At 69.4% G+C, this 228523-nt stretch carries 222 protein-coding genes, 6 tRNA genes and 1 pseudogene (2 of these 229 only partly in view); 67 read left to right on the forward strand and 162 right to left on the reverse strand.

Annotation, left to right across the window (positions count from 1 at the left end; translation table 11 throughout):
• The 8 genes from HD557_RS23315 to HD557_RS23350 form a co-directional block, all read right to left on the reverse strand.
• Positions 1-822: the 5' portion of a trypsin-like serine protease gene (locus tag HD557_RS23315; RefSeq protein WP_008362667.1), read on the reverse strand. Its footprint begins 3 nt before the window's first position; 822 of the gene's 825 nt are visible here — the first part of the coding sequence; the start codon lies at positions 820-822; its stop codon lies beyond the left edge, outside the window.
• 210 nt (positions 823-1032) lie between these two features.
• Positions 1033-1105 (reverse strand) — tRNA-Ala (locus HD557_RS23320).
• 54 nt (positions 1106-1159) lie between these two features.
• Positions 1160-1963 carry a divisome protein SepX/GlpR gene (gene sepX / locus HD557_RS23325; protein ID WP_196875641.1) on the reverse strand — a complete coding sequence of 268 codons (804 nt, stop codon included), beginning with the start codon at positions 1961-1963 and terminating at the stop codon, positions 1160-1162.
• A 101-nt stretch (positions 1964-2064) separates the two neighbouring features.
• Positions 2065-2664: a GNAT family N-acetyltransferase gene (locus HD557_RS23330; RefSeq protein WP_008362769.1), complete on the reverse strand. Its 600-nt coding sequence runs from the start codon at positions 2662-2664 to the stop codon at positions 2065-2067.
• Between the two features lie 12 nt (positions 2665-2676).
• A complete protein-coding gene (locus HD557_RS23335; RefSeq protein ID WP_196875642.1) occupies positions 2677-3153 on the reverse strand; it encodes a MogA/MoaB family molybdenum cofactor biosynthesis protein in 477 nt (158 codons plus the stop codon).
• Complete coding sequence (gene moaC, locus HD557_RS23340) at positions 3150-3620, reverse strand: cyclic pyranopterin monophosphate synthase MoaC (RefSeq protein WP_196875643.1); 471 nt, start codon at positions 3618-3620, stop codon at positions 3150-3152. Before moaC ends, HD557_RS23335 begins: the two co-directional genes overlap by 4 nt.
• Entirely contained in the window at positions 3620-4828 is a 1209-nt protein-coding gene (gene glp / locus HD557_RS23345; RefSeq protein WP_008362772.1) for a molybdotransferase-like divisome protein Glp, read from the reverse strand. Before glp ends, moaC begins: the two co-directional genes overlap by 1 nt.
• A gap of 10 nt (positions 4829-4838) precedes the next feature.
• Positions 4839-6215, reverse strand: coding sequence for a UTP--glucose-1-phosphate uridylyltransferase (locus HD557_RS23350; RefSeq protein WP_196875644.1), 1377 nt, complete (start codon positions 6213-6215; stop codon positions 4839-4841).
• Positions 6216-6292: 77 nt separating this feature from the next.
• Here HD557_RS23350 and HD557_RS23355 point away from each other — a divergent pair, with 77 nt between their 5' ends.
• The 4 genes from HD557_RS23355 (at position 6293) to HD557_RS23370 (ending at position 8361) form a co-directional block, all read left to right on the forward strand.
• The gene (locus HD557_RS23355; RefSeq protein WP_196875645.1) at positions 6293-6856 is read left to right on the forward strand and encodes a 5-formyltetrahydrofolate cyclo-ligase; all 564 of its coding nucleotides are present in this window, start codon (positions 6293-6295) and stop codon (positions 6854-6856) included.
• 59 nt (positions 6857-6915) lie between these two features.
• Positions 6916-7182, forward strand: coding sequence for an FmdB family zinc ribbon protein (locus HD557_RS23360; protein WP_008362776.1), 267 nt, complete (start codon positions 6916-6918; stop codon positions 7180-7182).
• Between the two features lie 101 nt (positions 7183-7283).
• The gene (locus HD557_RS23365) at positions 7284-7943 is read left to right on the forward strand and encodes an SAF domain-containing protein (RefSeq protein WP_196875646.1); all 660 of its coding nucleotides are present in this window, start codon (positions 7284-7286) and stop codon (positions 7941-7943) included.
• 67 nt (positions 7944-8010) lie between these two features.
• Complete coding sequence (locus HD557_RS23370; RefSeq protein WP_231380426.1) at positions 8011-8361, forward strand: MscL family protein; 351 nt, start codon at positions 8011-8013, stop codon at positions 8359-8361.
• A gap of 24 nt (positions 8362-8385) precedes the next feature.
• Here HD557_RS23370 and HD557_RS23375 read toward each other — a convergent pair whose 3' ends face one another.
• Positions 8386-8598: a hypothetical protein gene (locus HD557_RS23375; protein WP_196875647.1), complete on the reverse strand. Its 213-nt coding sequence runs from the start codon at positions 8596-8598 to the stop codon at positions 8386-8388.
• Positions 8598-10379, reverse strand: a complete 1782-nt coding sequence (locus HD557_RS29120; RefSeq protein WP_307785693.1) for an LCP family glycopolymer transferase — start codon at positions 10377-10379, stop codon at positions 8598-8600. The genes HD557_RS23375 and HD557_RS29120 overlap by 1 nt, the downstream gene beginning before the upstream one ends.
• Before the next feature lie 512 nt (positions 10380-10891).
• On the opposite strand from HD557_RS29120, the gene HD557_RS23385 reads away from it, so the two are divergent.
• Positions 10892-10967 (forward strand) — tRNA-Arg (locus tag HD557_RS23385).
• Between the two features lie 60 nt (positions 10968-11027).
• Here the strand turns inward: HD557_RS23385 and HD557_RS23390 are convergent.
• On the reverse strand, positions 11028-11609 hold the full coding sequence (locus HD557_RS23390; RefSeq protein ID WP_196875648.1) for a DUF1349 domain-containing protein: 582 nt from the start codon (positions 11607-11609) through the stop codon (positions 11028-11030).
• A 169-nt stretch (positions 11610-11778) separates the two neighbouring features.
• Here HD557_RS23390 and HD557_RS23395 point away from each other — a divergent pair, with 169 nt between their 5' ends.
• From HD557_RS23395 to HD557_RS23405, 3 genes are all read left to right on the forward strand, one after another.
• Entirely contained in the window at positions 11779-12693 is a 915-nt protein-coding gene (locus HD557_RS23395; RefSeq protein ID WP_196875649.1) for a dihydrodipicolinate synthase family protein, read from the forward strand.
• Between the two features lie 257 nt (positions 12694-12950).
• Positions 12951-14246, forward strand: a complete 1296-nt coding sequence (locus HD557_RS23400) for an Nramp family divalent metal transporter (protein ID WP_231380427.1) — start codon at positions 12951-12953, stop codon at positions 14244-14246.
• A 114-nt stretch (positions 14247-14360) separates the two neighbouring features.
• Complete coding sequence (locus tag HD557_RS23405) at positions 14361-15413, forward strand: LacI family DNA-binding transcriptional regulator (RefSeq protein WP_196875650.1); 1053 nt, start codon at positions 14361-14363, stop codon at positions 15411-15413.
• Here the strand turns inward: HD557_RS23405 and HD557_RS23410 are convergent.
• On the reverse strand, positions 15410-16585 hold the full coding sequence (locus HD557_RS23410) for a saccharopine dehydrogenase family protein (protein WP_196875651.1): 1176 nt from the start codon (positions 16583-16585) through the stop codon (positions 15410-15412). The two genes, HD557_RS23405 and HD557_RS23410, sit on opposite strands and share 4 nt — an antisense overlap.
• Positions 16586-16733: 148 nt before the next feature.
• Between HD557_RS23410 and HD557_RS23415 the strand changes: the two genes are divergently transcribed.
• The 3 genes from HD557_RS23415 to HD557_RS23425 are packed head-to-tail and all read left to right on the forward strand — an operon-like array spanning position 16734 to position 18686.
• Positions 16734-17495, forward strand: coding sequence for a response regulator (locus HD557_RS23415; protein ID WP_196875652.1), 762 nt, complete (start codon positions 16734-16736; stop codon positions 17493-17495).
• Positions 17496-17526: 31 nt separating this feature from the next.
• Positions 17527-17796: a DUF2277 domain-containing protein gene (locus tag HD557_RS23420; protein WP_040756919.1), complete on the forward strand. Its 270-nt coding sequence runs from the start codon at positions 17527-17529 to the stop codon at positions 17794-17796.
• A complete protein-coding gene (locus HD557_RS23425) occupies positions 17793-18686 on the forward strand; it encodes a Sir2 family NAD-dependent protein deacetylase (RefSeq protein ID WP_196875653.1) in 894 nt (297 codons plus the stop codon). The genes HD557_RS23420 and HD557_RS23425 overlap by 4 nt, the downstream gene beginning before the upstream one ends.
• Here the strand turns inward: HD557_RS23425 and HD557_RS23430 are convergent.
• From HD557_RS23430 to HD557_RS23460, 7 genes are all read right to left on the reverse strand, one after another.
• Complete coding sequence (locus tag HD557_RS23430) at positions 18672-18941, reverse strand: hypothetical protein (protein ID WP_196875654.1); 270 nt, start codon at positions 18939-18941, stop codon at positions 18672-18674. The two genes, HD557_RS23425 and HD557_RS23430, sit on opposite strands and share 15 nt — an antisense overlap.
• A 240-nt stretch (positions 18942-19181) precedes the next feature.
• A complete protein-coding gene (locus HD557_RS23435) occupies positions 19182-19868 on the reverse strand; it encodes a metal-dependent transcriptional regulator (protein WP_008362800.1) in 687 nt (228 codons plus the stop codon).
• A gap of 108 nt (positions 19869-19976) precedes the next feature.
• A complete protein-coding gene (locus HD557_RS23440) occupies positions 19977-20450 on the reverse strand; it encodes a MarR family winged helix-turn-helix transcriptional regulator (protein WP_196875655.1) in 474 nt (157 codons plus the stop codon).
• Entirely contained in the window at positions 20447-22066 is a 1620-nt protein-coding gene (locus HD557_RS23445; RefSeq protein WP_231380428.1) for an MDR family MFS transporter, read from the reverse strand. The genes HD557_RS23440 and HD557_RS23445 overlap by 4 nt, the downstream gene beginning before the upstream one ends.
• Before the next feature lie 332 nt (positions 22067-22398).
• Complete coding sequence (locus HD557_RS23450; RefSeq protein WP_269210661.1) at positions 22399-24426, reverse strand: ABC transporter ATP-binding protein; 2028 nt, start codon at positions 24424-24426, stop codon at positions 22399-22401.
• On the reverse strand, positions 24423-26171 hold the full coding sequence (locus HD557_RS23455) for an ABC transporter ATP-binding protein (protein ID WP_196875657.1): 1749 nt from the start codon (positions 26169-26171) through the stop codon (positions 24423-24425). Before HD557_RS23455 ends, HD557_RS23450 begins: the two co-directional genes overlap by 4 nt.
• The gene (locus tag HD557_RS23460; protein ID WP_196875658.1) at positions 26172-26801 is read right to left on the reverse strand and encodes a TetR/AcrR family transcriptional regulator; all 630 of its coding nucleotides are present in this window, start codon (positions 26799-26801) and stop codon (positions 26172-26174) included.
• A gap of 179 nt (positions 26802-26980) precedes the next feature.
• Here HD557_RS23460 and HD557_RS23465 point away from each other — a divergent pair, with 179 nt between their 5' ends.
• Positions 26981-28690, forward strand: coding sequence for a S8 family peptidase (locus HD557_RS23465; RefSeq protein WP_008362813.1), 1710 nt, complete (start codon positions 26981-26983; stop codon positions 28688-28690).
• 3 nt (positions 28691-28693) lie between these two features.
• Here the strand turns inward: HD557_RS23465 and HD557_RS23470 are convergent, their stop codons facing one another.
• The 3 genes from HD557_RS23470 to HD557_RS23480 are packed head-to-tail and all read right to left on the reverse strand — an operon-like array spanning position 28694 to position 31898.
• On the reverse strand, positions 28694-30685 hold the full coding sequence (locus tag HD557_RS23470; RefSeq protein WP_196876530.1) for a beta-galactosidase: 1992 nt from the start codon (positions 30683-30685) through the stop codon (positions 28694-28696).
• Between the two features lie 5 nt (positions 30686-30690).
• Positions 30691-31338 carry a pyridoxamine 5'-phosphate oxidase gene (pdxH, locus tag HD557_RS23475; protein ID WP_008362815.1) on the reverse strand — a complete coding sequence of 216 codons (648 nt, stop codon included), beginning with the start codon at positions 31336-31338 and terminating at the stop codon, positions 30691-30693.
• A gap of 56 nt (positions 31339-31394) precedes the next feature.
• Entirely contained in the window at positions 31395-31898 is a 504-nt protein-coding gene (locus tag HD557_RS23480; protein ID WP_196875659.1) for a hypothetical protein, read from the reverse strand.
• 104 nt (positions 31899-32002) lie between these two features.
• Between HD557_RS23480 and HD557_RS23485 the strand changes: the two genes are divergently transcribed.
• Entirely contained in the window at positions 32003-33106 is a 1104-nt protein-coding gene (locus tag HD557_RS23485; RefSeq protein WP_196875660.1) for a citrate synthase 2, read from the forward strand.
• Between the two features lie 76 nt (positions 33107-33182).
• Here the strand turns inward: HD557_RS23485 and HD557_RS23490 are convergent, their stop codons facing one another.
• On the reverse strand, positions 33183-33878 hold the full coding sequence (locus HD557_RS23490; RefSeq protein WP_196875661.1) for a Pr6Pr family membrane protein: 696 nt from the start codon (positions 33876-33878) through the stop codon (positions 33183-33185).
• 69 nt (positions 33879-33947) lie between these two features.
• Positions 33948-34427, reverse strand: a complete 480-nt coding sequence (locus HD557_RS23495) for a GNAT family N-acetyltransferase (protein WP_196875662.1) — start codon at positions 34425-34427, stop codon at positions 33948-33950.
• A 43-nt stretch (positions 34428-34470) separates the two neighbouring features.
• Between HD557_RS23495 and serC the strand changes: the two genes are divergently transcribed.
• Positions 34471-35586, forward strand: coding sequence for a phosphoserine transaminase (gene serC / locus HD557_RS23500; protein WP_196875663.1), 1116 nt, complete (start codon positions 34471-34473; stop codon positions 35584-35586).
• Between the two features lie 38 nt (positions 35587-35624).
• Here serC and HD557_RS23505 read toward each other — a convergent pair whose 3' ends face one another.
• The 3 genes from HD557_RS23505 to HD557_RS23515 form a co-directional block, all read right to left on the reverse strand.
• The gene (locus HD557_RS23505; RefSeq protein ID WP_196875664.1) at positions 35625-36596 is read right to left on the reverse strand and encodes a hypothetical protein; all 972 of its coding nucleotides are present in this window, start codon (positions 36594-36596) and stop codon (positions 35625-35627) included.
• Positions 36593-37804 (reverse strand): class I SAM-dependent methyltransferase, encoded by a 1212-nt coding sequence (locus HD557_RS23510; protein ID WP_231380429.1) that lies wholly within the window; start codon positions 37802-37804, stop codon positions 36593-36595. The genes HD557_RS23505 and HD557_RS23510 overlap by 4 nt, the downstream gene beginning before the upstream one ends.
• A gap of 140 nt (positions 37805-37944) precedes the next feature.
• A complete protein-coding gene (locus tag HD557_RS23515) occupies positions 37945-40746 on the reverse strand; it encodes an FAD-binding and (Fe-S)-binding domain-containing protein (protein WP_196875665.1) in 2802 nt (933 codons plus the stop codon).
• A 150-nt stretch (positions 40747-40896) separates the two neighbouring features.
• On the opposite strand from HD557_RS23515, the gene HD557_RS23520 reads away from it, so the two are divergent.
• Together HD557_RS23520 and HD557_RS23525 are read left to right on the forward strand one after the other, a co-directional pair.
• Positions 40897-42255 carry an MFS transporter gene (locus HD557_RS23520; protein ID WP_008362831.1) on the forward strand — a complete coding sequence of 453 codons (1359 nt, stop codon included), beginning with the start codon at positions 40897-40899 and terminating at the stop codon, positions 42253-42255.
• Positions 42256-42272: 17 nt separating this feature from the next.
• Positions 42273-43232, forward strand: coding sequence for an ornithine cyclodeaminase family protein (locus tag HD557_RS23525; RefSeq protein ID WP_196875666.1), 960 nt, complete (start codon positions 42273-42275; stop codon positions 43230-43232).
• 328 nt (positions 43233-43560) lie between these two features.
• Here HD557_RS23525 and HD557_RS23530 read toward each other — a convergent pair whose 3' ends face one another.
• Both HD557_RS23530 and HD557_RS23535 read right to left on the reverse strand, forming a co-directional pair.
• On the reverse strand, positions 43561-44499 hold the full coding sequence (locus tag HD557_RS23530) for an NUDIX domain-containing protein (protein ID WP_231380430.1): 939 nt from the start codon (positions 44497-44499) through the stop codon (positions 43561-43563).
• Positions 44499-45731, reverse strand: a complete 1233-nt coding sequence (locus HD557_RS23535; RefSeq protein ID WP_196875667.1) for a geranylgeranyl reductase family protein — start codon at positions 45729-45731, stop codon at positions 44499-44501. Before HD557_RS23535 ends, HD557_RS23530 begins: the two co-directional genes overlap by 1 nt.
• A gap of 127 nt (positions 45732-45858) precedes the next feature.
• Here HD557_RS23535 and HD557_RS23540 point away from each other — a divergent pair, with 127 nt between their 5' ends.
• From HD557_RS23540 to HD557_RS23550, 3 genes are read left to right on the forward strand one after another with little or no spacing between them, the layout of a single operon-like run.
• Positions 45859-46917, forward strand: a complete 1059-nt coding sequence (locus HD557_RS23540) for a FecCD family ABC transporter permease (protein WP_196875668.1) — start codon at positions 45859-45861, stop codon at positions 46915-46917.
• Between the two features lie 32 nt (positions 46918-46949).
• Complete coding sequence (locus HD557_RS23545; RefSeq protein ID WP_196875669.1) at positions 46950-47918, forward strand: ABC transporter substrate-binding protein; 969 nt, start codon at positions 46950-46952, stop codon at positions 47916-47918.
• Positions 47915-48670: an ABC transporter ATP-binding protein gene (locus HD557_RS23550; protein ID WP_196875670.1), complete on the forward strand. Its 756-nt coding sequence runs from the start codon at positions 47915-47917 to the stop codon at positions 48668-48670. The genes HD557_RS23545 and HD557_RS23550 overlap by 4 nt, the downstream gene beginning before the upstream one ends.
• Before the next feature lie 3 nt (positions 48671-48673).
• Here HD557_RS23550 and HD557_RS23555 read toward each other — a convergent pair whose 3' ends face one another.
• From HD557_RS23555 to HD557_RS23570, 4 genes are all read right to left on the reverse strand, one after another.
• Positions 48674-49159: a pyridoxamine 5'-phosphate oxidase family protein gene (locus HD557_RS23555; RefSeq protein ID WP_196875671.1), complete on the reverse strand. Its 486-nt coding sequence runs from the start codon at positions 49157-49159 to the stop codon at positions 48674-48676.
• 23 nt (positions 49160-49182) lie between these two features.
• Positions 49183-50259: a glycerophosphodiester phosphodiesterase family protein gene (locus HD557_RS23560; protein WP_196875672.1), complete on the reverse strand. Its 1077-nt coding sequence runs from the start codon at positions 50257-50259 to the stop codon at positions 49183-49185.
• Positions 50260-50289: 30 nt separating this feature from the next.
• Complete coding sequence (locus tag HD557_RS23565; RefSeq protein ID WP_196875673.1) at positions 50290-50748, reverse strand: DUF4232 domain-containing protein; 459 nt, start codon at positions 50746-50748, stop codon at positions 50290-50292.
• A gap of 304 nt (positions 50749-51052) precedes the next feature.
• Positions 51053-51454 (reverse strand): winged helix-turn-helix transcriptional regulator, encoded by a 402-nt coding sequence (locus HD557_RS23570; RefSeq protein ID WP_196875674.1) that lies wholly within the window; start codon positions 51452-51454, stop codon positions 51053-51055.
• Positions 51455-51564: 110 nt separating this feature from the next.
• Here HD557_RS23570 and HD557_RS23575 point away from each other — a divergent pair, with 110 nt between their 5' ends.
• Positions 51565-52446, forward strand: a complete 882-nt coding sequence (locus HD557_RS23575) for an alcohol dehydrogenase catalytic domain-containing protein (RefSeq protein WP_196875675.1) — start codon at positions 51565-51567, stop codon at positions 52444-52446.
• Between the two features lie 53 nt (positions 52447-52499).
• Here HD557_RS23575 and HD557_RS23580 read toward each other — a convergent pair whose 3' ends face one another.
• The 15 genes from HD557_RS23580 to rplJ all read right to left on the reverse strand — a co-directional run bounded on the left by HD557_RS23580 (position 52500) and on the right by rplJ (position 73312).
• Entirely contained in the window at positions 52500-56375 is a 3876-nt protein-coding gene (locus HD557_RS23580; protein ID WP_196875676.1) for a DNA-directed RNA polymerase subunit beta', read from the reverse strand.
• Positions 56376-56461: 86 nt separating this feature from the next.
• Complete coding sequence (gene rpoB / locus HD557_RS23585; RefSeq protein WP_008362859.1) at positions 56462-59932, reverse strand: DNA-directed RNA polymerase subunit beta; 3471 nt, start codon at positions 59930-59932, stop codon at positions 56462-56464.
• 330 nt (positions 59933-60262) lie between these two features.
• Entirely contained in the window at positions 60263-61216 is a 954-nt protein-coding gene (locus HD557_RS23590) for a J domain-containing protein (RefSeq protein WP_196875677.1), read from the reverse strand.
• 8 nt (positions 61217-61224) lie between these two features.
• Positions 61225-61857: a hypothetical protein gene (locus tag HD557_RS23595; protein ID WP_196875678.1), complete on the reverse strand. Its 633-nt coding sequence runs from the start codon at positions 61855-61857 to the stop codon at positions 61225-61227.
• Between the two features lie 138 nt (positions 61858-61995).
• Positions 61996-63264 (reverse strand): MCE family protein, encoded by a 1269-nt coding sequence (locus HD557_RS23600; protein WP_196875679.1) that lies wholly within the window; start codon positions 63262-63264, stop codon positions 61996-61998.
• Entirely contained in the window at positions 63261-64733 is a 1473-nt protein-coding gene (locus tag HD557_RS23605) for an MCE family protein (protein WP_196875680.1), read from the reverse strand. Before HD557_RS23605 ends, HD557_RS23600 begins: the two co-directional genes overlap by 4 nt.
• Positions 64730-65875, reverse strand: coding sequence for an MCE family protein (locus HD557_RS23610; protein WP_196875681.1), 1146 nt, complete (start codon positions 65873-65875; stop codon positions 64730-64732). The genes HD557_RS23605 and HD557_RS23610 overlap by 4 nt, the downstream gene beginning before the upstream one ends.
• Positions 65872-66846 carry an MCE family protein gene (locus tag HD557_RS23615; protein ID WP_008362870.1) on the reverse strand — a complete coding sequence of 325 codons (975 nt, stop codon included), beginning with the start codon at positions 66844-66846 and terminating at the stop codon, positions 65872-65874. The genes HD557_RS23610 and HD557_RS23615 overlap by 4 nt, the downstream gene beginning before the upstream one ends.
• Positions 66843-67895, reverse strand: a complete 1053-nt coding sequence (locus HD557_RS23620; RefSeq protein WP_196875682.1) for an MCE family protein — start codon at positions 67893-67895, stop codon at positions 66843-66845. The genes HD557_RS23615 and HD557_RS23620 overlap by 4 nt, the downstream gene beginning before the upstream one ends.
• Positions 67892-69253, reverse strand: coding sequence for an MCE family protein (locus tag HD557_RS23625; protein WP_231380432.1), 1362 nt, complete (start codon positions 69251-69253; stop codon positions 67892-67894). Before HD557_RS23625 ends, HD557_RS23620 begins: the two co-directional genes overlap by 4 nt.
• Complete coding sequence (locus tag HD557_RS23630) at positions 69250-70077, reverse strand: MlaE family ABC transporter permease (protein WP_008362875.1); 828 nt, start codon at positions 70075-70077, stop codon at positions 69250-69252. Before HD557_RS23630 ends, HD557_RS23625 begins: the two co-directional genes overlap by 4 nt.
• Before the next feature lie 12 nt (positions 70078-70089).
• Complete coding sequence (locus HD557_RS23635) at positions 70090-70875, reverse strand: MlaE family ABC transporter permease (RefSeq protein ID WP_008362876.1); 786 nt, start codon at positions 70873-70875, stop codon at positions 70090-70092.
• Positions 70875-71858: an ABC transporter ATP-binding protein gene (locus HD557_RS23640; protein ID WP_196875683.1), complete on the reverse strand. Its 984-nt coding sequence runs from the start codon at positions 71856-71858 to the stop codon at positions 70875-70877. Before HD557_RS23640 ends, HD557_RS23635 begins: the two co-directional genes overlap by 1 nt.
• 392 nt (positions 71859-72250) lie before the next feature.
• Entirely contained in the window at positions 72251-72637 is a 387-nt protein-coding gene (gene rplL / locus HD557_RS23645; protein WP_008362878.1) for a 50S ribosomal protein L7/L12, read from the reverse strand.
• A gap of 93 nt (positions 72638-72730) precedes the next feature.
• Entirely contained in the window at positions 72731-73312 is a 582-nt protein-coding gene (rplJ, locus tag HD557_RS23650; protein ID WP_008362879.1) for a 50S ribosomal protein L10, read from the reverse strand.
• A gap of 247 nt (positions 73313-73559) precedes the next feature.
• Between rplJ and HD557_RS23655 the strand changes: the two genes are divergently transcribed.
• Together HD557_RS23655 and HD557_RS23660 are read left to right on the forward strand one after the other, a co-directional pair.
• On the forward strand, positions 73560-74549 hold the full coding sequence (locus tag HD557_RS23655) for an aldo/keto reductase (protein ID WP_196875684.1): 990 nt from the start codon (positions 73560-73562) through the stop codon (positions 74547-74549).
• A gap of 169 nt (positions 74550-74718) precedes the next feature.
• On the forward strand, positions 74719-75972 hold the full coding sequence (locus HD557_RS23660; protein WP_196875685.1) for an MFS transporter: 1254 nt from the start codon (positions 74719-74721) through the stop codon (positions 75970-75972).
• Here the strand turns inward: HD557_RS23660 and HD557_RS23665 are convergent.
• Positions 75917-76627, reverse strand: coding sequence for a maleylpyruvate isomerase family mycothiol-dependent enzyme (locus tag HD557_RS23665; RefSeq protein WP_196875686.1), 711 nt, complete (start codon positions 76625-76627; stop codon positions 75917-75919). The genes HD557_RS23660 and HD557_RS23665 overlap by 56 nt on opposite strands.
• 188 nt (positions 76628-76815) lie before the next feature.
• On the opposite strand from HD557_RS23665, the gene HD557_RS23670 reads away from it, so the two are divergent.
• On the forward strand, positions 76816-77826 hold the full coding sequence (locus HD557_RS23670) for an IS481 family transposase (RefSeq protein ID WP_196873822.1): 1011 nt from the start codon (positions 76816-76818) through the stop codon (positions 77824-77826).
• Here the strand turns inward: HD557_RS23670 and HD557_RS23675 are convergent.
• The 6 genes from HD557_RS23675 to rplK form a co-directional block, all read right to left on the reverse strand.
• The gene (locus HD557_RS23675; protein ID WP_196875687.1) at positions 77764-78675 is read right to left on the reverse strand and encodes a phosphotransferase family protein; all 912 of its coding nucleotides are present in this window, start codon (positions 78673-78675) and stop codon (positions 77764-77766) included. The genes HD557_RS23670 and HD557_RS23675 overlap by 63 nt on opposite strands.
• 87 nt (positions 78676-78762) lie before the next feature.
• Positions 78763-79530: an amino acid ABC transporter ATP-binding protein gene (locus HD557_RS23680; RefSeq protein ID WP_008362887.1), complete on the reverse strand. Its 768-nt coding sequence runs from the start codon at positions 79528-79530 to the stop codon at positions 78763-78765.
• A complete protein-coding gene (locus tag HD557_RS23685; RefSeq protein WP_231380434.1) occupies positions 79530-80309 on the reverse strand; it encodes an amino acid ABC transporter permease in 780 nt (259 codons plus the stop codon). Before HD557_RS23685 ends, HD557_RS23680 begins: the two co-directional genes overlap by 1 nt.
• A 29-nt stretch (positions 80310-80338) precedes the next feature.
• Entirely contained in the window at positions 80339-81130 is a 792-nt protein-coding gene (locus tag HD557_RS23690; protein WP_196875688.1) for an ABC transporter substrate-binding protein, read from the reverse strand.
• A gap of 198 nt (positions 81131-81328) precedes the next feature.
• Positions 81329-82045 carry a 50S ribosomal protein L1 gene (gene rplA / locus HD557_RS23695; protein ID WP_008362892.1) on the reverse strand — a complete coding sequence of 239 codons (717 nt, stop codon included), beginning with the start codon at positions 82043-82045 and terminating at the stop codon, positions 81329-81331.
• A gap of 62 nt (positions 82046-82107) precedes the next feature.
• Positions 82108-82536, reverse strand: coding sequence for a 50S ribosomal protein L11 (gene rplK / locus HD557_RS23700; protein WP_008362894.1), 429 nt, complete (start codon positions 82534-82536; stop codon positions 82108-82110).
• Between the two features lie 213 nt (positions 82537-82749).
• Between rplK and HD557_RS23705 the strand changes: the two genes are divergently transcribed.
• A complete protein-coding gene (locus tag HD557_RS23705) occupies positions 82750-83949 on the forward strand; it encodes a lytic transglycosylase domain-containing protein (protein WP_231380435.1) in 1200 nt (399 codons plus the stop codon).
• A gap of 25 nt (positions 83950-83974) precedes the next feature.
• Here HD557_RS23705 and HD557_RS23710 read toward each other — a convergent pair whose 3' ends face one another.
• From HD557_RS23710 to HD557_RS23730, 5 genes are all read right to left on the reverse strand, one after another.
• The gene (locus HD557_RS23710) at positions 83975-85150 is read right to left on the reverse strand and encodes a hypothetical protein (RefSeq protein ID WP_196875690.1); all 1176 of its coding nucleotides are present in this window, start codon (positions 85148-85150) and stop codon (positions 83975-83977) included.
• Positions 85147-85626 carry a SigE family RNA polymerase sigma factor gene (locus HD557_RS23715; protein ID WP_307785694.1) on the reverse strand — a complete coding sequence of 160 codons (480 nt, stop codon included), beginning with the start codon at positions 85624-85626 and terminating at the stop codon, positions 85147-85149. The genes HD557_RS23710 and HD557_RS23715 overlap by 4 nt, the downstream gene beginning before the upstream one ends.
• A gap of 291 nt (positions 85627-85917) precedes the next feature.
• Positions 85918-86718 carry a transcription termination/antitermination protein NusG gene (gene nusG, locus HD557_RS23720; protein WP_307785695.1) on the reverse strand — a complete coding sequence of 267 codons (801 nt, stop codon included), beginning with the start codon at positions 86716-86718 and terminating at the stop codon, positions 85918-85920.
• A 62-nt stretch (positions 86719-86780) separates the two neighbouring features.
• Positions 86781-87056 carry a preprotein translocase subunit SecE gene (gene secE / locus HD557_RS23725; protein WP_008362901.1) on the reverse strand — a complete coding sequence of 92 codons (276 nt, stop codon included), beginning with the start codon at positions 87054-87056 and terminating at the stop codon, positions 86781-86783.
• 16 nt (positions 87057-87072) lie between these two features.
• Positions 87073-87145, reverse strand: a tRNA-Trp gene (locus tag HD557_RS23730).
• Between the two features lie 129 nt (positions 87146-87274).
• On the opposite strand from HD557_RS23730, the gene HD557_RS23735 reads away from it, so the two are divergent.
• The 5 genes from HD557_RS23735 to rlmC are packed head-to-tail and all read left to right on the forward strand — an operon-like array spanning position 87275 to position 91839.
• On the forward strand, positions 87275-88558 hold the full coding sequence (locus HD557_RS23735) for an aminotransferase class I/II-fold pyridoxal phosphate-dependent enzyme (protein ID WP_196875692.1): 1284 nt from the start codon (positions 87275-87277) through the stop codon (positions 88556-88558).
• Positions 88555-89604, forward strand: coding sequence for an adenosine deaminase (locus HD557_RS23740; RefSeq protein ID WP_196875693.1), 1050 nt, complete (start codon positions 88555-88557; stop codon positions 89602-89604). The genes HD557_RS23735 and HD557_RS23740 overlap by 4 nt, the downstream gene beginning before the upstream one ends.
• Positions 89605-89619: 15 nt before the next feature.
• Positions 89620-90291, forward strand: a complete 672-nt coding sequence (locus tag HD557_RS23745; protein ID WP_196875694.1) for a DUF4190 domain-containing protein — start codon at positions 89620-89622, stop codon at positions 90289-90291.
• A 3-nt stretch (positions 90292-90294) separates the two neighbouring features.
• Positions 90295-90708 (forward strand): DUF4190 domain-containing protein, encoded by a 414-nt coding sequence (locus HD557_RS23750; protein WP_196875695.1) that lies wholly within the window; start codon positions 90295-90297, stop codon positions 90706-90708.
• Between the two features lie 3 nt (positions 90709-90711).
• Positions 90712-91839, forward strand: a complete 1128-nt coding sequence (gene rlmC / locus HD557_RS23755) for a 23S rRNA (uracil(747)-C(5))-methyltransferase RlmC (RefSeq protein WP_196875696.1) — start codon at positions 90712-90714, stop codon at positions 91837-91839.
• Positions 91840-91927: 88 nt separating this feature from the next.
• Here the strand turns inward: rlmC and HD557_RS23760 are convergent, their stop codons facing one another.
• Positions 91928-92302 (reverse strand): DUF6223 family protein, encoded by a 375-nt coding sequence (locus HD557_RS23760; protein WP_196875697.1) that lies wholly within the window; start codon positions 92300-92302, stop codon positions 91928-91930.
• Between the two features lie 170 nt (positions 92303-92472).
• On the opposite strand from HD557_RS23760, the gene HD557_RS23765 reads away from it, so the two are divergent.
• Entirely contained in the window at positions 92473-93582 is a 1110-nt protein-coding gene (locus tag HD557_RS23765) for a sensor histidine kinase (RefSeq protein ID WP_196875698.1), read from the forward strand.
• Positions 93579-94250 (forward strand): response regulator, encoded by a 672-nt coding sequence (locus tag HD557_RS23770; protein ID WP_196875699.1) that lies wholly within the window; start codon positions 93579-93581, stop codon positions 94248-94250. Before HD557_RS23765 ends, HD557_RS23770 begins: the two co-directional genes overlap by 4 nt.
• Here HD557_RS23770 and HD557_RS23775 read toward each other — a convergent pair.
• From HD557_RS23775 to HD557_RS23825, 11 genes are all read right to left on the reverse strand, one after another.
• On the reverse strand, positions 94228-95256 hold the full coding sequence (locus HD557_RS23775; RefSeq protein WP_196875700.1) for a UDP-N-acetylmuramate dehydrogenase: 1029 nt from the start codon (positions 95254-95256) through the stop codon (positions 94228-94230). The two genes, HD557_RS23770 and HD557_RS23775, sit on opposite strands and share 23 nt — an antisense overlap.
• Positions 95249-95665: a MaoC/PaaZ C-terminal domain-containing protein gene (locus tag HD557_RS23780; RefSeq protein WP_196875701.1), complete on the reverse strand. Its 417-nt coding sequence runs from the start codon at positions 95663-95665 to the stop codon at positions 95249-95251. The genes HD557_RS23775 and HD557_RS23780 overlap by 8 nt, the downstream gene beginning before the upstream one ends.
• A complete protein-coding gene (locus tag HD557_RS23785) occupies positions 95665-96072 on the reverse strand; it encodes an FAS1-like dehydratase domain-containing protein (protein WP_196875702.1) in 408 nt (135 codons plus the stop codon). The genes HD557_RS23780 and HD557_RS23785 overlap by 1 nt, the downstream gene beginning before the upstream one ends.
• Before the next feature lie 215 nt (positions 96073-96287).
• A complete protein-coding gene (rpmG, locus tag HD557_RS23790; protein ID WP_045551858.1) occupies positions 96288-96458 on the reverse strand; it encodes a 50S ribosomal protein L33 in 171 nt (56 codons plus the stop codon).
• Between the two features lie 46 nt (positions 96459-96504).
• Positions 96505-96578: transfer RNA gene (locus HD557_RS23795), tRNA-Met, on the reverse strand.
• A 50-nt stretch (positions 96579-96628) separates the two neighbouring features.
• Positions 96629-96701: transfer RNA gene (locus HD557_RS23800), tRNA-Thr, on the reverse strand.
• Between the two features lie 73 nt (positions 96702-96774).
• The gene (locus HD557_RS23805) at positions 96775-98205 is read right to left on the reverse strand and encodes an amidase (protein ID WP_196875703.1); all 1431 of its coding nucleotides are present in this window, start codon (positions 98203-98205) and stop codon (positions 96775-96777) included.
• Positions 98206-98232: 27 nt separating this feature from the next.
• Positions 98233-98910, reverse strand: a complete 678-nt coding sequence (locus tag HD557_RS23810) for an LrgB family protein (RefSeq protein ID WP_196875704.1) — start codon at positions 98908-98910, stop codon at positions 98233-98235.
• A complete protein-coding gene (locus HD557_RS23815) occupies positions 98907-99296 on the reverse strand; it encodes a CidA/LrgA family protein (RefSeq protein WP_196875705.1) in 390 nt (129 codons plus the stop codon). Before HD557_RS23815 ends, HD557_RS23810 begins: the two co-directional genes overlap by 4 nt.
• Positions 99293-100225, reverse strand: a complete 933-nt coding sequence (locus HD557_RS23820) for an ROK family protein (protein WP_008364257.1) — start codon at positions 100223-100225, stop codon at positions 99293-99295. Before HD557_RS23820 ends, HD557_RS23815 begins: the two co-directional genes overlap by 4 nt.
• A 45-nt stretch (positions 100226-100270) precedes the next feature.
• Positions 100271-101302, reverse strand: a complete 1032-nt coding sequence (locus HD557_RS23825; protein WP_196875706.1) for a pirin family protein — start codon at positions 101300-101302, stop codon at positions 100271-100273.
• A 102-nt stretch (positions 101303-101404) separates the two neighbouring features.
• On the opposite strand from HD557_RS23825, the gene HD557_RS23830 reads away from it, so the two are divergent.
• The gene (locus HD557_RS23830) at positions 101405-102580 is read left to right on the forward strand and encodes a glycosyltransferase (RefSeq protein WP_231380436.1); all 1176 of its coding nucleotides are present in this window, start codon (positions 101405-101407) and stop codon (positions 102578-102580) included.
• 26 nt (positions 102581-102606) lie between these two features.
• Complete coding sequence (locus HD557_RS23835) at positions 102607-102858, forward strand: hypothetical protein (protein ID WP_196875708.1); 252 nt, start codon at positions 102607-102609, stop codon at positions 102856-102858.
• On the opposite strand, the gene HD557_RS23840 is transcribed toward HD557_RS23835, so the two are convergent.
• Together HD557_RS23840 and HD557_RS23845 are read right to left on the reverse strand one after the other, a co-directional pair.
• Entirely contained in the window at positions 102855-103754 is a 900-nt protein-coding gene (locus tag HD557_RS23840) for a DMT family transporter (protein ID WP_196875709.1), read from the reverse strand. The genes HD557_RS23835 and HD557_RS23840 overlap by 4 nt on opposite strands.
• Before the next feature lie 69 nt (positions 103755-103823).
• A complete protein-coding gene (locus tag HD557_RS23845; protein WP_196875710.1) occupies positions 103824-105566 on the reverse strand; it encodes a hypothetical protein in 1743 nt (580 codons plus the stop codon).
• Between the two features lie 274 nt (positions 105567-105840).
• Between HD557_RS23845 and HD557_RS23850 the strand changes: the two genes are divergently transcribed.
• Entirely contained in the window at positions 105841-106389 is a 549-nt protein-coding gene (locus HD557_RS23850; RefSeq protein ID WP_008364264.1) for a hypothetical protein, read from the forward strand.
• Between the two features lie 333 nt (positions 106390-106722).
• A complete protein-coding gene (locus HD557_RS23855; RefSeq protein ID WP_040757544.1) occupies positions 106723-107289 on the forward strand; it encodes a hypothetical protein in 567 nt (188 codons plus the stop codon).
• 126 nt (positions 107290-107415) lie between these two features.
• On the opposite strand, the gene HD557_RS23860 is transcribed toward HD557_RS23855, so the two are convergent.
• On the reverse strand, positions 107416-108582 hold the full coding sequence (locus HD557_RS23860; RefSeq protein ID WP_196875712.1) for a Fic family protein: 1167 nt from the start codon (positions 108580-108582) through the stop codon (positions 107416-107418).
• 120 nt (positions 108583-108702) lie between these two features.
• Here HD557_RS23860 and HD557_RS23865 point away from each other — a divergent pair, with 120 nt between their 5' ends.
• Positions 108703-109653, forward strand: coding sequence for a metallophosphoesterase (locus HD557_RS23865; RefSeq protein ID WP_196875713.1), 951 nt, complete (start codon positions 108703-108705; stop codon positions 109651-109653).
• A gap of 95 nt (positions 109654-109748) precedes the next feature.
• Positions 109749-111026, forward strand: a complete 1278-nt coding sequence (locus HD557_RS23870) for a serine hydrolase domain-containing protein (protein ID WP_196875714.1) — start codon at positions 109749-109751, stop codon at positions 111024-111026.
• A 23-nt stretch (positions 111027-111049) separates the two neighbouring features.
• Here the strand turns inward: HD557_RS23870 and HD557_RS23875 are convergent, their stop codons facing one another.
• The gene (locus HD557_RS23875; protein WP_196875715.1) at positions 111050-111685 is read right to left on the reverse strand and encodes a response regulator; all 636 of its coding nucleotides are present in this window, start codon (positions 111683-111685) and stop codon (positions 111050-111052) included.
• The gene (locus HD557_RS23880; RefSeq protein WP_196875716.1) at positions 111678-112919 is read right to left on the reverse strand and encodes a sensor histidine kinase; all 1242 of its coding nucleotides are present in this window, start codon (positions 112917-112919) and stop codon (positions 111678-111680) included. The genes HD557_RS23875 and HD557_RS23880 overlap by 8 nt, the downstream gene beginning before the upstream one ends.
• 175 nt (positions 112920-113094) lie before the next feature.
• Between HD557_RS23880 and HD557_RS23885 the strand changes: the two genes are divergently transcribed.
• The 4 genes from HD557_RS23885 (at position 113095) to HD557_RS23900 (ending at position 118015) form a co-directional block, all read left to right on the forward strand.
• Positions 113095-114084, forward strand: coding sequence for an SMP-30/gluconolactonase/LRE family protein (locus HD557_RS23885; RefSeq protein WP_196875717.1), 990 nt, complete (start codon positions 113095-113097; stop codon positions 114082-114084).
• Complete coding sequence (locus tag HD557_RS23890; protein ID WP_196875718.1) at positions 114081-115352, forward strand: ankyrin repeat domain-containing protein; 1272 nt, start codon at positions 114081-114083, stop codon at positions 115350-115352. Before HD557_RS23885 ends, HD557_RS23890 begins: the two co-directional genes overlap by 4 nt.
• Before the next feature lie 285 nt (positions 115353-115637).
• Complete coding sequence (locus HD557_RS23895; RefSeq protein WP_196875719.1) at positions 115638-116738, forward strand: hypothetical protein; 1101 nt, start codon at positions 115638-115640, stop codon at positions 116736-116738.
• An 89-nt stretch (positions 116739-116827) separates the two neighbouring features.
• Positions 116828-118015, forward strand: a complete 1188-nt coding sequence (locus tag HD557_RS23900; protein WP_196875720.1) for a hypothetical protein — start codon at positions 116828-116830, stop codon at positions 118013-118015.
• A gap of 126 nt (positions 118016-118141) precedes the next feature.
• Here the strand turns inward: HD557_RS23900 and HD557_RS23905 are convergent, their stop codons facing one another.
• From HD557_RS23905 to HD557_RS29130, 5 genes and pseudogenes are all read right to left on the reverse strand, one after another.
• A complete protein-coding gene (locus tag HD557_RS23905) occupies positions 118142-118420 on the reverse strand; it encodes a hypothetical protein (RefSeq protein WP_196875721.1) in 279 nt (92 codons plus the stop codon).
• Between the two features lie 75 nt (positions 118421-118495).
• Positions 118496-118861 (reverse strand): hypothetical protein, encoded by a 366-nt coding sequence (locus HD557_RS23910; protein ID WP_196875722.1) that lies wholly within the window; start codon positions 118859-118861, stop codon positions 118496-118498.
• Positions 118858-119109, reverse strand: coding sequence for a hypothetical protein (locus HD557_RS23915; RefSeq protein ID WP_196875723.1), 252 nt, complete (start codon positions 119107-119109; stop codon positions 118858-118860). The genes HD557_RS23910 and HD557_RS23915 overlap by 4 nt, the downstream gene beginning before the upstream one ends.
• A gap of 510 nt (positions 119110-119619) precedes the next feature.
• On the reverse strand, positions 119620-119745 hold the full coding sequence (locus HD557_RS29125) for a hypothetical protein (protein ID WP_307785750.1): 126 nt from the start codon (positions 119743-119745) through the stop codon (positions 119620-119622).
• A gap of 404 nt (positions 119746-120149) precedes the next feature.
• Positions 120150-120320 (reverse strand): annotated as a pseudogene (locus tag HD557_RS29130) (TetR/AcrR family transcriptional regulator); the annotation flags it as partial.
• 199 nt (positions 120321-120519) lie between these two features.
• On the opposite strand from HD557_RS29130, the gene HD557_RS23925 reads away from it, so the two are divergent.
• Entirely contained in the window at positions 120520-120741 is a 222-nt protein-coding gene (locus HD557_RS23925) for a hypothetical protein (RefSeq protein ID WP_196875724.1), read from the forward strand.
• Between the two features lie 390 nt (positions 120742-121131).
• On the opposite strand, the gene HD557_RS23930 is transcribed toward HD557_RS23925, so the two are convergent.
• The 13 genes from HD557_RS23930 to HD557_RS23990 all read right to left on the reverse strand — a co-directional run bounded on the left by HD557_RS23930 (position 121132) and on the right by HD557_RS23990 (position 135534).
• Positions 121132-122367, reverse strand: a complete 1236-nt coding sequence (locus tag HD557_RS23930; RefSeq protein ID WP_196875725.1) for an SAM-dependent methyltransferase — start codon at positions 122365-122367, stop codon at positions 121132-121134.
• Positions 122364-124370, reverse strand: a complete 2007-nt coding sequence (locus HD557_RS23935) for an FAD-dependent oxidoreductase (protein WP_008364279.1) — start codon at positions 124368-124370, stop codon at positions 122364-122366. The genes HD557_RS23930 and HD557_RS23935 overlap by 4 nt, the downstream gene beginning before the upstream one ends.
• Positions 124371-124533: 163 nt before the next feature.
• Positions 124534-125256 carry an SDR family oxidoreductase gene (locus HD557_RS23940; protein WP_008364280.1) on the reverse strand — a complete coding sequence of 241 codons (723 nt, stop codon included), beginning with the start codon at positions 125254-125256 and terminating at the stop codon, positions 124534-124536.
• Between the two features lie 10 nt (positions 125257-125266).
• Entirely contained in the window at positions 125267-126178 is a 912-nt protein-coding gene (locus tag HD557_RS23945) for a LysR family transcriptional regulator (protein WP_307785696.1), read from the reverse strand.
• Between the two features lie 58 nt (positions 126179-126236).
• Complete coding sequence (locus HD557_RS23950) at positions 126237-126911, reverse strand: response regulator transcription factor (RefSeq protein WP_196875726.1); 675 nt, start codon at positions 126909-126911, stop codon at positions 126237-126239.
• Positions 126912-126996: 85 nt separating this feature from the next.
• Positions 126997-127731, reverse strand: coding sequence for an SDR family oxidoreductase (locus tag HD557_RS23955; RefSeq protein WP_196875727.1), 735 nt, complete (start codon positions 127729-127731; stop codon positions 126997-126999).
• Complete coding sequence (locus HD557_RS23960) at positions 127731-128564, reverse strand: bifunctional allantoicase/(S)-ureidoglycine aminohydrolase (RefSeq protein WP_196875728.1); 834 nt, start codon at positions 128562-128564, stop codon at positions 127731-127733. Before HD557_RS23960 ends, HD557_RS23955 begins: the two co-directional genes overlap by 1 nt.
• Entirely contained in the window at positions 128561-129913 is a 1353-nt protein-coding gene (allB, locus tag HD557_RS23965) for an allantoinase AllB (protein WP_196875729.1), read from the reverse strand. Before allB ends, HD557_RS23960 begins: the two co-directional genes overlap by 4 nt.
• Positions 129910-130794, reverse strand: a complete 885-nt coding sequence (locus HD557_RS23970) for a fumarylacetoacetate hydrolase family protein (protein WP_196875730.1) — start codon at positions 130792-130794, stop codon at positions 129910-129912. The genes allB and HD557_RS23970 overlap by 4 nt, the downstream gene beginning before the upstream one ends.
• 79 nt (positions 130795-130873) lie before the next feature.
• Complete coding sequence (locus HD557_RS23975) at positions 130874-132004, reverse strand: glycerate kinase (protein WP_196875731.1); 1131 nt, start codon at positions 132002-132004, stop codon at positions 130874-130876.
• A gap of 3 nt (positions 132005-132007) precedes the next feature.
• A complete protein-coding gene (gene gcl / locus HD557_RS23980) occupies positions 132008-133783 on the reverse strand; it encodes a glyoxylate carboligase (RefSeq protein ID WP_231380438.1) in 1776 nt (591 codons plus the stop codon).
• Between the two features lies 1 nt (position 133784).
• A complete protein-coding gene (locus HD557_RS23985; RefSeq protein WP_196875732.1) occupies positions 133785-134678 on the reverse strand; it encodes a 2-hydroxy-3-oxopropionate reductase in 894 nt (297 codons plus the stop codon).
• A gap of 34 nt (positions 134679-134712) precedes the next feature.
• Positions 134713-135534, reverse strand: a complete 822-nt coding sequence (locus HD557_RS23990) for a hydroxypyruvate isomerase family protein (RefSeq protein ID WP_196875733.1) — start codon at positions 135532-135534, stop codon at positions 134713-134715.
• Positions 135535-135732: 198 nt separating this feature from the next.
• Between HD557_RS23990 and HD557_RS23995 the strand changes: the two genes are divergently transcribed.
• The 7 genes from HD557_RS23995 to HD557_RS24025 all read left to right on the forward strand — a co-directional run bounded on the left by HD557_RS23995 (position 135733) and on the right by HD557_RS24025 (position 146162).
• Positions 135733-137265 carry a PucR family transcriptional regulator gene (locus HD557_RS23995; protein ID WP_196875734.1) on the forward strand — a complete coding sequence of 511 codons (1533 nt, stop codon included), beginning with the start codon at positions 135733-135735 and terminating at the stop codon, positions 137263-137265.
• Between the two features lie 311 nt (positions 137266-137576).
• Positions 137577-139532, forward strand: coding sequence for a 2-oxo-4-hydroxy-4-carboxy-5-ureidoimidazoline decarboxylase (gene uraD / locus HD557_RS24000; protein ID WP_196875735.1), 1956 nt, complete (start codon positions 137577-137579; stop codon positions 139530-139532).
• Complete coding sequence (locus HD557_RS24005) at positions 139529-141010, forward strand: xanthine dehydrogenase small subunit (protein ID WP_196875736.1); 1482 nt, start codon at positions 139529-139531, stop codon at positions 141008-141010. The genes uraD (HD557_RS24000) and HD557_RS24005 overlap by 4 nt, the downstream gene beginning before the upstream one ends.
• Positions 141007-143391, forward strand: a complete 2385-nt coding sequence (xdhB, locus tag HD557_RS24010) for a xanthine dehydrogenase molybdopterin binding subunit (protein WP_196875737.1) — start codon at positions 141007-141009, stop codon at positions 143389-143391. Before HD557_RS24005 ends, xdhB begins: the two co-directional genes overlap by 4 nt.
• A 4-nt stretch (positions 143392-143395) precedes the next feature.
• On the forward strand, positions 143396-144223 hold the full coding sequence (gene xdhC / locus HD557_RS24015; protein WP_196875738.1) for a xanthine dehydrogenase accessory protein XdhC: 828 nt from the start codon (positions 143396-143398) through the stop codon (positions 144221-144223).
• Positions 144224-144231: 8 nt separating this feature from the next.
• Complete coding sequence (locus HD557_RS24020) at positions 144232-145533, forward strand: guanine deaminase (protein ID WP_196875739.1); 1302 nt, start codon at positions 144232-144234, stop codon at positions 145531-145533.
• A 29-nt stretch (positions 145534-145562) separates the two neighbouring features.
• Positions 145563-146162: a hypothetical protein gene (locus HD557_RS24025; RefSeq protein ID WP_196875740.1), complete on the forward strand. Its 600-nt coding sequence runs from the start codon at positions 145563-145565 to the stop codon at positions 146160-146162.
• 76 nt (positions 146163-146238) lie between these two features.
• Here HD557_RS24025 and HD557_RS24030 read toward each other — a convergent pair whose 3' ends face one another.
• The 8 genes from HD557_RS24030 to aceB all read right to left on the reverse strand — a co-directional run bounded on the left by HD557_RS24030 (position 146239) and on the right by aceB (position 154212).
• Positions 146239-147486: an IS30 family transposase gene (locus HD557_RS24030; protein ID WP_196873261.1), complete on the reverse strand. Its 1248-nt coding sequence runs from the start codon at positions 147484-147486 to the stop codon at positions 146239-146241.
• Positions 147487-147579: 93 nt separating this feature from the next.
• Positions 147580-148992 (reverse strand): nucleobase:cation symporter-2 family protein, encoded by a 1413-nt coding sequence (locus HD557_RS24035; RefSeq protein WP_196875741.1) that lies wholly within the window; start codon positions 148990-148992, stop codon positions 147580-147582.
• A 9-nt stretch (positions 148993-149001) separates the two neighbouring features.
• Entirely contained in the window at positions 149002-149922 is a 921-nt protein-coding gene (gene pucL, locus HD557_RS24040; RefSeq protein ID WP_196875742.1) for a factor-independent urate hydroxylase, read from the reverse strand.
• Between the two features lies 1 nt (position 149923).
• Positions 149924-150262 (reverse strand): hydroxyisourate hydrolase, encoded by a 339-nt coding sequence (gene uraH, locus HD557_RS24045; RefSeq protein WP_196875743.1) that lies wholly within the window; start codon positions 150260-150262, stop codon positions 149924-149926.
• Positions 150259-150768 (reverse strand): 2-oxo-4-hydroxy-4-carboxy-5-ureidoimidazoline decarboxylase, encoded by a 510-nt coding sequence (gene uraD / locus HD557_RS24050; protein ID WP_196875744.1) that lies wholly within the window; start codon positions 150766-150768, stop codon positions 150259-150261. The genes uraH and uraD (HD557_RS24050) overlap by 4 nt, the downstream gene beginning before the upstream one ends.
• Before the next feature lie 95 nt (positions 150769-150863).
• Positions 150864-151331, reverse strand: coding sequence for a helix-turn-helix domain-containing protein (locus tag HD557_RS24055; RefSeq protein ID WP_196875745.1), 468 nt, complete (start codon positions 151329-151331; stop codon positions 150864-150866).
• 41 nt (positions 151332-151372) lie between these two features.
• The gene (locus HD557_RS24060; RefSeq protein WP_196875746.1) at positions 151373-152626 is read right to left on the reverse strand and encodes a DUF6986 family protein; all 1254 of its coding nucleotides are present in this window, start codon (positions 152624-152626) and stop codon (positions 151373-151375) included.
• Positions 152623-154212 (reverse strand): malate synthase A, encoded by a 1590-nt coding sequence (aceB, locus tag HD557_RS24065; protein ID WP_196875747.1) that lies wholly within the window; start codon positions 154210-154212, stop codon positions 152623-152625. Before aceB ends, HD557_RS24060 begins: the two co-directional genes overlap by 4 nt.
• 164 nt (positions 154213-154376) lie before the next feature.
• Between aceB and HD557_RS24070 the strand changes: the two genes are divergently transcribed.
• Together HD557_RS24070 and HD557_RS24075 are read left to right on the forward strand one after the other, a co-directional pair.
• Complete coding sequence (locus tag HD557_RS24070; RefSeq protein ID WP_196875748.1) at positions 154377-155144, forward strand: IclR family transcriptional regulator; 768 nt, start codon at positions 154377-154379, stop codon at positions 155142-155144.
• 94 nt (positions 155145-155238) lie between these two features.
• Positions 155239-156012 (forward strand): carbonic anhydrase family protein, encoded by a 774-nt coding sequence (locus HD557_RS24075; protein WP_196875749.1) that lies wholly within the window; start codon positions 155239-155241, stop codon positions 156010-156012.
• 7 nt (positions 156013-156019) lie between these two features.
• On the opposite strand, the gene HD557_RS24080 is transcribed toward HD557_RS24075, so the two are convergent.
• Positions 156020-157114, reverse strand: coding sequence for an alpha/beta hydrolase (locus HD557_RS24080; protein WP_445321544.1), 1095 nt, complete (start codon positions 157112-157114; stop codon positions 156020-156022).
• On the opposite strand from HD557_RS24080, the gene HD557_RS24085 reads away from it, so the two are divergent.
• Positions 157113-157991: a helix-turn-helix domain-containing protein gene (locus HD557_RS24085; protein WP_196875751.1), complete on the forward strand. Its 879-nt coding sequence runs from the start codon at positions 157113-157115 to the stop codon at positions 157989-157991. The two genes, HD557_RS24080 and HD557_RS24085, sit on opposite strands and share 2 nt — an antisense overlap.
• A gap of 6 nt (positions 157992-157997) precedes the next feature.
• On the opposite strand, the gene HD557_RS24090 is transcribed toward HD557_RS24085, so the two are convergent.
• The 4 genes from HD557_RS24090 to HD557_RS24105 are packed head-to-tail and all read right to left on the reverse strand — an operon-like array spanning position 157998 to position 159996.
• Positions 157998-158411 carry a PPOX class F420-dependent oxidoreductase gene (locus tag HD557_RS24090; RefSeq protein ID WP_196875752.1) on the reverse strand — a complete coding sequence of 138 codons (414 nt, stop codon included), beginning with the start codon at positions 158409-158411 and terminating at the stop codon, positions 157998-158000.
• A gap of 43 nt (positions 158412-158454) precedes the next feature.
• A complete protein-coding gene (locus tag HD557_RS24095; protein ID WP_196875753.1) occupies positions 158455-158784 on the reverse strand; it encodes a nucleoside triphosphate pyrophosphohydrolase family protein in 330 nt (109 codons plus the stop codon).
• 25 nt (positions 158785-158809) lie between these two features.
• Positions 158810-159598, reverse strand: a complete 789-nt coding sequence (locus HD557_RS24100) for an SDR family oxidoreductase (RefSeq protein WP_196875754.1) — start codon at positions 159596-159598, stop codon at positions 158810-158812.
• Positions 159599-159633: 35 nt separating this feature from the next.
• Positions 159634-159996 carry a nuclear transport factor 2 family protein gene (locus HD557_RS24105; protein WP_196875755.1) on the reverse strand — a complete coding sequence of 121 codons (363 nt, stop codon included), beginning with the start codon at positions 159994-159996 and terminating at the stop codon, positions 159634-159636.
• 78 nt (positions 159997-160074) lie between these two features.
• On the opposite strand from HD557_RS24105, the gene HD557_RS24110 reads away from it, so the two are divergent.
• Positions 160075-160869, forward strand: coding sequence for a MerR family transcriptional regulator (locus tag HD557_RS24110; protein WP_196875756.1), 795 nt, complete (start codon positions 160075-160077; stop codon positions 160867-160869).
• A gap of 90 nt (positions 160870-160959) precedes the next feature.
• On the opposite strand, the gene HD557_RS24115 is transcribed toward HD557_RS24110, so the two are convergent.
• A tRNA-Tyr gene (locus tag HD557_RS24115) sits at positions 160960-161041 on the reverse strand.
• Positions 161042-161190: 149 nt separating this feature from the next.
• Here HD557_RS24115 and HD557_RS24120 point away from each other — a divergent pair.
• The 3 genes from HD557_RS24120 to HD557_RS24130 are packed head-to-tail and all read left to right on the forward strand — an operon-like array spanning position 161191 to position 162679.
• On the forward strand, positions 161191-161682 hold the full coding sequence (locus tag HD557_RS24120; protein ID WP_165112876.1) for a YajQ family cyclic di-GMP-binding protein: 492 nt from the start codon (positions 161191-161193) through the stop codon (positions 161680-161682).
• Between the two features lie 4 nt (positions 161683-161686).
• Positions 161687-162181, forward strand: coding sequence for an SRPBCC domain-containing protein (locus HD557_RS24125; RefSeq protein WP_196875757.1), 495 nt, complete (start codon positions 161687-161689; stop codon positions 162179-162181).
• Positions 162182-162220: 39 nt separating this feature from the next.
• A complete protein-coding gene (locus HD557_RS24130; protein ID WP_008356464.1) occupies positions 162221-162679 on the forward strand; it encodes an RrF2 family transcriptional regulator in 459 nt (152 codons plus the stop codon).
• A gap of 129 nt (positions 162680-162808) precedes the next feature.
• On the opposite strand, the gene HD557_RS24135 is transcribed toward HD557_RS24130, so the two are convergent.
• The 26 genes from HD557_RS24135 to HD557_RS24260 form a co-directional block, all read right to left on the reverse strand.
• Positions 162809-163786: a sulfate/molybdate ABC transporter ATP-binding protein gene (locus HD557_RS24135; RefSeq protein ID WP_040754714.1), complete on the reverse strand. Its 978-nt coding sequence runs from the start codon at positions 163784-163786 to the stop codon at positions 162809-162811.
• A 13-nt stretch (positions 163787-163799) separates the two neighbouring features.
• Positions 163800-164642, reverse strand: a complete 843-nt coding sequence (locus HD557_RS24140) for a sulfate ABC transporter permease (RefSeq protein ID WP_008356462.1) — start codon at positions 164640-164642, stop codon at positions 163800-163802.
• Positions 164635-165477: a sulfate ABC transporter permease subunit CysT gene (gene cysT, locus HD557_RS24145; RefSeq protein WP_196875758.1), complete on the reverse strand. Its 843-nt coding sequence runs from the start codon at positions 165475-165477 to the stop codon at positions 164635-164637. The genes HD557_RS24140 and cysT overlap by 8 nt, the downstream gene beginning before the upstream one ends.
• Before the next feature lie 7 nt (positions 165478-165484).
• On the reverse strand, positions 165485-166561 hold the full coding sequence (locus tag HD557_RS24150; protein ID WP_196875759.1) for a sulfate ABC transporter substrate-binding protein: 1077 nt from the start codon (positions 166559-166561) through the stop codon (positions 165485-165487).
• A gap of 169 nt (positions 166562-166730) precedes the next feature.
• Positions 166731-167648: an EamA family transporter RarD gene (gene rarD / locus HD557_RS24155; protein WP_196875760.1), complete on the reverse strand. Its 918-nt coding sequence runs from the start codon at positions 167646-167648 to the stop codon at positions 166731-166733.
• 55 nt (positions 167649-167703) lie between these two features.
• Entirely contained in the window at positions 167704-168717 is a 1014-nt protein-coding gene (locus HD557_RS24160; protein ID WP_008356457.1) for a polyprenyl synthetase family protein, read from the reverse strand.
• Complete coding sequence (nuoN, locus tag HD557_RS24165; RefSeq protein WP_196876540.1) at positions 168714-170258, reverse strand: NADH-quinone oxidoreductase subunit NuoN; 1545 nt, start codon at positions 170256-170258, stop codon at positions 168714-168716. The genes HD557_RS24160 and nuoN overlap by 4 nt, the downstream gene beginning before the upstream one ends.
• Before the next feature lie 4 nt (positions 170259-170262).
• Positions 170263-171687 carry a complex I subunit 4 family protein gene (locus tag HD557_RS24170; RefSeq protein ID WP_196875761.1) on the reverse strand — a complete coding sequence of 475 codons (1425 nt, stop codon included), beginning with the start codon at positions 171685-171687 and terminating at the stop codon, positions 170263-170265.
• Entirely contained in the window at positions 171687-173552 is a 1866-nt protein-coding gene (gene nuoL, locus HD557_RS24175; protein ID WP_196875762.1) for an NADH-quinone oxidoreductase subunit L, read from the reverse strand. Before nuoL ends, HD557_RS24170 begins: the two co-directional genes overlap by 1 nt.
• Positions 173546-173851, reverse strand: coding sequence for an NADH-quinone oxidoreductase subunit NuoK (gene nuoK, locus HD557_RS24180; protein WP_008356449.1), 306 nt, complete (start codon positions 173849-173851; stop codon positions 173546-173548). The genes nuoL and nuoK overlap by 7 nt, the downstream gene beginning before the upstream one ends.
• Positions 173848-174564 carry an NADH-quinone oxidoreductase subunit J gene (locus tag HD557_RS24185; RefSeq protein ID WP_008356447.1) on the reverse strand — a complete coding sequence of 239 codons (717 nt, stop codon included), beginning with the start codon at positions 174562-174564 and terminating at the stop codon, positions 173848-173850. Before HD557_RS24185 ends, nuoK begins: the two co-directional genes overlap by 4 nt.
• Positions 174561-175100: an NADH-quinone oxidoreductase subunit NuoI gene (gene nuoI / locus HD557_RS24190; protein WP_008356445.1), complete on the reverse strand. Its 540-nt coding sequence runs from the start codon at positions 175098-175100 to the stop codon at positions 174561-174563. Before nuoI ends, HD557_RS24185 begins: the two co-directional genes overlap by 4 nt.
• Positions 175097-176389, reverse strand: coding sequence for an NADH-quinone oxidoreductase subunit NuoH (gene nuoH / locus HD557_RS24195; protein ID WP_008356443.1), 1293 nt, complete (start codon positions 176387-176389; stop codon positions 175097-175099). The genes nuoI and nuoH overlap by 4 nt, the downstream gene beginning before the upstream one ends.
• Complete coding sequence (locus HD557_RS24200) at positions 176386-178590, reverse strand: NADH-quinone oxidoreductase subunit G (protein WP_196875763.1); 2205 nt, start codon at positions 178588-178590, stop codon at positions 176386-176388. The genes nuoH and HD557_RS24200 overlap by 4 nt, the downstream gene beginning before the upstream one ends.
• Positions 178572-179882, reverse strand: a complete 1311-nt coding sequence (nuoF, locus tag HD557_RS24205) for an NADH-quinone oxidoreductase subunit NuoF (RefSeq protein WP_196875764.1) — start codon at positions 179880-179882, stop codon at positions 178572-178574. Before nuoF ends, HD557_RS24200 begins: the two co-directional genes overlap by 19 nt.
• Entirely contained in the window at positions 179879-180520 is a 642-nt protein-coding gene (gene nuoE, locus HD557_RS24210) for an NADH-quinone oxidoreductase subunit NuoE (RefSeq protein ID WP_008356437.1), read from the reverse strand. The genes nuoF and nuoE overlap by 4 nt, the downstream gene beginning before the upstream one ends.
• A complete protein-coding gene (locus HD557_RS24215) occupies positions 180517-181833 on the reverse strand; it encodes an NADH-quinone oxidoreductase subunit D (RefSeq protein WP_008356434.1) in 1317 nt (438 codons plus the stop codon). The genes nuoE and HD557_RS24215 overlap by 4 nt, the downstream gene beginning before the upstream one ends.
• Positions 181830-182468 (reverse strand): NADH-quinone oxidoreductase subunit C, encoded by a 639-nt coding sequence (locus tag HD557_RS24220; RefSeq protein ID WP_196875765.1) that lies wholly within the window; start codon positions 182466-182468, stop codon positions 181830-181832. The genes HD557_RS24215 and HD557_RS24220 overlap by 4 nt, the downstream gene beginning before the upstream one ends.
• Positions 182465-183019 carry a NuoB/complex I 20 kDa subunit family protein gene (locus tag HD557_RS24225; RefSeq protein WP_008356430.1) on the reverse strand — a complete coding sequence of 185 codons (555 nt, stop codon included), beginning with the start codon at positions 183017-183019 and terminating at the stop codon, positions 182465-182467. Before HD557_RS24225 ends, HD557_RS24220 begins: the two co-directional genes overlap by 4 nt.
• Position 183020: 1 nt before the next feature.
• Positions 183021-183377, reverse strand: coding sequence for an NADH-quinone oxidoreductase subunit A (locus tag HD557_RS24230; protein ID WP_008356428.1), 357 nt, complete (start codon positions 183375-183377; stop codon positions 183021-183023).
• 209 nt (positions 183378-183586) lie between these two features.
• A complete protein-coding gene (locus tag HD557_RS24235; protein ID WP_196875766.1) occupies positions 183587-184642 on the reverse strand; it encodes a hypothetical protein in 1056 nt (351 codons plus the stop codon).
• 93 nt (positions 184643-184735) lie between these two features.
• Positions 184736-185386, reverse strand: coding sequence for an HD domain-containing protein (locus HD557_RS24240; protein ID WP_196875767.1), 651 nt, complete (start codon positions 185384-185386; stop codon positions 184736-184738).
• On the reverse strand, positions 185379-186338 hold the full coding sequence (locus tag HD557_RS24245) for a hypothetical protein (RefSeq protein WP_196875768.1): 960 nt from the start codon (positions 186336-186338) through the stop codon (positions 185379-185381). The genes HD557_RS24240 and HD557_RS24245 overlap by 8 nt, the downstream gene beginning before the upstream one ends.
• A gap of 44 nt (positions 186339-186382) precedes the next feature.
• Positions 186383-187060: an ankyrin repeat domain-containing protein gene (locus HD557_RS24250; RefSeq protein ID WP_008356421.1), complete on the reverse strand. Its 678-nt coding sequence runs from the start codon at positions 187058-187060 to the stop codon at positions 186383-186385.
• A gap of 19 nt (positions 187061-187079) precedes the next feature.
• Positions 187080-187769 carry a demethylmenaquinone methyltransferase gene (locus HD557_RS24255; RefSeq protein ID WP_196875769.1) on the reverse strand — a complete coding sequence of 230 codons (690 nt, stop codon included), beginning with the start codon at positions 187767-187769 and terminating at the stop codon, positions 187080-187082.
• A gap of 37 nt (positions 187770-187806) precedes the next feature.
• Positions 187807-188388, reverse strand: coding sequence for a hypothetical protein (locus tag HD557_RS24260; protein WP_008356418.1), 582 nt, complete (start codon positions 188386-188388; stop codon positions 187807-187809).
• Positions 188389-188495: 107 nt separating this feature from the next.
• Between HD557_RS24260 and HD557_RS24265 the strand changes: the two genes are divergently transcribed.
• Genes HD557_RS24265 through HD557_RS24280 form a run of 4 tightly spaced genes read left to right on the forward strand, consistent with a single transcriptional unit; the run spans position 188496 to position 191182 of the window.
• A complete protein-coding gene (locus HD557_RS24265; protein ID WP_196875770.1) occupies positions 188496-189746 on the forward strand; it encodes an isochorismate synthase in 1251 nt (416 codons plus the stop codon).
• Positions 189747-189755: 9 nt separating this feature from the next.
• Entirely contained in the window at positions 189756-190247 is a 492-nt protein-coding gene (locus HD557_RS24270) for a hypothetical protein (RefSeq protein ID WP_196875771.1), read from the forward strand.
• Positions 190248-190271: 24 nt separating this feature from the next.
• On the forward strand, positions 190272-190904 hold the full coding sequence (locus tag HD557_RS24275; protein ID WP_196875772.1) for an MBL fold metallo-hydrolase: 633 nt from the start codon (positions 190272-190274) through the stop codon (positions 190902-190904).
• Positions 190904-191182, forward strand: a complete 279-nt coding sequence (locus HD557_RS24280) for a YciI family protein (protein WP_196875773.1) — start codon at positions 190904-190906, stop codon at positions 191180-191182. The genes HD557_RS24275 and HD557_RS24280 overlap by 1 nt, the downstream gene beginning before the upstream one ends.
• Before the next feature lie 25 nt (positions 191183-191207).
• Here the strand turns inward: HD557_RS24280 and HD557_RS24285 are convergent, their stop codons facing one another.
• Positions 191208-192038 carry a GH25 family lysozyme gene (locus HD557_RS24285; RefSeq protein WP_196875774.1) on the reverse strand — a complete coding sequence of 277 codons (831 nt, stop codon included), beginning with the start codon at positions 192036-192038 and terminating at the stop codon, positions 191208-191210.
• 197 nt (positions 192039-192235) lie between these two features.
• Here HD557_RS24285 and HD557_RS24290 point away from each other — a divergent pair, with 197 nt between their 5' ends.
• Genes HD557_RS24290 through HD557_RS24300 form a run of 3 tightly spaced genes read left to right on the forward strand, consistent with a single transcriptional unit; the run spans position 192236 to position 193631 of the window.
• Positions 192236-192595 carry an ArsR/SmtB family transcription factor gene (locus tag HD557_RS24290; RefSeq protein WP_008356409.1) on the forward strand — a complete coding sequence of 120 codons (360 nt, stop codon included), beginning with the start codon at positions 192236-192238 and terminating at the stop codon, positions 192593-192595.
• A complete protein-coding gene (locus tag HD557_RS24295; RefSeq protein ID WP_008356406.1) occupies positions 192592-193080 on the forward strand; it encodes an SRPBCC domain-containing protein in 489 nt (162 codons plus the stop codon). Before HD557_RS24290 ends, HD557_RS24295 begins: the two co-directional genes overlap by 4 nt.
• Positions 193077-193631: a TIGR03086 family metal-binding protein gene (locus tag HD557_RS24300; RefSeq protein WP_196875775.1), complete on the forward strand. Its 555-nt coding sequence runs from the start codon at positions 193077-193079 to the stop codon at positions 193629-193631. The genes HD557_RS24295 and HD557_RS24300 overlap by 4 nt, the downstream gene beginning before the upstream one ends.
• Before the next feature lie 107 nt (positions 193632-193738).
• On the opposite strand, the gene HD557_RS24305 is transcribed toward HD557_RS24300, so the two are convergent.
• The 10 genes from HD557_RS24305 to HD557_RS24350 form a co-directional block, all read right to left on the reverse strand.
• Positions 193739-194110, reverse strand: a complete 372-nt coding sequence (locus tag HD557_RS24305; protein ID WP_196875776.1) for a hypothetical protein — start codon at positions 194108-194110, stop codon at positions 193739-193741.
• Between the two features lie 34 nt (positions 194111-194144).
• The gene (gene menD / locus HD557_RS24310) at positions 194145-195749 is read right to left on the reverse strand and encodes a 2-succinyl-5-enolpyruvyl-6-hydroxy-3-cyclohexene-1-carboxylic-acid synthase (RefSeq protein ID WP_307785697.1); all 1605 of its coding nucleotides are present in this window, start codon (positions 195747-195749) and stop codon (positions 194145-194147) included.
• Complete coding sequence (locus HD557_RS24315; protein WP_196875778.1) at positions 195733-196740, reverse strand: o-succinylbenzoate synthase; 1008 nt, start codon at positions 196738-196740, stop codon at positions 195733-195735. The genes menD and HD557_RS24315 overlap by 17 nt, the downstream gene beginning before the upstream one ends.
• Positions 196737-197777 carry an AMP-binding protein gene (locus HD557_RS24320; RefSeq protein ID WP_196875779.1) on the reverse strand — a complete coding sequence of 347 codons (1041 nt, stop codon included), beginning with the start codon at positions 197775-197777 and terminating at the stop codon, positions 196737-196739. The genes HD557_RS24315 and HD557_RS24320 overlap by 4 nt, the downstream gene beginning before the upstream one ends.
• Before the next feature lie 82 nt (positions 197778-197859).
• Positions 197860-199803 carry a peptidoglycan DD-metalloendopeptidase family protein gene (locus HD557_RS24325; protein ID WP_196875780.1) on the reverse strand — a complete coding sequence of 648 codons (1944 nt, stop codon included), beginning with the start codon at positions 199801-199803 and terminating at the stop codon, positions 197860-197862.
• A 167-nt stretch (positions 199804-199970) separates the two neighbouring features.
• Positions 199971-200501: a hypothetical protein gene (locus HD557_RS24330; protein ID WP_008356387.1), complete on the reverse strand. Its 531-nt coding sequence runs from the start codon at positions 200499-200501 to the stop codon at positions 199971-199973.
• Complete coding sequence (locus HD557_RS24335) at positions 200501-202564, reverse strand: hypothetical protein (RefSeq protein ID WP_196875781.1); 2064 nt, start codon at positions 202562-202564, stop codon at positions 200501-200503. The genes HD557_RS24330 and HD557_RS24335 overlap by 1 nt, the downstream gene beginning before the upstream one ends.
• 182 nt (positions 202565-202746) lie before the next feature.
• The gene (locus HD557_RS24340; protein ID WP_196875782.1) at positions 202747-205470 is read right to left on the reverse strand and encodes an ATP-binding protein; all 2724 of its coding nucleotides are present in this window, start codon (positions 205468-205470) and stop codon (positions 202747-202749) included.
• Positions 205467-206681 carry a hypothetical protein gene (locus HD557_RS24345; protein ID WP_196875783.1) on the reverse strand — a complete coding sequence of 405 codons (1215 nt, stop codon included), beginning with the start codon at positions 206679-206681 and terminating at the stop codon, positions 205467-205469. The genes HD557_RS24340 and HD557_RS24345 overlap by 4 nt, the downstream gene beginning before the upstream one ends.
• A 39-nt stretch (positions 206682-206720) precedes the next feature.
• Positions 206721-206987: a hypothetical protein gene (locus HD557_RS24350; RefSeq protein ID WP_008356375.1), complete on the reverse strand. Its 267-nt coding sequence runs from the start codon at positions 206985-206987 to the stop codon at positions 206721-206723.
• A 471-nt stretch (positions 206988-207458) separates the two neighbouring features.
• Between HD557_RS24350 and HD557_RS24355 the strand changes: the two genes are divergently transcribed.
• From HD557_RS24355 to HD557_RS24365, 3 genes are all read left to right on the forward strand, one after another.
• A complete protein-coding gene (locus HD557_RS24355; RefSeq protein ID WP_008356373.1) occupies positions 207459-207632 on the forward strand; it encodes a hypothetical protein in 174 nt (57 codons plus the stop codon).
• 161 nt (positions 207633-207793) lie between these two features.
• On the forward strand, positions 207794-209059 hold the full coding sequence (locus HD557_RS24360; protein ID WP_196875784.1) for an MFS transporter: 1266 nt from the start codon (positions 207794-207796) through the stop codon (positions 209057-209059).
• Between the two features lie 197 nt (positions 209060-209256).
• Positions 209257-210267: a type IV toxin-antitoxin system AbiEi family antitoxin domain-containing protein gene (locus HD557_RS24365; protein ID WP_196875785.1), complete on the forward strand. Its 1011-nt coding sequence runs from the start codon at positions 209257-209259 to the stop codon at positions 210265-210267.
• A 102-nt stretch (positions 210268-210369) separates the two neighbouring features.
• On the opposite strand, the gene HD557_RS24370 is transcribed toward HD557_RS24365, so the two are convergent.
• From HD557_RS24370 to hemL, 12 genes are all read right to left on the reverse strand, one after another.
• Positions 210370-211245, reverse strand: a complete 876-nt coding sequence (locus HD557_RS24370; protein ID WP_196875786.1) for a 1,4-dihydroxy-2-naphthoate polyprenyltransferase — start codon at positions 211243-211245, stop codon at positions 210370-210372.
• A gap of 196 nt (positions 211246-211441) precedes the next feature.
• Positions 211442-212728, reverse strand: a complete 1287-nt coding sequence (gene mmsB, locus HD557_RS24375) for a multiple monosaccharide ABC transporter permease (protein WP_008356368.1) — start codon at positions 212726-212728, stop codon at positions 211442-211444.
• 6 nt (positions 212729-212734) lie between these two features.
• On the reverse strand, positions 212735-214267 hold the full coding sequence (gene mmsA / locus HD557_RS24380) for a multiple monosaccharide ABC transporter ATP-binding protein (RefSeq protein WP_008356366.1): 1533 nt from the start codon (positions 214265-214267) through the stop codon (positions 212735-212737).
• 76 nt (positions 214268-214343) lie between these two features.
• Positions 214344-215411 carry a multiple monosaccharide ABC transporter substrate-binding protein gene (gene chvE / locus HD557_RS24385; protein WP_008356363.1) on the reverse strand — a complete coding sequence of 356 codons (1068 nt, stop codon included), beginning with the start codon at positions 215409-215411 and terminating at the stop codon, positions 214344-214346.
• A gap of 282 nt (positions 215412-215693) precedes the next feature.
• The gene (locus tag HD557_RS24390; RefSeq protein WP_196875788.1) at positions 215694-216314 is read right to left on the reverse strand and encodes a maltokinase N-terminal cap-like domain-containing protein; all 621 of its coding nucleotides are present in this window, start codon (positions 216312-216314) and stop codon (positions 215694-215696) included.
• Between the two features lie 17 nt (positions 216315-216331).
• The gene (locus tag HD557_RS24395) at positions 216332-216664 is read right to left on the reverse strand and encodes a DUF4229 domain-containing protein (protein ID WP_196875789.1); all 333 of its coding nucleotides are present in this window, start codon (positions 216662-216664) and stop codon (positions 216332-216334) included.
• Entirely contained in the window at positions 216661-217662 is a 1002-nt protein-coding gene (gene ccsB / locus HD557_RS24400; RefSeq protein WP_196875790.1) for a c-type cytochrome biogenesis protein CcsB, read from the reverse strand. Before ccsB ends, HD557_RS24395 begins: the two co-directional genes overlap by 4 nt.
• Positions 217655-219259 (reverse strand): cytochrome c biogenesis protein ResB, encoded by a 1605-nt coding sequence (gene resB, locus HD557_RS24405; RefSeq protein ID WP_307785698.1) that lies wholly within the window; start codon positions 219257-219259, stop codon positions 217655-217657. Before resB ends, ccsB begins: the two co-directional genes overlap by 8 nt.
• Positions 219256-220014 carry a cytochrome c biogenesis CcdA family protein gene (locus HD557_RS24410; protein ID WP_196875792.1) on the reverse strand — a complete coding sequence of 253 codons (759 nt, stop codon included), beginning with the start codon at positions 220012-220014 and terminating at the stop codon, positions 219256-219258. The genes resB and HD557_RS24410 overlap by 4 nt, the downstream gene beginning before the upstream one ends.
• Positions 220011-220568, reverse strand: coding sequence for a TlpA family protein disulfide reductase (locus tag HD557_RS24415; protein WP_231381559.1), 558 nt, complete (start codon positions 220566-220568; stop codon positions 220011-220013). Before HD557_RS24415 ends, HD557_RS24410 begins: the two co-directional genes overlap by 4 nt.
• A gap of 41 nt (positions 220569-220609) precedes the next feature.
• A complete protein-coding gene (locus HD557_RS24420) occupies positions 220610-221272 on the reverse strand; it encodes a histidine phosphatase family protein (protein WP_196875794.1) in 663 nt (220 codons plus the stop codon).
• A gap of 11 nt (positions 221273-221283) precedes the next feature.
• Positions 221284-222624: a glutamate-1-semialdehyde 2,1-aminomutase gene (hemL, locus tag HD557_RS24425; RefSeq protein ID WP_196875795.1), complete on the reverse strand. Its 1341-nt coding sequence runs from the start codon at positions 222622-222624 to the stop codon at positions 221284-221286.
• Positions 222625-222898: 274 nt separating this feature from the next.
• Between hemL and HD557_RS24430 the strand changes: the two genes are divergently transcribed.
• Positions 222899-224182: a lytic transglycosylase domain-containing protein gene (locus tag HD557_RS24430; RefSeq protein WP_196875796.1), complete on the forward strand. Its 1284-nt coding sequence runs from the start codon at positions 222899-222901 to the stop codon at positions 224180-224182.
• 58 nt (positions 224183-224240) lie between these two features.
• On the opposite strand, the gene HD557_RS24435 is transcribed toward HD557_RS24430, so the two are convergent.
• The 4 genes from HD557_RS24435 to hemC all read right to left on the reverse strand — a co-directional run.
• Positions 224241-224960 (reverse strand): TetR/AcrR family transcriptional regulator, encoded by a 720-nt coding sequence (locus HD557_RS24435; RefSeq protein WP_196875797.1) that lies wholly within the window; start codon positions 224958-224960, stop codon positions 224241-224243.
• Between the two features lie 66 nt (positions 224961-225026).
• The gene (hemB, locus tag HD557_RS24440; protein WP_196875798.1) at positions 225027-226010 is read right to left on the reverse strand and encodes a porphobilinogen synthase; all 984 of its coding nucleotides are present in this window, start codon (positions 226008-226010) and stop codon (positions 225027-225029) included.
• A gap of 95 nt (positions 226011-226105) precedes the next feature.
• Positions 226106-227791 (reverse strand): bifunctional uroporphyrinogen-III C-methyltransferase/uroporphyrinogen-III synthase, encoded by a 1686-nt coding sequence (locus HD557_RS24445; RefSeq protein WP_008356340.1) that lies wholly within the window; start codon positions 227789-227791, stop codon positions 226106-226108.
• Positions 227788-228523, reverse strand: the 3' portion of a protein-coding gene (hemC, locus tag HD557_RS24450) for a hydroxymethylbilane synthase (RefSeq protein ID WP_008356338.1). The gene runs 275 nt beyond the window's last position; 736 of the gene's 1011 nt are visible here — the last part of the coding sequence; its start codon lies beyond the right edge, outside the window; its stop codon occupies positions 227788-227790. Before hemC ends, HD557_RS24445 begins: the two co-directional genes overlap by 4 nt.

Below are 228523 nucleotides of genomic sequence, written 5' to 3' on the forward strand. Positions count from 1 at the left end.
GGGCAGGTTCACGAACCCGGCGAGGAAGTCGCGGGCGGCTGGGGTGTCCACGCGATAGGTCACGTCGGTGGCCTTGCAGACGGTGTCGCCGGTGGCCGTGATGGACACGACGACGTTGGTCTCGGTGGCTCCGGCACCCAGGAAGTGCGGCCCTCCGGAGTCGCCGTAACAGGTGCCGCCGTCGCCGGTGGCCTGGTTGACCGACAGGGTCAGCCGGGTACTGGTCAGCCATGCCGGGGTCTGGACGGCGAATCGTCGCTCGGTGTTGTCCAGGATCCCGGCGGGCCCTCCCTTGCGGGTTTCGCGGACCGCCCCGTAGCCGACGGTTGTGAACTCGGTGCTCCTCAGCTGGTGGGCGGCGTTGAGGTCATCCAGGCGGCCGGCTTCGGGGAGCTGGGCGGGCTGGATACCGATGGGCTCGTCGAACACGATCACAGCGATGTCGTACGGCTCGGCGAAGCCGCCGGCCCCGGAGTAGCCGTAGTCGGGGTGAGTGTGCGCGGTTCCGAAATGCAGGGTCATGCCCGGTCCGACCTCGTCGTCGAAGGTCACCGCGGCCTCGCCCTCGCCGACGCCCTGCTCATCGAGGAAGGCGGTGCAGTGCGAGACGGTCAGGAACACGGTCGGCGAGATCAGGGTCCCCGTGCACGCCTGGTCCAGCGCACCGTCCCCGTCGAAGTCGTAGAGGAGGCTGCCCACGGCCGGGTGCCGACCTTGGTCAGGCGCCCCGTACACGATGGCCGTCGCCGGTGACACCACCGCGAGCACCACCACGCTCGCCGCCGCCGAGGCCGCCAGTGTGCGCCGAAGCCATGCCCCCATGATTCCCTCCGCCCGTCGCGGTGTGTCGTTGCGGCTCCGAGACTCTTGCAGCATGCCCGGCGCTGCTCTTTGGCGTCATGCCCCATTTGGGGGCGATGTGAGGACCGGGGGGAACCAGGGGGGCACGACACGAGGAGACAGGCGGATGACAAGCAAGAAACCCGGCTCTCACCGCCGTGTTGTGGCTGGTCAGAACCGGGTTTCTACTTGTGGAGCTGAGGGGATTCGAACCCCTGGCCTTCTCATTGCGAACGAGACGCGCTACCAACTGCGCCACAGCCCCAAGCGATGAGAAACGTTAGCACCTCGTCGCGGGTGTTACCCAATCAGTAGGGCTTCAGGAGCCCGTGGCGCGGCCGCGCGCCTCTTCGGCCGCCGAAGCCGCGGCGCGCTCAGCCTCCTCGGCCTGGCGGACGAGCTCGGAGTCGGCGGCGTTGCGGCCCGAGCTCCACACTCCGGTGGCGTCCAGGTCGATGGTGCGCACGGTGCGGCGCGGCGCCGCCTCCTTGGAGACGTACGTCGGCAGCGGCGTCTCCACCGGCTTCCAGGCACCCTCGGGGAGCTGCTCGCCGGTGTCGTCGTGCTCGACGACGGCCACCAGGTCGCCGGTGTCCTGGTCGATGTCGAAGGTGACCCGGGGCGGGGCGACGGGCTCCGGCTCGGGGATGTCCTCCGGGAACGGGATCCGCGCCCAGACCTCGCGCTGGTGGCGCACGCTGAGCCGGCAGGTGACCAGCCAGGCGACAACGAGCCCGGCCGGGATCGAGATCCAGACCGGGCCGAAGACACCGAAGCCGGCGAGCGCACCGACCGCGGCCAAGCCGAGGACGAGCACACCGAGCACGATGCTGCGGCGTTTGGCCGCGACGCGAGCCGCGCGGCGGCGTACGGCTATCGGGACCGGCCGTGGAGCAGACTTCTCGACCTCGGGCTTCTTCGAGGACTTCTCGGTCACCAGGTCGGTGGAGTCCTTGCCCGTGGCCTCTCGCCGTGCGAGGATCCGGCGGGACTTGGAGATGGCGGCGCCGGCCCGGCTCTTCGTCCCGTCCTCGGCCGTCGCCGTGTGCTCGAGCGCTTTAGGCACCAAGTACACCGCCCACGCCACGGCGAGGGCGACGAAGATGAGTGCGCTCGGGTCCACGTTAAGAAGCGTAGGAGCCATTACCAGCCCGTAGGCGGACGTGCAGTGGTGTGTCGCGTGTGACTTGTGTGATTTCAGAAGGACACGCCGACGTCAATGCCTCATTCAGGTGACAAACCCAGTCTGGCCAGCATTCCCTGGTGACATTCCTCGACCGTTATCGCGAAGATTCGGTGATCTCGCCAGGCGCCGTCGATATGCAGGAATCGAGGCGCATATCCGATCTCGTTGATTCCGAGCTTCTCCACGACACGGAGCGAGTTGGAGTTCTCCGGGCGGATGCAGATCTCGACCCGGTGCAGCCGAGCGGTGGTGAAGCAGTGGTCGATGACCAGCGCCACCGCCAGCGGCATCACGCCCCGGCCGGCGAAGCCCTGGTCGATCCAGTAGCCGATCGAGGCGAACTGCGCGGACCCGCGAACGATGTTGTTGACCGTGACCTGACCTGCGAAGACACCGTCGACATCGATCGCGAACGGATAGGTCACGCCGCGCTTGGCCTGACGCCGAAGACGACGTACGAGGCTGGCGAACGTCGTGGGCCGGGCGCTCGAACCCGGGGGCACGGTCGCGTCCCACTGGTGCAGCCAGGCAGCCGAGCGGCGGCGCGCCTCGGTCCACGCCTTGGCGTCGCTACGGTCGAGAGGGCGTACGGTCACCGCGCCGTGGGACAGGACGGCGGGCCAGCCGGGATCGGTCATCAATGGTCCCAATCAGTGATCGCTGCCGACCGACTGCTCCACGGCGTGGGGCAGCACCGGACGCAACACATCGATCGCATCCTTCACCCCGCCCCGGGACCCGGGAAGGTTCACCACAATGCACGCTCCGATCTGACCGGCCAGACCGCGGGACAGTAGCGCCGTCGGGATCCCCTTGGCCACTCCGGCCGCTCTGATGCCCTCGGCGATGCCGGGGATCTCACGATCGAGCAGCGGCCGGGTGACCTCAGGGGTGCGGTCGGTGGGGGTCAGGCCCGTGCCTCCGGTGGTGAGGACGACCCGCGCCCCCTCGTTCGCGGCCCGGGCGATCGCCTCGCCGACCGGGTCGCCGTCGCGTACGACCTCGGGAGGGCCGACCACGAAGCCGAGCTCTTCGAGAAAGGCGACCAGGAGAGGGCCGGTGGTGTCCTCGTAGACACCGGCCGAGGCGCGGTTGGAGGCGACGACGACGGTGGCTTTCAGGCTCATCTCTGGAACGCACCCGACTTTCCGCCGGTCTTCGTCTCGACGCGGATATCGGTGATGACCGCCCTCTTGTCGACGGCCTTGATCATGTCGACCACGGTGAGGCCGGCCACCGCCACAGCGGTCAGTGCCTCCATCTCGACACCGGTGCGGTCGGTGGTCTTCACGGTCGCGGCGATATCGACCGATTCGTCGGAGACGCTCAGCTCGACCTTGACGCCGGAGATCGCCAACGGATGGCACAGCGGAATCAGGTCGGGCGTCTTCTTGGCGCCCATGATCCCGGCGATGCGGGCGACGGCGAGCGCATCGCCCTTGGGTACGCCCTCGCCACGGAGCAGCTCGATCACCTCAGGAGAGACCAGAACTCGCCCGGAGGCGGTCGCGGTGCGGGTGGTGACCGCCTTCTCGGACACGTCGACCATCCGCGCAGCGCCGGTCTCGTCGACATGGGTCAACCGGTCAGCCATCAGAACTCCACATCCAGCTCGATCACGTCGACCTCGGCATCCTTGTCCAGCGAGGTCGTCTCCGGCGGGATCACGATCAGGCAGTTCGCGCCGGCCAGGTCACCGATCAGGTGCGATCCCGGGCCGCCGATGGGCGAGACACCGGCACGGGAGCCGTCGTACCAACCGCGGAGATACTGCTCCTTGCCCTTCGGGGAGCGTACGCCGTGGGTCAGCGCGGCACGGCGCGCCGGACGGGCCTCGGGGGTCATGCCCATCAGCCGGCGCAGCGCCGGGAGCACGAAGAGCTCGAAGGAGACGAACGAGGAGACCGGGTTGCCGGGGAGACACAGGACCGGCACCCGCTCCTCACCGATCCGGCCGAAGCCCTGGGGCTTGCCCGGCTGCATGCTCACCGGACCGAACCAGACGCCCTCCGGCGTCAGCGCCTCCTTGACCACGTCGTAGTCGCCCATCGAGACGCCGCCGGAGGTGACCACCAGGTCGGCACGGACGAGCTGGTCGGAGAGCGCGGTCATGAACGCCCGCGGCTCGTCGGGCACGATCCCGACGCGGTAGGCGATCGCGCCGGCCTTGCGGGCGGCGGCGGCCAGGAGGAAGGAGTTGCCGTCGTAGATCGAGTCGTGACCCAGCGTCTCGCCGGGCTCGCGCAGCTCGGTGCCGGTCGAGAGCACCACGACCCGGGGCCGCGGCCGCACGGCCACCTGGGCGCGTCCGACCGAGGCGATCAGACCCAGATGGCGTGGGCCGAGCACCGTGCCCGCGGGGATGAGCAGGTCGCCCTTGGCGACGTCTTCGCCCGCGTAGCGGACGTGCTGGGCCTCCTCGGGCGTCTGCCGGATCTCGACCTCGGCGACGCCGCGGTCGGTCCACTCGTAGGGCACGACCGTGTCGGCGCCCGTGGGCAGCGGAGCGCCCGTCATGATCTTCGCCGCCGCACCCGGCGGCAGCGCCAGCAGCGAGGCCTGTCCGGCGCCGATCTCACCGAGCACCGGCAGCCGCACCGGTGCGTCCGCCGAGGCGGTCGCGACGTCGGCGTAGCGGACCGCGTAGCCGTCCATCGAGGAGTTGTCGAAGCCCGGGAGCGCGACCTCGGCATGAATGTCCTCGGCCACCGCCAGCCCGAGGCAGTCCATCAGGGGCTGCGGGTAGGCCGGCATCGGCTCGAGATCGGCCAGGATTCGCTCGCGGTATTCGGCGGGGGTCACCCCGCCAACACTAGTCGGACAGCACGGTGGCGGGCGCGACGCGTTCGGCGTTGGCGCCGTCGAGCTCGACCGCCCCGATGACCTGGACGCCCTTGCCGAAGGTCCAGTCGCCGTTGACGGTCAGCGAGGACGCCTTCCGCAGCGACGGAGCACCCTCGGGGAAGCGCTCGTCGAAGTTGGCGACGTACTTGTAGTAGTCGCCGTCCAGGTCGATGAACGGCACCTCGTCGGCGACCTGGTCGAGCACGAAGTCCTCGCCGATGTCGTAGACGTCGGAGCGCAGCACGAGCAGGTCGTTGGTCGTCTTGACCGGCACGAACCGGTCGCGGCCGACCTCGATCAGCTGCGAGCCCTCGAAGACCTCGATCGCGGCGCCCATGGCGGTCTCGATCTGGACGACCTTCGGGGTGTTCGGGTCCGAGGGGTCGACGGTCTTCTCGTTGCGGATCAGCGGCAGGCCGAGGATGCCGTCGCGCTCGGAGAGGACCTTCTTGAGCGCCTTGAGGTCGAACCAGATGTTGTTGGTCGAGCAGTACTTGTGGCGGCTGAGGTCCTGCAGCGCCACCTTGTCCTCGTCGCGCGTCTGCGCGGTCTCGCGCAGGATGAGGCGACCGTCGGACTTGCGGCGCGCGAAGTGACCGCCCTTGCGGTCGCTCGGGGTGCGGCGTACGGCCTCGATGGCGAAGGGCGCTCCGCTCTTCGCGAACCAGCCGGCGACCTTCTCGTCGGGGACGGCACCGAGGTTGTCGGAGTTGGAGACGAAGACGCGCTCGTAACCCTGCTCGATGAGCAGGTCGAGCAGCCCGGTGTCGAGCAGGGCGGTGTAGATGTCGCCGTGGCCCGGCGGGCACCACTCGAGCTCGGGGTCCTTGGGCCACTCGACCGGGGTCAGGTCGTCGACGAGCAGGCGCGGCTCGCGGTTCTGCAGGAACTCCAGCGGCAGCCCCTCGACCGGAAGGTCCTGGTAGCGCTCGAGCGCGGCCAGGCTGTCCTCGGAGGTGCGGAAGGAGTTCATCAGCAGCAGCGGGAGGCGTACGTCGTACTTCTCGCGCATGTGCAGGATCTGGCGGGCGATCACGTCCAGGAAGCTGAGGCCCTTGCGCACGCACAGCAGCGACTTGGCGCGGTCCATGCCCATCGAGGTGCCGAGGCCACCGTTGAGCTTGATCACCGCGGTGGTGGAGATGGCGGCGTGCGCCTCGTCGTCGCTGACCACGGCGTCACTGATCGACGGGATGTCGACCGGCTCGATCGTGTCCTCCGGGATCATCCCGGTCTCCCCGTGCTCGAGCTGGCGGTAGTAATGTGCGAATGTCTGCACCGCGACGTCTTCCACGCCGGCGTCGCGCATCTTCGCCATTGCCTTGGCCAAACCTGGGCTACCCATAAAGGAAAGCCTAGGCTGTCGTTGTGTCGGGTTCACACACCCCTCCGGGTTCTGAAGGTCCAGCCCCCGCTGACTTCGTGGGGCGCAAGACTGCCTTACGCGACCAGTTGTTGACCACCCGGGGGCGCATCGGGCTCCCCCGGCTGGGCTCGCTCGCGCGCGCCCTGTCGCAGGTGGTCACTGATATTCCAGACGTACGCAGCGCCGCCACGGTTGCCCTCTACGTCTCGATCGGCACCGAACCGGGCACCGGACCTCTTATCGACGAGCTGGACGCAGCCGGGAAACGCATCCTCCTTCCGTGCCTGCTGCCGGACAACGACCTGGACTGGGCCGTCTACGACGGAGAGCTGGTCCGGGCGGCTCGGGGGCTGCTGGAGCCCGGCGGGGAGCGGCTGGGCGTCTCCGCGATCGCCGGGGCAGACGTGGTGCTCGTCCCGGGCCTGGCCGTCGACTCGAGGGGACATCGGATGGGACGGGGCGGTGGCTCCTACGACCGGATCCTGGCTCGGGTGCCGGCCGGAACCTTTACCTGCGCACTTCTCTATCCGTGGGAGATCGGCGTCCCGGTGCCGGTGGAGGACCACGACCGGGCCGTGGGTGCGGCCGCGAGCGCGGAGGGAATGCAGCGCTTCTCCTAGGCGTTCGCTAATATTGGCAGTCGCACCCGACGAGTGCCAGATTCTGTTCTAGGAGAAACGTGCCCACCTATCAGTACGCCTGCACCGAGTGCGGCCACGCCTTCGACCAGTTCCAGAGCTTCAGCGACGCCTCGCTGACCGAGTGCCCCGAGTGCGGCGGCAAGCTGCGCAAGGTCTTCAGCGCCGCCGGCGTCGTCTTCAAGGGCTCCGGCTTCTACCGCACCGACTCGCGCTCCGGTTCGTCCTCGTCGACGTCGTCCACGTCCTCGACGTCGTCCTCGAGCACCTCGTCCCCGGCTCCCGCAGCCTCCGGCTCCTCGGACTGAGACCGCCCGCGACGGCGGGTTATCCACAGGTTCATCCACACCATCAGCTGGGCTGTGGATAGCGAGATGCGGGAATCGCGGGGGCGACCTAGCGTGCCCGCATGCTCACTCGAATCACGTCCTTCACCCGTCGCGTACGCCGCGGGGTCCTCGCCCACCGACGCCTGCTGGCGTTCCTGCTGACCGCCTCGGCGGTCGCGATCGGGTTCTCGGCCACCCGGCCGGACCCACCCGACACCTCCACGATGGCGGTCGCGTCCCGAGATCTGCCGGTCGGCACGGTCCTCACCGCTGCCGACCTGACCGACATCGAGGCCGACCCCGGCAGCGTGCCCGCCGACCTCGCCGAGGCGCCGCTCGGTGAGCGCCTCGCGGCTCCCCTGCGGCGGGGCGAGCCCGTCACCGACGTACGTCTCGTGGGGCCGGAGCTGACCGAGGGACACCCCGATCTGGTGGCGGTCCCGGTCCGGCTCCCCGATGCCGAGATGGCCGGCCTGCTCCATGTGGGCGACACCGTGGACCTCTACGCCACCGACCCCGCCACCGCCGAGACCGCCCGGGTCACCACCGACACGCTGATCCTCAGCCTCCCTCAAGGCATCGAGCCGAACCGGAATGATTCTTCGGGACAAGGAAAGACCGAAGGGTTTGGCGTCACGAACACTTCGGCGGGGCGTCTGGTCATCGTCGGAGTCGCCGCGAGCAGCGTCGAGGACGTCACATCAGCAGGGGTGGGTGGCTACCTCACCTTCGCGTACTGACGGCCCACGCACGCCATATCCGGGGTCTCCTTCACCTCACACAATGAGCACAGGAGAAATGCAAGACATGGACGGTTTCAAGAAGTTCCTGCTCCAGGGCGACCTGATCAAACTCGCGGTCGCCTTCATCATGGGTGGCGCGTTCGCCACGGTCGTGACCGCGACGGTTGACATCATCATGGACCTGCTCGGCAAGCTCGGCGGCACGCCGGACTTCTCGAACTACGAGCCGCAGGGCATCAGCCTCGGCGCATGGCTGACCGCGGTGATCGCCTTCCTCATCATGGCCTCGGTCGTCTACTTCCTCATCGTGAAGCCCTACACCCACGCCAAGGAGCGCTTCTTCCCGGACCCGGACCCGGGCGAGACGGAGATCGACATCCTCAAGCAGATCCGCGACAGCCTCAGCGCCCGCTGATCCCGGTCGCACCCAGGTGCCGTCTCACCCACCGTGGTGAGGCGGCACCTGCGATTTCAGCCATCGGTCCGACGCCGACTCCTCCGACTCGGCCGACGCCTCCCGCTCGTCCTGAGTCGTCTCGGGGAGTACGTCACCGAAGATCCGCGCCAGCCGCTGCTTGCGCTGCCACTCCGGCTCCTCCGGCTCCTCGGGCTCCTCCGGCCCTGCCGTCTCGGAGGAGGTGTCCTCGTCCATCAGCAGAGACCCGCCCGCTCACGCGCCGCCTTCGCCTCTTCGGCGATCTGGGCGAGCTCTTCCTCGGAAGCGCCGCTGCTGGCACCGTCGGACGCGGTGTCCGACGACTCACCGGTCGCCGCATCTTCAGAGGGCTTCGTGTCCGCGGTCTCGCCGTCGGTCGAGCCACTGTCAGACGGCGCGTCGCCCGTGTCCTTGCTCTTCTTGCCGGAAGCCTCTCCGGCGTCCAGCGCCCCGGCGGCGATCTTCTTGGTCAGCGGCTTGTCGTTGGCGATGGCCTTGAAGACGTTCTTCGCCTTCTCCTCGTCGAGGACGACGGTCGCCTCGGGGTTCTCGGGATCGGGAACCGTCGGGATGGTGAGGAACTTGATGTTCTCCATCCCGATGCTCTTGAACCCGGCGCCGATCTTCGCCATCGTCTCGAGGTTGTCCTTGAGGCCTTCGTCCATGGTCAAGCCCTTGGTCGCGGCGTTGAGGAAGCTGAGCACCTTCGTAGGACTGGACAGGGTGTCGCCGGAGAGCAGCTTGGCCGCCATCGACCCGATGAACGCCTGCTGGCGCTTGGACCGGTCGAGGTCACCGCCGTCACCGAGGCCGTGTCGCAGGCGTACGTAGTTGAGGGCCTGTTTACCCGTCAGCCTCTGCTTGCCCGCGTCGAAGTGAGCGCCGGTGTACTTGTCATCGACCTCCTCGGGAAGACAGACGTCGACGCCGTCGATGGCGTCGACCATTCCCTTGAAGCTCGCGAAGTCGACGACCACGAGATGGTTGACCGTGATGTCGCACTTCTTGCCGCACATCTCGCTGGCGACGGACTCCAGCTGGGTGATCGTGCAGGTCGGACCGGCCGTCGCGTACGCGGCGTTCCACCGCACGTACTCCGCCGGCGCCGTGCTCCCGTCCTCGGTCTTGCAGGAAGGGCGGTTCACCATCGTGTCGCGAGGGATCGAGACGCCGTAGGCGAACTTCCGGTTGGCGGACAGGTGCAGCAGGATGTTGGTGTCCGAACCGCCACCGCTCTCACCATCGACGCCGCACCCTTCGCAATCGCGGCTGTCCGAGCCCATCACCAAGATGTTGATCGGCTCCTTCGGACCGACATCCGCCGCTTTCTCTCCGAGGCTGACGGTGGTGATGTTCGACTTGAGGTCGCGGTAGGTGTAGACGACGAACAGCCCGACGATCAGCGCCAGCACGAGCAAGGTCGAGCTGAGCACCTGCCACACACTGATCCGCGGCTTGTCGCGGTCCTCGTCCTCGTCACCCGGGTAGGGGGCGTACGGCTCTTCGTAGCCGCCCTGGGGCGGGTAGTCGTCATACGGCTCGTCGTCGTAGCCCGACGCGTACGACGCGCCCCGGCGCTCCGGAGCGGGATAGGCCTCATGCCGGGCCTCGTGCAGCTCGTCACGCGAGGACGTACGTCCGCGGGGCCGCTCGGCGGGGGCAGGGGCGTTCCAGTCGAACTCGCGGGCAGCCGGCGGGGCGAGCTGCTGGTCGGGGACCTTGGGCGCGGACGGAACCGGCTGAGGATCCTGGCGATACCACTCGGGCGCGGGCGCGACCGCGGTCTCCTCGAGGGAGGGCGTCGGCGCGGGCGGCGGGGGTACGTGACGGGCGGGGCGCGGTGTCTCGCGTGGTGTCTCGCGCAGCGCCGGCGCGACCGCGGTCAAGTCCGGGTCGCCCCACTCCTGAGGTGACGGCGGAGCAGGCGTCGGTGACGCACCCGCGCTCCCCCGGCCCATCGCCTGGTAGCGCTCGGCCCGGGTCGGCTCCCGCCGCACCGGTTCGACGCGCAGAGGGTCGACACGCGGCGGCTCGGCGACGGAACGATCGACCGGAGCCGGCTCCTGACGAGCCGGACGCGCAGCGCGGCGACCACCGCCCGCTGACCCCGGCCCCGGACCTGGGCCCGGAGGCGGCGGCGACACGAACTCGGACTGCGGACGCGCGGCCCGCCGTCCACCGCCGGGCTCCGCCGACGGCTGGTCGGTCGGTACGTCAGCGGCCCGGGCACCACGGCCGGAACGAGTCCCCCCAGACTCATTGCCGGCAGCCTCGTCGGCGCCGTACATCCACTCGAATCCGGACACGCCCGAGCCAGAATCCGCACCCCCACGTCGGGGAGGCAGGGAGGGGTCAGGCATAGATCACCGTCACTCGTCGCTTGTCATCGGGGGGATTCGGGTTGAGTCGACGGTGACTCAACCTACGCGAGGGCCCCAAGTTTGGCCCCTGACCGCATCGAACCCCAAACCGTAGTATCACCCGCCACCATGGCAAGATATCCGCGAACGCCCCAGTAGCTCAGTGGATAGAGCAGCCGCCTCCTAAGCGAAAGGTCGCAAGTTCGACTCTTGCCTGGGGCACCACGAACCACCCGCCACACCATCCCGGACCGGCCCCGTGAGGCCGCTGACCTGCGGATAGCGTCAGTGCAGAGAGCCGTCCGGCGCCCCGACCCTCCAGTCGAAGAACGGGACCTCGAGCCCTGCACGTGTCGGAGCGCAGAGAAACGGCCCCGCGCTCACCTCACGGCGCGTCTCGAACGGAAGTACGCGCACCAGCTGCCAGCTCGCATCCTCCCTGCGCGCACGGATCGTCAGCGCGTCGTCCGCCCAGCTCACCCGGAACGTCACCCGGGTGTCGCCCCACTCGGGAGCTGACGAGGCCGACCAGTCCGATCGGCCGTCGGTCACGACCGCGCCGATCTGAGGAACACCGTCGGCGAACTCGATACCGGCCTTGACCCAGTGCTCATCCGAGGCACGGACGAAGATCCCGGCCTGGTCGAACTGCTGCGAGAACGGCGTGCCGAACTCGACCTCCATCGCCGACCCCGGAGCGAGCGGAGCGACGAGCGCGTGCTCGGTGTCGTGCACGAAGCCGTACGCGGTGTGCCGCCAGGCGTCGCTGCCCTCCACCGCGGTCGCGACCAGGACGCCCTCGGGCGTCACCCGGGCGGCGGCCGGCTCGTGCGTCCACCGGCCTGCCGACCAGTCGAGTGAATTCATGGCGGTGATCCTAGGTCGGTCGGCTCCCGAGGCGACTCAGCCGGCCGGCTGCAGCCGCCAAAGCAAAGTTCTCCTCGGCCCCTTGACTGATATGAGGTCCGTCACACACTATGAATGGGAACGTTCCCGCTAACGTTCCCATCCGTCCCAGACACGAGGAGCCTCGCTCATGAACCTCGACCTTCGCGGCCTCACCCCCGCGCCCGTCACACCCTTCACTCGCGACCTCGAGGTCGACTACGACGCCCTCGCCTCGCTCACCCGTTGGTACGCCTCGATCCCCGGCATCACCGGGCTGGTCTACCTGGGCCACGCCGGCGAGGGCACCTACCTCACCCCCGAGGAGCAGGTGCGGGTCATCGAGGTCGCCGTGGAGAACGCCGGTGACGTACCGGTGATCGCCGGCATCACCGGCGAGGGCGACAAGGTCGCCGGACTCGAGGCCAAGCGCGCGATGGAGGCCGGCGCGCGTGCCGGCCTCCTCTACCCCTCGCACGGCTGGCTGCGCTTCGGGTTCCAGAAGGGCGCCCCTCAGGAGCGCTACCGCATCGTGCACGAGGAGTCCGGCCTCCCGCTCATCCTGTTCCAGTACCCCGACGCCACCAAGGCCAGCTACGACCTCGCCACCCAGCTCGAGATCGGGGCCCAGCCCGGCGTCTTCGCCACCAAGAACGGGGTGCGCAACATGCGCCGCTGGGACACCGAGATCCCTGTCCTCCGCCAAGAGCTCCCGGACCTGCAGATCCTGAGCTGCCACGACGAATACCTGCTGCACACGATCTTCGATGTCGACGGCCTGCTGGTCGGCTACGGAGGCATCGCTCCCGAGCTGCTCGTCGAGTTCATCGCAGCGGGCAAGGCCAAGGACTATCCCGAGGCGCGCCGCATCCACGACACCCTGCTCCCCGTCACCAAGAACGTCTATCACCGCGGCTCCCACATGGAGGGGACCGTCGCGCTCAAGCTGGCCCTCGTCGAGCGCGGCAAGCTCGAGCACGCCGCCGTGCGGCCGCCGCTGCTGCCGCTGGCACCCGAGGCCCAGGGCGAGATCTCGCTCGCGCTCAAGCACGCGGGCATCATCTGAGACCGGTGCCGGCCCCGCCACGATCCGCGTGGGCCGGCACCCACCCCGCACCGTACGACCGGCGACGCCTTCGGCTCGCGGCCCCACGCTCCGCATCCCGTCACCACTGACAGAGGCTTCTCGCGGAGCATCATCGACGGCATCATGGCGACTGTCACGGTCGGCCGCCGTCCCCGCCCGACGCCCGTTGCGTCGTGAGCATTCTTCCGCACATCCCCGCTGGCGTCGGGGCCGTGCCGAGATGAGAGGACCTCCCCATGTCCCACCCCACCGCCGTACCCTCCGACGCCGTCAGCACCGAACGCCACCCAGCCTCCCCGGTTCGCAGGCGGGGCGTCCTCCAGATGCTGAAGCTGATGGGCCCCGCCTTCATCGTCGGCGCCTGGCAGTTCGGGCCCGGCAATCTCGTCTCTGCCGTCCAGGCCGGAAGCCTCTACACCTACGACCTCATCTGGGTCATCGTGCTCTCGACCGTGCTCATGCTCGTCTTCGCGGACATGAGCGTCCGTATCGGTATGTCGTCACGCGGCTCCGTCGTGGCGACCATCAAGGAGACGCTCGGAAAGCCCACGGGTGTCGCAGCCGGACTCGGCGTCTTCGGCATCACGCTGTGCTTCTCCGTCGGCAACGCGGTGGGCACCGGCCTCGGTCTCTCGCTCGTGCTCGGCGGCAAGCCCGTCATCTGGACCATCGCGTGCAGCGTCCTCGTCGTCGCGATCCTCTTCACCCGCAGTGCCTACAAGGTGATCGAGAAGCTGGTGCTGGCGATCGTCGCCCTGATGGCAGCCGCCTTCATCGTCACGGCCATCGTCACGAAGCCGGACTGGATGGGAGTCGCCGAAGGTGCGGTCGTTCCCACCGTGCCGCACGGTGTCGGGCTCCTCATCGTTGCCCTCGTCGGCACGAACTTCTCCCTCAACGCCGCCTTCTACGCCGGCTACGCCAGCCGCGAACGTGGCCTCCGGCCCGAGGACTACCGCGACACGACGATCGCCGACACGATCCCCGGGATCCTCGCTCCCGGCATGATGACCGCACTCGTGATCGCCGCGGCCGCGGCCACGCTCGCCGGCGAGGGCGGACCGGCCGGAGCCACCATCGAGCAGTTCTCCGCGGTCCTCGAGCCCGTCGCCGGCGAGGTCGGCCGGACGATCTTCGCCCTCGGCTTCTTCGGCGCCGCCCTCTCCGCCATGATCGCGAACGCCACGGCGGGCGGAACGCTCCTCGCCGACGGACTGGGACTCGGGAACCAGATCGCGTCCAGCCGGGTGCGGGTCGGCATCGTCGGCGTCCTCACCTTCGGCGCGACCGTCACCATCCTCGCCGCGGGCACATCGCCGGTGCAGCTGATCATCGTCGCGCAGGCGATGACCGTCCTGATCGCCCCGCTGCTGGGCATCCTGCTGGTGATTCTCTCGAACAACCGCCGCCTGATGGGCGGTCTGCGCAACCGCTGGTGGCAGAACGTGCTCGCCGCGGTCGGGCTCGTCACCATCATCGCCATGTGCTACCAGCTCATCGACACCGTCACCACCCTGCTCTCCACCTTGTGAGCCGTGGCGGACGTACGGCCCGACCGGCATCAGCTGCCGGCCGGGCCGTCCTGCTCCGCAGGTCCACGCCGCCGGAGCGGTTATGCTCGCGCCGACGGCGAGAAGGTGACACACATGACGGATACAGCAGGCCAGGCACGATCCGCGCGTGCGACGATCCGCGACGTCGCCCGAGAGGCCGGCGTCAGCACCTCGACCGTCTCCCGCGTACTGGACGAGCGGTTGCCCCCTTCGCGCAACGAGACCGCCGAACGCGTACGCGAGGTGGCGGCCCGTCTGGGTTACCGCAAGGACTCCCGTGCCTCTGCCCTGCGGCGCCAGCAGAGCGGGACCATCGGGGTGCTCGTGCCCCGCCTGACCGACACCGTGATGGCCATCCTCTTCGAGAACATCGCCACCGCCGCCGCCGAGCGCCAGATGTTCGCGATCGTGGCCACGACCGCCGACGACCCGGCCTCCGAGCGGTCGGCGGTGGAGAGCCTTCTGGACCAACACGTCGACGGGCTCGTCCTCACCACCGCGCGCCCGGACGATGCGGTGATCACCGACCTCCGCGAGCGCGGCGTTCCCCTGGTCCTCGCCCTACGGCACGACGGCGTGACGCCGGCCGTCGTCGGCGACGACGAGCTCGGCGGCTACCTGGCCACTCGCCACCTCCTGGACCTCGGCCACCGCGAGATCGCACTGGTCGCCGGACCGTCCTACGCGTCGAGCGCCGTCGGACGTGTCGCCGGGTTCAGGCGGGCGATGGCCGAGGCCGGCATCGATGACGTCGACCACCTCATCCACCCGTCGACGTTCGGGATGGAGTCCGGGGAGGAGGTCGGCCGTCGCATTCTCTCGACCTCGCCGCGCCCCACCGCCGTGTTCGCCGTCAACGACAACACCGCGGTGGGTGTCCTGGCAGCTGCGCGGGCAGCCGGGCTGAGCGTTCCGGACCAGCTCTCGGTCGTGGGCTACAACGACATCCCGCTGGCGGCTCGGTTGCCGGTACCCCTCACGACCGTCCACGTGCCGTTCGACCAGATCGCCGCGCGCGCCGTCGCTGCGCTTGCCCGCCTGCTCGCCTCGCCCGGCGGGACCCCGCCCGGCACGACCACGACCCTCATGCCCTCGCTGATCCCGCGCGCCTCCACGGCACCCCCGCGCGCGGGCGGCCTGCGCTAGGAGGCCGCAACCACCTCGAAGCGGATCCCCGCAGCCTGGAGCCGCTCGAGGAGCGCGTCGCCCATGGCGACCGCGGTGGTCACCGACCCGGAGGTCTCGGGAAGCGTGTCGAAGGCGAGGCACAACGCCGACTCGGCGAGCATCTTCGCCGTCTCGGTGTAGCCGGGGTCGCCTCCGGACACCTTGGTGTGGATCTTCCGGCCGTCGGTCTCGGCGACGAAGTCGACCGTGAACCACGACTTCTCGCGCCGGCCCTCGGAGGGTCCGGTGCCCTGCTTGACCCGCTCGCCGAGCTTGGCGCGCAGCGGCGGCACCTGCATCGCGAACGCGAGGCCGCCGGCGCCGAGCGCGCCACCGACGGCGTACCGCAGCGTCTTGGTCCCGGCGAAGTGCGAGTAGGTGAAGGCGGGGCCGTACGCCTCCAGGGCCCGGCCGGAGCGGGCGACGATGAACGGATCGATGGTCGGCAGCGGCAGCAGCCAGTAGCCGAGCTCGCTGTCACGACCGATCCGGGGCTTCGCCGGCCGAGACGTACGTCCCTCCGGCCGCACCTCGAGCGCCCGGCGCTCGCGCGAGGCGGCCGCCATCTCCCGGGGACGCGACATCTGCCCGAGCGCCGAGTGGAAGGTGCCACCGGAGAAGGTGGCGTTGGTGCGTACGACGCCCTTCATCGTCAACGGGCCGGTGATCTCGCCACCGGCGGCGAGCTCGCGCACGGTGTAATAGGCGCCGAGGTCGTGCGGGATCGAGTCGAACCCGCAGGCGTGCACGATCCGGGCGCCGTTGGCGCGGGCGGTGGCGTCGTACATCACGAACATCCGGTCGACGAACTCGGGCTCTCCGGTGAGGTCGACGTAGTCGGTGCCGGCCTCCGCGCAGGCCTTGACCAGGGGCTCCCCGAACTCGAGGTAGGGACCGACCGTGCTGATCACGACGCGCGCACGAGCCGCCAGCGTGGCCAGCGAGGCCGAATCGTTCACGTCTGCCTGGATGAGCTCGACCTCGCCGGAGCCGAGCCCCTCGCGAACGGTCTCCAGGCGTGACAAGGAGCGGCCCGCGAGCGCCCACCGCAGTCCGTCGGGCGCATTCGCGGCGAGATACTCGGCGACCAGACCGCCGGTGAACCCGGTCGCACCGAAGAGGACGATGTCGAGATCGCGAGAAGTCGTCATAGCCGCTACCTTTCCAGAAGCAACGAAATCCGAGACGGCACGGGTCTCTGAGTGATCAAATGTTGCATCAATAGGGATACTCTTAAGCGGTTTCTTTCGGCACCATCCCCAACGACGAGATGAGTGAGACGAGCCTGTGGGCGACGCGGTGATCAGCGTTCTGCTGGCCGACGGTCACGACGTCGTGCGTGTCGGCGTGCGTACGGTGCTGCGGCGCGAGTCGGACATCGAGGTCGTCGGCGAGGCGCGCACCGCCGCCGAGGCACGCCCGCTGATCGCGACGCTCCGTCCTGACGTACTCATCCTCGACGCCCATCTTCCCGACTCCGCCGGCGTCGCGCTGTGCCGCGAGGCGCTGGCGATGAAGAGCGACATCCGCTGCCTGATCCTGGCCACCGACGCCGACGACGAGGTGATGAGCCAGGCGATCATGGCCGGCGCCGCCGGCTACGTGCTCAAGCAGATCGAGGCGACGAGCCTGGTCTCCGGCGTACGCCTCGTGGCCAGCGGCCACACCCTCTTCGACCCCGAGGCGGCCGCCAAGGTCGTGCACAACGTCGAGGAGCGCCGTCGGATGCACGAGGTGGTCGCCGAGCTGACCCCGCAGCAGCGCAGGATCCTGGTGCTGCTCGCCGAGGGCATCTCCAACCGGGAGATCGCCGACCGGCTGGTGCTCGCGGAGAAGACCGTCAAGAACCACATCACCGGGCTCCTCGCCAAGCTCGGCGTCAGCCACCGCACCCAGGCCGCGCTGATGGCGAGCCAGCTGCTCGAGGACGGCGTCGTCCCCCGGCCGGCGCCCCCGGGCGACAACGCGAGGCCGGCCAAGGGCCCGGGTCCCAACGGCGGGCCGGTGCCCCCGCATCCTCGCGGCCAGTCTCCTTCCCACGCACCCGGTCGTTCCCGGTGACCACCTCGACGATCCGAGTACCGTGGATGGCATGTGCCGCAACATCCGCCCGCTCCACAACTTCGAGCCGCCTGCCACCAACGACGAGGTCACCGCTGCCGCCCTGCAGTTCGTACGCAAGGTGAGCGGCACCACCAAGCCCTCGGCCGCCAACCAGGAGGCCTTCGACCACGCCGTTGCCGAGATCGCCCACATCACCCGGCATCTCCTCGACGACCTGGTCACCAACGCCCCGAAGAAGAACCGCGAGGTCGAGGCCGCCAAGCGCAAGGCTCGCGCCGAGGCGAGGTACGCGTCGTGACCCTCGCCGCAGAGGCGATCACCGAGGATTCGTACGAAGCAGCCCTGGCTCTCCTCCAGGACCGGCGACTCGTGGTGCTGACCGGGGCCGGCGTCTCGACCGACTCGGGCATCCCCGACTACCGCAGCCCGGGCAGCCCATCACGGCAGCCGATGACCTACCAGCAGTTCATCTCGGGCCCGCAGGAGAGGCAGCGCTACTGGGCGCGCAGCCACCTCGGCTGGCGGCGGATGGGCAGCGCCGTGCCGAACGCCGGCCACCGCGCGCTGGCCACGATCGACCCCGAGCTGCTGATCACCCAGAACGTCGACGGTCTGCACGAGCAGGCGGCGCCGGAGCTGGCCAGGAGCGGCCGGATCGTGACGCTGCACGGCCGGGTGGTCGACGTGATCTGCCTGTCGTGCCGCACGGTGAGCCCGCGCCGCGACCTCCAGGTGCGGATGGAGGCGCTCAACGCCGGCTGGGCCGAGGCGCACGCGGACGTGGAGAGCCGGCCCGACGGTGACGTCGCCCTCGAGGAGACGCAGGACTTCGTCGTTCCCGACTGCGAGATCTGCGGCGGCATCCTCAAGCCCGACGTCGTCTTCTTCGGGGAGAACGTGCCCAAGGACCGGGTCGCCCGGTGCATGGATGCGGTCGACGCGCTCGCGATGGACCCGGGAGCTTCCGAGCTCCGCGGCGAGCGGCACGAGGGGAAGGGCGTGCTGCTCGTCGCGGGCTCGAGTCTGGCGGTGATGAGTGGCTATCGGTTCGTACGCCGGGCGGCCAAGGCCGGGATCCCGGTCGTCATCGTCAACCGTGGTGCCACCAGGGGCGATGGGGAGGCTACGTACAAGCTGGAGGTGGGGACCAGCGAGTTCCTCACCGCGCTGTCCTCACGCAGAGCGTGACTGGATCGGCATGTCTGCCATGCGGCCGGCGGCCTCGTCGACCGACAGTCTGGCCCCGATGAAGAAGTGGTAGACCGGACCTTCGTCGATCAGCAGCACCTTGGCGCTGTGGAAGTCCCCACCGAGGTCGGTGAGCACGATCTCCTCGCCCCGCTCGAGGTGACGGGTCAGGCCGGTGTCGGTGTGGTGGACGGCGACTGGGCGGAACGTCTCATCCAGCTCGCGACCGCGAGCGGGCAGATGAACGACCTCCATAGAGCTCTCCCCTCCGGAGACCCCCGCAAGTCTCGACATGACAACTGCTGAAGCCCACATGGATCACTGGCCTCCAGCAGGCCCCGCACGTCAAACATAAGCATCGATGACGTAATCGGTCCAGAGTGATGTGCCGAATTCTGCCGACGTCGAGAGAATTTCACCCACGGTTGCAAAAGTGGGTGCGTGGTTGCCACACCGATGCCGACTCGTGGAGCCGATCGGCGGTGAATCTGCGGGTCAGAGCGCCTTGACGAAGATATGGTCCGCGGCCTCGGGGATGATCTCCGCGGTCTCCCCACCGGAACCGAGCAGGACCCCGTCGGGGGTCGCCTTGATGGCGACGGTCTGGTCCGGGATCGCACCGACCCGGCGCAGCGCGCTCATCAGCGACTCGTCCTTCTGCATCTCCTCGGAGATACGTCGCACCAGGACGGTGGCGCGCTCGGAGCCCGCCGCGGCGGTCAGCGACTGGACGCCGGCCATGAAGTCCTCGTCGGCCGGCTTGCCACCGAGCTCGTCGAGACCGGGGATCGGGTTGCCGTAGGGCGACTCGGTCGGGTCGCCGAGCAGGTCGAGCAGACGCTTCTCGACGGTGTCCGACATGACGTGCTCCCAGCGGCACGCCTCCTCGTGGACGAGCTCCCAGTCGAGGCCGATGACGTCGGTGAGCAGCCGCTCCGCGAGCCGGTGCTTGCGCATCACCCGGGTGGCCAGGCGAAGGCCCTCGTCGGTGAGCTGCAGGTGACGGTCACCCTCGACCGTGAGCAGACCGTCGCGCTCCATCCGGGCGACGGTCTGGGAGACCGTCGGACCCGACTGGTGCAGGCGCTCGGCGATGCGGGCGCGCAGCGGAACGATTCCCTCTTCGACCAGCTCATAGATGGTGCGAAGGTACATCTCGGTGGTGTCGATGAGGTCGCTCACGGGGTAATCCTACATCCTTGAATCAGTCAAAAAAACCGAACCCAGCAGGGTGTGTCCCGGACGACGTCGGCCTGCAGGAGAGATCATCACGGTGATCCCCTAGGTGCCCTAGCGCTCGAGGGCTTCGTTGTATCTCGAAAGCATAGCGCTGAGCCGGTCTATGTCGTCGGGACTCCAGTTGGACAGTCGGTCGTTGAAACGTACGCGACGCTCCCGGGCCACCCGGTCGAGCCGTTCGCGCGCCTCGGCGGTCAGCGAGACCAGGCTGGCCCGGCCGTCCTCGGGATCGGGATGGCGCTCGAGCAGACCGAGGTCGACGATCGCCTGCACCATCCGGCTGACCGCACCCTTGTCGATGCCGAGCGCGTCGACGAGGGCGGAAGCGCGCAGCGGGCCGTGCTCCGCGACCCAGGTCAGCACCATGTAGCCGCCCGGCGGGAGGTCGGGGTGGACCATCCGGCCGCGGTCGCGCATCGCCCGCTTCGCCCGCCGCATGAGCACGCCGACCTCGGCCTCGAGCCGGATCAGCGACTCCACCCGCGGGGCATCGATCCCGTCGTCCACGGCGGGCTCGTCAGTCATCTCCGAACAGCTCCCTCGGCGTCGGTCTCGGCCTCGGCGAGGGCCTTCTCGTCGGGGAGGTCGTCGACGGTCGTCTTGAGCGGAACCTCCCTGATGCCCACGATAGCGACCAGCGCGAGCAGGGCGCACGGGATGGCCACCAGGAAGAGGTCGGCGGTGGCGACGGCGAAGGCGTGCTCGTAGAGGGCCTGCATCGCGCTGGGCATGCTCGCCGGGTCGGCGAGCCCGCCGCTCTGCAGACTCTGCAGCTCCTCGGGGGTGACCTTGCCGCTGGCCACCAGCTCGGGGATGCCGTCGGTGATGACGTCCTCGACCCGGTGGGAGAGCACGGCGCCGAGCGCGGCGATGCCCATCGAGCCGCCCATCGACCGGAAGAAGGCGACCACCGAGGAGCCGGCACCCATGTCCTTGGTGTCGAGGTTGTTCTGCACCGCGAGCACCAGGTTCTGGTTGGTGGCACCGACACCGAGGCCGACGACGGCCATGAAGGCACCGACCAGCGCGAGGTTGGTGTGCTCGTCGATCGTGCTGAGCAGGTAGAGCCCGATCGGCAGCATGACACCGCCGAAGAGCAGGTAGCGCTTCCAGCGCCCGGTGGCGCTGATCAGGCGTCCGGTGACCATGCCGGCCACGGAGAGCCCGAGCACCATGCAGATCGACATCAGGCCGGCGTGGGTCGGCGTCATCCCGCGGGCGGTCTGGAAGTACTGCTGCAGGTAGACCGTCGCACCGAACATTCCCGCACCCACGAAGAACGAGGCGACCGTGGAGAGCACCATGGTGCGGTCGCGGAAGAGCCGCAGCGGGATGATCGGCTCCTTGGCGAACCGGCCCTCGATCAGGATCGCGACGGCGAGCACGACGAGGCTGCCGGCGACCAGGGCGTACGACATCAGCGAGGCCCACTCGAAGGACTCACCGCCCAGGGTGACCCAGATCAGCAGCATCGAGACACCGGCGACCAGCAGGAACGCACCGAGGTAGTCGATGCTGACCTCGCGGCGTACGTGCGGGACGTGCAGGGTCTTCTGCAGCAGGATGAAGGCGACCACGGCGAACGGGACGCCGACGTAGAAGACGCCGGGCCAGCCGACCGGGGAGTCGACGACCACGCCGCCCACGAGCGGGCCGATGACGGTGGCCAGCGCGAAGACCGCGCCGATGTAGCCGGAGTAGCGGCCGCGCTCACGCGGGGAGACGATCGTCGCGATGATCACCTGGATCAGCGCGACGATGCCACCCATGCCCAGGCCGGCGATCACGCGGCCGGTGATGATCACCGGCATCGACGGGGCCAGCCCACAGATCGCCGAGCCGACGATGAACAGGCCGAGGGCGACCTGCACCAGGACCTTCTTGTTGTAGAGGTCGGCGAGCTTGCCCCAGATCGGCGTCGTCGCGGTCATCGCCAGCATGCTCGAGACGACGATCCAGGTGTAGCCGCCCTGGGTGCCGCCGAGGTCGGTGACGATCCGCGGCAGGGCGTTGGCGACCGACGTGCTGGACAGCATGGCGACGAAGAGCGCCATCAGCAGGCCCGAGAGGACCTCCATGATCTGGCGATGGGTCATCTCCGGCGCGGCGACGGCCTGCGAGGACTGCGTGGACTCTGACAAGTGGGGACTCGGCTCTCTCACAAGAATTGGTTGAACATCGGCAACCAATGTACGCCGGGTTAGTTGCTAAACGCAACTTGTCACCACTCGTGGTCGACCCTCGAAAACGGGACGACCCGCAGGCGGGCCAGGTGGCCGACCCGGTGGATGAGTCCGGTACGCCTGCGGGTCGGGTGGCTGCCGTTGGATTGCCAGCTCCCCATCCTTGGTTGGAGGGCTGCTAGCGAGCAGCCACCTCACGCATCCAATCGTTCTTCATCTGATCGGATCACCTCCTTTCCCGTGTGCCTCAACGGTAGGCGTCGAGGCCGGCCGGGTTCAAAGGGTTTATTTCAAGCGGTCGCGCGCTCCTCCTCGACGATCGCGTGGCTGAACTGCGACTGGTAGAGCTCGGCGTACGCCCCACCTGCCTCGAGCAGCTCGGCGTGGTCGCCCTGCTCGACGATCGCGCCGTCGCGCATGACCAGGATCAGGTCGGCGTCGCGGATCGTGGAGAGCCGGTGGGCGATCACGAAGGACGTACGGTCCGAGCGCAGCGCCGCCATGGCGTGCTGCAGGAGCAGCTCGGTGCGGGTGTCGACCGAGGAGGTCGCCTCGTCGAGGATCAGCAGCGACGGCTCGGCGAGGAAGGCCCGGGCGATCGTGACCAGCTGCCGTTCGCCCGCCGAGAGGTTGCCGCCCTCGTCGGTGATCAGGGTGTCGTAGCCGTCGGGGAGCGAGTGCACGAACCTGTCGACGTACGTCGCCCGGGCCGCCTCGAGGAGCTCCTCCTCGGTCGCGGACGGCCGGCCGTAGCGGATGTTGTCGCGGATGGTGCCCTCGAAGAGCCAGGTGTCCTGGAGCACCATGCCGGTGCGCCCTCGCAGGTCCGCGCGAGGGATCGAGGCGATGTCGACGCCGTCGAGGGTGATCCGGCCGGCGTCGAGCTCGTAGAACCTCATGATCAGGTTGACCAGCGTGGTCTTGCCGGCTCCGGTGGGACCGACGATCGCGACGGTCTGCCCGGGGCGGGCCACCAGCGACAGGTCCTCGATGAGCGGCCTGTCCTTGTCGTAGGCGAACGAGACGTGCTCGAACCGGACCTCGCCGGCGCCGGCCGACCCGCCCCTGGCCGCTCCGACGTCGGGCGACTGGTCCTCGGCGTCGAGGAGCTCGAAGACCCGCTCGGCCGAGGCGACGCCCGACTGGAGCAGGTTCATCATCGAGGCGAGGGTGGTGATGGGCTGGGTGAACTGGCGCGAGTACTGGATGAAGGCCTGCAGCTCGCCCAGGCTCAGCGCGCCGCTGGCGACGCGGAGCGACCCGACCACGCAGACCACCACGAACATCAGGTTGCCCACGAACATCATCAGCGGCATCAGGATCCCGCTGATGAACTGGGCCTTGAAGGCGGCGGCGAAGAGCTTGTCGTTCTCCTCGGCGAAGGTCTTCTCGACCTCCTCCTGGCGACCGAAGACCTTGACCAGGTCGTGCCCCGAGAAGGTCTCCTCGATGTGACCGTTGAGCTTGCCGGTGCTGCGCCACTGGGCCACGAACTGCCCCTGGGACCGCTTCATCACCGCACCGGTCACGACCAGCGAGACCGGCACCGCGAGCAGCGCGATCAGGGCGAGCACCGGGCTGATCCAGAACATCATGAACAGCACCGTCACCAGCGTGAACAGCGCGGTCAGCACCTGGCTGAAGGTCTGCTGCAGCGTCTGGCTGATGTTGTCGATGTCGTTGGTGACCCGGCTGAGCAGCTCGCCTCGCGGCTGCTTGTCGAAGTAGGACAGCGGGACGCTGTGCACCTTCTTCTCGACGTCCTCACGCAGCCCCTTCACGGTGCCCTGGACGACCGAGTTGAGGATCCAGCCCTGCGCGAAGGAGAGCATCGAGGCGACCAGGTAGACGACGAGCACGACCATCAACGCGTTGCGCAGGGCGTCGAAGTCGACGCCGTGGCCGGGGTTGACGTAGTCCATCCCGGAGAGCATGTCGGCGAGCTTGTCGTCGCCCTGGGCCCGCAGGCCCTCGACCGCCTGCTCCTGGGTCACCCCGGCAGGCAGCTCGCGGGAGAAGACGCCGCCGAAGATGATGTTGGTCGCCTTGCCGAGCAGCCACGGACCGAGCGACATCAGCGTCACGCTGATCGCGGCCAGGACGATCGTGGCGAAGGCATGGATCTTGTAGGGCGCCATCCGGCGCAGCAGCCGCTTGGCCGAGGGGACGAAGTTCATCGCCTTGTCCCCCACCGCGCCGCCGGCGCCCATCGGGCCGGGGCCGCCCTGGGGACGTACGATCCGTTCGGTCTTCTTCATCTGGCCGTTCTGGCCGTTCTGGCTGGTCTGGCTGGTCTGGCCGGTCTTGGGGTCGCTCATGCGGCGGCCTCCTCTGCGCTGAGCTGGGAGGAGACGATCTCCTGGTAGGTGGCGTTGGCTCCGAGCAGCTCCTCGTGAGTGCCCTCGCCGACGATGGCGCCGTCCTCGAGCACGAGGATCTTGTCGGCGTCGCGGATGGTGGAGACGCGCTGGGCGACCACGATGACCGTGGCGTTGCGGGTCTCGGGGGCGAGCGCAGCGCGGAGCCGGGCGTCGGTGGCGACGTCGAGCGCCGAGAAGGAGTCGTCGAAGAGGTAGATGTCAGGGCGGCGTACCAGCGCGCGGGCGATCGCCAGGCGCTGCCGCTGACCACCGGAGACGTTGGTGCCGCCCTGGTCGATCTCGGCGTCGAGGCCGGTGCCGCCCTCGGGCGCCATCCGCTCCACGAAGTCGCGTGCTTGGGCGACCTCGAGCGCGTGCCAGAGCTCCTCGTCGGTGGCGTCCGGCTTGCCGTGGAGCAGGTTGGACCGGACGGTGCCTGTGAAGAGGAAGGCCTTCTGCGGGACCAGCCCGAGGGAGCTGCGCAGGGTGGCCGGGTCGAGGTCGCGTACGTCGATCCCACCCACCCGGACGACGCCGGCCGTCGCGTCGAAGAGCCGCGGGACGAGGCCCAGGAGGGTCGTCTTGCCGGCTCCGGTGGAGCCGATGATCGCGACGGTCTGCCCAGGGCGGGCCTCGAAGGTGATGTCGTGGAGGACGGGGTGGTCGGCACCGGGGTAGGTGAAGCCGGCGCCGGTCAGGTCGACGTGCCCGCGCCGGGAGATCTCGGTGACGCCGGCTGCCGGCGGGGTCACCGACGTCTCGGTGTCGAGGACCTCGGCGATCCGGTCGGCGCAGACGGCCGCACGCGGCACCTGCATGAGCATGAACGTGCCCATCATGATCGACATCAGGATCTGCATCAGGTACTGCAGGAAGGCGGTCAGCGGGCCGATCTGCATCACGCCGTCGTCGACCCGGATGCCGCCGAACCAGATCACCGCGACGCTGGCGACGTTGATGACCAGCATCATCAGCGGGAACATCGTCGACATCCAGCGCCCGGCCCGCAGCGCGACGTCGGTGAGCTCGTCGTTGGCCTTCGCGAAGCGCTCGGTCTCCTGACGCTCGCGTACGAACGCACGGATCACCCGGATGCCGGTGATCTGCTCACGCAGGATGCGGTTGACCGCGTCGATGCGCTCCTGCACCCTGCGGAAGTTGGGGACCATGCCGCGCACGACCACGGTCATGGAGAGCAGCAGCACCGGGATGACCACCGCGAGCAGCCAGGCGAGGCCGGCGTCCTCCCGGATGGCCATCACGACGCCGCCGACCATCATCATCGGCACCATCACCGCGAGCGTGCAGGTCAGCACGGCGAGCATCTGGACCTGCTGGACGTCGTTGGTCGTCCGGGTGATCAGCGACGGGGCGCCGAAGCGGCCGACCTCGCGGGCGCTGAAGGAGCCGACCTTCGCGAAGATCGCCGCCCGCAGGTCGCGGCCGAAGCTCATCGAGCTGCGTGCGGCGAAGTAGACGCTGGCGATCGAGCACAGGATCTGCACCAGCGCCACGGCGAGCATGATCGCGCCGATCCTCATGATGTAGCCGGTGTCGCCCTCGGCCACGCCCTGGTCGATGATGTCGGCGTTGAGGCTGGGCAGCAGCATGAAGGCCGAGGTCGAGAAGAGCTGCAGGATCGCGATGACGACCAGGAATCTCTTGTACGGGAGCAGGTAGTCCCGCAGCAGTCGGAGAAGCATTCAGGGGGTCTCTCTGGTCAGGATGCCTCCGAGCAGCACGTCGATGACGTCCTCGCTGCTCAACGGCTGGTTCGTTCGGTTCAGACCGGGGAGCCAGGCCCCGATCGTGAGGCTGCGCAGCACCAGCGCCGCCTTGCGCGGCGGCAGCCGCAGCTCGTCCACGTGCGGCTCGAACACGAGCCTCGTCAGGTTGTCGATGAGGGCCTTGTTGGCCTCGATGAGGAACGTCGGCGGGCCGTGGGGATGACGTACGCCCTCGGGGTCCGCCTCCTCCATCACGGCCGAGCGCACGGCCATCATGACGAGGACACCACGCTGCGAGCCTGCGGCCAGCAGGTCGATCACGGCCCGGAGCTTGTCCTCGATCTCGGTCTTGTCCTCGAGCACGTCCGCCATGGACTCTCCGGTCCTGACCGGGTCGAAGACGTTCTCCGCCACCGCCCGGTAGAGCTCCTTCTTGTCACGGAAGTGCCTGAAGATCGTGCCTTCGGCGACTCCGGCCGCCTCGGCGATCAGCCGCGTGGTCGTTGCCGTGCCGTGCTCGATCAGCAGCGTCTCGGTCGCCGCGATGATCGCTGCGCGCCGGTCGGCTGCGGGAATCGGCTTCGCCCGCGTACGTCGTTCGTCCACGTCGACGAGCGTAAATGAGTGAGCACTCACTCACAACCCAATTATTGGGTGGATGGTGGATCCAAACCCTGTTCCATCGGATGCGGACTAGGGCATGCTGGGCCCACTGTCGGGCCGACAAGGGCCATGACAGCGGTGGTCCCGACAATCTCGACCACCGAATCCGGAATGGAGACAGCATGCGTAGGTTGTTGACAGGTGCGACCGCGGTCGCACTGGGGGTCACCGGCGCCCTCGTCATGGCGAACTCGGGAACCGCCACCTCCGACAAGGAGGTCCGCTATGTCGTGGCATATGCCGAGGGATCCTCGGCCGCCACTGCCCGTGCCGCGGTGAAGGCCGCCGGGGGCGAGATCGTCTCGGAGAACAGTGCCATCGGTGTCGCGACGGTGACCGCGGGTGAGGACTTCGCCGAGGCGGCCAACGCCTCGAGCGCCCTCGTCGGCGCGGCCCAGGACAGGATCGTGGGCGCCAACACCCCCGACGGGGCGAGCAACGCCCGCAAGCAGGAGGTGTCGAAGGTCGAGACCGAGTTCCGTGGCGGTAAGGGCACCGCGCCCAAGACGCCGAAGCCCAAGGGCGGCACGGAGCCGCTCTCCGGCCTGCAGTGGGACATGAAGCAGATCCACGCCGGGGACGCCAACAAGACCGAGCGCGGCAAGGGTGTCCGCGTCGGCATCCTGGACACCGGTGTCGACGGGTCGCACCCCGACATCGCACCCAACTTCGACGCCGGCCTGAGCCGCAACTTCACCACCGACATCCCGGTCGACGCCAACGGCGACCCGGTCGACGGTCCGTGTGAGGACGAGCCCGACGCCTCCTGCGAGGACGCGGCCGACGTCGACGAGAACGGCCACGGCACCCACGTCGCCTCGACCATCGCCTCCCCGGTCAACGGCGTCGGCATCACCGGCGTCGCTCCCGAGGCCGACATCGTCAACCTCCGCGCCGGCCAGGACTCCGGCTACTTCTTCCTGCAGCCCTCGGTCGACGCGCTGACCTACGCCGGCCGCCACGGCATCGACGTGGTCAACATGAGCTACTACGTCGACCCGTGGCTGTTCAACTGCACCAACCACCCGGCCGACTCCGCCGCCGACCAGGCCGAGCAGGTCACGATCATCACCGCGATGCAGCGTGCCCTCGACTACGCCCGCGGCCACGGCGTGACCCTCATCGCCGCCGCCGGCAACCAGGCGATCGACTACACCAAGCCGCAGACCGACGCGAGCAGCCCCGACTACGCCAGCGAGCCCGGCGAGGCCGCCTACGTCCGTGACCTGCTCGACCCGGAGTCGTGCGTCTCGATGCCCACCGAGGGCAACGGGGTCATCGCGGTCAGCGCCACCGGCCCGTCCGAGCGCAAGTCCTACTACTCCAGCTACGGCAACGGCTTCGTCGACGTCGCGGCGCCTGGTGGGGATGCGTACGACACCGCGGACGGCACGCGCGACTTCGCCGCCAACATCCTGGCCGCCTACCCCTACGACCTGGCCGTGGCCGAGGGCGCGATCGACCCGGCGACCGGCGAGGTCGTGGTCCCGTGGGCCGTCGCGGACTGCTCCAGCGGCGAGTGCTCCTACTACCAGTACCTGCAGGGCACCTCGATGGCCTCCCCGCACGCTGCTGGTGTGGCCGCGCTGATCGTCGGCGAGTACGGCAGCCGCGACCGCTCCGGCAAGACCCTCTCACCCACCAAGGTCGAGAAGATCCTGCTCAAGTCGGCCACCGACAAGGCCTGCCCGGTCCCGGCGGACTTCACCTATGTCCGCCACCTGCCCGACGGCTCGACGCGGACCAGCACGCACACCTGTGAGGGTGGCGACGCGCCGAACGGCTTCTACGGCAGCGGCATCGTCAACGCCGAGGCGGCTGTCAGCCGCTGATGCTCACCCCTCGCGGATGACCGCGACCTGGCCGGCCCGCACGACGTGCGGGCCGGCCTCGTTGCCGGAGAGCAGGTCGGTGCCCCGGACGGGGACGATGACCGCTTCGTGGGTGTGGTTGATGACGAAGACGTACGTCCCCTGCTCACCCACCCGACGGATCGCCTCGACGCCCTCGGGGAGACCCCCGACGACCGGCTTGGTCGTGGTGAGGACCTGGTTGGCCAGGGTGTCGAGCGACTCGGGGGTGAGCTCGGTGCCGACGTACCAGGCCGTGCCCTTGCCGACCCGGCGCCGGGTGACGGCCGGGTCGCCGGCGCAGTCGCCGGTGGCGTACGCAGCCACCACATCGGCCCCGACCGCGCGGCCGCGCTCGCTCCAGATCGTGCCGGAGCCGTAGGCGGTCAGCGGGATCTCGTCGCCCTCGGGAAGCGGGCAGAACTCCTCGATCCGCACTCCGAGGAGATCGGACAGCCCGCCCGGGTAGCCGCCCAGCCGGATGTGGTCGTGCTCGTCGACGATGCCTGAGAAGTAGGTGGCGACCAAGGTGCCGCCGGCCTCGACGAAGGCGGTGAACCGCGCGATGGCCTCGTCGGAGAGCAGGTACTGCACCGGCAGCACCACCACCGCGTAGCCGTCGAGCGGGTCGGCGACCCCGACGATGTCGACACCGAGGTTGCGGGTCCAGCAGGCCTTGTGCCAGGCCCGCGCGGTCGCCATCGGGTCGACGTCGACCGACGGGTGCGAGTCGAAGGTCGCCGCCCACCACGACTCCCAGTCGAAGCAGATCGCGACGTCCGCCTGCGCGACCCGGCTGCCGGCGACCTCGGCGATCGCGGACAGGTCCGCCCCGAGGCGTACGACGTCTCGCCACAGCCGGCTCTCGGTGCCGGCGTGCGGAACCATCGCGGAGTGGAACTTCTCCGCGCCACCGCGCGAGGCGCGCCACTGGAAGAACAGTGCTCCGTCGGCACCCCGTGCGACGTGCTGGAAGGAGTTGCGGCGCATCTCGCCGGTGGTCTTGGCGATGTTGCGCGGCTGCCAGTTGACCGCAGAGGTCGAGTGCTCCATCAGCAGCCACGGTTCGCCATGGCCCCAGGAGCGGGTCAGGTCGGCCGTCATCGCGAGCTGGTGGGTGCGGTCCTCGTCCGCGGCGATGAGGTAGTGGTCGTTGGAGACGAGGTCGCCGACGTCGACCCAGCTGCGGTAGTCGAGCGACTTGCGGAAGCCCATGAAGTTGGTGGTCAGGGGCTTGTCGGAGTGCGCCCGCACCGCCGCCGCCTCGACCCGGTAGAGGTCGCGGATCTCATCCGAGCAGAACCGCCACCAGTCGAGCTGCTGGCCGGGGTTGGCGAAGTTGCCGTAGGAGACCTGTCGCGGCGGGCCGATCTGCTCCCAGCCGGTGTAGTGCTGGCTCCAGAAGGCGGTCGCCCAGGCCTCGTTGAGCTGCTCGATCACGCCGTAGCGGTCCTGCAGCCAGCGCCGGAAGGCCACCGCGCTGGCATCGCAGAAGCAGTGGTCGTTGTGACAGCCGTACTCGTTGTTGACGTGCCACATCACCACCGCCGGATGCTCGTCGTAGCGCTTGACCAGCTCGGTGATCAAGGACGTGGCGGCCTCGCGATAGCCGGTCGAGGAGGGGCAGTACGCCTGGCGCGCACCGAACGCGCGCGGGTTGCCGATCTCGTCGACGAGCGTGGCCTCCGGGTGCCGCTCGAGGAACCACGGCGGCGGGCTCGCGGTCGCGGTCGCCAGGTCCACGGCGATCCCGCCCGCGTGGAGCTTGTCGAGCACCCGGTCGAGCCAGCCGAAGTCGTACGTCCCCGGCTCGGGCTCCAGCAGGGCCCACGAGAAGATCCCCACGCTGACCAGGTTGACCCCGGCCTCCTGCATGAGGCGTACGTCCTCGTCCCAGATCTCCTCCGGCCACTGCTCCGGGTTGTAGTCGGCGCCGTAGGCGATCCGGCCGCCCAGCGCTCGGGTGACCCGCTCCATCCCCGTCACGGAGCCAGCCTCTCCGTGCGCCACGTGTCGCCCTCGCGGCGGTAGACGAGCCGGTCGTGCATCCGCCCCGGACGCCCCTGCCAGAACTCCACGGTCTCGGGCTCGACCCGGTAGCCGCCCCACTCCTCCGGCACCGGGACCGGCTGTCCCTCGAACTGCGCCTCGACCCGCGCGTACGCCGCCTCCAGCTCCTCGCGCCCGGAGACGACCCGGCTCTGGTGGGAGGCGTGGGCGCCGAGCTGGGAGCCGCGCGGACGCTGGGAGAAGTAGGCCTCGACGTCTGCTGCGGAGAGCTCGCGGGCGACGCCGTCGATGCGTACCTGACGCTCCAGCGGGTGCCACGGGAAGAGCACCGCGCAGCGTGGGTTGCGCGCGAGGTCGCAGCCCTTGCGGGAGGCGGTGTTGGTGAAGAAGGTGAAGCCCTCGGTCGAGAACCCCTTCAGCAGCACGGTCCGCGACGAGGGCGCGCCGTCCGCCGAGACGGTCGAGACCACCATCGCGTTGGGCTCGACGATGCCCGCGTCACGGGCCTCGACGTACCACCTCTCGAACTGTTGGAACGGGTCTGCCGCGAGGTCGTCCTCGGTCAGACCGCTGCGGGTGTAAGACTCACGCGCGGCCGCCAGCTCAGCTGAGAGATCCATGGTCTCAACCTACGACGTCGTGGAGTCACCGGTGCCGGGGACTCGACCCGTACGGATCAGCCCATGAAGCCTTTGACCTGGGTGCCCGACTCGTCGAGCTTGTCGCCCAGCTGCTCCAGAGCCGAACCGACCTTTGCCAGCAGCTCGGCGATCGTCTCGAGAGAGCCGGAGAGGTCGTCGAGCGCCGAGCCGGCGCCACCGATCTCCTTCGCGGCGCTCGCGATCGACTTCGCCGGACCGTCGGCCATCGGCACCCGGCCGAGCCCCTCGGCGACATCGGCGAGCCGGTCGACGCCCTTCGAGATCGCGGCGGAGATGTCGCCCAGCGAGGTGGCGACGTCACCCAGTGCGTCCTTGACGCCGCCCGCGCCGTCCCCGATCAGTACGGCACCGGCCTCGCGGGCGCGCCCACCGGCCGCCTCGAGCCCTTCGCCGAAGGAGTCGAACAGCTGCGGCAGCCGCTCGAGCGCCGCCAGCAGGTCCTTGTTCTCGGTGATCAGCTTGATCACCTTGTCGATGTCCTTGGTGTTGAGACCACCGACGAGCTTCCCCAGGTCCATGGTGGTGACAGTAGCGCCGGACCCCCTACCACGACCGCGCCCCACGCCCGGGTCGAAGCCAGGATGCGGCACAATGCCCATGACAACAGAGAACGGAGAAGGCAGTGAGCCAGGTACAGCACGGTCTCGAGGGCGTCGTGGCCTTCGAGACCGAGATCGCAGAGCCCGACAAAGAGGGTTCGGCCCTTCGCTACCGCGGGGTCGACATCGAGGACATCGTCGGGCGGGTGCCGTTCGAGAACGTCTGGGGCCTGCTGATCGACGGCTCGTACGGCCCCGGCCTGCCGCCCGCCGAGGCCTACAACCTGCCGGTGCACACCGGTGACGTACGCGTCGACGTCCAGGCCGCCATCCCCATGCTCGCGCCCGCCTTCGGGTTCGGCCAGACCTACGACATCTCCGACGAGCAGGCCCGCGAGGACCTCGCCCGCGTGGCCGTCATGGTCCTGTCGTACGCCGGCCAGTCGGCGCGCTCGATCCATCTGCCGGTGGTGCCGCAGCGCGAGGTCGACAAGGGCAAGACGCTGGCCGAGAAGTTCCTGATCCGCTGGCGCGGCGAGGCCGACCCTGCCCACGCCCACGCCATCGACGCCTACTGGTCCTCGGCCGCCGAGCACGGCATGAACGCCTCCACCTTCACCGCCCGGGTGATCACGTCCACCGGCGCCGACGTCGCCGCGGCCTTCTCCGGCGCGATCGGCGCGATGAGCGGCCCGCTGCACGGCGGCGCGCCCTCCCGCGTGCTCGGCATGATCGAGGACGTCGAGAAGTCCGGCGACGCGGCCTCCTACGTCAAGGGGCTGCTGGACTCGGGCGAGCGGCTGATGGGCTTCGGTCACCGCGTCTACCGCGCCGAGGACCCGCGTGCGCGCGTGCTGCGCCGCACCGCCCGCGAGCTGAACGCGCCCCGCTACGAGGTCGCCGAGGCGCTGGAGAAGGCGGCTCTGGAGGAGCTTCGTGCCCGCCGCCCCGACCGGGTCCTGGAGACCAACGTCGAGTTCTGGGCCGCGATCGTCCTCGACTTCGCCGAGATCCCGGCCAACATGTTCACCTCGATGTTCACCTGTGCCCGCACCGGTGGCTGGTCCGCCCACATCCTGGAGCAGAAGAAGACCGGCCGCCTGATCCGGCCGAGCGCCATCTACACCGGCCCCGCCCCTCGCCCCGCCGACGCGGTCGAGGGCTGGAACGCCGACTGGGCCAAGTAGCCGCCCGCTGACATCACGACGCAGGAACCGACCGGCTCGAGCCGGTCGGTTCCTGCGTTGTGAGGGCTGGGCGCTGCTAGGTCGTGCGGCTGCTCGACCGGCCGACGTGGTCGAGAGACGCCACCGGGGCGTACCGGTCCACCAGCAGGAGGACCGCTGTCAGCACGATCGCGTAGCCGAGCACCGCGGCCGCACTGAGCAGGACGGGGACCATGCCGTTCTGGCCGACGTCGAGGAACGGGTAGGGATACCAGCCGGTGATCGCGCCTCGGATGAGGGTGAGCACCAGCCAGGCGATCGGCCAGATGAAGGCGAGCACGGCGATCCGCACATCCCACTGGCGCCGTGAGCCCCACAGCAACCAGCCGAGCACGAACAGCACGGGGCTGGCGATGTGGAACAGGTTGGTCGCGACGACCGCCTCTCCTCGCAGTTCGATGCCGGGCGCGAGCACGAGGCTGAACACCGTGCCCGTGACCGTGATGCCGAGCAGCGCGCTCAGCCCGATGGCACGCGAGGCCACGCTGTTCGCGGCCCGCCCGAGCGCCACCGTGATGGCCACCGCGAGGACGAGCACGTTGCTGTCGACGGTGAAGAAGCTGAACAGCCTGGCGAAGCGTACGGCCAGCGGGATCTCATGACCCGACTCGCCCGAGTTCGCGTCCGCGCCGCCCGTGAACAGCAGATAGAACTGCAGCACGAATCCCACACCGACGACGACGGCCACGACCGCGTACCAAGCGCGCATCGCAACGGCGGTTCGAAGGGCCACGAGCACACGCTAACGTCCGTACGCCGGATGCCCGGGGTGCGACATCCGGACCGCGGCCGCCGGCGTGCTCTAGCCGTCGAGGCGTTTGGCCATGCAGACGACCAGGTCGTCGTCCTTGTAGTAGCCGAACGGCTCGACGTCGACGTAGCCGTTGGCCGCGTAGAGGCCGATGGCCTCGTGCTGGAGGCCGCCGGTGGTGAGGACCATCGCCTCGAAGCCGGCCTCGTGGGCCGAGGTCTCGACGTGGGCGAGCATGCGTTTGGCGAGGCCCTGGCCCTGGGCCTCGGGGACGACGTACATCCGCTTGATCTCGGCGGTCACCACGGTCCCGAGCGCGGACTCGCCGGAGCGGCGCCAGGCGCCGGAGGCCACCGGGACGTCGTCGAGATAGGCCAGGAAGTAGGCGCCCGCGAGGCCCTCGAACATCTCCGGCAGGGTCGGGTCGTGGTCGGGCTCGCCGTAACGCTCGACGTAGAACTCCTGGACCCGGTCGACCAGCTTCTGCGCATCCGGGTGGTCGTACGCGACCCGGCGAATCTCAACAGACACGTCGGTATTCTGGCCGACGCCCGCCTCTTGCGAGAATGGGTTTATGACGCTGCAGATCCCCGCCGACCTCCTGCCCGCCGACGGACGTTTCGGGTCCGGGCCGTCCAAGGTGCCCGCCGGGCGCCTGGAGGCGCTCGCCGCGACCGGGGTCTCGGTGATGGGCACCTCCCACCGCCAGCAGCCGGTGAAGGATCTCGTCCGCCGGGTCCAGTCCGGGCTGGCCGACCTGTTCTCGCTGCCGGAGGGCTACGAGGTCGTCATCGGCAACGGCGGCTCGGTGGCGTTCTTCGACCTGGCGACGTACGCCCTCGTGCGCGAGCGCAGCCAGCACGCCGTCTTCGGGGCGTTCGGCAAGAAGTTCCTCTCCGCGGCCAAGGCTGCGCCGTGGCTGGCGGACCCGTCGGTGATCTCGGCCGAGCCCGGTGGCCTGGCGGTGCCGTCCCAGGAGGACGGTGTCGATGTTTACGCCTGGACACATAACGAGACCTCGACCGGCGTGATGGCTCCGGTCATACGTCCTGCCGGCGCCCGTGCCGACCAGCTCACCATCGTCGACGCGACCTCGGCCGCCGGCGGGCTGCCGCTCGACGTGACCCAGAGCGACGTCTACTACTTCGCGCCGCAGAAGTCGTTCGCCTCCGACGGCGGCCTGTGGCTGGCGCTGCTCTCCCCGGCCGCGATCGCGCGGGCCGAGGAGATCGCGGCGAGCGGCCGGCACATCCCGTCGTTCTTCTCGCTCACCGAGGCGATCAAGCAGTCGCGTAGCGGTCAGACCGTGAACACCCCGGCCGTCGCCACACTCTTCCTGATGGCCGAGCAGCTCGACTGGATGAACGCCTCCGGCGGGCTCGACGCGATGGTCGCCCGCACCACGGCCTCCTCCGACGCGCTCTACGCCTGGGCCGAGAAGGCGCCGTACGTCCGGCCGTTCGTCGAGGACCCCACCCACCGCTCCCTGGTCGTCGGCACCGTCGAGCTCGACGCCGGCATCGACAAGGATCTCCTCCGGTCGGTTCTGGCGGAGAACGGCGTCGTCGACCTCGACGCCTACCGCGGCGTCGGCACCAACCAGCTCCGGATCGCGATGTACCCCTCCGTCGACGCCGCCGACATCGAGGCCCTCACCGCCTGCATCGACTGGGTCGTCGACCGCCTCTGACCCGCCGACCCGGCTCGTCATGACGAGCCGACTCGGCGTCAGGAGCGCTTGCGGAAGATGAAGTACGCAGCCACGGCGAGCACCACCAGCGCGGCCGGCCCCACCGACCCGCCGCCGGATTCGTCGCCCGCGTCGCTGTCCTCGGCGCCGGTCTCGTCGTCCGGCGGTTCGGTGGCATCGGGGCTGGGGTCCGCGGTCGGCGTCGGCTCCTCGCCGAGGACCTCGCTGACCAGCTCGGGGGCGACGCGGATCACCTCGGCCCGGATGCCCTCGCTGGTCACGACCACCTCGCCCGTGGCGGTGACGCCGATGGCCTCGCCCTGCTCCTGGTCAGGGGTCCGGAACGAGCCGACGCGGTCCATCGAGGGCCAGTCGTAGATCGTGGCGGAGTAGTAGCCGCGTACGACCAGGTGCTTGCCGTCGGGGAAGAAGGCACCGTCGGTGGCCATCGGGATGACCGGGGCGACCTCCTTCAGCCGGTTGGGGCCGTCGGGGTCGAGACGCTTCGGGACGGCGTAGAGCCGGCCGCCTCCCCAGTCCTTCGTGGCGACGAAGACCTGACCGTCGGGGTGGGCCAGCAGGGACTCGGCGTTGTGCGGCCCGTCGGGGTAGACGAGCTCGTAGACGGTCGGCGAGACCGTGCGCTCGCCCCGCCCGACGCGTACCTTCGCAATCCGGATCGAGTCCCAGACGCTGTTGTTGTCGCCGATGTCGCCGACCCAGACGTGATTGCCGCCGGCGGGCGCGAGCCCTTCGACGTCGACCGGGTCCGCCGCCCAGTGGGTCACGCCGACCGTGTCGCCGCTGGAGTCGACGGTGAAGACTCGGCCGCTGTCGCCGGAGTCGTTGGTGGTGGCGTACAGACCCTTGCCGAGCGGGGTCAGCGCGCTGGCCTCGCTGATCGTCGGGTCGGAGAAGGAGAAGAGGACGTCGTCACCGGCGGCGCGTGCGGGCACGGACGAGATCAGCACCAGCCCGAGCGCGCCCGCAGCGGCGACGACCGCCTTCATCGGTCGGCGAGCAGCTCGCCGAGCTTCGGACGTACGCCCCACTCGGCCACGAGGTCGTCGTACTCCTTCTTCACCGAGCCGCCCTTGACCGGCGAGCCGGTGCGGATCGCGCGGAGCATGGTGTTGCGCGGGGTGTGCTGGCTCTCCACGAACTGCACCACCTCGACGCGGTACCCGGCCAGGCGCAGCAGGCTCGCGCGCAGGGCGTCGGTCAGGGTGTCGGCGAAGCGTTCGCGGAGGATGCCGTGGCGGGTGAGCATCGAGTAGGGCGCCGGGGTCGGGGCCTTACGGAGCTGGGCGGCGATGTCGTGGTGGCAGCACGGCGCGGCCAGCACCAGCGGCGCCTCCCACTCGACCGCGCGGGCGAGGGCGTCGTCGGTGGCGGTGTCGCAGGCGTGCAGGGCCAGCACCACGTCGGGTTGCTGGTCGAGCTGCACGCCGTCGATCGTCCCGGCCACGAACTCGGCCTTCACCCCGAGCTCGGCCGCGATCTTCGTGTTGTGCTCCCGCGACTGCTCCTTCACGTCGACGCCGGTGACGACGACGGGCAGCTCGCGGACCTCGGTGAGGTAGCGCTGGGCGGCGAAGGTCAGGTAGCCGTTGCCGGCACCCAGGTCGATGATCCGCAGCGGCTCCTCCGCGGTCGGCCGACGGACCTTGCCGGACTTCATCGCGTCCGTCAGGGCGGCGTCGAGCTGGCGCAGGAACTCCTCGACCTGGCGGTACTTCGCCTGGCGCGACGGCTTCAGCTTCCCGTCCTTGTCGGAGAGGCCGAGCACACGGAAGACAGGGTCGGACTCCGGCAGCAGCCGCTCCTTGGCCTGGTCATGGCCGCGTTCGACCTCGACCGGCGCGGTCGCCTCCGTGGTCGAGACGAGCGCCGTCGTCGGCGTCTTCGCCTGGATCTGAGTCTGCTCGGTCGCGGTCGTGACGATCCAGTTGGCGAACGGTTCGTCGAGAAGATCGTCCAGTGACGAACTATCTCCTACCGGATGGTTCGCGGTGAACGCCTGGGTCGCGTCGTACGTCGTGATCTGCAGGTGTCGGCCGGCCTTGAGGTCGACGTAGCGGATCTCGGCGCGACGCCACTTCGGCGTGGTGCCGCGCTGCTTGCCCGACGCGACCGCCTTGACCAGCTGTTCGGGATCGAGGATCACCGATCGCATCCGGTTCAGCGCCCGCAGCAGCGGTTCGGACTCCCTGCTCAATTCAGCACCCCGGCAATGACGACCACCAGCAGAAGGGCGACCAGCGCGCCGGGAATGATCATTCGGCGGTAACGCGGGTTCACCGCTTCATTCTAGGCGTCGGCCGGGCACCAACACCCATCCCCGACCGCGGGCACCCGTCAGACCCGCGATGCGAACAGCTCGGCGAGATGCATGGTCGGCACCGAGGCGAGGTCGTCGAGCTGGACCCGGCACGACATCCCGTCGGCGAGGACGACCGCGTCGGGATGCGACCGCACAGCCGGGAGGAGATGCGTCTCCGCGACCGCGACCGACACCTCGTAGTGCCCCTCCTCGACGCCGAAGTTTCCGGCCAGGCCGCAGCAGCCCGAGACCTTGGTGACCGTCGCGCCGGCCTGCTTCAGGAGCGCCTCGTCGGCGGTCCAGCCGAGCACGGCGTGCTGGTGACAGTGCGGCTGCGCGACGACCTCGACGCCGCTCAGGTCGGGCAGGCTCACCCGCCCCTCAGCCACCAGGCGGGTCACCAGCTCGGCGAAGGTGAGCATGCCGTCGCGTACGACCTCGGCCTCCGGCAGGGCCGAGAGCTCGACCGAGTCCGAGCGCAGGGTCGCGGTGCACGACGGCTCCAGCCCGACGACGGGGACGCCGGAGGAGACATAGGGGGCCAGCGTACGGACCGTCTTCTCCATGATCTTGCGGGCGTCGTCGAGCTGACCGGTGGTGATCCAGGTCAGGCCGCAGCAGGCCTTCTCGCCGATGACGCGCACGTTCAGCCCCTGCGACTCGAGCCATTTGATCGCGCCGTGGCCCGACTGAGCGAAGAAGTGGTCGGTGAAGGAGTCGGCCCAGATCCAGACGTCCGGGGTCTCGGTGGCGAGCCGGGCCACCGGCGCCGACCGCTTCAGCGTCTTCGGCGCGAACGCCGGGATCGAGCGCCGCTGGTCGATGCCGGCGGTCTTCTTGGCGATCTTCGCCAGCGGCGAGATCTTCAGGGACGCGTTGGCCATCTGGGTGAACGGCGCCGCGAGCCGGGCCCACTTCGGCAGCTGCCCAAGAAGAGCGTGCGAGCGCGGCCGCCGCTCCCCGAGGACGTCGTGCTTCTGGTAGAGCGCCTCCGACTTGTACGTCGCCATGTCGATGCCCGTGGGGCAGTCGGACGCACACCCCTTGCAGGCCAGGCACAGGTCGAGCGCCTCGGCGACCGCGGGGTCGCCGAGCCCGTCGACGAGCGAGCCGTCCAGCGCCTCCTGCAGCACCCGCGCGCGCCCACGGGTCGCGTCCTTCTCCTCGCGGGTGGCGAGGTAGGAGGGGCACATCACGCCGATGGTCTTCGGGGCCACGCACTTGCCGACGCCGGTGCAGCGGTGCACGGCCGCGCCCAGGTCACCGGAGTCGTGGATGAGCCGCAGCCCGGTCCGGGGCAGGGCCCGGGGCCGTACCGGACGCAGGTCGTCGGTGATCGACGCCGGCCGCACGATGTTGCCGGGGTTGAGCAGGTCGGACGGGTCGCAGATGCCCTTGACCTGCTCGAAGAGCTCGATCGAGGTCTTGTCGTACATCAGAGGCAGCAGCTCGGAGCGCACCCGCCCGTCGCCGTGCTCGCCCGACAGCGAGCCGCCGTAGGTGACCAGCTGCGTGGCGCACGCGGTCATGAACTCGCGGAACACCTGCGCCGACTCCGGGGAGTCCGGCGCGAAGGGGAAGTCGATGCGGCAGTGGATGCAGCCGTCGCCGAAGTGGCCGTAGGGATAGCCGTGCAGGCCGAAGTCCGAGAGGATCCCCTCGAAGTCGCGCAACCAGGCGCCGAGGTGCTCCGGCGGGACCGCCGCGTCCTCCCAGCCGGAGTGGGCCGGCGTCGGCAGCGAGACCCCGGCCAGGCCTGCACCGTCCTCGCGGATCCGCCACAGCGCCGCCGCCTCGATCGGGTCGACGACCACCCGCGACTCCAGCGCGCCCGACTCGGCAGCGAGGCGTTTCACCAGGTCAGGCGCGTCCTGGCCGGCGACCTCGACCATCAGCCAGCCGGCGCCCTTGGGGAGGTCGGGCACGGCGCGACCCTTGGCGCGCACCAGGTCGGCGATCCGGGCGTCCATCCCCTCGCACGCGATCAGCCGTCCCGGCGCCACCTGCAGGAGCGTGGGCACAGCGTCGGCCGCCTCGACCATCGTCGGATAGCCGAGCACGAGCAGGAGTCGCCCGGGAGAGTCCTCGACGAGCCGCACCGTGGTCTCCAGGACGGTCGCGAGAGTCCCCTCGGACCCGGCCAGGAAGCGGTCGATCCGGCCGCCCTTCTCGGGCAGCAGGTGCTCGAGCGAGTAGCCCGAGACCTGGCGCCCGAAGCGGCCGAACTCGGTCCGCACGTGCCCGAGGTTGGCACCGACGAGCGCCTGGAGGCGCTCGGCCGTCTCCCCGGAGGAGACGCCGTCGGCGTAGACCGCCTGCTCGCCGTTGCCGAAGAGCACGGTCAGCGACTCGATGTTGTCGACGGTGCGGCCGTAGCCCAGCGCACGGTTGCCGCAGGCGTTGTTGCCGATCATCCCGCCGATGGTGCAGCGGGTGTGGGTGGACGGGTCCGGCCCGAACCGCAGCCCGTGCGGGGCGGCCGCGCGCTGCAGATCGGCGTGGACCACGCCCGGATCGATCCGCGCGGTCCGCGCCTCCGGGTCGATCTCGTAGATGGTCCGCAGGTCGCGCGTGTCCACGACGATGCCGGTGCCGACGGCGTTGCCCGCGATCGAGGTGCCCGCGCCTCGCATCGTCACCGGGGCGCCCGTCGAGCGGGACACCGAGTGCACCGCGAGCAGCTCGTCGCGGGACTGGGGCCGCACGACGACGGAGGGCACGACCCGGTAGAGGCTCGCGTCGCTGGAGTAGAGCGCCCGGGCCAGCGGCGAGTCGTCGACCCGGCTGATCCCCTGGTTGCGCAGCTCATTCGCCAGATCCGAGGCAGTCGCATTCACCCGCTCATTGTCACAGACCCCGGCGCCGCCACCGGCCAGCGCCCACCGTCGGCGACCACAACGCGAACCCGTCTCATGGAGCGATATCGGACTCTCATATAATGGGACGACCCGCGAGAGGCGGGCCCATCGACACCTCGGAGAGAGACCATGTCCGCCACCCCCGCACCGGCCAACCCGCGCTCGCGCGTGCTCGTCGCCAGTCTCATCGGGACGACGATCGAGTTCTACGACTTCTATGCGTACGCGACCGCAGCCGTCCTCGTCTTCCCCGCCCTCTTCTTCCCGGCCGGCGACCCGACCACCGCGCTCCTGGCGAGCTTCGCCGTCTTCGGCGCCGCGATGGTCGCCCGCCCGGTGGGCGCGATCTTCTTCGGTCACCTCGGCGACCGGCTCGGCCGCAAGACGACCCTGGTGATCTCGCTGCTCACCATGGGCATCGCGACCTTCCTGATCGGCGCGCTGCCGACGTACGAGACCGTCGGCTGGGTCGCCACCGCGCTGCTTGTGCTGATGCGCCTGGCTCAGGGCTTCGCGCTCGGCGGCGAGTGGAGCGGCGCGGCCCTGGTCGCGACCGAGAACGCCCCGGAGGGCAAGCGCGCCATCTTCGGTACGTTCCCGCAGCTCGGCGCGCCGCTCGGCTTCATCCTCTCCAACGGCCTGTTCCTGACCATCGCGGCACTGCTCTCCGCGGAGGGCGCCGACCCGACCAAGCCGTCCGACGCCTTCCTGGCGTGGGGCTGGCGGGTGCCGTTCCTCTTCTCCGCGGTCATGGTGATCGTCGGCCTGTGGGTCCGGCTGCGCCTGGTCGAGAGCGACGTGTTCACCAAGAGCCAGGACGCCGGCCTGGTCCGCAAGGTCCCGCTGGCCTCGGTCGTGCGCAACCAGGGCAAGCAGCTGGTCCTCGGCACCTTCTTCATGCTGGCGACGTACGTGCTCTTCTACCTGATGACCGCGTTCTCGCTCTCGTTCGGCACCGCGGCCAAGGACCTTCCCGTCGCCGGCCTGGGCTACGGCTACACGACCTTCGTGCTCATGCTGATCTTCGGCGTGATCTTCTTCGGCATCTTCACCATGGTCTCCGGGCCGCTGGCCGAGCGCTTCGGTCGCCGCCGCCTGCTGATCGCGGTCACCCTCGGGATCATCGTCTTCGGCCTGGCCTGGGTGCCGCTGGTCGACGCCGGCACCCCGGGCGTGCTCCTCTGGCTCGTCCTCGGCTTCTCGCTGATGGGTCTCACCTTCGGTCCGATGGGCGCGCTGCTGCCCGAGCTGTTCCCGACCAGCGTGCGCTACACCGGCTCCGGCATCTCCTACAACGTCGCCTCGATCCTCGGCGCCGCGGTGGCCCCGTTCATCGCGGTCGCGCTGTGGAAGCAGGCCGACGGCTCGCCCGTCCTGGTCGGCGTCTACCTCTCCGTGATGGCGGTGATCACCCTGATCTCCCTGCTGATCGGCAAGGAGACCAAGGACGTCGCGCTCGAGGAGACCGCGGAGAAGGCCACCGTCTGAGCGTCTAACGTGGCGGGATGAGCGTCAGGATCCTCTCCGCCACCGACGTACGCAGCATCTTCACGCCGCAGCTCGCGCTGGAGTCCCAGCGTGAGGCGTTCACCCGACTGGGAGCCGGGGAGGCCGTCCAGCCTCCCCGGCTCCTCGTCCCGGGACCGGACTCGTCGGTCTCGTTCTGCTACTCCTCCCGGATCGCCCCCGACGCCCCCGCGGTGAGCAAGTTCGGCAGCGTCAACCCTGCCAACAAGGCTCGCGGCATGGGCGCCGTGCACTCGGTGATCACGGTCCTCGACGCCGAGACCGGCACACCGCGCGCGATCATCAACGGCGACAGCGTCACCGGCCTGCGCACCGCTGCCGCGACCACCCTCGCCATGCAGCAGCTCGCACCCGACGCCCGCACCGTCCTCGTCGTCGGCACCGGCGCCCAGGCCCGGGCCCACCTCGACGCCTTCACCGTGACCCGTCCCGACGCCGAGCTCCAGGTCTTCGGCCGGAACCCGGCGGCCGTCGCGGAGGTCGCCGGGTCGCACGATGCGGCTGCCATGACGGACCTGGAGCAGGCCGTACGGGATGCCGACATCGTCGTCCTCTGCACCTCGTCCCTCACCCCCGTGATCGAGGACGCCTGGGTCACCAACGGCACCACCGTGGCCAGCGTCGGCTCCTTCGCCCCCGACCGCGTCGAGCTGCCGCCGTCGCTGCTGACCCGCTCCACGGTCGTCGTCGACTACCGCGCGTCAGCGCTCACCGACTGCGGCCCGGTCGTCGAAGCCGTCGGCTCCGGGGCGGTCGACCCCGATCGGATCACCGACCTCGGCGCCCTCCTGACCGGCGCTGCCACCCTCGACCGCCGCGCCGCCGACGTCGTCACCTACTTCTCCGTGGGCATCGGTGTCCAGGACGCCGCCGCGGCGGCGGTGATCCTGACCGCGGCCGAGGAGAACGGCGCCGGCACCCAAGCCGACCTGGGCTAGGAGCGATGCCCACAGCTCGAGGGGCTGGTCGTCGCTGCCAGGTCACGATGATGAGGGCGACCCCGCCAGGCCCCTGACCGCGCGGCGAACGAACTTTCTTTCGCGCTGGGAGCGTGAACGAATCTTCATTCACCCCGGACACGTGAACGAACTTTCATTCACCCCGGACACGTGAACGAACTTTCATTCACCCCGGACACGTGAACGAACTTTCATTCACCCCGGACACGTGAACGAACTTTCATTCACCCCGCACACGCGAACGAACCTTCATTCACCCCGCACACGCGAACGAACTTTCATTCACGTACGACGCAGTCCACCACGACTAGGAGGCTGCCTTCTTCTCGGCATCGAGAGCCGCGGTGACCACGTCGAGGAGCGGCAGTGTCGCCAGCTCTTCACGGGTCACCCAACGTACGTCGTCGGTGGTGCCGCCCTGCTCGACCACTCGCGGCTCCGCGTCGTCGGGAACGGTCGCGGCGAAGATGAGATGGACGCCGTGGAACTCCTCGTGACGACCGCTGGGAGCGGTGCCGGTGATGTTCACGTCGTGCACGTCGAGCAGGACGCCGACCTCACAGGTCAGGCCGCACTCCTCGGCCACCTCGCGCACCAGCGCCTCCCGCGGCTGCTCGCCGAAGTCGACCCCGCCCCCGGGGAGCGTCCACGAGCCCGAGTGATAGCCGAGCGGCGAGATCCGGGTGAGCAGGATCGCGTCGTCGGCGTCCCGGGTGATGAACGCGTACGCAGCCAGCCGCTGCATCCGCGCCGGCTTGTGCACCTCGAGGGCATCGGTGACCAGCGGGGACGTCGGGATCTCGCCGCTCACCACCGCAGCGAGGGGCAGCCAGGCCGCCTCCGCCGTGGACCCGTCGACCTCCATCGTCTGCGGCTCGGGAGCGTCGTGGGGCACCCAGCCGTCGTAGACGATCCGGATCGCGTGGGAGTTGACCCGGCGGCCCAGTCGCCAGGCCTTGGCCTGGTGGACGGAGTAGACCCGCGCCTCGATGCCGACCTCGACCGGCACGCCGGCCTCCTCGTAGACCTCGCGCACGACCGCGTCGCGCGGGTCCTCGCCGTGGTCGATGCCACCACCGGGCAGCGTCCACCGCTCCTCCGGCGTGACCTTCTCCGAGAGCCGGCTGAGCAGGATCTCCGGCTCGGCGGCCGCACCCGCCCGGATGATGACGGCGTACGCCCCCACCCGCTGCACCTTCGGAAGCTTGCGTCGCCGCCCGCTGCGGCCCCGATTCCGCGTCGCCATCAGCTGAACGGGGGTCGGGAGTCGAGAGCCAACGAGCGGCGACCGGCCCAGCGCCACACCTTGGCGGCCCGGTCGCGGTCCTCGTCGGTGACCAGGTTGCCCATCCACCGCAGAGCCAGCGTCATCAGCCACTCGGAGCGCATTCCGGCAGGTCCGAGGGTGGATACCAGCCGCGGCCGGGTCGCGATCCCGGCCAGGCGGCGGGCGATGGAGAACGCCTCGCCGTAGTGCTCACGCAGGGTCGCCGGCCATGCGGTGGCCAGGTCCTCGCCTGCGACGATGGCGTCGGCGACCATCCGTCCGGTCTCCAGGCCGTAGTCGATCCCCTCGCCGTTGAGCGGGTTCACGCAGCCGGCCGCGTCGCCGATCAGCGCCCAGTTGGCACCGGCGACGCCGGAGACCGCACCACCCATCGGCAGCAGGGCGGACTTCTCCGCCCGCAGCTCGCCCTTCAGCCCGAACTCGTCGCGGCACAGCGATGTGTAGTGGCGCATCAGCGGCTTGATCGCGACGTCCGCGGGCCGCTTCGAGGTGGCCAGCGCGCCGGCGCCGATGTTCACCTCGCCAGATCCAAGCGGGAAGATCCAGCCGTAGCCGGGCAGCGCCTCGCCGGACTCGTCGCGAAGCTCCAGGTGGGAGGAGATCCACTCGTCATCAGCCTGGTCGGAGGCGATGTAGGCCCGCCCGGCGACGCCGTAGACGGTGTCGCGGTGCCACTCGCGTCCCAGCACCTTGCCCAGCGGCGACCGCACGCCGTCGGCCACGACGACCGACCGGCAGGCCACCTCGTGACCACCCTCGAAGATCACCGCAGCAATTCGGGCACCGTCCCACCGCACGTCGACCGCGCGCACGCCGTCGACCGCCGTCGCGCCGGACTTGATCGCCACGGTGCGCAGGTGGTCGTCGAGCTCGGTGCGCGGCACCGCCGACCCCCAGGACGGCAGCGTGCCGCCGGGCCAGGGCAGATGCAGCGTCTGCCCGAAGCCGTGCGCCCGCAGGCCCTTCGAGACCGGGTGCGCCCGCAGCCAGTCCTCCAGGCCGAGCCGGACCAGCTCGTGGGTCGCACGCGGGGTGAGCCCGTCGCCACAGGTCTTGTCACGCGGGAAGACGGCGGCGTCGGTCAGCAGGACATCGACCCCGGCGCGCGCCAGCCAGGCCGCCGCGGCCGAGCCCGCAGGCCCTGCCCCCACGACGAGCACGTCAGCTGATTGCGGAAGGGACGAGGTCATGCGCATATCTTCCCAGACCCGCCACACGGCCGGTCAGAGAACCCTCACCTCCACCCGGAGCGGGAGCCTGCTAGGTTATTGCAAGTTCTTCGCATTAACCCTCGGCGCAGTCTCGGAAGGCCCCCACGTGCACGACCCACTCGGCGTAGGTCGCCGCCGCCGGCGCGCCGTCATCTGGCTCCTGGGCCTCCTCGCAGCCGCCGCGGCGACCGTTGTCGTCGCGGTCGGGCTGGGCGCTGCGTACGTCACGCCGGGGACGGTCGCCCAGATCCTCGGCCACCACCTCCTCGGCCTGCCCGAGACCGGCTGGAAGGCCACCGAGGAGGCGATCGTGTGGAAGGTACGTCTCCCCCGCGTGCTCCTCGGCGCCCTGGTCGGTGCGGGCCTGGCCGTCACCGGCATGGCCCTGCAGGCGATGGTCCGCAACATGCTGGCCGACCCGTATCTGCTCGGGATCAACTCCGGCGCCTCCAGCGGCGCCGCGGCGGCGATCCTCTTCGGCGCGGGCACCGGCCTGGGGGCGTACGCCCTGCCCGGCTCCGCCTTCCTCGGCGCTCTCGCGGCGTCGTTCCTGGTGTTCGCGCTGGCTCGCAGCGGCGGCCGGGTCACCTCGCTGCGGCTGCTGCTCTCCGGTGTTGCGGTCGGCTATCTGCTCTACGGCCTGACCAGCTTCCTGATCTTCGCCTCGGGCTCGGCCGAAGGGGCGCGGTCGGTGATGTTCTGGCTGCTCGGCTCGCTCGGCCTGGCGCAGTGGGACGGCCTGCTCGCGGTCGTGGCCGTCGCGGTGATCGTCACGGTCACCCTGCTGACCCTGTCCGGTCGCGGCCTCGACGTGCTCGCCATCGGCGACGAGACCGCGCACAGCCTCGGCGTCTCCCCCGACCGCTTCCGTACGCTGCTGCTGGTCGTCGTGGCACTGACCGTCGGCGTGGTCGTCTCGGCCGCCGGCAGCATCGGCTTCGTCGGCCTGGTGGTGCCGCACCTGGCCCGCCGCGCGGTCGGCTCCGCCCATGCCGTGGCCGTCCCCGCAGCCGCGCTGATGGGCGCGATCCTCCTGGTCTGGGCCGACGTGCTCGCCCGCGTCCTGCTCCAGCCCCAGGAGATCCCGATCGGGATCGTCACCGCGCTCCTGGGAGCGCCGTTCCTCATCGTCCTGATCCGGCGCTTCTCCGCCCGCGACGTCTGACCACCCGCCCGACCCATCACCAGGAGCCCGACATGATCCGCCCCACGATCGCCACCGCCGCCCTCGTGCTGGCCACGACCACCGCCTGCGGCGCCGACGCCGCCGGCACCGAGGCCGCCCGAGACGGCTTCCCGGTCACCATCGAGAACTGCGGCGTCGAGGTCACCTTCGAGGCCCCACCGGAGCGCGTCGTGATGCTGAAGAGCTCCGCGGTGCCCTACCTGCACGCGCTCGGCGTGATGGACCAGGTCGTGGCCCGGGCCGGTGACTACCCGGCCGACTACTACGACACCGAGACCCGGGCCGAGCTCGACGAGATCCCGCTGCTCACCGACGAGATGGACACCAGCGGCCACCTGCAGATCTCCAAGGAGGTCGTGATCGCCGAGGAGCCGGACCTGGTGCTCGGCGAGGTCGACAACCTCTCCCGGGACACCCTCGACGCCGTCGACATCGACCTCCTCGAGGAGCCGGCGATGTGCCCGGACGGCGTCGACGACCCCGGTTTCGACGACGTCTACAGCCAGCTCGAGGCCTACGGCCGCGTCTTCGACAAGACGGACGAAGCCGCCAAGGCTGTCGCTGACCTGCGCAAACGCGTCACCGAGCTGGAGACGAAGAAGGTCGGGAAGGGACGCACGGCGGCGGTTCTCTACCCCACCGTCGGCGGCGGCGTGACCTACGCCTACGGCACCCGCTCGATGGCCCACCCGCAGCTTGAGGCGGCCGGGTTCGAGGACGTCTTCGCCGACGTCGACGAGCGGGTCTTCGAGGTCTCGACCGAGGACCTCCTCGAGCGCGACCCCGACGTGATCATCCTGCTCCACAACGCCGGCGACCCGGCGAAGGTCGAGGAGTCGATCACCCAGCTCGCCGGCGCCGAGGACCTCACCGCGGTCAGGAACGGCGACGTGATGGCGCAGCTTTTCAACTTCACCGAGCCGCCCTCGGCGCTCTCGGTCGACGGTCTGGAGCGGATCATCGACAGGTTCGGCCGGTGATCGAGGCCGGCGGGCTGTCCTGGACGTACGGCGCCACGAGCATCCTCGAGGACGTCGACGTCGACGCCCACGAGGGCCGGGTGCTGGGTCTGATCGGCCCGAACGGGAGCGGCAAGACCACCCTGCTCCGGATGCTCTACGGCGCCCTCCGCGGCAGCGGCACCGTCCAGATCGACGGCGACGACCTCGCCGGGCTGCCCGCCAAGGAGGTCGCCCGGCGCCTGGCCGTCGTCGTCCAGGAGTCCGGCACGGACACCTCTCTCACCGCCGGCGAGATGGTCCTCCTCGGCCGTACGCCGCACCTGTCCGCCTTCGCCAGAGCCGGTGAGCACGACCTGGAGATCGCCGCGGAGTGCCTGGAGCGCGTCGGCGGCACCCACCTCGGTCCGCGCTCCTTCGCCGCCCTGTCCGGGGGCGAGCGGCAGCGGGTGCTCATCGCGCGGGCACTGGCCCAGGAGGCGACCCACCTGCTCCTCGACGAGCCGACCAACCACCTCGACATCCGCTACCAGCACGAGATCCTCTCCCTGGTCCGCAAGCTCGGGACCACGGCGATCGTCGTGCTCCACGACCTCAACCTGGCGGCCCGCTACTGCGACGACCTGGTACTGCTCGACCAGCGCCGAGTGGCCGCGCGCGGCACCGTCGACGAGGTGCTCCGCCCCGAGATCCTGGAGCCGGTCTACGGCATCGGCATCGAGCGGCTCGAGCTGCGCGAGGAGATCCACCTCCTCTTCCGCCCCTCGAGCTGATCCTCACATCTCCGGGGCCGCCTCGACGCGGGTCTCCGGCGCCGCCTCGTCGTCCGGGTCGACCCCGGGAAGGTGCGCCTCCCAGAGCTCCACGTCCATCACGTAGAGCCGCAGCGGCGCCTCTCCGCGCAGGTCCTCGGGCTTGAACGCCCGCGCCGTCCCGACCAGCCGGTGGAACGCCACCGCGCAGCGCTTCTCGAGCTCGAAGTCCGGGACCTGGCGAGCCATCCCGGTGACGTACGCCGCGCTCGCGCCGGACCCGGGCGGGACCGAGGAGTCGAAGATGACCCCGGCCACGCGCGGGTCGCGCACGATGTTGCGGGAGTGCTGGGCGTCGGGTGCCGAGACCCAGTAGAGGTCCCGGTAACCGTCGTGGGAGAAGTAGACCGGCGACGTACGCGGCCTCCCGTCGGGATCCGAGGTCGCCAGCACCAGGTAGGCGACGCTGTCGACGATCCCGCGGACGTGTCTGTCCAGATCAGCTGCCATACCCCAGAGGGTAGGCGACTTTCTTACTGGTGACCTGCGTATATACGCGGCAGCTTGTAGCCGTGCTCGGCCAGGACCTCGCGCAGCACGTCCGGCTTGTCGGTGATCAGCCCGTCGACGCCCAGCCCGATGAGGTGCTCCATGGTGGCGACGTCGTCCACCGTCCACGGCACGACCGCGATCCCGCGCGCATGTGCCGCGTCGACCAGCTCCTGGGTCGTGAACGGCACATAGCCCGGGTCCGACACCGAGCCGCCCTGCGGGTCACCGTGAACCGGCGAGACCGCATCCGCTCCGAAGGAGTCCGCGGCCGCCACGTACCGCTCCTGCAGCGACCCCTCGAAGTCGTCGATGTCGATACCGCCCAGCCACGGCGAGGCGCCCGGCTGTCCCTGCTGGAGGAACTGCTGCCCGTTGGTCAGGGCGACGATCGGGAGCCGCGGCTCGACCTCGCGGAACCGCTTCAGAGCACCCCAGTCGAAGCTCTGGATGGTGACCTGGTTGCGGATGTGCGCGCGCCGGATCTCGGCCAGGACGACGCGGACGAACTGCTCGCGCGGCGCGGTCTGCTCCGGCGCCCCCGCCTCGACCTTGGTCTCCAGGTTCAGCGTGACCTGGCCGGCGTGGTAGCTGTTGACCAGCGCGAACACCTCCGAGAGCAGCGGCATCCGCTCCCCCGGCGACAGCTCCTGCTGGGGGAACTGCGGCTGGCGCAGCGACCCGCAGTCGATCGTGCGCACCTGGGCGAGCGTCAGGTTCTTGATGTAGGTCCGGTTCGGCACGTACGGGAACTCCGGATCTCCGGGGAACGCCGGTGCGGTGTCGACACACTTGGCCGGGTTCGGGTCCCGGTCGTGGGTCACGACCGCGTAGCCGTCCTCGGTGATCTGCACGTCGAGCTCGAGGGTGCTCACGCCCAGCTCGAGCGCCCGCGCGAACGCCGGCAGCGTGTTCTCCACCGTGAGCGCGATGCCACCGCGGTGCGCCTGGAGGTCGAAGGTACGCGGATCGCTCTCGGCGTGCGCCGGGGAAAGAGCGGAGAGGGCGGAGCTCGCCAGGAGCGCCGCGGCAACGAGGAGGCCTGCTCGGACACGTCTCATGCCCGCCAGGATCGCGCTGCCGGATGGCCGCTAGTGGAACGCGCGATGAGACAGGAGCGACACGTTCTTGTCCGCACACCCGGTCGTCTGGTGACGGACGAACTGGGAGTCGTAGGAGTCCGGCACGTAGACCCGGAACCCGTCCACCTCGGTCGGCCTGCAGTCCGCGGCCGGGTAGTTCTCAGCGGTCGACTCGGCGACCGCGCTGACGGCCACCTGACCCGGCTTCATGATGACCTTGCGCCAACCGCCCTCACGCTTTGCGGGCGCACCGACCTGGGTGCCGTCGCCACCGCCGACGTACGAGAGACCGCCGAAGCCACCCAAGGAGCAGGCGTGGTCGGAGACGTTGGTCAGGGTGATCTCACCGAACCGCGATCCCGCGCCCGCATCGGTGGCCCGATAGCCCGCCTTCAGGTCGGCGTTGACGCACTTCGGCGTCACCGGATCCGCCGGTACGGCGTCAGCGTTCTGAGACTCAGTCCCCACCGGCGAACCCCCCGTGGCCGCCGGTGAGGACTGAGTCGGGGACGATGGTGCACTGCTTCCCGAGGTGGGATCCGCGGTCCCGGAGGCAGATGGTGACGCGTCGACCGCCCCGTCCTTCGTCGACCCGCAACCTCCCACCGCGAGCACGCCGAGGATCCAGACGCCGACCACCATCAGCCGTAGGTGCCGCATCTTTGCTCCTCGAGTAGCAGATGCCAGCCAGATAACCCAGCCAGTTAACTCATCGTCCTACCCCTGTGACGTTCGGACCGCGGGGTTCGTTGCGTCCGATCTCGAGAAATTCTCAGACCCTGCCGTCGTACGTCGTGCGGGCCTCGTCCACCTCGGCCATGTGCTCCTCGGCCCACGCCTTGAGGTGGGCGAGGACGGGCAGCAGCGTCAGCCCGAGCGGGGTGAGCTCGTAGTCGGTCCGCACCGGCACCGATGGCGTCACCGTGCGGATCAGCAGACCGTCGCGCTCCATCCTCCGCAGCGACTGGGTCAGCATCTTCTGGCTCACCCCCTCGATCTGCGAGGCCAGCTCCGAATACCTCAGCGGGCCGCGGAGCCCCAGCGCCACGATCGCCAGACTCACCCACTTGTCACCGATCGTGTCCAGCAGCCGCCGGCTCGGACACAGCGCTGAGAACGCGTCGAATCCGCTGTGCTCGAATCCGCCGGGTCGTTCGGCCGTCGTCGTCCCCATGGCAGACCTCCAGGTGCGTACGCCACTTCAAAGTGCCTTCTTCCCAACGGAGAGTAGGGCACCGAAAGTAGTGCATGCAACCAGACAGACCACCACAAAGGACGAACACCATGTACGCACTCATCTCCCGCGCCGGCGACCCGACCCCGCGCCTCGAGGAGCTCCCGGCCCAGCCGCTCGGCCCCGACGACATCCGGGTCGAGGTGGCCGCCGCCGGCTTCACCCTCTTCGACGCCTTCGTCGCGAACGACCACGCAGCCATCGGCCTCCCCGACGTGATCGGCCTCGGCTTCGACTTCAGCGGTGTGGTCACCGCAGTCGGCGAGGCCGTCTCCGGATTCGCTGTCGGCGACCGCGTCGCCGGTCTCCATGGCAACCCGGCCGCAGGCGCCCGCGCCCACGCGACGGAGGTCGTGGTGCCCGCCTCCGCCGCAGCGGCCGTACCCGACGGGCTCACGCTCGAGGCGGCCGCCGCGGCTCCGCTCAACGCGCTCACCGCCCGCCAGGCACTCGACCTGCTCGGCACCGAACGCGGCAGCCTCCTCGTCACCGGTGCCGCCGGCAGCGTCGGCCTGTGGGCATCGGGGCTGGCCAAAGCCGACGGTTGGACGGTCGACGCCCTGGTACGCCCCGGCACCGAGCACCTCGCCACCGGCGCCGACCGCGCCGTCACCGAGATCGAGCCGCACGGGCACGACGCCGTCCTGGACCTGGCGGCGCTCAACGAACCGGCGTTGGCAGGCGTACGCGACGGCGGCCGCTACGTCAGCGTCAAGCCCGGCCGGGCACCGGCGCCCGAGCGCGGCATCGAGGTCTCGACCGCACTGAACCAGCCCGACGGGGCGATGCTCGCCGACCTCCTCCGGTTGGCAGCGGACGGCACGGTGCCGACCCGGATCGCGGCTACACGCCCGCTGAGCAAGGCCGCCGAGGCCTACCAGGAGGCGGAGGCGGCACCGGGATCCGACGGACGCTGGCTCCTCGTGCCCTGAAAAGGACGAAGGCCCCGCCACCCGAAGGTGGCGGGGCCTTCTAGACCACTCGATCAGCTCTGGTAGGAGCCGAAGTCGAAGTCGTCCAGCGCGACGGCCTGGCCGCCGGTGTTGCCGAACTCGTAGTCGTAGTTGTCGTAACCGGTCACGGAGTACGCCGCGGCACGAGCCTCATCGGTCGGCTCGACCTTGATGTTGCGGTAGCGCTCCAGGCCGGTGCCGGCCGGGATGAGCTTACCGATGATGACGTTCTCCTTCAGACCGCGCAGCGAGTCGGAGCGGCCGTTGATGGCAGCGTCGGTGAGGACGCGGGTGGTCTCCTGGAAGGAGGCCGCCGACAGCCAGGACTCGGTGGCCAGCGAGGCCTTGGTGATGCCCATCAGCTCCGGACGACCCGAGGCCGGCTTGCCGCCCTCGGAGACCACGCGCCGGTTCTCCGACTCGAAGTCGATGCGGTCGGCCAGGTCGGACGGCAGCAGGTTGGTGTCACCGGACTCGAGCACCGTGATCCGGCGCAGCATCTGCCGCACGATGATCTCGATGTGCTTGTCGTGGATGGACACACCCTGCGACCGGTACACGGCCTGGACCTCGTCGACGAGGTGCTGCTGCGTCTTGCGGACACCGAGGATACGGAGGACCTCCTTGGGGTCCGGCGTACCGATGGTCAGCGCCTGGCCGACCTCGATGTGGTCGCCGTCGGCGACCCGCAGCCGCGAGCGACGGGAGACGACGTACTCCTTGACGTCCGAACCGTCGTCCGGGGTGACCAGGACCTTGCGGGCCTTGTCGGTCTCCTCGATCTCGACGCGACCGGCGACCTCGGAGATCGGCGTGACACCCTTCGGCGTACGCGCCTCGAACAGCTCGACGACACGCGGCAGACCCTGCGTGATGTCGTCGGCCGAGGCCACACCACCGGTGTGGAACGTACGCATGGTCAGCTGGGTGCCCGGCTCACCGATGGACTGGGCGGCGATGATGCCGACCGCCTCACCGATGTCGACGAGCTTGCCGGTGGCCAGCGAGCGGCCGTAGCACTTGGCACACGTACCCGTGCGGGCCTCACAGGTGAGGACCGAACGGACCTTGACCTCGGTGATGCCGGCGCGAACCAGCTCCTCGATCTTGACGTCGCCCAGGTCCTCGCCGGCGACCGCGAGAACCTCGCCGGTCTGCGGGTGCTCGATGTCGACGGCAGCCGTGCGAGCGTACGCAGCGGTCTCGGCGTTGTCGTCCTTGACGACGACGCCGCCCTGGTCGACACCGATGACCTTCGGCAGACCGCGCTCGGTGCCGCAGTCGTCCTCACGGATGATGACGTCCTGCGAGACGTCCACCAGACGACGGGTCAGGTAACCCGAGTCAGCGGTACGCAGCGCGGTGTCGGCCAGACCCTTGCGAGCACCGTGGGTGGAGATGAAGTACTCCAGGACGGAGAGACCCTCGCGGAAGTTCGACTTGATCGGCCGCGGGATGATCTCGCCCTTCGGGTTGGCCACCAGGCCTCGCATGGCGCCGACCTGACGGATCTGGTTGAAGTTACCCGACGCACCCGAGGTGACCTGCATGAAGATCGGGTTCTTGCGGTCGAACGCCTCCTCCATCGCAGCACCGACGACCTTGGCGGCCTCGGTCCAGATCTCGACGAGCTCCTGACGGCGCTCCTCGTCGGTGACCAGACCACGCTCGAACTGCTTCTGCACCTTGGCAGCCTGCTTCTCGAACGTCTCCAGGATCTCGGCCTTGTTCGGCGGCGTGGTGACGTCGTCGATGGAGACCGTGACACCCGAACGGGTGGCCCAGTGGAAGCCGTTGTCCTTGAGCGCGTCCAGCGACGCCGCGACCTCGACCTTGGTGTAGCGCTCGGCCAGGTCGTTGATGATCGCGCCGAGCTGCTTCTTACCGACCTCGTAGTTCACGAAGGGGTAGTCGGCGGGGAGGGTGTCGTTGAAGATCACCCGGCCCAGCGTGGTCTCGACGACGAGCGGGTCGCCCGCGGTCCAGCCCTCCGGCACGTCGTAGCCGATCGGCGGGACGATGTCGTCGAGGCGGATCTTGATCTTCGACTGCAGCGTGATCTCGAGGTGGTCGAAGGCCATGATGGCCTCGGCCGGGGACGAGAAGGCACGACCCTCGCCGACCTCACCGTCACGGTCGGAGGTGAGGAAGTAGAGACCGATGATCATGTCCTGGGTCGGCATGGTGACCGGACGACCGTCGGACGGCTTGAGGATGTTGTTGGTCGAGAGCATCAGGATCCGAGCCTCGGCCTGGGCCTCCGCCGACAGCGGCAGGTGGACAGCCATCTGGTCACCGTCGAAGTCCGCGTTGAACGCGGTGCAGACGAGCGGGTGCAGCTGGATGGCCTTACCCTCGATCAGCTGCGGCTCGAAGGCCTGGATGCCGAGTCGGTGCAGGGTGGGCGCACGGTTCAGCAGAACCGGGTGCTCGGTGATGACCTCTTCGAGGACGTCCCACACGACCGGACGGGCACGCTCGACCATCCGCTTGGCGGACTTGATGTTCTGAGCGTGGCTCAGGTCCACCAGGCGCTTCATCACGAACGGCTTGAACAGCTCCAGGGCCATCTGCTTGGGCAGACCGCACTGGTGCAGCTTGAGCTGCGGACCCGACACGATGACCGAACGACCGGAGTAGTCGACGCGCTTACCGAGCAGGTTCTGACGGAAGCGACCCTGCTTGCCCTTGAGCATGTCGGAGAGCGACTTCAGCGGACGGTTGCCCGGCCCGGTGACCGGACGGCCACGACGGCCGTTGTCGAACAGCGAGTCGACGGCCTCCTGCAGCATCCGCTTCTCGTTGTTCACGATGATCTCGGGGGCACCGAGGTCGAGGAGACGCTTGAGGCGGTTGTTGCGGTTGATCACACGACGGTAGAGGTCGTTGAGGTCGGAGGTCGCGAAGCGGCCACCGTCGAGCTGCACCATCGGGCGCAGGTCCGGCGGGATGACCGGGACGGCGTCGAGCACCATGCCGGTCGGCTGGTTGCCGGTCTTGCGGAAGGCGTCGACGACCTTGAGGCGCTTGAGCGCGCGGACCTTGCGCTGACCCTTGCCGGTGGCGATGGTCTCGCGCAGGTTCTCGACCTCGGCCTCGATGTCGAAGTTCTCGAGGCGCTTCTGGATCGCCGTGGCGCCCATGTGGCCCTCGAAGTACTTGCCGAACCAGGTCTTCATCTCGCGGTAGAGCAGCTCGTCGCCCATGAGGTCCTGGACCTTCAGGTTCTTGAAGGTGTCCCAGACCTCGTCGAGACGGTTGACCTCGCGCTCGGTGCGGTCGCGCAGCTGCTTCATCTCGCGCTCGGCGCCGTCCTTGACCTTGCGCTTGGCGTCGGACTTGGCGCCCTCGGCCTCGAGCGCGGCCAGGTCGGTCTCGAGCTTCTTGGCGCGGTCGTTGATCGCCACGTCGAGCCGGCCGGTCAGCATCTTGCGCTGCTGGTCGACCTTGGCCTCGAGCGAGGACAGGTCGCGGTGACGCGCGTCCTCGTCGACCGAGGTGATCATGTACGCAGCGAAGTAGATGACCTTCTCCAGGTCCTTCGGGGCGAGGTCGAGCAGGTAGCCCAGCCGCGACGGAACGCCCTTGAAGTACCAGATGTGGGTCACCGGAGCGGCGAGCTCGATGTGGCCCATGCGCTCGCGGCGTACCTTGGAGCGGGTGACCTCGACGCCACAGCGCTCACAGATGATGCCCTTGAAGCGCACGCGCTTGTACTTGCCGCAGTAGCACTCCCAGTCCCGGGTGGGACCGAAGATCTTCTCGCAGAAGAGGCCGTCACGCTCGGGCTTGAGCGTGCGGTAGTTGATGGTCTCAGGCTTCTTGACCTCGCCGTGGCTCCACGCGCGGATCTCGTCCGCGGTGGCCAGGCCGATCTTGAGCTGATCGAAGAAGTTGACGTCGAGCACGGTGGCTTCCAGTTCCTTCGTTAGTTCTTGGAAAGTTAAAGGGGACTGAGGGAGGGAGGTGCGCCCGGAGGCGCACCTCCCGCTCGTCAGACTTCCTCTACGGAAGAGGGCTCGCGGCGGGACAGGTCGATGCCGAGCTCCTCGGCGGCGCGGAAGACGTCCTCCTCCGCGTCACGGAGCTCGATCGCCGAACCGTCCTGGCTCAGGACCTCGACGTTCAGGCACAGCGACTGCATCTCCTTGACGAGAACCTTGAACGACTCCGGGATACCCGAGTCGGGGATGTTCTCGCCCTTGACGATCGCCTCGTACACCTTCACGCGGCCGGGCACGTCGTCCGACTTGATGGTCAGGAGCTCCTGCAGGGCGTAGGCGGCGCCGTACGCCTCCATCGCCCAGACCTCCATCTCACCGAAGCGCTGGCCACCGAACTGGGCCTTACCGCCGAGCGGCTGCTGGGTGATCATCGAGTACGGACCGGTCGAACGCGCGTGGATCTTGTCGTCGACCAGGTGGTGCAGCTTCAGGATGTACATGTAGCCCACGGCCACCGGCTCCGGGAACGGCTCGCCGGAGCGACCGTCGAAGAGGCGGGCCTTGCCGTCGGTGCCGACCACACGCTGACCGTCCCGGTTCGGGAGGGTCGAGGCGAGCAGACCGGTGATCTCGTCCTCACGCGCACCGTCGAAGACCGGCGTGGCCACCTTGGTGCCCGGGTCGGCCTTGTCGGCGTGGATCTTGATCAGGCGCTGCTTCCAGGCGCTGTCGTCGGGGTCGTCGGAGAGGTTGAGGTCCCAACCCTGCTTGGCGAGCCAGCCGAGGTGGAGCTCCAGGACCTGTCCGATGTTCATACGACGCGGAACACCGAGCGGGTTGAGCAGAACGTCGACCGGGGTGCCGTCCTCCATGAACGGCATGTCCTCGACCGGCAGGATCTTCGCGATGACGCCCTTGTTGCCGTGACGGCCGGCGAGCTTGTCACCCACGGAGATCTTGCGCTTCTGCGCCACGTAGACACGAACCAGCTGGTTCACGCCCGGGGGCAGCTCGTCGCCCTCCTCACGGTCGAAGACGCGGACACCGATGACGGTGCCCTCCTCGCCGTGCGGAACCTTCATCGAGGTGTCGCGGACCTCGCGCGCCTTCTCACCGAAGATCGCGCGGAGCAGACGCTCCTCCGGGGTGAGCTCGGTCTCGCCCTTCGGCGTGACCTTGCCGACCAGGATGTCACCGGTGGTGACCTCGGCGCCGATGCGGATGATGCCGCGCTCGTCGAGGTCGGCCAGCATCTCCTCGGAGACGTTCGGGATGTCCCGGGTGATCTCCTCCGGACCCAGCTTGGTGTCGCGGGCGTCGACCTCGTGCTCCTCGATGTGGATCGAGGTGAGGTAGTCCTGCTGCACCAGACGCTGGGAGAGGATGATCGCGTCCTCGTAGTTGTGGCCCTGCCACGACTGGAAGGCGACCAGGAGGTTGGCACCCAGCGCCATCTCGGCACCCTGGGTCGCCGGACCGTCGGCCAGCGGGGAGCCGACCTCGACCCGGGCGCCCTCGTCTACCAGGGGCTGCTGGTTGACGCAGTTGCCCTGGTTGGAGCGCTCGAACTTGGCCAGCTTGTAGGTGGTGTAGGTGCCGTCGTCGTTGAGGGTCTCGATGACGTCGGCGGAGACCTCCTTGACGACACCGGCCTTCTTGGCGACGAGCACGTCACCGGCGTCGACCGCGGCCCGGTACTCGATGCCGGTGCCGACCAGCGGCGAGTCGCTGCGGACCAGCGGAACGGCCTGACGCTGCATGTTGGCGCCCATGAGCGCACGGTTGGCGTCGTCGTGCTCGAGGAACGGGATCAGCGCGGTCGCGACCGACACCATCTGGCGCGGCGAGACGTCGATGTAGTCGACCTCGTCGGCCAGGAGCTCGGAGACCTCACCGTCGCGCTGGCGAACCAGGACGCGCTCGGTGGCGAACTTCATGTTCTCGTCGACGGCCGCGTTGGCCTGCGCGATGACGTACTTGTCCTCGTCGTCGGCGGTCAGGTAGTCGATCTGGTCGGTGACGACGCCGTTGACGACCTTGCGGTAGGGCGTCTCCACGAAACCGAACGGGTTGATCCGGCCGAAGGAGGCCAGCGAGCCGATCAGACCGATGTTGGGACCTTCAGGGGTCTCGATCGGGCACATCCGGCCGTAGTGCGACGGGTGGACGTCTCGGACCTCCATGCCGGCGCGGTCACGGGAGAGACCACCCGGGCCGAGGGCCGACAGACGACGCTTGTGCGTCAGGCCCGCGAGCGGGTTGTTCTGGTCCATGAACTGCGACAGCTGCGAGGTGCCGAAGAACTCCTTCAGCGCAGCGACCACGGGACGGATGTTGATCAGGGACTGCGGCGTGATCGCCTCGACGTCCTGGGTCGTCATCCGCTCGCGCACGACGCGCTCCATACGGGCAAGGCCCGTACGCAGCTGGTTCTGGATCAGCTCGCCGACCGTCCGCATCCGGCGGTTGCCGAAGTGGTCGATGTCGTCGGCGGCGATGTCGATCGTGCCCTGCGGGGTCTCGAGCTGCGTACGCCCGTCGTGCAGAGCCACGACGTACTTGATCGTCGCGACGATGTCGTCGACGGTCAGGGTCTGCTGGTCGAAGGCCTCGGTCAGACCGAGCTTCTTGTTGACCTTGTAGCGGCCGACCTTGGCGGTGTCGTAGCGCTTCGGGTTGAAGTAGTAGTTGTTCAGCAGCGTCTGCGCGGCCTCACGCGTGGGCGGCTCGCCCGGGCGCAGCTTGCGGTAGATGTCGAGCAGCGCGTCGTCCTGGGCGGTGGTGCTGTCCTTCTCCAGGGTCAGCATCATCGACTCGTACTCGCCGAACTCCTCGCGGATCTGCTCGTTGGTCCAGCCGAGGGCCTTGAGCAGCACGGTGACGTTCTGCTTGCGCTTGCGGTCGAGGCGGACGCCGACGAGGTCGCGCTTGTCGATCTCGAACTCGAGCCAGGCACCACGGCTCGGGATCAGCTTGGCGGTGTAGATGTCCTTGTCCGACGTCTTGTCGGCGGTGCGCTCGAAGTAGACGCCCGGGGACCGGACGAGCTGGGAGACGACGACACGCTCGGTGCCGTTGATGACGAAGGTGCCCTGGTCGGTCATGAGCGGGAAGTCACCCATGAAGACCGTCTGGCCCTTGATCTCACCAGTGTCGTTGTTGGTGAACTCCGCCGAGACATAGAGCGGCGCGGAGTAGGTGAAGTCCTTCTCCTTGCACTCCTCGACGGTGTACTTGGGGTCGTAGAAGACAGGGCTCTCGAAGGAGAGGGACATCGTCTCCGAGAAGTCCTCGATCGGGGAGATCTCCTCGAAGATCTCCTGTAGACCGGACTTGTGAGACACGTCCTCACCCGCGGCTTCGCGGGCGGCAACCTGCTCCTGCCAGCGCTCGTTGCCGATCAGCCAGTCAAAGCTTTCGGTCTGGAGGGCGAGGAGCTGAGGGAGCTCGAGAGGCTCTGAGATCTTTGCGAAAGAGATGCGGCGAGGGGTGGAGTCACCCGACGAGGTGCGCGCGGCCAAGAGGAATCCTTCGACAAGGTTCGCAGGTGGATTCGCGCCGCCGACCACCGAACAGCCACCGGGCAGGCTGAGGGGCATATGAAGGCATGCGCAAAGCGCCATAGTACGGCATAAAAGCGCACTTCACAACACCGGGCCTCAATTAAAGTCCGGCGTTCCTTCATTCACACCTTCGGCGCCCGACCGTCGGCGTTGTCGATCGTTGCCTTGTCGAGCATCGCGGATGATCATGCGCCTCTTCGGCACCCCGGGTCAAGCATCCGCGCCAATCGGTCCGTCCTCCGGGAAGGTTGATCCGATCACTTGACAGGTAGGACGAGGCCTGCGGGCCTAGTCCTTGCTGGGCTGGGTCTCGACCTTGTCCACCAGCCACTCGTCGCCGACCTTGGTCATGGTGAGCATCGCGTACTCCTGGTAGCCGATCGGGGTGCTGCGCTGGGCGTTGGTGACCTGACGGTCGACCAGCACCAGGATCTGCACGGTGTCGTCGGAGACCCGGATGACGCCGGCGTCGACCGGGGCGAGGGTCTTCACCACCGTCTTCGTCTCGGGGACGTTGTCGACGAGCACCGCGAAGAGACGGTCGTAGTCCTCGCGGTAGTCCTTCGTCATCACGTCGTGAGCCTTGCTCTTCGACGCGTCCATCTTGCTGTAGTCGTAGGACAGCAGCGGGACCACGGCCTTCTTGGCCGCCTCGAGCGCCTCGGCGCCCTGCTCCTCGACGAGAAGCTTGTGGTTGCGGGTGATCTGCTTGCCCACCGCACCCTCGACCGTGCTGGTCGTGACGTTGTTGTTGGAGACGGTCTCCACCTTCTCCTGCCCGAAGAAGACCACACCGGCGGCCACGACCGCGGCCAGGGCGAGGGCACCGGCAGCGACCAGGCCCCACGTCGGGAGCACCGGGAGCGTACGGCCACCGGGCTCCTTCGTCTCGTCGTCGGAGTCCTCGGTGTCCTCGGCGTCCTCGGGAGCGTCCGGTACGTCCTCGGCCACCGCGTCCTCGACGGCAGCGGTCTCCACGGCGGCCTCAGGGCCGTCGTCCTCGGCCTCGTCGCTCTCGTCCTCGTCGCTCTCGGCAGCGGCGGCCTCGAGGGCGGCGAGCTCGGCGTCGTACGCAGCCCGCTTGTCAGCGTCCAGAAGGACGGCGGCGGCCTCGTTGAGGGTGCGGAAGCGACGGTCGGTCGGGTCCAGATCGGCGATCGCCGACTTCCAGGCCGCCCGGATGTCGTCGGTGGCGGCGTCGGGCTCGACGTCGAGCAGGTCGTACCAGGTCGGAGAAGTCATCGTGGAACTCATGGTGTCACCCCTTGGCTGCTTTCCGAAGTAGGAGCCTCCTCGGCGGGATACCAGTCGTCGACCAGCCACTTCCCGTTCTGCTTCACGAGCTCCACCTCCGTCCGGGCGAGCTGGCGCGCCGCCTCGACGCGCTCCTCGGACCCCTCGGACTTCGGGTAGCTGATCGCGAGCTCGGCGACGACCAGCACGGTCGCGCTGTCCTCGTCGAGGCCGGCGACCGCCGTGCTGTGCACGTCGCTGGTGCGACCGACGCCCTGCTGGACGACGGTGGCCTCGGCGAAGGCGACGTTGCCGAGGAAGCTCTTCTCGAACTTGGGGGTCAGCAGCGCGCCGACCTCCTTGCGGTAGTCCGGCATCGTCTTCTTGTCGCTGCCGATGTCCTCGGGACCGTAGGTGTTGACCCGCCCGACGAACTTGTCGGCAGCGGCCATCACCTGCTCGCGCTGGCTCACCACGGAGTCGTCGGCGCCGCGGGTCAGCTGCCAGCCGACGTAGCCGACGGCGGCGATGATGACGGCGATCAGCAGCGCCAGCACGCCCCAGCGGAGCAGAGCGCCCTGCCTGGCCGTCGCCTGGTCGTTCTCTGAGCCGGTCTCCGTATCGGGGCCGGGGTCGGTCGTGGTGCTCAAAACGGATCACTCTCTGTGGTCAGTGGCTCCAGGAGCCATTTCCAAGCATCCTCACCGTACGCCGCCGGCGAATCGGTCGATGCGGCAGCACTCCGGGGCCCCGAACCCGGCGGGCTGCATGTGGTCGAAGTCGTCGCGCTACTGGGTCTCCATCGGCTGGAGGTAGAGCCACTTCCAGGCGTCGTCGCCGTAGGAGGACGGCGCCGCGGTCGACACCGAGGTGTCCTCCGCCTCGCCCCAGGTCAGCTTGCCCGTCTCCGGGTCGAAGGACGCGACCGAGCCGGCCTCGCCGACACCGGCACGCGGCAGCTGGCTGGAGCCGCGGGCGTTGGACTTGGACGGGTCCTCGGTGCAGGAGACCTCGGTGTTGAACGGACGGCTCTGCAGGTCCAGCGGGCTGCGCTTCTTGGTGCTCTCGTAGCCCTTCTTGCACGGAGTCTGGCTGGTGATCACCAGTCCGAAGTGCGCCTGCGCCAGGCCCGGGTGGCCGACGTCGACCACGGCGAAGCTGCCCTCCACCACGGTGGGGAAGATGGAGAGCAGGTGCTTGACGCCCGGCAGGTTCTTGCGGACGACCTTGCCCGTCACCAGCACCTCGTTGAGGAGCTCGCTGATCTCCACGTCGTTCTGCTCGAGGAACGTACGCAGCTCGGTGGCGCCGGCGGAGCCGCTCTCGATCAGCTTGATCAGGTCCTTGTTGGAGCCTGCGAGCGTGCCGGTGAACAGCTCCAGGTCGGTCGCGAACGACTTGATCGCCGAGGTGCTGTCGAGCTGCCCCTGGAGGACGGTGTTGCTGTCCCGGATCAGCTGCGTGGTCAGCCCGAAGTTCTGGTCGGCGGTCTCCACGAACGCGGTGCCGGTGTCGATGATGGTCTGCAGGTCCTGACCGGTGCCGGCGAAACCCTTGCCGAGCTCGTCGACGGTGGTCGTCAGCGCCTTCTGGTCGACCGAGTTCACGGTGACGGTGATGTCCTCGAGCAGCTTCTCGGTCGGCAGGGGCGTGGCCGTCGCCGCGCGGGCGATCTCCGACCCCTCCTCGAGGTAGGGCGCACCCTTCGACTGCGGCTGCAGCTCGACGTACTGCTCACCGACGGCGGAGCGGTTGCCGACCACGGCGAGGCTGTCCGCCGGGATCTTGTCCTTCCACGCGTTGTCGATCTTCAGCGTGACGTCGACGCCGCTGCGGTTGAGCACGAGCTCACCGACCTGGCCGATCTTGACGCCCCGGTAGTCGACCTCGGCGTCCTCGTAGATGCCGCCCGACTGCTCGAAGTGGGCCATCACGACGTAGTGGTCCTTGAGGAACAGGGACCCCAGCCGGGCGTAGCGCGCACCGACGAAGCTGACCCCGACGAGGGTGATCAGCAGGAAGATCATCAGCTGCATCTTCGTACGGCGGGTGATCATGAGACGCCCTCCTGATGAGTGTTGCTCGAGGTGCTCAGTGCCGGGATCATCAGCGAGGTCAGACCCGGGTCGAGCTCCTTGCTCAGCTCCTCGTACGTCACCGCATGCGTGCCTGGTGTCGCGCCGGCGCGACAGAACAGCAGCAGGACGCACCCGGTGCCGTCGTCACCTGACGTGCTGCCGTCGTCGGACGAGGACGTTCCGAGGCCGAGCAGGCCGTCGAGGGTCTTCCCGATGGAGCCGAGCACACCGGTCACGCACGCCTGAGGCGCCGTCGACTGCCCGGTCAGCGCTTCCTGGCACGTGTCGATGGCACTGGCCAGCCCGCCTTCCTTGCAGACGTTGGTGAGGTTGTTGAGCCAGTCGAGAGCCGTCTCCTCGTCGGGGAAGGTCTTGATCTTCCGGTTGATCTCCTCGAGGCCCCAGCAGGCGGCGCTTCCCACCCGAGGGGCGTTCTGCAGCAGGGTGTCGAGGTTGAGGTCGACGGTGACGTCGAGGTTGACGAAGTCACCCATGTGCAGGTTGCGCGCGGTCTGCGGCGAGCCACCGACCGCCTGGTCGACGAACGGGTAGGTGAGGATCGTGTTCATCGCCTTGACGAAGTTGTCGCCGGCGTCGGCGAGGTTCGACAGCAGCGGCCGGAGGTCCTTCACGATGCCGATCGTGTTGTCCTTCGACGCCCTGATCACACGTACGCCGGTGTCGCCGAGCCGCTCGAGCGCCTCGAGCATCTTGACCAGGTCGGCGCGCTGCTTGTCGATGCTGGAGATCGCCGAGGGAAGCTCGTCGAGGGCGGCGTCGATGGAGCCCATCTGCGCGTTGGTGGCCTTCGCCAGCGCATCGAGCGCCTCGATGGCCGCGACGATCTTCTCCTTGTTGTTGTCGAGGTCGCGCGCCAGCTTCTCCACCTGGTGGAGCACCGAGCGGGCCGAGTCCTCGCGACCCTCGAGGGCCTTGTTGAGCTCGGTCGAGATCGTCTTCAGCTGGGCGACGCCACCACCGTTGAGCAGCAGGCTCAGCGCACTGAAGACCTCTTCGATCTCCGGGTTACGGCCGGTCTGGGCCAGCGGGATGGTCGAACCGTCGGTCAGCTTCGTCGACTCGGGCTCCGCCGGCCGCTCCAGGGAGACGAACTTCTCGCCGAGCAGGGAGGTCTGCTGGATCGAGGCCCGTGTGTTGGCGGGCAGGTCCACGTCCTTCTTCAGCAGCATCTCGACGGTCGCGACACCGTCGTCGAGCCAGATCTTGTTGATCTTGCCGACGTCGATGTCCTCGAGCTTCACGGTCGACTGGGGCACCAGGTCGAGGGTGTCCTGGAACTGCGCGGTGACCGAGATCGCGTCGTCTCCGGCGTCCACACCGCCCGGGAGCGGCAGGTCGTAGACGGAGAAGCTGCCGCAGCCGGTCAGCATCAGGGCGCCGACGAGCACACCGACGAACGCCTGGACGGCGCGCTTCATGGTCCTCATCGGTCCGTCACCTCCACCAGGCCGCCGAGCGACATGTCATAGGGCACTCCGTAGGACGAGCCCGTGCCGGGGCCGATCGCCGCGGAGCGGTTCAGACCGGGCATCTGCCGGATCTGCGTGCAGATCTCGGCGCTGCTGCCGTTGGTCGCCTGGTCCACGAGGCTGCACAGGAACGAGGCCGGGTTCTGGACGATCTCGTCGAGGACCATCGTGATGTTGGCGTTGGTGTCCAGCGTGCCGGTCTCCGGGTTGTACGCCAGGCCCAGGTTGTTGAGGGCCAGCGGAGCGGTCCGGAGGCTCTCGTCGAGCGCCTTGCGCTGCTTCACGAGCACCTTGCCGATCCGGTTGAGGCCTTGGATGTCCTCGCGCAGGATCGCCTTGTTGTCGCGGACGAACTGGGTCACCTTGGTCAGCGCCACCGACAGGTTCTTCATCGACGCCGCGAGCTCCTGACGCTCACCCTCCAGCATCGAGGAGACCTCCGCGAGGGCCTGGGCGAAGTCGCGTACGGTCTGGTCGTTCTCGGCGAGCGTGCCGATGAAGCCCTCGAGCTGCTCGGCGGAGTCGAAGAACTGCTCGTCGCGGTTGTCGAGCGTCTTGGTCAGCTTGCCGAGGTCGCCGACGGTCGAGTTGATCTTCTCGCCCTGGCCGCCGAGGTTCTTCGCGGTCTGCTGCAGCAGATCGGTGAGCGCGCCGTTCTTGTTGGCGCCGTCCGGCCCGAGCGCGACCACCAGGTCGTCGACGCTGGAGTAGATCTGGTCGAGCTCGACCGGGACCGACGTCTTGTCGGTGCTCAGCACCGCCCCGTCGTCCATCTTCTCGCCGCCGTCGTAGGCGGGCGTGACCTGGACGTAGCGGTCACCGACGATGGAGGGCGAGATGACCACGGCCTTCCCGTCGGCGGGCAGGTCGACGTCCTCCCGGTACTCCATGGTGACCTTGACGTCGGTGCCGTTCGGCTCGACGGCGGTCACCTTGCCGACGGCGACACCGAGCACGCGCAGGTCGCTGCCCTCGTAGAGGGAGACCGTGCGCGGGAAGTGCGCCACCAGCGTCTTCTCGCCGGTGTCGCGGACCAGCGCCCAGGCGCCGACGGCCAGGACGAGCGCACCGATGATGATCGGGACGATGTACTTGTTCATGGGGTCCTCCCCGTGACTGCCGGTACGGGAGGCATGTTCTGGACGTAGGTGTCCCACCACGGACCGTTGCCCAGGGTGTTGTTGAAGACCTTGTAGAACGGCGCCATCAGCCGCAGGGACTTCTCGAGGTTCTCCTCGTTCTTCGTGAACACGTCGAGGATCACGTCGAGGCTCTCGAGCGCCGGCTTGAGGTCGGCCCGGCTGTCGTCGACCAGCTGCGAGAGCTCCTTGGAGAGCTGCTGGGTCGAGAGGAGCAGGTTGTGGACCGCCTCGCGTCGCTCGACCAGGGCTGCGAACAGCTGGTTGGCGTCGTTCATCAGGGCGATCAGGTCCTCGTCGCGCTCGTCGAGCACCTTGGTCACCCGGTCGAGCTGGGTGAGCAGCGAGTCGATGCGCTCGTCCTTGGCGGCCAGGTTGCGGGAGAGGTCGGAGACGCCGGTGAGGGCCGCCTGGAACTCCTCCGGCGTCGACCGGGTCAGGTCGGCGAGCGTGGTGAGCGCCGCGGCGAGCTGGTCCTTGTCGATGTTGGCGGAGGTGTCGGCCAGGCCCTCGAAGGCCTGGACCACATCGTAGGGAGACTCGGTGCGGTCCACCGGGATGGTGGCTCCCGCCTTCATCTGGCCCTCGCCGGCCGGCTGGAGCTCGAGGAACATGTCGCCGAGCAGCGTCTTCACGCGTACGCCGGCACCGGAGTTCTCACCGAAGTTGACCTTCTCGCGGATCTTGAAGCCGACCTTGACCTGATTGCCGTCGAGCTCGATCGAGTCGACCTTGCCGACCCGGACACCGGCCACCCGGACCTCGTCCCCGGTCTTGAGACCACCGGCCTCGGAGAAGTTGGCGTAGTAGGTGGTGCCACCACCGATCAGCGGCAGGCTGTCGGCCTTGAACGCCATCACCATCAGCATGAGGAGGACGGCGATCGAGACGGCACCGATCTTGACTGGGTTACGTTCGCGGAAGGGAATCATCCGAGGTTGCACCTCGCTTGACCGGGCTGGTAGAGCGGAATGTCGAGGTCCTTGCCCTCGGGGTCGCGGATCGTGCCCCGCAGACCGCACAGGTAGAAGTTGAACCAACCGCCGTAGCTGGCCGTCGCACCGATCTTGTCCAGCTTGATCGGCTGGAGCTCCATCGCGTCGTCGAGCTGCCGCTTGTCCTTGGCGACCTGGTCGGAGAACCTCCGGGCCTGGCGCAGGTCCTCGAGCAGCGGATCCTTCGCCTCGTGCACGAGGTCAGCGGTCTCCACGGACAGAGCCGAGATCTGGTCGAGGGATCCCAGGATCGCCTCGCGGTCCTTGTTGAGACCGCCGACGAAGTCACGGAAGGTCACGATCAGGCTCGAGAGCTCCTTCTCACGATCGCCCACGTGCTCGAGCACCTCGGTGAGGTTGTCGATCAGGGCGTTGATGATCTGGTCCTTCTCCGCCAGCGTCGAGGTCAGCGACGCCGTGTGGGAGAGCAGGCTCTCCAGCGTGCCGCCCTCGCCCTGGAAGACCTGGACGATCTCGTAGGAGAGGGTGTTGACGTCGTTGGGCGACAGCGCCTGGAACAGCGGCTTGAACCCGTTGAAGAGCACGGTCAGGTCGAGCGCCGGGTGGGTCTGCCCGACCGGGATCGTCTGGCCCTCCTGCAGCGCCGACGCGTCGCCCACCAGCTGGTTGGTCAGCGCGAGGTAGCGCTGGCCGATCAGGTTGCGGTACTTGATCGTCGCCTCGGTCGTGGTCGCGAGCTGCTGCGCGCTGTCCACCGTGAAGGTGACCACGGCGCTACGGGCGTCGTCGGAGATCTCGATGCCCTTGACCGAGCCGACCTTGACCCCCGAGATGCGTACGTCGTCGCCCTTGTTCACACCGGTGACGTCGGTGAAGACCGCCTTGTACTCATCGGTCTGGCCGAAGGTCACGTTGCCGATCGTGATCGCGAGCAGCGCGGTGGCCAGCGTCGTGACGACGATGAAGATGATCAGCTTCCAGAAATCCTGGAAGGTCTTGGCATCGAAGAGCTTGACCGCGCTCATCGGTAGCTCACCTCCGCTCCACGCGCCGCCGGCCCGAGCATCAGCGCACCGAGGTCGGGGACCTCGTCAGCGGTCATGCCCATGCCCGGAGCGAACAGCTCGTTGATGACATCGGCCTCGGCCGACGTACCGACGTAGGACAGGGCCGAGTATCCGGTCGTCCCGGTGGCAGAACGCATGACGCCCTTTCCGGTGGGCTCGTCGACGCCGTCGTCCTTGTTCGGGAACGGGGCGAACGGCTTCGCCTGGGTCCAGGACGCGTTGGGGAGCTCGCCGCAGTCGGGACCGCTGTCCTCGCCGTAGCGCGGCTTGTCGTTGGTGTTGTAGGGGCGCGCCTGGTGCGGCAGCGTCTCCAGCGTGATGTGGACGGTGTAGTTGCGGAACACCTCGGTGAACTCGTCGGTCAGGGTGTCCATGCCGCCGATGAGACACGGGAGCATCGGGGCGTAGCGCGCCAGCGCCTGGGTGACCGGGCGGCCGACCTCGCCGAGCTGGATCAGCGTGTCGCCGTTGTCGTCGAGGAACTTGTCAGCGGTGTTGGAGAAGGCGGTGACGTCGGTCAGCATCTTGTTGAGCTGTGCCTCGCGGTCCTCGAGCGTGGTCGCCGTGACGATGGTGTTGCGCAGGATCTGACCCAGCTCGGGCAGCACGGCCTGGTAGGTGCCGGAGACCTTCGTGGCGAGCTCGAGGTCCTCGATCAGCGCGGGGATCTCGGGGTTGAGCCGCTTCAGGTAGGAGTCGAGGGTGTCGAGCGACTCGCCGAGCTTCTCGCCGCGTCCCTCGAGGGCGGTGGCCATCGCGTTGAGCGTCATGTTGAGGTCGGCCGGCTGGATCGTCCGCAGCAGCGGGTAGAGGTCGCGCAGCACGGCCTGGACCTCGGTGGCCAGCTTCGTCTTCTCGATGACGGCGCCCGGCTGGATCGACTCGGTGAAGTCGGAGTCGGGCGGGATCAGCGAGACGTACTTCTGCCCGAAGAGCGTCTTGGGGAGGATCGCGCCGGTCACGTCGGGGTGGACCTTGCTGATCTCGTCGCGGAAGAGCCCCAGGGTCAACTCGGCGCCCTCGTCGGTCGCCTTCATGTCGAGGACCTCGCCGACGATCAGGCCACGGACCTTGACGTCGGCGCGGTCGGGAAGCTGCAGACCGATGCGGTCTGCCTTGAGGGTGATCTCCTCGAAGTCGCCGAACTTGTTGGTGAACTGCGCCCAGGTCAGGACGAGCGCCGTGAGGACCAGGGCGATGAAGACGATGCCGAGGATCTTGCCCTTCTGCCGAGCCCAGGCGAGGGCCACGGCGCTCCGCTTGTGAGGAGCGGGCACGTGGTGCTCGATGCCGTCTCGGCTGAGTGTCTGAGTCATCCCGCCAACCTCACAGTCGTCGTGCTGCCCCAGATCGCCATGGAGAGCATCAGGTCGAGCACGGAGACGGCGACGATGCTCGTACGCACCGCCTTGCCGACCGCGACGCCCACACCAGCAGGACCGCCGGAGGCGTTGTAGCCGTGGTAGCAGTGGATCAAGATCACCACGACCGCGAAGATCAGCACCTTGCCGAAGGACCACAGCACGTCCACCGGTGGCAGGAAGGTGTTGAAGTAGTGGTCGTAGGTGCCGGCGCTCTGGCCGTAGAAGAGGATCACCGTGAACCGGGTGGCGACGTAGGAGGAGAGCAGACCGACCACGTAGAGCGGCACGATCGCGATCAGGCCGCCGATCATCCGGGTGGTGACCAGGAAGGGCAGCGACGGGATCGCCATCACCTCGAGCGCGTCGACCTCTTCGGAGATCCGCATCGCGCCGAGCTGAGCGGTGAAACCGCAGCCGACCGTCGCGGCGAGCGCGATGCCGGCGACCAGCGGCGCGATCTCACGGGTGTTGAAGTAGGCCGACACGAAGCCGGAGAACGCACTGGTGCCGAGCTGGTCGAGGGCGGTGTAGCCGGAGAGCCCGACCTGGGCTCCGGTGAAGAAGGTCATCGCCAGGATCACGCCGACGGTGCCGCCGATGACGGCCAGCGCACCAGAGCCGAGGGTGACCTCGGCGAGGATCCGGAGGATCTCCTTCTTGTAGCGCCTGAGCGTGCGCGGGAACCACGACACGGCACGCAGGTAGAAACCGAGCTCGTCACCGAGGTGGTCGAGGCTCTTGGCAGGCTTCTCGTAGATCGCCTTGATGTTCGCCATCCGTCTCGCCTCCTAACCGGTCTTGCTCGGGATGATCTGCAGGAAGATCGCAGACATCACGAAGTTGACGATGAACAGCAGCAGGAACGTGATGACGACCGACTCGTTCACGGCGTCACCGACGCCCTTCGGACCACCGCCCGCGTTCATGCCCTTGTACGCAGCCACGATCGCCGCGATCAGACCGAACACGAGCGCCTTCGCCAGGCCCTGCCAGAGGTCGGCCATCTGCGCCAGCGCGGTGAAGCTGGCCAGGTAGGCACCCGGGGTGCCGCCCTGGATGATGACGTTGAAGACGTACCCGCCCATGACCCCGACGATCGAGACCAGGCCGTTGAGGAAGACCGCGATCATCATCGCGGCGAGCACACGCGGGACCACCAGACGCTGGATCGGGTCGATGCCCAGAACCATCATCGCGTCGAGCTCTTCACGGATCTTCCGGGCACCGAGGTCGGCGGCGATCGCCGAACCACCAGCACCCGCGACCAGCAGCGCGGTCGCGATCGGGGCGGCCTGCTGGACGACCGCGAGGACCGCGGCCGACCCGACGAAGGACTGCGCACCGAACTGCTGCACGAGGCCACCCACCTGCAGCGCGATGACCGCACCGAAGGGGATCGCGACCAGCGCGGTCGGGACGATCGTCACCGACGCGATGAACCACGCCTGCTGGATGAACTCGCGGAACTGGAAGGGGCGCCGGAACACGGCTCGCCCCACGTCCAGCCCGAACGCGAAGAGTGAGCCAGCGGTCCCGATCGGTTTCAGGACCCTGGCAGCGGTCAGAGAAGACATCAGTGAGGAGCCTCTGTCGGATCTGCTTTCACGCCACCGGGGGCCATGGCGGCGTCGGGACGGAACGACCCCGGCGGCGGGGTGACACCGTTCTCCCGGCACCAGGCACCCGGGGGACGCTGGTACTTACGGGGGATGCCGTTGGACGGCTCGAGCTGCATCGGGATCGGCGGCAGCGGCGGCAGGCCCATGTCCTTCTCCGCGGCCAGCTCGTCGGCGTCCTTCTCCTCCGACATACCGATCGGACCGATCGTCTGGGCGTTGAGGAACTGCCGCACCACGGGCTCCTCGGAGCTGAGCAGCATCTCGCGGGGACCGTACATCGCCAGGTGCTTGTGGTAGAGCAGGCCGATGTTGTCCGGCACCGTACGCGTCGAGTTGATGTCGTGGGTCACGATCAGGAACGTGGCGTCGATCTGCGCGTTCAGGTCGATGAAGAGCTGGTTGATGAACGCCGTACGCACCGGGTCCAGACCGGAGTCGGGCTCGTCGATGAGCAGGATCTCCGGGTCGAGGACGAGAGCACGCGCCAGGCCGGCACGCTTGCGCATACCACCGGAGATCTCACCGGGAAGCTTGTTCTCGGCACCGATGAGACCGACCAGGTCCATCTTCTCCATGACGATGTTGCGGATCTCCGACTCGCTCTTCTTCGTGTGCTCACGAAGCGGGAACGCGACGTTGTCGAACAGGTCCATCGAACCGAACATGGCGCCGTCCTGGAACAGCACCCCGAAGAGCTTGCGGACCTCGTAGAGGTCCTTCTCCGAGCAGGTGGCGATGTCGACGCCCTCGATGACCACCGAGCCCTGATCGGGCTTGATCAGACCGATGAGGGTCTTGAGAAGCACCGACTTACCGGTGCCGGACGGCCCGAGCATCACGCTGATCTCGCCCGCGGGCAGCGTCAGCGTGACGTCCTTCCAGATGAGCTGCTTACCAAAGCTCTTGGTCAGCCCTTCGATCTTTACGTCTACACCCATCCGGGCCGGCTCCCTTCCTGTTCGCGGAGGTCTCCCTCAAGTCCCCCACTGCCCGACTAACGGCAGAGTGTGACGGGGGTTACGCACTTCCTGCGACACGCGTCACACTTTTGTAAACCATAGCGGCTGCGAACGGCGACGGTGATCGCCACCCGAGACGGGTCCTCTCGGCGAACACTTCGACGGTCGGATCACGACCTTCGCGCTCGGCGTGTGTTCAAGATAACGAAACAAACCGCGGGAGGCTACTCTCCAGTAGCCTCCCGCGGTTGGAACGATCGGAGCGCTGCGCTGCAGCTTGACCGATCTGTGGCGGAACTGTTTCCGCGATGTAGCAAGCCCGGGCCGGCGGAAACCGCCGAACCCGGGCTCGCAGGGCCGAAGCCCTCAGATCACTTGACGGTGACGGTGGCGCCGGCGGCCTCGAGGGCCTCCTTCGCCTTGTCAGCGGTCTCCTTGTTGGCGGCCTCGAGGACAGCCTTGGGGGCACCCTCGACGAGCTCCTTGGCCTCCTTCAGACCGAGGGAGGTCAGGGCGCGCACCTCCTTGATGACGTTGATCTTCTTGTCGCCAGCGGACTCGAGGATGACGTCGAACTCGTCCTTCTCCTCGGCAGCGGCGGCGGCCGGGGCGCCCGGGGCGCCGGCAGCGGCAACGGCGACCGGAGCAGCAGCGGTGACACCGAAGGTGTCCTCGAAGGCCTTGACGAACTCGGAGAGCTCGATGAGGGTGAGCTCCTTGAAAGCGTCGAGCAGCTCGTCGGTGGAGAGCTTCGCCATGATGGCATTTCCTTTCGTGGTGGCCCTGTGCGTATTTCTTTGAGTACGCGGCAGAGCCGGGTTACAGGTGGTGGTTAGTTACGACCGGGGCGATCACGCCTCGGCCGGAGCCTCCTCGGCGGCAGCCGGCTCAGCGGCACCACCTGCGAGGATCGAGGGGTCCTCCGCGGCCTTGGCCTCGAGAGCGGCAGCGAGCTGCGCGGTCTTCGAGGGCAGAGCGTTGAAGGCGTACAGAGCCTGGGACATCGTCGCGGTGAACGCGCCCGCAAGCTTGGCGAGCAGGACCTCGCGCGACTCGAGATCGGCAAGCTTGCCGACCTCAGCAGCGTCGATGGCCTTGCCGTCGAGGTACCCGCCCTTGATGACAAGGTTGGGGTTGGCCTTGGCAAAGTCACGCAGACCCTTGGCCGCCTCGACGACGTCACCCTTGATGAAGGCGATCGCGGTCGGGCCGGTCAGCAGGTCATCGAAGCCTTCGATGCCGCTCTGGGAGGCAGCGATCTTGGCCAGCGTGTTCTTGACCACGGCGTAGTTAGCGCTCTCACCGAGCGAGCGACGAAGAGTCTTCAGCTCGCCAACGGTGAGACCACGGTACTCGGTCAGCACGACGCCGCTCGAGGCGCTGAACTCGTCAGCGATCTCGGCAACGGCAGTCTGCTTGTCAGCCCGCGCCATGGGTCTCCTTCTTCCGGGAATCGATCCCACCGGCGAGGGCCCGTGAATGACAAACGCCCCGAGCGCAGGCTCAGGGCGTGACGTACGATCTCGTCTTGCTCTTCACCTACGCTGGCCGTCCGCATCCTGCGGAACCTTCGATCGGGTGCATGCACACCTGACAACCGGCGGTCTCTGGTTTCGAACAACAATTATGCGTACGCCGCGGGGTGCCGCCAAATCGGCGGCGGGCGCTACCTTTGCGGCCATGGAGAGCCACACCTTCGGAAGGATCGGACGCACGGCGTCGGTCATCGGTCTCGGCACCTGGCAGCTCGGCGCCGACTGGGGCGAGGTCAGCGAGTCGGACGCCCTGGCGGTGCTCGAGGCGGCGGTCGGCGACGGGGTCACCTTCCTCGACACCGCCGACGTCTACGGCGACGGCCGGAGCGAGCAGGTCATCGGGCGGTTCCTGCGGTCGCACGACGGCATCTTCGTCGCCACGAAGATGGGACGCCGGGTGGAGCAGGTGCCGGCCAACTACACGCCGGCCGCGTTCCGCGAGTGGCTGGACCGCTCGCGCACCAACCTCGGCGTCGACACGATCGACCTGGTGCAGCTGCACTGCCCGCCGTCGGAGACGATCGAGTCCTCGGCCACCTATGACGCGCTGGACGCCCTCGTCTCGGAGGGGGTGATCGCGGCGTACGGCGTCAGCGTGGAGACCTGCGACCAGGCCCTGGCCGCGATCGCGCGGCCCAACGTGGCCTCCGTCCAGATCATCCTGAACGCGTTCCGGCTCAAGCCGCTCGACCGCGTGCTCCCGGCGGCCACGGAGGCCGGGGTCGGGATCATCGCGCGGGTGCCGCTGGCATCCGGGCTGCTGTCCGGGCGCTACTCGGAGTCGACGACGTTCGCCGCCGACGACCACCGCACCTACAACCGCCACGGCGAGGCCTTCGACGTGGGTGAGACCTTCTCCGGCGTCGACTTCACCACCGGCGTCAAGGCCGCCCAGGAGTTCGCCGCCCTGGTGTCCGAGCACGGCCCCGAGGGCGCCACCCCCGCCCAGGTCGCCCTCGCCTGGGTGGCCCAGCAGCCGGGCGTCACGACCGTCATCCCCGGCGCCCGCAACCCGTCCCAGGCCCACGCCAACTCCGCCGCCGGCTCGCTTCCCCCGCTCTCCGAGGAGCTGCTCTCCGGCGTCCGCCAGATCTACGACACCCACTTCCGCGAGGCCGTGCACTCGCGCTGGTGACGACCCCGCCGAGGCGTCACTCCCGTCGGCCGAGTGAGCACCGACTGCCGGTTCGGACGACCTGGGTGACGTCTCGGCCGACCGCCGTGACGTCTCGGCGCGCGGGATCGCCGTCTCGCTCTGTGTAAAAAATAGTGAGCCTTGGTAACGAATCGGGCAGAGTAAAGGCGTGGCGACGCAGACGACGACCGAGGAGTTCCGGTTCCGAGACATCGCGGTGGTGGCGTACGCACCGTCGATCGTCAGCTCGATGGGACACGGGGCGGTGATGCCGGTCCTCGCGCTCCGCGCCTCCGACCTGGGCGCGGACGCGTCGATGGCCGCATTCGTGGTCGCGCTGCTCGGGATCGGGTCGCTGGCGACCTCGCTGCCCGCCGGGTCGCTGGTGGCGCGGATCGGGGAGCGGCGCACGCTGATGGCGGCCGGGGCGCTCGACGCGGTCGCGATGACCGTGGCGTTCCTCAGCAGCTCGGTCGCGGTGCTCGCCGTCGCCGTGTTCGTGAGCGGGATGAGCTGGACGGCGTTCCTGATCGCTCGGCAGGGCTTTCTCATCGACGCGACCCCGGTCTCCCACCGGGCGCGGGCGATGTCGCTGCTCGGCGGGTCGTTCCGGCTCGGGGTCTTCGTCGGGCCGCTCCTCGGCGCCGGCCTCATCCACCTCTTCGGACTCCCCGCGGTCTTCCTGTTCGCGGCCGCGATGTCGCTGTGCTCGGCGGTGATCGGCGGCCGGATGCCCGAGCTCGGCCGGAGCCGCACGCGCGAGCAGGGGCATCTGAGCGTACGCAGCGTGCTGTGGACGCACCGCCGCACCTTCGCCACGCTCGGCATCGCGGTGGTGATCATCGGGATCTCGCGGTCCGTACGCACCGGCCTGCTCCCGCTCTGGGCCGACCACATCCATCTCGAGGCCTCGGTCGTGTCGCTCCTCTTCGCCGGAGCCGCACTGGTCGACATCGCCCTCACCCTTCCCGGCGGCTGGCTGCTCGACCGCCGCGGGCGTCAGGTCGTGGCGATCCCTGTGGTGCTCGCCGTCGGCCTCGGCTGCCTGCTGCTCCCCCTCACCCACGACGCGCTCAGCCTGGGCGCGGTGATGGCGCTGATCGCCATCGGCAACGGTCTCGGCTCGGGGATCGTGATGACGCTCGGCGCCGATGCCGCGCCGGCCGACGGACGAGCGCAGTTCCTCGGCGGCTGGCGGCTGTGCGGCGACCTCGGCGGCACCGGTGGGCCGCTCCTGGTCTCCGGGCTGGCCGCGGTCTTCTCGATCGCCGCCGCGCCGGTCGCGCTCGGCCTCTTCTCGCTCGCCGGGGCGGTCTGGGTCGGCTACTGGACCGGCCGCGCCGACCGTACCCGACTCTCGGGCGCGGCTACGGAACGATCGCGCGAGACAGTGCCTCGGCCAGGGCTGCCTCGTCGCCGGTGACGGTCAGCTCGGCGGCGGTGGGCGACGTACGTCCCCAGAGCAGGAGCGCGAGGTCACGAGCCGTGCCGGTGACCGACACCTTCTGCACCGCGTTCGGCGCCCCGATCGCCCAGGTCTGGTCGATGTCGGTGGCGGTGAGCTCGATGCGGGTGACGACCTTCCGCGTACGCTTCAGGGCGATCTGACGCGGGTACATCACGGTCAGCACCTCGTCGACGGTGTCGGCCCAGAGCTCCGGGGTCGCCTCGGGAGCCGCGAGCCCGAGAGCCGAGCGGATGTCCCAGAGGTGGACCAGGGTCTCGTGCACCTGCCGACGGAACCAGAACGAGACCGGTCCGAGGCCGTCCTCGGTCAGCCCGTTGAGGATCCGGCCGGTCGCCTCCGGGCCGAGCGCCGAGAGCGTCTCGCGCAGCTCGGCGGCCTGCTCCTGGTAGGCCGCGACCAGGTCCAGCGGGACCGGCAGCGGCACCTCGTCCTCGTCGCGCGCCATCGCCGCAGCCCAGTGGTGCACCCCGGCCAGATGGTCGGCCAGGTCCCCGACCGACCAGTCGTCGCAGGACGGGACCGGCAGGTCCGGGTCGGCCTGCTTCAGCGCGGCGGCGAACTGGGTCTGCAGCTCGCCGAGAGTCACGAAGTAGTCGTCAGGCGTGGGCACGTCGCCGACCCTACTGGCAACGGAGCCCGGTCTCAGCGGCATCTCGTCAGGACCGCGGCTAGCTGTGATGCCCAGGCACGTTGGTCGAGATCCTGCGACGACACGGTCTGACTGGTAGATGGACGAAGGCCTCCCCGGTGTGGAGTGGAGCTGTCTAGGAACCAGTTCCGCCACCAGGAGAGGCCTTCGTGTCCCACGCTACCCATGCCAACGCTGCCCTGACCCCTCGCGCCCGGCTCAGGCTCGCGCGTCTCATCGTTGAACACGGCTGGCCACCGGCCCGCGCGGCGGAGCGTTATGACGTCTCGTGGCGTACGGCGAAGAAGTGGGCTGAGCGCTACCGCAACGAAGGACCGGCCGGCATGCTCGATCGGTCCTCGGCTCCGCACCGTCAACCGAACCGGACCCCGGCCCCGGTCGTGCGCAAGATCGTGCACCTGCGCTGGAAGCAGCGCCTTGGGCCGGTCGAAATCGCCCAGCGGCTCAACATGGCATCCTCGACCGTGCACGCGGTCTTGGTGCGTGCTCGGATCAACCGGCTCACTCACATCGACCGAGCCACAGGCGAGCCGATCCGTCGCTACGAACATGACCACCCCGGCGACCTGATCCACGTCGACGTCAAGAAGCTCGGCAAGATCCCCGACGGCGGTGGCTGGCGCTACCTCGGCAAGCAGCGCGGGGACAAGAACCGCTCCGCGACCGCCAAACGCACCGGTGGGCCCAAGAACAAGCACTATCAGCCACTGATCGGGACCTGCTACCTACACACCGTCATCGACGACCACTCCCGCCTCGCCTACGTCGAGGCCCGCGACGACGAGACCAGCCAAACCGCGACCGAGGTCCTCAAGAACGCGGTTGCCTGGTTCGCTGAGCGTGGTGTCCTCGTCAAGCGTGTGCTCAGCGACAACGGCAGCTGCTACAAGTCACACCTGTGGCGCGAGACCTGCGCAGATCTAGGCATCACACCCAAGAAGACCCGGCCCTATCGACCACAGACGAACGGGAAGATCGAACGTTTCCACCGCACCCTGGCAGAGGGCTGGGCATTCAAGAAGTTCTACACCTCCGAATCAGCCCGACTCGCCGCCCTGCCAGGATGGGTCCACGAGTACAACCACCACCGGCCCCATTCAGCGATCGGGAAGGCAGCCCCCATCACCAGGTTGAACAACCTGGCTGGACATCACAGCTAGCCGCTCCTCGAGGCGGGCCAGCTCGGCCGGATCGGTGATGAACGACGCCCTGCCCGGCGGCGGTAGGAAGCCGACGACGTCCATCACGTCGAAGTACGGTTGTGGTGCGCGGCCGGTCGTCGTGACGTACGCGTCGGCGAAGCGGTCCGCGACCTCGCCGCCGTGGGCGAGGGCGAGATTGGTCGCGCAGTGGGCCACGTCGAACCAGGCCGGGCCGATCGATGTCTCGACCCAGTCGACGACACCGGTGATCTCACCGCGATCCCACAGCACGTTGCGCGGCTGGAAGTCACGATGGATGAAACAGGGGTCGTACGCCGGCGGCTCGTCGCGCAGCAGCGCGAACGCGTCCTCCCACAGGCCCGCGTCGCTCGCCCACTCCGGCACGACGAACTTCGCCTCCCACGCCCACGACTGGTAGCTGCGTACGTCGATCGTCGGCGTGACCGCGTGGATGTCGGCCAGCAGCTCCGCGAGCCTTGCGAGCGAGGCGTCGTCGACGCGCTGCGGCTCGATCGCACCCGGGAGCAGCGTCATCAGGTGAGCCGGATGACCGCAGTGCTCGCCCGTCGCGTCGAGCGCGAGCGACCTCGGCGCCGGGACGCCCATGGCCGCGAGCATCCGCTGGATCTCGCTCTCCCGGGTGGTGATGGTGAGCGGCTCGCCGTGCGTACGCCACGGCTCGTTGGTCATCAGCCGCAGCACCGCCGGCTCATGACCGTCCGCCGTGATCGCGAGCATGGTCGAGGTCCAGCCGCCGGAGAGGCGTCGTACGCCACCGATCTCCCCCAACGTCCGCTGCGCCCACTCGAGCGCGGGAGCCCAGTCCACCCCGGGATCAGTTCGCACGCCGCAACCTTAGGCGGTGGTCCAGGGAGGTTCCGTCCGTCTACCGACGGGTTATGGACGGAATCTCCCTGGACTACCTGCTGGATCTCAGAGCACGCGGGAGAGGAACGCCTGGGTGCGCTCGTGCTGCGGGTTGCCGAGCACGTCGGCGGGGAGGCCCTCCTCGACGATGACGCCGCCGTCCATGAAGACGACCTTGTCGGCGACCTCGCGGGCGAAGCCCATCTCGTGGGTGACGACCATCATCGTCATGCCCTCGGAGGCCAGGTCCTTCATGACCGCGAGGACGTCCCCGACCAGCTCGGGGTCGAGCGCGGAGGTCGGCTCGTCGAAGAGCATCATGTCGGGGTTCATCGACAGCGCCCGCGCGATGGCGACTCGCTGCTGCTGACCGCCGGAGAGGTGAGCCGGATAAGCGTCGGCCTTGTCGGAGAGCCCGACCTTCTCCAGGTTGGCCCGGGCGATCTGGGTGGACTCGGCCCGTCCCCGCTTGAGCACCTTCTCCTGCGCGACCGTCAGGTTGCGCAGCACCGTCATGTGCGGGAAGAGGTTGAACTGCTGGAAGACCATCCCGATCCGGGCGCGCAGCGCGTCCACGTCGGCGTCCGGGTCGGTGATCTCGTCGCCCTCGACCAGGATCGTGCCGCTGGTCGGCTGCTCGAGCAGGTTCACGCAACGCAGCAGCGTCGACTTTCCGGACCCGGAAGGCCCGATCACGCAGACGACCTCGCCCCGGCCGATGTGGAAGTCGATGCCCTTGAGCACCTCGTTGTCGCCGAAGTACTTGTGCAGGTTCTGTACGTCGATCGCCGCCGCCCCGCGGCCGGCAGCCGGCGTCGTCTCGGTCTGGGTCATCAGCGGGCCTTCCCGGACTTGGCTTCCATGCGGCGTACGACGATCGAGAGCGGCACGGTGATCAGCAGGTAGCACAGCGCGATCGTGAACATCGGGGTCAGGTTGGAGAAGGCGTTCATGTTCTCCCGGCCGAACGCGGTCAGCTCGTACTCGTCCAGCGACATCCCGAGAATGTAGACCAGCGAGGAGTCCTTGGTGAGCAGGATCAGCTCGTTGGTCAACGGCGGCAGGATGATGCGGAACGCCTGCGGAATCACAATGGTGACCATCGCCCGAGTGTGGGTCATACCCAGGGTGCGTGCGGCCTCGTACTGCCCCTTCGGCACCGCCTGGATGCCCGCCCGAATCGTCTCGGCCATGTAGGCGCCGCCGACCAGACCGAGCGCCAGCGTCACTGTAACGACGTTGCCGAGGTTCAAGCCGAAGGCCAGCGGCAGGCCGAGTCCGAGCACCAAGAAGACCACTAGCGCCGGCAGTCCCCGGAAAAGCTCGATGATGCCGGTCGAGATCCACCGGTACGGACCAACGCTCGAGAGCCGCATCAGCGCCAGCACCAGACCAAGCGCCAGCCCGAAGGCGAAGCCGCAGGCGGTGTAGAAGATCGTGTTCTTGAGGGCGATCACGATGACATCGGGAAACATCTGACCGGCGACGTCCAGGTCGAGGAATGCCCGCCTGATCTCACCCCAGTCGGCGATCAGGGCGATGACGACGACCAGCAGCACCAACAGGGCGTACTGGACGTAACGGACGAGCGCCGCGCGTCTGCGCGGCGACATCCGCTTCTTCGGAACCACTGCCGTGCCCGTCACTGGGCGGCAGCCTCCCCGAACCACTTCTTGTAGACCTCGTCGTAGGCGGCCTTGTCGTTGATCGCCTTGTTGAGCGCCTCGAGCAGCTTGTCGTTGCCGCCCTTCTTGACCGTGAAGCCGTACGCCTCACCGGTCTGGAACTCGCTGGTGATCTCCGTGTCGGTGTTCTCCTTGACGAAGTCGTAGAGCAGACCGTTGTCGTTGACGCCGGCGTCGGCCTTGCCGGACTTGACCGCCTGCATCATCAGCGCCGAGTCCTCGAGGGTGATGATCTTGGCGTCCTTGGGAGCGTTCTCCTTGACGTAGTCGGCGCCGGTCGTCGCCTCCTGGACCGCGATGGTCTTGCCGGCGAGGTCGTCGAGCGACGCGTAGCCGGCACCCTTCTTCGTCATCAGCGCCTGGGTCGCCTCGAAGTAGGGCTCGGTGAAGTCCATGACCTTCTCGCGCTCCTCGGTGATCGTCATCGCACCTGCGGCGACGTCACACTTGCCGGAGTTGAGCGCCTCACCGGAGACGATGGTCTCCCAGCCGATGTTGACGACCTCAGTCTCGAGCTTCTCGGCGTCGGCGGCGATCTTGAGCACGTCGATGTCGAAACCGACGACCTCGCCGCCCTCGTTGAACTCGAACGGCTTGTAGGGCAGGTGCGTGCAGATGGTCAGGGTGTCGGCCTTGACCAGCTTCGCGCCCGACGGTGAGGTGCCACCCTCGTCGCCGCCACCGCAGGCGGCGAGCGCCAGCCCGAGGGCAGGAACGGTCAGGGCAGCAGCAAGCTTCCGCAGATTCATGCGCCGAACTCTACGACTCTTTGAACGCCGATGGCCCGCCACCCCTCGGGGTGGCGGGCCATCGGAACGATGAGGTTCAGGGAACTGTGCAACGCAGACGTGGATCTCGACCCGCTTCGCGGCTTCGCAAGCTCAGCCGCTGCGCTCGCTCGATCCCTTCGCGTTGCGACCCTGTTCGTTCCTCACAGGATCGCAGGCTCAGGCCTCGTCCTCACCCGCGACGTTCTTGATGCGGTTGGGGTCGACCTGGACACCGGGGCCCATGGTGGTCGAGAGGGTGACCTTCTTCAGGTAGCGGCCCTTGGAGGAGGACGGCTTCAGACGAAGCACCTCCTCGAGAGCAGCGGCGTAGTTCTCAGCGAGCTGAGCCTCGGAGAAGGAGGCCTTGCCGATGATGAAGTGAAGGTTGGCGTGACGGTCGACCCGGAAGTCGATCTTGCCGCCCTTGATGTCGGTCACGGCCTTGGCCGGGTCCGGGGTGACGGTGCCGGTCTTCGGGTTCGGCATGAGGCCACGCGGGCCGAGCACGCGGCCGAGGCGACCGACCTTGCCCATCATGTCCGGGGTCGCGACGACGGCGTCGAAGTCGAGCCAGCCACCGGAGACCTTCTCGATGAGGTCGTCGGCACCGACGACGTCCGCGCCGGCCTCGCGAGCGGCCTCGGCCTTGTCCGGAGCAGCGGCGAAGACGATGACGCGCATCGTCTTACCGGTGCCGTGGGGCAGGCTGACGGTGCCGCGCACCATCTGGTCGGCCTTGCGGGGGTCGACGCCGAGACGCATGACGACGTCAACGGTCTCGTCGAACTTCTTCTTGCTGGAGCCCTTGGCGATCTTGATCGCGGCCAGCGGGGCGTAGAGCTCGTTCTTGTCGAACGTCTCCGACGCCGCGCGGTAGGTCTTGCTGCGCTGCATGGTGATTCCTTCGGTAGTTAAGAGGAGATGTGGTTAGCGAGCCAGCGCGGCTCTCCCACGTATCAGTCGGTGGTGACGCCCATGGAGCGGGCGGTGCCCTCGACGATCTTCATCGCGGCGTCGATGTCCTCCGCGTTGAGGTCGGGCATCTTGGTGGTCGCGATCTCGCGCACCTGGTCCTTGGTCAGCTTGCCGACCTTGTCCTTGTGCGGGACGGACGAGCCCTTCTTGAGGCCGGCGGCCTTCTTGATCAGCTCAGCGGCCGGCGGGGTCTTCGTGATGAAGGTGAACGAGCGGTCCTCGTAGATGGTGATCTCGACGGGGACGACGTTGCCGCGCATGGACTCGGTCTGGGCGTTGTACGCCTTGCAGAACTCCATGATGTTGACGCCGTGCGGACCGAGCGCGGTACCGACCGGCGGGGCCGGGGTCGCGGAGCCGGCCTGCAGCTGCACCTTGACGAGCGCTGCGATCTTCTTCTTCGGAGGCATTCTTGAGATCTCTTCCTTCTCGTGGTCATGACGAAGCCGCTTGTACGTTTCGGCCTCTGCCACCTGCGGTGTTGCTCTCGCAACTGGTCAATTGTCCGTGATCGGTCCGGGTTCACGAAATCAGCGCAGGGCGGCCCACTGAGTGGGACCCCCTGAGTGACGGCCACCACCCCCCTTGGCATACTCCCCCGGGGATTTACAAAGGGAGCTCAATTGTTCAATCGACGTCGTCTGTCCATGTACGCCGCGCTCGTGCCGCTGGCCGCGCTCTCGGCCGCGTGGACCGCCGCCGCCACCGGAACGGCGTTCGATCCGGTCGAACCCGTGACGCTGCCCGGCGGGGAGACCATGGCGACCTCTGTGATCGACCAGCCCGCGAGCGTCACCGAGCCCGCCCCGGCACAAGGTGCGCGCAAGGGCGCCCGGACCGGCACGATCGCCGTCGCGATGGCGCAGGGAAGCGACATCCCGATGCCTGCCCTGGCCGCCTATCAGCGTGCGGCCGCCGTGGTGACGACCGCCGACCGTGCCTGCGCCCTCGACTGGACGCTGCTCGCCGCCGTCGGGATGGTCGAGTCCGACCACGGTCGCCTGAAGAGCAGCCGGCTCGACGACTCGGGCAAGGCCACCCCGCCGATCTACGGCCCCGCGCTGACCACTCCCGCGGGCGACCCTTCCCCCGACACCGACGGAGGCTCCGTCGACAAGCTCTCCAGCGGTGACCGCGCCGTCGGGCCGATGCAGTTCATCCCCACGACGTGGCCGTTGGTCGCCGTCGACGGAGACGGTGACGGCGTACGCGACCCGCAGGACATCGACGACGCCGCCCTCGCCGCCGCGGTCTACCTCTGCTCGGGCGACGAGGACGTCTCCACCGATCGCGGGAAGCACGCCGCGCTCAGTCGCTACAACCAGAGCCAGGCGTACGTCACCACTGTCCTGAAGATCGCCAAGGGCTATGCCGACAGCCCCTACGGCGGTGACGACGTCCAGCTCGCCGCCGCCGCTCCGGCCCACGCCGAGTCCGGCTCCTCCGGCCGCGGACCGAACGCGACGAAGAAGACCGACAAGAAGCCCGCGAAGAAGAAGCCGGCGACGACCGCTCCGAAGCCGACCGCCGGCGCCGAGCCCACGGCGAAGCCGAGCTCGAGCCCCTCGACCGCTCCGAGCCCCAGCCCGACGCCGACCGACGACGGCAGCTGGGCCTCGATCTCCGAGCGGCGCGGCATCTGTGCCGCCGAGCTCTCCTCCCGCTTCCCCGACCTCGCCGAGGGCTGGGACACCAACCGCGCCGTCGACGCCTGCAGCATCCGGCTGCTCGGCAAGACCGTCACCCAGGCCAACGCCGCCGTTCCCGGAGTCGTCACCGACATCACCGGGTACGTCGAGTGGCTGATCAAGACGCTGCCGTGATCCCGTCACCGATCGCTGCTTCCTGCTACCGCTGAACCGAGAGGGACGGCTCCCACGTGCGGCCGCCGTCGGTGGAGGCCAGCACCTCCCCGCCCGGGGCGAGATAGAGCGTGTCACCGACCCGGGCGGCGTCCCAGACCTCTGCACCCTCGCCGAGACCGGTGTCGACCTTCTGTGCGCCGTCCTCGGTGAGCAGGGTCTCGCGCTCGCCACGCAGCAGGATCGCGTCGTCGGTGAGGGCCACCCGATCGTTCAGATGACCTTGCACGCTGCCGAACTCCTGCCACGAGCTCAGGTCGGTCGATCGGTACACGGTCGCAGCCGCCTCGTCTGCTCGGCAGAGCGAGAAGACCGCGGTCCCGGCAGGCATCAGACTGTTCTCGCCACTGCACGGGAACGGCAGTTCGGACCACGTTCGGCCGCCGTCATGGGTGACCCTCGGCACCGAGGTCACGTTGCCCTCACCCTCGGGCCTCGGCGTGACCACGAGCGCGTCGCCGACCTGGATCAGATCCTGGGCAGCTCCGATCTCGTCGGACGACACCGATGCGAAGCGGTCGCCGTCGAACCGCCACATCGTGCCGGCGATCGCATCGACCGCCCACGCCGCCCACGCCGGCCACGCCGGGTCGCCGGTGGCGGCCAGCAGATAGCTGTGCTCGCCCGGCTCCTCACCCGTCATGACGGCCTGCTTCCAGGTTTCGCCGCCGTCGCCGGTGGTCCAGATCCTCCCGCCGCCGGCGGCGGCCCAGCCGCTCCGGCCGTCGGGTGCCATGGCGAGCCGGTCGACGTACTCCTCGGTGAAGTCGTGCAGCCGCTCCCAGGTCTCGCCGTCGTAGCGCCACAGCACGCTGCAACCACAGTCCTCCTCGTTGGACGTCACGAGCACCTGATCCGATGCTGCCTCGATGGTGAGGGCGTGCGTCGGCCGCACCGGGTCGGCTGTCGCCGAGGAGGACTCCGTCGGCGACGGGTCCGGTGTTGCCGGTTCGGGTGCGGAGTCGTCGCGAGTGCTGAGCAGCGAGCCGCCGACGGCGACCCCGGCGACCAGCACGGCAGCCGCGCCGACCACCCCCGCAGTCCGGCGGACCCGGCGTCGCTGCGCGCCGCGTCGTACCTCTGCCAGCATCTGGTGAGCGGGCGGTTCCGCGGCGATGTCGCGGTCGATCGCGTGGCGGATCTGGTCTTCGAACTGGTTCATCGCTCGTCCTCCCGGTCGGCGAAGGCGGACTGTTGCTCGCGGAGCGTGGTCATCGCTCGGTGGGCCTGGCTCTTGACCGTGCCCACCGAGCAGCCCAGCACCTCCGCAACCTGTGCCTCGGTGAGATCTTCGTAGTAGCGCAGCGCGATCACGGCACGCTGCCTCGGTGGCAGCCGTTTGACCGCCGCCAGCAGCTCGTGGTCGGCCGGCCGGTCGGTGCCGACCGGCTCGCGCAGCTCCGCGAGCGGCCGTTCCCGGTGCAGCTTGCGCCACACCGACACGCTGCGGTTGGCCATGGTGCGCCGTACGAACGCCTCGGGGTCCTGCACCTTCGACCAGTTCAAGAGGGTTCGCTCCAGCGCGTCCTGGACCAGGTCGGCCCCGCGCTGGTCGTCGCCGGCCAGCACCCGCCCGAGCTTGAGCAGATGCGACAGCCGGGCGGTCACGAACTCGGTGAACGCGGCATCGTCTCGCACGGTTGCGCCGGGTGCCCGGGGTCGGGTCACCGCGCCCCCACCGGGTATGTGACTTGGCTCCATGACCTGGTGACGCATCAGCCCCGGCAATGGTTGTACTGGGCGAGGATCGCGGGGCGAGCATGCATCGCTAAATCGCGGAACGCCCGGGCTTCGTGCCCGGGCGTTCGGCGTACTGAGTTCTCTGAGGCTGGGTCTCGACCCGCTTCGCGGCTTCGCAAGCTCAGCCGCTGCGCTCGCTCGACCTTTTCGCGTTGCGACCCTGCTCGCTTCGCTCGCAGGGCCGCAGGCTCAAACCTTCTCGATCTGGTTGAACGAGAGCTCGACGGGGGTCTCGCGGCCGAAGATCTCGACGAGCGCCTTGACGCGCTGCGACTCGGCGTTGAGCTCGGTGATGGTCGCGTGGAGGGTGGCGAAGGGGCCGTCGACGACGGTGACCGAGTCGCCCTCGGCGAAGTCGACGACCTCGACGGGCTTCTTCGCGGTGCCGGTGGCGCCGGAGCTGGCGGTCGCGGCCTCACCGGCGGCGGCAGCCTCGGCCTCGGCCTGGGCGACGACGGCGGGGGCGAGCATGTTCTCGACCTCGGTCATCGACAGCGGCACCGGCTGGTGGCTGTGGCCGACGAAGCCGGTCACGGACGGGGTGTGGCGTACGGCGGCCCAGGACTCGTCGGTGAGGTCCATCCGGACCAGCACGTAACCCGGGAGAACGGTGCGCTTGACCATCTTGCGCTGGCCGTTCTTGATCTCCGGGACCTCCTCGGTGGGGACCACGATCTCGTGGATGTAGTCCTCCATGTTGAGGGAGACGATGCGGTTCTCCAGGTTGGACTTCACCCGGTTCTCCATGCCGGAGTAGGTGTGGATCACGAACCAGTCGCCCGGCTTGGCCCACAGCTCACGGCGGAACGCCTCGAGCGGGTCGTCGTCAGCGGCCTCAGGGGCCTCGCCCTCGACGATCTCGTCGAAGGAAGCGTCGTCGGACTCCTCGGCCTCGCCGGCCTCGTCGAACTCGGCCTCTGCAGGCACGTCGGAGGCGGCCTCGGCCGTCTCGAGGACCTCGGTCTCCTCGGTGTAGTCCTGCTCAGACACGTCCTGCTCCAAACCGTTGATTGTGTGTATCGGGTGTGTTCCGCGGGCCGGGGCCCACGCGATCACGCGTCGCGGCCGCCGAACACCCAGAACATCAACTTGCCGAACCCGAGGTCAAGGCCCGCGGTGATCGCCATCATCACGAGGACGAAGACCAGAACCACGATGAAGTACGTCGTGAGCTGGTTCTGCGTCGGCCAGACGACCTTGCGGAGCTCGGCCACGACCTGGCGGTAGAACGTCGGGAGACTGGTGCGCTTCTCCGTCTTCTTGTCGTTCGGAGTCGGGACTGCCTTGCTGTCCGTCACGCCGCCACCTTCTCTCGAAAACGTTTCCATCGCTGGTCCGGCTTTGCAGGGCACGAGGGACTTGAACCCCCAACCTTCGGTTTTGGAGACCGATGCTCTGCCAGTTGAGCTAGTGCCCTACGGAGGTCTGCATCAGACGCGCGGTTGAGGGCGCGGCTAACCATGTGGGAAGACCACCAACGGTGAGTCTACGCACGGGGCGATGGCGGTTCCAAAACCGGGGTGCGATGACCCATAGGATTGCTGGCATGACCTCAGATCCCCGTCCCCTCGCCGAGCTCTCGCGCGAGGAACTCGAAGCGTTCGCAACGGAGCAGCGCACGGCGTACGACAACTTGGTGGCCAAGGGCCTGAAGCTGGACCTGACCCGGGGGAAGCCCTCCGCGGACCAGCTCGACCTCTCCGACGGCCTGCTCCATCTCCCCAAGTCGACGACGGCCCCGGACGGCACCGACACGCGCAACTACGGCGGTCTGGCGGGCGGCATCGAGATCCGTGAGATCTACGCCGAGCTGCTCGGCCTGGAGACCGACCAGATCATCGCCGGCGGCAACTCGAGCCTCACCATGATGCGCGACACGCTGATGTACCTGTGGCTTCACGGTGGCGTCGACAGCGAGCGTCCCTGGGGTCGCGAGGAGACGGTGAAGTTCATCTGCCCGGTGCCGGGCTACGACCGCCACTTCACGCTGCTGGAGTGGTTCGGGATCGAGATGGTCACCGTCCCGATGCACGCCGACGGGCCCGACGTCGAGGCCGTCGCCGCCCTGGTCAAGGACGACCCGACGATCAAGGGCATGTGGCTGGTGCCGACGTACGCCAACCCGACCGGTGACACCACCTCGCAGGAGATCGCCGAGCGGCTCGCGTCGATGCCGACCGCGGCGCCCGACTTCAAGATCTTCTGGGACAACGCCTACGCGCTGCACCACCTCACCCCGGCCGAGACCAAGACCGCCGATGTCGTCTCGCTGGCCAACGCCGCCGGCAACCCCCACCGCCCGCTGGTCTTCGCCTCGACCTCCAAGGTCACCTACGCGGGCGCGGGCGTCGGCTTCTTCGGCGGCTCGAAGGAGAACGTCGCCTGGTGGCTCGACCACCTGAGCCACGGCGCGATCGGCCCCGACAAGGTCAACCACCTGCGGCACGCGGAGTTCTTCGGCTCGGCGGCCGGCGTACGCGAGCACATGGCCAAGCACCGCGAGCTCCTGGCGCCGCGGTTCGCGGCCGTCGAGGACGCGCTCACCGACCAGCTCGGCGCGCTCGGCGTGGCGACCTGGACCAAGCCCGCCGGCGGCTACTTCGTCAGCCTCGACGTGCTCCCGGGCACCGCGACCCGGGTGATCGAGCTGGCCAAGGGTGCCGGCGTCGCGCTGACCCCCGCGGGCTCGGCGTTCCCCGGCAAGGTCGACCCCGAGGACACCAACATCCGCCTCGCCCCGTCCTTCCCGCCGTTGGAGCAGGTCAGCGGGGCCATGGAGGTCGTCACGGTGTGCGTGAAGCTGGCCGCTGCGGAGAAGCTGCTCGCGTGACTGCTGACCGACGCGACCTACGTACGCTGCCGAAGGCGCATCTGCACCTGCACTTCACGGGGGCGATGCGTCACGAGACCCTGCTCGAGCTGGCCACCCGCGACGGGATCCGGCTGCCCGACCAGCTGGTCTCGGAGTGGCCGCCGGCGCTGAGCGCGGCCGACGAGAAGGGCTGGTTCCGGTTCCAGCGGCTCTACGACGTGGCCCGCTCGGTGCTGCGCACCGAGGCCGACATCCGGCGGCTCGTCATGGAGGTCGCCGAGGACGACGTACGCGACGGCGGCAGGTGGCTCGAGATCCAGGTCGACCCGTCGGGCTACGCGGCGAAGTTCGGCGGGATCACGGCCTTCACCGATCTGGTGCTGGACGCCGTCGGCGACGCCGAGCGGGCGACCGGGCTGGGCATCGCGGTGATCATCGCCTCCAACCGCACCCGCCACCCGATGGACGCGCGCACGCTGGCGCGCCTCGCCGGGCAGTACGTCGACCACGGTGTGGTCGGGTTCGGGCTCTCCAACGACGAGCGGCGCGGCCGGACCGAGGAGTTCGACCACGCCTTCCGGATCGCCGAGCGTGCCGGGCTGCGACTGATGCCGCACGGCGGTGAGCTGCGCGGGCCCGAGCACATCCGCACCGTGCTCCGGTCGCTGCACGCGACCCGGCTGGGTCACGGCGTACGCGCTGCCGAGGACCCGGTGCTGCTCGACGAGATCGTGCGTGCGGGCGTCGCGTTGGAGGTCTGCCCGACCTCCAACGTGTCGCTCGGCGTCTACTCCGACCTCACCTCGGTGCCGCTGCCGCAGCTTCTCGACGCGGGGGCGACGGTGGCGCTCGGGGCCGATGACCCGCTGCTGTTCGGGTCCCGGCTGGCGGCGCAGTACGCGACGATGCGGGCCGCTCACGAGCTCACCGACGAGACCCTCGCCGACCTGGCGCGGATGTCGATCACCGCATCGACCGCGCCCGAGTCGACCAAGAAGGGTCTGCTCGCCGAGGTGGACGACTGGCTCAATGCGCCCTCGCAACCCACGGATCCGCCGAGTTAAGACAGAATGTCGGCCATGACGAACCCGTCCGACGATCAGCCCGATCCCAACAAGCCGGCCGACGCCTCCACGCCGCCTCCGCCGACCCCGTCCGAACCGGCTCAGCCCGGGCAGGACGAGTCCGACGCGACCCGGGTGGCGACTCCGCCTGCGTCGACGCCGCCCGCGCCGACCCAGCCGATGTACGGCCAGACCTACGGCGAGCAGCCGGCGAACCCCTACGGCGGGGCGACCTTCGACCAGAAGCCGCCGGTCCCGCCGGCGCCGGCAGCGGGCTACGGCCAGACGCCGCCGTCCTATGGCGCTCAGCCGGGCTACGGCCAGGCGCCCTACGGCGCCCCGGCTGCGTACTCGGCTCAGGTGGGCACCCCGGACTCCGGCGCGACCACCGCGATGGTCCTGGGCATCATCGGGCTCGCGGGCGGGTTCTTCTGCGGCCTCCCGATCGTGCTCTCCCCCTTCGCCCTCTTCATGGGTCTGTCCGCGAAGAAGCGGATCGATGCGGCCGCCGGCGCCCTGACCGGCCGCGGCAACGCGCAGGCCGGCTTCATCCTCGGCATCATCGGCACCGTCCTGCTGGTCCTGAGCATCCTCGTCATCGCCATCATCATCGTCATCGGCGTCAGCGGCGGTTTCGACGACGGCGGCTACGACAGTGGCTACGAGCCGTACGACAGCGAGTTCTGAGGGATGACCAGCACGCCTCCGCCGGGCTATCCGCCGGGCTATCAGCCGGCGCCCTACGGGTTCCCGCCGCCCCCTCCCCACCCCGAGGCCAACTCGGCGATGGTGTTCGGGATCGTGGGCCTGTGCCTGTCGGTCATGTGCGGCGGGATCGGCGTCTTCATCGCACCGTTCGGATGGATCAAGGGCAAGCGGGTGATGGCCGAGATCGACGCCAACCCCTCGGCCTACGGCGGCCGCGGCAACGCGCAGGCCGGTTTCATCACCGGCCTCATCGGGACGATCTTCGGGGCGCTCTACCTGCTCTTCTGGGTCGCCTACGTCATCTTCATCATCGTGATGCTCTTCGTCGTCGCCGAGGAGACCGACCCCACCACGACGTTCGACAGCATCAACGCGATGCTGAGCAGCCGCATCTGACCGATGGACTGCGGCTACTTCACCTCCGGCGCCTGCCGCTCCTGCCGCTGGCTGGAGATGGCGTACGCCGACCAGTTGGCGCAGAAGCAGCAGCGGGTCGCGACCGCGCTCGATGCGGTCTGGCCCGGCGCCGTACGTTGGGAGGAACCGGTCTCCAGCCCGGAGGCCGGTTTCCGCAACAAGGCGAAGATGGTCGTCGCCGGGTCGGTGGAGGCGCCGACGCTGGGGATCCTGTCCCACGACGGTCTCGGCGTGGATCTGCTCGCGTGCGGGCTGCACACGCCGGGGCTGCAGGCCGCGCTGCCGGTCCTGTCGCGGTTCGTCACGGCCGCGCGGCTGACCCCCTACTCGGTGCCCGAGCGGCGTGGCGAGCTCAAGCACGTGATCGTCACCGAGGCTCCCACCGGGGAGCTGATGGTGCGCTGGGTGCTGCGGTCCACCGAGGCGCTGGCCCGGCTGCGCAAGCACCTTCCGGCGCTGCTCGACGAGCTGCCGATCGCCGTTGCCTCGGTCAACATCCAGCCCGAGCACAAGGCCGTCATCGAGGGGCCCGAGGAGATCTTCCTGACCGCCCGTGAGGCGCTCACGATGGAGGTCAACGGGATCGGCCTGCGACTGCGGCCGCACTCCTTCTTCCAGACCAACACCGCCGTCGCCGCGGCCCTCTACCGCTACGCCCGCGACCTGGTCACTGCGGTGTCACCAGGCTCGGTATGGGACCTCTACTGCGGCGTCGGCGGTTTCGGGCTGCACGTCGCCGCCCCGGGGCGGGAGGTGCTCGGCGTCGAGTCCAGCGAGCAGGCGATCGAGGCCGCCGCCTCGACCGCCGCCGAGCTGGGTCTGCCGGGCACCAGCTGGGTGGCCGGGGACGCGACGGCGTACGCCCTCTCGGCAGGCGCCGCACCCGACCTGGTCATCGTCAACCCGCCGCGGCGCGGCATCGGCTCCTCGCTCGCCGGGTGGCTGGAGGAGTCGGGCGTCGAGCACGTCGTCTACTCCTCGTGCAACGTCGACACCCTCGCCCGCGACCTGCGTGACATGCCCTCGTTGCGACCGGTGTCCGCACGTCTGCTGGACATGTTCCCGAACACCGATCACCACGAGGTCCTGGTGCACCTGAAGCGCGCCTGATTCCGACCCGGCGCTGATGTCCCGGAATTTCGCGCCGAGTCGGCGCATCTGTCCCGGGATTCTGGGACAGATGCGCCGACTCGACCTTTCAGCGTGGGACATCTGCGCCGACTCGGCGGGCTCGGCGGAGGGTGAGGGCACCCAGGGCCAGGGCCGCGAGGCCGAGGACGATCGCCATCCCGCCGCCGACGACGCCGTTGCCGGTGCCCGGCCCGCCGTCGGCGACCAAGAGGTTGACCACGCCCACGACCAGGGCGATCGAACCGCAGCCGAGCGCCACGACGGCGCCGTTGCGGCCACGGTTGCCGACACCACGGACGGCGCGGGACAGTGCCGCCGCACCGGCCACCGCTCCGCCGAACCCGACGAACGCGGCAAGCGTGGCCCAGAGCCGGGCGGTGGTCAGTGTGTAGGCGCCGACGTCCGAGCCGGCAGCGTTGACGAGCACATCGTTCAGGGACATGTGAGACTCCTTCGTCGAGTTCCATCGGATGACTCGATCGTCTCGTCGGCGCACCTCCTCGTCGTCCTGCCGACGTGGACTCTTCGGCGCCGTCGCTACTGCGTACGTGGTAGCCGGAAGTCCTACGGGAGACGGACTCGCGGGCGGCGCCGCGGGCATATCCTGCTCGCATGGCCAGGCGGCGGATCACCCTCGGGGACGCAGGTATCGCCGCAGGAGTGGCCGTGGCCCAGCTGGCTGCTGCGCTGAGCGGCGGCCACCCGGGCTCCGGCAACGAGCTGCTCGGCTACGCCGCGCTGGTCGCGAGCGCTCTGGTCCTCGTCGTCCGGCGCCGGGCGCCGGTCGCCGTGCTGGTCGTCAGCGGCGCGTGCGGACTGGCCTTTCAGGCGCTCGGCTTCGACGTCGCGGTGATCGCGTTCCTGGTCGCGGTCTACGCGGCGGTGCGCGAGGGACATCGGCTGGTCACGCTGCTCGCCGCCGTGGTGATGCAGAGCGGACTGTTCCTGGTGGCGTACGCCGCCACGGGCGACTTCGGCGCCGCCTCCGAGCAGGCGCGCGGAGCCCTCGAGATCGCCTGGCTGATCGCGGCGGCCGCCGCCGGCGAGGCGCTCCGGCAGGCCGAGAGGCGGGCCGACGAGGCCGAGCGCACCCGGGAGGCCGCCGCCCAGCGCCGGGCCGACGACGAGCGCCTCCACATCGCGCGCGAGCTGCACGACTCGCTCACCCACCAGATCTCGGTCATCAAGGTGCAGTCCGAGGCCGCCGTCCACGTGGCGCAGCGGCGCGGCGAGGAGGTCCCCGAGTCGCTGCTGGCGATCCGGGAGGCGGGGCGCGAGGCGGCCCGCGAGCTCCGGGCGACGCTGACGGCACTGCGTGACGACGATACGAACCCGCCGCGGGGGCTCGAGGACGTACGCGATCTGGTGGGGTCCGCCGGAGCCACCGGGCTGGAGGTCACGCTGACCGTCGACGGGCAGCCCGGCACGGTGCCCGTGGCGGTGGGCCGGACCGCCTACCGGATCGTCCAGGAGGCGCTGACCAACGTGACCCGTCACGCCGCGGCCACCACCGCGTCGGTCCGGATCGACCATCGGCCCGGCTCGATCGGCATCCGGGTCGAGGACAACGGCACCGGCGCCCCGGCGGCGACCGTCCCCGGCGTGGGTCTGCTCGGGATGCGAGAGCGGGTCTCCGCTCTCGGAGGTGAGCTGCGGGCACAACCCCGCGAGGAGGGCGGTTTCATGGTCGAGGCGCGGCTGCCGGTGGAGCGTACGTCGTGATCCGGGTGCTCCTGGTCGACGACCAGCCGCTCATCCGGAGCGGGTTCCGGGCCTTTCTCAACCTCGAGGACGACATCGAGGTGGTCGCCGAGGCGGCGAACGGCGTCGAGGCGGTGGCGCTCGCCCGCGAGCACCTGCCCGACGTGGCGATGGTCGACATCCAGATGCCTGTCGCCGACGGTCTCGAGGCGACCCGGCGGATCGCCGCCGACCCTTCGCTGGGCGGCGTGCACGTGGTGATCCTGACCAACTACGGGATGGACGAGTACGTCCTCGAGGCCCTGCGCGCCGGCGCCGCCGGCTTCCTCGTCAAGGACATCCAGCCGGAGGACTTCGTCCACGCCGTCCGGGTCGCCGCCCGAGGCGACGCGCTGCTGGCGCCGTCGGTCACCCGCGCGCTGATCGACCAGTACGTCGCCCAGCCCTCGCCCGCCGACGCACCCCTCGGGCTCGCCGAGCTCACCAACCGGGAGCGCGAGGCGGTCGCCCTGGTCGCCCGGGGCATGACCAACGACGAGGTCGCCGAGACCATGGTGATCAGCGTGCTGACCGCGAAGACCCACATCAACCGGGCCATGACGAAGCTGCACGCGCGTGACCGCGCCCAGCTCGTCGTGATCGCGTACGAGTCGGGGCTGGTCGCTCCTAGAGCTCCACGCCGAGCATGACCGGCTCGTTGACGAGCACGATCCCGTACGCCGCCTCGACCCCGTCACGGACCTCTCGTGCCAGCACGAGCAGGTCCTCGGTCGTGCCTTCGCCGCGGTTGGTGAGCGCGAGGGTGTGCTTCGTGGAGAGCGAGACCCTGCCCGCCAGACCCTCGGGCGTGTGGCCCTTCTTGAAACCGGCGTGGTCGATGAGCCAGGCGGCGGAGGTCTTCACGGTGCCGTCGGGCTGCGGGTACGCCGGGGCACCCTCGGGCACGTCCTCCGGCGCGACCACGGGGTTGGTGAAGAACGAGCCCGCCGACCAGGTGTCGTGGTCGGCCTCGTCGATGACCATGCCCTTGCTGCGGCGCAGCGCCAGGACGGCCTCGCGGATCTGCTTGGACGGCACCCGGGTGCCCTGCTCGACGCCGAGCGCGCCGGCCAGCTGGGCGTAGGCGATCGGCGAGCCGGTCTCGCCGTCGGTGCCGAGCCGGAAGGTGACCTCGAGGACCACGTAGCGTCCGAGCACCTCCTTGAACCGCGACCAGCGGTAGCCGAACCCGCACTCCTCCGCGGTGAAGGTGCGCAGCTCGCGAAGCTCGCGGTCGAACACCCTCACCGAGGTGATGGTCTGGGAGACGTCCTGGCCGTACGCCCCGACGTTCTGGATCGGCGTCGCACCCACGCTGCCGGGGATGCCGGAGAGCGCCTCGACCCCGCTCCACCCCTTGTCGACGGCGGTGGTCACGAAGTCGTCCCAGGTCTCGCCCGCCGCCACCGTGACGAGTACGCCACCCTCGACCGTCTCCACCTCGACGCCCGTGGTCGCCAGCTTGATGACGGTGCCCGGGAACCCGGCGTCGGCCACGACGAGGTTGCTGCCGCCGCCGAGGACGAGCACGTCCTGGCCCGCCGCGTCGGCCGCGGTCACGGCGTCGATGATCTCCCCCTCGGTCGTCGCGGTGACGAACTCCGCCGCCGGGCCGCCGAGATGGAAGGTGGTGTGGCGGGACAGTGATTCAGACACGTACGGAGACCTTCGGCATACCGAGCACCTTCTGGGCTTCCCCGGTGGTCGAGCTTGTCGAGACCACGGTCAGGGCGATCGTCGCGAGCCCGTCCTCGACCGACTTCACGGTGCCACTGACCGTCACCGACGTCCCCTCGTCGTCGTCCGGCACCACGACCGGGTTGGTGAACTTCGCACCGAAGTCGACGACCTCGGCACCGTCGGTCCACTCCGAGACGGCTCGGGCGACGAGGGCCATGGTGAACATGCCGTGGGCGATCACGCCGGGGAGGCCGACGGCGGTGGCGATCCGGTCGGACCAGTGGATCGGGTTGAAGTCGCCGCTCGCGCCCGCGTAGCGGACCAGCGACGCCCGGGTCACGGGGTAGGTCTTCGGGGCGAGCTCGGCGCCTGCTTCGAGTGTCATCAGGCGACCTCCGCCGCTCGGTGGACCAGGGTGGCGGACGTGGTGCACACAACCGCACCGGAGTCGTCGGTGATCTCCGAGACGGTGCCGATGATGTCGTTGCCGCCGATCTGGCGCAGCGAGGCGACGCTCAGGGTCGCGGTCAGCACGTCACCCGGCGCGATCGGCCGGGCGTAGGAGAACTTCTGCTCGCCGTGCACGATCCGCGACAGCTCCACCTCGACATCGTCGAGGAACGCGTTCATCGCGTCGAAGGCGAGCACGATCGGGAACGTCGCGGGGACCGGGTCCCCGCTCTCCCAGCCCACACCGGTGGCGGCAGCGAACTCCCGCACCTTCTCGTCGGTGACCCGATAGGGCCTGGTCGGAGGAAACGCGCGCCCTACGAGCGACCCATCAACTGCCATGCGGCCAACTCTAGTGGTCTGCCGAGAAGTCGCCCGCGTCGGCCGAGGCGTCACGTACGTCGGCCGAGATGGCACCGGCCTGACAGCTCGGCCGACGGGAGCGACGTCTCGGCCGACCGGGGTGACGTCTCGGCAAAAGAACGAACGCCCCGCCTCCCGGAACTCGGGGCGGGGCGTTCGGAGCGCCGATCAGCGTCGCGCTCTACTGAGATGCTTCAGCGGGTCTCGCGGTGCACGGTGTGCTTGCGGTCACGCGGGCAGTACTTCTTGAGCTCGATGCGGTCGGGGTCGTTCCGACGGTTCTTCTTCGAGATGTAGTTCCGCTCCTTGCACTCGGTGCAAGCGAGGGTGATCTTCGGGCGAACGTCGCTGCTCTTGCTGGCCACAGGAGTTTCCTTACAGTGCTGATCGAGGTGATGCGGTCTTTGGCGGTAGCGGGGGCGGGGATCGAACCCGCGACCTCACGATTATGAGTCGTGCGCTCTAACCGCCTGAGCTACCCCGCCTCAACAGGAATCAGGCCCGCAGTATTCCTACTGCGGGTCCCGAACTCCAGAGCCCCTTTACGGAATCGAACCGTAGACCTTCTCCTTACCATGGAGACGCTCTGCCGACTGAGCTAAAGGGGCGTTGCGAGAGAGAACATTACGGCACGGCGCGATGGTCAACAAATCGAGAAGCACCCTTCGCCCGGCGACCGCATCACCGCAGGTCAGCGGGGTCCTCGGCGCTCCCGCCGGGCTCCCAGATGCGCGCGAAACCCATCGCTTCCTCGAGCTCGTAGGACAGCTCGAGGAGCATTCGCTCCTGTCCTGGCGCGGCCCCGAACATCATCCCCTGGGGCAGCCCGGCGAGCGTCTGCTGGACCGGTAGCGACACCGCCGGCCCACCGGTGACGTTCTGCCACGGGGTGAACGCGACCCAGTCCATCAGCCGCTTCATCACCAGGTCGTAGGCCTGGCTCGGGGCCAGCCGGCCGACCTCCGGCGTCTCGTGCGCGACGGTGGGCGTCAGGACGACGTCGTACGCAGCATGGAACCCCTCCGCGATCGCCTGCACCTTGCGCAGCCGGACGATGGCGGCCGGAACGTGCTTGGCGTTCCTCATCGTGTGCTGGGCCAGGCCGACGGTGAGGTTGTCGAGCCGCTGCCGGTCCCAGGTCTTGCCGCGCAGCGGGCCGGCGTTGACCAGGGCGACGGCGAGCGTGCCCCAGTAGAGGACGAAGTCGTCGGCGAAGGTCTCGGGCACCGGCGGAGGGACCGTCTCGACGGTGTGGCCCAGCTCCTCCAGCACCGCCGCCGTCTTCATCGTCAGCTCGGCGACCTCGGGGCTGGCCTCGCGCCCGAGCGCGCCGGTGAAGACCGCGAAGCGGAGCCGCTTCGAGCCGGGACCGGTGACGTTCCCGATCGGCGGCAACGAGGTGTGGTGCGCCTTCTCGGCCTCCCGGAAGAACGCGGCCGTGTCGCGCACCGACCGGGTCAGGACGCCGTCGGTGACGATCTTGAGGGGCAGCAGCCCGTAGAGCGGGTCCTGCGGCAGCCGGTCGCGGGTCGGTTTGAGGCCGACCAGGCCACAGGCGCCGGCCGGGATCCGGATCGAGCCACCACCGTCGTTGCCGTGGGCGATGGGCACCGCCCCGGCGGCCACCAGCGCACCCGACCCCGCCGAGGAGGCACCGGCCACCCGGTCGGTGTCCCACGGGTTGCGCACCGCCCCGAGCCGCGCGTGCTCGGCGGTGCCCGAGAAGCCGAACTCCGAGAGCTGGGTCTTGCCCAGCGACAGCAGGCCGAGCTTGAAGAGCAGCTTGGTCATCTCGCCGTTGCGCGACGCCGGCGGCATGACGTACGAATCCGTGCCGTTCCTGGTGGGCACCCCGGCGACGTCGGTGTTGTCCTTGATCAGGGTGGGCACGCCCGCGAAGAACCCTGCCCGGGGAGCGCGCGCCTGGACCCGGGCGCGGTCGAAGGTGCGGTAGGCCATCGCGGCGAGCGCGGGGTCGACCGCCTCGATCCGGGCGATGGCCGCCTCGACCGCCTCCACGGTGCTGAGATCACCGCGCCGCAGGGCCTCGGCGACCCCGACCGCGTCGAGAGTGCCGAGTACGTCGTCGGTGAAGGCGTGCACTCGAGCCATGAGACCAACGTTAGGGCGTGGGCCGGGTCAGAGGAGGAAGTACGCCGCCAGCGGAACCATGAGACACGTCACGACCGCGGTGAGGCCCATCGCCAGCCCGGAGAAGGCGCCCTCGACCTGGCTCTCCTCCAGCATCCGGGCGGTGCCGATGCCGTGGGAGACGGCGCCGACGGCGACGCCGCGGGCTCGCGGGTCGCGGATCCCGAGCAGGGTCAGCACCCGCGGCGCGACCATCGCGGCGATGATCCCGATCACGATCGCGAAGGCCGCCGACAGCTCCGGATAACCGCCGAGGCGGTCGGTCAGCTCGATCGCCACCGGCGTCGTCACCGCCTTCGGAGCCATCGTCCGCTCGAGCACGTCGCTGCCTCCGAGCCAGCGCACCAGCAGGATGCCGCTGACCACCGAGACCACCGCACCGGCGGTCAGCGCGACCAGGACGGGCACCACCATCCCCTTCAGCCGGGAGACCTGGTGGTAGAGCGGGATCGCCAGCGCCACCGTCGCCGGGCCGAGCAGGAAGCTGATCAGCGTGGTGGCGTCGGCGTAGTCGTCGTACGACGTGCCGCTGACCGTCAGCAGCGTGCCGACAATCACGATCGCGACCGCCACCGGCTGCGCCAGCGGCGAGTGGGTCCGCTTGCGCAGCCACCGCCCGAGCTCGTACGCAGCCACCGTCACGAACAGCCAGAGGATGACGCTCACTCGATCTCCTCCCCGGGCGCGCCCTCGGTGCCGGCGACCGACGGCACCCGGCGGAGGAACAGGCCGAGCACCCAGCCCACCGTGGCCAGTCCGAGGATCCAGGAGCCGAGCAGCGCGACCACGATCGGCACCGCCGCGTCACGGATGACCGCGACGTAGGCGATCACGCCGACGCCGGCCGGGATGAAGAAGAGCTGCAGGTGGGAGAGGAAGTAGTCACCGACCTGGATGACCGGGTCGTCCTCGCCGTCGCGGCGGCGCAGGAGCAGCACGACGAAGAGCAGCAGCATGCCCACCACCGGACCGGGCAGCGGGATCCCGGTCAGCTCCACGATCGCGGTTCCGGCCAGCTGGCACCCGAGCAGCCAGAGCAGGCCGACGATCACGAGGCGATGGATTCGATGGCCATCGCGGCGCAGCCGACCAAGCCCGAGGAGTCCCCGTGCAGCTGGGCCATGAAGGTGAGCTCGCGGGTGGCGATCGGGTTGGAGCGGGCGTAGACGCTCTCGCGCACCCCGGCGGTGTAGAGGTCGAAGGCGCCGGCCATGTCGCCGCCGATGACGACGACCTCCGGGTTGAGCAGGTTGACGGCCGTGGCCACCACCTCGCCGAGCTGTCGTCCGCCCTCGCGCAGCAGCCCGCGCGCCACCGCGTCGCCGGCCAGCGCGGCGGCCACCAGGTCGCGTACGTGACCGGCGGGGACGCCGGAGTCGGTCAGCCGCTGCGCGAGCGCCCAGCCGGACGCGACCGTCTCCAGGCAGCCGGTGGAGCCGCAGCGGCAGGGCCGGTCGCCGGCGGCGTCGATGCGGGTGTGGCCGATCTCGCCGGCGGCCCCGAGCGCACCGGTGACCACCTTGCCGTCGGTGATGATGCCCATGCCGAGGCCGGTCGAGGCCTTGATGACCAGGGCGTTGCGTACGGGATGGTCGGAGTTGAAGAGCTCCGAGCGCGCCAGCGCGTGGGCGTCGTGGGCGAGGATCAGCGGAGCGTCGGTCAGCGAGGTGAAGTAGGGCGCCAGCTGGACGCCGTCCCAGCCGCCCATCGCCGGGGTGTCGATGCTCATCCCGAGATCGGGGTTGACCACGCCGGGAAGGCTCATCCCGATCGCCAGCACCGGCAGATCGATCGAGGCCACCATCTTGGTCATCCGCTCGACGATCTCCGGCATCAGCGCCTCGGCGGAGATGCCGACCTCGTGGTCGCGGGTGTCGCCGGCCAGCTCGCGGCCGGCGAGGTCGAAGACCGCCGCCTGGCTACGGCTGCGGCCCACCGCCACGGCCAGCACGACCCCTGGGTCTGCGGATTCGTCACTCACGACTGCAGTCTAAGCACGAGCCGCGACGCCACCTAAGACCGCGAGCTAGGACCGGGAGCGGAGGCGCGCGTTGGGCAGCGGAGGCGCCGGGATGGGCCTCTGGTGGTTGCCCTCGACCACACCGAAACGCCCCTCGGCCAGCTCCTGGGAGTCCTCGACCACCTCGCCTCCACCGCGGGTGATCTGGTCCTGCCACTCCTGGCGGTAGGCCACGACCTCGTCGTGCGTACGCCCGACGAAGTTCCACCACATGATGATCGACTCGCCGAACGGCGGACCGCCGAGCAGGAGCAGCCGCGTCCACGCCTCACCGGCCTGCAGGACCAGGGTGGTGGCACCCGGAGGCGCGTACGCCAGCGAGTCCTTCTCCACCGTCGCCGAGGCCGGCCCGGACGGGCCCACGCCGATCATCGAGACCTCGCCGGTGTCCACGAGTACGCCGTGCTCGAACCGGCTCTCGACCGGGATCTCCAGCCGGGCGCCGGGCTCGAGCAGGATCTCGGCGCCGAGGAGCTCGGAGTGGGTGCGCACGGGGGACGTGGAGCCCAGGAGTGACCCCAGGAAGACCCTGACCGTCGCCCCGTCGCCCTCGATCGGCGTCGGGACGTGGTTCTCGAAGGCCGGCTCGACATCGCGGAACTCGTTCGGCAGCGCGACCCACAGCTGCGCCCCGTGCAGGACGGTCGCCTCGGGCGTCGAGTTCTCCGAGTGGGAGATGCCGCGCCCTGCGGTCATCAGGTTGACCTCGCCCGGGCGCACCATCGCCACGGTGCCGACCGAGTCACGGTGCTCGATCTCCCCGGTGAACAGCCAGGAGACCGTCGCCAGCCCGGTGTGCGGGTGGGGCGGCACCTCCATCCCGCCGGAGACCACGACGTCGTCGGGACCGTAGTGGTCCAGGAAGCACCACGCGCCGATCAGCGAGCGCGAGCGGGCGGGCAGGGTGCGGCGTACGTTCATCGCCCGAGGACCACCCAGAGGCACGTCTCGCGGAGTGATGATCTGGATCTCGACGCCTTCGTCGCCAGTGCCTCCGACACACTCGACGGGGGTGGGGTGCGCGTCCAGGTTGGTCATACCGCAAACGCTACTCCCGAACGTTCGACCCTGAACCAATACGCCACCTCGCCATGCCGACGTCACATCGAGGTCGCCGACGGGCTACCTCGATGCCACACGATGTGGCCCGTGCTCATCGCTCAGCTCGCGAACTTCGTCGGCCCCACGTCCGGAGGGATGAAGACGGCTCTGGAGGCTCTCGCCCGCGGATATGTCGAGGCGGGCCACGACCGGCTTCTCGTCGTCCCCGGCCCGTACGACGCGGTCACCTCGACCGACCTCGGCGAGGTGGTGCAGCTCAGAGCGCCACGCGTGGGCGGCGGCTACCGGCTCATCATCGAGCCGTGGCGGGTCACCGACGTGCTGACCCGCTACCGCCCGACGAGCCTCGAGGTCAGCGACAAGTTCACGATGCTGCCGGTCTCGCGCTGGGCCCGGCGGCAGGGCATCGGCACGGTGCTCTTCTCCCACGAGCGGCTCGACGAGTACATGCCCACCTACACCGGCATGGACACCACCTCGAAGGTCTCCACCGCGCTGCTCAACCGGATGCTGGTGCGCTCCTTCGACCAGGTGCTGGTCACCTCCGACTACGCCCGGCACGAGTTCGAGCCGCTGGCGGCGACCGTCGGCTGCCCGATCGCGCAGGTGCCGCTGGGCGTCGACCTGGACTTCTTCCAGCCCTCGCCCGGCCACCGCGACGACACCCTGCGGATCGTCCACGTCGGCCGCCTCTCCCGGGAGAAGTCGCCTGATCTCGCCGTCGCCACCGCCGTCGAGCTGCATCGCCGCGGGTTCGACGTACGGATGGACGTCTATGGCGACGGGCCGCACCGTGCCGAGATCGAGGCGCTCGCCGCCGGCGCGCCGATCGTCTTCCACGGGCACGTCTCCGACCGCCACCGGATCGCCCGGGCGCTGGCGGAGGCCGACGTGGCGCTCTCGGTCTGCCCGCGCGAGACCTTCGGGCTCGCCGTCCTGGAAGCCCTCGCCAGCGGTACGCCGGTGGTGACCGCCGACCGCGGCGGCGCCCGCGAGCTCATCGACCCTCGGTGCGGAGCCTGGGCCCCTGCCCACCCCACCGCGCTGGCCGACGCGGTGATCGACGTCGCCGAGCGGCCCGTGGCGGCGACCCGTCACGCGGCCCGGGAGCGCGCCGAGCAGTTCCCGTGGTCACGCACGATCGAGCAGATGCTGGAGCTCCACGAGAGCCTCGCGCAGGAGACCGCGCCGACCTATCTCCTCGCTCGTTCGCGGCAGCGGCAGGCGGCCCGGCGGGCGCGGCGTTACGCATGAGCCGTTGACTCGTTAGACCGTTCACCATGAGCGATTCAACGAAAGTCACCGCTGAAGCCGACCAGGTAACACTGCCGCAGCCCACTCACTTCGCCGACTCGTTCGGCCCGGTGTGCAGCGCCTACGGAGAAGATCCGTCGACCACCTACGACTACCGCGCCGTCACCTGCGGCGACTGCCGGCACGCCGCGCCCTACATCAGCGCCCTGCCTGAGCATCTCAAGCCCAGGTCGACGCGACGGCGCTCCTGGCCGCGGTCGATGCAGGATCGGGCCTAGGGCACGTCCGAGTGGGCGCGAATCACGGTCGGCTCCGGCTGCACCGGCGTCCACCGCTGCGCCGAGCGTGACCGGGCGAGCCCGACGATCCCGGTGACCAGCAGGGCCCCGGCGCTCACCGCGACCCACAGCGTGGGGGCGGAGGCGCCGAAGGCGACCACGGCTGCGACGTACGAGACGGTGGGGTTGGTGATCGTCATCGCCGCCATCGCCCAGGGCAGCGGCCCGGCGGCCAGTGCCGCCTGGGTGAGCACGATGCCGAGGCCGCAGGTGCACAGCAGCCCGTAGAAGGCCGGCAGCGTGAGCAGCCCGACGAAGCCGTCGGCCGCGGCCCGGTCGGCGGTGATCTTCAGCAGCACCGAGGTGGTCGCGAACGAGCACCCGGCCGCGACCGCCGTGGTCGCCGCCGCGATCGGCGGCGGGAACCGGTGCGCCACCAGCAGGAGTACGCAGATCACGACCGCCACGCACGCCGCGAAGAGCGCGACACGGCCGACGTCGGCATAGGTCCCGCCGCGATGGTCGTCGGTGACCAGCAGGATCACGCCGCCGCAGATCGCGGCCCCGCTGACCCAGTCGACGGCCGTCGGCCAGTGGCGCGCGGCGATGGACGCGAAGACGAGCGCGAAGAGCAGCTGGGTGGGCATCACTGACTGCACCACCGAGACCGACCCGAGGTGGAGCGCGACCGCCTGCACCCCGAAGCCGACGGCGTTGATCGCCGCGCCGGTGACCCACAGCGGGTTGCGCACCAGCGCCAGCATCAGCTGCTCGACCCCGGAGATCCCGCCGCTGCGGCCGGGCGCGAGAGCGCTGGCGCGCTGCTGAACGGCAGCGGAGAGCGAGAACAGGACGCATGCGCCGATGGCTAGGCCCACGGCCGCAGCATGATGCATGCTGCGACGCTAGACCTCCCCAGGAAAGCCCACCCGCCGCTCACGCGAGCATCGGATGAACCCTGGGGGTCAGTTCTTCACCTTCGCGCCCATGATCTCGCCGTACTCGACGCCGAGGACCGACGGGTCCCCGTCTTGCGGCACCAGGACCGCGACCGTCACCGCCGTCCGGATCGACAGGTTCTTGCCCGCCCGGCTGCGGAACTCGTCGTAGGGCGGGTTCCACTCCCACTCGCTGTCCTGACCACCGACGATGGAGTCGGTCGTGAAGTCCAGCATCGCGAGGGCACCCTCGGGTGTCTGCACGATGCGGGTGCTGCTCGCGTCGAAGGGCTCGGCGGTCGTCCTCACCAGGTCGACACCCATGTCCGAGGCGTACGCCGCGATCTCCTCGCCGGGGTCGGCGAGCTTCTTGAACCCGTCGAGGCCGTCGATCCTCGTGGGCTTCTCGAGGTAGGCGTCGATCGTGGCCGCGACCTCCTCGACCTGCTTCGTCACCGAGGCGGACGCTGGCGCCGCTCCCTCGACCTCGGACGGCACTGCCTTCTTCTTGACCCCGAGGCTGCTGCGTACCTTCCAGGGCGAGAGGGCGTCCTGCTGCTCGTAGACGGCCAGCCGGGTCAGCTTCCGCTTCCTGTCGCCCTTGACGTTGACCTCGATGACGGCCCACATCGGGTACTCGCTGAGCTGCACCGACCACACCCGTCCCGGCACCGCCCGCCAGGTCGGCGGGCGGTCGCGGACGTCGAAGCTCTTGTTCGCCGCGGAGGTGAGCTGGTCCTTGGCCAGGACCGGGCCGCTGTCGGCCTCCGTCCACGCCTCGGCCTTCCACTTCCCGGGCTGATTGGCCTTGATCGCCCTGTTGTTGCGCTTGTTCCAGTCCTTCATCAGGTCCGCGACCTCGTCCTTGCGCAGCGAGACCTTGCTGACCGGTTCGAGCTCGACGGCCGCAGGCATCGAACAACCGGTGAGCGAGAGCGTCAGTACGCCGACCCCCGCCGCCACGCCCAGGCGGCGGTAGAGCCCACCGGCGGGCGGTCGTGGCGGTGCGGGGCGCGCCGGGGCGGGCCCGGTCAGGCCCGGGCGAGCCGGCTGGGCCGGCCGGGTGGGCTGGGCAGGGTGGATCGGGTGGGTCGGCTGGACGTACGAAGCCGGCGGGCGCGGCGGCTGCCACTCCTCCGGTCGCTCGCGCCTGCCGGTCAGCAGCAGGACCACCGCGCCGACCAGCAGCAGGGCACCACCGCCGGCGACGCCCAGCGAGGCCGCGAAGATCCCGTCGAGCCGATACCCGAAGGCGAGCTTGATCGGTGCGCCGTCCCGGCTCGCGGCCAGGAACGAGACCGGCTCGCCCTCGAGCGTCACGTTCAGCTCCTGCGTACCGGAGCCCGAGACCGTCTCGTGCCACCACGGCGCCTGGGAGGCATCCGGCACCTCGTCCCCCGAGCCCGCGGTGCCGCTGACCCTGGTCAGCGGGGTTCTGGCGATCTCGACGGCCTTGGTGTCCTCGACGACGTCGAGGACGTCGACCGGGTTGCCCACCCCGATGTACGTCTCCCCCATCGCCTCCACGCGCACCGTGACCGGGAGCCGGTCGAAGGCGAACGCCTCTGGCGTGGAGTACGCCGCGCCCTGCTCGATCGGGGTCTCCTTGCCCATCACCACGTCGTCGGGCCCGGCCGCGATGGCCAGACCCGTTCCGAGGAGGACAAGCGGTCCTCCGAGAAGTCCGAGGAGCACCGCCAGGAAGACCCTGCCGCCCTTCCTCAACCGATCGGGACCAGGGTTCACGGGTGCGTACGTTGCCGAGCTCATCGAGGCCTTCTTCGTGGGGGTCCCGAGAAGTGGACGCGGCAATCTAGCGTCTCCGGCCTCTCGCGAGAAGCGATTAACCCAGCCGGGCACGGTATTACCGGGCAGTATGGAACGTTTACGTTGACTTGGTAACCCCGATGCCGTGTCGCTCGGACAACCGGTCGTTCAGTGTCTTTAGCGTCATGAAGCGGTCACGGACGTGCCGATGCCGATGTCGGCCGAACCGTGACCGCTGATGTTGTTTCAATTCGAATTGATCGACGAAAGGTATGAAATGAGCAAGAAGACAGGGCTGCTCCGCCGCGCCGCGGCCGTCGCCGCCTTCTCGGGTGTCGCCTTCGCGCTGACCACCGGAGCCGCCACGGCCGCTCCGGCCGACGTCGAGGTGCCTGCCGCCTCCTCCGTGACCCCCTCGGACCTCTCGCCCTCGTCGCAGAAGGCCTGGGAGGACTTCATCCTCGGCGGCTCCTACGTGACCGAGGGTGCTGCCCAGATGGTCAGCGGCGCCTGGGTCGGTGCCCCGGGCCTGCTCCTCGCCGGTGCCACCGGCGCCCCGCTGACCCCGGAGCAGCTGGCTGCCTGGGAGAACTGGGACGAGGGTGGCCGCAAGATCGGTGAGGGTGCCGCCATGATGGTCGCCGGCGCCTACGTCGGTGCCCCGGGCATCATCCTCGACCAGATCGCGGGCGGGGCGACCCCGAGCGACCTGTCGCCGAGCGAGCTCGAGCAGGTCACGTTCCTCATCCCCGAGGACAGCCCGGCTCTCGACGGCGTTCCCACCGAGCAGGTCCCGAACCCGATGGCTCCCCTCGGATCCTTCTGAGCGGCGACATGACTGCTGCCGACCGGTCGTAGCTCCCACCACGGTCCGATCGGCGCCGTCTACAGATGGCCTTGGCGTGCACTCGTGCACGGCCGGGCCATCTGCGCATTTACGCGCGGTCAGACAACAACGTTGCAGTTTGGCGAAAATTACGTCATTACATTTCTTTCGGCACTTAGTTGACACGAAAACAGCCGTGTCGCTTGCCCTGATGACCCTCGATGCTCCTAGCATCTTTTCCCGGATGCGAACGTATCGATGCGTCTGTTATCGGTCCGGGGGTCGCGTCCGTGCGTGATGTTTCAATTCGAATTGATCGATGAAAGGTACGAAATGAACATGAAGACAGGGCTGCTCCGCCGCGTCGCGGCCGTCGCCGCCTTCTCGGGTGTCGCAGTCGCACTGACCACGGGTACCGCCTCCGCAGCCGACGGCACCCACCACAACCGCACCGAGGCCGAGTGCATCAAGGAGAACTCCGCCGGCGCCTCGGACCTCTCGCCCTCGAGCCAGAAGGCCTGGGCCGGCTTCATCTGTGGCGCCGGTCAGGCGACCGGCGGCGCGGCCCGCATGGTCTCCGGCGCCTGGGTCGGCGCTCCGGGCCTCATCCTGATGGGTGCCACCGGCGGCGAGCTGAGCCCGGCGCAGAAGAAGGCCTGGGTGAACTGGGACGGTGGCTCGCACCAGGTCGGCAACGGTGCCGCCATGGTCGTTTCCGGCGCCTACGTCGGTGCGCCCGGCATCGTGATGGACAAGATCATGGGCGGCGCGATGCCGTCCGAGCTGTCCGACAGCGAGATGGAGCAGGTCTCGTTCCTGCTCCCGATGGACAACCCGGCTCTCGACGGCCTCCCCGTCGACCAGGTCCCGAACCCGCTGGGTCCGCTCGGCACCTTCTGAGGAACATGACCATGGCCGGGTGATCACCCCCTACCGACTGCTCGGCCACGTCACACAGGTGGCCCTGGGCGTGCACACGTGCACAGCCGGGGCCACCTGCACGTTTTCCGCCGTGCTCAGGCACGTTCAGTCGTACGCCAGAGGCTCCTCGATCACGTCCATCACCGCTCTGGCGACCCAGTAATGGCGGCCGCCGCGGCCCGACCGGCCGGCGGCCTCGATCCACCCCCGCCGCTCGGCGTCCTGGATCAGGTTGCGCGCGCCCTGGTTGGTCAGGCCGGTCGCGTCCTGGACCCGCTTGACGGTCAGGTAGGGGTTGGCGAACAGCAGCGTGACCAGCCCGGACAGGTTGGCGCGCGAGGTGGCCGCCTCGTCGAGGTAGGCCTCCCGGAGCGCGACCAGGCGCTCGGACCGGGTCGTGGCATCCTCGGCCGAGCGCCGCACCGCGGTGAGGAAGAACTGCAGCCACTCCTGCATCTCACCGCGCTCGCGGACGCTCTGCAGCCGCTGGTAGTAGGTCTGGCGATGCGCCTCGATGTAGCCCGAGAGATAGAGCAGCGGCGTGGTCATCCGCCCCTCCTCCATCAGCATCAGGTTGATCAGCAGCCGGCCGATGCGGCCGTTGCCGTCGAGGAACGGGTGGATCGTCTCGAACTGGTAGTGCATCAGCGCGCAGCGCACCAGCGTCGGGCTGAGGTCGGGGACGTTGACGTACGCCTCCCAGTCGGCGATCAGCTCCGGCAGGTCGGGCGGGAGAGGCGGGACGTACGCGGCGGTGGTGGGGTCGTCGGTCGGCGAGCCGACCCAGACCGGCATCCGCCGGAACTCGCCGGGGTGGCGCTCGTGGCCTCGGACGCCGGTCAGCAGCGTCTTGTGGAGCTCGAGCACGAGGCGCTGGCTGAGCGGCCAGCTCTTGATCAGCTCGAACCCCTGGCGGGTCGCGGCGAGGTAGGCCTTGACCTCGGCAACGTCCTCGCTCCTGGTCGCCTGACCGCTGGCCTCGTCCTGGAGCACCTCCTCCAGGGAGGTCTGGGTGCCCTCGATCCGCGAGGAGGCGACCGCCTCCTGGGTCAGGTAGGGCCCGATCAGCAGCTCGGGGTCCTGGATCAGCGCGCTCACACCCTGGAGACGCCCCAACGCGGCGTCGGCGTCCGAGAGCGCCTTCACGGTGAGCGGCTGGAGGGCCAGGTCACGCGGGATGTGGGCGGGCAGGTAGTACCAGTAGGCCCACTTGTTGCCCGGCTCGCGGGTCGCCCGGCCGAACTGCGGAGCGTCGTACCTCTCCGGATCCATGACCGCTGAACTTACCACTCAGATGTGGCTTGAGTTGGAAGTTGGCGGGAACTTCCAACTGAGAGTTGGCAGTTCCTGACAACCTCCAACTCCGCCCCGGACGGACCTAGGCTGGGGAGCGTGCAGTTCGGACAGTATCCCGCTCCCCGTCATACGATCGCCCACCTCTCCGACACCCATCTCTACGCCGGTGACCGGCGGATCTTCGGCAAGGTCGACCCGACGCCCGGCTTCGAGCGTGCCCTGGACCGGTTGCGCGGGATGACCGTCCCGCCGCAGGCGATCGTCTTCACCGGCGACCTCGCCGACCTGGGTGAGCGCGACGCCTACGTACGCCTCCGCAAGCAGGTCGAGCCGGTCGCCGCGGACCTCGGGGCAGAGATCATCTGGGTGATGGGCAACCACGACGAGCGCGAGGTCTACTCCGAGGTGCTCTTCGGGGAGGCCTCCGACGCGCCGCAGGACCGGGTCTACGACATCCACGGTCTGCGGCTCATCTCCCTGGACACCACCGTGCCCGGCTGGCACCACGGCGACATCACCCAGGCGCAGCTGGACTGGCTGAGCGAGGAACTCGCCGAGCCGGCACCGCACGGCACCCTGCTGGCGATGCACCACCCGCCGATCCCGCTCCCCCTCAACGAGGCCAGCGTGATCATCGAGCTGGACGGCCAGGACCGGCTCGCCCCGGTGCTGGAGGGGACCGACGTACGCGCCGTTCTCGCAGGTCACCTGCACTACTCGACCAGCACCACCTTCGCCGGCATCCCGGTCTCGGTCGCCTCCGCGAGCTGCTACACCGCCGCGCCCGCGACCCTCGACCGCTACTCCGCCTCCGTCGACGGCCACCAGGCGATCTCGCTGGTCCATCTCTATGACGAGGGCGCCGGCGGCGTCCCCGGCGCGCCGGTCGTCCACACCACCGTGCCCATCGGCGAGGCACCCGAGGTCGCCGGCTTCCCCTCCTCGGTCCTCGCGAAGCTCGGCCCGATGACCCCCGCCGAGCGCCGCGATCTGTTCTCCCGCAAGGGAAAGGCCGCTCGCGCCCTGCGGCGTCAGCTTCGAGACTGACCAGCAACGCCTCGATCTCCGACTCCAGGCTGATGCGGGCCTACGCCCGGGCCCGGAACGATGGCTGCGAAACGTCGACGACGACAGGAGCAGTCATGTCTCGGACCCTCGTCCGCACGAGCACCGCAGCGATCGCCGCGGTGCTCCTTCCGCTGACGGCCGTGCCGGCCGCGTACGCCCAGCCCGATCCCGATCCCGGTCGCGATCCCGGTCGCGGGCCCGCGGCCGTTGCGCCGGACCCGACGGCGCTGACCCGGGAAGCGACCGCGATCGCCGAGCGGGCGGCGGCCGAGCAGCAAGGGTTCAAGGCGCGGTCGTCGACTCCGGCCGCCGCGGAGCTCGACCGAGCCGTCGACGCGGTCATCGCCGACGGTGCCCTCGGCGTCACCGCCCGGGTCGAGGCTCCGGGTCTGACGTGGACGGGGGCGGGTGGCGTACGCGAGGCGGGCACCGAGCGCGACGTCCGGGCCTCCGACAGGTTCCACGTCGCCAGCAACACCAAGACGATGATCGCGACCCTGGTCATGCAGGAGGTCGAGCGCGGCACCTGGAGTCTGGACACGCCGGCCGAGGACGTACTGCCCGGGATCTTTCCTGCCGGCGTCACGATCGAGCACCTGCTCAGCCACCGCTCCGGGGCCCCGCGCGGCCCCGAGGAGCTGCTGCTGACCCGCGTCGAGGACCCCGACTCGTTGGAGCAGCTCATCGACGCCGTCAGTCAGCACTACACCGAGGCCGAGCACCTGGCCGCGATGCGCTCGGTCCCCTGGCTCTTCGAGCCGGGCACCGACTTCTCCTACTCCAACTACGGCTACGTCGCCCTCGGCGTCATGCTCGAGAAGGAGATCGGCCACGATCTCGATGACCTGCTCCACCGGCGCATCTTCTGGCCGGCCGGCATGCTCCGCACCGACTACCCGAAGACCTCGCACAACCGCGGACCGTTCCTCGAGGGTGCGGCCAAGATCGACCAGACCGGATGGCGGGCCCTGACCGACCTGGACCCGAGCGTCTTCCACGCCTCCGGCGCCGCGACCAGCACCACCCGTGACCTGGCCTCGCTCAACGAGGCGCTGCTGACCGGCGAGCTGGTCTCGCCGGCATCGGTCGACGCCATGCTCCCGCCTCGCTCGGGCAGCGCCGACCCCGACTACGGACTGGGCATCTATCGCGTCGCCGACCCCTGCGCGGAGGGTGAGTACCTCTACGGCCACGACGGCGCCCACTTCGGCACCCAGTCGATCAACTGGAGCTCGCGCGACGGCGAGCGTCAGGTCACCCTCGCCTGGACCGGCCGCGACTACACCGGTGCCACCGAGCCGCCCTACGACCTCGGCCTCCTGCTGGAGCCGATGCTGCTCGCGACCTGCTGACGGCCCGGCGTACGCCGCTACGGTCAGGGGCGCAGGATGCGGCGCTCGATGGCCGTGGCGACGGCGCCGGCGCGGGTGTCGACGCCGAGCTTGGTGTAGATGTGGGACAGGTGGGACTTGACCGTCGCCTCGCTGACCAGGAGCTCGCGGGCCATCTCCTTGTTGCCCAGGCCCTTGGCGAGCAGGCGCAGAATCTCGACCTCGCGCGGGCTCACCTTCGGCGCCGGGGAGGCCGCCCGCTGCAGCAGCCGGGTGGCGACCGAGGGCGCCAGCACGGTCTCGCCGCGGGCGGTGCCCCTGATCGCCCGGAACAGTTCGTCGGGTGGGGCGTCCTTCAGCAGGTAGCCGGCCGCACCGGCGTCGACGGCCTCGAGGACGTCGGCCTCGGTGTCGTACGTCGTCAGCACCAGCACCTGCGGGGGCGAGGGCAGGTCGCGGACCAGCCGGGTGGTCTCCGCACCGCCGGGCCCGTCGCCGAGGCTGAGGTCCATCAGCACCACGTCCGGCTTCGTCTCGGCCACGACCGCGACCGCCTGGGCCGAGTCGGCGGCCTCGCCGACCACGTCCAGGTCGTCCTGGGCGCTCACCAGGGCGCGTACGCCGGCCCGGACCACCGGATGGTCGTCGACCAGCACCACCCGGACGTGCTGCTCACCCACGAGGTTCCTCCGCTCCCAGCTGTGCCGCCGCGAACGAGGCCGCGACCACCGTGCCCTCCCCCGGGGCACTCTCGATGACCAAGTCTCCACCCAGCAGCCGGGCGCGAGCCCGCATTCCGGCCAGGCCGTGTCCCCGCAGCCCGTCCGACTCCTTGAGATCGGCCGGGTCGAAGCCCGCCCCGTCGTCGCGTACGTCCAGGGCGACCCCGCCCTCGTGGAAGGTGAGGGACGTGACCGCGGTGGTCGCGCCGGCGTGCTCGGCGACGTTGGCGAGAGCGCCGCGCAGGGTGCGGACGACGGCCGTCGCGACCCGTCCGCCGACCTCGTGCGGCTCGCCGTGGACGTGGACGGGGATGTCGAGCCCGGTGGTGGCGGCGACGTCCTCGGCGACCTGGCGTACGGCGGTGACCAGCGCCGATCCGCCGGCCAACTCCGCAGGGGCGAGGTCGCGGACGACCCGGCGGGCCTCGTCGAGCGAGGAGCGGGCCATGGTGGCCGCCTGGTCGACGTGGTCGCGGGCGTCGGCCGGGCGCGACTCCCACTCCTGGTCGGCGGCCTGGAGCAGCAGGTTGATGCTGGTCAGGCCCTGGGCGACGCTGTCGTGGATCTCGCGGCTCAGCCGCGCGCGCTCGGCCACCACACCGGCCCGGCGCTCGGCGTCGGCGACCTCGTCCTGGGCCGCCTCGAGCTCGACGAGAAGCATGCGGCGGGTCGCCGCGTCGCGCTCCAGAGCGCGGTAGGCGGTCACCGCGAGCACGGCGACGCAGACCGGGCCGAGCAGCACGGTCGGGTCGGCCAGGCCGGTCATCCGGCTCCAGGCGACCGCGACGACCGCGACGAGGAACACCGTGACGCCCACGGCCCAGCGGAAGCGCAGCACCCGCAGCGCCAGGAAGACCAGGGGCACCGCCGCCCACGAGAAGGACGGCGCGATCAGCGCCAGCACGGTCCAGCAGGCGACCACCGCGGCCAGCCAGACGACCGCGGCCGTGCCGATGAGGCGGCGGCCCGCTGCGTACGCGATCAGGAGGACGGCGGCGCCGGGCAGGACCACCTCGGCCTGGTCGCCGAGGCCGTGGCCCTGCAGGTAGCGCGCGACCGAGGCGACGACGAGCACCACCAGTGAGATGTGGAGCCAGCGGTCGAGCAACGACTGGCCGGCCAGGATCCCTCCGGCGGCGGACGGGGTTGGCCCTGGGGCTGGCCCTGGAGCTGGCTCGGCATCGGTCGACATGGTCGTTCCAGGCTAAGCCGGTCGCGGGGCCCCGGCATCATCCGATCGGCTATCCGGGGTGTCGCCGGACGGCTATCCAGACGTCGCCGGTCACCCGATGTCCGGGCCCCTTCCCGACGGCGATGGTTGAGGCACATCAGCTCGACCATCAAGCACGGAACTCAGGAGAACCACCATGCGTACGTCCCGAATCGCCGCCCTCGCCGGCCTGGCCGGCATCGCCGCCTCGGCCACCCTGTCCTTCACCGCCCTCGGCACGGGCACCGCGGCCAACGCCGCGGAGGGCCGGCCGGCGAGCTACCTGCTCGAGGGCGAGTCGTTCGCCCAGGGCGGCTCGAAGTTCGAGGGGATCGGCGTCGACCATGAGTCCGGGACGTTCTACGTCAGCGAGGTCACCGGCGGCGAGATCCAGCGGGGCACCGCCGACCGGGCCCAGGCCGAGGAGTGGCTGGCCGGTGACGGCACCGACGGCCGCTACACCGCCCGCGGCATCACCGTCGACGACGAGGGCCGCATCTACATCGCCGGCGGTCCGAACGGCACCGGCAACGACCGTCCCGACCTGTGGGTCTACAGCCCCTCGGGCGAGCTGCTGGCGGCGCTTCGCGTCCCCGACGACAACGCGTTCCTGAACGACGTCGCCATCGGACCTGACGGGGCTGCGTACTTCACCAACTCCAACGACCCGACGATCATCCGCGTCGCCGAAGGTGCCGACGGCTGGCAGGCGACCGAGTGGGCCGACGGCAGCTCGCTGATCACCCGGCAGGAGGGCTTCAACCTCGGTGGCATCGTGCTGAGCACCGACCGCTCGGCGTTCGTGGTCGCCCAGGGCAACACCGGCCAGCTGTGGCGCTTCTCGGTCGCGACCGGTGAGGTCAGCGCGATCGACACCGACGGCGCCGACCTCCGCAACGCCGACGGCCTGATCCGGCAGGGCCGCGACCTCGCCGTGATCCGCAACTTCGACAAGCAGATCGTGCACCTGGAGCTGAACCGGTCCGCAACCTCGGCCGAGCACGTCTCGTCGCGCGCGACCGATCCGGACCGCGTCTTCACCACCGGCAAGCTGCTCGACGGCCGGATGCTGCTGGTCGACAGCCACTTCGACGAGCAGACCGCGCAGGGGCCGTACGAGATCGTCACCGCACGGATGCCGCGATGACGCTGTCCACATCGGTGCGACCACACCTGCGGTGGTCGATGGCCGCCGCGGCGCTGACCGTGGTTCTGGCAGGCTGCGCCGCGGCGCCGGTGGAGACCGCCCAGTCGTCTCCGTCCAGCTCTGCGTCGGCCCCGTCCGAGGCACCGAAGAACACCCCCGACCCGGAGGAGCGACAGCGGATGAACGAGCAGCTGATCAAGGCCGCCTGGGACAACGACGTGGCGCGTGCCCGTGAGCTGATCCGGGCCGGTGCCGACGTCGACTACCAGGACGACACCCAGCAGAGCGCCTACCTCATCGCCGCGAGCGAGGGCTATGTCGACCTGCTCGACCTGACCCTGCGCAACGGTGCCGACATCAACGCCAAGGACTCCTACGACGGCACCACGCTGATCCGTGCCGCCGAGCGTGGGCACGCCGACGTCGTCGGTCGCCTGGTGCAGGCCGGCATCGACCTGGACCACGTCAACAACCTGGGCTGGACGGCACTGCACGAGGCGGTCGTCCTGGGCGACGACGGCCCGGACGCCGCCGACACGGTGCGGGTGCTGGTCGCGGCCGGTGTGGACATCTCGGTCAAGGCGGGCCGGGACGGGAAGACCGCCCTCCAGCACGCCGAGGAGCGCGGGTTCGACGCGATCGTGTCGACGCTGCGTACTGCTTCTTCCGAGGTCGCCGACGGCGATGCCCAGCTCCTGCGCGCCGCTTCGGCCGGCGATGCGGACGCGGCCGCGGCGGCCCTCCGTGGCGGCGCCGACCTGGAGGCAGGCGACGGCAACCGGCGTACGCCGCTGCTGCTCGCGGTCACCGACGACCACCTCTCCACGGCTCGACTGCTGGTGCACCTGGGGGCCGACCCGGACGCTCTCGACGGCCAGCACGACACCCCGTGGCTGGTCACCGGCGTCACCGGGAGCGTTCCGATGGCCGAGCTGCTGCTCACCGCCGACCCGGACCTGACGGTGCGCAACCGCTACGGCGGCGTCTCGATCATCCCGGCCAGCGAGCGCGGCCACGCGGACTACGTGGAGCGGGTCGCCCGCACCGAGATCGATGTCAACCACGTCAACGACCTCGGCTGGACCGCCCTCCTCGAGGCCGTGATCCTGGGCGAGGGCACCGAGCGCTGGCAGCGGGTCGTCCGCAGCCTCCTCGAGAACGGCGCCGACCCGAGCATCGCCGACCGCGACGGCGTCACGCCGCTCGAGCACGCCCGCAGCCGCGGCTTCACCGAGATCGCTCGCATCATCGAACGGCACGGCCGCTGACCCCGCCACCCACGAGCTCGAGGCCCCGACCGGGTCCCCACCGGTCGGGGCCTCGTTCATCCTTGACCACCCCAACGGGAGTGGACCTACTCCACCGGCAACGGCCTGGCGTCGTACGTGACTCAGTCCTGGGTCAGAGCTGCGCACATCCGCAAAGCAGACGCCGAGCCGCCTTCCTCGTAGGTGCGAGCACCCAATGCCCGCCATACCGCATATGGAGTACGCGCATTGCGCAGACTGCGAGTTCGCCCGCGGCACACGGAGTGGCGGGGGCACGATCAGAACGTGAAGGCCGACCCGCAATACCTTGCTCCAGTCATGGGCGCTGTGGACGCGCTGACACAGCTCTCGCAAGCGATGCTCGACGACCTCGACGAAGACCATCACGGCTTCACATGGTGGCGCGGATACGTAGACGACAAGAGGCTCGCCCTGATCGCCGAGTACCTGATGGCGTCCGTCGATGGCATCAAGATGTCCCTTGGAGACGCAGCGTTCTTGGTCGACGAGTGCAGTCAGTTCTCATTCGCTGATACCAAGTGGACGCGCGACAGAGTTGAAGCCGTGCAGCGGATGGGAGGCGGGATGGACACGATCCTTCGCGCCCTGCGCCGCTCAGGTGTCGATGAGAAGCGAGAGCGCCGCATCCGGCTCGCGAGGGAGCATGTCTTCTACCACTTGGCCCAGGTGCTCGACCGTCTTGCCGCCATCATCGTTGGTGTAGGGGCACTCAATACGCCGATTCTCAAGGCCGACTGGAAGATCATCGGCAACGAAGAGACTTGGAAGAAGAGCCAAGGGAGGGAGAAGAGCCATTGGACCCAGCCTGCGATCGGACGAGACCGGCAGAACTGGTTGCGCACCTCGATTCTCAAGGCAGTCGACGCGGCGGGTCCAGCTGATTGGCTTGCGTGGATCGATGGGACGCGGAACACCAACGCCCATCGAGCCCCGAAGATCCAGATGCACGCGGTAACGAAGCAGACAAGGACTGAACCTGAGAGGTTGGTCTACTTGTTTGATCGCCAGCCGAAGTGGTCCATGACTGAGGCGATCGTTGGGAGCCAGAGTCTCCGTTTGGACGCTGTCTGGCTGCTGGAAGATCCACTCGGCTTGATGCGAGGGGCCCTTGGGGCAACCGCATCTGTTGCTGAGGCTGTGGGGAACCTGCTCGCCTCGCTGTGGGCCGATCGCCGCAGCGACCCCCAGCTTCTCGTCCAGCCTGCTGGCCAATGGCCAACCGTGTTGGAGGAACCTGAACTCAGCTTCGCGGGCTTCGGGCACCCTGTACAGATCACAACTAAGGGTGGTGCATTCCGAGTGTCGCCAGAGCAGGCACGCAGGCTTCGGGCTTCCGGTGTCTTTTCTCCGGAGCTCTGGAAGTGAGCCCCGAGCCTGGACCACCACAGGCTGAGCACACCGGGACGGGGGACTCAGGGGCGCGTGCGCTCTCGGCTGACAGGTTCAAGTACTGGATGGTGAACTTCCGGGACAGGACTATGAAGGTTGTCTTCCAAGACGGCCAGACCGTCGAGGAGGCCCTGGAGGCGCGCGACACGCCTGAGGAATCGCTGGTGGCGTGCACCGTCTTTGATTGGGAGAAGTGGTGGATCCACTCGTTGACGACGCAGGATGACTGGATCGTCGCGGAGGGCTTCAACCCACACTCGCCTCCACCATTCAACGGCCGCCTATCCGTCTACCTGGACCAGAACCGGTGGCGGACGGTCGCAGATGCCCTCCTCGACCCTTCGAAGGTGAAGGACCCCGATGAACGGCGTGCGGCCCTAGACCTTATTCGTCTGTCCACAGACGGAGGGATCGTCATGCCGCTGTCTATGGGGCACCTCATCGAAGTAGCGGGCCTGTACGGCGAACTCCGATACCGAATCGGCGTGGCGATGGCCCAACTAGCGGGTGGCTGGCAGATGCGGAACCCACTAGACCTGTGGAAGCACGAGGCCGACCTCACGATGCGCAAACACCTGGGGACGGATCAAAGTCGACATGTGCTGCATCCGATCACAACAGAGCCAGGTGCATTGTTCGGCAGGGACACCGGTCTGGGCGTCACCGAAGACACACCTGAGTACGACATCTTCATGGCGATGCTCACGATGCCAAGCGTGATCCTGGACGCCCTCGTAGAGCCCGAGAGAACGCCCAAGGACCCCCTGGAGAAGTGGACTGAGCACCACAGGAAGATTACGTCACACATCCATTCTCAGGGCATGCCCAAGGAGAGGCGCAACAACCTGGCACGGCGTCGATACTGGAACGAAAACATCGCCTTCTACACCTCCGCCTACCGGCGCCTCACCTCTTCGGCCGACTTCCCAACCTTCTCGGATCGCGAGTTGAAGAGACTTCTTTCAGCCTCGCCGATGGTGGGGCTGCTATCAGAACTCTTCGTTCGCCGCTTCGTCGACCATCAGGTCAAGTGGTCGCGCAACGACCTCATTGACATGTTCCACCTGTCCAGCGCAGCCGCGTATGCCGACCATGTTGCAGCGGAGACTCACACCGGCACCCAGCTCCGCGCGGCCCAGCGGGCACTTGGGAGAGCTGAGACGGTCCACACAACGCTCGATGGTCTCGTGACAGCGCTTCGTCGAGACGGCGCCCGCGCGGATTCGGAGAGGGCACTGTCCAGAGGGCTCTGAGGTGACCTACTCGATTTCCCACAGGTAACGGGAACCTGGGCCCTATCTGGCACTCGTCTTGATCACGGTCCCGATCGCATCCGTCTGATCCTGGCCCCGAGGCCGAGGAGAGCGGTAGAAGTCCGTTCAGGCACCGTCGGAGATCTTCGGCGCGCGGGCGCTGGGCTGCGGGGAAGTCTTCCCCGGCAGGACGCCGATGCCGACGGCGACTCCGGCGGCGATGGTCCCGACCGAGAGGGCCACGCCGCAGATGCCCACGAAGAGAGCGCCCACGACGATGGAGCCGGTGCTGTCCGAGTAGTTCATCAGGCCCACTCCGAAGCCACTGCCGACGAGTCCGAAGACCAGCAAGGCCATAATGTAGCCGGTGTCGGTCGGGGGCAGGTTCATCTTCTCGTTGCGCATGCCGCGAACCGTAAGGATCCGCGCCGTCAGCGACTCCGGGAACCGGCCGAGGTCTCCCCCAGACTGGGTACGGGCTTATGCCTCACAGGCTCCCGCGAGATCGCCGTCGAGATCTTCCGCATCGGTAGGCCGGACTGTCTGCTCTCCGGTACGGAACAGGTCCTCCCAGCCAGTGGTGGAGCCCTCGCAGGCATGCACAGCGGTCCGCACCGCCACGAGGCCGGCGTTGAGCGCCTCTGGCGGGGTCTTGGCGTCCACAAACATCGTGTAGACGACCTTGGCGTCGTTCTGGCCCTTGCCGAGATGAGCCAGCAGATCCGGGTCGATGACGCCGTCAAGTTCGTGCAGGTGGTCGAGGACTGCCCACAGGTGCTTTTCGACAACGTCTGTGTCGGCCTCGCTGGAGATCAGGAAGGCCATGTCGAGCCCATAACGGTTCACAGGTCATCCTTCCAGCAGGTGTCTCGTGCCAACTTCTTCCTCGTGTTCAGCAGGTAGTGCGGGTTCGAGGGGGTCAGGTGAATCGACTTCATCGCCTTCTCCTCGCACGGGCATTTAGCCCGGTAGTACTTGCTCCCCTTCTCCACCACCCAGCCCTGTTCCTCCAGGCTCTTGAGCAGTGCTTCCAGTTCCTTGATCGGATGCCGGGGCCGTCGCTTGTCCGGTCCCTTTTTCGAAGGCTGAGTCATCGTCAGCCATCCCCCTATGTCGCAAGAATGACACGTGCCGGGCGGTTGCGGGTGTAATTCCGCGCCTGTAGTTCTGGCCAACGGCACGATCCTTGAGCCGGATCCTAACGGCGCCAGGCCCATGTGGGCGAAATCACTCTGGGGGTATATGGCTACGGAGGTGCTTGAGCCCGAGGAGCCGGGCGTCGATGCGGTAGCGCTGCTCGCCGTTGGGGGGACTCCTCGCCCGACTGGGCATGCCCGGTCTCGGTCCAAGACCCAGGCACCTGGACGTGGACGACCTCGTCGCGGTAGCCGGAGGTCGAGGAGTCCGAGCCCTCACCGCTCTGGGTCGAGAAATAGACCGAGCGGTCGTGCTCCTTTGGAGACGAACCTCCCCGCCGCCCGGATCTACTCTGCTGCTCGGCGATCGATGCCTCCAGTAGAGCGCGAAGCAACTTCGTACGACCCTCACGCCGGCCAGTGGCGATACTGGGCAGCCAGCCCCGGACGTCCTCGGGTTCTTCGGTCCTAGATGCCGTCGAGCTGGTCCAGGAGGGTGTCGGCGGTCTTCGCGACCACCTCGATACGGGCCTCACCGACGCCGCACAGCCGCAGACACGACGACGCGATCCAGGCGGCTTCATTGGTATCCACCAGGCCGCCAGCGGCCCGGATCTCGATGACCCTCCTCCACGGAATGGACCAGCTTCTGGCCCAGACGGATCCCCCCAATCGGGTCCAACAGCTCGGGTCCGGCGATTGCGGCAATCAGACGGGCGTACGTGCCCGCCAGCTCGTCGCGGGCCGCGACGAACTTGTCGAACCCCTACCTGGGCGACGTCGGCCGCACGATGGAGCGACACGACATTGTGGGGTGCTCGCGCCAAGGTCCGTACGTCGGTGAGCGCCAGGAGGTACAGCGCCGTCTCCGGATCATCGGCCAGCGACTCGATACGAGCCACGGCCTCCACGGCCGGCCGGATCGTCTGACTCAACAGCTCAGTCACGATCTCGCCCTTCCCAGCGAAGTAGTAGTAGTAGAGCGACGCCTGCCTGATCCCGACCGCGTCAGCGATCTCCCGGGTCGAGGTGGCCGCGTATCCCTTGGTGGTGAACAGCCGAGCCGCTGCTTCGAGGACCTGCTCGCGTGGCAACCCCGGAAACTGGTCAGAAACGAGACGCGGCCGACCTGGCCGGCGGCGTCGAGGACCGATTGGTGGTGGGCTCACGATGCTCCCGAGACTGTCTGAATGGGATGGCGGGTCTTCCTTTTTGCGGACCCCGGCACCAGCGACTCGTTCGTTCTGGCCGCTGCCGGGTGTCGTTCTCAAGCCTCCTCAAGGTTCGGGCTCGCAGTAACGTCCAGGTGTCGCCCTTCCGTCGCCCTTACCCTGCCTTTCGGTACTCGGACCTGGTGTGGTGCCAGAGATGGACACCTGGACCGGGGCGGAAGCGCGGCTGCTGCGAAGAGTGGCGCTGCGCCTCAGCGTGCGCGATTTCGCCGAGCTTCTGGGCGTACCGGCCCGCACGATCTCCACCTGGGAGCAAGCGGGGTCGGCTCGGGAGCCGCGGCCGCATATGCAGGCCATGCTCGACACTGCCTTGGCGCAGGCGACGCGGAGGCCAAGGCCCGATTCTCGCGGGCTCTAGGTGCCAACCGCCCGGAGGACTCGCAGCCGGTTCATTTGCCGGTAGCCAATCCGGCCCCGAACTCCGACCTCTCAATTCCTGATCAGTTCGACGCGAGGGTCGATCCAGCAGGTCTATGGCGTCCCGCGAGTACGGCACGCGAAGCTCGTGACTTGCCGTGAGGGACTTCGTGTTCGATCGGCGTTAAGTGATCACAGGCGGAATGGCAGTTCTTGCTGTGGGAAGCCGTCTGACGGAGCCCACCGACGGTTGGGCGGCAGGCGTCCCGCTCTACTTCTCGGCGAGCAAGACCCAGTCTGTCACTGAAGAGGAAGTCCATCACATCGAGATGACCGGACACGCGCTCCGGCGGTGGGAAGGACGGTTCCGTCTCGAGGAGCAGGTCGCGGATCAACGAGCCTCGTCGCGGGTGAAGGTGAGCTGCTGGACGTCGATGTAACCCGCCGCGAACCCGGCCCGGGAGTACTCCAGGTAGAAGTGCCACATCCGCAGGAAGGTCTCGTCGAAGCCGAGCGCCCTGACCTCGTCGGCCCGGTCGCGTACGGCGAGGTCCCAGCGCCGCAGCGTCTCGGCGTAGTGCGGGCCGAAGGAGAGCCGGCTGCGCATCCGGAGCCGGGTGTGCGCCTCGGTGGCAGCGGTGATCGCCTCGGTCGAGGGCAGCAGGCCGCCGGGGAAGATGTACTTGGTGATCCAGGTCTCGATGTTGCGGGTGGCGAGCATCCGGTCGTGCGGCATGGTGATCGCCTGGATCACCGCAGTGCCGCCCGGGGCCAGGACCTCGTCGATCTTCGCGAAGTAGACCGGCCAGAACCGCTCGCCCACGGCCTCGATCATCTCGACCGAGACCACCGCGTCGTACGTCCCGTCGACGGCCCGGTAGTCGCGCAGCTCCACGTCCACCCGATGGGCCAGACCGGCCGCGCCGATCCGGCGCCGCGCCAGGTCGGCCTGCTCGACGGAGAGGGTCACCGTGGTGACCTGGGCGCCCCGGGCAGCGGCCCGCAGGGCGAGCTCGCCCCAGCCGGTGCCGATCTCGAGCAGCCGGGTGCCCGCGCCGACCCCGGCCTCGTCGAGGATCCGGTCGATCTTGCGGTGCTGCGCGATCGCCAGGTCCTCGGTGGAGGGAAGCGAGGAGAACAGCGCCGAGGAGTAGCTCATCGTCGGGTCGAGGAAGAGCGCGAAGAAGGCGTTGGAGAGGTCGTAGTGGTGCCCGATGTGCTCGCGCGCGTTCTCGGGGGTGTTCAGGTCGGTGGCGCCGCGACGACGCTCGTAGACCGCGCCCGCCTTCTGCGCCCATCCGGGCAGCAGGTCCCTGACGTCGCGGCACAGCACGGTCAGCGTCTCGCCCAGCTCGGGAGCGTCCCAGGCTCCGGTCAGGTATGCCTCCCCGAAGCCGATCAGACCGTGCCGGCTGATCCTGGCGTAGAACTCCTCGGGCCGGTGCAGCACGATGTCGGCCGGGCCACCGTCCTCGCTCACGCTGATGCCGAGCCGCTTCGTGGCGGCCCGGAACAGGGCCGCCGCGGCGGCCGCGGCGCCTCGGGTCACCAGGCCGGTGGGCGCCTCCTCCAGCATCGGCCAGCGGTCCTCCACGGCCGGGGCGACGGGTGCTTCGACGGTGTTCATCGGACTCCTTCTTGATGGTGCAGCGGCCGGCTGTGCACCGGCAGGCGTCGTAGCCACAGCGCGATGCCGTGGAGGCGGATCCAGGCCGCGCCGAGCAGCGCGGCAGGAGCGGAACGGAGGGTGGCCCCGAAGCGCGGTTCGACCCGGACGCCGCGCACGACGGCGTCGAAGACGGTCCCGTCCTGGGTGGTCAGCCGGACGGCGACCGCGAGCCGCCCGTCGGGTGGCGGCACGGTGAGGTCGTAGTGGCCGTCGACGCCGTGGAACGGCGAGACGTACATCGCCTTCGCGACCTGTGCCCGGTGCCGCTCGTCGGGGCGGACGAGGTAGGCGTGCCGGTCGCCGTAGGTGTTGTGCACCTCGACGACGGTGGCCAGCGGCTCCCCGGAGGCTGCCGTGCACCAGTAGACGCTGATCGGGTTGAAGGAGAAGCCGAAGGCCCTCGGCTGGGCCGCCATCAGCACCCGCGCGTCGGCCAGGTCGATGTCGTGGAGCTTCAGGAACGCGGCGAGGTTCTCCCGGATCGAGAGCTCGGGGTCGCCGAGATGGTCGCGGGCCTCGAAGCGGCCCAGGGGCCCGAGATCGGGCAGCCGGTCCAGGTCGACCACCTGCCAGTGGGAGCGGTGCACGAACCGGTTCCGCAGCGGTCCCCGCCGGGTGTGGCTGATCGTGGTGCGGTAGACACCGGTCGCCGGCTCCCGGCGCTGCTTCGTGGGCTTCGTCCACCGCAGCCCCAGCCGCTCGGCCGCCCGGGCACCGGAGCGAGCGCCGTCCTCGTGGAACCCCCAGCCACGCCAGGCGCCGGCGAAGACCAGCACGTCCGAGTCCAGCTCGTCGGCACGCTGTTGAGCGGCGACCGACTCCGGGGTGTAGAGCGGGTGCTCGTACTCCATGGTGGCGATGACCTTCTCCGGATCGATCAGGTCGGCCCCACCGAGCGTGACCAGGTGACGTACGCCGCCGGGAGCCGGGAGCCGCATCAACCGGGTCAGGTCGTAGGTGACCGTGACCTGACCGCTGCCCGGCCGCTCCAGGTAGTTCCACGAGGACCGGACGTGCTCGCCGGCCGGCAGCAGGCTGGTGTCGGTGTGCAGCTGGGCCTGGTTGGCGGAGTACGGGAACCCACCCAGGATCTCCCGCTGGGCCGCCGTCGGCTCGCCGAGCATCGCCAGCGACTGCCCGGGGTGGGTCGCCAGCACGGCGGCGTCGAAGACCTCGGTGGTCCCGTTGCCGTCGGTGATCTCGACACCCGCACCGGTCTCGACCACGGTGACCACCTTCGTCGAGGTCAGCACCCGGCCGCCGCGGTCACGGATCGCGGCGGCGACCCTCTGGACGTACGTCGCCGAACCGCCGGTGACCGTGCGCCAGCGCGGCGAGCCGAAGACCTGCAGCATGCCGTGGTGGCTGAGGAACTCGAAGAGGTAGCGAGCCGGGTAGCTCAGCGCCGTCGCCGGGTCGCACGACCACACCGCGGCGACCAGCGGTGCCATGAAGTGGCGGCGGAAGTGCAGGGTGAACCCGTGCTCGTCCAGGAAGGCCCCGAGCGTACGGTCGTCGGGCTCGTCACCGGCCAGCAGCGCCCGGGCGGCGCGATGGAACCGCGGGATCTCGGCGAGCATCCGCAGGTGCGCCGGCCGCAGCGCCCGCCGGCCCGGCAGCACCCCGCGGATCCCGCGCGCGCCCGCGTACTCGACGCCCGCGGCCTCAGACCGCACCGACATCGACATCTCCGAGACCTGGGTCGGCACGTCCAGCTCGGCGAAGAGACGCAGCAGCGTCGGATACGTACGCCGGTTGTGCACGATGAACCCGGTGTCGATCGCCAGCTCACTCCCGTCCGGCGTGGTCACGCGGTGGGTGTCGGCGTGGCCGCCCAGCCTGTCGTCGGCCTCGTAGAGGGTGACCGCTCCGTGCAGGGACGCGATGTACGCCGCGGTCAGGCCCGCGACGCCGCTGCCCACCACTGCGATCCGACGGCGTTCGGGATCGGGGCTGCTCATCCGGGCTCCTCGGGGGTCGAAGGGACGACCGGCGCAGAGGCGCCGTCACCGGGTCTTCGGTCCCCGAGGCGAATCGGATTTCGTCTTCAGGTCGACTTTTTCGCCGTCGATGAGCTCGATGGCGGCTACGCCGGCCTCTCCCCCAGCGCTCGCTGCCCGCGGACTAGGAGATGAGCGTTCCGCCGTCGACGACGGAGACGGTGCCGGTGACGTAGTCCTGGTCCATGAGGGCGAGGAAGGCCTTGGCGACGTCGTCGGGCTCGCCCACGCGCTTCAGCGGCAGTGATGCGGACAGGCTGGCGTACATGCCTTCGCGGTCCTCCTCGCTCATCTGCGACCACAGCGGAGAGCGGACGACGCCGGGGGCGACGACGTTCACGCGTAGCGGCGCGAGCTCGACGGCGAGGCTGCGGGCCGCCGAGACGACGGCTCCGGAGACGGCGGTGCCGAGGGTCCAGCCGGGGCCGCCCTTGAACGCGGCGGTGCCGCTCATGAGCGTGATGGAACCGTGTGCGGTCAGGTGCGGAACGGCGAGGCGTACGGCATCGAGCATGTGGAAGAGCCGCAGCGCGAAGAACTGCTGGGCGCTCTCGACGGTGTAGTCCGCCATCGGGAAGCCGGTGAGGTTCTCCGCGGCGGTGTAGGCGAAGTGGTCGAACTCGCCGATCTCGTCGAAGAAGCCGGCCACGGCGTGGCTCGAGCTGGCATCGACGGCGCGACCGACGACGCCGGCGGGGAGCTGCCCCAGCGCGCGCTCGATGGACTCAGGTCGGCGCGAGGCGATGGTCACGGCGGCGCCGGACTCGGCGGCACGCCGGGCGATGGCCAGGCCGATGCCGCTGGTGGCGCCGATGAGAACGATGCGGGAAGAGGTGGAGATGGTCACGTATCCAGGATCAGTGTGACCCGGGCGCCTCGTCCAAGACCCTTTCCGTCGTCAGCGATGTCCGCAGGGCATGAGCCAGCTCGACCGCCCGCGTCAACGGTTCCGAGCGACGTCGCGCCGCCCAGGCGACACCCACCTCGCTCGGCCCGAGACCGGTGACCTCTTTCGCGATCACGTCGGGCCGGGAGTAGAACCGTGCGGTGGAGGCAGGCAGGAACGCGACGCCGAGCCCGAGGGCGACCTGCTCCAGCTTCACCTCGACCTCGTGGGGATAGCTCGGCGCCACGGATACGGGCAGACCTCTCCGGAGACGCGCTTCACGCCACTCCGGTACGGCGTCCGGCGACTGCAGCAGCTCGAGCTCGGCCACGGCGTCCATGTCGAGCGCGCCGCGGTCGGCCAACGGATGCGTACGCGGCAGCACTGCCAGTCGGTGCTCGGCGAACAGCGGCTGCACGGTCAGTCCGCGGGTCGGTACCGGCAGACGCACAAGGCCCAGGTCCACGCGGCCGTCGAGGATGGTCTCGACCTGGTCGTCCCAGCTGGTGCGCACCGTGCTGACCTCGAGGGCCGGGAACGCGGCGCGCAGTCCCTGCAGGATCGGGGTGGCCAGCAGGCCGGGCATGAACCCGACCACCAGACGCTGGGTTCCGCGCGCGGCTTGCCGGCCGCGTCGCTGAAGAGCCGCCGCGGACTGCAGCATCGCCTGCGCGTCCGGAAGCAGCTCGCGGCCGGCTTCGGTGAGGGAGGTACCCCTGCTGGATCGCTCGAACAGAGGCACCCCCAGCTCCCGCTCCAGGAGCGCGATCTGACGGCTGAGGACCGGCTGGGTGACATGCAGGCGCTCGGCGGCACGGCCGAAGTTCAGCTCCGCAGCCACGACCACGAAGTACTCCACGCGCCGCAGGCTCAACTCGCTCACACCGGAATGTTCTCAAACACGGCCAGCCTCGCCTCCTCGATCACCAGCGGCGGCTGACCTAGGCCGAAGAGCCCTCCATCTCCTTCCGCGGAGGTGGCGGACCCTTCGGTGCGGGCGAGATTCGAGGAGGTTCGACGGGCGGGGTGAGACCGTGGGCGATCGCCCAGCTGACCGCCTGGCTGCGAGTGGTGACATGGATCTTTCGGTAGGCCCGCCGGATGTGGCTCTTGAGCGTGTTTCCGCTCATGGCGAGCCTCTTCGCGATCTCCTGGTTGGGCAGCCCCTGGGTGATCAGCTTGAGGACCTCGATCTCCCGGACCGTGAGCCCGGCTGCGGCGCCTTGCCGGTCGCTCGGGGGCTCGTTGATCGGCTCGCCGGCGGCGGTGCGTTCGATGCTGCGTACGAGCTCGGCGGCGTCCGCGCTCATCGAGATCCAGGCCCTGGCGCCCAGTGCGTAGGCCTGGGCGTGCAGGTCGGGGCGGAGGTCTCGGCTGTAGATCAGCACCTTCGCATCGGTCTCGTGCAGCAGGTGGGCGAGTTCACGCTCACCGTCGAGGAACAGGCCGTAGGTGTCGTACACGATCAGGTCGAAGCCGGTCGTGTCGCTGCGGGCGGACGGAAGGGCGGTCACGACCACGCGGTCGGGGTAGTCGTCGAGCATCGAGGTGATTCCGCGTTCGACGACTTCCTGCGGGCTGACCACGGCTACGCGCACCGGTCCTGACATCGACATGAGCTGACGATCTCAGACCGGAGAGGCTGGCGGACCCGAACGGCTGTTCTAACCCATTTCAGGGGTACGAAGCGGGGCCGTGTCGTCAGCCGCGGCCGGCGTACGGCATCCCGGTCGCGAGGATGGTCATCGTGGGCACGCTGACGCCGAGCGGCAGCTGGGCCATGGCGACCACGGCGTCGGCGACGTGCTGGGGGTCGAAGGTGGGCTCGGGGCGTACGGCGCCGTCGGCCTGACGGGCGCCGACGGCGATGCCCGCGGTCATGTCGGTGGCCGCGTTGCCGATGTCGATCTGGCCGACCGCGATGTCGTGGGCCCGGCCGTCGAGGGCGAGCGAGCGGGTGAGGCCGGTGATCGCGTGCTTGGAGGTGGTGTAGGCCGCGCTGCCGGGGCGGGGTACGTGGGCGGAGATCGAGCCGTTGTTGATGATCCGCCCGCCGCGCGGCTCCTGCCGCTTCATCTGCGCGAACGCCTCGCGGGCGCACAGGAAGGAGCCGGTGACATTGACGGCCAGCGTCGCCGCGAACTCCTGCGGCGCGACCTCGTCGGGATCCCCGCTCGGGCCGAAGGTGCCGGCGTTGTTGACCAACAGGTCCACGCGGCCCCACATCCCGACGACGGCGGCGAACGCCGCCTCCACCTGAGCCGCGTCGGCGACGTCGGTCGGCAGCACGAGGGACCGCGCCATCACCGACGCGGTCTCCTCGAGCGAGGCCTTGGTCCGCCCGAGCAGCGCGACCTGGAAGCCGGCCCCGTCCAAGGCCTGGGCGATCACCCTGCCCAGGCCCGAGCCGGCGCCGGTGACGACCGCGACGGGCATCAGCCGAACTGCCGCGAGAGGACCGCGTGCCGGTTGACGTCCTTGTAGAGCAGGTAGCGAAACCGGCCGGGTCCACCGGCGTAGCAGGCCTGCGGACAGAAGGCGCGCAGCCACATGAAGTCGCCCTCCTGCACCTCCACCCAGTCCTTGTTGAGCAGGTAGACGGCCTTGCCCTCGAGGACGTAGAGCCCGTGCTCCATCACGTGCGTCTCCGGGAACGGGATCGCGCCGCCGGGCTCGAAGCTGACGATGTTGACGTGCATGTCGTGGCGTACGTCATCGGGGTCGACGAAGCGCTGCGTCTTCCAGGCGCCGTTGGTGCCGGGCATCTCGCCGCCGGGCACGTCGACCTCGTTGGTGACGAACGGCTCCGGTACGTCGATGCCCTCGACCCGCTGGTAGGCCTTCCGGATCCAATGGAAGCGGGCGACCTGGTCGCTGGTGTTGTGGAGCGTCCAGGCGGAGCCGGGCGGCAGGAACGCGTAGCCGCCCGGGGCGAGGTCGTGCTTCTCGCCCTCGATCGAGAGCGTCAGGGCACCCTCGACCACGAACAGGACACCCTCGGCGACGGGGTCGAGCTCGGGCTTGTCGCTGCCGCCGCCGGGCGAGACCTCGACGATGTACTGGGAGAACGTCTCGGCGAAGCCCGAGAGCGGCCGGGCGATCACCCACAGCCGGGTGCCCTCCCAGAACGGGAGCTTGCTGGTGACGATGTCGCGCATGGTGCCACGGGGGAGCACGGCGTACGCCTCGGTGAAGACCGCCCGGTCGGTGGTCAGCTCCCGCTGCGACGGGTGGCCGCCGGTCGGGGCGTAGTAGCGAGGTTCGCTCATGGTCGGGCTCCTTCGGTGGTGACTCTGCTGAGCAGCCGGCCCTGGGGCGCGGCCTCGATGTCGATCTTCTCGCCGCGCAGCCAGGTCTGACGGACAACACCTGCGAGGGCGCGGCCGTGGTAGGGCGTGACGGCGTTCTTGTGATGGAGCCGCGCGGCGTCGACGACGAAGGTGTCGTCGGGGGCGAGGACGGCGAAGTCGGCGTCGTGGCCGACCGCGATCTGCCCCTTGCTGGTCAGCCCGGCATGACGGGCGGGGGCCGCAGACATCCAGCGGGCGATGTCGGTGAGGGCGAAGCCACGGGCCCGGGCCTCGGTCCAGACCGCCGCCAGGCCGAGCTGGAGCGAGGAGATGCCGCCCCAGGCGACGCCGAAGTCGCCGGTGTCGAGGGCCTTCAGGTCCGGCGTCGAGGGCGAGTGGTCGGTGACGACCATGTCGATGACGCCGTCGCGCAGGCCCTGCCAGAGCAGCTCGCGGTTGGCCGCCTCCCGGATCGGCGGGCAGCATTTGTACTGCGTCGCACCGTCCGGGATCTCCTCCGCGGCGAAGGTCAGGTAGTGGGGGCAGGTCTCGGCCGTGATCGGGACCCCGTCGCGACGGGCCGAGGCCAGCATGGCGAGCACGTCGGAGCTGGAGACGTGCAGGATGTGGACGCGGCAGCCGGTCCACCGGGCCAGCTCGATCACCTGGGCGATGGCCAGGTTCTCGGCGCCCCGCGGGCGGCTGTGCAGGAATCGCTCGTACGCCCCGCCGTCCGCCGCCGGCGCGTGCTCGATCGCGTGGGCGTCCTCGGCGTGCACGATCAGCAGGCCGTCGAAGGAATGGATCTCGCGCATCGCCTGCTCGAGCTGCTCGGCGTCGAGCGGCGGGAACTCGTCGACGCCCGAGTGCAGCAGAAAGCACTTGAAGCCGGAGACGCCCGCCTCGTGCAGGGGTCGCAGCTCGGCGACGTTGCCCGGGATGGCACCGCCCCAGAAGCCGACGTCGACGAAGGCCTGGCTGGCGGCGGTCTTGCGCTTGAGGTCGAGCGCCGGAAGGTCGCAGGTGGGCGGGATGCTGTTGAGCGGCATGTCGACGATGGTGGTGACCCCACCCGCGGCCGCGGCCCGGGTCGCGGAGGCGAAGCCCTCCCACTCAGTCCGGCCGGGGTCGTTGACGTGCACATGGGCGTCGACGACGCCCGGCATCAGCACCTCGTCGTCGGCGAGCTCGACCACGCGGTCCGCGGTCAGGTCCCCCGGCTCGACCGCGACGATCCGCCCGTCGCTGATGCCGACGCTGCCTGCTGTCTCACCGTCCGGGGTCACCATCCGCGCCGCGCGGATGACGACATCGAGATCTCGACTCACACCTTCACCTCTGCCTCATCGACTGCCTCTTCGACTGCCACCACCCGCGTACGCTGGCGCCCGAGGCCAGTCACCTCGGCCTCCACCACGTGCCCCTCCCGCAGGAAGGGCCGGGGCTCGGGCCGCAACGCTGCGACCCCGCCAGGCGTCCCGGTCAGCACCAGGTCGCCGGGTTCGAGTGTCATCAGCGTACTGAGGAAGGCGAGGACCTCACCGACGCCGTAGGCCATCCGGGCGGTCGTTCCGTGCTGTCGCAGCTCGCCGTCGACCCACAGCTGCAGGCCGAGGTCCTGCGGGTCGCCCACGGCGTCGGGTGTGACCAGCCACGGACCGATGGGCGTGAAGGTGTCGGCGCACTTCCCCTTCGCCCAGGTCGGCCCGGCCGCGATCCGTGCCCGCTCGCTGACGTCGTCGGCCGTCAGATAGCCACCGACCGCGGCCAGCGCCTGCCGCGGATCGCGGCACCGGGAGAGCCGGCGCCCGACCACGACGCCCAGCTCGACCTCGTAGTCGGTCATCGTCGACCCGGGTGGCAGCTCGATCTCGTCGTGAGGCCCCACGACCGTCGTCGACGGCTTGAGGAAGACCACCGGCTCCTCCGGGATCGCGACCCCGGCCTCCTCGGCATGGTCCTCGTAGTTGAGCCCGACCCCGACGACCTTGCCCGGTCTTGCCACCGGCGGTCCGATCCGGGTGTCGTCGGGGACTCTCGGAAGGCGGCCTGATGCGACTGCCGCTCTGACCGAGGCGAGCCGCTCGGGGTCGCCCAGCAGGTTCCCGTCGATCGCCGGTACGACAGCCGACAGGTCGCGCAGGATGTCGTGGTCGTCGAGAGCGACGGGGCGTTCCTGCCCCGGCGGTCCCACGCTCAGCAGTCTCATGTCGCCTCCTCGGATGTCGACCGAGGTATCTCGGTCTGGTTGCTGTTCCCTCGTTGAACTCCACGAGGTAGGTGCGCGCTCACCGAGTTACCTCGGTGAGCATTCCGACGGCGATCCGCTCGGCGATCTGCTCGAGCAGAGCCGCTGCGTCGGTCAGGCAGCGCTGCCGGTCGGGCTCGACGTCCACCAGGGCGTACGCCGCCCCGATCCCGGCCGCCCGCAGCCGGTCGTGGTCCAGGTGGTTGACCCCGCAGACCGCCACGACCGGGACGCCGGCGCGGGCAGCCGTGGCGGCGACGCCGGCCGGGGCCTTGCCGTGCAGGGTCTGCTCGTCGAGCGCCCCCTCCCCGGTGACGACGAGGGTCGCGCCGTCCAGTGCCGCGGCGAAGCCGACCAGCTCGAGCACGAGGTCGATCCCCGAGCGGAGCTCGGCGCCGAGGAGGGCGACGGCGGCGAAGCCGACCCCGCCTGCAGCCCCGGCGCCCGGATGATCCCGGCGATCGGCACCGGTCGCCTCTGCGACGACGTCGGCCCAGTGCGCGAGCGCGGCGTCGAGGCGGCGTACCTGGTCGGGATCGGCACCCTTCTGCGGCCCGTAGACCGCGGCCGCGCCGCGGGGGCCGGTGAGCGGGTTGTCGACGTCGCAGGCGACGGTGATCTCGACCCCCTCGACCCGACGGCGGAGCTCGGCGAGGTCGAGCCGGGCCGCCTGCTCCAGGCCGGCTCCGCCGTCGGGCACCGGCGCGTCGGCCGCGGTGAGCAGCCGGGCACCGAGCCCGCGGAGCAGACCCGCTCCCCCGTCGGTGCTGGCACTGCCGCCGATGCCGAGCACCACCCGGCGACAGCCGGCATCGATCGCGGCCGCCATCACCTGGCCGGCCCCGAGGCTGGAGGCGCCCAGTGGATCGGGCGCCCCCGGCAGCCGGGCGAGCCCGGCCGCATCGGCGAGCTCCACGACCGCGACGTCATCGCGCCGGGCGTACGCCGTCTCGACCGGCGACCCGGTCGGTCCGGTCACGGTCACCGGCACCAGCGTGAAGCCGGCGGACTCGGCCGCCGCGAGGGTGCCGTCGCCGCCGTCGGCGACCGGGATCGCGTCGACGACCACACCGGGACGCCCCCGGCGCATCCCGGCGCTCACCGCCGCCGCGACCTCGGCGGCGGTGAGCGATCCCTTGAACTTGTCGGAGGCGACCAGGACTCTGACCATGAGTCAGTCCAGCGGGACGAGCGCGGTCGGGGCGTGCTCACCACGCTCGGCGAGCTCCTCGAACTCGACGACACCGTCGATCTCGACGCCCATCGAGACGTTGGTGACGCGCTCGAGGATGACCTCGATCAGCACCGGGACCCGATACTCCGCCTGAAGCGCCTTGGCCTTCTCGAAGGCGGCACCCAGATCGCTCGGGTCGGTGACTCGGATCGCCTTGCAGCCCAGGCCCTCGGCGACCTTGAGGTGGTCGACGCCGTAGCCGTCGACCTCGGGGCTGTTGACGTTGTCGAAGGCGAGCTGGACGCAGTAGTCCATCTCGAACCCGCGCTGGGCCTGGCGGATCAGGCCGAGGTAGGAGTTGTTCACGACGACGTGGATGTAGGGGATGTTGAACTGGGCGCCGACCGCCAGCTCCTCGATCAGGAACTGGAAGTCGTAGTCGCCCGAGAGCGCGACGACCTGGCCGTCGGGGACGGCGGTCGCGACGCCGAGGGCCGCCGGCAGGGTCCAGCCGAGCGGGCCCGCCTGACCTGCGTTGATCCAGTGCCGCGGCTGGTAGACGTGCAGCAGCTGCGCGGCCTGGATCTGGGACAGGCCGATCGTGGTGACGTACCGGGTGTCGGCGCCGAAGGCGCGGTTCATCTCCTCGTAGACCCGCTGCGGCTTGATCGGGACGTTGTCGAAGTGGGTCTTGCGGTGCAGGGTCCGCTTGCGCTCGGCGCACTCCTCGGCCCAGGCCGTACGGCTCGGGATCCGGCCCGCGCCCGCCCACTCCCGGGCGACCTCGACGAGCACCTCGAGCGCCGCGCGGGCGTCGGAGACGATCGAGTAGTCCGGCGCGAAGACGCGGCCGATCTGGGTCGGCTCGATGTCGATGTGCACGAACGTACGTCCCCGGGTGTACGTCTCGACCGAGCCGGTGTGGCGGTTGGCCCAGCGGTTGCCGATGCCGAGGACGAAGTCGCTGGCCAGCATGGTCGCGTTGCCGTAGCGGTGCGACGTCTGCAGACCGACCATGCCCGCGTTGAGCGCGTGGTCGTCCGGGATCGTGCCCCAGCCCATCAGCGTCGGGACGACCGGGACGCCGGTGACCTCGGCGAGCTCGACCAGCAGGTCGGCGGCGTCGGCGTTGATCACGCCTCCGCCCGCGACGATCAGCGGCCGCTCGGCGGCCAGCATCATCGTGAGCGCCTTCTCCGCCTGGGCACGGCTGGCCGTCGGCCGGGCGATCGGCAGGGGCTCGTACGTCTCGATGTCGAAGTCGATCTCGGCCAGCTGGACGTCGAGCGGTAGGTCGATCAGGACCGGGCCGGGACGGCCCTCGCGCATCAGCCGGAAGGCCTTCTGGAAGGTGCCGGGGACCTGGGCGGGCTCCATCACGGTGACCGCCATCTTGGTGAGCGGCCCGGCGATGGCGGCGATGTCGACGGCCTGGAAGTCCTCCTTGTGGAGCTTCGCGACCGGCGCCTGACCGGTGATGCACAGGATCGGGATCGAGTCGGCGGAGGCCGAGTAGAGGCCGGTGATCATGTCGGTGCCGGCGGGACCGGAGGTGCCGATGCAGACGCCGATGTTGCCGGCCTTGGCCCGGGTGTAGCCCTCGGCCATGTGGGAGGCCGCCTCGACGTGGCGGGCGAGCACATGCTGGAGCCCGCCGTGCTTGCGCATCGCGCTGTAGAACGGGTTGATCGCGGCACCCGGGAGGCCGAACAGCTGGGTCGCGCCCTCCTTCTCCAAGATCAGGACGGCGGCGTCGACCGCGCGCATGCGTGCCATGTCAGTTCTCCCCCTTCGTGACGGAGCCGCTCAGCCGCTCGACGCCCCGCAGCAGGGCCGAGTGGTCCAGGCCGCCGTCGCCGTTGGCCCGCGCGCTCGCCATCAGCTGGGCGACCAGGGAGCCGAGCGGGACCACCACGCCGGCCTCGCGGGCGGCGGCGGTGACGATCCCCATGTCCTTGTGGTGCAGGTCGATCCGGAAGCCGGGCTGGAAGGAGCGGGTCAGCATGTTCTCCTTCTTCTGGTTGAGAACGGCCGAGCCGGCGAGCCCGCCGCCGAGCACCTCGAGGGCAGCCTTGGTGTCCACGCCATACGCCTCGAGGAAGACGACCGCCTCGGAGAGCGCCTGGATGTTGGCGGCGACGATGAGCTGGTTGGCCGCCTTGACCGTCTGGCCGGCGCCGCTCGGGCCGACGTGGACGATGGTCTTGCCGACCGCGTCGAAGAGCGGCTTCGCGGTGGCGAAGTCGTCGGCCGAGCCGCCGACCATGATCGAGAGGGCCGCGTTCTTCGCGCCGGCCTCGCCACCGGAGACCGGGGCGTCGAGGATGCGGAAGCCGCGGGCGGTGGCCTGCTCGGCGAGCGCCGTGGTCACGTCGGGCCGGATGCTGGAGAAGTCGATGATCAGCGCGCCGGTCGGGGCGCTCTCGAAGACGCCGCCCTCGGCCGCGAGGACCTCCTCGACGTGGGGCGAGTCCGGCACCATGACGCAGACGACCTCGGCGTCGCGGCAGGCGTCGGCGGTGGACTCGGCGGCCCGGCCGCCCGCCTCGACGAGGACCTTCGCCCGCTCGGTCGAGTGGTCGTAGCCGGCGACGGTGTGGCCGGCCTCGGCCAGGTGGACGGCCATCGGGTTGCCCATGATGCCGAGGCCGATGAATGCGATGTTGGTCATGATGTTCTCTCCTGCTGGATGGTCAGGGGGCGTGTCAGCGGGTGGCTGTCGCGGCGCTGCGGCGCTCGCGCGGCAGCCAGTCGAAGCTCTCGGCGGAGGTCGTGGCGGGCTTGTACTCCAGCCCGACCCACCCGGTGTAGCCGGCCGCCTCGAGGGCGGCGAGCTGCCGCTCGAGCGGAAGGTCGCCGCTGCCGGGCTCGTTGCGGCCCGGGGCGTCGGCGATCTGGACGTGCGCGATCCGTGCGGCGTACGCAGCGATCACCGCGTCGACGTCATCGCCGTTCACGGCGAGGTGGTAGAGGTCGGCGAGCAGGCCGACGTTGGGCTCGCCGGCTCGGTCGATCGCGGCCACCGCGTCGGCGGCGGTGAGCAGCGGATAGCGGTCGGCGCCGCTGACCGGCTCGACCAGCACGGTGCCGCCGATGCGGGCCGCGGCCCGGGCGGCCAGCGCGAGGTTCTCGGCGCCGAGCTCGTCCTGCGCCTCGGGGTCGGTGCCCTCGATGCGGTTGCCGTAGAGCGCGTTGAACGCGGTGCAGCCGAGGCGCTCGCCGATGCCGATGGTGACGTCGATGTTGTCGCGGAACTCCGCCGACCGGGCCGGCCACGAGACCAGACCGCGGTCACCGGCGGGCATGTCGCCGGCGAAGAAGTTGAGGCCGACCAGGTGCACCCCGGCGTCCTGCACGGCGGCGACGAAGGCGTCCACGTCATTGTCGGACGGCACGGCCTCGGCGAACGGCCACCAGAACTCCACCGCGTCGAAGCCGGCGGCCTTCACCGCCGCGGGGCGCTCGAGGAGCGGGAGCTCGGTGAACAGGATCGAGCAGTTCACCTCGTAGCGGAGCTGGTGGGACATTCTCACCATTCCTTCCGTAATGCGGAATTTGATTTCTGACATTCGAAATATAAGGATGTGAGCGGAGTCACGTCAACCCTGGCCGGTTCCCGGGCCGCAAACTGATGAAGAAACGACAACGGGCCTCGCACGCACGTACGCAGGCGTTGTACGTTCCTCCAAGACGCGGCTTCGGACCGGCGGACCGTGGAGGCACCCGTGCTACTTGCAGAGCTGTTGGAGACGCCCAGCCTGGGGCTGCGGCTCCTGCACGCGCCCGAGGGCTCGCTGGAGCGTCCGGTGGGCCGCACGATCACGATCGACCTGCTCGAGCCCGGCCGCTATCTGAACGGCGGCGAGCTCGTCCTGACCGGCCTCGTCTGGCGTCGCCAGCCCGACGACAGCGAGACCTTCGTGTCCTCGATCGCCGACGGCGGCGCGACCTGCCTGCTGGCCGGCGCCGCGCTCCTCGGCGCGGTGCCCGACGATCTCGTCGAGGCCTGCCGCCGTCACCAGGTCGCCCTGGTCGAGGTCCCCGGAGACGTGGCGTTCGCCGACGTGACCGAGTACGTCGCGGCCGCCGGCGCCGCCGGCGAGAGCGCCCGGATGTCGGCCAGCCTGGCCCGCCAGCGCCAGCTCCTCTCCGCCATCGCCTCGGGCCGCAGCCTCGACGAGCTGGCCGCCCGGGTGGCCTCCGAGATCGGCCATGCGTGCCGGGTGCTCACTGCGAGCGGCCGACATGTCGTCCCCGGCCCGGGCGAGCTCGATCCCGAGACCGTCGACGCGCTCACCCGCCGCTTCCTGACCGCCGACCTGCTGCCGGCCGTGGCCGAGGTGGGTGATCGCAGCTACTCCCTGTTCCCGGTCGGATCGGGCCTGGCCGACCGCGTCACCGGCTGGACCGTGGTGGTCGAGGGCGACCACACCACCTGGCCACGGGAGGACCTCGACATGGTCCACGAGTTCGGGGCCATCACCGCCCTGGACCGCTCCCGGCGCGACGAGGGATTCCGCGTCCGGCGGCCCCTCGCGGCCGCGACCCTCGCCCACCTCGAGGCCGGTGCCACACCTGCCGAGATCGCGGCCGGGCTGCGCCAGTCCGGGATCGACCCCAAGCGTCCACTCGTTCTCGCCGTCGCCGAGCTCGGGCCGGGCGGTCCGCCCGACGCGGTGGCCGCGGTGCTCGAGGACGTGGCCCTCGGCCTCGGACCATCCGTCGTCGCGAGCGCCCGCGACGGCTGCGCGGTCGCCTTCCTCCCCGCCCGCCCGGACCTCACCGACCAGCTGCGCCGCTCGCTCACCCGGCTGGGGCCGGCGCTGGTCCGCGGGTCCCTGTCGGTGGGACTGAGCGGCGAGAGCGGGATCGAGGCACTCGCCGGCGCGCTCGAGGAGGCCCGGTTCGCGCACCGGGTCGCCCGCTCCGGCGGTGGCGCAGTGGCGCTGTCCAGCTCGGAGGAGGTCACCTCCCACGTCCTGCTGCTCGCCACCGTCCCCGACGACATCCGCCGCACCTACGCCCAGCGCGTCCTCGGCCCCGTCCTCGAGCACGACCAGCGCACCGGGAGCGATCTGGTGCCGACGCTCGAGCGGTTCCTGACGTACGCCGGGTCGTGGACGCGCACCGCGGAGTCGCTCCATCTCCACGTCAACAGCGTGCGCTACCGGATCTCCCGGGTCGAGGAGCTGACCGGCCGTGACCTGACCACGATGGAGGACCGCGTCGACGTGTTTCTGGCCCTCAGATCGCTGTGACCTATCTGATCGAAACGCGCGCTGGCCGGCCGGCGGTGTAACACGTCGTTCGTAGTACTACTCGCCCTATTGGAACGACCGGATAGTGCTACGAACAGCGTGTTACACGCATCCCGGCGCGGAGATTCACGCCGCAGAAACGGCTACGAAACCAGCCGCGCGCCATTCTGGAGCATCACACAAAGGCCACATCCGCACCGACCCCATCTTCGGATGATCGGCGGGTGCCGCTCGGGGCCCCGAGAGACCAGGCTGTGGGGTAAGTCACAGCTCACCTGCCCACCGAGGGCGCCCCCGAGAAAGGTGTGAGGATGAACGCGAGAGCAGTCCTGAGGTCGATACGGCCCCAGAAGAAGGACGGTGGCCGCCCCATTCACCCCGTCGACGAGGTGCTCCCGGCGGGCAAGCTCGCCGTCTACGGCCTCCAGCACGTGCTCGCGTTCTACGCCGGGGCGGTGATCGTCCCGATCCTGCTCGCCAACTCGATCGGGTTGAGTCAGCAGGAGCTGATCCACCTGATCAACGCCGACCTGTTCACCTGCGGCATCGCCTCGATCATCCAGTCGGTCGGCTTCTGGAAGGTCGGCGTACGTCTCCCGCTGCTGCAGGGCGTCACCTTCACCGCCGTCTCGCCCATGATCGCGATCGGGATGGCGGCCGGCGGTGGCACCGACGGCCTGCTGGTCATCTACGGTGCGGTGATCGTCGCCGGTCTGGCGACCTTCTTCATCGCCCCCTACTTCAGCCGGCTGATCCGGTTCTTCCCGCCGGTCGTGACCGGCTCGGTGATCACCATCATCGGCATCGCGCTGCTGCCGGTCGCTGCCGCGGACGCGACCGGCGGCGCCGGCCCGACCTCGGACCCCACGAGCGGCCGCAACCTGGCGTACGCCTTGGGCACCCTGGCCCTGATCGTGGTCATCCAGCGCGTCTTCAAGGGCTTCATGGCCACCGTCGCCGTGCTCGTCGGTCTCGTCGTCGGCACCCTCGTCGCGTGGGCTCTCGGGGACGCCCACTTCGACGCGGTCGCCGGCTCCGACTGGGTCGGCGTCACCACGCCGTTCCACTTCGGCTGGCCACAGTTCTCCGCCGCCGCGATCGTGTCCATGATCGTGGTCATGCTGATCACCGCCGTCGAAACCACCGGTGACGTCTTTGCCACCGGCGAGATCGTGGAGAAGCGGATCGGCCGCACCGACATCGCCCGGGCCCTGCGCGCCGACGGCCTGGCCACCACGATCGGCGGCGTCTTCAACTCCTTCCCCTACACGTGCTTCGCCGAGAACGTCGGCCTCGTCCGGCTGACCCGGGTCAAGAGCCGCTGGGTCGTCGCCGCGGCCGGCCTGATCATGGTGCTGATCGGGCTGCTGCCGAAGGTCGGCGCGATCGTCGCCGGTATCCCCCACCCGGTCCTGGGCGGCGCCGCCCTGGCGATGTTCGCCACCGTCGCGGTCGTCGGCTTCCAGACCCTCAGCAAGGTCGACTTCCACGACCACCGCAACGTGGTGATCGTGGCGACCAGCGTCGGCCTGGCCATGTACGTCACCGCGCAGCCCGAGGTCGCCCAGGCCGTCCCGGGGTGGGCCGAGATCATCTTCGGCAGCGGCATCACCCTCGGCAGCCTCACCGCGATCCTGCTCAACATCCTGTTCCACCACGTCGGCCCGGACTACGGCCCCGCCGTCGCCGGTCAGCCGGGTGAGGGCGTCCGGCTCGACCAGGTCAACCAGATGGGACGTACGGAGTTCGTGGAGACGTTCGACGGTCTCTTCCAGGGACCGCGGTGGATGGTGGAGCGGGCCTGGGAGCAGCGGCCGTTCACCGACACCCACGCGCTGCGCCGCGCCTTCCAGGACGCCCTCTTCAGCGGCTCGGCCGAGGAGCAGCGCGAGCTGATCGAGGCCTACCCCGAGCTCGGTTCGAAGCTGGTCTCGGAGGGGATGGTCGGTGAGGAGTCGCTGCGCGACCAGTCCTCGAGGGGCCTGACCCACCTGGCCGAACCGGACCAGGAGGCGCTGACCTCCCTCACCGAGGCCTACCACGAGCGGTTCGGCTTCCCGCTGGTCATCTCCGTACGCGACTCCGACTCGCTCGACCGGATCCTCGCCGAGGGCCGCGAGCGGCTCGGCAACTGCGAACGCCAGGAGCACGCCGCCGCGCTGATCGAGATCGCCAAGATCGCCGGCCACCGCTTCGACGACTTCCTGCGCGATGCCAACCCCATCCACAGCGCCCGCACCCGCAACCCGATCCGGAGTCAACGATGAGCACACCCAGCGCCCCCAGTGTCACCGTCAACGGGGACCAGGTACCCCTGACCGGGGTCGCCACGCACACCACCGCCCTCGACTGGCTGCGCAACCGCGGTCTGACCGGTGCCAAGGAGGGCTGCGCCGAGGGCGAGTGCGGCGCCTGCTCGGTGCTGGTCGCCCGGCCCGGCACCACCTCGCCGACCGAGTGGACCTCGGTCAACGCCTGCCTCGTCCCGGTCGCCGCGCTCGACGGCCAGGAGGTGGTGACCAGCGAGGGTCTCGGTTCCAGCGACGACCTGCACCCGGTCCAGCAGGAGCTCGCCGTACGCGGCGGGTCCCAGTGCGGCTACTGCACGCCGGGCTTCGTCTGCAGCCTCGCCGCGGAGTACTACCGCCCGAACCGTGAGCCGGCACCCGAGACCGACGGCGCCGCCGCGGCCTGCGACCACGAGCACGGCCCGAACGGCGTCGACCTGCACGCACTGAGCGGCAACCTGTGCCGCTGCACCGGCTATCGGCCGATCCGCGACGCCGCCTACGCCCTCGGCGCGCCCGACGCCGACGACGCGTTCGCGGCGCGTCAGCAGCAGCCCCCGCCCGAGCCGCGACCGACCCGGATCGCGGTCGACGGGGCCGAGTTCGTACGCCCGAAGACGCTGACCGAGGCGCTCGACGTGATCACCGAGTGGCCGGAGGCGCAGGTCGTCGCCGGCTCGACCGACTGGGGCGTGGAGGTCAACCTCCGCGGTCGCCGTGCGCGGCTGGTCGTGGCGGTCGACCGGCTGCCCGAGCTGCGCGAGCTCTCCTTCCGGACCGGCCACGTGGAGATCGGCGCGGCCCTCACCCTGACCGAGATCGAGCGCAAGCTCAACGGCCGGGTGCCGCTCCTGGCCGAGCTGTTCCCGCAGTTCGCCTCGCGGCTGATCCGCAACAGCGCGACGCTCGGCGGCAACATCGGCACCGCCTCTCCCATCGGCGACGCCCCGCCGGCCCTGCTCGCGCTCGACGCCGAGGTCGTGCTGGCCTCACCGCGCGGCGAGCGGGTCGTCCCGCTGGCCGACTACTTCACCGGCTACCGCGAGACGGTCCGCGCCGAGGACGAGCTGATCCGCAGCGTACGGCTGCCGTTGCCGTTGGCACCGGTCGTCGGCTTCCACAAGATCGCCAAGCGACGCTTCGACGACATCTCCAGCGTGGCCGTGGGCTACGCGCTCGAGATCGCCGACGGCACCGTGGTCCGCGCCCGGATCGGCCTGGGCGGCGTCGCCGCGACACCCTTGCGTGCCGTCGCCACCGAGGACGCCCTGGTCGGACAGCCCTGGACCGAGGAATCCGTACGCCGCGCCGCGGCCGTCCTCGCCGGCGAGGGCACACCGATGGACGACCACCGCGCCAGCGCGTCCTACCGCTCGGCGATGCTCGGCCAGTCCCTGCTGCGCCTGTTCCACACCCATCCGGAGACCCACACAGACCGCGAGGAGGTGCCCGCATGAGCGCCCTGTCAGAACGCCCCGACAACCCCGTCGTCGGGATCCCGCTCCCGCACGAGAGCGCCGCGCTGCACGTCACCGGCGAGGCGCTCTACACCGACGACCTGGTCGGGCGGATCGCCGGCACGCTGCACGCCTGGCCGGTCCAGGCGCCGCACACCCATGCCCTGGTCACCGCGTTGCGGACCGCGCCCGCCTATGCGGTGCCCGGTGTCGTGCGCGTGCTGACCGCCGAGGACGTACCCGGCATCAACGACGCCGGCGTGAAGCACGACGAGCCGCTCTTCCCGAGCGAGGTGATGTTCCACGGCCACGCGGTGTGCTGGGTGCTCGGCGAGACCCAGGAGGCGGCCCGGCTGGGCGCTGCCGCGGTCGAGGTCGACTACGAGCCGTTGCCCTCGCTCGTCACCGTGCCGGAGGCGATCGCGGCGGAGAGCTTCCAGGGCACCCCGCGCCACCTCGAGCGGGGCGACGTCGCCGGCGCCTTCGAGAGCGCCGCCCACGTCTTCGAGGGTGAGTTCGAGTTCGCAGGTCAGGAGCACTTCTACCTCGAGACCCACGTCTCGCTGGCGCTGGTCGACGAGGGCGGCCAGGTGCTGGTGCACAGCAGCACCCAGCACCCCTCCGAGACCCAGGAGATCGTCGGCCACGTGCTCGGGGTGCCGAGCCACGAGGTCACCGTCCAGTGCCTGCGGATGGGCGGCGCGTTCGGCGGCAAGGAGATGCAGCCGCACGGCTACGCGGCTATCGCCGCGCTCGGCGCCACGCTGACCGGCCGGCCGGTACGGCTGCGCCTCAACCGCACCCAGGACATCACCATGTCCGGCAAGCGCCACGGCTTCCACAGCACCTGGCGCGCCGGGTTCGACGACGACGGTCACATCGTCGCTCTCGAGGCCACCCTCACCGCCGACGGCGGCTGGAGCCTCGACCTCTCCGAGCCGGTGCTGGCCCGCGCGCTGTGCCACATCGACAACGCCTACTGGGTGCCCAACATCCGGGTCGACGGCCGGGTCGCGCGCACCAACAAGACCTCGCAGACCGCCTTCCGCGGCTTCGGCGGCCCGCAGGGCATGCTCGTCATGGAGGACCTGCTCGGCCGGTGCGCGCCTCTGCTCGGCATCGACGCGCTCGAGCTGCGCCGCCGCAACTTCTACCAGCAGGACCAGACGACGCCGTACGGCCAGCAGGTGCGCCAGGCCGACCGGCTGGCGGCCTGCTGGGACCAGGTTGCTGCGTCCGGAGAGGTGGCTCGCCGCCGCGCGGAGATCGCCGACTTCAACCGCCGTCACCCGCACACCAAGCGGGGCCTGGCGATGACGCCGGTGAAGTTCGGCATCTCGTTCAACCTCACCGCCTTCAACCAGGCCGGCGCCCTCGTCCACGTCTACAAGGACGGTTCGGTGCTGATCAACCACGGCGGCACCGAGATGGGTCAAGGCCTGCACACCAAGATGCTCCAGGTCGCCGCCACCGCGCTCGGCCTGCCGTTGTCCAGGGTCCGGTTGGCACCGACGCGCACCGACAAGGTGCCCAACACCTCGGCGACGGCGGCCAGCTCGGGCGCCGACCTCAACGGGGCCGCGATCAAGAACGCCTGCGAGCAGATCCGCGGGCGGCTCGCCCAGGTCGCCGGTGGCCATCTCGGGATCAGCCCCAGCGACGTACGTTTCGACGACGGCGTCGTCCGCGGTCTGTCGCTTGCTTCGGGGTCGATCGGCTGGGACGAGCTGGTCAACACCGCCTACCACCAGCGGGTGCAGCTGTGGGCGGCCGGCTTCTACCGCACCGAGGGCCTGCACTGGGACCCCAACGCGATGCAGGGCGAGCCGTTCAAGTACTTCGCCAACGGTGTCGCCGCGTCCGAGGTCGAGGTCGACGGCTTCACCGGCGCCTACACGCTGCGGCGCGTCGACATCGTCCACGATGTCGGCGACAGCCTGAGCCCGCTGATCGACATCGGCCAGATCGAGGGCGGCTTTGTGCAGGGCGCGGGCTGGCTGACCCTGGAGGACCTGCGCTGGGACACCTCCGACGGGCCGAACCGTGGCCGGCTGGCGACGCAGGCGGCGAGCACCTACAAGCTGCCGAGCTTCTCCGAGATGCCCGGGGACTTCCGGGTGAAGCTGCTCGAGAAGGCCCACGAGGAGGGTGCCGTCTACGGCTCCAAGGCCGTCGGCGAGCCCCCGCTGATGCTCGCCTTCTCCGTACGCGAGGCGCTGCGCGAGGCGGCCGCCGCGTTCGGTCCGGCCGGGACCAGCGTCGAGCTGGCCTCCCCCGCGACCCCGGAGGCCGTCTACTGGGCGCTCGACAAGGCGCGTACGCCGCAGGCCCCCGAGACGAGCGACGCCGGCGCCGAGCCGGCCATGGCCGGGGAGAGGTGACGACATGGAGTGGCTGAAGGCCGTCCAGCGGCTGCGCGAGCAGCGGGTTCCCGGCGTACTCGTGACCCTCACGTCCGTACGCGGTCACTCGCCGCGCGAGGCCGGGGCGAAGATGGTGGTCTCGGCCGACCGCACCTGGGCCACCGTCGGTGGCGGCAACCTCGAGGCGGTCGCGATCGAGCGCGCCCGCGCGATGCTTGCCGAGGATCGTGGGGTGCTGGAGGGCCTGAAGGTGTCGCTCTCCGACAAGGCGCCCTACCAGCACGGCGTGCAGTGCTGCGGCGGCGAGGTCGAGCTGCTGCTCGAGCCGCTGCCCGTGGTCCCGTCCGTGGCCGTCTTCGGGATGGGCCACGTCGGGGTCGAGCTGGCGCGCATCCTGGCCCGCCACGACCTCGAGCTGCACCTCGTCGACTCCCGCGCCGCCCAGCTCTCCCCCGCGCACCTGCGCGGGCTGGACGACGCCGTCGCCGGCATCCACGTCCACGAGGTGCCGGTGCTGCCCGAGCTCGTCATCGGCGAGCTCCCCGAGGGCACCCACGTCCTGATCATGACCCACGACCACGCCGAGGACGCCGCCCTGTGCGACGCGGCGCTCCGCGCCGCCCACCTCGGGTCGATCGGACTGATCGGCTCGAGCGCCAAGTGGAGCCGGTTCCGGGCCAAGCTCGCCGACGAGGGGCACACCCCCGAGGCGATCGCCCGGATCACCACCCCCATCGGCCTCCCCGATCTCGGTGGCAAGGAGCCGGCCACGATCGCGGTCAGCGTCGCGGCCCGGCTGCTGCAGATCTTCGCGGGCGACCCCGCATCAACCGAACAACAACCAAGGTGAACCCCACGATGACGCTCTTCCGAGGAACCTTCCTCGACACCCCCTCCGACCCGTTCTCCGGCGGCGAGCTCCGCACGGAGCAGGACGGCGCCCTACTGGTTCGCGACGGCGTGATCCGCGCCCGCGGGTCCTTCGCCGACCTCCGCGCCCAGCACCCCCAGGAGGAGGTCGTCGACCTCTCCGGCGGCTTCGTGCTGCCCGGATTCGTGGACACCCACGTGCACTTCCCGCAGGTACGCGTCATCGGCGGCCTCGGCATGCCGCTGCTCGACTGGCTCGACCAGACCGCCCTCCCCGAGGAGGCACGCCTCGCCGACACCGCCTACGCCGCGGGCGTGGCCACCGATTTCGTACGCGGCCTGGTCGGTGCCGGCACCACCACGGCACTCGTCTTCGGCAGCCACTTCGCGCCCGCCGTCGACACGGTCTTCGCCGAGGCCGCGCGGGTCGGGCTGCGGATCACCAGCGGCCTCGTGGTCAGCGACCGGCTCATCCGCGAGGACCTGTTCACCGATCCTTCGCGGGCACGGGAGGAGTCGCTCGCGCTCGCGGCCCGCTGGCACGGCGTCGGCCGGGCCCGCTACGCCGTGACGCCGCGGTTCTCGCTGTCGTGCTCCGAGCCGCTGCTCGAGGCCTGCGGTGACGTGCTGCGTGCGGTGCCGGGTGCGATGTTGACCTCCCACGTCAACGAGAACACCCGCGAGATCGCGACCGTCGAGGAGCTCTGCGGCTGCGACTACGTGACCTCCTACGACCGCCACGGCCTGGTCGGCCCCGGCACCGTCCTGGCGCACAACGTGCACCCGACCGACCCCGAGCTCGCCCTGCTGGCCGCCCGCGGGGCCGCCGTCGCGCACTGCCCCTCCAGCAACGCCGCCCTCGGCAGCGGCCTCTTCCCGCTCGCCCGCCATCGCGCCCACGGCGTACGCGTCGCCATGGGCTCCGACGTCGGCGCCGGCACCGGGTTCTCCCTGCTCAAGGAGGGCCTGGGAGCGTACGTCGCCCAGCAGCTCCTCGGCGACGCCGGCCACCCCCTGACCCCCACCCACCTCCTCCATCTGGCCACGGTCGCCGGCGCCGAAGCCCTCGGCCTCGGCGCCTCGATCGGCGACTTCTCCGTCGGCCGCCGCTTCGACGCCCAGTGGATCCAGCCCGCCCCGAGCACGCCTCTCGACGTAGGCCTCGCCCACGCCGCCGACGCCGCCGACGCCCTGGCCAAGATGTTCGCCCTCGGCACCCCCGCCGACGTACGCAGCGTCTGGATCGACGGCGACCTCGTCAACGCCCCTGACCCCCACCTGGTGGGTTAGCAGGCCGAGGCGTCACGTACGTCGGTCGAGTGGTCGTCGCCCTGCCAACTCGGCCGACGCGGGTGACGCCTCGGCAGATCGGAACGACGTATCCTGCCCAGGATCGTCCACGGCTGCGTACCATCTCCAGCGTGTCGGAGTTGCTCGTTGCGATCGTCTCGGCAGTCGTCGGTGCCGCCGTCGGCTCGGGTCTGACGACGCTGACTGCCACCATCCGGTGGCGACGGGTCCAGGTCAGAGCGCATCGCGCGCGTTGGCTCGACACGGCGGAGAGTCCGATCAGCCCGCCCGCGAGTGCCTTCCTCCCAGTCGACTTTCCGGTCGAAGGTGCGACAGCAGGCACGAACCTCCATGTGAAGATCGTCAACCGATCCACTCGAGACGTCGAGGTCACCCACGTCTGGCTCGCGACTGATCCCGTACGGGAGCTCGACCTGTCCCGCTTCGCGCTGCCGGTGAGGATTCGACCTGACGAGACGCACGAGGTCTGGTTTCCGATCAGCGACCTTCCCGCCGACGCTCAGCTCGAGCGACTGGCGACGGTCCGGTTGTCGACGGGGAAGACCATCAGGTCTCGGCCCAACGACACGGTGCCGCCATTCGGGTCAGTCGCTCGTGCGCAAGGCTGAACAACCTCAGTTCGGCTTCACTAGACGATGACACCTTGTGAATTGGGTGGACTCAACCGGTCGAAGCAACGGTTGGTCAGGCTGCTGGGTTCAGCAGCTGGGCCAGCCGTTGGGCCGGCGTCTGTAGGTCAAGGGTAGGGCGTGGGCGTTGGTTGAGGGTGTCGGCGATGCGTTGGAGGTCTTGGGGAGTGTGGCGTGAGAGGTCGCTGCTCTTCTCGAACCAGTGTCTGAGGAGCCGGTTGGTGTTCTCGTTGGATCCTCGCTGCCAGGGGGAGTGTGGATCGGCGAAGTAGATGGTGGTGCCGAGCTCGACCTGGATGTGCTGGTAGCGGGCAAGTTCAAGGCCACGGTCCCAGGTGATCGAGCGTCGTAGGTGATCGGGCAGCGTGCCCATCTCGCGGATCATCGCTTCAGCAACGGTCTCGGCGTCGTGGCGACCGGGCAGGTGGAGCAGGATCACGAACCGGGTGGTGCGTTCGACCAAGGTGCCGATCGCTGAGCCGTTCCCGCTCCCGAGGATCAAGTCGCCCTCCCAGTGCCCCGGAACGGCTCGGTCAGCGACCTCGGCAGGTCGTTGACTGATCTTGAATGCCTCGGCATAGGCGTTCTTGCTGGGGTCATGGCTGGAACGGCCACGAGGTTTGCGGGCCTTGCGCCGAGTAGAGAGGCATCGATGTAGATCGGCTCGGAGCTGACCGCGGGTTTGAACATAGAGGGCCCGGTAGATCGTCTCGTGACTCACCCGTCCCATCCTCGCAGCCGGATCGGCACCGGGGTGATCGGTGCGCAGCACCGCCGCGATCAACCCGGGTGACCAGCCCTGGTCCATCCAGGTCTCGATCAGCCGAGACAGTCGTGGGTTCGCGGCCAGCTTGAACTCCTTGGGACGCCGGCGGCGCTGGTGGGCTGCCCGATGAGCCACCTCACCGCGATAGACACCATCGTGGCCGGTGTTGCGGGCGACCTCGCGGCACACCACCGACCTATCCCGCCCGATCACCGCAGCGATCTTGGCCTGCGACCACCGATCAGCCAGTCCTGCAGCGATCACCGCACGATCCTGGGCGGTCAAACAACGACGCTGACGGCCTGCACGGTCGGTACCGGGGACACTCGGGTCACTCTGTAGCACTGTGCCCAGCCCACCCCGTAACGCACCCGGCTCAAGTGGAATCGGCACTGGGCAAGCCTGATGCCACCACAGCACCGCGGTCGGTTTCGCCACGCCGACCACATCAGCAGCCCGCCGTGCCGACATACCCGCACAGATCAGATCCACGACTCGAGAACGACACTCCTGTGAAAAGGGCTTCCCCGTCGGCATCACAACGCTCCTTCAACTCAGCGTTGCTTCGACCGGTTGAGTCCACCTTGCTCACAAGGTGTCATCGTCTGGTGAAGCCGACTTCGGTGAGGGTCACGTCCTCTCGATGTCGTCGTCGAGCCGGTCCCCGAAGCCCTCACGAGAGTCCTGCGAAGCCGCGAAGACCGAGGCGCCGGAGCGGTTGCCGACGGTGATCTCGTTGAACAGCAGGTTCAGGATGACGGCGACCAGGGCGGTGGCGCTGATGCCGGAGTGCATGACGACCCCGAGCCAGGACGGGAAGGCGTCCCAGAAGGTCGGGGCGGCGATCGGCAGGATCCCGACGGCGAGGGCCACGGAGACGATCACCATGTTGAGGTTGTCCTCGTAGTCGACCCGGGACAGCGTGCGGATCCCCGATGCCGCGACGGAGCCGAAGAGCACGATGCCGGCGCCGCCGAGCACGGGGTACGGGATCGCGGCGACGACCGCACCGACGACCGGCAGCAGCCCGAGCAGCAGCAGGACGAGACCACCGGTCGCGACGACGTACCGACTGCGGATGCCGGTCAGAGCCACCAGACCGACGTTCTGTGCGAACGCGCTGCACGGGAACGTTCCGAACAAGGGCGCAACCGTGGTCGCGGCCATGTCGGCGCGGAGTCCGCGAGCGACACGTCGAGCGTCCACGTCGGTCTCCACGATCTCGCCGATCGCCAGGATGTCGGCGGTCGTCTCGGTCATGATCACCAGGATCACGATCGTCATCGAGACGATCGCACCGACCTCGAAGGTCGGGCTGCCGAAGTGCAGCAGCGGCGGCAGCGCGACCAGGTCGGCCTTGCCGACCGCCGAGAAGTCGGCGCGACCGGCGACGACGGCGATCAGGGTGCCGATGACCAGCCCGATCAGGATCGACAGACGGGAGATCGCGCCCTGGAACACCCGGCTGATCACCAGGATGATGAGGAGCGTCAGACCGGCGTACGCGATGTTCGTCATCGAGCCGTAGTCCGGAGCGGAGGTGTCGTTGCCCATCGCCCACCGGAACGCCACCGGCATCAGCGAAAGCCCGATGACGGTGATGATCGTGCCGGTGACGACGGCCGGGAAGAGCCGGACCAGCTGGGCGAAGAACGAGGACAGGACCAGCCCGATCAGGCCGGCGACGATGATCGCGCCGAAGACCGGGCGCAGCCCGTCCTCGCTGGCGATGGTGACCATGGTCGAGACGCTGGCGAACGAGATCCCCTGCACGATCGGCAGCCGGCTGCCGAAGGGCCCAAGACCGAGCGTCTGCAGCAGCGTGGCGAGGCCCGAGACGAAGAGCCCGGCGGTCACCAGGAGCGCCAGGTCCGTGCCCGAGAGGCCCGCGGCACCCCCGACGATGAGCGGCGGCGCGATCACGCCGCCGTACATCGTCAGGATGTGCTGCGTGCCGTAGGCGAGGAGCTGGCCCGGTGGATGCCGTTCGTCCTCGGGACGGGTCGATACCGATGCGGTTGCCTGTCTCCTACGACCAAGCATGGCCGGGCCTCAGCAGAATCCGGGGATGGCGTGCCAGGCGTTGCCGGCGTCAGGAGCCTCGTCGCGTACGACAGAGGCTTCGATCAGGCCGTAGGGCCGGTCCGCGGCGAAGAAGACCTCGCCGGGGTTGTCCAGGCCGAACGGCGAGAGGTCGGAGAGGAAGTGGTGCTTGTTGGGCGCCGAGAACTTGATCTCGGCCACGTCGCCGTGCTGCTCGAGCACCGAGGTGCCCATCCCGTTCAGCGTCTGCTGCAGGGCGAGGCTGTGGATCTCCGCGAACCGCTGCAGGAGCAGGGCCCGGATGGAGTCGTACGACTTGTCCCAGTCGATCTCGCCCGTCGAAATCGGCAGAGTCGAATAGCGCCAGCGGGCGACGAGCGAGGTCGCCAGGATCCGGTCGGTGGTCTCCTGCAGGGTGGTGTACTCGTCCTTGAGGAAGCCGTGAAACTCCGAGCCGGTCGACTTGAGCACGACCAGGTCCTTGATGCCGGACACCACGTGGGCGACCCGGTCCGCACCACGCCCGTCCACGTTCACCACCGTCGTCCGTACGCCGCCCCCCGATCGCACGAAGGAGTGGTCGTGACCCGCCCCGTCGACCTCGATCCGGTCCCAGGCGTACTCGTCGATCTCGACCCGGGCGCCCTCGGCGGCCGGGCAGGCCTCGAGGTAGCGGTCGGCGAGCGCGAGCGCGAACTCCTCGATCGAGGCGACGCCGATCTTCTTCGCGTAGGCGAAGACGGTGTTCTTCTGGGTGTCGGTGGGCAGCACGTCCTGCTGGTCACCGCTGGTGTGCGCGTCGTCGAAGCGACCACGCAGGGCGGTGGAGACGTTGAGGTCGCGGATCTGGTGGCGAGGCGTGTCGCGGTAGATGCGTACGACGCGGTTCTCGGCCTTGCCGTACTGGTTGGGTCCAAGACGAATGGGCATGTCAGCTCCCTCGGTAGGTGGAGTAGGCGAACGGGCTCAGCAGAAGTGGCACGTGGTGGTGCCGCCGATCGGTGACCGCGAAGGTGACGAGGACCTCCGGGTAGAAGCACTCCTGACCGGTCGCCGCGTAGTAGGCGGCGGTGTCGAATCGGAGCTGGTAGGTGCCGGCGGGGGCCTGATCGGGCCCCAGGTCGGTCACCCGGCCGTCGTCGTCGGTGGTGGCGTCGGCGAGGACGGAGGTCTGTCGGGTGTCGTCCTCGATCCGGCTGAGCCGGACCGGGACACCGGCGGCCGGACGGCCGAGGGCGGTGTCGAGCACGTGAGTGGTGATGGCACTCATGCCGAGACCTCCTCGGCGTCCAGGACCCGCTCGAGTCGCAGCAGCGCGATCTTGCGCAGCTCGTCGGCGACCACGGCCGCCTCCTGGTCGTGATCGTTGCCGAGCCGCTCGCGGAGCGAGGTCAGGACCTGGTCGGCCGAGAGGCCGGTGGCGCAGATCAGGAAGACCCGGCCGAAGCGCTGCTCGTAGGCCCGGTTGCCCTCGGCGAGGGCCTGCGCGGTGGCCGGGTCGGTGCCGACCGCGGCCTGCTCGCGCCGCGACCAGGCGGCCTCGGCGTGCTCGCCCTTGGCGCGCTCCCCGATCCGCGGGTGGGCGGCCAGCGCCTGGTCGACGTCGGCCGCGGTGAACCGCCGGGCCGCCTCGTCGGCAGCCCGGACGACGTCGGCCTCGTCGGCGTAGGGACGCCCGGCCAGGACGGCGGCGACCCAGCTCGGCGCGTCGCAGCAGGTCTGCAGCGCAGGTCGCACGACGTCTGCCGGTGAGGTGTTGAAGCTCTGGAGATCCATGAACCGTTCTCTCTCGCTATGCGGAAACTAATTTCCGTACAGCAACGATTGCATGTGTCTCTCGTCACAGTCAACAGTTTGTTGAAAAGTCTGGGTTACTCCCGCTCACGGTTCAAGTAGTTGTAGACGGTGAACCGGGTGACCCCGAGCGCACCGGCCACGATCTCGGCGCTCTTGCGGTAGTCGAAGGCGCCACGCTCCTCGAGCAGCCGCACGGCGCGCTGCTTCCCCTGCCGGTCCAAGGACCGCAGGTCGCTCCCGAGCTCGTCGGCGACCTCGGTGAGCAGCCCCTCCAGCCCGCCGGCCGTACGCCGCGGCGCGCTGCGTCCCTCGACGCGGACCTGGAAGGTGATCTGGTCGGCTCCGTGGTCCAGCCCCGCGGCCACCACGTCCGCCAGCGTCGCGAGGACCGCGTCGCGCTCGCCGCGCACCGAGGTGCCCAGCGGCCCGAAGTCGCACTCCAGACCGGCCTCGCGCGCGGCCTCCAGTGCCGCGGTCGCGTGCTCGGGAGGCTCGCCCTCGCCACGGAACGGTTCGGTGGTGAACTCGGCTTCGACGCGCATAGCGGCAGGCTACCCAGCCTGCCGCCATGCGTCCGGCAGGCTCAGGCGACCCGCCGACGGGCCAGCTCGGCCAGCTTCACCTGGTCGATCCCGGCGAGCCGCTCGACCTCGTCGGTCGCGACGGCGCCGCACTCCACCCCGCGCAGCACGAACGCGGCGAGCGCGGCAGCGGTGGCCGGCTCGTCCAGGTAGCTCGACGAGCCGCCGTGGACGTACGCCCGCAGCCGGGCCGAGGCGACCTCGAGCCCGTCGCGGAAGAACGCGTAGGTCGCGAGGTAGCGACTGGGGAGCTGCGCCGGGTGCAGGTCCCAGCCCTGGTAGATCCCGCGCGCCAGCGAGCGGCTCACCAGGCGCGAGTGGAGCTGCCACGCAGCGCGCACCGAATCGCGGTCACCGACCGGGAGCACGTTGGTCGAGCCGTCCGAGACGAAGACACCGGTCCCCGCGGCGGCCACCTGCATCACGTCCTTGGCGTGGTCGGCGACCGGGTGCTCCATGCTCTGGAACGCGGCCGCGACACCGAGCGAGGCGGAGTAGTCGTACGTCCCGTAGTGCAGTCCCGTGACCCGGCCCGACCCGGCGGCGATCATCCGGGCGACCAGCGCGGTGCCGTCGGAGCCGAGGATCGACTGCGGCGTCTCCACCTGGATCTCGAACCGAAGACTCCCGGCCTCGATCCCGTGCGCCGCCTCGAGCGCGGACAACGCGGTGACCATCGCGGCCACCTGCTCCACCGAGGTCACCTTGGGCAGGGTGATGACGAACCCGTCCCCCAAGCCGCCCTCGCGGACCAACGAACCCAGGAAGAGGTCGAGCGTACGCAGCCCGCGATGTCGCGTCGGAGCCTCGAAGGACTTGATCCGGATGCCGTGGAACGGGGGCGCGGCGCCGTCGCGGACGGTGGCGGCAAGCGCCCCCGCGGCTGCCACGACCGCAGCGTCCTCATCGGCATCAGGCCGGTTCCCGTAGCCGTCCTCGAAGTCGATCCGCAGGTCCTCGATGGGCTCCTCGGTCAGCTTGGCGCGCACCCGGTCGTAGATCGCGGCGACCGCGTCAGAGCCCAGTCCGAAGACCGAGGCCACCTCAGCGGCCGAGCCCCCGAACTCATCCAGCGCGGCGACCGATTCGGCCGACCACTGCGCCACCGTCTTGTCGGAGTAGCGGTCGCCGGGCACGTAGACCGTGTGCACCGGCTGGCGTACGCCACGATCCCCCGGATAGCCGGCGGCCAGCGCCGCGTCGGCGTCGGCGAGATCCCGGTCGAGCCGGGCAACCAGATCCTCGAGATGGCTCATGCACCCACCACCTGGTCGTAGGCGGGAAGCGTCAGGAAGTCGATGTAGTCGTCGGCGAGCGCGACCTCCTCGAAGATGGTGCGGGCCTGCTCCAGGCGGTGCTCGATACCGTCGGCGGCCGCGAGCAGCTTCGCCATCTCCTCGTCCAGGACCTGGCGTACGAGCTCGGCGGTCACCGGCGTACCGTCATCGAGCTTCGAGGAGTTGTGCACCCACTGCCAGATCTGCGAGCGGGAGATCTCGACGGTGGCGGCGTCCTCCATCAGGTTGTGGATGGCGACGGCGCCGGCGCCGCGGAGCCAGGCGTCGAGGTAGACCAGCGAGACCTCGACGTTGTCGCGCAGACCGGCGAGGGTGATCGCGCCGCCGGCGGAGGCGACGTCGAGCAGGTCCTCGGCAGCGACCGTGACGTCGTCGCGCTGCCGGTCGACCTGGTTCGGGCGATCGCCGAGCACACCGTCGAAGATCTCGCGGCAGATCGGGACCAGGTCGGGGTGGGCCACCCAGGAGCCGTCGAAGCCGTCGCCGGCCTCGCGCTCCTTGTCCTCGCGGACCTTGGCGAAGGCGATGGCGTTGACCTCCTGGTCCTTACGGCTCGGGATGAAGGCGGCCATCCCGCCGATCGCGTGGGCGTTGCGGCGGTGGCAGGTCTTGACCAGCAGCTGGGCGTACGCACGCATGAACGGCGACGTCATCCCGACCGTGGCCCGGTCGGGCAGCACGAAGGAGGGCCCGGCGTCGCGGAAGTACTTGATCAGGCTGAACAGGTAGTCCCAGCGGCCGGCGTTGAGACCCGAGGCGTGGTCGCGCAGCTCGTAGAGGATCTCGTCCATCTCGAACGCGGCCGGGATGGTCTCGATGAGCACCGTCGCGCGCACGGTGCCGTGCTGGATCCCGAGCTCCTCCTGCGCGTACGTGAACACGTCGTTCCACAGCCGCGCCTCGAGGTGGCTCTCCATCTTGGGGAGATAGAAGTACGGCCCGCTCCCGCGCTCCACGAGCTCGCGGGCGTTGTGGAAGAAGTAGAGGCCGAAGTCGACCAGGGCGCCGACGACCGGCTTGCCGTCGACCAGCACGTGCTGGTCGTCGAAGTGCCAGCCGCGGGGGCGCATCACGATCGTGGCCAGCCGCTGGTCCTGCTTGAGCTCGTAGAGCTTGCCCTGCGGCGACATCGCGGAGATGTCGCGTCGGATGGCGTCGTACAGGTTCACCTGGCCGCCGATCACGTTGTTCCAGTGCGGGGTGCTGGCGTCCTCCATGTCGGCCAGCCAGACCCGGGCGCCGGAGTTGAGCGCGTTGATCGTCATCTTCCGGTCGGTCGGGCCGGTGATCTCGACGCGACGATCCTGGAGGTCCTCGGGCACCGGCGCCACGGTCCAGTCGCCGGCGCGTACGTCGGCCGTCTCCGGCAGGAAGTCGAGGCGGCCGGTGCGCGCGACCGTGTCGCGCCGGGCCTTGCGGGCGGCGAGCAGCTCGTCACGGCGGGCCCCGAACCGTCGCTGCAGCTCGGCGACGAAGTCGAGGGCTTCGGGCGTGAGGATCTCGGCTCCTCGCTCGACCTCACCACCGGTGATCTGAATGTTCACGAGCTCCACCCTCCCAGGGCCACAGTTTCCTTTGAATGGATTCTTCTTTCCGCATTGCGGATATTAATCGCGAGGAACAACCGGCGCAACCGTCCGGATTTCCTCTAGACGACGCTAGACTTCCGTCATCCGGAAGAACAGCCCGGACGGACAAAGGAGTTCAGGTGAGCGAGAACGAGAAGGCACCCAAGGCACGCGCCGGTGCCGTGCAGTCGATCGAGCGCGCCTTCGCGCTGCTCGAGACGATGGCCGACGCCGGCGGGACCATGGGGCTCTCCCAGCTCGCCGCCGCCTCCGGTCTCCCGCTGCCGACCATCCACCGCCTGGTCCGCACCCTCGTCGACCTCGGCTACCTCCGCCAGGAGGCCAACCGGCAGTACGTCCTCGGCCCCAAGCTCATCCGGCTCGGCGAGAGCTCCTCGCGCATGCTCAGCACCTGGGCCCGCCCCCACCTGGCGCGGCTGGTCGACGAGGTCGGTGAGTCGGCCAACCTGGCGATGCTCGACGGCGACCAGATCGTCTACGTCGCCCACACCGAGTCGCGCCAGTCGATGCGCATGTTCACCGAGGTCGGCCGCCGGGTGTCCCCGCACTGCACCGCCGTCGGCAAGGCGATCCTCGCCGACATGGCTCCCGACCAGGTCCGCGACATCCTCCGGCGCACCGACATGGTCCCCTACACCTCGACCACCATCACCGACCGCAACGACTACCTCGACCAGCTCGAGCAGGTCCGCGAGCGTCACTACGCCATCGACGAGGGCGAGCAGGAGGCAGGCGTACGCTGCGTCGCCGTCGCCGTCCCCGACTACGCGCCGCGCCTGGCGATGTCGATCAGCGGGCCCACCGGGCGGATGACCGACGAGCTCATCGAGCGCGCCGTCCCGCTGCTCACCGAGGCCGGCAAGCAGCTCGCCGCCGACCTGGCCTGACTCGCGCCGAGCGGCATCCCCGCAGCGCGCCTCCCGACGTGGTACGTATTGCGGTTCCGGGCCACGTCGACCCGGTAGATCTCGGGAGATCTCCATGTTGTTCACCGACGTCGGGCTGAACCGCCGCACACTGCTCCAGGGAGCCGCCGCCATCGCGGGGCTCACCGCTCTGTCCTCGTCCGCGGCCGCGTCCGCGACCTGGGGCGGCGAGCCGCACCAGAGCCCCATCCGCATCACCCCCGGCCACACCGAGCCGGCGCACCTGCCCACCATCCACGTCCACTACCCCCACGACGCGACCGTCACGATGACGTACGTCCGCGAGGACGCCGACGACCCCGACGGCTGCACGGTGCGCGGCCACGAGGAGACCGTGCGCGCCGAGCTCCCGCCCGGCGCGGCGTCGCTCACGGTCGGCGGCGTGACGTACGGCCTGGCGCAGTTCCACTGGCACACCCCGAGCGAGCATCGCCTCGCCGCCCGGGACTACCCGATCGAGATGCACTTCGTGCACCAGGACGACACCGGCCACACCCTGGTCATCGGCGTCTGGGTCCGCCCCGGTCGGGCCAACCAGACCCTCGGCCGCCTCTACGACCACCTGGTCTCCGAGTGCGCCGCTGCCGACCCTGTCGGTCACATCGACATCGGCGCGCTCCTGCCGCGCCGGCACGCCTCCTACCGCTACGACGGCTCCCTCACCACGGCCCCCTACACCGAGGGCGTCCAGTGGGTGATGCTCACCGAGCCCATCACCGCCTCGCCCCGCCAGATCGAGCTCCTCCGCACGATGTTCCCGACCGGCAACCGCCGCGACGTGCAGGACATCACCGACCGCACGGTCCTCTCCGACCGCGGCCCCCTCTAGAGCCGGGTCAGCCGACCCGGACGCCGAGGTTCTGGGTGAAGAAGGCACCCAGTCTCTCGACAGCCGCCCCGACGTAGGGCTCCCGGTCGTAGAGGTCCACGTGGCTCGCGCCCTCGACCCAGAAGGCCTCCTTCGGCCCCACGGCTCGTTGGAAGGCCTCGGTCGTCATCCACGCCGTCTCGGCACGGGTGCCGACCACCATGAGCAGCGGTCGCTGCCCGATCAGCGGAATCTGCGCGAACGCGTCGAACATCGCCATCCTGTCGACGCTCGTCCAGTCGAAGGCCTTGGCGGCTCGCTCGTGATCGGCACGCGGGGTGCAGTAGTAGTCGAAGCCCTCGGCGGCATGCTCGCCGCCGATCGCTCGCGCCTCGTCCGCCGTCGCCGGGAACAGCGGCAGCATCCCGGGGTCCTCACCCTGGGCGCGGGCCGTACGGGCGGCCGCCGCACCGTCGAGCATCGCCTGGAAGACCGACGGGTCCTGGGTGCCGTCGGCGCCGAGACGGAACTGCCGGGCGACATCGACCGCGCAGACGGTCGCGAGCGCCTTGATCCGGTGGTCGCCGGCCGTCGCGGGGAGCGAGTAGCCGCCCGACGCGCAGATGCCGAGCACCCCGATGCGCTCGCGGTCCACCTCGGGCCGGGTGGTCAGGAAGGAGACCGCCGCCTTGATGTCCTCGATGCGCTGAGCCGGGTCCTCGAGCCCGCGGGGAAGACCACCGCTGGCGCCCTGGTAGGCGGCGTCATAGGCGACGGCCACGAAGCCCTGCTCGGCCAGGCGCGAGGCGTACAGCCCCGAGGCCTGTTCCTTGACCCCCGTCCCCGGATGACCGACGACGACGGCGGGCGCGTCGCTCGCGCCTTCGGGGACGTAGAGGTGGGCAGCGATCTGGATCCCTGCGCTGTCGAATGTGACGTCGTGCTTGGTGACCATGGGTCTCTCCTTGGTACTGGCGGCCGGTCCGTCCGGTCCGCGCCGGCGGGTTCGCCGCCTGCACACACCAACTTCCACCGCGTCGAAGGACCGCGAAAGCGGCCAGTATCTGCCTGGGAAGGTTTCTTCCCTCCCTGGCCGCGTACGTCCCGGCCACAATGGACCCATGAGCAACCCAGCCGTTCCCGACGAGCTCGGAGCGTTCCTCAAGGCCTGTCGGGCGCGCCTGACCCCAGCCGATGTGGGCCTGCCTGACCTGGGAAATCACCGGAAGGTACGTGGCCTGCGCCGGGAGGAGGTCGCCAGCCTCGCCGTGATCAGCGTGGACTACTACACCCGTCTCGAACAGGGCCGGGTGAAGGCGTCCGCATCCGTCCTGGAGACGCTGGCTCGTGCGCTCCGGCTGGACGAGGACCAGCAGGCGTACCTGTACGAGATCGCCGGCAAGGTCGATGCGCTTCCCAGGCGCCGGCGGGCCGTGCAGACGATCCGGCCCGCCGCACGCCGGCTCCTCGATCAACTGGTCGACACGCCCGCACTGGTCCTGGGGAGGCGACTCCACGTTCTCGACTGGAACCAGGCCGCCACGGCGTTGTTCATCGACTTCTCGACGATCCCCGAACGGGACCGCAACTACATCCGTCTGATGTTCACCCATCCGCTCGTACGCGGCCTGCATGCCCACTGGGAGCACGACGCCCGCGACGCCGTGGCCGCCCTGCGGATGGAGGCAGCGAACGACCCGCACGATCCCGACCTCGCCAAGCTCGTCGGCGAGCTCTCCGTGAGAGACCCCGACTTCCGTACGTGGTGGGCGGAACGGCACGTGAACTCCGCAGGCTCCGGGACCAAGCACTACCACCACCCTGCGGTCGGTGAGCTGACCCTGGACTGCGACACCTGGCAGAGCCCGGACGGCTCCGGTCAGCGCCTGATGGTGCTCACCGCCCCCGCCGGCAGCCCGTCCGACGATCGCCTGCGCATCCTGACCTCGTGGCAGGCCGACCGCGGCAAAGCCGACGGATTTACAGTCCGCTCCCAGTAGGGGTGCTCACCAGCCCGATGGACGAGTGTTGCCGAGCACCCGGGTCACGGTGATCTCGATGACCACCCGCTCCGGGTTGGGTCGAGGCTGCCGGTAACGCTCGGCGTAGCGCCGCTCGGCATCGGCCACCGACTCCGCGTCGTCCTTGACCACCGCGGTGCCCTCCAGGGTGCACCACCGCCGCCCGTCGACCTGGCTCACCGCCGCCTGCGCGCCGTCCCCGGCCGCGCGTACGTTGCGGACCTTCTTGCTCCCCGCGCTGCTGATGATGCGCGCGATGCCGGCCTCCGGATCGAACGTCACCCCCACCGGCACGAGGTGCGGACTCCCGTCCGGGCGGCTCGTGGTCAGGAAGCAGACCCGCCGCTCCCGCCAGAACTCGTCGTTCTCGGTGGTGGAGGGCGTCGTGTCGGCTGTCATGGGGCTCCTTCGTGGACCGGGACCGGGTGGGCCCATCGGTGGGTCAGCGGTTGTCGCCGCTGCCACCGATGGCGTCGCGCTGCTGACGATCGGCGAGCTTCTTGATGTTGAGCTCGGCGACGTCCGCGAGCGGGAGACCGAAGTGGTCGGCGAGGACTGCCAGGTACCACAGTGTGTCGCCGAGCTCCTTGGCGAGATCATCGAGGTCCCACTGGGCGAAGTCGCTGTCGTGGTCCCGGATGATCTTCTTCGCCTTCTCGGCGATCTCACCCGTCTCGCCGACCAGCCCCAGCAGCAGGTGGAACACCTCGTTGGGCGTGCCCTTCGACGCCGCGGTCCGCAGCGCTGCCTGCTGGTAGGCGTTCATGTCCATCACCAGAACCTATCGCGCCTCCCGCTCAGACGGTCGGGACGGTGCCGCCGTCGATCACGTACTCGGCGCCCACGATCGCGGAGGCGCGGTCCGAGACCAGGAACCCGACCAGGTCCGCGATCTCCTCGGTGCGCGCGAACCGTCCCAGGGGTACGCCGCCGAGGGAGTCGAAGATGGTCTGCTTGGCTGCCTCACGGGTGAGCCCGTTGCCCTCGGCGATCCGGTCCACGAATCCCTCGTAGGCCTCGGTCTCGATTCCGCCGGGGCTGATCGCGTTGACCCGTACGCCGCGCGGGGCGAGCTCGTTGGCCAGCCCCTTGCTGTACGTGCGCAGGGCGGCCTTCGCTGCTGCGTACGCCAAGGTCGCGTCGTGCAGGGGCAGCTCACGCTGGATCGAGGTGAAGTGCAGCACCACACCCGAGCCGGACGCGATCATCGCCGGGAGTAGGGCTCGGTCCAGACGTACCGCTCCGAGGAGGTTGAGGTTCAGCTCGGTGAGCCACTGGTCGTCGGTGATGACCGCGAACCCACCGGGCGGTGTCGACGACCCGCCGACGACGTGCACCAGGGTGTCGAGCGTGCCGCCGACCTCGGCGATCCGAGCGGCCACGGCGTCGGTGCCGTCAGCCGTCGAGATGTCCGCTTCGATGAATCGGTCGGGGTGCTCGTACCCCTCGGGCATGGTGCGCGCCGTGACGTACACGTCGGCACCCATCTCTCGCAGTCTCTCTGCGACGGCCTTGCCCGAGCCCTTCGAGCCGCCCGTGACCAGCGCCCGGCGACCGTCGAGACGGTCGCGATCTGAGATAGACATTGTTCTCCTGTGAAGATCGAAGTGGTGTGGTGTGGTCAGGCCGGGTGGTTGGCGATGACGAGCTCGGCGATGAGGCCGTCCCGCAGCGTGAACCGGTAGTCGAGCTCGGCGACGCCGCCCGGGAAGGTGCCCTCGAGCCGCAGGGTGACCACCCAGTGGGTGTCGTCGGCGCGGTGGGCACCGATCTGCTCGGTCGTGTACTCGAACTCGGACCCGGCGTCCCGCAGGAACGCGTAGACCACCTCCCGTCCGCGGTATGTCTCGTCCTGGTCGACGATCACCGCGTCCTCGGTGAGGAACGACGAGGCGGTGTCGGCGTCGTAGGCGATGTGCGCGGTGAGGAAGTCGCGCACGGTGGTCGGGAGCAGGTCGGACGGGATCTCGGTGTGCTGTGTCATGAGCCCACCGTGCGGCGTCTCGCCGCGGGAGGGTCAAGCGGTGGACTCTCCCCCTGGGGGAGCGTTCACAATGAGGGGGTGCTGACCATCGGGGAGTTCTCGCGGCTGACCCACTTGAGCGTACGGACCCTGCGCCGGTATCACGAGGGTGCTCTGCTGGAGCCCGCCGTGGTGGACGAGGCCACCGGTTACCGCTACTACGGCGTCGACCAGATCCCGACCGCGCAGGTCATCCACCGGCTTCGTGAGCTCGACGTCCCCCTGAGCGACGTACGGCGAATCCTGCGGACCCCCGACCCCGGTGTCCGGGCGGCCCTGGTCGCAGAACACCTGCAACGCCTCGAGGAGGTGCTCGACCGCACCCGGGCCGCGGTCGTGTCGCTGCGCCGCCTGCTCCAGCCCGACCCCGCGCCGATCGACGTCGAGCTGCGCGCGGAGCCCGCCCGGACGGTCGCGGCGGTGGAGGCCGTCGTCGGGCACGACGACATGGAGTCCTGGTACGCGGGCGCGATGGCCGAGCTCGAGGCGGCCGTCGGCGCCGCCGTGACCGGGCCGCCCGGCGGCAGCTACGACAACGCCCTCTTCGAGCAGGAACGCGGTCACGCGCTCGTCTACCTGCCGACCGCCGCGCCACCTCGCACCGGACGCGTGCATCCCGCGACCCTGCCGGCCGCGGAGCTGGCCGTCACCACCCACGTCGGCGAGCACGACGGCATCGACGTCACGTACGGCGAGCTCGGGACCTGGGTGGTGGAGAACGCGATGTCGGTCGCCGGGCCGGTGCGGGAGGTCTACCTCGTCGGTCCTCGCGACACCAGCGACCCCGCTGCGTGGCGTACCGAGATCGGCTGGCCGGTCTTCCGCGTCACCTGACGACCGTCGCTAGGGCTGACACCGCCAGAAAAGCGAAACACCCCCGGTGGCCAACGTTTCCGCTGGTCACCGGGGGTGTTCTCCCAGGCGTGGCAGGTGAAGGATTCGAACCTTCGAAGGCAAAGCCGACGGATTTACAGTCCGCTCCCATTGGCCGCTCGGGCAACCTGCCTGGGTTGTGCGCGTCCCGTCAGAGACGGATCGCGACAGCACGAAACAATAGCGCAGGGGCTGGCGGCGTACGAAAACGGCACGAGGTCCTAGGGTGAGACAGGTACGTTCCCGGGGCACCGTCCTGGTCAGAGGCTAGAGGAGAGAGTCATGGCTGACTCGTCATTCGACATCGTGAGCAAGATCGACCGCCAGGAGGTCGACAACGCGCTGAGCCAGACCGCGCGGGAGGTCGCGACGCGGTTCGACTTCAAGGGGACCAACGCGAGCATCGAGTGGAGCGGTGAGCACGGGATCGAGATCTCCGCCTCCGCCGACGACCGCGCCAGCGCGGTGCTCTCGGTCTTCCAGGACAAGCTGATCAAGCGGAAGCAGTCGCTGAAGATCCTCGACGCGAGCGAGCCGCGCCAGTCGGGGCAGCAGTCGAAGATCTCGATCACGCTCAAGGAGGGCATCTCCTCCGAGGACGCGAAGAAGATCTCCAAGCTGATCCGCGACGAGGGCCCCAAGGGCGTCAAGGCGCAGATCCAGGGCGACGAGCTCCGCGTCTCCTCCAAGAAGCGCGACGACCTGCAGACCGTGATCTCGCTGGTCAAGGCGCAGGATTACGACTTCGCGGTGCAGTTCATCAACTACCGCTGACCTCGTGCCCTACGAGCACCCGAGAGCCTCCGCTGAGATCGACGCCCCGATCGAGGTGGTGTGGCGGGTGATGCTCGAGACCGAGTCGTACGCCGCGTGGAACCCGTTCGTCGTTCGCGCCGAGACCGCGCAGCCGGCGGGGGTGGGAAACCCGATCGTGCTGCACGTGACCTGGGCGAACGGTGGCCGCGCGCGCTCACCCGAGCGGATCTCGGCCCTCGAGCCGCCGGTCGTCGGCGAGGACGGGGTCGGGGCTGCGTACCTGGCCTATGTCTACGAGGGCTGGCCGGCGCGGCTCGGCCTGGTCCGGGGCGTACGTCACCAGCGGCTGACCCAGCGACCTGGCGGGCCGACGCGCTACGAGACGGTCGAGGAGTTCTCCGGTCCGCTGGTCGGGCTGGCTGGTCCGGAGCGGGTCGCGGACGGGTTCCGGCGGCACGCCGCCGCTCTGAAGGTGCGCGCCGAAGAGCTCGCGAGTGAAAGTGGACTTGACCACTAGATTGAGCGAAATTCTGCATTCATCTGCAAGAATGTGGCTGTGCGAGTATCTGCCAAGTCCGACTACGCCCTCCGCGCCCTCATCGAGATGGCCGCGCGCGAGGACGGAAAAGCTGTCAGCGCCGAGGAGCTCGGCCGCGCCCAGGAGATCCCTCACGGGTTCCTGCAGGCGATCCTCGCCGACCTCCGCAAGGCCGGCGTCGTCATCTCCCAGCGCGGACAGTCGGGCGGTTGGCGCCTGGCCCGCAAGGCGTCGGACGTGTCCGTCGCCGACGTGATCCGCGCCGTCGACGGCCCGCTGGTCTCGGTCTACGGGCTGCGCCCCGAGGCGGTCACCTACAACGAGCGTGCCGACGTCCTCCAGCACGTCTGGATCGCCGCGCGCGACTCGCTGCGCGAGGTCTTCGAGAAGGTCTCGATCGCCGAGCTCGCCGCTCGCGAGCTGCCCGACGAGGTCACCACGCGCACCGCGCGCGACGAGGCCTGGCTGCCTCACTGAGGCTGCGGGCGGTTGGTCTAGGCGGTGTCCTGAGCTTGTCGAAGGGTATGCAGCCGAACCGTCACTTCCCTCGCGGAGTTCCGCACGGGAACTGACGGTTTCCCTGCATACCTAGACCAACAGCCGCCCCTACGCCGCCGGCGAAGGCGCCGGCATCGTGTAAGCCCCCGGCGACGGCGTGACGAACACGTTGACGCCCTCCTCGAGCTGCAGAGCCCGGGCATGCGTACGCGTCAGCTCGGCGGTCACGACCTCGCCGTCGTCGGTGAGGACGGTGAGGCGCACCTCGAAGCCGATCCGCAGGACCCGCGAGACGGTGCCCTCGAGCGAGTGCTCGGAGATGGGCGACGGGGTGACCTCGACGTCGTGCGGCCGGATCAAGGCACCGCCGAGCGTGGTCACGTCACCGAGGAACGACATCACGAAGTCGTTGGCCGGCTCGTCGTAGAGCTGCTCGGGGGTGCCGATCTGCTCGATCCCGCCCTGGTTGACGACCACGATCTCGTCGGCGACCTCGAGGGCCTCCTCCTGGTCGTGGGTCACGAAGACGGTGGTCACGTGCACCTCGTCGTGGAGGCGGCGCAGCCAGTCGCGCAGCTCCTTGCGCACCTTCGCGTCCAGCGCGCCGAACGGCTCGTCGAGGAGCAGCACGGACGGCTCGATCGCGAGCGCACGCGCCAGCGCCATCCGCTGCCGCTGGCCGCCGGAGAGCTGCGAGGGCAGCCGGTTGGCGAACTGCGAGAGGTGGACGAGCTCCAAGAGCTCTTCGACCTTCTTCTGGATCTCGACGCGCGGCCGCTTGCGGATCTCCAGACCGAAGGCGACGTTCTTGGCCACCGAGAGGTGCTTGAACGCGGCGTAGTGCTGGAAGACGAAGCCCACGTTGCGCTTCTGCACGGGCAGCGACGTCGCGTCCTTGCCCTCGATCACGACCGACCCGGAGTCGGGCGTCTCCAGCCCGGCGATGACCCGCAGCAGCGTGGTCTTGCCGCCGCCGGAAGGGCCCAGGAGGGCGGTCAGCTGCCCGGTCGGGATGGTCAGGTTGATGTCCTCGAGCGCGACGAAGTCGCCGTAACGCTTGTTGACACCACTTACTTCGATGCTCATGGGATGGGTCCTTTCACCGCACGCGCGCACCGCGGGCGCGCAGCACGAAGACGATGAGGATGCAGACGACCGAGACGCTGGCGAGGAGGAAGGCGACGGCGTACGCGCCCTGCTGGTCGAAGTTGAGGTACTTCTCCTCGACCGCGAGGGTGGCCGTGCGGGTCTGGCCGAGCACGTTGCCGGAGACGACCTTGACCGCGCCGAACTCGCCGAGCGAGCGGGCCAGGGTGAGCACGACGCCGTAGATGACGGCCCACTTGATGCCCGGCAGGGTGATCCGCCAGAACGTCTGCCACGAGCTCGCGCCCAGCGACGCGGCGGCCTGCTCCTGCTCGGTGCCGATCTCCTCGAGCACCGGGATGACCTCGCGGATCACCAGCGGCAGCGACACGAACGCGGTCGCCATGATGATCCCGGGGGTCGCGAAGATGACCTGGATCCCAGCGGATTCCAGGGAAGGCCCGAACCAGCCGTCGCGCCCGCCGTAGACGAGCACGAGGGCGAGTCCGACCACGATCGGCGAGACCGACAGCGGCAGGTCGATCAGCGCGCTCAGGACGCGCTTGCCAGGAAATTCCGTACGCACCAGCAGCAGCGAGATCGAGACGCCGAAGACCAGGTTGATCAGCGTCGCGACCACCGCGGCCCAACAGGTCAGCTGGATCGCGTGCATCATCTGCGGGTCGCTGAAGATCTCGGCGAACGCCTCGGTCGTGAAGCCGACGTCGGGCACGTGGAAGGCGTTCCACGCGACCAGGACCACCGGCCAGGCCACGAGCAGGCCCAGATAGGCGATGACGATGATGCGGAGGACGTACGTCAGCGGGGTGCGGGGAGCACGACGGGTCTCAGCCACGGCGGACCATCCTCCTCTGGATCAGGTCGAGGACGACGATGACGAGGAGCGAGGCGACCAGCAGCATCGCCGCGATCGCCGCCGCGCCCTCCGGGTTGTCGTTCTCGATCGCGGACAGGATCCGCACCGAGGCGACCTCGGACTTGAACGGCAGGTTGCCCGAGAGCAGGACCAGGGAGCCGTACTCCCCCATCCCGCGCGCGAAGGAGAGCGCCGCACCCGCCGCGATGGCCGGGGCCAGCGAGGGCAGGATGATCCGTCGGAACGTGGTGAACCGGGAGGCCCCCAGGGAGGCCGCGGCCTCCTCCACGTCGGCGTCCAGCTCCTCGAGGACGGGCTGCACCATGCGTACGACGAAGGGCAGCGTCACGAAGGCGAGGGCCAGGTAGACCGACATCGACGTGTTCGCCCAGTGCAGCCCGAGCGGTGACTCGGCGCCGTAGAGGGAGAGCAGCACGAGGCCGGCGACGATCGTCGGCAGCGCGAACGGGATGTCGATGATCACCTCGAGCAGGCCCTTGCCCCAGAACTTGTCGCGCACCAGCACCCAGGCGATGACGGTGCCGACGACGACGTTGATCAGCGTGACCACGATGGCCGCGCGGATCGTCAGCCAGATCGCGGATGCGGTCTGCTCGTTGCTGAGCTGGCTCGCGAAGGCGGACCAGCCCCCGCTGGACGCGGTGATGACCACCGCGACCAGCGGGATGAGGACGAGCAGGCTGAACCAGAGCATCGTGACACCGAGCCCGATGCCGCTGGTCCTTGTCAGAGTGGAGGCCGGCCGGCTGGACCGAGGAGCAGCCGGCCGGACCTCAGGGATGGTTGTCGTCATGACGGGACTACTGGGAGGCCTTGCCGGACTTGGCGATGGAGTCGGTCACGATGCCGAGAGCCTCGCCGTCCTCACCGGTGCCGAAGAGCTTCTCCTTGACGCCCGACCAGTCGCGGCCGCCGAAGTCGTTCTCCAGGGTGAGCAGCTGCTTGGGCGCCGGGAACGGGTCGGCCGGGTCCTTGGCACCCTTGATGTCCTCGGGCTTGAGGCCGATCGCGTCCCAGTCGACGACGCCCGGGTTCTCGGTGTTGACCGGACGGAAGCCGGTCAGGGCGAACTGCTTCTGACCACCCTGGGGGTCGAGGACGAAGTCGAGCCAGTCCTGGGACGGCTTGGAGGCGTCCTTGAGGATGGCACCCGGGTTCTCGATCAGGACGGTCGAGTCCGGGATGATGTACTCGAAGCCCTCGCCCTGCTGCGACGCGAGGATCGCCTCGTTCTCGTAGGCGAGCAGTACGTCACCGGTGCCGCCCAGGAAGGCGGTGGTGGCGTCGCGACCGGAGTTGGTCAGGGTGACGACGTTCTTGAAGAGCTTGTCGAGGTAGGCCTTGCCGTCCTCTTCGCTGCCGCCGTCCTTCACGACGGAGCCCCAGGCGGCCAGCGCGTTCCAGCGGGCAGCACCGGAGGAGGCCGGGTTGGCGGTGACCACGCCGACGCCCGGCTTGATCAGGTCCTCCCAGCCCTGGATGTTCTTCGGGTTGCCCTCACGGACACCTAGCACGACGATCGAGCTGGACACGATGCCCTTGTTGGGGCCGTCGTCCCACTTCGGGTCGACCAGGCCGGCCTTCTCCAGGCGCTGAACGTCGGTGCCGACGGACAGGTGGACGTAGTCGGCCTTCAGCCCCGACTCGACCGCCCGGCTCTGGTCGCCCGAGGCGCCGTAGGAGGTCTCGAACGTGACGCCCTCGCCCTCGGGGGTCTTGTTGAACTCCTTGGCGATCGCCTTGTTCGCGGTCTCGGGGACGGCGAAGCCGACGATGGAGATCGACTCCGCGTCACTGCCACCGCCGGAGCCACCGCAGGCGGTCAAGGTCAGGATGCTCGCAGCGGCCAGGGCCACTGCAACCTTGATCTTCTTCATCTGGTTCCTCACTTCTGCCCTGCCGAGTCAAGGTCGATCGGGTTACGAATGTCGAGGACAATACTTGAGTTAGTAGAGAGCATGTGAAAACGCGCGATCGTTCCGCCCATTGGACGGAACGGTCACGGACCGGACGGTGAACCGCGGCCGAAGCGGCGCGGGTCGCGAGCTACACGCCGGTGGAGCTCAGCGGCGCGACCTGCGCGCGCAGGACCTTGCTGCGGTGGTGGACGGCCTCGGCGCTGAAGATGATCAGGGCGACCCAGACGATCGCGAAGCCGGCCCAGCGGCCGGGCGGCATCGCCTCGTGGGCGATGAAGACGCCGACGGCGAACTGCAGGATGGGCGCGAGGTACTGCAGCAGCCCGATCGTGACCATCGGCACCCGGATCGCGGCCGCCCCGAAGCAGGCCAGCGGCACCACCGTGATCACGCCGAGGCTGATCAGCAGGAGTACGTGGAGGACACCGTGCCCGACGAGCGTGCCGTTGCCGGTGGCCTGGAGAGCGACGATGAGCGCCAGCGCGAAGGGCGTCGTCACGGCCGTCTCGACCGCCAGCGACTCGAACGGGCCGACCCCCGCGCTCTTCTTCAGCAGCCCGTAGGTGCCGAACGAGAACGCCAGCAGCAGCGCGACCCACGGCAGCCGCCCGTAGTCGATGGTGAGCACGATGACGGCCACGAACGCGATCCCCAGCGCCACCCACTGCAGCTTCCGCATCCGCTCGCGCAGGATGATCACGCCCATCAGCATCGTGACCAGCGGGTTGGTGAAGTAGCCCAGGCTCGTCTCGACGATCCGCCCGTTGTTGACCCCCCAGATGTAGGTCACCCAGTTGAGCGAGATCACCGCCGCGGCCGCCGTCAGCAGCCCGAGCTTGCGCCGGTCGCGCAGGATCGCCGCCACCTGTGCGCGGCGCCCCACGATCAGCACCAGCGCCCCGGCCACGACGAGCGACCACACGATCCGGTGACCCAGGATCTCCCAGGCGCCGGCCGGCTCCAGGAGCGGGAAGTAGAGCGGGAACGCTCCCCACATGATGTACGCCGCGGCGCCGAACATCACTCCACGCCGTTGCTCATTCACGTCGCAACGGTACTGCCAGGGCGTCGATACCCTTTACCGAATATCGCGCCTCGGCTCACACGGAGCGGACGGCGACGATGTCGGCGAAGGCCTCGAGGGCCTTGCGGACGGGTCCCTCGGGCAGCGGGGCGAGGGCGGCCTTGGCCTCCTCGGCACGGGCCTGGACGTAGGCGCGCGCCTCGGCCAGCGCCGGGTGGGCGCGGAGCAGGGCGACACACTCGGCCAGGGCCGCGTCGTCGGTGAGATCGCCGTCGAGCAGCTCGAGGAGACGGGCGTCGCCGGGCTCGTTCGAGCGGCGGACGAACAGCACCGGGAGCGTCGGGACGCCTTCGCGCAGGTCGGTGCCCGGGGTCTTGCCGGACTCGTCCGAGGCGATGTCGAGGATGTCGTCGGAGAGCTGGAAGGCGACGCCGACGATGTCGCCGTAGGCGACCAGGGCGTCCTGGATCTCCTTGTCGGCACCGGCGAAGAGCGCACCGTAGAGGGCCGAGGTGGCGATCAGGACGCCGGTCTTCCCGGCCAGCACCTCGAGGTGGTGGTCGACCGGGTCGACACCCTCGGCCGGCGCGACGCCCTCGAGGATCTGGCCCTCGACGAGCTTGGCGAAGGTGGCCGCCTGGATGCGTACGGCATCGGGGCCGAGCTCGGCGGTCAGCGAGGAGGAGCGGGCGAAGAGGAAGTCGCCGGTCAGGATGGCCACGTGGTTGTCGAAGCGGGCGTTGGCCGTGTCCTCGCCGCGGCGCAGGAGCGCCTCGTCCATGACGTCGTCGTGGTAGAGCGAGGCCTGGTGGGTGAGCTCGACGATGCAGGCGGCGGTGATGACCTCGTCGGCGAGCGTGTCGGGGCCGCACTCGGCGGCCAGCAGCACCAGCAACGGCCGGAACCGCTTGCCGCCGGCCTCGAGCAGGTGCGAGGCCGCTTCCGTGACGAACGGCGAGCTGCTGCGGGCATAGCCCGCCAGCTTCTCCTCGACGATCGCCAACCGAGCGCGCAGCCGCTGCTCGAGCTCGGGATCGGTGATCGGGAGGGCGAGTTCAGGGGCTCGGTCGGTAGGTGCGCTGGTGCTCACCCGATGAATCCTCCCGCATCCACCAACAGGCTGAGCACAGGGCCCGGAATTACACCCAACAAGACGGTGGCGACAGCGCTCAGAGCGATCACGACGGAGGTGGCGTACGACGGCCTGGAAACGGTGGCCACGTCCTCGCGGGCGTCGGTGAAGAACATCAGCATGATGACGCGTACGTAGAAGAAGATCGCGATGATGCTGGAGCCGATCGCGACCGCGACGACGGGCCACTGACCGGCACCCAGGGCAGCGGCGAAGACGCCCCACTTGCCGATGAACCCGGCGGTGAGCGGCAGCCCGGCCATCGAGAGCAGGAAGACGGCGAAGGTCGCCGCGACCCAGGGGTGGGCGCGGCCCAGGCCCGCCCAGCGGTCCAGCGAGCCGACCTCGCCGTTGGGCCCGCGGACCAGGGAGACGATCGCGAAGGCACCGAGCGTCGCGAACCCGTAGGCGGTCAGGTAGAAGAGCACCGCCTGGGTCGAGCCGAAGGCGTCGGTCTGCACGCCGAGGAGGCCGGTGAGCAGGAAGCCGGTGTGGGCGACGGCGGAGTAGCCGAGCATCCGCTTCACATCGGTCTGGACGATCGCGAAGGAGGCGCCCAGCAGCATCGTCAGCACCGCGACGACGCCGATGGCCGGACGCCAGATCTCGCCCTCGGCGCCGAAGGCGACGTAGAAGAGCCGGAGCATCGCGGCGAACGCGGCGATCTTGGTGGCCGCGCTCATCCACGCGGTCACCGGCGTCGGCGCGCCCTGGTAGACGTCGGGCGTCCAGGAGTGGAAGGGCACCGCACCGGTCTTGAAGAGCAGGCCGACCGCCATCAGGCCGATGCCGAGGAGCAGCAGCGGGCTGGAGCCGTCCTCGGCCGCCACCTCACCGATCTCGGCCAGCGACATCGAGCCGGCGAAGCCGTAGACCAGCGCGAGGCCGTAGAGGAAGATGCCGGAGGAGAAGGCGCCGAGCAGGAAGTACTTCAGCGCCGCTTCCTGGGAGAGCAGCCGGCGACGCCGCGCCAGCCCGGTCAGCAGGTAGAGCGGGAGCGAGAGCACCTCGAGGGCGACGAAGAGCATCAGCAGGTCGCCGGAGATGCAGAAGAGCATCATCCCGCCGACCGCGAACATCATCAGCGGGTAGACCTCGGTGTGCTCCAGCCCCCTCTGGGAGGCGGTGCGCTCGGCCGAGGTGCCCGGCAGAGCCGCGGCCTGGCCGGCGAAGGCGCTGACGCCGTTGTCGAGCCGGCGCTCGGCGAAGAGCGCGACGCCACCGAGCGAGACCAGCAGCACCAGCCCCTGGGAGAACATGCCGGGACCGTCGATGACGAGGGCGCCCTCACCGGTCGACATCCCGAGGCTGCTTCCGGCGCCGACGGCGACGGTCCCGGCGAGGGCCGCGACCAGGCCGGCCAGCGCCAGCGACACCTGCGTGTTGAACCGTGCGGCGCGCGGCGCGAACGCCTCGACGACGACACCGGCGCAGGCCACGCCCAGCACCAGCAGGACGGGCCAGAGGGTGGCGTACGAAATTCCGGGGGACTCGAACATCGCGTCACTCACCTGCCTGGATGACATCAACAAGAGGAGCCACGACCGGTTGGGCCGCCGAGATCAGCGGGCCGGGGACGAAGCCGAAGAAGAGAAGGGCGACGAGAAGGGGCACGAGTACGCCGACCTCCCGCCGGTCGAGGTCGCGGACCGGTCCTCGGGAGAGCTGAGCGGGACCGGTGAAGATCCGCTGGTAGGCCCACAGCACATAGATCGCGGCCAGCACGATCGCGGTGACCGCGATGACGCCGACCAGCCAGTGGTAGTCGAACGCGCTGATCAGGACCATGATCTCGGAGACGAACTGGGACAGTCCGGGCAGGCCGGCGGTGGCCAGGCCGGCGACCAGGAACGTGCCGGCGAGCACCGGGGTGGCCTTCTCCAGCCCGCGCATCGAGGAGATCGAGGCGGTGCCCTTGCGGGCGATCAGGAAGCCGGCGATCAGGAACATCGCCGCGGTCGCGACCCCGTGGTTGACCATGTAGAGGATCGCGCCGACCAGACCCTCGCGGGTGGCCGCGAAGATGCCCAGGGTGATCAGCCCGAAGTGCGAGAGCGAGGTCAGACCGATCAGCCGGAGCAGGTCGTCCTGACCGATCGCGAGCACCGCACCGTAGACGATCGAGATCAGCGCCAGGACCACGACGACGGGCGTCGCCCACGCCGAGGCCTCCGGCACCAGACCCAGGCAGAGCCGGATCATGCCGAAGGTGCCGATCTTGTCGAGGACGCACACCAGGAGCACCGAGGTCGGCGTCGTCGCCTGCTCGGTCGTGTCGGCCAGCCAGGTGTGCACCGGGAACAGCGGCGCCTTGACCGCGAACGCGATGAACATCGCCACGAAGATCCAGCGCTCGGCGGTGGTGCCGATGTCGAGCTGGGCCAGGTCGCTGATCAGGTAGGACGGCGCGCCGGCCTCCGAGGAGACCACGAAGAACCCGATCAGCGCACCGAGCAGCACCAGTCCGCCGCCGAGCTGGAACATCAGGAACTTCAGCGCTGCCTTCGCCCGCTGGGGCCCGCCGTGCTGGCCGATCATGAAGTACGCCGGGATCAGCGTCGCCTCGAAGGCGATGTAGAAGACGAACAGGTCGGCGGCCAGGAAGGTGAGCAGCGCGAAGGCCTCCAGGGCCAGCGCCCAGGCGTACCACCGCTTGTCGTGGTCCTTGACCGCCGCCACCATCACCAGCGGGACCAGGACGACGGTGAGCAGCACCATCAGCTTGCCGAAGCCGTCCATCTCGAGCGCCCAGTGGACGCCGAGCGGTTCCATCCAGACGAGGTCGGTGTCGGGAGCCGTGAACATCGTGACCACGCCGGCGATCAGGGTGGCGATCGCGAAGCCGAAGGCCCACAGCTTGGGCCGGGCCGGCATCACCGCAGTGACCAGCGCGCCCACGAACGGGATGAGGACGAGAGTTGTCAGCATCAGTTGACCACCAGGATCGCGAGGGTCACCAGCACAGTGCCGCCGAGGACGGAGAGGGCATAGGAGCGTACGTAGCCGGTCTGTGCCTTGCGGAGCTCACCGGCGATCGCCGCGAGGGCGATCGGGCCACCGCTCATCAGGCCGTCGACGGCGTACTTGTCGGTCGCCAGGGCGCCGCGGGTGATCGCCATCCCGGGCGGCACCACGACGTCCTCGATGTGCGGGACGTGCAGGTAGGGGGTCGGCTCGGTCGTGGCCGGGCGGCGCCCGAAGACGAACCCGGCGGCCGCGACGCCGATCGCGACGACGAGCACCGCGAGGACGGAGGTCGCCCAGACCGGGAGCGGACCGTGGTGCTCGGCGTGGCCGATGGCCACGACCGGCTCGAGCCAGTGCTCGATCCAGCCGCCGAGCGTGAACACGCCACCGAGGACCGACAGCGCGGCGAGGACGACGAGCGGTCCGGTCATGATCCGCGGCGACTCGTGCGGGTGTACGCCCTCGGGCCACCGCTTGCGGCCGAAGAAGGCGAGCATCATCAGGCGGGTCATGTAGAAGGCGGTCACGCCGGCGGCCAGCAGGGCGATGATGCCGACCAGCCAGCTCTCGGCGAAGGCGACCTCGAGGATCTTGTCCTTCGACCAGAAGCCGGCGAAGCCGGGGAAGCCGATGATCGCCAGGTAGCCCATCGCGAAGGTCAGGAACGTGACCGGGAGCGCCCGGCTTAGAGCGCCGTAGTGCTTGAGGTTCACGTCGTCGTTCATGCCGTGCATCAGCGAGCCGGCGCCGAGGAACATGTTGGCCTTGAAGAAGCCGTGGGTGAGCAGGTGGAAGATCGCGAAGGCGTAGCCCGGCCCGCCCAGCCCGGCGGCCAGCATCATGTAGCCGATCTGACTCATCGTCGAACCGGCCAGGACCTTCTTGATGTCGTCCTTCACGCAGGAGATCGCGGCACCCCAGATGATCGTCACCAGGGCGACGACCACGACGGCGGTCGAGGCGGCCTCGGCGGCGTCGAAGATCGCGCTGCTGCGGACGATGAGGTAGACACCCGCGGTCACCATGGTCGCCGCGTGGATCAGCGCCGAGACGGGCGTCGGGCCCTCCATCGCGTCGAGCAGCCAGCCCTGCAGCGGCACCTGGGCGGACTTTCCGCAGGCGCCGACCAGCAGCAGGATGCCGAGCCAGTTGAGGGTCGTCGTGGTCGTGTCGCCGATGTCGATCGCGGAGAACGACGTGGACCCGAAGGTGACGAAGGACAGCGCGATCGCCAGCGAGAGACCCATGTCGCCGACCCGGTTCATCACGAACGCCTTCTTGGCGGCGGCGGCCGCGGACGGCTTGTGCTGCCAGAAGCCGATCAGCAGGTAGGACGCCAGGCCGACGCCCTCCCAGCCGAGGAAGAGGCCGACGTAGTTCTCCGCCAGCACCAGCATCAGCATCGCGGCGAGGAACAGGTTGAGGTAGCCGAAGAACCGGGTGCGCCGCTCGTCGTGGGCCATGTAGCCGACCGAGTAGACGTGGATCAGCGTGCCGACCCCGGTGATGAGCAGCAGGAACAGGCTGGAGAGCTGGTCGTAGAGCAGGTCGAAGCCCACCGACAGGTCACCGGTGTCGAACCAGGTGTAGAGGTGCTGGACGACCTGCCTGCTCTCCTCGTCGCGACCGAACGCGGCGATGAAGAGGACGAGCGACAGCACGAAGGACGCGCCGGCGAGCACGACCGCGAGCCAGTGCCCGATCCTGTCGAAGAGGGCCGGGGCGAACGGCCGGCCGATCAGGATCAGCGCAGCGCCGGCCAGGGGCAGCGCGATGACCAGCCAGATCAGCGAGAAGACGCCGCTGGCCTCAACAGGATTCACCACTTGAGCATCCTTGGCTCGTCGACCGAAGCCGTGTTTCTGGTGCGGAAGATGGTCATGATGATCGCCAGCCCGACGACCACCTCGGCGGCCGCGACGACCATCACGAAGAACGCCGTCACCTGCCCGTCGAGGTTGCCGTGCATCCGGCTGAACGCCACCAGGGCCAGGTTGGCCGCGTTGAGCATGAGCTCGACGCACATGAAGACGACGATCGCGTTTCGCCTGGTCAGCACGCCGATCGTACCGATCGTGAAGAGGATGGCGGACAAGATGACGTACGCCGTGGTGTTGTCTGTCATTCGCCCTGCCCCTCGTCACCCGTTCCGTTCGAGCGTCCACCGGCGAGGATGGCCGGGACCGACTTCGTGCTCTGCGACCCGTCCGGCAGCAGGGCCGGGGTGTCGTTGCTGTTGTGGCGCGCGAAGGTGCCCGGTGGGGGCAGCGGGCCGAGGTGCTTGCCGCTCTTCGCGTAGTCGGCGACCCGCTTGCGGGCGAGGTCGCTCTGGCTCTGCTTCGGGTCGATCCGCTCGCGGTGGGCCAGCACCATCGCGCCGATCGCGGCGGTGATCAGCAGCGCGCTGGTCGCCTCGAAGGCGATCACGTAGCGGGAGAAGAGGAGGTCGGCGAGACGTTGTACGTTGCCGCCCTCGTTGGCGCTGGACAGCCCGCGCATCGTGGCGATGCTCGCCTGGCCGACGCCCGCGATCAGGGTCGCCCCGAGACCGATGCCGAGCAGGGCCGCGAGGACCTTCTGCCCCGCGATCGTCTCCTTGAGGGTGTCGGACGTGTCGACGCCGACCAGCATGATCACGAACAGGAACAGCATCAGGATCGCGCCGGTGTAGACCACGATCTGCACCGCGAACAGGAACGGCGCCTCCAGCGTCGCGTAGATCATCGCGAGCCCGACCATGACGACCGCCAGCGACAGCGCGGCGTGCACCGGCTTGCGCGCGAAGAGGAGGCCCAGCGCGGCGATCACCGTGACCGACGCGAGGATCACGAAGCTCATCGGGCCGACTCCTTGGGCTCCGGTGCGTAGTAGGAGGTGTCGTCGTTGCCGAGGAACATGGGGTGGGGCGGAGCCTCCATCCCGTCCTCGAGCGGCGCGAGCAGGTCCTGCTTCTCGTAGATCAGGCTCTCGCGCGAGGTGTCGGCGAGCTCGTACTCGTTGGTCATCGTCAGGGCCCGCGTCGGGCAGGCCTCGATGCACAGCCCGCACAGGATGCAGCGCAGGTAGTTGATCTGGTAGACGCGGCCGTAGCGCTCACCCGGCGAGTAGCGCTCCTCCTCGGTGTTCTCCGCGCCCTCGACGTAGATGGCGTCGGCCGGACAGGCCCACGCGCACAGCTCGCAGCCGACGCACTTCTCCAGGCCGTCGGGGTGCCGGTTGAGCTGGTGGCGGCCGTGGAAACGCTCCTCGGTCGGCTCCTTCTGCTGCGGGTACTGCTCGGTGACCGGCTTCTTGAACTGCGTCCCGAACGTCACCGCGAACCCGCTCACCGGGTCCCAGAAGCGCTCCTTGAACGTGCGGTCGTCGTTGCTCACTTTGCCTCCTCAGGAGAGGGAAGAATGCGTACGCCGTTGGCACCCGACGGCGGGCCGAACACCAGCGGCTGGGCGGCACCTCGCACCGCTCCGCCCTGCGGCAGCGCGGGCGTCGGGAAGCCGCCGGCCGGCGTGCTGACCTGGGCCTCCTTCTCCGGCAGCCGGTTGAGGAAGCCGAGCACGACGACGGCCGTGACGGCCACACCGAAGCCGAAGAGGACCCAGTTGGGACTGAAGCCGCCCTCGATCGCGGCCATCTTGATCACCGCGACGACGACGATCCAGGCGAGGCTCGCCGGCAGCAGGACCTTCCAGCCGAGCGACATGAACTGGTCGTAGCGCAGCCGCGGCAGGGTGCCGCGCAGCCAGATGAAGATCCAGATGAAGAAGAACATCTTCAGGAAGAACCACAGCACCGGCCAGTAGCCCTCGTTGGCGCCGGCCCAGAGGGTGCCGAGGCCGAGCGGGGCCCGCCAGCCGCCGAGGAACAGCGTCGTGGCGAGCGCGCTGACGGTGGCCATGTTGATGTATTCGGCCAGGAAGAAGAGCGCGAACTTCAGGCTGGAGTACTCGGTGTGGAAACCACCGACCAGCTCGCCCTCGGCCTCGGGGAGGTCGAACGGCGCGCGGTTGGTCTCGCCGACCATCGAGATGCAGTAGATCAGGAAGGACGGCAGCAGCAGGGCGCCGAACCACCAGTCCTGCTGGGCGGCGACGATCTGGCTCGTGGACAGGCTGCCGGCCATCAGGAAGACGGTGACGAGGGCCAGGCCCATGCTCACCTCATAGGAGATCATCTGCGCGCTGCTGCGCAGGCCTCCCAGCAGGGAGTAGGTGGAGCCGGAGGCCCAGCCGCCGAGCACGATCCCGTAGATGCCGATGCTGGCGATCGCCATCACGAACAGCACCGCGACGGGCATGTCGGTCAGCTGCAGCGGCGTCTGCACGCCGAAGAAGTTGACCTCGGGCCCGAACGGGATCACCGAGAACGTCACGAACGCCGGCACCGTGGCCAGGATCGGGGCCGTGATGAAGACGATCTTGTCGGCCTTCTCCGGCGTCAGGTCCTCCTTGAGCGCCAGCTTCACGCCGTCGGCGAGAGACTGCAGCAGACCGAACGGTCCGTGCCGGTTGGGCCCGATGCGGTGCTGCATCCGGGCCACGACCTTGCGCTCCCACCAGATGTTGAACAGCGTCAGCACGACGCAGACCACGAAGACCAGCAGGACCTTGATCGCGATGATCCACCACGGGTCCTGGCCGAACTGCTCCAGTCCGTTCACTGTCATGCCCCCTCTACCGTGACCGTCGAGCCCGGCGAGGCGAGGTCCGCCCAGACGCCGCGCCCGAAGCTGTTCGTCGGCACCCACACGGTGTTGTCGGCGAGCTCGGCCGGCAGCGCCGGGAGCGTCCAGCTCCCCCGGTCACCGGTCACCGTCACGACGTCGCCGAGCTCCGCGTGGAGCGCTGCCGGGATGCGTACGAAAGCGGGGCGGGCGGTCGCCGCCAGCGCCTTGTCGCCGCTCTGCAGCGTGCCGTTGTCGAGCATCAGGCGCCAGGTCGCCAGGTGGAATCCAGCCGAATCGGTCGTTGTGACGGCCGACTCGGTCGTTGTGGGCGACGAGACGACAGTTTCGTACGCCACTTCTGCGGACTCGGCGCCCAGAAGTGAGAACTCGGCGGTGATGTGGGCGAGGACCTCGGCGTCGGAGTAGGCCGCGGGCTTGGCGAAGACCTTCTCGAACGGCCGGCGGCGGCCTTCCCAGGTGACGAAGGTGCCGGCCTTCTCGGAGGCGGTGGCGACCGGCAGTACGACGTCGGCGCGCTCGGTCACGGCGGTGACCCGCTGCTCGAGGCTGACCACGAAACCGGCCTGGTCGAGGGCGGCCAGGAAGGCGGCGGGGTCGGCGGTGTCGTCGGGGTCGACGCCGGCGACCACCAGTGCGTCGAGTCCGGCACGGACGATCGCCTCGGCGTCGAGGCCGCCTTCGCCCGGAAGCAGGTCGGCTTCGACCGCACCCCGGTCACCGGCGCGGCGCGGCACCCAGGCGAGCCTGGCGCCGGTGCGGTCGGCGAGCTCCGCAGCCGCGGAGTAGCCGCCGGGGCTGGTCGCCAGCCGCTCGCCGGCCAGGATCACCGAGGCCGCGGACACCCCGCTGACCTGCGACAACACGTCCTTCTCGCTCCCGGGAGCGGTCAGCACGACGTGGGCCCCGAGCTTGCGGGAGCCCTCGGATGCGTACGCGCTCAGGGCGGTGATCCGCAGGCCCTTCCGGTTGGCCTTGCGCAGCCTCAGGAAGAGCGTGCCGGCCTCGTCCTCGGGCTCGAGGCCGACGAGGACGACATGGTCGGCGGCGTCGAGGTCGGCGTAGGTGACGCTGGTGCCTGCCACCCGGGTGCGGAGGAAACCGGTCTCCTCCTCCGACAGCGGACGGGCACGGAAGTCGACGTGGGGCGTGCGCAGCGTGTCGCGGGCGAAGGTCGCATAGGCCTTCGCGTCCTCCAGCGTGAGCCGGCCACCGGGCAGCACGCCCACCGAGCCGGCAGCTGCCAGACCCTGAGCGGCGACCGCGACGGCCTCCAGCCAGGACGCCGGGCGCAGCTCGCCGTCCTCGCGGACCATCGGCGAGGTGAGCCGGTCGCGCACGGCGTAGCGGAAGCCGAAGCGGTCCTTGTCGGAGATCCACTCCTCGTTGACCTCGGGGTCGTTGCCGGCGAGGCGGCGCATCACCTTGCCCCGACGGTGGTCGATGCGGATCGCGGCACCGCAGGCGTCGTGCTCGGCGACGCTCGGGGTCGAGACCAGGTCGAAGGGACGGGCGCGGAACCGGTAGTCGTCGCTGGTCAGCGCGCCGACCGGGCAGATCTGGATGACGTTGCCGGAGAAGTAGGACGAGAACGGCTTGTCGTCGGCGATGCCGATCTGCTGCTGCGCCCCACGCTGGATCAACGAGATCCCCGGGTCGCCCGGGATCTCGGCGGCGAACCGGGTGCAGCGCTGGCAGACGATGCACCGCTCACGGTCGAGCAGCACGTTGGGCGAGAGGTTGATGGGCTTCGGGAACGTACGCTTCGTCCCCTCGAACCGGGTCTCGCTCTGCCCGTGGGACATCGCCTGGTTCTGCAGCGGGCACTCGCCGCCCTTGTCGCACACCGGGCAGTCCAACGGGTGGTTGACCAGGAGGAACTCCATGATCCCGTGCTGCGCCTTCACGGCCGTGGAGTTCTGGGTCTCCACCACCATGCCCTCGGCGACCGGGATCGTGCAGGAGGCCTGCGGCTTCGGGAAGCCACGGCCGTTGCCGGCGTCGGGGATGTCCACCAGGCACTGCCGGCAGGCACCGACGGGGGCCAGCAGCGGGTGGTCGCAGAACCGGGGGATCTCGATCCCGGCCACCTCGGCGGCCCGGATCACGAGAGTCCCTTCCGGAACCGTGACGTCAGAGCCGTCGATCTTGAGAGTTACGTCGCTCATTTCGACTCCGCCCATGCAGTCGACGCGGCCGGGTCGAACGGGCAGCCGCCCTGCTCGAGGTGGGCCAGGTATTCGTCTCGGAAGTACTTGATCGAGGAGGTGATCGGGCTCGTCGCACCGTCACCCAGCGCACAGAACGAGCGGCCGAGGATGTTGTCGCACTGGTCGAGCAGCAGGTCGAGGTCCTCGGGCTTGCCGTCGCCCTTCTCCAGCCGCTCCAGCACCTGCACCAGCCACCACGTGCCCTCGCGGCACGGGGTGCACTTGCCGCACGACTCGTGCTTGTAGAACTCCGTCCACCGCAGCACCGCCCGCACGACGCACACGGAGTCGTCGAAGATCTGCAGGGCGCGGGTGCCGAGCATCGAGCCCGCCGCCGCGACGCCTTCGAAGTCCAGCGTCACGTCCAGGTGCTCCTGGGTGAACAGCGGGGTCGAGGAGCCACCCGGGGTCCAGAACTTCAGCTCGTGCCCCTCGCGTACGCCACCGGCCAGCTCGATCAGCTGGCGCAGCGTGATGCCGAGCGGGGCCTCGTACTGACCCGGCTTCTTGACGTGACCGGAGAGCGAGAAGATGCCGACGCCGGCCGACTTCTCGGTGCCCATGCCCGCAAACCAGAAGGCGCCGTTCTTCACGATCGCCGGCACCGAGGCGATCGACTCGGCGTTGTTGATCACGGTCGGGCTCGCGTAGAGACCGGCGACGGCCGGGAACGGCGGACGCAGGCGGGGTTGGCCGCGGCGTCCCTCGAGCGAGTCGAGCAGCGCGGTCTCCTCACCACAGATGTAGGCCCCGGCGCCGGCGTGCACGACCAGCTCGAGGTCGTAGCCGGAGCCGTGGATGTTCGTGCCGAGGTGGCCGGCCGCGTAGGCCTCACGGACCGCGGCCTGCAGCCGCCGGATCACGTGCAGCACCTCGCCGCGTACGTAGATGAAGGCACGCTCCGCACGGATGGCGTAGGAGGAGATGATCACGCCCTCCACCAGGGTGTGGGGCGAGGCCATCATGAGCGGGATGTCCTTGCAGGTGCCCGGCTCGGACTCGTCGGCGTTGACGACCAGGTAGCGCGGCTTCGGGTTCTCCGGGTCGGGCGGCGGCAGGAAGCCCCACTTCACCCCGGTCGGGAAGCCGGCACCTCCGCGGCCGCGGAGGCCGGAGTCCTTGACGGTCGTCTGTACGTCCTCAGGAGCCATCCGGAGCGCGACGTCGAGCGCCTCGTAACCCCCGGTGGCGGTGTAGGCGGGCAGCGTCCAGGCCCGCTCGTCGCCCCAGTTGGCGGTCAGGACCGGGGTCAGGGTGTCGGTCATGCCTCAGGGGCCTTCCACTCGTTCTCGGCGGCCAGCTTCAGGCCCGCCTGGGAGGCCTCACCCGATGCCGGCCCCTCGTCGACGAGCCCGTCCTCGAATCCGGCCAGGACCCGCTCGGCCTCGCGCCAGCTCGTGATCCGGGCGCCGCGCGAGGCCACCACCTCGCGGCCTTCACGCAGGTCGTCGACCAGCTGCGCGGCCGACTCGGGGGTCTGGTTGTCGAAGAACTCCCAGTTGACCATCACCACCGGCGCGTAGTCGCAGGCCGCGTTGCACTCGATGTGCTCCAGGGTGATCGCGCCGTCGGCGGTGGTCTCGTCGTTGCCCACCTCGAGCTTCTCGCGCAGGCAGGCGAAGATCTCGTCGCCGCCCATCACCGCGCAGAGCGTGTTGGTGCAGACGCCGACATGATGACGACCGACCGGGTGGCGCTTGTACATCGTGTAGAACGTCGCGACCCCGCTCACCTCGGCCGGGGTGAGCCCGAGGACGTCGGCGCAGGCCTGGATGCCCTCGGGCGTGACCCGGCCCTCCACCGACTGCACCAGGTGGAGCATCGGCAGCAGCCCGGAGCGGGCCTGGGGATAGCGGGCCGCGATCTCGCGCAGCTCGTCGAATGTCTCAGGAGCCAGACTCATCGGTCGACGCCTCCCATCACCGGGTCGATGGACGCGATCGCCACGATCACGTCGGCCACCATGCCGCCCTCGGACATCACGCTCGTGGCTTGAAGGTTGGTGAACGACGGGTCCCGGAAGTGGACCCGGAAAGGCTTGGTGCCGCCGTCGCTGACCACGTGGGCGCCGAGCTCTCCGCGCGGCGACTCGATCGCGGCGTACGCCTGGCCGGCTGGCACCCGGAAGCCCTCGGTGACCAGCTTGAAGTGATGGATCAGCGCCTCCATCGACTCGCCCATGATGTGGCGGATGTGGTCGAGGGAGTTGCCCTGACCGTCGGGGCCGACGGAGAGCTGCGAGGGCCAGGCGATCTTCTTGTCGGCGACCATCACGGGGGCGCCGTGGAGATCCTTGAGCCTCTTGAGCGCCTGCTCCATGATCCGCAGCGACTCCCACATCTCGGCCAGCCGCACCCGGAACCGCCCGTAGGAGTCGCAGGTGTCCCAGGTGATGACCTCGAAGTCGTAGTCCTGGTAGCCGGAGTAGGGCTGGGTCTTGCGCAGGTCCCACGGGTAGCCGGTGCTTCGCAGGATCGGCCCGGTCAGACCGAGCGCGAGGCAGCCCTCCAGGTCGAGGTAGCCGACCTGCTCCAGGCGGCCCTTGAAGATCGGGTTGGCGTTGCAGAGCGCGGCGTACTCGCTCAGCCGGGTCTTCATCAGCTCGATGAACTCGCTCACCCGCGCGACGGTGCCCTCCGGCACGTCCTGGGCGACGCCGCCTGGGCGGATGTAGGCGTGGTTCATCCGCAGCCCGGTGATGAACTCGAACAGGTCCAGGCACAGCTCACGCTCGCGGAAGCCGATCGTCATCACGGTCAGCGCGCCGAGCTCCATGCCACCGGTCGCGATCGCCACCAGGTGGGAGGAGATCCGGTTGAGCTCCATGAGCATGACCCGGATGACGTCGGCCTTCTCCGGCACCTCGTCGCCGATGCCGAGCAGCTTCTCCACCCCGAGGACGTACGCCGTCTCGTTGAAGATCGGGGACAGGTAGTCCATCCGGGTGACGAAGGTCGTGCCCTGGGTCCAGGAGCGGAACTCCATGTTCTTCTCGATGCCCGTGTGGAGGTAGCCGATCCCGGCACGCGCCTCGGTGACGGTCTCGCCCTCGAGCTCGAGGATCAGCCGGAGCACCCCGTGGGTCGAGGGGTGCTGCGGGCCCATGTTGACGACGATCCGCTCGTCCTTGACGTCCTTGAGGGCGTCGGTCAGCTCGTCCCAGTCCTGGCCGGTGACGGTGAACGTACGGCCCTCGTCAGCCTCTGTCGCGGTCATGAGTAGCTCCTGCGAGTGTCGGGCGGCGGGATCGTCGCGCCCTTGTATTCCACGGGGATCCCACCCAGCGGGTAGTCCTTGCGCTGCGGGTGGCCCGGCCAGTCGTCGGGCATCAGGATCCGGGTCAGACCCGGGTGGCCGTCGAAGACGATCCCGAACATGTCGTAGGTCTCGCGCTCGTGCCAGTCGAGCGTCGGGTAGATGCCCACCCCGCTCGGCACGTGCGGGTCCTCGTCGGGGGCGCTCGTCTCGACCCGCACCCGGCGGTTGTACGTCATCGAGAGCAGGTGGTAGACCGCATGCAGCTCTTTGCCCAGGTCAGAGGGGTAGTGAACCCCGGAGACCCCGGAGCAGAGCTCGAAGCGCAGCTCGTCACGGAGCACCTGCAGGGCCTCGAGCAGCCGCTCGCGGCGTACGTGGAAGGTCAGCTCACCACGGTGGATGACCGCCTCCGCCTCGGTGAAGGCAAGGGCGTCGGCGATCTCCTTGAACCAGCCGCCGTAGGGCTGCACCCCGACGTCGCTGGTGCGGCTCGGCATCGAGTGCCGGCGGGTGAGGCCGCCGTAGCCGCTGGTGTCGCCGGTGTCGCTCACGCCGAACATGCCGCTGTTCTGGCCGCTGTTCTGGTCGCTCACCGCAGGAGTCCCGTCTGGTCGATCAGCGGCAGCTGGCGCAGGGCCACGGCCTCGTTGTCGATGTCCTCGCGCTCGGCGTTGACGCCCAGCGAGCCGTGCTGGATCTTGTCGTGGAGCTTGAGGATCGCGTCGATCAGCATCTCGGGACGCGGCGGGCAGCCGGGGAGATACATGTCGACGGGCACGATGTGGTCGACGCCCTGGACGATCGCGTAGTTGTTGAACATCCCGCCGCTGCTGGCGCAGACGCCCATCGCGAGCACCCACTTCGGCTCGGGCATCTGGTCGTAGATCTGCCGCAGCACCGGCGCCATCTTCTGGCTCACCCGGCCGGCCACGATCATCAGGTCGGCCTGCCGCGGACTCGCGCGGAAGACCTCCATGCCGTAGCGGGCCAGGTCGTACTTCGGGCCGCCGCTGGTCATCATCTCGATGGCGCAGCAGGCCAGCCCGAACGTCGCCGGCCACAGGCTCGCCTTGCGGAAGTAGCCCGCCAGGCCCTCGACGGTCGTGAGCAGAACCCCGCTCGGGAGCTTTTCTTCGAGACCCATGTCAGTCCCAGTCCAATCCACCGCGGCGCCACACATAGGCGTACGCGACAAAGACGGTCAGCAGGAACAGGCCCATCTCCGCGAGGCCGAACCACCCCATCGCGTCGAACCTGACGGCCCACGGGTAGAGGAAGATGATCTCGATGTCGAAGATGATGAAGAGCATCGCGGTGATGTAGTACTTCACCGGGAAACGACCGCCCAGCGCCTGAGGCGTGGCCTCGATCCCGCACTCGTAGGGATCCGCCTTGGCCTGGTTGGCGCGACTCGGTCCCACGACCGAGCTCATGATCACCGAACCGACCGCGAAGAGCGTCGCCAGTCCCGCCAACGCGAGCACCGGCACGTAGAGCTCCATCTCGCCTCCTACCCTGAGCGGCCCACCCCTTCTTGAGACTTTGTGAATAGAATCACAATGTGGGCCAACTCACATCCTGCCACTCCTGCGGCGGATTGCAAGTGGGTTGCTGAAATGGCGCGCGGGCACTTTCCCGCCATGGCGGGAAAGTGCCCGCGCATCCGGCGGCAAACGCTTGCAGAATCACGCCATGGCGGGGTTGTGACAGGTCAGACGTCGGCGTTAGCCGCCGGCGTTGGCGCGTCGAGGAAAGCTCGGGGGATCACGACGGTCCGCCGGTCCAGGCTCGCAAGTCCCCTGCGGGGCCGGATCGGCACAACGTTGTACGCCACGACGTGCTCAGTCGCTCGGACCTGTCGGAGCCAGCCCCGATGCCAGGCGACACTCCCCCACGGCCCCTGAATCAGGACGGATTCGCCCACCGAGCCGACGACGGTCGCGCCGACCGGATACATAACGGAGATCGGGGCCCGCCCTCCGCGGAGTGCACTCACCGTGTAGAGCAGCAGAATCAGCGTCCAGACGATCATCTGCCGGTAGGCGCCGTCGATCAGGTTGGTCGTGCATTGGAAGACAGCCAACGCCAGGAACACCCACACCGGCCACCTCATCTGCTGACGCATCCAGCCACGGCTGAGCCGTACCTGAAGCGCTCGATCGATCACGACTGGCTCGCCTGAGGGCGCCGGCCCCTCAGACCCGCCCGACCTCATCGTCAGCTCCCGAGCGATGCCCGGACCGATCAACTGAACCGGAAAGTCCAGCGACTTCGACAGCTCCTCGGGCCCAACCAGAAGAGAGGTCTGCACGTGCAGCCTGAACCGGCCGATCCGCTGCGGGAAGCGCACGGTCACCGATCCATGATCGACCTGTGTGAGCCGTGACCACGGGTAGAGGGCGAGGCGGTTGGGCGTACGCACTCCCAGACCGGTCGTCGTCGCCCACGATGTGAACGTGGATCCGACCGGGAAGTCGCCTTCGACCCGGCGGCGCACCGACTGGACTCCCGTTGCCGCCAGGAGTACCTGGACGGCGACCGTCACCGCCGCGATCAGCATCAGTTCGATATCGAACGGAAGCTGATCGATCGGCAAGCCCCAGGCCCACAGGTAGACCCCGACCAAGATCGGCGGAAACGCCGCCACGGCGACCCAGAAGCCCAGGCTCGTCAGCTGAGCCATCACCTCGGCTCGCCTCAGGCGACGCTGATCGGCGATCGTGACGGTCCAGTCAGTCACCGATCCCGGCACCACATCCACGTCCACGAACGGCTCCCCTCAGCGTCCCCGCGGCCCAAAGTCGCCGCAGCGTAACGGATACCGGGGAGGGAATGTCGGCAAACTCGGAACGGGTCCCCGTCAGTCGGGATCTGGGCGGATCCAGCCCTTGGCGAGACCCGCACGGACGATCGCGTCGGTGGCTTCCCCGAGGGTGGTGCTCGCTGCGACGACGCCGGCTTCACGGGCGCGGACCCGGGATTCGGTGGCGCCGGGCATGCTCCAGGTGCCACCGCGGTTGAGCCAGTTGAGGAGCATCGGCTCGAGGCGGTCCATCGCCTTGCAGAAGCGCGCCTCGGGGGTCTGAGCGGCCTCGAACTCGTCCCACAGCGCGCGGATCTCCCCCGCCTGGTCCGGCGGCAGCATCGTGAAGAGACGGTCGGCGGCGGCAAGCTCGCGCTCGACCTGGTCGACGACCGCAGCAGCGTCGAAGACCGGGCTGTCGCCGGCGTAGATCTCGACCATGTCGTGGATGATCACAAGCTTGATCGCGTGCCCGACATCGATCGGCTCGTCGGCGTACTCGGCCAGCAGCAGCACCATCAGCGCCAGGTGCCAGGAGTGCTCGGCGTCGTTCTCACGGCGGTCGGCCGCGGCCAGCGGCGAGGCGCGCAGGATCGTCTTGAGCCTGTCGGCCTCCGCGATGAACTCCAGCTGGGCCCGCAGCCTCCCGCCGATCTCGGCAGGGAGCGGGTTCAGGTCGGTGATGAGGTCGGCAGGCGAGTCATCCATGCGTTGACCTTCGCATGGCGCGTACGTCTGGAGAAACCGACTCCTCGTCGAGGATCGCCCGCGGCACGATCACCCGCGCCGCGCCCGACCTGAAGACGATCGCATACCTCGTCCTGGCGACCGGCGTGAGCTTGGACCGGTGGATTGACGTACGTCCCCACGGGCCACGGACCACCAGATACTCACCGAAGGAACCGCTGATCGTTGACCCGATCGGGTAGGTGCCGATCGTCGGAAGGACGGTAGCGGCGATGACGACGCCCAGGGCGAGCGTCAATCCTCCTGCCGTCCCCAGAGCCGGCCAAAGGTCGCCGTCAGCAATCCTGAGAAGCACCAACAGCACGGCTGCGGCAACCACGATCCAGCCCGCCACGCGGAAGCGGCGCACTGCCGCCCCGCACAGGGCGATCTGCAGCTTTCGGTCGACGACCACGGAGCGCTCGCCGGGTGCATCCTCGCGAGCAACCGGTTCGACGACACGTCCATCGACACCGCGGTCCAGGCGCGCCCTCGCCTGCTCACCCAGCACCTGCCGAGCCACCAGGAGATTCTGCTTCGGACTCAGCGTTCGCAGGTGCACGGCGATCGGCCCGACGTTCGTAGCAGCGATGCGATCCCAGTTGATCTCCATACCACCACCGCGGCCGTCGAGCCGGTATGCCGTCGCGCCCGCCCAGGAACGGAAGGTCTCTCCGACGGGGTAGACCTGTCGGACCCGCCGCACCGAGATCCCGATGATCAGGGCCACAGAGGCAAGCAGGGCGGCGATCGCCACGACCGGGTGCCAGTCGAGCACCATCGCAGCGCCGGCGATGATCCCCACGGCTACGCACAAACCCAACCAGGTCGAAGGCTGCCGCACCCACCACCGCCGATACGCACGCATGAACTCGCGCCGTTCCTCGGCGGTCACCGTCCATGTGGCGTCCGGCGCGTCGATCAAGTCAGTCACGACGCCGCATCATGCCGTAGCGCCACACGCCAACAGGCCTCGGGTCAGCGGGTGGGAAGGGGGAGCGCGCGCTTGGAGCGGCTCACGTAGGCCGAGCCCTCCGGGCCGACGACGACGTAGGAGTCGCCCAAGCGGGAGTTGTACTCCAGGTGCGCACGACCCCAGAACATGCCGATCCGGATGCCGCCGTACATCCCCGGGGCGGTGAACCAGGCCTCGTCGGGGCCGCCCTCCTCGGAGATGAGCCGGACGTCGAACGTACGCAGCTGGTGGTCGCCGCGGAACTCGGCGGTCAGCTCGGCGAGCGTCGTGTTGACGTGGTGGTTGACGGCCTCGAGGTTGTCACCGAGCGGGGTGCCGGGGCGGAAGAACGGGTCGAGCATGTCGAGCAGGTGGTCGTGACCGCGTCGCTTGGCGAGCAGGTAGGGCGTCTCGCCGTGCGCGGTGGGCAGCGACCTGACCCCGCCCAGCGAGAGGAGCTCCTGCACCGTCTCCCGCGGCGCACCGAGGTAGGCGGCGTGGTGGAGCGGGGTGAACATCGACTCGCCGCCGATCTTCCAGGTGTTGACGCCGACGGTGTAGTCGTTGCGCACCTGCGAGAGCGCGCGGCGCCAGTCCCCCTGCGCGGCCGCGTCGGTGAGCGAGTCCCTGGCCTTGACCGCTGCGGGGCCGTAGGCCTCGCGAGGCATCAAGATGCCGTCCCATGGCAACGTGGTGGTCATAGTTGAACTTTCGCAGAGATCAAGCGGTTGCGTGATGGAGTGCGACGATTCCGCCCGAGAGATTCGTCCAGGTCGGCGACTTCCAGCCCGCTGAGGAGAGCATCTCGGCGAGACCTGCCTGGTCTGGCCATGCCCGGATGGACTCAGCGAGATAGACGTACGCGTCGGGGGAGGACGATACCGCGCGCGCGACCGGAGGAAGGGCCTTCATCAGGTATTCGACGTAGAGCGTCCGGAACGGCTTCCAGGTCGGGTGCGAGAACTCGCAGACCACGATCCGGCCGCCGGGGCGGGTGACCCGACGCAGCTCACGCAGGCCGGCCGCCGGGTCGACGATGTTGCGCAGACCGAACGAGATCGTGACCGCGTCGAAGGTCGCATCGCGGTAGGGCAGCCGGGTGCCGTCGCCGGCCGTGAACGGCAGGTGGGGCTTGGCCTCCTTGCCGACCTGGAGCATCCCGATCGAGAAGTCGGTCGGGACCACCTCGGCCCCTGCGTCCAGGAACGGCTGCGACGAGGTGCCGGTGCCGGCGGCCAGGTCGAGCACGAGCTCGCCGGGCTTCGGGTCGACGGCCTTGATCACCTCGCGACGCCAGCGCCGGTCCTGGCCGAGCGAGAGCACGTCGTTGGTGATGTCGTAGCGCTTGGCCACGGCGTCGAACATCCGGCGGACGTCGCCGGGCTGCTTGTCCAGATCTGCTCGGGTCACGGGCTGATTCTGTCTCGGGTCGCTGTCCGGCCGGAACTCAGGCGAGCTTCTCGAAGATCTCGTCGGCGTACTTCGCCGCGTCTTCCTTCGAGGCGGCGGTCGCCTGGACGGTCAGGTCGTTGGACGCGTGCGAGCAGGTCGCCTGGGTCTGACCGGTCGACTGGTCGGCGCTGGAGTAGCAGACGTTGTCGCGCACCTTGGAGACCTCGCCACCGCCGTAGTAGGCGCTGCCGTCGCCGGCGAAGGCGCGGATCATCACGGACTTCTTCATGTCCTTGGTGATGTAGGTGCGCGAGGACATCGAGAACCCGAGCGCGTCGGACACGTTGCGGTCCTCGGTCCTCGAGCTCGCCGCGTTCTGCTTGATGAAGGTGTCCAACTGCTCCTCGGACGCGCCCTGCTTCTTGATCACGTCGAGGTCGTAGGAGGACTTCTTGTCGGCCGGCTGGTAGCCGCCCGACAGCGTCTCGGGGAGCGTGATCTTCACGCCCGAATGGGACTCGGAGTCGCCAACCCACCGTGGCAGGCCAACGCCCAGCACGACGAAGAGGGCCAAGGCGATGATGCCGAGGGTGATGCCGTTCTCTGCGATGAACGACTGCTCTTTGTTGGTACTCACGCCAGCGCACGCTACAACCCCGATGGTGGTGGATGGCAAACGGGGCGCAATGCCACATACATCACTTCGACTCGTCTCGGCCGACACCACGCCGATACCCTGAGGGCGTGAGTGAGTCTGAGCAGCGGTCCCTGGTGGCCACCACCGTGGCCCTCGACGCCGGGTCCGAGACGCTCGACGACCTGCTCGCGCTGCTGCCCGCACGCCGGCGCGTGCTGTCGTGGGTCCGCCACGGCGAGGGCCTGGTCGGCTGGGGCACCGCCGCCGAGATCCGTACGTCCGGGCCCGAGCGGTTCGCGCACGCGACCAAGTGGTTCGAGGAGCTGGCCGCCGTCTCGACGGTCTCCGATCCTGTCGGCGTGCCCGGCACCGGACTGGTCGGCTTCGGCTCCTTCGCCTTCGCGGACCTGCCCGGTTTCTCCGTGCTCAAGGTGCCCGCGGTCGTCGTCGGCAAGCGTGGCGACACCGCCTGGGTGACCACGGTCGGACCGGCCGCCACGCCGCCTCCTCCCCTGGCTCCGACGCCGGCCCCGGAGGCGCCGCGCGACGTCGTCTTCGCCGACGCGTACGTCGACGGCGAGCACTGGATGCGGATCGTCGCCGACGCCGTCTCCCGGCTCCAGCACGGAGACCTCGACAAGGTCGTCCTCGCCCGCGATCTGCTTGCCGCGGCCAGCGCGCCGATCGACATCCGCGCCGTGCTGCGGCGGCTGGCCGCTGCGTACCCGACGTGCTGGACGTTCCACGTCGACGACCTCTTCGGCGCGACCCCCGAGCTGCTCGTCCGCCGCGAGCGCGGCCTGGTCACCTCCCGCGTCCTCGCGGGCACGATCTGGCCGACCGGCGAGGAGGACCTCGACCACGCCCTGGCCGCCTCGCTGGCGGAGTCGTCGAAGAACCTCGAGGAGCACGAGTACGCCGCCAGGTCGGTCGCCGACGCCCTGGAGCCGCACTGCTCCTCGATGAACGTGCCCGAGGCTCCCTTCGTGCTCAAGCTCCCCAACGTGATGCACCTGGCCACCGACATCACCGGTGTGGCCAGCGACGGGGTGAGCTCGCTCGACCTGGCCGCGGCACTGCACCCCTCGGCCGCGGTCGGCGGCACCCCGCGCGAGGACGCCGTCGCCCTCATCGCCGAGATCGAGTCGATGGAGCGCGCCCGCTACGCCGGGCCGGTCGGCTGGATGGACGCCTCCGGCGACGGCGAGTGGGGCATCGCGCTGCGCTCGGCCGAGATGATCGACGACCGCACCGCCCGCCTCTTCGCCGGCTGCGGCATCGTGGCGAGCTCCGACCCGGAGACCGAGCTGGCCGAGACCCAGGCCAAGTTCGTCCCGATCCGCGACGCCCTGTCCTAACCTCCATTCATGGAGAACTCGGACGGTCTCATCCGCACATCCCTGCGCGAGGGGGAGGAGAACGCCGATCGGCTGGCACGCACCCAGCTGCTCATGGTCCCGATCCTGATCGTGGCGATGATCTCGGTCCCCGCCTATCGGATCGTCCATGACGACGGGGCGGACGGGGACAGCTACGGCTTCTGGTCATCCATCAGCTGGCTTGCCGACCGCCCCGACGACGCGCCCGGCGCCTATCGGCTGCTCGTCATCGCGGCGATGCTGACGATCGTCTTCGCCGTGGCGGCCGCGGCGATGGGCCTCTTCCTCGCCTACTCCCGAAGCAACCATCCCGCCGTCGAGACCGGGATCGCGATCGCGTCCGGAGCGTTGCCGAGCGTCGTGGGCGTGATCGGCGTGATCGCGCTGCCCGAGGACTCGGCCGTACAGATGGGCTGGGGCCTGCTCCTCCCCGCCTTCCTCGGACTGTGGCTCGCCAACATGGTCCGCTCCGAGGTCTAGATCCGGCGCGATAGATTCGGCGGCATGAGGATCACGAAGTTCGGCCATTCCTGTGTCCGGATCGAGCACGACGGGGCGGTGGTGGTCGTCGACCCGGGCGTGTTCGCGCAGCCCGAGGCGCTCGACGGGGCGACGGCGGTGCTGATCACCCACGAGCACCCCGACCACTACAACCCGGCGCTCCTCGAGGGCAACGACGCACCGGTCTTCACCATCGGCGCGGTCGCGGCGCAGATCCAGAAGGGTGCTCCTGCGGTCCACGAGCGGACCACGGTGGTGAAGCCGGGCGAGTCCTTCGACGTCGGGCTGCCGGTCACGGCGGTCAACGAGAAGCACGCGGTCATCCACGCCGACCTGCCCCACTTCGACAACTCTGGCTACCTGATCCAGGCCGGGGACACCAAGATCTTCCACCCGGGCGATGCACTGGACGGCCCTGGCGAGGCCGTGGACGTACTCTTCCTGCCGGTCTCGGCGCCGTGGGCCCGGTCCGCCGAGCTGATCGACTTCGCCCGCTCCGTAGGAGCCTCGCGTACGGTCGCGATCCACGACCGGGTCTACTCCGAGGCCGGCTCCGGAATCTTCGACACCCAGGCCGCCGCCCTGATCCCGGCCGAGCGCGGCTACGTACGTCTCGCGGACGGGGCTGACCTCTGATGGCCCTCGTCGCAGTCCTGTACGCCTACAACGACCTCCCCGACGTACGCGCCGAGCACCTCGACGCCCATCGCGGGTTCCTGGCGAGCCAGGACAACCTGGTCCTCTCCGGCCCCAGCTCCGACGGCTCCGCCCTGCTCGTCTTCGAGGGCGAGATCGCCGGAGTCGAGGCGACCTTGGACGACGACCCGTTCCTCGCGGTCGGGCTGATCAAGGAACGCCGGGTCTTCGAGTGGACCCCGGTCCTCGGCTCTTGGAAGGCCCAGCTGGGCCTGTGAGGACCGGGGGCCACGCCGGAGAGAATCAGCCCAGCGCGAGTGCCTGCAGGCGGTCGTACGCGCCGTTGAACGTGTTCTGGTCCAGCGGTGAGGACGTGTACTGCCAGAAGGTGTAGTAGCCCCATCCGGCGGGCAGGGTGCCGGGCGAGCTGGCGTAGCGCGCGATCCACAGCGGATGGGCGCTCGCGAACTGCGAGGTGTTGCCGGTGCAGGTCGTCCACCAGTCGGTGGTCGTGTAGATGACCGCGTCGCGGCCGGTGCGGTAGCGGTAGCGGTCCAGGAAGGCCGCGATCCAGGAACGCATCGACGCCTGCGAGAGGCCGTAGCAGGTGCCGCCGCTGTAGGGGTTGTACTCGATGTCGAGCACGCCCGGCAGGGTCTTCCCGTCGGCCGACCAGCCGCCGCCGTTGTTGACGAAGTAGTCGGCCTGGGCCGCGCCGCCCGAGTCCGACGGGTTGGCGAAGTGATAGGCGCCGCGGATGAAGCCCTGGTTGTAGGAGCCGTTGTACTGCTGCGGGAAATAGGTGCTGTTGCGGTAGTAGGTGCCCTCGGTCGCCTTGATGTAGGCGAACCGCTTGCCCTGGCCCCACCAGTAGGCCCAGTCGACGTTGCCCTGATGACCGGAGACGTCGATGCCCGACACGGACGCCTGGGCCGTGATCGGCTGCTCCTGGGGCGTGCCGCCCTCGGCGTGCGAGCCCGGCGTCGACCAACCGACGTACGCCCCGTGCTCCAGCGTGACGCCGTGGGACCTCGCCTTCTGGGTGAGACGGCGGTCGTCCTTCTCGGCGGCGCCGGCGGACTGTGTCGGGGAGAGCGAGACGGCAAGGAGGAGACCGGCGGCTATCGCGGTCACTCTCATGGATCTGCGGCGCGAAGGACTCATGGGTGGGGCCTTTCCCGAGGAGGAGCACTGCACTGGCACAACATGGTGCCGCAACCGATGTCCCCCGGGGAATGTTTTCCGGTAAGCAAGTTACTCAACCAAATGGTTGACAATGCCGTACGCGACGACCTAGCCTCGTTATCAACCAAATGGTTGAGGAGTGACGGATGAGCGAGGACAGACTCTCCCGAGTCTTTGCGGCACTGGCGGACCCGACCCGGCGCGACCTGGTCGCCCGGCTCTCGTCTGCCGACGCGACCGTCGGCGAGCTGGCGGCGCCCTATGACGTCAGTCTCCAGGCGGTCTCCAAGCACCTCAAGGTGCTCGAGGACGCCGGCCTGGTGAGCCGGGAGTCGCGCCGCGCGCCCGTCCGCCTCGAAGCGGAGGTGTTCGACCTCATGACCAGATGGATCGAGAGATACCAGCAGCAGGCCGAGGAGCGCTACCAGCGCTTGGACGCACTGCTCGCCGAGATGCAGGAAGACCGACCAGCCCGAGAACCAGCCCGAGAAGAGGACGCATCATGACCACCACGAAGCACGAGACCACGATCGAGGCCTCCAAGGAGACCCCCACGATCACCATCGTCCGCGAGTTCGACGCTCCCCCGGAGCTCGTCTTCCGCGCCCACGCCGACAAGGACCTGTACGCCAGGTGGCTCGGGCCCCGCGACGTCGGCATGAACATCACCGAGTGGGACTTCCGCACCGGGGGCTCGTGGGCCTACTCGGCCGAGCGTGACGGTGACGAGTTCACCCAGTTCTTCGGCAGCTTCCACGAGGTGCGCGAGAACGAGCGCATCGTGCAGACCTTCACCTGGCGCGGCGCCCCCGACGGAGCCTCGCTGGAGTTCCTCACCCTCGAGCCGCTCCCCGGCGGCCGCACCCGGCTGACCGGCCTCAGCGTCGTCGAGTCCTTCGAGACCCAGGCCGCGATCATGGCCAGCGGCATGGACAAGGGCGTCATCCAGGGCTACGAGCAGCTCGACGAGCTCCTCGAGGAGCTCTCGTGAGTCCTTCCGAGCAGCACGCGTACGACGCCGCCCGGTTCGCCGAGCTCGTCGGCTCCGCCGCCCCCGGGGACTGGGCCCGCCCCAGCCCGGTGGCGGCGTGGACCGCTCTGGACGTGGTCGAGCACCTGGTCGGCTGGCCACGCGACTTCCTGCGGGGGTCGGCCGGCGTGGATCTCGCGCCGCTCGACGTCGCAGCTGATCCGGTCGCCGCCTGGAAGACCCACACCGCCGACATCCAGGGGCTCTTCGACGACCCCGCCGGCCGGACGGTCTCCAACCCCCACATGGGCGACAAGCCGCTCGACGTCGCGCTCTCGGAGATCTACACGCCTGACATCTGGATGCACTCCTGGGACCTCGCCCGCGCCCTCGGGCGCGACTTCGACCTGGGCGACGAGCGCGCGTCGGCGATGCTCACCGGCGCTGCTGCGATGGAGGACGCCATGCGCGCCTCGGGTCAGTTCGGCCCGCGGGTCGAGGTCCCAGCTGACGCGACCCCTCAGGCGCAGCTCCTCGGCTTCATCGGCCGGGATCCGTACTGGACCCCGTGACCGCCCCTGCCGAGTCGGCTCGTCATGACGAGCCGACTCGAGCTATGTGTTGGTCAGGATGCGCCGACTCGTTCCAGGCGAGCCTGCTTCGGCATGACGAACATTGATCAGCCCATCGTGATCGATCCGAGGCCGGCAGCGAACTGGCACAGATACTGCAACCGCACGGGCTCCGCACCCGGTGGCAGGAGGACCGAGGCGACACGGAGGCCGAGATCCTGCGAATACTGGCCGCCGCTCTGGCCGCCCTCGCAGCGCACACTGACGTGGCATGCCCGTTCCGCGGGGATCTCGAAGCTCACCTGACCCCAATAGACCCAGTAGTCGCGCCCGTCGATCGCCACGATCGGCGGCATCGTGGCGATGAACTGCTCCTTCGCCGTGGATGCCATCTCCAACGTCATCACCCGCCTCGCGCCCGAGTAGGACTCCACGTACGGCACCACGGTCGGCCATTGCGGCTGCGCCTGTTCGCTCACGCGCTCACTGTGCCACGTCGACCCGGGAGGCAGCTCAGGAGCGAGCCAGGGCCCGGATGGCCAGGTCGAGCTCCCGGCGGCCGGCACGGGAGACGACGGCCTCGATGACCTCGATGCCACCGTTCGGGGAGGCGAGGGCGGCCTCGAGCTCGGGCACGGAGGTGACCGCGAGGTGCGGGATGCGGTGGGCGGCGCAGAGCGCTTCGAGGGAGGTGCCGTGCGGAGTTCCGAAGAGGCGTTCGAAGCGGTCGGCGTAGTCGTCGGCGCCCTGCTCGAGCGAGGCGAAGATCGAGCCGCCGTCGTCGTTGGCGACGACGATGGTGAGGTCGGGGCGGACCTCCTCGGGGCCGAGCAGGAGGCCACCGGCGTCGTGCAGGAAGGTGACGTCGCCCATCAGCGCGAGCGCGCGCGTCGACGACGATCGGCCGACGGCGGCGCCGATCGCGGTCGAGACGATGCCGTCGATGCCGGCCAGGCCACGGTTGGCGATCACCTTCCGTCGCCCGCCGACGTTGTTGGGCCGCATCATCAGGTCCAGGTCGCGTACGGGATTCGAGGGACCCAGCATCAGGAGCCCGCCGTCGGGCAGGGCCCGGGCGACACAGGCGGAGACGTCGTACGCCGTCATCTCCGGCTGCTCGTGGAGCAGCCGGTCCACCTGGCGGCTGACCTCGCGATCGGCCGAGCGCCACTCCTCCAGCCACGCGGTGTCCGGGGTGCCGTCGACGTGGAGCCGGGTGCGGATCGTGCGGTCGACCCGGAACGGGCGCGCGGGCCAGACACCGTCGACCGGGGCCGCGATGATCTCGACGTCGGCGCGCGCGAGCAGGTTGGTGACCGGACGCGAGAGGGTGGGGTGACCGTAGACGACGACCCGCTCGATCCGCTCGGCGAGCGGCGACTCGAGCAGCAGCCGGTAGGAGCGGAGGGCGTTGTCGCCCGTACGGGCGCCCGAGGAGGGCTCGGCGAGCAGCGGCCAGCCGCCGTCCTGGGCGAGGACACGCGAGGGCGGGCCGGCGTCGTCGCCGGCGACGACGACCGTCAGCGGCGTACCGGCGCCGGTCGGGATCGACTCGTGGATCTTCAGCTCGGGGCGTAGCGGCTCCGGGCGGACCTCGACCCGCCCCGGCTCCCACCGGTCGGGCGGGGTGAGCGGCTCGTCGAGCTGGAGGTTCCAGTGGACGGGGCCGCGTGCGGCGTCGAGGGCATCGATGTGGTCCTCGGCCGGCGCCTCGGCCACGTCGAGGGTCTCCACCAGCCGGCCGAAGATGCCGACCTGGTCGGTGACCTGGTTGGCGCCGGTCTCGCGGAGCCGCGCCGGCCGGTCGGCGGTGACGACGATCAGCGGTACGCCCGCATGGGCCGCCTCGAGCACCGACGGGTGCAGGTTGGCGACCGCGGTGCCGGAGGTGCACATCACGGCCGCACGCGAGCCGACCTTGGTCAGGCCGAGGGCGAAGAAGCCGGCCGAGCGCTCGTCGATCCGGGTGTGCAGGCGCACCAGCCCGGCCCGCGCGGCATCGAAGGCCGCGAACGACAGCGGCGCGTTGCGCGAGCCCGGCGCGATGACGATGTCGGTGACGCGCGCCTCGAGGAGCGCGGTGACGACCGCCCGGGCGAGCTCAGTAGCCGTAGCCACGCCGGCTCCTTCCGTCGGCTGTGTGAGGGTCCGGGGCACTTTCCCGGTAGGCCACCACGTCTGCGAGACGCCGGCGCCAGGATTCCGTACGCTCCGCGCTCGCGCGCAGCGCCGGCTCGGTGAGCAGCCTCACCGGCGCCGGCGAGGCCGCCAGCACCGGCAGGACCCCGCCGTCCGGGAGGAGCGAGGTCGCGGTGATGTCGTCGGTGAACATCGAGACCGTGCCCAGCCCGCAGGCATAGGGCAGCTCCGGCAGCGCCGCCGCGAGCGCGATCCCGGCGGCCATCCCGACCGAGGTCTCCAGCGCCGAGGAGACCACGCACGGGAGCCCGATGTCCTCGGCGATCCGAAGGCAGGCGCGTACGCCGCCCAGCGGCTGCACCTTCAGCACCGCCACGTCGGCAGCCTGGAGGTCGCGTACGCGATAGGGGTCCGTGGCCCGCCGGATCGACTCGTCCGCGGCGATCGGCACGTCCACCTTGCGGCGTACGTCGGCGAGCTCCTCGACCGTGGGGCAGGGCTGCTCGACGTACTCGAGCCCGCCGGCGGCACGGTCCAGCACCTTGATCGAGGCCAACGCCTCGTCGACCGTCCAGAGGCCGTTGACGTCGATGCGTACCTTGCCCGCGGGGCCGAGGGCGTCCCGGACCGCCTCGACGCGGGCGATGTCGTCGGCCAGGCTCTGGCCCGGGTCGGCGACCTTCACCTTGGCGGTCGCGCACCCGGATCGGGCCACGATCTCGTGGGCACGCTCCGGCCCGACGGCGGGCACGGTGGCGTTGACGGGCACGGCGTCACGGACGGGCTCCGGCCAGTCCCCCGCGGCCGCCTCCTCGGCGCAGCGCAGCCAGGGCTCGATCTCGGGGGTGTCGTAGTCGAGGAACGGCGACCACTCGCCCCATCCGCCGGCGCCCTCGAAGACGAGGCCCTCGCGCTCGGTGATCCCGCGGAAGCGCGTGGTCATCGGGAGGGAGAAGACGTGCGGGCTCATCGGGACTCCATCTCGTCGCTCGTGACCAGCGCGAGCAGCGCCTGCCGGTCGGGCTTCCCGTTGCCGAGGAGCGGGACCTCGTCGAGCGCGACGACCTGTCGCGGCGCCCAAGACCGTGGGTGCTCCGCGGCGACCCACTCGCGGGCGGCACCGGCGTCGATGTCGCCGACGACGAAGGCGACCAGGCGCTGACCCCACTCGTCGTCAGGGACGCCGAGCGCCTCGGCGGCCGTCACGGCCGGGTGCTCGCGGAGCCTCCTGGCGACGAGTGCCGCCGGCACCTTCACGCCGCCGGTGATCACCATGTCGTCGAGACGGCCGAGGATCCGGAGCCGTCCGTCCTCGTCCAGCGTGCCGGCGTCGGAGGTGAGGAACCAGCCGTCGACCAGCGCCTCCGCCGTCTGGACGGGATCGTCCTGGTAACCGTCGAAGAGCGTCGGGCCGCTGATCCGGACCCGGCCGTCGGTGCCGATCGCGATCCCGACACCGTCCAGCGGCATCGCGTCGTAGACGCACCCGCCGCAGGTCTCGGCCGACCCGTAGGTGGCCACGACGTCGACCCCGGCCTGCTCGGCCCGGGTACGCAGCGACGGGTCGATCGGGCCACCGCCGAGCAGCAGCGTGTGGAACCCGGCAAGCGCGGCGAGATCGTCGCCACCGGACTCGACGATCCGGTGCAGCTGGGTCGGCACCATCGAGACGAACCGCGGCCCCTCCGCCATCGCCTCGGTGGCCTTCGCGAAGGATTCGTGGGCTGCGGTGATCACCGGCTCGAACCCCGCGAGGAGCGAGCGGGCGATCACGTTGGCTCCGGCGACGTACGAATCGGGCAGGGTCAGCAGCCACTGCCCGCTCGCCCCGACGCGCCGCGCCGACGCCGCCGCGGACGCCGTCATCGCCTCGCGCGAGAGCATCACCCGCTTGGGCGTGCCGGTGGACCCGGAGGTCTCCACGACCCAGTGCTCCGGCCCGCCTCCGGCGAGCCACTCGGCCATCGCGGCGACGGTCTTCTCAGCCCGTACCACCGCGTCGTCCACACCCCAACGCTATCTCCTGCGGTGCGGGAGCCCGCGGTGGGCTGGTGGAGTTGGTGGGCTGTGACACGTACCGCAGGCGCCGCTACTGGCCGCGGATGTCGAAGTCGCCCACCAGGCCGTGGTGGTCGGAGGCGAGCTTGAACGTGGCGTGCCGGGTGGGGGTGGCGGTGGCGTTGGAACCGAGGAGCCAGTCGATGGTGCCGCCGCCGTCGTGGGTGGCCCAGCCCTGCGGGGGCGCGCCGAGGGTCTCGAAGGAGGAGGTCATCCCGGCTTTGGTCATCAGCGGCTTCGGCCCCCACGGGTCGCCGTCGCCGCCGTTGCGCGGGTAGGGCGAGTTGAGGTCGCCGGCGACGAGGACGGGACCGTACTTCTGCAGGCCCTGCGCCAGCCCGGCGAGCTTCGCGAAGCCGCGCTGGGCCTCGTCCTTACGCGCCTGCGGGCTCTTGGCGGGCGAGGTCATGGTGTGGGTCGAGATCACCGAGATCCGCCCGGAGCCGTCGCTGCTGGCGAGCACCACCCAGGTGGCGTACCTATTGTCGTTCTTGACCCCGGTGACCGGCTTGGTGAGCTGGACGGTGCCCTTGTCGACCGCCACCCAGCGGTCGGTGCGCCACATGACGACGGGACTGAGGGCCTGGCTGCGGGTGCCGTACTCGTCCGCCGAGGCCCGGTAGGTGCCGTAGCCGCGCACCGAGATGTCGGAGACCGTGCGTGACTGGGCCTCGTTCAGGGAGACGAAGTCGGGTCCGTGCTTCATGACCTCGGCCAGGTCGGAGCGGTACTTCGCGCGAGAAAGGGAGACCTTGATGTTGGCCTGTGCCAGGCGGACCTGCGGGCCGGAGACGGCCGCCGGGGAGGCACCGGGCTGCCCCGCACCCGGCAGTCCGGCGACCTGCTTGGTGGCCTGGAGCGTCTTGCCGATGTTCTTGGTCAGCCACGCGGCGGGGTCGACCTGGTCCTGCAGGTAGCCGCCGCCGTGCGGGTGCACCTCGAAGTGGAGGTGGCAGCCGGTCGAGTTGCCCTCGCTGCCGACCTGCCCGATGACCTGCCCGGCCTTGACCATCTGGCCCTCGCGAACCGAGAGCGACTGCATGTGGCCGTACCACGTGGTCAGGTTGCCGGGCGCCGTCTGCACCTTCACCAGCCAGCGTCCCGACCAGCCCCAGCCGCCGCCCGACTCGATCACGATCGTGCCGCCGTGGGCCGCCTGCACCGGGGTGCCGCACGGCGAGGAGTAGTCGTTGCCGGTGTGCATGTTGGCCCAGTTGGAGCCCGAGTTGCCGTAGTTGTTGTTGTCGATCGCGAGCCCGGCCTGGATGGGACGTACGACGGAGGTGCTGATCCCGGCCATGCCGATCGTGCAGGCCACGTCGGTCGCGGTGGCCTTCAGGTCGGCGGCGGTGACCCCGTCGGCGAGCGCGGCGACCAGAGCCCGCGCCTCGTCCTCGTGCTGGGCGTACGCCAGCGGGAACGCCGAGCGTTGCACCGCCTGGGCCGCCGCGGTGACCTGCATCTTGCGCCACCCCGGGATGTCCAGGAGGCCGGTGTTGCCGGTGTGGGCGGCGACCCCGTAGAACGCCTGGGCGGACTTGACCGGATTCATGATGTCGGCGACGGTGCCCCACCCGGAGACCGGGCGCTGCTGGAAGAGACCGACCGAGTCGCGGTCGCCGTAGTCGAGGTTGCGCAGGGTGCTCTCCTGCATCGCGGTCGCCAGCGCGATCACCCAGCCGTAGGCGGGCACGCCGGACTGCTTCCCGACCGCCACGATCGTCCGGGCGTTCTGGATCTGCTCGGTGTTGAAGCCGGCGATGCTGCCCTCGGGCACCTCACCGTCCGGCCCGAGGTTGCCCGCCGGAATCGCGTTGACCCCGCCGACGCAGCCCGACTCGGCCTGGTCCTGGTTGCTCTGCTCGGTGCTCGCCAGACCGCCGATCAGGATCACCAAGGCACCGGTGACCACCAGGACGAGCGTGGCCGCCGCGGCCACGATTCCCCAGATCAGACGTGCCTTGAAGATCCACATGTCAGACCGTGCCTCTCGATGCGACGCCGAGCGAGCGGCGTTCCAGTGCGTGTCCGGCAAGGCGGAGGAGGGAGGCGGCCCGGTGTTGGCCGTCGACCGACGACAACGCCGCCGGGCGCGTGCTGGGGCGCCGCGCAGCCGGCGCCTTCGGATCGAGAGGCACGGTCTTAACCTCCGGGGAGGATGTTCGCGACGTACCAGACGTTGTCGACCAGCGTCAGGTAGACGATGACCTTGGGGCCGTCGGTGGTGACCTCGACGCGGGCCTCCCCGTCGGTCTGCTCGAGCACTTCCGCGGCGCCGACGACCTTGGTCGCCGGCACGGTCGCCGGGTCGGTGGTGCCCAGGGCCTGGGCGAGCGACTCGTCCGGGCGGGCCGCGTTGATCCCCTCCCACCACTGGTCGGTGGTCAGGTCGGGGCGGGCCCACGCGGCGACGAACTTGGTCGCCAGGGGCCGCGGGTCAGGGACCGGCGCCGGCGATCCGGTGGCGCCGGGGCTCTGCTCGGCCGTCGCCGAGCCCCGCTCGGGCTGCGCGGCCGGCTCGGCGTCGGGGGCGTCGCTCCACTGGGCGATGAGCCAGATGACGAAGACGATGCCGACGACCACCGAGAAGAACCGGAACGGCGACCGCATGGGCCACCTCAGCACCGGCGCGATGACCTCCCACAGCACACCACGCGTCGTTGTCGACCGCACTACCGGGCTCCTCCTTCAGCTGACCCCCAGCTGGAACCGTTGTCGACGGGCACCGAGCGGTTCCCGTTGGGCGAGTAGATGACGAAGACCGGGTTGCCGTCCGCGTCGTAGTCCACGTTGGCCTCCGCGACCGGTGAGTGGCGCGGCGGCTCCGGCTCACGGTCGGTGTAGGCGGTGTGGTCGACGGGGCTCGGCGCATCGGAGCGGCCGTCGGTGTAGACCTGGGCCGCGGGTCCGCGAGTCGGCTCGCCACGGTAGGGCGGCTCGTCGACCTCGGCGGAGCGCGAGTCGAACCACTGTCCGGCCACGCGCTCACCGTCGTTGCCGCTCATCGAGGACCCCAGGGCGTACGTCGGAGCGGCGCTCGCGCTCGACCCGGCACCCAGCGCTCCGGCGGCCGTCACCGGCGCCTGGTTGGGCACCTGCTCGGCGATCATGGTCGGCCGGTTGCCGGTCAGCTCGTGGCCAGGCATGTAGACCCCACCGGGGCTCGAGATCGCTCCGGTCCCGGCCGGGGCACCGCCCGTGGCGGGCGGCCGGTCGGCGGTCGCGTCGCGGACCCCGGCCTCGGTGCCCGTCCGGGCGCCGACGTACGAGGTGAGCATCGAGGTGAGCCGGCCCATGCCCGGCAGCGGGATCCCGTAGGCGGCGGGGCGGGTGAGTCGCCAGGCCAGCACGGTCAGCACCGCGATCAGCCCCAGCTTGAGCACGAACCACATCGTCGAGGTCAGGATCGCCGAGTCGAGCCGCAGCAGCAGCAACGCGACCAGGAAGTAGATCGGCCCCATCACCAACGGGCCCACCACCCGCTTCAGCATCGCCACCGCGGCGTCGCGGGTGTGGTCCAGCATGAACAGCACCCCGGCCGCCGGCGCGAACGGCACGATCAACCGGATCAACGCGAACGAGAGCAGGATCGCCAAGCCCGCGACCAGCAGGAACCCGCAGACCACCACGACCACCACGAGGTTCACCAGCGCGGTGGTCGCCCGCTGCGACCAGTGCTCGCCCTTGAAGTACTCGTACGCCACCGGGTCGGACTTCTTGACCGCCTCGGCGTGCTCCTTGAACGCGTCCTGCTTGGCCTCCAGGACCTTCTTGCCCTCGCCGTTGGGGTCCTTGCGGTAGGCGTCGTACTCCTGCCAGGAGAAGTGCGTCGACCGGAACACCCGCGGACCGTACGTCTTCGCCGTGGCCGAGTCGGGGTCACCGAACGCACCCGCCAACCAGGTGCGGTACTGCGTCGAACGCACCACCTCGTCCATCTGGCCGTCCACGGCCTTGACCGCGTCGGTCTCACCGAACTTGTCGTCACCGACGCCCGGGACCGTCCGGCCGTCGTTGAACCCGGTCGCGATCAACCCGGTCGCCGACCGCACCCCGTCATCGACCAACCGGGTCGACTCGACCGGATACTGGATCAGCCACGAGGTCACCACGAGCACACCCAGCGCCCAGCCAGCCGCCGTCACCGCACGCGCGAACCGGCCGTCCCGCGCCCGGATCATCACCGTCGCCGCGACCAGCAGGAGCACCACGCTCACCCAGGGCGCCCAGACGCCGTCGGTGACCGCCTTGCTCGCGGCCACGATCGGGTCGTCCAGCGCCTTCAGGAAGGAGTTCTCCCCGATCACCGCGTTCAGCAGCGCGTGCGACCAGTTCGGCAGGATCCCCGAGATCTCCAGCATGATGTTGCCGATCGAGGTGCCAGCCCCCGCCACGAACTGCCCCGTGCAGCCGTTGTCATAGGTCCACCACTGCGGAGACGTGCCATAGGCCGACTCCAGCGAGACCTCGTCCTTGTTGCGGAACGGGTCCAGCTCGTCGTCGATCTTCTCCGGATCGTTGAGCTCCGTGCCCGCCTTCGACGCCGCCCCCAGCGCCGTCATCCGCACGATGAACGAGCCGTCCCCGTAGGGAGAAGCCGGCATCGGCGCATCCAGGTTGTTGCACGCGTCGCTCACGCCCGAGAGCCCACCCGTCGGGTCGAACGGGATCGGGATGTCGATCCCCTTCGGACCCGCAGCCGTCGCCGGCCCGGCGACGGACAGAAGGGCAACCACGAGTACGACGAGGGCAGCCGCCCTACGGCGCCACCCGCCCCCGCTGGTCGAGCCGCCGGAGCCGCTAGGCGGAGGCGTGTCGAGACCAACACGGTTCCGTCGAGCGACGAGGGGGCTGTGTTGGTCTCGACACGCTCGCTGGCGCTCGCGGCTCGACCGACGGTGGGCGGGGCGCGGCGGCATCAGCCGATCCCGTCCCCGGAACGATCGGTCATGGCGCGGTCGACCGGCTCGCCGCCGATGGCCCGGCTGACGCGGCGGGTGGGGTCGGCGGTGGTGTTGAGCGCCTCCTGCAGACCCGGGTGGTGGTTGAGGGTGACCTTGATGATCTCCATGCCACCGTGGCCGGTGTCGCCACCGAGGCCGTCGCGGTAGATGAACTCGCGGTAGCCCAGCTGCTCGTCACCGCGCCGGGTGCGCGGCGAGAGCCGCGCCAGGATCGACTCGTAACCCAGACCCTCGGGCTTGCCGAGCAGCTTGAGCGCGTCGCGCTGGGCGGTCTCGTCCTGCGTACGTCCCACGAAGGCCGCGCCGACGAAGTTGTTGATGTCGGAGCCCAGGATCGCGGAGGCGTTCTGGGTGGAGACCAGCGCGGCACAGTTGTTCTTGCGGGAGTCGCTGGAGAGCTTGTGGACCAGCGCTCGCCCGGTGCCGCCGGAGGCCTGGGTGACCTCGTGGGCCTCGTCGAGCGCGAACAGCTTCCGCTCGTTGGGGTCGCTGCGGTAGATCAGGTGGAGCGCGGACCAGGCCGCGAGGGTCATGATCGGGCGCGCCATCTGCTCCTCGGCGCTCCACTCCTCGCGCGGCACGTGCTCGGGCGGGGTGTTGAGGCCCTTGAGGTTGTAGAAGGTGAACGGCGTGCCCTTCAGCTCCTCGTCGGACTGGAGGAAGTCGTTGCCGAAGAAGAGCCGGCCGAGCTCGCGCTCGCGGGCGGCGGCGAGCTCGCGGGCGATCTCCTGGTCGCCGCCGTCGCCCTCGAAGAGCATCTTGACGATCGTCGAGGTGTCGGCGCCACGGTCGGCCTGCGCCTCCATGACGCGGGCTCGGATGCGCTTGAGCACCTCTTCGTTGTTGGCCAGCCCGACCGGGAGGCAGGAGCGGAGCACGGAGACGGTGAGGTCGCGGCGCTGCTGCACGGCCGCCGACCGTTCGCGGTGGAGCCGCTCGGCGAACTCGTGGTCCGACATCGCCTCGGCCCGGATCAGCTCCGGGTTGGGGTCGGGCACGACCGCGTAGGGCGAGAGCGAGCCCGGCCGTCCGCCGAGGACGTCGACGCTGCGGGCACGGGCGGGCACCTGCTGGCCGTTGAACACCCCGCCGCCGATCTCGGGCAGCGTCATCAGCCGCTGCAGCCGGCCCGCCGGGTCCATCGCGACGCCGTGGATGCCGGACAGGATCGACATGTAGATGACGACGCCCATGAGCGTCGACTTTCCCGAACCCGGGGTGCCGACGAGCGGGATCAGGCCCGCCTGCTCCATGACCTCGGTCAGGTACCACGGGTCCATCAGCACCGCCCGCGACGCCATCGCCGAGGTCTCGCCGAGGTAGAAGCCGCGCTTGTCGCCGACCTCCGCGGTGACCGCCGGGAGCCCGGCGGCCACCTTGAGCACCGGGAACTTCCGGGCGTGGGCGGTCGAGGCGAGCGGCTCGCCCGGGACGAACTCGCGAGCCAGGTGGTACTGCCCCAGCTGGCGGGTGATCTTGATCTGCGGCCGGTAGAGGTCGACGACCTTCTGCGCCTTGTCGAGCGCCTCGGCCTCGGTGCGGCCGGTGACGGCGATGCGGTACCAGCCCCTGGTCCGGGTCGAGAGGCCGGTGAACTCCGAGCGCATCTCGTCCTCGACGTCGGCGGCCCGGCCGGCCTGGCGGGAGAGCTGCTTCGGCGGCCGCTTTCCGTGGTCCTCGGACCAGTGGCTGACCTGGCCGTCGATACGCCGGGTCAGGCTCGCCATCTCACGGGAGACGTCCTCGGGCGAGCGCGGCTCGACCCGGAAGGACCACTCCACCGGGAAGCCGAGCGCGTCGGTCTTCGCCATCCACGGCGCATGGGTCTCGGGGACCTCGATGTCGCCGATCCGGGAGACGGTCAGCACGCACACGTGGCTGGTCTCCTGGCGACCGCCGATGCTGCTGGTGACCTGCACCGTCGGGGCCAGCGGCTCGGCCGACCAGGCGACCGACTCGAACCACTCGGCCATGTCGTCGGTGTCGAGGAAGTTCTGCTGCGCCTCGCCCGGCTCCGGCACGGGGATCTTGGCCCCCAGCGAGAGCGAACGGGCGATCATCCACTCCATGTCGTGACCGACCGCCGGCCGCGCCGAGAAGCCCGGCCGCGACATCACCCGGTTGACCGTGTCGAGCCGCTCGCTGATCGCGGCCATCTCCCGTTCGGCGGCGCTGGCGGAGAACTTCGCCAGGGTGCGCACCGTCGCGTCGCGGCGGCCGAGGTCGACGCCGTAGTAGACGAGCTTGTCGGCCTGGCTGTGGGCGGCCATGTGGGCCTGGTTGCGCGCCATCATCTCCTCGAACCCGGGCTGCGGGTCGGGGGCGTTGGCGAACGCGGCATGCGCCCAGTGACGTACGGGATAGGGGCGGGTGGTGACCCGGCCGTGGATCGTGTTGCCGACCAGGTCGGCCAGCTGGCTGGCCTGGTCGGTGATCAGCGCCTCGAGGTCGGAGTGGGCACGGAACGACCAGGTCTGCGGCTCGGCGAGGTACCAGGCGATGATGCGGTCGCCGGTGAAGGTCAGGTGACCGCGCACCTCCTCCAGCGCCCACTTGTCACCTCTGGGCTCATGGACGCCCTTCGAGTCGTCGCCGCCCCGGCCGAAGACGCTCCTGCGTCCCGGCTTGGGCTTCTCGAAGCCAGGCCCGTAGGCCCGCTCCGTTCGCGGCCGCCTCATGCGGTTCCTCCGTCGTTGGGTGCGTCGTCGCCGTTGAGGCGCTTGCGATAGTCGTCCACGCTCTGCGGGCGCTCGTCGGTCGTCGCCCACTCGTCCTGATTGTCCCTGGGACGCGTACGTCCCGAGGGCGCATCGTCGAACTCGTCGAAGTCGTCGAACTCATCGAGGTCGTCGAGACCCGGCTCCGGCGCGATCACCACGGCCGGCCTGACCGCGTGCGACAGCGGCTGCCGGGCCGGCTTCGGAGCCTCCTGGCCGGTGGCCTCGTCCGCCGGCTTCGGGGCGGGCTGCTGGGCTGCAGGGGCCTGAGCGGGCGGGGGCGGAGGCGGAGACGACGGGGGCGGCGCAGCGGGTCGGGCCGGCGGAGCGACCGGGGTGGTCGGCGGAGTCGCCGACGGACTGGCGGGAGGGGCCGGAGTGGCAGGAGGGGCCGGAGGGGGCGGCGGCGCGGGAGAAGCGGCCGGAGGCGGGGGCGGCGCGGGCTGCTCACGCTCCTGGCGGGCCTGCCACGGCGCCCCGCCCTTCCACGGGACGTCACGGGGCTCACGCGGAGAGGAGGACGGCCGGCTGGACCAGCCGCCCTTCGCCGGACGTACGCCGGACTGGTGCTGGCGCGCAGGCTGACGCACCGGCTGGACCGCGGGCTGGACCTTGAGCTGGGCGGGAAGCGGCTCCTCGACGACCTTGGCCTCGATCACCGGTCGGACGGGCGCGGCCTTGCCGCGTACCGGCGGGGTGTGGGTGCGCGGCTTCGAGGCGACTACGGTCGCCTGCAGCATCTGCGGCTCCGGAGTGGCGCCGGGCTGCTGCGCGAACCGGCGGCCCGGTCGTCGCATCGCCTTGGCCCAGCCGCCCCGGGGGCTCGTGGCGTGGCGGAAGGCGACCGCCGCCCCGCCTGCGTACTGAACGCCCGTCTCCACGCGTGGCGTGGTCAGCTCGTGCCAGAAGGTCATCAGCCAGGCTCCGGCGGAGCTCTCCGAGCTGATGTAGTCGGAGGCCTTCATCGAGAGGTAGGAGGCGCCGATCAGCCACAGTCCCATGCTGAGCAGCGTCACCGGCATGCCGAGCTTGCGCAGCAGCACAAGCGTCACTGGTGCGATCACCAGGAACAGGAAGATGGTGCGATAACGCATCTCCCCGATGTAGCGACGAGGGGGACCGAGATAGGTCTGGTCGACCTCGTACAGCTCGTCGTCGTCAGGCAGCCTCATCCCCGAGATCCCTCCCTGGGTTAGCTAACGGGACCGGGATCACCCCTTGAAGAGACCAGCCATCCACGTGCCGAGATCCGTGGCGTTGTTGCCGACGGCCAGGCCGAGGACGCCGAGACCGATGATCAGGCCGCCGACGATCGTGACGGCCTTGGAGATGTTGCCGCTGCGGGCAGCCCACAGGACCGTGACGCCCAGGATCAGGACGACGAGGGTGATGATGTTGTCGGTGATCCACTCGGCCAGGCCACCGGTGCCGTACTCGGCGGCCTGGGTCGTACTTTGAATCAACTGGTGCGGTGCCATTGCTCTGCTCCCTTTCCCGAGGTGAGGTGTGGTTGCCGGACACGTCCGGAAGTATTCGATTGTCCCGTCCGGCGCAGCCCCATGCGGCACCGGTGGGTGGAGGCGTCTCGCCCCTCCCGCGCGCTGACGCAAACTCCCGGGCATCGGCATTTCTGGACAAACGCCACCGCCATGTGAGACGAGCGTAGTCGCCAGACCGCCTCGGCGCACCTCGTTCCACCTGACGACACGTCTTGTACCGCGCGCGTAGGGGCCGGCAGCGCACCCGGTTCACCCGGCGGTCATGCCGCCCACCGGACCGTTGGGCGCGACACTGTCCCGCTCAGTGGTCTCCTTCGGCGAATTCTTGCGAGGGGAGGCTAACTTCGGGGAACCTATATCCCGGTGCATCCTCGCGAATTTCGCGCGCTTGCGTCCGGATTCGCGAATTTACATTACATTCAATCGGATTTCTCGGGAGGACGAGCTCACATGGACAAGAAGAAGATCTTCATCGTCATCGGCGTTCTGTTCGTCGGGTTCTGGCTGTTCACCGATCCGCAGGGACTGACCAGCACGATCTCGGCCATCGCCGGTGGCATCTGGGGCGTCACCACCGACGTCTTCGGCGGCGTGATCGGCACGATCGAGGGCTCCACCCGCTGACCCCGGCCGCCACCTACGCCGACACACGGGTGCCGGCGCGATGGGCTCCTTTTTTCTCGCTGCCCGGTTTGGGGACCGAGCAGCACAGATAACTGTTTGACGTCGAACGAGGCGATGACAAGACTGCGCTTGTCTCGATGTCAAGATAGTTCGGAGTCGACGTGTCCCCTCACTTCATCCGGTTGAGGGACAAGGTCCTCTCCGACGACCCGCTCATCCGGGCGATGTCGTACCAGTCGGTGCTGTCGGCCTTCGCCGAAGGCACCTTTCTCACCGGTTCGGCGGTCTTCTTCACCCAGATCGTCGGCCTCTCCGCCGCACAGGTCGGCCTCGGTCTCACGATCGCGGGCGTCGCAACCTTCTTGTTCGCCGTCCCCCTGGGCCGACTCGCGGATCGTCTCGGCACCCGGTTCAGCTGGATCGCCGGTGCCGTTCTCCAGGCGCTGCTGTTCGGCGCCTGGGTGCTGGTCGGCAACTTCGCCGCGTACGTCGCCGTCGAGGTGCTCCTCGCGCTCGCCTCCTCCTGGCAGCGGTCGGGCCGCGACGCCTACCGGATCTCGGTCTTCCCCGCGGCGACCCGGGTGCGCTCGTTCGCCTACATGCGCGCCGCCCGCAACGTCGGCTACACGCTCGGCGCCCTCGCCAGCGGCCTCGCCTTGGCGGCCGACTCCAACACCCTGATCAAGGCCGTCCCGCTGATGACCGCCGTGGTGCTGCTGGTCAACGCCTACTGGATCTCGCGCCTCCCCCGCCTCGCCACGGCTGCCTCGCCCGGCGACCTGAAGAAGGACGTACGCGACCGCCTCGGCGCCCTGCGCAACCGCGCCTTCCTCGCGACGACGTTCTTCGACGGCGTGCTCGGGACTCACCAGGTCCTGCTCAACGTCGTCATCCCGCTGTGGCTGGTCCAGGAGACCGATGCCCCGCGAGTGCTGCTGGCGTGGCTGTTCGGCACCAACACCGTCATGGCCGTCGGTCTGCAGGTGATCGCCGCCCGCGGCGTGACCGACGTGACGACCTCGCTGCGTGCGCAGCGGCGGGGAGCGCTCTGCTTCCTGGCCTCCTGCGCCATCATCGCGGTCACCCACGACACCGCCGGGCTTCTCACGATCGCGCTCGTCTGGATCGGCCACGTGACCGTCACCGGCGCCGAGCTCTTCCAGTCCGCCGGCGAGTGGGGCCTCGTCGCCGACCTCTCCGACCCGGAGCACCGCGGCGACTACCAGGGCGCGGCCCAGGTCGGCTACACCCTCGGCACCGTCTGGGCCCCCGCGGCGTACACCTTCCTGGCCATGGAGCTCGGCCACCTCGGCTGGGCCGTCATCGCCGGGATCATCGTCGCCGCCGCGATCGGCGTCCACCCCTCCGCTCGCGCGGCCGAGCGCTATCTGGCAGGGCGGCGGAGGTCGGTGGCTGAGCTGGTGTAGGCGGTCGTGTAACACGTCGTTCGTAGTACTACTCGCCCTAAATGAACGACCGGATAGTGCTACGAACAGCGTGTTACACCTCGCCCAGTCCGCCGCGCCGGGCCACTCACCATCCACAGCACCGCCCCGCGGCGGCGTTATCCACAGCGCGGCGGCGGGCGCCTGCGGTTGTCCGTGGCAGGCAGCAGGGTGGTGACATGAACCCGCGCATCCAGGCGATCATGGCGGCCAACCACGGCCTCGTCACCCGCAACCAAGCGCTCGCGGCCGGCCTCGACCTCAACGCGATCCACCGGCACCTCAAGGAGGGCACGTGGACCGTCGTACGCCGGGGGGTCTACGCCGAAAGCACCTACGTCGAGAGCGTCAGGCTGCCCTCCGACAGGCAACGGCTCCTCGACCGGGCGGCGTGCGCCGCGATCACCGTCCCGTTCATCCGAAGTCACGACACTGCTGCACTGGAGCTCGACATGGGCATCCTCCTGCCCAGAAAGCCGCAGACCCACGTGACCCGCCAGCCCGTCGTCGGCACTCACAACAAGTGGGGCGTGAAGCACCACCTCGCGCCTTACCTCGACGCTCAAGTCGTTCAGGTGAACGGGTTCGAGGTCCTCGGCCTCGCCCGGACCGCGATCGACATCGCCCGCGAGCACGGCCGCCCGTACGGGGTCGTCGCCGTCGACTCTGCTCGAAGGATGGGGGTGTCCGTCGACGAGCTCTGGGAGGTCCTCGACCACATGAAACATTGGCCCAACCGCCGACTGGCGATCGAGGCCATCGACCTCTCTGACCCGGGCGCCGAGTCGGTCGGGGAGTCACTCACCCGCGACGTACTCGAAGAGCTCGGGCTGACGGGGATTGAGACGCAGTTCGAGATCACGGACGGCGTACGCACCGCCAGGTTCGACCTCCGGGCGGGCCGTCACCTCTTCGAGTTCGACGGCCGGAGCAAGTACGTCCCTGTCGCCGACGGAGGTCTGGCGCTCAGGTCGGTCGATGACATCCTGGCCGAGGAGAAGGCCCGACAGGACTGGGCTCACGGTTTCCATCTCGGCATGTCGCGCGTCGGGTGGGCCGACCTCTTCGGCCGCAACCGCGACGTCCTCAAGGGCCGCCTGACCCGCGAGTATCTGACCACCTGCCGAGCCTTCGGCACCGACATCTCAGACCTGGAGCGATTCCGCGTACATCGCCCGAAGGTGGCATGAGCCTGGGCTGCGGGAGATGTAACACGTCGTTCGTAGCACTACTCGCCCTATCAGAACGACCGGATAGTGCTGCGAACAGCGTGTTACACCGTTCGCAGGCGCTCAGACGAACAGCAGAGGTACGCCGACCAGCAGCCCCCACACGAGCGTGGCCAGCCCTGTCTGCTGGAGGACGGGGATGAGCCGCGGGCCGAGGTTGGCGCGGTCGAGGACGGTGCGTACGCCCTGGGCGGCGACCACGACGAACCCGAGACCCAGCAGCGCCCACCAGGAGGTCGCCAGGGCCACGAGCACGACCGAGACGGCGGCGACGGCCACGAGGGCGACGTAGAGCCAGCGGGTGCGCGCGTCGCCGAGGCGTACGGCGAGGGTGATCTTGCCCGACTCGGTGTCACCGGGGATGTCGCGGAGGTTGTTGGCGACGAGGAGGGCCGAGGTGATCGCGCCGATGCCGACGCCGGCCCACAGCGCGCCCCACTCCCAGGTCTGGGTCTGAACGAAGGTGGTGCCGACGACCGCGACGAGGCCGAAGAAGACGAAGACCATGACCTCGCCGAGGCCGGCGTAGCCGTAGGGGTGCGAGCCGCCGGTGTAGTACCAGGCCGCGATCATGCAGACCAGGCCCACGACGACCAGCCACCACGCGGAGGTCACCGCGAGCACCAGCCCCGCCACCGCGGCGACGCCGAAGGCGATGAACGCGGCCCGCTTGACCGAGGACGGCGCCGCGAGGCCCGAGCCGGTCAGCCGCAGCGGCCCGACGCGCTCGTCATCGGTCCCGCGGATCCCGTCGGAGTAGTCGTTGGCGTAGTTGACCGCGACCTGCAGCGCCAGCGCCACGACGAGCGCGAGCAGCGCCTTCCACCAGACCAACCCACCGGCGTACGCAGCCACTCCGGTGCCGGCGATGACCGGCGCGAGCGCCGCGGGGAGGGTGCGAGGACGGGCTCCCTGGAGCCACTGAGCGGTGTTTGCCACCCCGCTATTCAACACCGGTGGCTCGGAGTGGGTGCCGCGGGGATGTAACACGTCGTTCGTAGCACTATCCGGTCGTTCCAATAGGGCGAGTAGTACTACGAACAGCGTGTTACACGACCTCGCCCCGCCCACGAACCCCGACGACCCCTGCCCGGGGGGAGGACAGGGGTCGTGGGGTGGGGGAGGGAGGGATGGATCAGGTCTTCGGAGGGTCGTTGGAGTCGACGCTCAGCTCGGCCTCCATGGCCTCGATCTCCTCGGCCAGCTTGTCGGGCGGCGGAGCGCTGGGCTCGGCGGACTCGGCACCCGCGCCACCGGAGCCGGCGGTGCGGCGCTTGTTCCACACGTCGAAGGCGACGGCGAGCAGGAGCACGAGGCCCTTGATGGCCTGCTGCCAGTCGATGGAGACACCGAGCAGCGACATGCCGTTGTTGAGGACACCCATGACGAGACCACCGATGATCGCGCCGACGACGGTGCCGACACCGCCGGTGACGGCCGCGCCACCGATGAAGGCCGCGGCGATCGCGTCGAGCTCGAAGTTCACACCGGCCTTGGGGTTGGCCGCGGTCAGACGGGCGGTGGTGACCAGGCCCGCGAGACCGGAGAGCAGACCCATGTTCATCATGACCAGGAAGTCGACACGCTTGGTGTTGACGCCGGACATCGTCGCCGCGTCGACGTTGCCGCCGATCGCGTAGACGTGGCGGCCGAAGACGGTCCGGTTCATGATGAACGTGTAGACCACGATCAGGCCGCCCAGGATCAGGCCGACGATCGGCAGGCCGCGGGCGTCGGCGAGCAGGTAGGCGAAGTACATGATCACGATCGTCAGCAGCGCCAGCTTCACCACGAAGAGCGGGAAGGGCAGGACGTCGAAGTTGTAGGCGGCCTGAGCCGACCGGCGCCGCACCTCGAGCACGATGAGCACCGCGACGGCGGCGACGGCGATGATCAGCGTCAGGTTGTGGAACCCGGTGTCCGGCCCGATCTCGGGCAGGAAGCCGTTGCCGATCGCCTTGAACTGCTCGGGCAGACCACCGACGGTCGCACCCTTGAGCACGACCAGGGTCAGACCGCGGAAGAGCAGCATCGAGGCCAGCGTGACGATGAACGCCGGGATCCCGACGTACGCCACCCAGAAGCCGTGCCAGGCGCCGATCGCGGTGCCGATCAGCAGGCCGAGGAAGACGGCCAGCCACCACGGGAAGTCGTACTGGGTCATCATGATCGCCGAGGCGGCGCCCACGAAGGCGGCCACGGAGCCGACCGAGAGGTCGATGTGGCGCGCCACGATCACGATCACCATGCCGATGGCCAGGATCAGGATCTGAGCGTTCTGGACGACCAGGTTCGAGACGTTGAGCGGCTTGAGCAGCACGCCCTCGGTCGAGATCTGGAAGAGGATGACGATCGCCGCCAGAGCGATGATCATCCCGTACTGGCGGACGTTCCCGCGCAGCGTGTTGAGCAGGGCATTCATCGGGTGTTACTTCCTCGCGTCCGCGGTCATGTAGCGCATCAGGGACTCCTGGGTGGCCTCTGAGCGGTCGAACTCATGGGTGATCACGCCCTCGGCGAGCGTGTAGATGCGATCACACAGACCGAGCAGCTCGGGCAGCTCGGAGGAGATCACCAGTACGCCGCGACCGCTGCGGGCGAGCTCCTGGATGATCCCGTAGATCTCGTACTTGGCACCGACGTCGATGCCACGGGTCGGCTCGTCGAGGATCAGCAGCTTCGGGTCGGTGTACATCCACTTGGACAGCACCACCTTCTGCTGGTTGCCGCCGGAGAGCTTGCCGACCCCGGCGGTGATCGACGGCGCCTTGATGTTGAGGTTCTTGCGGTAGCCCTCGGCGACCACGACCTCCTTGTGCTCGTCGACGACCAGCCCGCGCCGCAGCTTGTTCAGCGCCGCCGCGGTGACCGAGGTCTTGATGTCGTCGATGAGGTTGAGCCCGAGGCCCTTGCGGTCCTCCGAGACGTACGCGATGCCGGCCTCGATCGCCTGGGTGACCGTGTTGAGCTGCAGCTCCTTGCCCTCCAGCACTAGCGAGCCGGACGTGCGGGAGCCGTAGGAGCGGCCGAAGATCGACCGCGCCAGCTCCGTACGTCCCGCACCCATCATCCCGGCGATGCCGACGATCTCGCCGGCTCGCACGGACAGGTTGGCCTGGCGGATGACCTCGCGGTGGCTGTCCTGCGGGTGCATGACGGTCCAGTCGCGCACCTCGAAGAGCACGTCCCCGATGGAGGGGGTGTGGTCGGGGAAGCGGTTCTCCAGGTCACGGCCGACCATCCCGCGGATGATCCGGTCCTCGTCGACACCGCCGGCGGCGACTGAGAGGGTCTCGATGCTCTGACCGTCGCGGATGATGGTGATCTCGTCGGCGATCTGCTCGATCTCGTTCAGCTTGTGGCTGATCATGATCGAGGTGATCCCTTTCTCCTTCAGCCCCTCCAGGAGCGCGAGGAGATGCTGGGAGTCGTCGTCGTTGAGGGCGGCGGTCGGCTCGTCAAGGATGAGCAGCTTGACCTCCTTCGAGAGCGCCTTGGCGATCTCGACGAGCTGCTGCTTGCCGATGCCGAGGTTCTTCACCGGCGTCAGCGGGTTCTCCCGCAGGCCGACCCGCGCGAGCAGGTCGATCGCCTCGCGGTTGGCGCGGCCCCAGTCGATGATGCCGCGCTTGGCGGTCTCGTTGCCGAGGAAGATGTTCTCCGCGATCGAGAGCTCGGGGATGAGGGCGAGCTCCTGGTGGATGATCACGATGCCGGCGGCTTCGCTCTGCCGGATGTTGGCGAACGTGGCGGTCTCGCCCTCGAAGACGATGTCGCCGCTGTAGGTGCCGTGGGGGTAGACCCCGCTGAGCACCTTCATCAGGGTGCTCTTGCCGGCGCCGTTCTCACCGCAGATCGCGTGGATGTCGCCACGGTTGACGACGAGGTTGACGTCGGAGAGCGCCTTGACGCCGGGGAACTCCTTGGTGATGCCGCGCATCTCCAGGATCGGTGAGCTCATGTGGTTCCTGCTATCTGGCAAGGGGCCGGCGTGGGCCCGGTCCGGAGGGACCCGGGCCCACGCCGCGTACGGGGTGCTACTTGATCTCGTCGGCGGTGTAGTACTCGGAGTCGACGAGCACCTTGGTGACGTCGTCCTTGGTGACCACGACCGGGTCGAGGAGGTAGGACGGAACGACCTTCTTGCCGTTGTCGTAGGTCTCGGTGTCGTTGACCTCGGGCTCCTCGCCCGCACCGACGGCGACGATCATGTCGACGGTCACCTTCGCGAGCTCGCGGGTGTCCTTGAAGATCGTGGAGTACTGCTCACCGGCGTTGATCGACTTCACCGACTGCACCTCGGCGTCCTGACCGGTCACGACCGGGAGGTCAGCGGTGGTGTAGCCGTTGCCCTTGAGCGCGGCGATGATGCCGAGCGAGAGGCCGTCGTAGGGCGAGAGCACGCCCTGGACCTTCTTGGAGGCGTACGTCTTGGTGAGGATGTCCTCCATGCGCTTCTGCGCGGTGGCGGGGTCCCAGCGCAGGATCGCGGCCTGCTTGAAGTCGGTCTGACCGGAGGGGATGACGATCTCGCCGGACTTGATCAGCGGCTCGAGCACCGACATGGCGCCGTCCCAGAAGAAGGTGGCGTTGTTGTCGTCGGGCGAACCACCGAAGAGCTCGACGTTGTAGGGGCCCTTGCCCTTGGCCTTCAGGCCCTCGACGAGCGAGGTGGCCTGCTGCACGCCGACCTGGAAGTTGTCGAAGGTCGAGTAGTAGTCGACGGCCTCGGTGTCGCGGATGAGGCGGTCGTAGCTGATGATCGGGATGTCCTGCGACTCCGCGGTCTCGAGCACGTCGCCGAGCGCGGTGCCGTCGATGGCCGCGACCACGAGGACGTCGACGCCCTTGGTGACCATGTTCTCGACCTGGGAGACCTGGGTCGGGATGTCGTCCTCGGCGTACTGGAGGTCGACCTTGTAGCCCTCGGCCTCGAGCTGCTTCTTGATGTTGTTGCCGTCTGCGATCCAGCGCTCCGAGGACTTGGTCGGCATGGCCACGCCGACGGTGCCCTTGTCGCCGCCCTCGCCGCCGTCGCCGCCACCGCATGCCGCCAGGCCGAGCGCAAGCGCCGCCGCGGTGATCGTGGTGAGTACCTTGCGCACTAACCTGCTCCATTTCATCTACGGCCACGCCGGTAGGCCGACGCGCCGCTGTCGGGGGTGCCGGAGACCGGCGCACAGGCCGGTTCCCGGGTGAGTCACATCACAGATGTGAACGCTCACATCGAGACAATGTGCCTCCTCACCTCCGAATGCGTCAAGTGCAGGACGAGGATGTTTCCGACTCGTGACTTAGTGGTGCCCCCGTTGATCACCTGAATCTCACAGCAGGCTCACAGACAGGACGGCAGGCCCGTCGCAACGGCGCCGAGTCGGCCTCTGCGATCAGCGGTGACGTACGCCCACCAGCGCCGCGTCACCGTCCGGCCAGGTGACCTGGATCGACTCCGTGCCGTCGGCGTCGGAGCCGTCGACGACGCGCTTGACGACGACCACGAAGCTGCCCACCTCGACGCGCGACTCGGCGCCGTGGGAGCGGATGGTGACACCGTCGAAGTGCGGCACCGCGTGGCGCGACCACGAGCCGGTGCCGGCCGCGGTCACGACCGTCTCGCGGCGCTCGACCAGACGGCCCTGGTCGTAGACGTCCATCGGCTCCTGGGTCGCGCCGGTGAGCGCGGCCGACAGCAGCGCCCGGACCGCGACCGGGTCGGCGCAGGCGTCGTAGACGTAGCGCGTCCCCAGCGCCGAGTGCTCGGTGGTCGCCATCAGGAAGTCCTCGGCGCCGTCGAGCGGCGCCTCCCGGTAGGAGACCGGGAGGTGGACGACGGAATCGCCGACCTCGAGGAGCACACACTCGATCCCGACCCTTCCGGCCGGATCGTCGAACCGGTAGGAACCGATCGTCCCGGTCAGGTCACCCTCGCACCACGACTGGGTGGCGAGCCAGGCGCCGAAGATCTCCTTCTTCGACGGGGTGAGCGTGGCCTTGTGAACGATCGACATGACCGTTATCTACCAGGTCAGGAGACCTTGTGGCTATCGCCTTCGCCGTTCGAGGGGGTGTCGGCCTCGGAGTCGATCTCGGAGTCGATCTCGGAGTCGATCTCGGCGTCCTCCTTGGCGCGCGCAGCCTCGACCGCCTTCGCGGCCCGGGCCTCGACCTTCTCGGCGAACGCCCGCCGCTGCGGGTCGAGCACGAAGAAGGAGAGAACGCCGCTGATCACGAACGCCACGATCACCGAGAGGAAGATGTCGACCTCGCCGGCGACGAGCGACCAGATGCCCGCCACGATGCCGAAGGTGGCGACCAGCGACAGCAGCCGCAGGCCGGTGTAGATCCAGAACTCTTTCATCGTGAGGCTCCCTCAGTGAGCTCGACAACAGCCGGGGCCGCGGGCGCTGCGTACGAATGCTGCGAGGTGGACGAGAAGTAGTTGATGCCGATGAAGTTGAACCACAGCGTGGCCAGGCCGATCAGCGCGACGATCGCGGCCTTCTTGCCCTTCCAGCCGGCGGTCGCGCGCGCGTGCAGGTAGCCCGCGTAGACGACCCAGGTGATGAACGCCCAGACCTCCTTGGGGTCCCAGTTCCAGTAGGAGCCCCAGGCCTCGTGGGCCCAGATCGGCCCGGAGATCAGCACGCCGAAGGTCCACACCGGGAACGCGAAGGCGTGGATCCGGTAGGAGACCCGGTCGAGGGCGTCCAACTCGGGCACCCGAGCCAGCAGGGCGGCGTCGGGGAAGCGCGACTTGAGCAGGTACGCCACCGCCGCGATGCCGCCCAGGGTGAACCCGCCGGTGGCGATGATGGCGGCGATGACGTGGATGACGAGCCAGTAGGAGTTGAGCGCCTCGGTCAGCGGCGCGACCGGCTCGTAGAGCCCGACGACGGCCAGCATCAGCACCACGACGGTGAAGCCGAGCACCCACGGCGCCATCCAGGCCAGCTTCAGGCGCCGGTGCAGGACGACGTACGCAGCGGCCACCACGAACGAGCCCGAGATCGTGAACTCGTACATGTTGCCCCACGGCACCCGGTTGGGGTCGGCGGCCATCCCGCGGGCGACCAGCGCCCCGAAGTGGCAGGCCACCGCGATCGCGGTCAGGAGCAGGCTGAGGCGGCCGAAGAGGGCGGCCCGCTGCTCACGTACGGCATCGGCGGCGTTCGGCTCGGCAGGGGTCTCGTCCGCCGGAGCACCGGCCCCGACGAGCTCCTTCGCCGCGACCGCGGACCTGGCCCGCGACTGCCAGGCGGACCACTCGACCAGCGCGCAGAGCAGCGCCAGGAAGTAGACGACCCCGGCGGCCGTGATGGCCTGGTTGCTGAGAACGCCCCAGGTGTGGTCAGACATCCTTCTCCTCCTGTGTTCGCACGCCTCGGAGGGCCTCGACGAGGCCGGTGACGACGGCGGCGGTGTCCCCGCCGCCGGAGCGGTCGAGCGCGGCGATCTCGACCAGTGTGCGCCCATCGACGCGGCGGGCGCGAACCCACACCCGTCGCGAGCGGATGAAGAGCGACCCGAGCAGACCCACCAGGGCGAGGGAGACCCCGAGCAGCGCCCACTCCTTGCCGGGCGACTTCGAGATCTGTACCCGGTTCCACTGCTGGACGTCGTCGAACGAGACCGAACCGAGCCCGTCGGGCAGTTCGACGGTCTCGCCCAGGCGCAGGTTGAACGCCTTCCCCGACTCGTCGGGCGACATCATGTTGGCCTTGGACGTGTCGAGCGCGTAGACCGACTGCGGCCCGGCGTCGAGGTTCAGGTCGCCCCGGAAACCCTGCAGCGAGAGCATCGCGTGCGAGCCGTCTCCGATGTCGCCCATCAGGTTGACCGGCTCACCGTCGACCGTGCCCTCGAACGGGTAGAACAGCCCTTGGAAGCCGAGCTCCTCGGGGGAGGCGTACGGCGCCTTCACGACCCCGAAGGAGAGCAGGTTCTGGCTCTGCGGGAGGAAGATCGTCGGGCCGGAGTAGGCCACGTTGCCCTCGCCGTCGCGCACCGTGATCACCGGCGCGTAGCCGTGGGCGAGCAGGAAGACGTCGGTGCCGCCGATGGTCAGCGGGTGGTTGACCTTCAGGTCGTAGGTCTTCTCCTCGTTCGTGCCCGCCGTGTAGCGGATCTTCGAGTTGAACCCGCGTGCGGTCCCGGCGCCCGCGCCGGTGGTCAGCCACTCCGCCTTGAAGTCGTCGATCTTGAAGCTGAAGTCGTCGAGATCCTCGGGGGCGAAGAGGGAGCCGGGCTTGAAGTCGTCGTACTGCGAGAGCTCGTTGGCGAAGCCGTACTCCTCCCCCACCAGCACGATCACGCCGCCCTTGTAGCCGAACAGGCTCCCGGTCGCGAACGCGACCAGCACGATGATCAGCGACATGTGGAAGATCAGGTTGCCGGCCTCGCGCAGATAGCCCTTCTCCGCCGAGACGGAATCACCGTCTGCCCCGGAGGACGACTCGGTCTTGCGGAGGCGGTAGCCGCGGAGCTGCTTGCGCGCGGCGGCGAGGACCTCCTCCGGCTCCTGATCGGTGACGTACGAGGCGGAGTCGGGCAGCCGGGTCAGCTTGGCCGGCGTCGCCGGCGGCTGAGCGCGCATGGCCTTCGCGTAGACCAGGCAGCGCGGGATGATGCAGCCGACGAGCGAGACCATCAGCAGCAGGTAGATGGCCGCGAACCACGGCGTCGAGTAGACGTTGAAGAGGCCGAGCTTCTCGTAGATCGGCGTCAGGGTCGTGTGCGCCTCGCGCCACTGGTCGGCCTTCAGCGAGTCGACGCCGTCCTGCGGGATCAGCGAGCCCGGGACGGCCGCGAGCGCGAGCAGCAGGAGCAGGATCAGCGCTGTACGCATCGAGGTCAGCTGGCGCCAGCCCCAGCGCGCCAGCTCACGGGCGTTCAGCTCCCCCGGGCGGCGTACGTCTTCGTTCTTCTCCTGGTCAGGAGCAGAGGTGGTGCTCACAGCGCGATGCCCTCCCAACGCTGGACGAGCTGGACCTGGAGCCACTGCACGCCGTTGTCCCACCAGCCGGTGAGCATGGCGACGCCGATCAGGATCATCAGCACGCCGCCGACGATCGTGATCGCCCGGGTGTGCCGGCGGAACCAGCTCAGCGCGACGGTGGCCTTGCGCCACATCACCGCGACGAGCACGAACGGGATACCGAGCCCGAGCGCGTAGACCGCGAGCAGCAGGCCGCCGCGGGCGGCGGTGCCCTGGTCCCAGGCGAGCCCGGCGATGACGCCGAGCGTCGGGCCGGTGCAGGGGGTCCAGGCCAGCCCGAAGAGGAAGCCGAGCAGCGGTGCGGCCGCCAGGCCGACCGCCGGCACCTTGTGGAACTTCAGGTCTCGCTGCAGCAGCGGGATGAAGCCCATGAACGCGACGCCCATGATGATCGAGAGGACGCCGAGAACCTTGGTGCCGGTCTGCTGGAACTCGAGCAGCTTGTAGGCGATCCCGCCGACGGTGATCCCCATCAGGACGAAGACCACGGAGAACCCGGCGACGAAGAGCAGGGACCCGGCGAGCATGCGGCCGCGGCGTACGTCACCGGAGGCGAGGTCGGCGCCGGACAGGCCGGTGGCGTAGGAGAGGTAGCCCGGCAGCATGGGCAGCGTGCAGGGCGAGATGAACGAGAGGAACCCGGCCAGCAGCGCGATCGGCACCGCCAGCAGCAGCGACCCGCTCCCGGCGGTGCTCGCGAACCAGTCCGTCATTCTTTGCCTGCCGAGGAGATGAGCTCGTCGAGCGTACGTGCCGAGGGGATCTCGCCGCGGATCAGCGCGGCCACGCGCCCCTCGGTGTCGAGGATCGCGGTGGCCGGGATGGCGCGAGGCGCCAGCGACCCCTTCAGCGCGAGGACGGCGGCACCGTCGGGCGAGTAGACCGACGGGTACTCGACGCCGTAGTGCCGCTCGAACGCCAGCCCCTGGGCGGCCGAGGCGTCGCGGGTGTTGAGCCCCACGAAGGCGACCTCGTCACCCAGCTCCTCGTAGGCCGCCTGGAGCATGGGCATCTCCTTGCGGCACGGCGCGCAGCCGGTCCACCACACGTTGAGCACCGTGACCTTGCCACGCGTGTCGGCGAGGTCGAACGGCTTGCCCTCGAGGGTCTCGCCGGTCAGCTCGACCGGCTCGCCGCGGTCGGCGACCGGGATCTCCTGGGTGCGGCCGTCACCGGAGATGTAGCCCGCCTCGTTCGTGCCGTTCTGCCCGCAGGCAGCCAGCAGCCCCACCATCACCACAGTGAGGACGAGGCCACCCAACTTCATACGCACGCGCAGGACTCTTCCTGACAAACCTGAGAGACCCGTTAATCTTCCGCGTCGCCGGCCGAGAACGGCGCGTACTTGTCCTTCGCCGGCAGCATGTCGCCGGCGGGCTCGCTGTAGGAGAGCGCGACGAACTCGTCGTCGACGAAGTGCAGCGAGGTCAGCGAGCAGAGCGCACACTGGCGGCGGCGCGGGTCGTGCAGGAAGCTGCGGCCCTCGATGTGCAGCCGGGTGGTCCAGATCGGCAGCTGGTGGGAGACGATGACCGCCTCGTGGCCCCGCGCCAGGTCCCGGGCGTCGTGGATCGCGGCCATCATCCGGGCCACGATCTCCAGGTAGGGCTCGCCCCACGACGGCCTGAACGGGTTGAGCAGCTTCGGCCAGACCTTCGGGTCCTTCAGCGGGCCCATGCCGTCCTTGAAGCTCTTGCCGACGAAGAGGTTCTCCGACTCGAGCACCCGCTCGTCGAGCGAGATGTCGAGGCCCAGCGCCTTCGCCAGCGGCCCCGCGGTCTGCCGGGCACGCTCCAGCGGGCTGGAGATCACGTGGGTGATGTCCTGCCCGCCGATCCGGTCGGCGACCCGCTCGGCCATCTGCAGGCCGAGGTCGGAGAGGTTGAACCCGGGCCGGCGCCCGTAGAGGATGCCCTCCGGGTTGTGCACCTCACCATGACGCAGCAGGTGAACCGTGGTCTCGATACTCATCCCTTCACCTTTCACAACAGTCTCTTTGCAGCAGCCTCGGCGGCGTACGGAAGCGCCTCCGTGATCCGGGAGATCGCCCGCTCGTCGTGGGCGGAGGACAGGAACCAGGCCTCGTAGGCGCTCGGCGGCAGGTAGACGCCCTGGTCGAGCATGGCGTGGAAGAAGGCCTTGTACGCCACCTCGTCGGTGGTCTTGGCCTCGTCGAAGTTGCGCACCGGCCTGTCGGTGAAGAAGACCGAGAACATCGTGCCGGTGGACTGGATGACGTGCGGGAGGCCGACCTTGGTGAAGCTCTCCTCGATCGCCTCCTTGACGGTCTCCGCGGCCTTCCCGATGTGGTCGTAGACCTCGTCGGTCGCCAGCCGCAGCGTGGTGAGGCCGGCGGTGGTCGCGACCGGGTTCCCGGAGAGCGTGCCGGCCTGGTAGACCGGCCCGTCGGGGCTGAGCGAGCCCATCACGTCGGCGCGGCCACCGAAGGCCGCCGCCGGGAAGCCGCCGCCCATCACCTTGCCGAAGGTGACCAGGTCGGGCGTCCAGCCCTCGTTCTTGCCGTCGATCCCCCACTGACCCTGCTTGCTGGCCCGGAACCCGGTCATCACCTCGTCGGAGATGAACAGGGCACCGTTGTCCTTGCACGTGGTCGCGAGGAACTCGTTGAAGCCGGGCTCCGGCGGCACGACGCCCATGTTGCCCGGCGAGGCCTCGGTGATCAGGCAGGCCACCCGGCCCCGGTACTCCTCGAACGCCGCGGTCACGGCGGCCCGGTCGTTGTAGGGCAGCACGACGGTGAGCTCGGTGCTGCTCTCGGGCACGCCCGGGGTGCCCGGGATGGCGTGGGTGACCAGGCCGGAGCCGGCGCTGGCGAGGAGCGAGTCCACATGGCCGTGGTAGTTGCCGGCGAACTTGAGGATCACGTCGCGTCCGGTGAACCCTCGCGCCAGCCGGATGGCCGACATCGTCGCCTCGGTGCCGCTGCTGACGAACCGCACCTTCTCGACCGGCGCCCGCTCGACGATCGCCTCGGCCAGCTCGACCTCGGGCGTCGTCGGGGTCCCGTAGGACGTGCCACGCGCGACAGCCGCCAGGACCGCTGCCTGGACCTCCGGGTGGGCGTGGCCCAGCAGCATCGGGCCCCAGGAGCAGATCAGGTCGACGTAGTCGTTCCCGTCGACGTCGGTCAGCCACGCCCCCTTCGCCTCGCGGATGAAACGCGGCGTGCCGCCGACCGCGTTGAAGGCGCGCACGGGTGAGTTCACGCCACCCGGCGTCACGGCCTTCGCGCGGGCGAAGAGCGCTTCGGATGCCGCTGCGGACAGGGGTGAGATGTCGTGAGGCACCGGCTCATTCTTCATCAACCCACCCGCAATCCCCATTCCGGGCTGCACTCCATGCACGGGCTGCCACGGAATCGAGTTACCGATGCGTACGAAATCCGACGTCTCGCGTCACGAACCGCCATAGCCTGCGTCTCATCGGTGCATGTCATCGGCGTCTCGTTTACTGGAACGCAATGTGCCAGTAAAACGTGACGTGCGTAACTTTGACGTGAGACGGTTCGTTGAGAACGTTGCGATTTGGGGAGCAAGACCCGGGACCTTAGGCCCTGGGGATTGAGAGGGAGATTCGATGTCCGCTACGCGCTACAACCGCCTTCAGAAGGCGACCGCGCTCGTCCCGCTCGCGCTGCTGAGCGCGGCCTGGACGGTCAACGTCACCGGTCTGACGCAGTCGAGTGCCACCGCATCAGGGACGAGATACGACGACGCGTTCAGCCTGCCCGACGGCACCTCGGTGCCGTCCGAGGCGATCGAGGCGCCGGCCAGCGTGTCCGCCTCGACCAACCAGGGCGACAAGTCGCTCCCGGGTACGGCCAGCGCCGCCGGCATCCCGTCCGCCGCCCTCGCCGCCTACCAGCGCGCCGCCACGGTCATCAACGCCGCGGACGCCGCCTGCCGGATCGACTGGCCGCTGATCGCCGCGATCGGCCGGGTCGAGTCCAACCACGGGCGCGCCAACGACAACCGACTCACCGCCGAGGGCGTCTCCACCCCGGGCATCTACGGGGTGCCGCTCAACGGCAAGGGCAACGTCTCCCAGATCACCGACACCGACGGTGGACAGTACGACGGCGACACCAGCTATGACCGCGCCGTCGGGCCGATGCAGTTCATCCCCTCGACCTGGGCGATGGTCGGCGTCGACGCCGACGGTGACGGCAAGCGCAACCCCCAGGACATCAACGACGCCGCGCTCGCCAGCGCCGTCTACCTCTGCTCCGGCAACGACGACCTCTCCACCGACCAGGGCGCACGGGCCGCGGTCTTCCGCTACAACCACAGCCAGACGTACGTCACGACGGTGCTCGGTATCGCCGAGGCCTACCGCTCCGGTGAGTTCACGTCGATCCCGAACAGCACGGTCCCGGTCGACTACGCCATCCCGCGGATGGACGCTCCCAAGTCCTCGAAGCAGAAGGGCCGCGAGCTCCGGGCGGGCGGCCAGCAGGCCGGCCCGCGCGGCGGTTCCTCGCAGTCCCCGTCCGGCCCGTCCAGCGAGGCTCCGTCCGGCGGCGAGACTCCTGGTGGGAGCACCGGCGGCGGTGGCACCGGTGGCGGCACCGGCGGCGACGGTGGGAGCACTGGCGGGTCCACGGAAGCAGTGACCGAGCCGCTGACGAACACGGTCGAGACGGTCGTCGCCACGCCCAGCCAGATTCTCGGCGCGTGCCAGAGGGAGCTGGCGAAGTACCCGCTCCTGAGCGCGAACCAGTCGGGCCAGGCGTTGACCCAGTGCGTGAACGCCATGGCCGGCAAGACGCTCGAGCAAGTCAACGCGACCGTCAGCAACGTCCTCACGCTGATCCTCAAGGGCATTCTCGGCAGCCTGTTCGGTGCGCTCACCGGCAACTGATCCGACAACCGAAGGGCCCCGCCGTCACGGCGGGGCCCTTCCTCGTTCTCGATGGTGCTCAGGCGGCGGGTTCGTCGTCCTCGTACTCGGTCACGAAGTCGCGGCCGGCCTCGCGGACGGCGGGCAGGGAGGACGCGTCGGCGAGGAGCGAGCTGAGGTGGTAGTCGGCGACCGACTCGGCCAGGGCGTCCGATCCCCCAGGGGCCCTCTCGTCCTCACGGCGGCCGTGCCAGAGCCGGTGCTGGGCGCCCTCGTTGAGCGAGAGCAGCATCAGCGCGGTGGCGGCCGGGTCGGTCTGGCGCAGCTCACCGCTGTCGACACCCAGCTCGAGGAGCTGGGCGGCCGCGGCGCGGAGCTTGTCGCCGTCCTCCTCGAAGCCCGCGAAGACCTGCGGCTGCGCCAGCGCGGCCACCTCGAGCTCGTAGAAGTCGAGCGGGGCGGTGCACAGCTGGCGTACGTCGGTGTAGAGGAAGGCGTAGAGCCGCGGGGCGACGGGACCGTCCTCCTCGAGAAGCTTCTCCGCGAGCGTCAGCGACTCGCGGTTCTTCTCCATCAAGGCGGAGAGGATCTCCTCCTTGGACTTGTAGTAGTAGTACATCGAGGACTGGCGCAGCCCGACGCACTCGGCGATCTGACTGATCGTGGTCGCGGCGACCCCTTGAGCGGTGAAGAGCCTGGATGCCTCTTTGAGGATCTCCTCGCGCGGATTCGCCGAATCACGTCCACTGTTGCGCGGCCGACCGGTGCGCTTGGGGCTGCCCAACTCTCGATTGGTCACGGTCTCGAGTCTACTCTCCGGATATGTTCCACGTCACAGAGCTGGGAGGGCTGTCAGGCGAGAACGTCAGCCTCGCAGCCAGCCAGCTGCTTCCGTGGCCCAGTAGGTCAGAATGACGTCCGCGCCCGCCCTCTTGAAGGCGGTGAGTGTCTCCAGGATCGCCGGTTCGCGGTCGATCCAGCCGTTCGCGGCCGCGGCTTCCAACATCGCGAACTCCCCTGAGATGTTGTAGGCAGCCACCGGAACATCGACAGACTCACGCACTCGCTGGAGAACGTCGAGATACGGGAGCCCGGGCTTGACCATCACGATATCGGCGCCTTCGGCCACGTCAAGGAGCGCCTCGCGGACACCCTCCAGTGCATTGGCCGGATCCTGCTGATAGGTGCGCCGATCGCCCTTGAGCGAGGAGTCGACGGCCTCGCGGAAGGGGCCGTAGAAGGCGGAGGCGTACTTCGCGGAGTAGGCGAGGATCGAGACGTCGGTGTGGCCGGCGCCGTCGAGGGCGTCGCGGGTGACCGCGACCTGGCCGTCCATCATCCCGGACGGGCCGACCATGTGGACGCCGGCCTCGGCGTGGGCGATCGCCATCTGGGCGTAGATCTCAAGGGTGGCGTCGTTGTCGACGGAGCCGTCCTCGGCCAGCACACCGCAGTGACCGTGGTCGGTGAACTCGTCCAGGCACAGGTCGCTCATCACGGTGAGCGTGTCGCCGACCTCGGAGACGACGTCGGCGATGGCCACGTTGAGGATGCCGTCGGGGTCCAGCGCACCGGAGCCGACCGCGTCCTTCGTCTCGGGGACACCGAAGAGCATGATCCCGCCGATACCGGCCGCCGCCGCCTCGGCCGCCGCCTTACGCAGCGACTCACGGGTGTGCTGGACCACGCCCGGCATGGTCGAGACCGGGACGGGCTCGCTGATCCCCTCGCGCACGAACGCGGGCAGGACCAGGTTGGCGGGACGTACGGCCGTCTCCGCGACCATCCGGCGCATGATCGGCGTGCGGCGCAGCCGGCGGGGACGGATCACGGGCTTCTCGATGCTCATCTGCACTCCATCGCAAAAGGGTACGTTCCACGGTAGTGCAACAGCCGCGTGCTCCCACACTCGGGAGCACGCCGCTGTCGGTTGGAACAGTCGGTTCAGGAAGTACGCGAACGACGGCGCGAGGCGGGGCGCCGGTCGGACGGCTTGGTGACCGGCAGGCCCTGCTCGACCAGCGAGGCCCGACGCGCGGCACCGAAGGCGGCGAGCGCCTCGGTGAGCGCCTCGATCGACGGCTCCGGCGACATCACGTCGACCCGCAGGCCGTGCTCCTCGGCGGTCTTGGCGGTGGCCGGACCGATCGCCGCGATCACCGTGGAGGTGTGCGGCTTGCCCGCGATGCCGACCAGGTTGCGGACCGTGGACGAGGAGGTGAAGACCACCGCGTCGAACTTGCCCGTCTTGATCGCGTCGCGGGTCGGCGCGGGCGGCGGAGCAGCCCGGACCGTGCGGTAGGCGGTCACGTCGTCGCACTCCCAGCCGAGGTCGACCAGGCCGGCGATGAGGTTCTCCGTGGCGATGTCGGCACGCGGGAGGAAGACCCGGTTGATCGGGTCGAGGTCTTCGTCGTACTCCGGCCACACCTCGAGCAGGCCGGCGGCCGACTGGTTGTCGGTGTGCGGCACCAGGTCGGGACGCAGGCCCCAGGCCTCCAGCGCCTGCGCGGTCTTCTCGCCGACGGCGGCGATCTTCAGACCGGAGAAGGCACGGCAGTCCAGGCCGTACTCGTCGAACTTCTCGCGCACGGCGCGCACCGCGTTGATCGAGGTGAAGGCGATCCAGTTGTAGCGACCCTCGACCAGGCCGCGTACGGCCTTGTCCATCTGCTGCGGGTTGCGCGGCGGCTCGACGGAGATCGTCGGGACCTCCTCGGGCACGGCGCCGAAGCCCTTCAGCTTCAGCGACAGCGCCGGCGCCTGCTCCTTGGTGCGCGGCACCAGGACGCGCCAGCCGAAGAGCGGCTTCGTCTCGAACCACGAGAGCGTCTCACGCAAGTTGACCACCTTGCCGATCACCACGATCGCCGGCGGCGCCATCCGTGCGGCACGAGCGTCGACGGCGATGTTCTCCAGCGTCGACTCTACCGTCGCCTGCTCGGTCGTGGTGCCGACGCGGGTGATCGCGACCGGGGTCTTGGCGGAACGGCCCGCGGCGACGAGCTCCTTGGCGATGTCGCCGATCATGCCGACACCGGAGAGAAGGACGAGCGTGCGGTTGTCCGCGTACTGGCTCCAGTCGATCTTCTCGTTGCAGGTCACGACCGCGACCTCTTGGTGGTCCTTGGTCGTCAGCGGGATGCCGGCGTAGGCCGGGACGGCCGACACCGACGAGACGCCGGGGACGATCTCGAAGCCGATGCCCGCCTTGGCGCAGGACTGCGCCTCCTCGGGGCCGGAGGCGTAGAGGAAGGGGTCGCCGGTCATGAGGCGCACGACGCGCTTGCCCAGCTTCGCCTGCTTGACGACGGCCTTGGCACGGGCGGCGTTGGCGAGCGGCTGGCCGTCCACGCCGAACCCGCCGTCGATGAACTCGGGTCCGACCGGTTCCGGGGTCTCTTCACCCTCGGCCGGCTCGACCGGCTCGGGGATGCCGAGTACGCCGCGCACCATCGAAGCGTGCTCGGGGGCCTCGGTCACGACAACATCGGCCTGCTTCAACAGGTCGATCGCCCGTACCGTCAGCAGCTCAGGGTCACCGGGACCGCTGCCGACGAAGGACACCCAGCCCAGTGGGGTGGTCGAGCTGTGCTCGGCCGTCTGCTCGGTGGTCTTTGCTCGGGTCATGCGTTGTGCACCTTGTCCTGCTCGGGAGCGGTCTGGGGGGAACCGCCCGTGTCCATGACAGCCTGGCCTGGGTCCGCGGGATCGTCGGTCAGGTCTGCTGCACCCTCGGCGAGCATCTCCTCGGCGAGCCGGCGGCCGACGCCTGCGGCGTCGTCGAGCGGCCCCGATGCGGAGAGTCGAACCGAGAGCGAGCCGTCGAGTGAGAGCGCCACTGCCCGCACCCACAGCTCTGGTCCTTCCTCACCCTCCACCACGTCGGCGAGGGTCCCGATGGGCGCGGCGCAGCCACCTTCGAGGGTGGCGAGCACTGCGCGTTCTGCCTCGACTGCCGCTCGGGTGGGCGCGTCGTCGAGGGAGGTCAGAATCTTGCGTACGTCGGCATCGGCGTCGCCCTCGCGACACTCGACCGCCAGGGCCCCCTGACCAGGAGCGGGCAGCACCTGGATCGGGTCGAGGACCTCGGTGACCTCGTCGAGCCGGTCGATGCGGGCCAGGCCGGCGCGCGCGAGGACGACCGCGTCGAACTCGCCGGAGCGGACCTTGCCGATGCGGGTGTCCACGTTGCCGCGGATGCCGGCGAGCTCCAGGCCGAGGCCGAGGGCCTTGATCTGGGCGACCCGCCGCGGCGAGCCGGTGCCGACCCGCGAGCCCGGCGGGAGCTCACCGAGGGTCAGGCCGTCGCGGGCGACGATCACGTCGCGCGGGTCCTCGCGCGGCAGGATCGCGACCAGC

The organism is Nocardioides luteus (genome assembly GCF_015752315.1).
Taxonomy (GTDB): domain Bacteria; phylum Actinomycetota; class Actinomycetes; order Propionibacteriales; family Nocardioidaceae; genus Nocardioides.

Coding starts and splice junctions, on each gene's coding strand:
- HD557_RS23330 (WP_008362769.1), bottom strand. CDS start 2,664: ATGACCGATCCCGGCTGGCCCGCCGTCCTGTCCCACGGCGCGGTGACC.
- HD557_RS23335 (WP_196875642.1), bottom strand. CDS start 3,153: ATGAGCCTGAAAGCCACCGTCGTCGTCGCCTCCAACCGCGCCTCGGCC.
- moaC (WP_196875643.1), bottom strand. CDS start 3,620: ATGGCTGACCGGTTGACCCATGTCGACGAGACCGGCGCTGCGCGGATG.
- HD557_RS23350 (WP_196875644.1), bottom strand. CDS start 6,215: ATGGGTAGCCCAGGTTTGGCCAAGGCAATGGCGAAGATGCGCGACGCC.
- HD557_RS23365 (WP_196875646.1), top strand. CDS start 7,284: ATGCTCACTCGAATCACGTCCTTCACCCGTCGCGTACGCCGCGGGGTC.
- HD557_RS23370 (WP_231380426.1), top strand. CDS start 8,011: ATGGACGGTTTCAAGAAGTTCCTGCTCCAGGGCGACCTGATCAAACTC.
- HD557_RS23375 (WP_196875647.1), bottom strand. CDS start 8,598: ATGGACGAGGACACCTCCTCCGAGACGGCAGGGCCGGAGGAGCCCGAG.
- HD557_RS23390 (WP_196875648.1), bottom strand. CDS start 11,609: ATGAATTCACTCGACTGGTCGGCAGGCCGGTGGACGCACGAGCCGGCC.
- HD557_RS23395 (WP_196875649.1), top strand. CDS start 11,779: ATGAACCTCGACCTTCGCGGCCTCACCCCCGCGCCCGTCACACCCTTC.
- HD557_RS23400 (WP_231380427.1), top strand. CDS start 12,951: ATGTCCCACCCCACCGCCGTACCCTCCGACGCCGTCAGCACCGAACGC.
- HD557_RS23405 (WP_196875650.1), top strand. CDS start 14,361: ATGACGGATACAGCAGGCCAGGCACGATCCGCGCGTGCGACGATCCGC.
- HD557_RS23410 (WP_196875651.1), bottom strand. CDS start 16,585: ATGACGACTTCTCGCGATCTCGACATCGTCCTCTTCGGTGCGACCGGG.
- HD557_RS23420 (WP_040756919.1), top strand. CDS start 17,527: ATGTGCCGCAACATCCGCCCGCTCCACAACTTCGAGCCGCCTGCCACC.
- HD557_RS23430 (WP_196875654.1), bottom strand. CDS start 18,941: ATGGAGGTCGTTCATCTGCCCGCTCGCGGTCGCGAGCTGGATGAGACG.
- HD557_RS23440 (WP_196875655.1), bottom strand. CDS start 20,450: ATGACTGACGAGCCCGCCGTGGACGACGGGATCGATGCCCCGCGGGTG.
- HD557_RS23450 (WP_269210661.1), bottom strand. CDS start 24,426: ATGAGCGACCCCAAGACCGGCCAGACCAGCCAGACCAGCCAGAACGGC.
- HD557_RS23455 (WP_196875657.1), bottom strand. CDS start 26,171: ATGCTTCTCCGACTGCTGCGGGACTACCTGCTCCCGTACAAGAGATTC.
- HD557_RS23465 (WP_008362813.1), top strand. CDS start 26,981: ATGCGTAGGTTGTTGACAGGTGCGACCGCGGTCGCACTGGGGGTCACC.
- HD557_RS23470 (WP_196876530.1), bottom strand. CDS start 30,685: ATGGAGCGGGTCACCCGAGCGCTGGGCGGCCGGATCGCCTACGGCGCC.
- pdxH (WP_008362815.1), bottom strand. CDS start 31,338: ATGGATCTCTCAGCTGAGCTGGCGGCCGCGCGTGAGTCTTACACCCGC.
- HD557_RS23480 (WP_196875659.1), bottom strand. CDS start 31,898: ATGGACCTGGGGAAGCTCGTCGGTGGTCTCAACACCAAGGACATCGAC.
- serC (WP_196875663.1), top strand. CDS start 34,471: ATGACGCTGCAGATCCCCGCCGACCTCCTGCCCGCCGACGGACGTTTC.
- HD557_RS23505 (WP_196875664.1), bottom strand. CDS start 36,596: ATGAAGGCGGTCGTCGCCGCTGCGGGCGCGCTCGGGCTGGTGCTGATC.
- HD557_RS23520 (WP_008362831.1), top strand. CDS start 40,897: ATGTCCGCCACCCCCGCACCGGCCAACCCGCGCTCGCGCGTGCTCGTC.
- HD557_RS23525 (WP_196875666.1), top strand. CDS start 42,273: ATGAGCGTCAGGATCCTCTCCGCCACCGACGTACGCAGCATCTTCACG.
- HD557_RS23530 (WP_231380430.1), bottom strand. CDS start 44,499: ATGGCGACGCGGAATCGGGGCCGCAGCGGGCGGCGACGCAAGCTTCCG.
- HD557_RS23535 (WP_196875667.1), bottom strand. CDS start 45,731: ATGACCTCGTCCCTTCCGCAATCAGCTGACGTGCTCGTCGTGGGGGCA.
- HD557_RS23545 (WP_196875669.1), top strand. CDS start 46,950: ATGATCCGCCCCACGATCGCCACCGCCGCCCTCGTGCTGGCCACGACC.
- HD557_RS23555 (WP_196875671.1), bottom strand. CDS start 49,159: ATGGCAGCTGATCTGGACAGACACGTCCGCGGGATCGTCGACAGCGTC.
- HD557_RS23560 (WP_196875672.1), bottom strand. CDS start 50,259: ATGAGACGTGTCCGAGCAGGCCTCCTCGTTGCCGCGGCGCTCCTGGCG.
- HD557_RS23570 (WP_196875674.1), bottom strand. CDS start 51,454: ATGGGGACGACGACGGCCGAACGACCCGGCGGATTCGAGCACAGCGGA.
- HD557_RS23575 (WP_196875675.1), top strand. CDS start 51,565: ATGTACGCACTCATCTCCCGCGCCGGCGACCCGACCCCGCGCCTCGAG.
- HD557_RS23590 (WP_196875677.1), bottom strand. CDS start 61,216: ATGACTTCTCCGACCTGGTACGACCTGCTCGACGTCGAGCCCGACGCC.
- HD557_RS23600 (WP_196875679.1), bottom strand. CDS start 63,264: ATGATCACCCGCCGTACGAAGATGCAGCTGATGATCTTCCTGCTGATC.
- HD557_RS23605 (WP_196875680.1), bottom strand. CDS start 64,733: ATGAGGACCATGAAGCGCGCCGTCCAGGCGTTCGTCGGTGTGCTCGTC.
- HD557_RS23610 (WP_196875681.1), bottom strand. CDS start 65,875: ATGAACAAGTACATCGTCCCGATCATCATCGGTGCGCTCGTCCTGGCC.
- HD557_RS23615 (WP_008362870.1), bottom strand. CDS start 66,846: ATGATTCCCTTCCGCGAACGTAACCCAGTCAAGATCGGTGCCGTCTCG.
- HD557_RS23620 (WP_196875682.1), bottom strand. CDS start 67,895: ATGAGCGCGGTCAAGCTCTTCGATGCCAAGACCTTCCAGGATTTCTGG.
- HD557_RS23625 (WP_231380432.1), bottom strand. CDS start 69,253: ATGACTCAGACACTCAGCCGAGACGGCATCGAGCACCACGTGCCCGCT.
- HD557_RS23630 (WP_008362875.1), bottom strand. CDS start 70,077: ATGGCGAACATCAAGGCGATCTACGAGAAGCCTGCCAAGAGCCTCGAC.
- HD557_RS23635 (WP_008362876.1), bottom strand. CDS start 70,875: ATGTCTTCTCTGACCGCTGCCAGGGTCCTGAAACCGATCGGGACCGCT.
- HD557_RS23640 (WP_196875683.1), bottom strand. CDS start 71,858: ATGGGTGTAGACGTAAAGATCGAAGGGCTGACCAAGAGCTTTGGTAAG.
- rplL (WP_008362878.1), bottom strand. CDS start 72,637: ATGGCGAAGCTCTCCACCGACGAGCTGCTCGACGCTTTCAAGGAGCTC.
- rplJ (WP_008362879.1), bottom strand. CDS start 73,312: ATGGCGCGGGCTGACAAGCAGACTGCCGTTGCCGAGATCGCTGACGAG.
- HD557_RS23655 (WP_196875684.1), top strand. CDS start 73,560: ATGGAGAGCCACACCTTCGGAAGGATCGGACGCACGGCGTCGGTCATC.
- HD557_RS23680 (WP_008362887.1), bottom strand. CDS start 79,530: ATGACCCAGACCGAGACGACGCCGGCTGCCGGCCGCGGGGCGGCGGCG.
- HD557_RS23685 (WP_231380434.1), bottom strand. CDS start 80,309: ATGTCGCCGCGCAGACGCGCGGCGCTCGTCCGTTACGTCCAGTACGCC.
- HD557_RS23690 (WP_196875688.1), bottom strand. CDS start 81,130: ATGAATCTGCGGAAGCTTGCTGCTGCCCTGACCGTTCCTGCCCTCGGG.
- rplA (WP_008362892.1), bottom strand. CDS start 82,045: ATGCAGCGCAGCAAGACCTACCGCGCGGCGTCGGAGACGTTCGACAAG.
- rplK (WP_008362894.1), bottom strand. CDS start 82,536: ATGCCTCCGAAGAAGAAGATCGCAGCGCTCGTCAAGGTGCAGCTGCAG.
- HD557_RS23710 (WP_196875690.1), bottom strand. CDS start 85,150: ATGAACCAGTTCGAAGACCAGATCCGCCACGCGATCGACCGCGACATC.
- secE (WP_008362901.1), bottom strand. CDS start 87,056: ATGGAAACGTTTTCGAGAGAAGGTGGCGGCGTGACGGACAGCAAGGCA.
- HD557_RS23735 (WP_196875692.1), top strand. CDS start 87,275: ATGACCTCAGATCCCCGTCCCCTCGCCGAGCTCTCGCGCGAGGAACTC.
- HD557_RS23745 (WP_196875694.1), top strand. CDS start 89,620: ATGACGAACCCGTCCGACGATCAGCCCGATCCCAACAAGCCGGCCGAC.
- HD557_RS23750 (WP_196875695.1), top strand. CDS start 90,295: ATGACCAGCACGCCTCCGCCGGGCTATCCGCCGGGCTATCAGCCGGCG.
- rlmC (WP_196875696.1), top strand. CDS start 90,712: ATGGACTGCGGCTACTTCACCTCCGGCGCCTGCCGCTCCTGCCGCTGG.
- HD557_RS23760 (WP_196875697.1), bottom strand. CDS start 92,302: ATGTCCCTGAACGATGTGCTCGTCAACGCTGCCGGCTCGGACGTCGGC.
- HD557_RS23765 (WP_196875698.1), top strand. CDS start 92,473: ATGGCCAGGCGGCGGATCACCCTCGGGGACGCAGGTATCGCCGCAGGA.
- HD557_RS23780 (WP_196875701.1), bottom strand. CDS start 95,665: ATGACACTCGAAGCAGGCGCCGAGCTCGCCCCGAAGACCTACCCCGTG.
- HD557_RS23785 (WP_196875702.1), bottom strand. CDS start 96,072: ATGGCAGTTGATGGGTCGCTCGTAGGGCGCGCGTTTCCTCCGACCAGG.
- HD557_RS23805 (WP_196875703.1), bottom strand. CDS start 98,205: ATGGCTCGAGTGCACGCCTTCACCGACGACGTACTCGGCACTCTCGAC.
- HD557_RS23825 (WP_196875706.1), bottom strand. CDS start 101,302: ATGACCAACCTGGACGCGCACCCCACCCCCGTCGAGTGTGTCGGAGGC.
- HD557_RS23830 (WP_231380436.1), top strand. CDS start 101,405: ATGTGGCCCGTGCTCATCGCTCAGCTCGCGAACTTCGTCGGCCCCACG.
- HD557_RS23835 (WP_196875708.1), top strand. CDS start 102,607: ATGAGCGATTCAACGAAAGTCACCGCTGAAGCCGACCAGGTAACACTG.
- HD557_RS23840 (WP_196875709.1), bottom strand. CDS start 103,754: ATGCATCATGCTGCGGCCGTGGGCCTAGCCATCGGCGCATGCGTCCTG.
- HD557_RS23845 (WP_196875710.1), bottom strand. CDS start 105,566: ATGAGCTCGGCAACGTACGCACCCGTGAACCCTGGTCCCGATCGGTTG.
- HD557_RS23850 (WP_008364264.1), top strand. CDS start 105,841: ATGAGCAAGAAGACAGGGCTGCTCCGCCGCGCCGCGGCCGTCGCCGCC.
- HD557_RS23855 (WP_040757544.1), top strand. CDS start 106,723: ATGAACATGAAGACAGGGCTGCTCCGCCGCGTCGCGGCCGTCGCCGCC.
- HD557_RS23860 (WP_196875712.1), bottom strand. CDS start 108,582: ATGGATCCGGAGAGGTACGACGCTCCGCAGTTCGGCCGGGCGACCCGC.
- HD557_RS23870 (WP_196875714.1), top strand. CDS start 109,749: ATGTCTCGGACCCTCGTCCGCACGAGCACCGCAGCGATCGCCGCGGTG.
- HD557_RS23880 (WP_196875716.1), bottom strand. CDS start 112,919: ATGTCGACCGATGCCGAGCCAGCTCCAGGGCCAGCCCCAGGGCCAACC.
- HD557_RS23885 (WP_196875717.1), top strand. CDS start 113,095: ATGCGTACGTCCCGAATCGCCGCCCTCGCCGGCCTGGCCGGCATCGCC.
- HD557_RS23890 (WP_196875718.1), top strand. CDS start 114,081: ATGACGCTGTCCACATCGGTGCGACCACACCTGCGGTGGTCGATGGCC.
- HD557_RS23900 (WP_196875720.1), top strand. CDS start 116,828: ATGGTGAACTTCCGGGACAGGACTATGAAGGTTGTCTTCCAAGACGGC.
- HD557_RS23905 (WP_196875721.1), bottom strand. CDS start 118,420: ATGCGCAACGAGAAGATGAACCTGCCCCCGACCGACACCGGCTACATT.
- HD557_RS23915 (WP_196875723.1), bottom strand. CDS start 119,109: ATGACTCAGCCTTCGAAAAAGGGACCGGACAAGCGACGGCCCCGGCAT.
- HD557_RS23925 (WP_196875724.1), top strand. CDS start 120,520: ATGGACACCTGGACCGGGGCGGAAGCGCGGCTGCTGCGAAGAGTGGCG.
- HD557_RS23930 (WP_196875725.1), bottom strand. CDS start 122,367: ATGAACACCGTCGAAGCACCCGTCGCCCCGGCCGTGGAGGACCGCTGG.
- HD557_RS23935 (WP_008364279.1), bottom strand. CDS start 124,370: ATGAGCAGCCCCGATCCCGAACGCCGTCGGATCGCAGTGGTGGGCAGC.
- HD557_RS23950 (WP_196875726.1), bottom strand. CDS start 126,911: ATGTCGATGTCAGGACCGGTGCGCGTAGCCGTGGTCAGCCCGCAGGAA.
- HD557_RS23955 (WP_196875727.1), bottom strand. CDS start 127,731: ATGCCCGTCGCGGTCGTCACCGGCGCCGGCTCGGGCCTGGGCAGGGTG.
- HD557_RS23960 (WP_196875728.1), bottom strand. CDS start 128,564: ATGAGCGAACCTCGCTACTACGCCCCGACCGGCGGCCACCCGTCGCAG.
- HD557_RS23970 (WP_196875730.1), bottom strand. CDS start 130,794: ATGAGACTGCTGAGCGTGGGACCGCCGGGGCAGGAACGCCCCGTCGCT.
- HD557_RS23975 (WP_196875731.1), bottom strand. CDS start 132,004: ATGGTCAGAGTCCTGGTCGCCTCCGACAAGTTCAAGGGATCGCTCACC.
- gcl (WP_231380438.1), bottom strand. CDS start 133,783: ATGGCACGCATGCGCGCGGTCGACGCCGCCGTCCTGATCTTGGAGAAG.
- HD557_RS23985 (WP_196875732.1), bottom strand. CDS start 134,678: ATGACCAACATCGCATTCATCGGCCTCGGCATCATGGGCAACCCGATG.
- HD557_RS23990 (WP_196875733.1), bottom strand. CDS start 135,534: ATGTCCCACCAGCTCCGCTACGAGGTGAACTGCTCGATCCTGTTCACC.
- uraD (WP_196875735.1), top strand. CDS start 137,577: ATGAACGCGAGAGCAGTCCTGAGGTCGATACGGCCCCAGAAGAAGGAC.
- HD557_RS24005 (WP_196875736.1), top strand. CDS start 139,529: ATGAGCACACCCAGCGCCCCCAGTGTCACCGTCAACGGGGACCAGGTA.
- xdhB (WP_196875737.1), top strand. CDS start 141,007: ATGAGCGCCCTGTCAGAACGCCCCGACAACCCCGTCGTCGGGATCCCG.
- xdhC (WP_196875738.1), top strand. CDS start 143,396: ATGGAGTGGCTGAAGGCCGTCCAGCGGCTGCGCGAGCAGCGGGTTCCC.
- HD557_RS24020 (WP_196875739.1), top strand. CDS start 144,232: ATGACGCTCTTCCGAGGAACCTTCCTCGACACCCCCTCCGACCCGTTC.
- HD557_RS24030 (WP_196873261.1), bottom strand. CDS start 147,486: ATGCCGACGGGGAAGCCCTTTTCACAGGAGTGTCGTTCTCGAGTCGTG.
- HD557_RS24035 (WP_196875741.1), bottom strand. CDS start 148,992: ATGCTTGGTCGTAGGAGACAGGCAACCGCATCGGTATCGACCCGTCCC.
- pucL (WP_196875742.1), bottom strand. CDS start 149,922: ATGCCCATTCGTCTTGGACCCAACCAGTACGGCAAGGCCGAGAACCGC.
- uraH (WP_196875743.1), bottom strand. CDS start 150,262: ATGAGTGCCATCACCACTCACGTGCTCGACACCGCCCTCGGCCGTCCG.
- uraD (WP_196875744.1), bottom strand. CDS start 150,768: ATGGATCTCCAGAGCTTCAACACCTCACCGGCAGACGTCGTGCGACCT.
- HD557_RS24055 (WP_196875745.1), bottom strand. CDS start 151,331: ATGCGCGTCGAAGCCGAGTTCACCACCGAACCGTTCCGTGGCGAGGGC.
- HD557_RS24060 (WP_196875746.1), bottom strand. CDS start 152,626: ATGAGCCATCTCGAGGATCTGGTTGCCCGGCTCGACCGGGATCTCGCC.
- HD557_RS24075 (WP_196875749.1), top strand. CDS start 155,239: ATGTTGTTCACCGACGTCGGGCTGAACCGCCGCACACTGCTCCAGGGA.
- HD557_RS24085 (WP_196875751.1), top strand. CDS start 157,113: ATGAGCAACCCAGCCGTTCCCGACGAGCTCGGAGCGTTCCTCAAGGCC.
- HD557_RS24080 (WP_445321544.1), bottom strand. CDS start 157,114: ATGGGTCCATTGTGGCCGGGACGTACGCGGCCAGGGAGGGAAGAAACC.
- HD557_RS24090 (WP_196875752.1), bottom strand. CDS start 158,411: ATGACAGCCGACACGACGCCCTCCACCACCGAGAACGACGAGTTCTGG.
- HD557_RS24095 (WP_196875753.1), bottom strand. CDS start 158,784: ATGGACATGAACGCCTACCAGCAGGCAGCGCTGCGGACCGCGGCGTCG.
- HD557_RS24100 (WP_196875754.1), bottom strand. CDS start 159,598: ATGTCTATCTCAGATCGCGACCGTCTCGACGGTCGCCGGGCGCTGGTC.
- HD557_RS24105 (WP_196875755.1), bottom strand. CDS start 159,996: ATGACACAGCACACCGAGATCCCGTCCGACCTGCTCCCGACCACCGTG.
- HD557_RS24120 (WP_165112876.1), top strand. CDS start 161,191: ATGGCTGACTCGTCATTCGACATCGTGAGCAAGATCGACCGCCAGGAG.
- HD557_RS24135 (WP_040754714.1), bottom strand. CDS start 163,786: ATGAGCATCGAAGTAAGTGGTGTCAACAAGCGTTACGGCGACTTCGTC.
- cysT (WP_196875758.1), bottom strand. CDS start 165,477: ATGACGACAACCATCCCTGAGGTCCGGCCGGCTGCTCCTCGGTCCAGC.
- HD557_RS24150 (WP_196875759.1), bottom strand. CDS start 166,561: ATGAAGAAGATCAAGGTTGCAGTGGCCCTGGCCGCTGCGAGCATCCTG.
- nuoN (WP_196876540.1), bottom strand. CDS start 170,258: ATGTTCGAGTCCCCCGGAATTTCGTACGCCACCCTCTGGCCCGTCCTG.
- HD557_RS24170 (WP_196875761.1), bottom strand. CDS start 171,687: ATGCTGACAACTCTCGTCCTCATCCCGTTCGTGGGCGCGCTGGTCACT.
- nuoK (WP_008356449.1), bottom strand. CDS start 173,851: ATGACAGACAACACCACGGCGTACGTCATCTTGTCCGCCATCCTCTTC.
- HD557_RS24185 (WP_008356447.1), bottom strand. CDS start 174,564: ATGAGCTTCGTGATCCTCGCGTCGGTCACGGTGATCGCCGCGCTGGGC.
- nuoH (WP_008356443.1), bottom strand. CDS start 176,389: ATGACAGTGAACGGACTGGAGCAGTTCGGCCAGGACCCGTGGTGGATC.
- HD557_RS24200 (WP_196875763.1), bottom strand. CDS start 178,590: ATGGGCGGAGTCGAAATGAGCGACGTAACTCTCAAGATCGACGGCTCT.
- nuoF (WP_196875764.1), bottom strand. CDS start 179,882: ATGACCGACACCCTGACCCCGGTCCTGACCGCCAACTGGGGCGACGAG.
- nuoE (WP_008356437.1), bottom strand. CDS start 180,520: ATGAGTCTGGCTCCTGAGACATTCGACGAGCTGCGCGAGATCGCGGCC.
- HD557_RS24215 (WP_008356434.1), bottom strand. CDS start 181,833: ATGACCGCGACAGAGGCTGACGAGGGCCGTACGTTCACCGTCACCGGC.
- HD557_RS24225 (WP_008356430.1), bottom strand. CDS start 183,019: ATGGGTCTCGAAGAAAAGCTCCCGAGCGGGGTTCTGCTCACGACCGTC.
- HD557_RS24230 (WP_008356428.1), bottom strand. CDS start 183,377: ATGGAGCTCTACGTGCCGGTGCTCGCGTTGGCGGGACTGGCGACGCTC.
- HD557_RS24240 (WP_196875767.1), bottom strand. CDS start 185,386: ATGGATGACTCGCCTGCCGACCTCATCACCGACCTGAACCCGCTCCCT.
- HD557_RS24250 (WP_008356421.1), bottom strand. CDS start 187,060: ATGACCACCACGTTGCCATGGGACGGCATCTTGATGCCTCGCGAGGCC.
- HD557_RS24270 (WP_196875771.1), top strand. CDS start 189,756: ATGGAGAACTCGGACGGTCTCATCCGCACATCCCTGCGCGAGGGGGAG.
- HD557_RS24275 (WP_196875772.1), top strand. CDS start 190,272: ATGAGGATCACGAAGTTCGGCCATTCCTGTGTCCGGATCGAGCACGAC.
- HD557_RS24280 (WP_196875773.1), top strand. CDS start 190,904: ATGGCCCTCGTCGCAGTCCTGTACGCCTACAACGACCTCCCCGACGTA.
- HD557_RS24290 (WP_008356409.1), top strand. CDS start 192,236: ATGAGCGAGGACAGACTCTCCCGAGTCTTTGCGGCACTGGCGGACCCG.
- HD557_RS24295 (WP_008356406.1), top strand. CDS start 192,592: ATGACCACCACGAAGCACGAGACCACGATCGAGGCCTCCAAGGAGACC.
- HD557_RS24315 (WP_196875778.1), bottom strand. CDS start 196,740: ATGAGCCCGCACGTCTTCTCCCTCCCGATGACCACGCGCTTCCGCGGG.
- HD557_RS24325 (WP_196875780.1), bottom strand. CDS start 199,803: ATGTGGATCTTCAAGGCACGTCTGATCTGGGGAATCGTGGCCGCGGCG.
- HD557_RS24340 (WP_196875782.1), bottom strand. CDS start 205,470: ATGAGGCGGCCGCGAACGGAGCGGGCCTACGGGCCTGGCTTCGAGAAG.
- HD557_RS24345 (WP_196875783.1), bottom strand. CDS start 206,681: ATGAGGCTGCCTGACGACGACGAGCTGTACGAGGTCGACCAGACCTAT.
- HD557_RS24350 (WP_008356375.1), bottom strand. CDS start 206,987: ATGGCACCGCACCAGTTGATTCAAAGTACGACCCAGGCCGCCGAGTAC.
- HD557_RS24355 (WP_008356373.1), top strand. CDS start 207,459: ATGGACAAGAAGAAGATCTTCATCGTCATCGGCGTTCTGTTCGTCGGG.
- HD557_RS24365 (WP_196875785.1), top strand. CDS start 209,257: ATGAACCCGCGCATCCAGGCGATCATGGCGGCCAACCACGGCCTCGTC.
- mmsB (WP_008356368.1), bottom strand. CDS start 212,728: ATGAATGCCCTGCTCAACACGCTGCGCGGGAACGTCCGCCAGTACGGG.
- mmsA (WP_008356366.1), bottom strand. CDS start 214,267: ATGAGCTCACCGATCCTGGAGATGCGCGGCATCACCAAGGAGTTCCCC.
- HD557_RS24390 (WP_196875788.1), bottom strand. CDS start 216,314: ATGTCGATCGTTCACAAGGCCACGCTCACCCCGTCGAAGAAGGAGATC.
- HD557_RS24395 (WP_196875789.1), bottom strand. CDS start 216,664: ATGAAAGAGTTCTGGATCTACACCGGCCTGCGGCTGCTGTCGCTGGTC.
- ccsB (WP_196875790.1), bottom strand. CDS start 217,662: ATGTCTGACCACACCTGGGGCGTTCTCAGCAACCAGGCCATCACGGCC.
- HD557_RS24410 (WP_196875792.1), bottom strand. CDS start 220,014: ATGACGGACTGGTTCGCGAGCACCGCCGGGAGCGGGTCGCTGCTGCTG.
- HD557_RS24415 (WP_231381559.1), bottom strand. CDS start 220,568: ATGAAGTTGGGTGGCCTCGTCCTCACTGTGGTGATGGTGGGGCTGCTG.
- HD557_RS24420 (WP_196875794.1), bottom strand. CDS start 221,272: ATGAGTATCGAGACCACGGTTCACCTGCTGCGTCATGGTGAGGTGCAC.
- hemL (WP_196875795.1), bottom strand. CDS start 222,624: ATGAAGAATGAGCCGGTGCCTCACGACATCTCACCCCTGTCCGCAGCG.
- HD557_RS24430 (WP_196875796.1), top strand. CDS start 222,899: ATGTCCGCTACGCGCTACAACCGCCTTCAGAAGGCGACCGCGCTCGTC.
- hemB (WP_196875798.1), bottom strand. CDS start 226,010: ATGAGCATCGAGAAGCCCGTGATCCGTCCCCGCCGGCTGCGCCGCACG.
- HD557_RS24445 (WP_008356340.1), bottom strand. CDS start 227,791: ATGACCCGAGCAAAGACCACCGAGCAGACGGCCGAGCACAGCTCGACC.